The 222453-nt window shown below is 69.4% G+C and carries 216 protein-coding genes, 5 tRNA genes, 1 pseudogene and 1 riboswitch (2 of these 223 cut by a window edge); of the genes and pseudogenes, 106 read left to right on the top strand and 116 right to left on the bottom strand.

The features are described from left to right. From accD to aroA, 10 genes are all read right to left on the bottom strand, one after another. Positions 1–145 carry the start of an acetyl-CoA carboxylase, carboxyltransferase subunit beta gene (gene accD, locus ASC79_RS05955; RefSeq protein ID WP_056024771.1) on the bottom strand. 785 nt of this gene lie to the left of the window's left edge, so the window shows 145 of its 930 coding nt (coding positions 1–145); it begins with the start codon at positions 143–145; its stop codon lies off the left edge, out of view. Between the two features lie 6 nt (positions 146–151). Then, positions 152–985: a tryptophan synthase subunit alpha gene (gene trpA / locus ASC79_RS05960; RefSeq protein ID WP_056024769.1), complete on the bottom strand. Its 834-nt coding sequence runs from the start codon at positions 983–985 to the stop codon at positions 152–154. Beyond that, positions 982–1116: a hypothetical protein gene (locus ASC79_RS21620; protein WP_255352725.1), complete on the bottom strand. Its 135-nt coding sequence runs from the start codon at positions 1114–1116 to the stop codon at positions 982–984. The genes trpA and ASC79_RS21620 overlap by 4 nt, the downstream gene beginning before the upstream one ends. Positions 1117–1124: 8 nt before the next feature. Next, entirely contained in the window at positions 1125–2345 is a 1221-nt protein-coding gene (gene trpB, locus ASC79_RS05965) for a tryptophan synthase subunit beta (protein ID WP_056024766.1), read from the bottom strand. A 14-nt stretch (positions 2346–2359) separates the two neighbouring features. Further along, the gene (locus ASC79_RS05970; RefSeq protein WP_056024763.1) at positions 2360–3004 is read right to left on the bottom strand and encodes a phosphoribosylanthranilate isomerase; all 645 of its coding nucleotides are present in this window, start codon (positions 3002–3004) and stop codon (positions 2360–2362) included. Between the two features lie 42 nt (positions 3005–3046). Continuing rightward, complete coding sequence (gene mscL / locus ASC79_RS05975; RefSeq protein ID WP_056024759.1) at positions 3047–3451, bottom strand: large-conductance mechanosensitive channel protein MscL; 405 nt, start codon at positions 3449–3451, stop codon at positions 3047–3049. Positions 3452–3534: 83 nt separating this feature from the next. Further along, a complete protein-coding gene (locus tag ASC79_RS05980; RefSeq protein ID WP_056024756.1) occupies positions 3535–3816 on the bottom strand; it encodes an integration host factor subunit beta in 282 nt (93 codons plus the stop codon). Between the two features lie 365 nt (positions 3817–4181). Further along, complete coding sequence (rpsA, locus tag ASC79_RS05985) at positions 4182–5894, bottom strand: 30S ribosomal protein S1 (RefSeq protein ID WP_056024753.1); 1713 nt, start codon at positions 5892–5894, stop codon at positions 4182–4184. A gap of 192 nt (positions 5895–6086) precedes the next feature. Next, entirely contained in the window at positions 6087–6737 is a 651-nt protein-coding gene (cmk, locus tag ASC79_RS05990; protein ID WP_056024750.1) for a (d)CMP kinase, read from the bottom strand. Then, the gene (gene aroA, locus ASC79_RS05995; protein WP_056024747.1) at positions 6734–8056 is read right to left on the bottom strand and encodes a 3-phosphoshikimate 1-carboxyvinyltransferase; all 1323 of its coding nucleotides are present in this window, start codon (positions 8054–8056) and stop codon (positions 6734–6736) included. The genes cmk and aroA overlap by 4 nt, the downstream gene beginning before the upstream one ends. A 207-nt stretch (positions 8057–8263) precedes the next feature. Here aroA and ASC79_RS06000 point away from each other — a divergent pair, with 207 nt between their 5' ends. Further along, entirely contained in the window at positions 8264–8728 is a 465-nt protein-coding gene (locus tag ASC79_RS06000) for a TIGR02300 family protein (protein WP_056024744.1), read from the top strand. A 118-nt stretch (positions 8729–8846) separates the two neighbouring features. Next, positions 8847–8922: transfer RNA gene (locus ASC79_RS06005), tRNA-Ala, on the top strand. Positions 8923–8973: 51 nt separating this feature from the next. Here the strand turns inward: ASC79_RS06005 and ASC79_RS06010 are convergent. Beyond that, entirely contained in the window at positions 8974–9375 is a 402-nt protein-coding gene (locus ASC79_RS06010; protein WP_056024741.1) for a GFA family protein, read from the bottom strand. Positions 9376–9570: 195 nt separating this feature from the next. On the opposite strand from ASC79_RS06010, the gene ASC79_RS06015 reads away from it, so the two are divergent. Both ASC79_RS06015 and ASC79_RS06020 read left to right on the top strand, forming a co-directional pair. Continuing rightward, entirely contained in the window at positions 9571–9984 is a 414-nt protein-coding gene (locus ASC79_RS06015) for an Hsp20 family protein (RefSeq protein WP_056024738.1), read from the top strand. Positions 9985–10028: 44 nt separating this feature from the next. Further along, positions 10029–10283 (top strand): DUF1150 family protein, encoded by a 255-nt coding sequence (locus ASC79_RS06020; RefSeq protein ID WP_056025152.1) that lies wholly within the window; start codon positions 10029–10031, stop codon positions 10281–10283. A 52-nt stretch (positions 10284–10335) separates the two neighbouring features. Here the strand turns inward: ASC79_RS06020 and ptsN are convergent, their stop codons facing one another. The 3 genes from ptsN to ASC79_RS06035 form a co-directional block, all read right to left on the bottom strand. Then, on the bottom strand, positions 10336–10800 hold the full coding sequence (gene ptsN, locus ASC79_RS06025) for a PTS IIA-like nitrogen regulatory protein PtsN (protein WP_056024735.1): 465 nt from the start codon (positions 10798–10800) through the stop codon (positions 10336–10338). A 71-nt stretch (positions 10801–10871) separates the two neighbouring features. Beyond that, entirely contained in the window at positions 10872–11510 is a 639-nt protein-coding gene (hpf, locus tag ASC79_RS06030; RefSeq protein WP_056024732.1) for a ribosome hibernation-promoting factor, HPF/YfiA family, read from the bottom strand. 31 nt (positions 11511–11541) lie between these two features. Next, positions 11542–12156 (bottom strand): exopolysaccharide biosynthesis protein, encoded by a 615-nt coding sequence (locus ASC79_RS06035; RefSeq protein WP_056024729.1) that lies wholly within the window; start codon positions 12154–12156, stop codon positions 11542–11544. A 294-nt stretch (positions 12157–12450) separates the two neighbouring features. Between ASC79_RS06035 and ASC79_RS06040 the strand changes: the two genes are divergently transcribed. Then, a complete protein-coding gene (locus tag ASC79_RS06040; protein WP_056024726.1) occupies positions 12451–13494 on the top strand; it encodes an aspartate-semialdehyde dehydrogenase in 1044 nt (347 codons plus the stop codon). 120 nt (positions 13495–13614) lie between these two features. Here ASC79_RS06040 and ASC79_RS06045 read toward each other — a convergent pair whose 3' ends face one another. The 4 genes from ASC79_RS06045 to ASC79_RS06060 form a co-directional block, all read right to left on the bottom strand. After that, the gene (locus ASC79_RS06045; protein WP_056024724.1) at positions 13615–14418 is read right to left on the bottom strand and encodes a MetQ/NlpA family ABC transporter substrate-binding protein; all 804 of its coding nucleotides are present in this window, start codon (positions 14416–14418) and stop codon (positions 13615–13617) included. A 17-nt stretch (positions 14419–14435) separates the two neighbouring features. After that, positions 14436–15092 (bottom strand): methionine ABC transporter permease, encoded by a 657-nt coding sequence (locus ASC79_RS06050; RefSeq protein WP_056024721.1) that lies wholly within the window; start codon positions 15090–15092, stop codon positions 14436–14438. After that, a complete protein-coding gene (locus tag ASC79_RS06055; RefSeq protein WP_056024718.1) occupies positions 15093–16064 on the bottom strand; it encodes a methionine ABC transporter ATP-binding protein in 972 nt (323 codons plus the stop codon). Between the two features lie 92 nt (positions 16065–16156). Then, a complete protein-coding gene (locus ASC79_RS06060; RefSeq protein WP_056024715.1) occupies positions 16157–17476 on the bottom strand; it encodes an oxygenase MpaB family protein in 1320 nt (439 codons plus the stop codon). A 111-nt stretch (positions 17477–17587) separates the two neighbouring features. Here ASC79_RS06060 and ASC79_RS06065 point away from each other — a divergent pair, with 111 nt between their 5' ends. Next, on the top strand, positions 17588–18181 hold the full coding sequence (locus ASC79_RS06065; protein ID WP_056024712.1) for a TetR/AcrR family transcriptional regulator: 594 nt from the start codon (positions 17588–17590) through the stop codon (positions 18179–18181). Here ASC79_RS06065 and rpoN read toward each other — a convergent pair. Continuing rightward, positions 18178–19671 (bottom strand): RNA polymerase factor sigma-54, encoded by a 1494-nt coding sequence (gene rpoN / locus ASC79_RS06070; RefSeq protein WP_056024709.1) that lies wholly within the window; start codon positions 19669–19671, stop codon positions 18178–18180. The genes ASC79_RS06065 and rpoN overlap by 4 nt on opposite strands. 100 nt (positions 19672–19771) lie before the next feature. Further along, positions 19772–20515: a glutathione S-transferase family protein gene (locus tag ASC79_RS06075; RefSeq protein ID WP_056024706.1), complete on the bottom strand. Its 744-nt coding sequence runs from the start codon at positions 20513–20515 to the stop codon at positions 19772–19774. A gap of 102 nt (positions 20516–20617) precedes the next feature. Here ASC79_RS06075 and ASC79_RS06080 point away from each other — a divergent pair, with 102 nt between their 5' ends. Continuing rightward, positions 20618–21343, top strand: a complete 726-nt coding sequence (locus tag ASC79_RS06080) for a YafY family protein (RefSeq protein ID WP_056024703.1) — start codon at positions 20618–20620, stop codon at positions 21341–21343. Here the strand turns inward: ASC79_RS06080 and lptB are convergent. From lptB to ASC79_RS06105, 5 genes are all read right to left on the bottom strand, one after another. Further along, positions 21340–22080 carry an LPS export ABC transporter ATP-binding protein gene (gene lptB, locus ASC79_RS06085; RefSeq protein ID WP_056025149.1) on the bottom strand — a complete coding sequence of 247 codons (741 nt, stop codon included), beginning with the start codon at positions 22078–22080 and terminating at the stop codon, positions 21340–21342. The two genes, ASC79_RS06080 and lptB, sit on opposite strands and share 4 nt — an antisense overlap. A 32-nt stretch (positions 22081–22112) precedes the next feature. Further along, on the bottom strand, positions 22113–22655 hold the full coding sequence (locus ASC79_RS06090; protein WP_082532039.1) for an LptA/OstA family protein: 543 nt from the start codon (positions 22653–22655) through the stop codon (positions 22113–22115). 75 nt (positions 22656–22730) lie between these two features. Beyond that, a complete protein-coding gene (lptC, locus tag ASC79_RS06095; RefSeq protein ID WP_056024697.1) occupies positions 22731–23348 on the bottom strand; it encodes an LPS export ABC transporter periplasmic protein LptC in 618 nt (205 codons plus the stop codon). A gap of 7 nt (positions 23349–23355) precedes the next feature. Further along, entirely contained in the window at positions 23356–23973 is a 618-nt protein-coding gene (locus tag ASC79_RS06100) for a ribonuclease D (protein WP_056024694.1), read from the bottom strand. A gap of 166 nt (positions 23974–24139) precedes the next feature. Next, positions 24140–24226: transfer RNA gene (locus tag ASC79_RS06105), tRNA-Leu, on the bottom strand. A 155-nt stretch (positions 24227–24381) separates the two neighbouring features. Here ASC79_RS06105 and ASC79_RS06110 point away from each other — a divergent pair. Further along, positions 24382–25350 carry a complex I NDUFA9 subunit family protein gene (locus tag ASC79_RS06110; RefSeq protein WP_056024691.1) on the top strand — a complete coding sequence of 323 codons (969 nt, stop codon included), beginning with the start codon at positions 24382–24384 and terminating at the stop codon, positions 25348–25350. A 15-nt stretch (positions 25351–25365) separates the two neighbouring features. Here the strand turns inward: ASC79_RS06110 and ASC79_RS06115 are convergent, their stop codons facing one another. Further along, positions 25366–26172, bottom strand: coding sequence for an undecaprenyl-diphosphate phosphatase (locus ASC79_RS06115; protein WP_056024689.1), 807 nt, complete (start codon positions 26170–26172; stop codon positions 25366–25368). A gap of 227 nt (positions 26173–26399) precedes the next feature. Here ASC79_RS06115 and ASC79_RS06120 point away from each other — a divergent pair, with 227 nt between their 5' ends. From ASC79_RS06120 to ASC79_RS06130, 3 genes are all read left to right on the top strand, one after another. After that, complete coding sequence (locus ASC79_RS06120; protein ID WP_056024685.1) at positions 26400–27836, top strand: NAD(P)-dependent oxidoreductase; 1437 nt, start codon at positions 26400–26402, stop codon at positions 27834–27836. 5 nt (positions 27837–27841) lie between these two features. Beyond that, positions 27842–32407, top strand: coding sequence for a glutamate synthase large subunit (gltB, locus tag ASC79_RS06125; protein WP_056024683.1), 4566 nt, complete (start codon positions 27842–27844; stop codon positions 32405–32407). Between the two features lie 111 nt (positions 32408–32518). Beyond that, positions 32519–32884 carry an endonuclease domain-containing protein gene (locus tag ASC79_RS06130; protein WP_056024680.1) on the top strand — a complete coding sequence of 122 codons (366 nt, stop codon included), beginning with the start codon at positions 32519–32521 and terminating at the stop codon, positions 32882–32884. A gap of 75 nt (positions 32885–32959) precedes the next feature. Here ASC79_RS06130 and ASC79_RS06135 read toward each other — a convergent pair whose 3' ends face one another. Together ASC79_RS06135 and ASC79_RS06140 are read right to left on the bottom strand one after the other, a co-directional pair. Further along, complete coding sequence (locus tag ASC79_RS06135) at positions 32960–33790, bottom strand: hypothetical protein (RefSeq protein ID WP_056024678.1); 831 nt, start codon at positions 33788–33790, stop codon at positions 32960–32962. An 83-nt stretch (positions 33791–33873) separates the two neighbouring features. Continuing rightward, positions 33874–35049 carry a citrate synthase gene (locus ASC79_RS06140; protein WP_056024673.1) on the bottom strand — a complete coding sequence of 392 codons (1176 nt, stop codon included), beginning with the start codon at positions 35047–35049 and terminating at the stop codon, positions 33874–33876. Positions 35050–35125: 76 nt separating this feature from the next. Between ASC79_RS06140 and ASC79_RS06145 the strand changes: the two genes are divergently transcribed. Beyond that, the gene (locus ASC79_RS06145; protein WP_056024670.1) at positions 35126–36211 is read left to right on the top strand and encodes a citrate synthase/methylcitrate synthase; all 1086 of its coding nucleotides are present in this window, start codon (positions 35126–35128) and stop codon (positions 36209–36211) included. Here the strand turns inward: ASC79_RS06145 and ASC79_RS06150 are convergent. Further along, entirely contained in the window at positions 36208–37068 is an 861-nt protein-coding gene (locus tag ASC79_RS06150; RefSeq protein ID WP_056024667.1) for an enoyl-CoA hydratase-related protein, read from the bottom strand. The genes ASC79_RS06145 and ASC79_RS06150 overlap by 4 nt on opposite strands. 140 nt (positions 37069–37208) lie before the next feature. On the opposite strand from ASC79_RS06150, the gene ASC79_RS06155 reads away from it, so the two are divergent. The 4 genes from ASC79_RS06155 (at position 37209) to queG (ending at position 41628) form a co-directional block, all read left to right on the top strand. Beyond that, on the top strand, positions 37209–38780 hold the full coding sequence (locus ASC79_RS06155; protein WP_056024665.1) for an ATP-binding protein: 1572 nt from the start codon (positions 37209–37211) through the stop codon (positions 38778–38780). Positions 38781–38842: 62 nt separating this feature from the next. Then, the gene (locus ASC79_RS06160; protein WP_056024662.1) at positions 38843–39802 is read left to right on the top strand and encodes a cation diffusion facilitator family transporter; all 960 of its coding nucleotides are present in this window, start codon (positions 38843–38845) and stop codon (positions 39800–39802) included. Positions 39803–39836: 34 nt separating this feature from the next. After that, positions 39837–40523, top strand: coding sequence for a glutathione S-transferase family protein (locus ASC79_RS06165; protein ID WP_056024659.1), 687 nt, complete (start codon positions 39837–39839; stop codon positions 40521–40523). Further along, positions 40504–41628 carry a tRNA epoxyqueuosine(34) reductase QueG gene (queG, locus tag ASC79_RS06170; protein ID WP_056024656.1) on the top strand — a complete coding sequence of 375 codons (1125 nt, stop codon included), beginning with the start codon at positions 40504–40506 and terminating at the stop codon, positions 41626–41628. The genes ASC79_RS06165 and queG overlap by 20 nt, the downstream gene beginning before the upstream one ends. On the opposite strand, the gene katG is transcribed toward queG, so the two are convergent. The 5 genes from katG to ASC79_RS06195 form a co-directional block, all read right to left on the bottom strand. Further along, on the bottom strand, positions 41625–43835 hold the full coding sequence (gene katG / locus ASC79_RS06175) for a catalase/peroxidase HPI (protein ID WP_056024653.1): 2211 nt from the start codon (positions 43833–43835) through the stop codon (positions 41625–41627). The two genes, queG and katG, sit on opposite strands and share 4 nt — an antisense overlap. A gap of 146 nt (positions 43836–43981) precedes the next feature. Further along, positions 43982–44620 carry a glutathione S-transferase family protein gene (locus tag ASC79_RS06180; protein WP_056024650.1) on the bottom strand — a complete coding sequence of 213 codons (639 nt, stop codon included), beginning with the start codon at positions 44618–44620 and terminating at the stop codon, positions 43982–43984. Continuing rightward, a complete protein-coding gene (locus ASC79_RS06185) occupies positions 44620–45438 on the bottom strand; it encodes a crotonase/enoyl-CoA hydratase family protein (RefSeq protein ID WP_056024647.1) in 819 nt (272 codons plus the stop codon). The genes ASC79_RS06180 and ASC79_RS06185 overlap by 1 nt, the downstream gene beginning before the upstream one ends. A 10-nt stretch (positions 45439–45448) precedes the next feature. Further along, the gene (locus ASC79_RS06190) at positions 45449–46357 is read right to left on the bottom strand and encodes a glutathione S-transferase family protein (RefSeq protein ID WP_056024644.1); all 909 of its coding nucleotides are present in this window, start codon (positions 46355–46357) and stop codon (positions 45449–45451) included. Positions 46358–46440: 83 nt separating this feature from the next. After that, positions 46441–47874 carry an MFS transporter gene (locus ASC79_RS06195; RefSeq protein ID WP_056024641.1) on the bottom strand — a complete coding sequence of 478 codons (1434 nt, stop codon included), beginning with the start codon at positions 47872–47874 and terminating at the stop codon, positions 46441–46443. 217 nt (positions 47875–48091) lie between these two features. Between ASC79_RS06195 and ASC79_RS06200 the strand changes: the two genes are divergently transcribed. Continuing rightward, positions 48092–49243, top strand: coding sequence for a trans-acting enoyl reductase family protein (locus ASC79_RS06200; protein WP_056024638.1), 1152 nt, complete (start codon positions 48092–48094; stop codon positions 49241–49243). Then, a complete protein-coding gene (locus tag ASC79_RS06205; RefSeq protein WP_056024636.1) occupies positions 49240–50328 on the top strand; it encodes an NADH:flavin oxidoreductase in 1089 nt (362 codons plus the stop codon). Before ASC79_RS06200 ends, ASC79_RS06205 begins: the two co-directional genes overlap by 4 nt. Positions 50329–50331: 3 nt before the next feature. On the opposite strand, the gene ASC79_RS06210 is transcribed toward ASC79_RS06205, so the two are convergent. Next, positions 50332–51066: an SDR family oxidoreductase gene (locus ASC79_RS06210; RefSeq protein WP_056024633.1), complete on the bottom strand. Its 735-nt coding sequence runs from the start codon at positions 51064–51066 to the stop codon at positions 50332–50334. Positions 51067–51230: 164 nt separating this feature from the next. On the opposite strand from ASC79_RS06210, the gene ASC79_RS06215 reads away from it, so the two are divergent. Then, positions 51231–52127, top strand: a complete 897-nt coding sequence (locus ASC79_RS06215; RefSeq protein ID WP_056024630.1) for an AraC family transcriptional regulator — start codon at positions 51231–51233, stop codon at positions 52125–52127. A gap of 1 nt (position 52128) precedes the next feature. On the opposite strand, the gene ASC79_RS06220 is transcribed toward ASC79_RS06215, so the two are convergent. Then, positions 52129–52950 carry an acyl-CoA thioesterase II gene (locus tag ASC79_RS06220; RefSeq protein ID WP_056024629.1) on the bottom strand — a complete coding sequence of 274 codons (822 nt, stop codon included), beginning with the start codon at positions 52948–52950 and terminating at the stop codon, positions 52129–52131. Between the two features lie 34 nt (positions 52951–52984). Continuing rightward, the gene (gene rfbC, locus ASC79_RS06225) at positions 52985–53539 is read right to left on the bottom strand and encodes a dTDP-4-dehydrorhamnose 3,5-epimerase (protein ID WP_056024625.1); all 555 of its coding nucleotides are present in this window, start codon (positions 53537–53539) and stop codon (positions 52985–52987) included. Between the two features lie 31 nt (positions 53540–53570). Here rfbC and ASC79_RS06230 point away from each other — a divergent pair, with 31 nt between their 5' ends. Further along, positions 53571–54659: a glycosyltransferase family 2 protein gene (locus ASC79_RS06230; RefSeq protein ID WP_056024623.1), complete on the top strand. Its 1089-nt coding sequence runs from the start codon at positions 53571–53573 to the stop codon at positions 54657–54659. On the opposite strand, the gene argE is transcribed toward ASC79_RS06230, so the two are convergent. Continuing rightward, complete coding sequence (gene argE, locus ASC79_RS06235; RefSeq protein WP_056024620.1) at positions 54619–55800, bottom strand: acetylornithine deacetylase; 1182 nt, start codon at positions 55798–55800, stop codon at positions 54619–54621. The two genes, ASC79_RS06230 and argE, sit on opposite strands and share 41 nt — an antisense overlap. 91 nt (positions 55801–55891) lie before the next feature. On the opposite strand from argE, the gene purU reads away from it, so the two are divergent. From purU to ASC79_RS06255, 4 genes are all read left to right on the top strand, one after another. After that, positions 55892–56734: a formyltetrahydrofolate deformylase gene (gene purU / locus ASC79_RS06240; RefSeq protein WP_056024617.1), complete on the top strand. Its 843-nt coding sequence runs from the start codon at positions 55892–55894 to the stop codon at positions 56732–56734. 148 nt (positions 56735–56882) lie between these two features. After that, a complete protein-coding gene (locus ASC79_RS06245; protein WP_056024614.1) occupies positions 56883–57716 on the top strand; it encodes an EamA family transporter in 834 nt (277 codons plus the stop codon). A gap of 66 nt (positions 57717–57782) precedes the next feature. Further along, complete coding sequence (locus ASC79_RS06250) at positions 57783–58610, top strand: enoyl-CoA hydratase-related protein (RefSeq protein WP_056024612.1); 828 nt, start codon at positions 57783–57785, stop codon at positions 58608–58610. A gap of 57 nt (positions 58611–58667) precedes the next feature. Continuing rightward, a complete protein-coding gene (locus ASC79_RS06255) occupies positions 58668–59117 on the top strand; it encodes a DUF2214 family protein (RefSeq protein WP_056024609.1) in 450 nt (149 codons plus the stop codon). Positions 59118–59125: 8 nt separating this feature from the next. Here ASC79_RS06255 and ASC79_RS06260 read toward each other — a convergent pair whose 3' ends face one another. The 4 genes from ASC79_RS06260 to ASC79_RS06275 form a co-directional block, all read right to left on the bottom strand. Continuing rightward, positions 59126–59878 (bottom strand): TylF/MycF/NovP-related O-methyltransferase, encoded by a 753-nt coding sequence (locus ASC79_RS06260; RefSeq protein WP_162244259.1) that lies wholly within the window; start codon positions 59876–59878, stop codon positions 59126–59128. 59 nt (positions 59879–59937) lie between these two features. Beyond that, on the bottom strand, positions 59938–60735 hold the full coding sequence (locus ASC79_RS06265; protein WP_056024604.1) for an SDR family NAD(P)-dependent oxidoreductase: 798 nt from the start codon (positions 60733–60735) through the stop codon (positions 59938–59940). Then, positions 60732–61301: a carboxymuconolactone decarboxylase family protein gene (locus tag ASC79_RS06270; RefSeq protein WP_056024601.1), complete on the bottom strand. Its 570-nt coding sequence runs from the start codon at positions 61299–61301 to the stop codon at positions 60732–60734. The genes ASC79_RS06265 and ASC79_RS06270 overlap by 4 nt, the downstream gene beginning before the upstream one ends. Positions 61302–61382: 81 nt before the next feature. Beyond that, the gene (locus ASC79_RS06275) at positions 61383–61706 is read right to left on the bottom strand and encodes a helix-turn-helix transcriptional regulator (RefSeq protein ID WP_056024598.1); all 324 of its coding nucleotides are present in this window, start codon (positions 61704–61706) and stop codon (positions 61383–61385) included. Between the two features lie 47 nt (positions 61707–61753). Here ASC79_RS06275 and ASC79_RS06280 point away from each other — a divergent pair, with 47 nt between their 5' ends. The 3 genes from ASC79_RS06280 (at position 61754) to ASC79_RS06290 (ending at position 64420) form a co-directional block, all read left to right on the top strand. Beyond that, entirely contained in the window at positions 61754–62233 is a 480-nt protein-coding gene (locus tag ASC79_RS06280; protein WP_056024595.1) for an SRPBCC family protein, read from the top strand. 71 nt (positions 62234–62304) lie between these two features. Further along, entirely contained in the window at positions 62305–62826 is a 522-nt protein-coding gene (locus ASC79_RS06285; protein ID WP_056024592.1) for a DUF1993 family protein, read from the top strand. A gap of 196 nt (positions 62827–63022) precedes the next feature. Further along, the gene (locus ASC79_RS06290; protein ID WP_056025146.1) at positions 63023–64420 is read left to right on the top strand and encodes a methyl-accepting chemotaxis protein; all 1398 of its coding nucleotides are present in this window, start codon (positions 63023–63025) and stop codon (positions 64418–64420) included. Here ASC79_RS06290 and ASC79_RS06295 read toward each other — a convergent pair. After that, positions 64417–64920 carry an FKBP-type peptidyl-prolyl cis-trans isomerase gene (locus ASC79_RS06295; RefSeq protein ID WP_056024589.1) on the bottom strand — a complete coding sequence of 168 codons (504 nt, stop codon included), beginning with the start codon at positions 64918–64920 and terminating at the stop codon, positions 64417–64419. The genes ASC79_RS06290 and ASC79_RS06295 overlap by 4 nt on opposite strands. A gap of 11 nt (positions 64921–64931) precedes the next feature. After that, positions 64932–66134, bottom strand: coding sequence for a threonine ammonia-lyase (locus tag ASC79_RS06300; protein ID WP_056024587.1), 1203 nt, complete (start codon positions 66132–66134; stop codon positions 64932–64934). Positions 66135–66214: 80 nt separating this feature from the next. Here ASC79_RS06300 and ASC79_RS06305 point away from each other — a divergent pair, with 80 nt between their 5' ends. Next, a complete protein-coding gene (locus ASC79_RS06305) occupies positions 66215–66940 on the top strand; it encodes a hypothetical protein (protein ID WP_056024585.1) in 726 nt (241 codons plus the stop codon). Here the strand turns inward: ASC79_RS06305 and ASC79_RS06310 are convergent. The 4 genes from ASC79_RS06310 to ASC79_RS06325 all read right to left on the bottom strand — a co-directional run bounded on the left by ASC79_RS06310 (position 66915) and on the right by ASC79_RS06325 (position 71734). Further along, complete coding sequence (locus ASC79_RS06310; protein ID WP_056024582.1) at positions 66915–67436, bottom strand: hypothetical protein; 522 nt, start codon at positions 67434–67436, stop codon at positions 66915–66917. The two genes, ASC79_RS06305 and ASC79_RS06310, sit on opposite strands and share 26 nt — an antisense overlap. 60 nt (positions 67437–67496) lie before the next feature. Then, positions 67497–68573 carry a GNAT family N-acetyltransferase gene (locus tag ASC79_RS06315; RefSeq protein WP_056024579.1) on the bottom strand — a complete coding sequence of 359 codons (1077 nt, stop codon included), beginning with the start codon at positions 68571–68573 and terminating at the stop codon, positions 67497–67499. A gap of 103 nt (positions 68574–68676) precedes the next feature. Then, the gene (locus tag ASC79_RS06320; RefSeq protein WP_056024576.1) at positions 68677–69741 is read right to left on the bottom strand and encodes a mannose-1-phosphate guanylyltransferase; all 1065 of its coding nucleotides are present in this window, start codon (positions 69739–69741) and stop codon (positions 68677–68679) included. 187 nt (positions 69742–69928) lie between these two features. Then, a complete protein-coding gene (locus ASC79_RS06325) occupies positions 69929–71734 on the bottom strand; it encodes a dipeptide ABC transporter ATP-binding protein (RefSeq protein WP_056024574.1) in 1806 nt (601 codons plus the stop codon). 117 nt (positions 71735–71851) lie between these two features. Between ASC79_RS06325 and ASC79_RS06330 the strand changes: the two genes are divergently transcribed. Continuing rightward, complete coding sequence (locus tag ASC79_RS06330) at positions 71852–72379, top strand: HAD-IIIA family hydrolase (protein ID WP_056024571.1); 528 nt, start codon at positions 71852–71854, stop codon at positions 72377–72379. Here ASC79_RS06330 and hisC read toward each other — a convergent pair. The 3 genes from hisC to rph form a co-directional block, all read right to left on the bottom strand. Continuing rightward, a complete protein-coding gene (gene hisC, locus ASC79_RS06335) occupies positions 72376–73434 on the bottom strand; it encodes a histidinol-phosphate transaminase (RefSeq protein ID WP_056024568.1) in 1059 nt (352 codons plus the stop codon). The two genes, ASC79_RS06330 and hisC, sit on opposite strands and share 4 nt — an antisense overlap. A gap of 80 nt (positions 73435–73514) precedes the next feature. Next, entirely contained in the window at positions 73515–73790 is a 276-nt protein-coding gene (locus ASC79_RS06340; RefSeq protein ID WP_056024565.1) for a hypothetical protein, read from the bottom strand. Between the two features lie 401 nt (positions 73791–74191). Then, positions 74192–74908, bottom strand: a complete 717-nt coding sequence (gene rph, locus ASC79_RS06345; protein ID WP_056024562.1) for a ribonuclease PH — start codon at positions 74906–74908, stop codon at positions 74192–74194. A gap of 100 nt (positions 74909–75008) precedes the next feature. On the opposite strand from rph, the gene hrcA reads away from it, so the two are divergent. The 4 genes from hrcA to ASC79_RS06365 all read left to right on the top strand — a co-directional run bounded on the left by hrcA (position 75009) and on the right by ASC79_RS06365 (position 78110). Next, a complete protein-coding gene (hrcA, locus tag ASC79_RS06350; RefSeq protein WP_056025143.1) occupies positions 75009–76079 on the top strand; it encodes a heat-inducible transcriptional repressor HrcA in 1071 nt (356 codons plus the stop codon). Positions 76080–76090: 11 nt separating this feature from the next. Continuing rightward, the gene (gene grpE / locus ASC79_RS06355) at positions 76091–76699 is read left to right on the top strand and encodes a nucleotide exchange factor GrpE (protein WP_056024559.1); all 609 of its coding nucleotides are present in this window, start codon (positions 76091–76093) and stop codon (positions 76697–76699) included. A gap of 51 nt (positions 76700–76750) precedes the next feature. Then, positions 76751–77368 carry a YoaK family protein gene (locus ASC79_RS06360; protein ID WP_369817454.1) on the top strand — a complete coding sequence of 206 codons (618 nt, stop codon included), beginning with the start codon at positions 76751–76753 and terminating at the stop codon, positions 77366–77368. Between the two features lie 220 nt (positions 77369–77588). Then, positions 77589–78110: a porin family protein gene (locus ASC79_RS06365; protein ID WP_056024550.1), complete on the top strand. Its 522-nt coding sequence runs from the start codon at positions 77589–77591 to the stop codon at positions 78108–78110. Between the two features lie 174 nt (positions 78111–78284). Here ASC79_RS06365 and ASC79_RS06370 read toward each other — a convergent pair whose 3' ends face one another. Continuing rightward, positions 78285–79547: a TetR/AcrR family transcriptional regulator gene (locus ASC79_RS06370; protein WP_056024547.1), complete on the bottom strand. Its 1263-nt coding sequence runs from the start codon at positions 79545–79547 to the stop codon at positions 78285–78287. A gap of 167 nt (positions 79548–79714) precedes the next feature. Here ASC79_RS06370 and ASC79_RS06375 point away from each other — a divergent pair, with 167 nt between their 5' ends. From ASC79_RS06375 to dnaN, 4 genes are all read left to right on the top strand, one after another. Continuing rightward, entirely contained in the window at positions 79715–81949 is a 2235-nt protein-coding gene (locus ASC79_RS06375) for a TonB-dependent receptor (protein WP_200937081.1), read from the top strand. Next, the gene (locus ASC79_RS06380) at positions 81946–83073 is read left to right on the top strand and encodes a serine hydrolase domain-containing protein (protein ID WP_056024541.1); all 1128 of its coding nucleotides are present in this window, start codon (positions 81946–81948) and stop codon (positions 83071–83073) included. The genes ASC79_RS06375 and ASC79_RS06380 overlap by 4 nt, the downstream gene beginning before the upstream one ends. Positions 83074–83320: 247 nt before the next feature. Continuing rightward, positions 83321–84271, top strand: a complete 951-nt coding sequence (locus tag ASC79_RS06385) for a retroviral-like aspartic protease family protein (protein WP_056024538.1) — start codon at positions 83321–83323, stop codon at positions 84269–84271. Between the two features lie 130 nt (positions 84272–84401). Next, on the top strand, positions 84402–85520 hold the full coding sequence (dnaN, locus tag ASC79_RS06390) for a DNA polymerase III subunit beta (protein WP_056024535.1): 1119 nt from the start codon (positions 84402–84404) through the stop codon (positions 85518–85520). Positions 85521–85530: 10 nt separating this feature from the next. On the opposite strand, the gene ASC79_RS06395 is transcribed toward dnaN, so the two are convergent. Further along, on the bottom strand, positions 85531–87102 hold the full coding sequence (locus ASC79_RS06395; RefSeq protein WP_056024532.1) for a TonB family protein: 1572 nt from the start codon (positions 87100–87102) through the stop codon (positions 85531–85533). Positions 87103–87193: 91 nt separating this feature from the next. Here ASC79_RS06395 and recF point away from each other — a divergent pair, with 91 nt between their 5' ends. The 3 genes from recF (at position 87194) to ASC79_RS06410 (ending at position 91499) form a co-directional block, all read left to right on the top strand. Further along, positions 87194–88336, top strand: coding sequence for a DNA replication/repair protein RecF (gene recF / locus ASC79_RS06400; protein ID WP_056024530.1), 1143 nt, complete (start codon positions 87194–87196; stop codon positions 88334–88336). Beyond that, a complete protein-coding gene (gene gyrB, locus ASC79_RS06405) occupies positions 88333–90774 on the top strand; it encodes a DNA topoisomerase (ATP-hydrolyzing) subunit B (RefSeq protein ID WP_056024527.1) in 2442 nt (813 codons plus the stop codon). Before recF ends, gyrB begins: the two co-directional genes overlap by 4 nt. A gap of 227 nt (positions 90775–91001) precedes the next feature. Next, entirely contained in the window at positions 91002–91499 is a 498-nt protein-coding gene (locus ASC79_RS06410) for a hypothetical protein (RefSeq protein WP_056106229.1), read from the top strand. Between the two features lie 9 nt (positions 91500–91508). Here the strand turns inward: ASC79_RS06410 and ASC79_RS21005 are convergent, their stop codons facing one another. The 6 genes from ASC79_RS21005 to ASC79_RS06440 form a co-directional block, all read right to left on the bottom strand. Beyond that, a complete protein-coding gene (locus tag ASC79_RS21005) occupies positions 91509–92207 on the bottom strand; it encodes a hypothetical protein (RefSeq protein WP_156378449.1) in 699 nt (232 codons plus the stop codon). Between the two features lie 144 nt (positions 92208–92351). Continuing rightward, entirely contained in the window at positions 92352–93521 is a 1170-nt protein-coding gene (locus ASC79_RS06420) for an MFS transporter (protein WP_056024515.1), read from the bottom strand. 63 nt (positions 93522–93584) lie between these two features. Then, entirely contained in the window at positions 93585–94685 is a 1101-nt protein-coding gene (locus ASC79_RS06425) for a PepSY domain-containing protein (RefSeq protein WP_082531953.1), read from the bottom strand. Beyond that, on the bottom strand, positions 94685–96841 hold the full coding sequence (locus ASC79_RS06430; protein ID WP_056024512.1) for a TonB-dependent receptor: 2157 nt from the start codon (positions 96839–96841) through the stop codon (positions 94685–94687). Before ASC79_RS06430 ends, ASC79_RS06425 begins: the two co-directional genes overlap by 1 nt. 114 nt (positions 96842–96955) lie before the next feature. Beyond that, on the bottom strand, positions 96956–97417 hold the full coding sequence (locus ASC79_RS06435; protein ID WP_056024509.1) for a hypothetical protein: 462 nt from the start codon (positions 97415–97417) through the stop codon (positions 96956–96958). A 68-nt stretch (positions 97418–97485) separates the two neighbouring features. Further along, on the bottom strand, positions 97486–98484 hold the full coding sequence (locus ASC79_RS06440) for an AraC family transcriptional regulator (protein WP_056024506.1): 999 nt from the start codon (positions 98482–98484) through the stop codon (positions 97486–97488). 140 nt (positions 98485–98624) lie between these two features. On the opposite strand from ASC79_RS06440, the gene ASC79_RS06445 reads away from it, so the two are divergent. From ASC79_RS06445 to pseI, 7 genes are all read left to right on the top strand, one after another. Next, complete coding sequence (locus ASC79_RS06445) at positions 98625–100448, top strand: NAD(P)/FAD-dependent oxidoreductase (RefSeq protein WP_082531954.1); 1824 nt, start codon at positions 98625–98627, stop codon at positions 100446–100448. Between the two features lie 82 nt (positions 100449–100530). Then, a complete protein-coding gene (locus tag ASC79_RS06450) occupies positions 100531–101028 on the top strand; it encodes a DUF2267 domain-containing protein (RefSeq protein ID WP_082531955.1) in 498 nt (165 codons plus the stop codon). Positions 101029–101167: 139 nt separating this feature from the next. Then, positions 101168–103402 (top strand): TonB-dependent receptor, encoded by a 2235-nt coding sequence (locus ASC79_RS06455; RefSeq protein WP_056025135.1) that lies wholly within the window; start codon positions 101168–101170, stop codon positions 103400–103402. 99 nt (positions 103403–103501) lie between these two features. Beyond that, the gene (locus ASC79_RS06460) at positions 103502–104374 is read left to right on the top strand and encodes a bifunctional 2-polyprenyl-6-hydroxyphenol methylase/3-demethylubiquinol 3-O-methyltransferase UbiG (protein ID WP_056024503.1); all 873 of its coding nucleotides are present in this window, start codon (positions 103502–103504) and stop codon (positions 104372–104374) included. Positions 104375–104395: 21 nt separating this feature from the next. After that, positions 104396–105343 carry an ATP-grasp domain-containing protein gene (locus ASC79_RS06465; protein WP_056024500.1) on the top strand — a complete coding sequence of 316 codons (948 nt, stop codon included), beginning with the start codon at positions 104396–104398 and terminating at the stop codon, positions 105341–105343. Beyond that, on the top strand, positions 105340–106026 hold the full coding sequence (locus ASC79_RS06470; protein ID WP_056024494.1) for an HAD family hydrolase: 687 nt from the start codon (positions 105340–105342) through the stop codon (positions 106024–106026). The genes ASC79_RS06465 and ASC79_RS06470 overlap by 4 nt, the downstream gene beginning before the upstream one ends. Then, positions 106023–107075, top strand: coding sequence for a pseudaminic acid synthase (gene pseI / locus ASC79_RS06475; RefSeq protein ID WP_056024491.1), 1053 nt, complete (start codon positions 106023–106025; stop codon positions 107073–107075). The genes ASC79_RS06470 and pseI overlap by 4 nt, the downstream gene beginning before the upstream one ends. Before the next feature lie 79 nt (positions 107076–107154). On the opposite strand, the gene ASC79_RS06480 is transcribed toward pseI, so the two are convergent. Together ASC79_RS06480 and ASC79_RS06485 are read right to left on the bottom strand one after the other, a co-directional pair. Then, complete coding sequence (locus tag ASC79_RS06480) at positions 107155–107787, bottom strand: pseudaminic acid biosynthesis-associated methylase (RefSeq protein WP_056024488.1); 633 nt, start codon at positions 107785–107787, stop codon at positions 107155–107157. A 9-nt stretch (positions 107788–107796) separates the two neighbouring features. After that, positions 107797–108492, bottom strand: a complete 696-nt coding sequence (locus ASC79_RS06485; RefSeq protein WP_056024485.1) for a cytidylyltransferase domain-containing protein — start codon at positions 108490–108492, stop codon at positions 107797–107799. Positions 108493–108657: 165 nt separating this feature from the next. Here ASC79_RS06485 and ASC79_RS06490 point away from each other — a divergent pair, with 165 nt between their 5' ends. Beyond that, the gene (locus ASC79_RS06490; RefSeq protein ID WP_056024482.1) at positions 108658–109524 is read left to right on the top strand and encodes a bifunctional 2-polyprenyl-6-hydroxyphenol methylase/3-demethylubiquinol 3-O-methyltransferase UbiG; all 867 of its coding nucleotides are present in this window, start codon (positions 108658–108660) and stop codon (positions 109522–109524) included. 6 nt (positions 109525–109530) lie between these two features. Here ASC79_RS06490 and recQ read toward each other — a convergent pair whose 3' ends face one another. Together recQ and ASC79_RS06500 are read right to left on the bottom strand one after the other, a co-directional pair. Beyond that, a complete protein-coding gene (recQ, locus tag ASC79_RS06495) occupies positions 109531–111396 on the bottom strand; it encodes a DNA helicase RecQ (protein WP_056024479.1) in 1866 nt (621 codons plus the stop codon). Positions 111397–111462: 66 nt separating this feature from the next. Beyond that, complete coding sequence (locus ASC79_RS06500) at positions 111463–112074, bottom strand: TetR/AcrR family transcriptional regulator (protein ID WP_056025133.1); 612 nt, start codon at positions 112072–112074, stop codon at positions 111463–111465. Positions 112075–112199: 125 nt separating this feature from the next. Here ASC79_RS06500 and ASC79_RS06505 point away from each other — a divergent pair, with 125 nt between their 5' ends. Beyond that, on the top strand, positions 112200–113417 hold the full coding sequence (locus ASC79_RS06505; RefSeq protein ID WP_056024476.1) for an MFS transporter: 1218 nt from the start codon (positions 112200–112202) through the stop codon (positions 113415–113417). Between the two features lie 11 nt (positions 113418–113428). Here the strand turns inward: ASC79_RS06505 and ASC79_RS06510 are convergent, their stop codons facing one another. From ASC79_RS06510 to ASC79_RS06520, 3 genes are all read right to left on the bottom strand, one after another. Beyond that, positions 113429–115168, bottom strand: coding sequence for an amidohydrolase family protein (locus ASC79_RS06510; RefSeq protein WP_056024473.1), 1740 nt, complete (start codon positions 115166–115168; stop codon positions 113429–113431). Between the two features lie 91 nt (positions 115169–115259). After that, positions 115260–115742 carry a COG3650 family protein gene (locus ASC79_RS06515; protein WP_056024469.1) on the bottom strand — a complete coding sequence of 161 codons (483 nt, stop codon included), beginning with the start codon at positions 115740–115742 and terminating at the stop codon, positions 115260–115262. Positions 115743–115757: 15 nt separating this feature from the next. Continuing rightward, on the bottom strand, positions 115758–116198 hold the full coding sequence (locus ASC79_RS06520) for a hypothetical protein (RefSeq protein WP_056024466.1): 441 nt from the start codon (positions 116196–116198) through the stop codon (positions 115758–115760). Positions 116199–116219: 21 nt separating this feature from the next. On the opposite strand from ASC79_RS06520, the gene ASC79_RS06525 reads away from it, so the two are divergent. The 4 genes from ASC79_RS06525 to ASC79_RS06540 all read left to right on the top strand — a co-directional run bounded on the left by ASC79_RS06525 (position 116220) and on the right by ASC79_RS06540 (position 120018). Next, a complete protein-coding gene (locus ASC79_RS06525) occupies positions 116220–117350 on the top strand; it encodes a DNA cytosine methyltransferase (protein WP_056024463.1) in 1131 nt (376 codons plus the stop codon). An 88-nt stretch (positions 117351–117438) separates the two neighbouring features. After that, complete coding sequence (cysK, locus tag ASC79_RS06530; RefSeq protein ID WP_056024460.1) at positions 117439–118419, top strand: cysteine synthase A; 981 nt, start codon at positions 117439–117441, stop codon at positions 118417–118419. A gap of 10 nt (positions 118420–118429) precedes the next feature. After that, positions 118430–119611: an NAD(P)/FAD-dependent oxidoreductase gene (locus ASC79_RS06535; protein WP_255352730.1), complete on the top strand. Its 1182-nt coding sequence runs from the start codon at positions 118430–118432 to the stop codon at positions 119609–119611. Beyond that, entirely contained in the window at positions 119608–120018 is a 411-nt protein-coding gene (locus ASC79_RS06540; RefSeq protein ID WP_056024454.1) for a very short patch repair endonuclease, read from the top strand. The genes ASC79_RS06535 and ASC79_RS06540 overlap by 4 nt, the downstream gene beginning before the upstream one ends. A 45-nt stretch (positions 120019–120063) precedes the next feature. On the opposite strand, the gene ASC79_RS06545 is transcribed toward ASC79_RS06540, so the two are convergent. From ASC79_RS06545 to ASC79_RS06555, 3 genes are all read right to left on the bottom strand, one after another. Continuing rightward, positions 120064–120516, bottom strand: a complete 453-nt coding sequence (locus ASC79_RS06545; RefSeq protein WP_056024451.1) for an OsmC family protein — start codon at positions 120514–120516, stop codon at positions 120064–120066. Then, the gene (locus ASC79_RS06550; RefSeq protein WP_056024448.1) at positions 120516–122303 is read right to left on the bottom strand and encodes an acyl-CoA dehydrogenase C-terminal domain-containing protein; all 1788 of its coding nucleotides are present in this window, start codon (positions 122301–122303) and stop codon (positions 120516–120518) included. Before ASC79_RS06550 ends, ASC79_RS06545 begins: the two co-directional genes overlap by 1 nt. Before the next feature lie 103 nt (positions 122304–122406). Next, positions 122407–122880, bottom strand: a complete 474-nt coding sequence (locus ASC79_RS06555) for a MerR family DNA-binding transcriptional regulator (RefSeq protein WP_056024443.1) — start codon at positions 122878–122880, stop codon at positions 122407–122409. Between the two features lie 158 nt (positions 122881–123038). Between ASC79_RS06555 and ASC79_RS06560 the strand changes: the two genes are divergently transcribed. Then, positions 123039–125486, top strand: coding sequence for a zinc-dependent metalloprotease (locus ASC79_RS06560; RefSeq protein ID WP_056024440.1), 2448 nt, complete (start codon positions 123039–123041; stop codon positions 125484–125486). 42 nt (positions 125487–125528) lie between these two features. Here the strand turns inward: ASC79_RS06560 and ASC79_RS06565 are convergent, their stop codons facing one another. Next, positions 125529–127235 (bottom strand): lysine--tRNA ligase, encoded by a 1707-nt coding sequence (locus ASC79_RS06565; protein WP_056024437.1) that lies wholly within the window; start codon positions 127233–127235, stop codon positions 125529–125531. A 120-nt stretch (positions 127236–127355) separates the two neighbouring features. On the opposite strand from ASC79_RS06565, the gene phnD reads away from it, so the two are divergent. Continuing rightward, positions 127356–128357 (top strand): phosphate/phosphite/phosphonate ABC transporter substrate-binding protein, encoded by a 1002-nt coding sequence (gene phnD / locus ASC79_RS06570; protein ID WP_056024434.1) that lies wholly within the window; start codon positions 127356–127358, stop codon positions 128355–128357. A 56-nt stretch (positions 128358–128413) separates the two neighbouring features. After that, a complete protein-coding gene (locus ASC79_RS06575) occupies positions 128414–128794 on the top strand; it encodes a hypothetical protein (protein WP_056024431.1) in 381 nt (126 codons plus the stop codon). Here ASC79_RS06575 and ASC79_RS06580 read toward each other — a convergent pair. Together ASC79_RS06580 and ASC79_RS06585 are read right to left on the bottom strand one after the other, a co-directional pair. Then, complete coding sequence (locus tag ASC79_RS06580) at positions 128791–129207, bottom strand: PaaI family thioesterase (protein WP_056024429.1); 417 nt, start codon at positions 129205–129207, stop codon at positions 128791–128793. The two genes, ASC79_RS06575 and ASC79_RS06580, sit on opposite strands and share 4 nt — an antisense overlap. After that, positions 129204–129647 (bottom strand): PaaI family thioesterase, encoded by a 444-nt coding sequence (locus tag ASC79_RS06585; protein WP_056024426.1) that lies wholly within the window; start codon positions 129645–129647, stop codon positions 129204–129206. Before ASC79_RS06585 ends, ASC79_RS06580 begins: the two co-directional genes overlap by 4 nt. A gap of 486 nt (positions 129648–130133) precedes the next feature. On the opposite strand from ASC79_RS06585, the gene ASC79_RS06590 reads away from it, so the two are divergent. Continuing rightward, positions 130134–131144, top strand: a complete 1011-nt coding sequence (locus tag ASC79_RS06590) for a ligase-associated DNA damage response exonuclease (RefSeq protein ID WP_056024423.1) — start codon at positions 130134–130136, stop codon at positions 131142–131144. Continuing rightward, positions 131144–132763 carry a cisplatin damage response ATP-dependent DNA ligase gene (locus ASC79_RS06595; protein ID WP_056024420.1) on the top strand — a complete coding sequence of 540 codons (1620 nt, stop codon included), beginning with the start codon at positions 131144–131146 and terminating at the stop codon, positions 132761–132763. The genes ASC79_RS06590 and ASC79_RS06595 overlap by 1 nt, the downstream gene beginning before the upstream one ends. A gap of 183 nt (positions 132764–132946) precedes the next feature. On the opposite strand, the gene ASC79_RS06600 is transcribed toward ASC79_RS06595, so the two are convergent. Beyond that, positions 132947–134524, bottom strand: coding sequence for a M28 family metallopeptidase (locus ASC79_RS06600; RefSeq protein ID WP_056024416.1), 1578 nt, complete (start codon positions 134522–134524; stop codon positions 132947–132949). Positions 134525–134962: 438 nt separating this feature from the next. Here ASC79_RS06600 and acs point away from each other — a divergent pair, with 438 nt between their 5' ends. From acs to ASC79_RS06625, 5 genes are all read left to right on the top strand, one after another. Continuing rightward, positions 134963–136846: an acetate--CoA ligase gene (gene acs / locus ASC79_RS06605; protein ID WP_056025129.1), complete on the top strand. Its 1884-nt coding sequence runs from the start codon at positions 134963–134965 to the stop codon at positions 136844–136846. A 45-nt stretch (positions 136847–136891) separates the two neighbouring features. Further along, complete coding sequence (locus tag ASC79_RS06610) at positions 136892–137458, top strand: SRPBCC family protein (RefSeq protein ID WP_056024413.1); 567 nt, start codon at positions 136892–136894, stop codon at positions 137456–137458. Positions 137459–137522: 64 nt separating this feature from the next. Then, entirely contained in the window at positions 137523–138506 is a 984-nt protein-coding gene (locus ASC79_RS06615; protein WP_056024410.1) for a small ribosomal subunit Rsm22 family protein, read from the top strand. Between the two features lie 111 nt (positions 138507–138617). Further along, complete coding sequence (locus tag ASC79_RS06620) at positions 138618–139601, top strand: NADP-dependent oxidoreductase (RefSeq protein ID WP_056024409.1); 984 nt, start codon at positions 138618–138620, stop codon at positions 139599–139601. A gap of 128 nt (positions 139602–139729) precedes the next feature. After that, positions 139730–142534: a pitrilysin family protein gene (locus tag ASC79_RS06625; RefSeq protein WP_056024406.1), complete on the top strand. Its 2805-nt coding sequence runs from the start codon at positions 139730–139732 to the stop codon at positions 142532–142534. 70 nt (positions 142535–142604) lie between these two features. On the opposite strand, the gene ASC79_RS06630 is transcribed toward ASC79_RS06625, so the two are convergent. From ASC79_RS06630 to ASC79_RS06640, 3 genes are read right to left on the bottom strand one after another with little or no spacing between them, the layout of a single operon-like run. Continuing rightward, positions 142605–143375, bottom strand: a complete 771-nt coding sequence (locus tag ASC79_RS06630; RefSeq protein WP_056024405.1) for a sulfite exporter TauE/SafE family protein — start codon at positions 143373–143375, stop codon at positions 142605–142607. Between the two features lie 4 nt (positions 143376–143379). After that, positions 143380–143907 (bottom strand): rhodanese family protein, encoded by a 528-nt coding sequence (locus tag ASC79_RS06635; RefSeq protein ID WP_056024402.1) that lies wholly within the window; start codon positions 143905–143907, stop codon positions 143380–143382. Beyond that, the gene (locus ASC79_RS06640) at positions 143870–144235 is read right to left on the bottom strand and encodes a helix-turn-helix transcriptional regulator (protein WP_156378448.1); all 366 of its coding nucleotides are present in this window, start codon (positions 144233–144235) and stop codon (positions 143870–143872) included. Before ASC79_RS06640 ends, ASC79_RS06635 begins: the two co-directional genes overlap by 38 nt. Positions 144236–144307: 72 nt before the next feature. On the opposite strand from ASC79_RS06640, the gene ASC79_RS06645 reads away from it, so the two are divergent. Further along, positions 144308–145168, top strand: a complete 861-nt coding sequence (locus tag ASC79_RS06645; protein WP_056024397.1) for an MBL fold metallo-hydrolase — start codon at positions 144308–144310, stop codon at positions 145166–145168. 106 nt (positions 145169–145274) lie between these two features. Next, positions 145275–145691, top strand: coding sequence for a cupin domain-containing protein (locus ASC79_RS06650; protein ID WP_056024394.1), 417 nt, complete (start codon positions 145275–145277; stop codon positions 145689–145691). 40 nt (positions 145692–145731) lie between these two features. Here ASC79_RS06650 and ASC79_RS06655 read toward each other — a convergent pair. Beyond that, a tRNA-Ala gene (locus tag ASC79_RS06655) sits at positions 145732–145807 on the bottom strand. A 126-nt stretch (positions 145808–145933) separates the two neighbouring features. Between ASC79_RS06655 and ASC79_RS06660 the strand changes: the two genes are divergently transcribed. Further along, on the top strand, positions 145934–146245 hold the full coding sequence (locus ASC79_RS06660) for a YggT family protein (protein ID WP_056024391.1): 312 nt from the start codon (positions 145934–145936) through the stop codon (positions 146243–146245). Between the two features lie 4 nt (positions 146246–146249). After that, positions 146250–146528, top strand: a complete 279-nt coding sequence (locus tag ASC79_RS06665) for a DUF167 family protein (protein ID WP_056024388.1) — start codon at positions 146250–146252, stop codon at positions 146526–146528. A gap of 55 nt (positions 146529–146583) precedes the next feature. Here the strand turns inward: ASC79_RS06665 and ASC79_RS06670 are convergent, their stop codons facing one another. The 3 genes from ASC79_RS06670 to ASC79_RS06680 form a co-directional block, all read right to left on the bottom strand. Continuing rightward, complete coding sequence (locus tag ASC79_RS06670) at positions 146584–148839, bottom strand: methyl-accepting chemotaxis protein (RefSeq protein ID WP_082531959.1); 2256 nt, start codon at positions 148837–148839, stop codon at positions 146584–146586. An 84-nt stretch (positions 148840–148923) separates the two neighbouring features. Further along, the gene (locus ASC79_RS06675) at positions 148924–149391 is read right to left on the bottom strand and encodes a chemotaxis protein CheW (RefSeq protein ID WP_056024385.1); all 468 of its coding nucleotides are present in this window, start codon (positions 149389–149391) and stop codon (positions 148924–148926) included. Next, on the bottom strand, positions 149391–151301 hold the full coding sequence (locus ASC79_RS06680) for a methyl-accepting chemotaxis protein (protein WP_056024382.1): 1911 nt from the start codon (positions 151299–151301) through the stop codon (positions 149391–149393). Before ASC79_RS06680 ends, ASC79_RS06675 begins: the two co-directional genes overlap by 1 nt. Before the next feature lie 275 nt (positions 151302–151576). On the opposite strand from ASC79_RS06680, the gene ASC79_RS06685 reads away from it, so the two are divergent. Beyond that, positions 151577–152320: a Sir2 family NAD-dependent protein deacetylase gene (locus ASC79_RS06685; RefSeq protein ID WP_056024379.1), complete on the top strand. Its 744-nt coding sequence runs from the start codon at positions 151577–151579 to the stop codon at positions 152318–152320. Here the strand turns inward: ASC79_RS06685 and ASC79_RS06690 are convergent. Beyond that, the gene (locus ASC79_RS06690) at positions 152317–152565 is read right to left on the bottom strand and encodes a hypothetical protein (RefSeq protein WP_235528797.1); all 249 of its coding nucleotides are present in this window, start codon (positions 152563–152565) and stop codon (positions 152317–152319) included. The genes ASC79_RS06685 and ASC79_RS06690 overlap by 4 nt on opposite strands. Before the next feature lie 317 nt (positions 152566–152882). On the opposite strand from ASC79_RS06690, the gene ASC79_RS06695 reads away from it, so the two are divergent. Beyond that, positions 152883–153767, top strand: coding sequence for a SurA N-terminal domain-containing protein (locus ASC79_RS06695; RefSeq protein ID WP_056024374.1), 885 nt, complete (start codon positions 152883–152885; stop codon positions 153765–153767). Between the two features lie 102 nt (positions 153768–153869). On the opposite strand, the gene ASC79_RS06700 is transcribed toward ASC79_RS06695, so the two are convergent. The 5 genes from ASC79_RS06700 to hemC all read right to left on the bottom strand — a co-directional run bounded on the left by ASC79_RS06700 (position 153870) and on the right by hemC (position 158113). After that, a tRNA-Thr gene (locus ASC79_RS06700) sits at positions 153870–153945 on the bottom strand. Positions 153946–153987: 42 nt separating this feature from the next. Then, complete coding sequence (locus ASC79_RS06705) at positions 153988–155514, bottom strand: heme biosynthesis HemY N-terminal domain-containing protein (protein ID WP_056024371.1); 1527 nt, start codon at positions 155512–155514, stop codon at positions 153988–153990. Next, on the bottom strand, positions 155511–156377 hold the full coding sequence (locus tag ASC79_RS06710; RefSeq protein WP_082531960.1) for a COG4223 family protein: 867 nt from the start codon (positions 156375–156377) through the stop codon (positions 155511–155513). The genes ASC79_RS06705 and ASC79_RS06710 overlap by 4 nt, the downstream gene beginning before the upstream one ends. After that, positions 156374–157081 (bottom strand): uroporphyrinogen-III synthase, encoded by a 708-nt coding sequence (locus ASC79_RS06715; protein WP_056024369.1) that lies wholly within the window; start codon positions 157079–157081, stop codon positions 156374–156376. The genes ASC79_RS06710 and ASC79_RS06715 overlap by 4 nt, the downstream gene beginning before the upstream one ends. A 63-nt stretch (positions 157082–157144) precedes the next feature. Next, on the bottom strand, positions 157145–158113 hold the full coding sequence (hemC, locus tag ASC79_RS06720) for a hydroxymethylbilane synthase (RefSeq protein ID WP_056024366.1): 969 nt from the start codon (positions 158111–158113) through the stop codon (positions 157145–157147). 83 nt (positions 158114–158196) lie between these two features. Between hemC and tsaD the strand changes: the two genes are divergently transcribed. The 4 genes from tsaD to ASC79_RS06740 are packed head-to-tail and all read left to right on the top strand — an operon-like array spanning position 158197 to position 160941. Continuing rightward, positions 158197–159288: a tRNA (adenosine(37)-N6)-threonylcarbamoyltransferase complex transferase subunit TsaD gene (gene tsaD / locus ASC79_RS06725; protein ID WP_056024363.1), complete on the top strand. Its 1092-nt coding sequence runs from the start codon at positions 158197–158199 to the stop codon at positions 159286–159288. Beyond that, a complete protein-coding gene (locus tag ASC79_RS06730; RefSeq protein WP_056024360.1) occupies positions 159285–160274 on the top strand; it encodes an NAD(P)H-dependent glycerol-3-phosphate dehydrogenase in 990 nt (329 codons plus the stop codon). The genes tsaD and ASC79_RS06730 overlap by 4 nt, the downstream gene beginning before the upstream one ends. Before the next feature lie 11 nt (positions 160275–160285). Then, positions 160286–160576: a YciI family protein gene (locus ASC79_RS06735; protein ID WP_056024357.1), complete on the top strand. Its 291-nt coding sequence runs from the start codon at positions 160286–160288 to the stop codon at positions 160574–160576. After that, positions 160576–160941, top strand: coding sequence for a Rieske 2Fe-2S domain-containing protein (locus tag ASC79_RS06740; RefSeq protein WP_056024354.1), 366 nt, complete (start codon positions 160576–160578; stop codon positions 160939–160941). The genes ASC79_RS06735 and ASC79_RS06740 overlap by 1 nt, the downstream gene beginning before the upstream one ends. Before the next feature lie 142 nt (positions 160942–161083). Here the strand turns inward: ASC79_RS06740 and ASC79_RS06745 are convergent, their stop codons facing one another. The 3 genes from ASC79_RS06745 to ASC79_RS06755 all read right to left on the bottom strand — a co-directional run bounded on the left by ASC79_RS06745 (position 161084) and on the right by ASC79_RS06755 (position 162800). Beyond that, on the bottom strand, positions 161084–161839 hold the full coding sequence (locus ASC79_RS06745) for a creatininase family protein (protein ID WP_056024351.1): 756 nt from the start codon (positions 161837–161839) through the stop codon (positions 161084–161086). Between the two features lie 92 nt (positions 161840–161931). Continuing rightward, complete coding sequence (locus ASC79_RS06750) at positions 161932–162168, bottom strand: helix-turn-helix transcriptional regulator (RefSeq protein ID WP_056024348.1); 237 nt, start codon at positions 162166–162168, stop codon at positions 161932–161934. Between the two features lie 98 nt (positions 162169–162266). Continuing rightward, positions 162267–162800, bottom strand: a complete 534-nt coding sequence (locus tag ASC79_RS06755) for a DUF2975 domain-containing protein (RefSeq protein ID WP_056024345.1) — start codon at positions 162798–162800, stop codon at positions 162267–162269. Between the two features lie 323 nt (positions 162801–163123). On the opposite strand from ASC79_RS06755, the gene rdgB reads away from it, so the two are divergent. The 9 genes from rdgB (at position 163124) to ASC79_RS06800 (ending at position 171684) form a co-directional block, all read left to right on the top strand. Further along, a complete protein-coding gene (gene rdgB, locus ASC79_RS06760) occupies positions 163124–163723 on the top strand; it encodes an RdgB/HAM1 family non-canonical purine NTP pyrophosphatase (protein WP_056025126.1) in 600 nt (199 codons plus the stop codon). Then, positions 163720–164862, top strand: a complete 1143-nt coding sequence (gene hemW / locus ASC79_RS06765) for a radical SAM family heme chaperone HemW (RefSeq protein ID WP_056024342.1) — start codon at positions 163720–163722, stop codon at positions 164860–164862. The genes rdgB and hemW overlap by 4 nt, the downstream gene beginning before the upstream one ends. 25 nt (positions 164863–164887) lie before the next feature. Next, the gene (gene rsmI / locus ASC79_RS06770) at positions 164888–165754 is read left to right on the top strand and encodes a 16S rRNA (cytidine(1402)-2'-O)-methyltransferase (protein WP_056024339.1); all 867 of its coding nucleotides are present in this window, start codon (positions 164888–164890) and stop codon (positions 165752–165754) included. After that, positions 165751–166125 (top strand): YraN family protein, encoded by a 375-nt coding sequence (locus tag ASC79_RS06775; RefSeq protein ID WP_056024335.1) that lies wholly within the window; start codon positions 165751–165753, stop codon positions 166123–166125. Before rsmI ends, ASC79_RS06775 begins: the two co-directional genes overlap by 4 nt. Positions 166126–166136: 11 nt before the next feature. After that, positions 166137–166952 (top strand): SirB1 family protein, encoded by an 816-nt coding sequence (locus ASC79_RS06780; RefSeq protein ID WP_056024332.1) that lies wholly within the window; start codon positions 166137–166139, stop codon positions 166950–166952. A gap of 79 nt (positions 166953–167031) precedes the next feature. Next, complete coding sequence (gene gshB, locus ASC79_RS06785) at positions 167032–167979, top strand: glutathione synthase (protein ID WP_056024329.1); 948 nt, start codon at positions 167032–167034, stop codon at positions 167977–167979. Positions 167980–168111: 132 nt separating this feature from the next. Beyond that, a complete protein-coding gene (locus ASC79_RS06790; RefSeq protein WP_056024326.1) occupies positions 168112–169635 on the top strand; it encodes a YifB family Mg chelatase-like AAA ATPase in 1524 nt (507 codons plus the stop codon). A 113-nt stretch (positions 169636–169748) separates the two neighbouring features. Beyond that, a complete protein-coding gene (locus tag ASC79_RS06795; protein WP_056024323.1) occupies positions 169749–171320 on the top strand; it encodes an MFS transporter in 1572 nt (523 codons plus the stop codon). Next, entirely contained in the window at positions 171256–171684 is a 429-nt protein-coding gene (locus ASC79_RS06800; protein WP_056024320.1) for a universal stress protein, read from the top strand. The genes ASC79_RS06795 and ASC79_RS06800 overlap by 65 nt, the downstream gene beginning before the upstream one ends. Here the strand turns inward: ASC79_RS06800 and ASC79_RS06805 are convergent. From ASC79_RS06805 to ASC79_RS21750, 4 genes and pseudogenes are all read right to left on the bottom strand, one after another. After that, the gene (locus ASC79_RS06805) at positions 171662–172087 is read right to left on the bottom strand and encodes a hypothetical protein (protein WP_156378447.1); all 426 of its coding nucleotides are present in this window, start codon (positions 172085–172087) and stop codon (positions 171662–171664) included. The genes ASC79_RS06800 and ASC79_RS06805 overlap by 23 nt on opposite strands. Positions 172088–172170: 83 nt before the next feature. Then, entirely contained in the window at positions 172171–172521 is a 351-nt protein-coding gene (locus ASC79_RS06810) for a hypothetical protein (RefSeq protein WP_056024314.1), read from the bottom strand. A 196-nt stretch (positions 172522–172717) separates the two neighbouring features. Then, positions 172718–173110 (bottom strand): hypothetical protein, encoded by a 393-nt coding sequence (locus tag ASC79_RS06815; protein ID WP_235528796.1) that lies wholly within the window; start codon positions 173108–173110, stop codon positions 172718–172720. 124 nt (positions 173111–173234) lie between these two features. Continuing rightward, positions 173235–173423: pseudogene (locus ASC79_RS21750) on the bottom strand (response regulator transcription factor); the annotation flags it as partial. A gap of 102 nt (positions 173424–173525) precedes the next feature. On the opposite strand from ASC79_RS21750, the gene ASC79_RS06820 reads away from it, so the two are divergent. The 3 genes from ASC79_RS06820 (at position 173526) to ASC79_RS06830 (ending at position 177245) form a co-directional block, all read left to right on the top strand. Beyond that, entirely contained in the window at positions 173526–173906 is a 381-nt protein-coding gene (locus ASC79_RS06820) for a helix-turn-helix domain-containing protein (protein ID WP_056024311.1), read from the top strand. 83 nt (positions 173907–173989) lie between these two features. Continuing rightward, a complete protein-coding gene (locus ASC79_RS06825; RefSeq protein ID WP_056024308.1) occupies positions 173990–175489 on the top strand; it encodes a response regulator in 1500 nt (499 codons plus the stop codon). A 40-nt stretch (positions 175490–175529) separates the two neighbouring features. Then, positions 175530–177245 (top strand): MFS transporter, encoded by a 1716-nt coding sequence (locus ASC79_RS06830; RefSeq protein WP_056024305.1) that lies wholly within the window; start codon positions 175530–175532, stop codon positions 177243–177245. Here the strand turns inward: ASC79_RS06830 and ASC79_RS06835 are convergent. From ASC79_RS06835 to ASC79_RS06855, 5 genes are all read right to left on the bottom strand, one after another. Then, positions 177242–178075 (bottom strand): serine protease, encoded by an 834-nt coding sequence (locus ASC79_RS06835; protein WP_056024299.1) that lies wholly within the window; start codon positions 178073–178075, stop codon positions 177242–177244. The genes ASC79_RS06830 and ASC79_RS06835 overlap by 4 nt on opposite strands. A 13-nt stretch (positions 178076–178088) precedes the next feature. Continuing rightward, positions 178089–178514 carry a DUF350 domain-containing protein gene (locus ASC79_RS06840; protein ID WP_056024296.1) on the bottom strand — a complete coding sequence of 142 codons (426 nt, stop codon included), beginning with the start codon at positions 178512–178514 and terminating at the stop codon, positions 178089–178091. 60 nt (positions 178515–178574) lie between these two features. Continuing rightward, positions 178575–179744, bottom strand: coding sequence for a 23S rRNA (adenine(2503)-C(2))-methyltransferase RlmN (rlmN, locus tag ASC79_RS06845; protein WP_056024293.1), 1170 nt, complete (start codon positions 179742–179744; stop codon positions 178575–178577). Positions 179745–180053: 309 nt separating this feature from the next. After that, positions 180054–181562 carry a 2-polyprenylphenol 6-hydroxylase gene (ubiB, locus tag ASC79_RS06850; RefSeq protein WP_056024291.1) on the bottom strand — a complete coding sequence of 503 codons (1509 nt, stop codon included), beginning with the start codon at positions 181560–181562 and terminating at the stop codon, positions 180054–180056. Positions 181563–181565: 3 nt separating this feature from the next. Next, the gene (locus ASC79_RS06855) at positions 181566–182324 is read right to left on the bottom strand and encodes a class I SAM-dependent methyltransferase (protein ID WP_056024289.1); all 759 of its coding nucleotides are present in this window, start codon (positions 182322–182324) and stop codon (positions 181566–181568) included. A gap of 449 nt (positions 182325–182773) precedes the next feature. On the opposite strand from ASC79_RS06855, the gene mutM reads away from it, so the two are divergent. From mutM to dnaA, 6 genes are all read left to right on the top strand, one after another. Further along, positions 182774–183637 carry a bifunctional DNA-formamidopyrimidine glycosylase/DNA-(apurinic or apyrimidinic site) lyase gene (gene mutM / locus ASC79_RS06860; RefSeq protein ID WP_056024286.1) on the top strand — a complete coding sequence of 288 codons (864 nt, stop codon included), beginning with the start codon at positions 182774–182776 and terminating at the stop codon, positions 183635–183637. Positions 183638–183645: 8 nt separating this feature from the next. Next, positions 183646–184518 (top strand): TraB/GumN family protein, encoded by an 873-nt coding sequence (locus tag ASC79_RS06865; protein ID WP_056024283.1) that lies wholly within the window; start codon positions 183646–183648, stop codon positions 184516–184518. Positions 184519–184551: 33 nt separating this feature from the next. After that, entirely contained in the window at positions 184552–185328 is a 777-nt protein-coding gene (locus ASC79_RS06870; protein ID WP_056024280.1) for an enoyl-CoA hydratase, read from the top strand. Positions 185329–185333: 5 nt separating this feature from the next. After that, the gene (locus ASC79_RS06875) at positions 185334–185915 is read left to right on the top strand and encodes a GDSL-type esterase/lipase family protein (RefSeq protein WP_056024277.1); all 582 of its coding nucleotides are present in this window, start codon (positions 185334–185336) and stop codon (positions 185913–185915) included. Between the two features lie 108 nt (positions 185916–186023). Beyond that, positions 186024–186293 (top strand): 30S ribosomal protein S20, encoded by a 270-nt coding sequence (gene rpsT, locus ASC79_RS06880; protein WP_056024274.1) that lies wholly within the window; start codon positions 186024–186026, stop codon positions 186291–186293. A 409-nt stretch (positions 186294–186702) separates the two neighbouring features. Continuing rightward, positions 186703–188157 carry a chromosomal replication initiator protein DnaA gene (dnaA, locus tag ASC79_RS06885; RefSeq protein WP_235528795.1) on the top strand — a complete coding sequence of 485 codons (1455 nt, stop codon included), beginning with the start codon at positions 186703–186705 and terminating at the stop codon, positions 188155–188157. A gap of 73 nt (positions 188158–188230) precedes the next feature. Here dnaA and ASC79_RS06890 read toward each other — a convergent pair whose 3' ends face one another. Further along, complete coding sequence (locus ASC79_RS06890; protein ID WP_056024268.1) at positions 188231–189724, bottom strand: helicase HerA-like domain-containing protein; 1494 nt, start codon at positions 189722–189724, stop codon at positions 188231–188233. 440 nt (positions 189725–190164) lie between these two features. On the opposite strand from ASC79_RS06890, the gene ASC79_RS06895 reads away from it, so the two are divergent. Both ASC79_RS06895 and ASC79_RS06900 read left to right on the top strand, forming a co-directional pair. Then, positions 190165–191301, top strand: coding sequence for an AI-2E family transporter (locus ASC79_RS06895; protein WP_056024264.1), 1137 nt, complete (start codon positions 190165–190167; stop codon positions 191299–191301). A 190-nt stretch (positions 191302–191491) separates the two neighbouring features. Continuing rightward, positions 191492–196327, top strand: a complete 4836-nt coding sequence (locus tag ASC79_RS06900; protein WP_056024261.1) for an NAD-glutamate dehydrogenase — start codon at positions 191492–191494, stop codon at positions 196325–196327. A 126-nt stretch (positions 196328–196453) separates the two neighbouring features. Here ASC79_RS06900 and purH read toward each other — a convergent pair whose 3' ends face one another. The 6 genes from purH to ASC79_RS06930 all read right to left on the bottom strand — a co-directional run bounded on the left by purH (position 196454) and on the right by ASC79_RS06930 (position 204263). Further along, a complete protein-coding gene (gene purH / locus ASC79_RS06905) occupies positions 196454–198046 on the bottom strand; it encodes a bifunctional phosphoribosylaminoimidazolecarboxamide formyltransferase/IMP cyclohydrolase (RefSeq protein WP_056024259.1) in 1593 nt (530 codons plus the stop codon). A 27-nt stretch (positions 198047–198073) separates the two neighbouring features. Next, positions 198074–198159, bottom strand: a riboswitch (ZMP/ZTP riboswitch). A 40-nt stretch (positions 198160–198199) separates the two neighbouring features. Then, complete coding sequence (gene rhuM / locus ASC79_RS06910) at positions 198200–199255, bottom strand: RhuM family protein (RefSeq protein WP_056024256.1); 1056 nt, start codon at positions 199253–199255, stop codon at positions 198200–198202. 78 nt (positions 199256–199333) lie between these two features. Next, the gene (locus tag ASC79_RS06915; RefSeq protein WP_056024253.1) at positions 199334–201058 is read right to left on the bottom strand and encodes a heparinase II/III family protein; all 1725 of its coding nucleotides are present in this window, start codon (positions 201056–201058) and stop codon (positions 199334–199336) included. Positions 201059–201062: 4 nt separating this feature from the next. After that, on the bottom strand, positions 201063–201722 hold the full coding sequence (rpe, locus tag ASC79_RS06920; protein WP_056024250.1) for a ribulose-phosphate 3-epimerase: 660 nt from the start codon (positions 201720–201722) through the stop codon (positions 201063–201065). 50 nt (positions 201723–201772) lie between these two features. Next, on the bottom strand, positions 201773–203056 hold the full coding sequence (locus ASC79_RS06925; protein WP_056024247.1) for an RsmB/NOP family class I SAM-dependent RNA methyltransferase: 1284 nt from the start codon (positions 203054–203056) through the stop codon (positions 201773–201775). A gap of 64 nt (positions 203057–203120) precedes the next feature. Next, positions 203121–204263, bottom strand: a complete 1143-nt coding sequence (locus ASC79_RS06930; RefSeq protein WP_056024244.1) for an acyltransferase — start codon at positions 204261–204263, stop codon at positions 203121–203123. 202 nt (positions 204264–204465) lie between these two features. Between ASC79_RS06930 and ASC79_RS06935 the strand changes: the two genes are divergently transcribed. Then, on the top strand, positions 204466–204660 hold the full coding sequence (locus tag ASC79_RS06935) for a DUF1674 domain-containing protein (RefSeq protein ID WP_056024242.1): 195 nt from the start codon (positions 204466–204468) through the stop codon (positions 204658–204660). 91 nt (positions 204661–204751) lie between these two features. Next, positions 204752–205270: a hypothetical protein gene (locus tag ASC79_RS06940; protein WP_056024239.1), complete on the top strand. Its 519-nt coding sequence runs from the start codon at positions 204752–204754 to the stop codon at positions 205268–205270. Positions 205271–205274: 4 nt separating this feature from the next. Here the strand turns inward: ASC79_RS06940 and pyrF are convergent, their stop codons facing one another. Continuing rightward, positions 205275–205967, bottom strand: coding sequence for an orotidine-5'-phosphate decarboxylase (gene pyrF / locus ASC79_RS06945; RefSeq protein ID WP_056025120.1), 693 nt, complete (start codon positions 205965–205967; stop codon positions 205275–205277). Between the two features lie 99 nt (positions 205968–206066). Here pyrF and ASC79_RS06950 point away from each other — a divergent pair, with 99 nt between their 5' ends. Next, positions 206067–206762, top strand: a complete 696-nt coding sequence (locus ASC79_RS06950) for a MarC family protein (protein WP_056024236.1) — start codon at positions 206067–206069, stop codon at positions 206760–206762. Between the two features lie 131 nt (positions 206763–206893). Here the strand turns inward: ASC79_RS06950 and ASC79_RS06955 are convergent, their stop codons facing one another. Continuing rightward, positions 206894–207697: an SDR family oxidoreductase gene (locus ASC79_RS06955; RefSeq protein WP_056024233.1), complete on the bottom strand. Its 804-nt coding sequence runs from the start codon at positions 207695–207697 to the stop codon at positions 206894–206896. A 180-nt stretch (positions 207698–207877) separates the two neighbouring features. Here ASC79_RS06955 and ASC79_RS06960 point away from each other — a divergent pair, with 180 nt between their 5' ends. After that, entirely contained in the window at positions 207878–209794 is a 1917-nt protein-coding gene (locus ASC79_RS06960) for a potassium transporter Kup (RefSeq protein WP_056024230.1), read from the top strand. Continuing rightward, entirely contained in the window at positions 209795–210139 is a 345-nt protein-coding gene (locus tag ASC79_RS06965; RefSeq protein WP_056024226.1) for a hypothetical protein, read from the top strand. 4 nt (positions 210140–210143) lie between these two features. On the opposite strand, the gene ASC79_RS06970 is transcribed toward ASC79_RS06965, so the two are convergent. Continuing rightward, complete coding sequence (locus tag ASC79_RS06970; RefSeq protein ID WP_200937083.1) at positions 210144–210605, bottom strand: Lrp/AsnC family transcriptional regulator; 462 nt, start codon at positions 210603–210605, stop codon at positions 210144–210146. A gap of 142 nt (positions 210606–210747) precedes the next feature. Here ASC79_RS06970 and ASC79_RS06975 point away from each other — a divergent pair, with 142 nt between their 5' ends. Further along, the gene (locus tag ASC79_RS06975; protein WP_056024224.1) at positions 210748–211980 is read left to right on the top strand and encodes an argininosuccinate synthase; all 1233 of its coding nucleotides are present in this window, start codon (positions 210748–210750) and stop codon (positions 211978–211980) included. Here ASC79_RS06975 and ASC79_RS06980 read toward each other — a convergent pair. After that, positions 211977–212183: a KTSC domain-containing protein gene (locus ASC79_RS06980; protein ID WP_056024221.1), complete on the bottom strand. Its 207-nt coding sequence runs from the start codon at positions 212181–212183 to the stop codon at positions 211977–211979. The genes ASC79_RS06975 and ASC79_RS06980 overlap by 4 nt on opposite strands. 131 nt (positions 212184–212314) lie before the next feature. On the opposite strand from ASC79_RS06980, the gene ASC79_RS06985 reads away from it, so the two are divergent. Beyond that, complete coding sequence (locus ASC79_RS06985; protein WP_056024218.1) at positions 212315–212719, top strand: MAPEG family protein; 405 nt, start codon at positions 212315–212317, stop codon at positions 212717–212719. Here the strand turns inward: ASC79_RS06985 and ASC79_RS06990 are convergent. Further along, entirely contained in the window at positions 212716–213483 is a 768-nt protein-coding gene (locus tag ASC79_RS06990) for a sulfite exporter TauE/SafE family protein (protein WP_056024215.1), read from the bottom strand. The two genes, ASC79_RS06985 and ASC79_RS06990, sit on opposite strands and share 4 nt — an antisense overlap. Before the next feature lie 109 nt (positions 213484–213592). On the opposite strand from ASC79_RS06990, the gene ASC79_RS06995 reads away from it, so the two are divergent. Next, positions 213593–214231, top strand: a complete 639-nt coding sequence (locus ASC79_RS06995) for a LysE family translocator (RefSeq protein ID WP_056024212.1) — start codon at positions 213593–213595, stop codon at positions 214229–214231. Positions 214232–214316: 85 nt separating this feature from the next. Beyond that, entirely contained in the window at positions 214317–214901 is a 585-nt protein-coding gene (locus ASC79_RS07000; protein WP_156378446.1) for a hypothetical protein, read from the top strand. 10 nt (positions 214902–214911) lie between these two features. Here the strand turns inward: ASC79_RS07000 and ASC79_RS07005 are convergent, their stop codons facing one another. The 5 genes from ASC79_RS07005 to ASC79_RS07025 form a co-directional block, all read right to left on the bottom strand. Beyond that, positions 214912–217290: an EAL domain-containing protein gene (locus ASC79_RS07005; RefSeq protein WP_056024206.1), complete on the bottom strand. Its 2379-nt coding sequence runs from the start codon at positions 217288–217290 to the stop codon at positions 214912–214914. A gap of 84 nt (positions 217291–217374) precedes the next feature. Continuing rightward, positions 217375–217629, bottom strand: a complete 255-nt coding sequence (locus ASC79_RS07010; RefSeq protein ID WP_056024203.1) for a hypothetical protein — start codon at positions 217627–217629, stop codon at positions 217375–217377. After that, on the bottom strand, positions 217622–217939 hold the full coding sequence (locus ASC79_RS07015) for a hypothetical protein (RefSeq protein ID WP_056024200.1): 318 nt from the start codon (positions 217937–217939) through the stop codon (positions 217622–217624). Before ASC79_RS07015 ends, ASC79_RS07010 begins: the two co-directional genes overlap by 8 nt. A 354-nt stretch (positions 217940–218293) precedes the next feature. Beyond that, positions 218294–218368, bottom strand: a tRNA-Gly gene (locus ASC79_RS07020). Positions 218369–218450: 82 nt separating this feature from the next. Next, positions 218451–219194: a DUF6065 family protein gene (locus ASC79_RS07025; protein ID WP_056024193.1), complete on the bottom strand. Its 744-nt coding sequence runs from the start codon at positions 219192–219194 to the stop codon at positions 218451–218453. A 92-nt stretch (positions 219195–219286) separates the two neighbouring features. Here ASC79_RS07025 and ASC79_RS07030 point away from each other — a divergent pair, with 92 nt between their 5' ends. The 4 genes from ASC79_RS07030 (at position 219287) to ASC79_RS07045 (ending at position 221676) form a co-directional block, all read left to right on the top strand. Continuing rightward, complete coding sequence (locus ASC79_RS07030; protein WP_056024190.1) at positions 219287–219799, top strand: prolyl-tRNA synthetase associated domain-containing protein; 513 nt, start codon at positions 219287–219289, stop codon at positions 219797–219799. Positions 219800–219883: 84 nt separating this feature from the next. Further along, the gene (locus tag ASC79_RS07035) at positions 219884–220783 is read left to right on the top strand and encodes a co-chaperone YbbN (RefSeq protein WP_056024187.1); all 900 of its coding nucleotides are present in this window, start codon (positions 219884–219886) and stop codon (positions 220781–220783) included. 14 nt (positions 220784–220797) lie between these two features. Further along, positions 220798–221463 (top strand): LON peptidase substrate-binding domain-containing protein, encoded by a 666-nt coding sequence (locus ASC79_RS07040; RefSeq protein WP_056024184.1) that lies wholly within the window; start codon positions 220798–220800, stop codon positions 221461–221463. Between the two features lie 9 nt (positions 221464–221472). Then, the gene (locus ASC79_RS07045; protein WP_056024181.1) at positions 221473–221676 is read left to right on the top strand and encodes a Trm112 family protein; all 204 of its coding nucleotides are present in this window, start codon (positions 221473–221475) and stop codon (positions 221674–221676) included. 4 nt (positions 221677–221680) lie between these two features. On the opposite strand, the gene ASC79_RS07050 is transcribed toward ASC79_RS07045, so the two are convergent. After that, positions 221681–222453, bottom strand: the 3' portion of a protein-coding gene (locus tag ASC79_RS07050; protein ID WP_056024178.1) for a UbiH/UbiF/VisC/COQ6 family ubiquinone biosynthesis hydroxylase. It continues 481 nt past the right edge of the window; 773 of the gene's 1254 nt are visible here — the last part of the coding sequence; its start codon lies beyond the right edge, outside the window; it ends in the stop codon at positions 221681–221683.

The following is a 222453-nucleotide window of genomic DNA, read 5'->3' on the forward strand; positions in this document are numbered from 1 at the left end:
ATTTCACCCAGAGGTTCTCGGGCGTCTCGCGCTTGGCCACCAGATTGCGCACGCCGGGCGCAATCCGAGATAGCCAGCCGCGGCGTTCGCGCGGAGCCTGGGGGCTTTTGCCCGGTTTGTCGTTTCGCTGTTCAGCCATCGCCATGGGGTTCTACACCGTGAGGCTTTCGACTCGCGCGGAGCGCACAGCCTTAGCCAAGGATTCTACTTTGGAAAGAACCCGGGCGGTCACAGATTCGTTCATTGCCAAGCCTGTTGCGACCTCTTCGACGAGCGCGGAGCCGACCACGGCCGCATCCGCCACCCGGGCGATCTCGGCGGCCCGTTCGGGCGTCTTGATGCCGAACCCGACCGCCACCGGCAGGCCCGACGCGGCGCGGATGCGCGCCACGTTCGGGGCCACGGCGGCCGCATCGGCTTCCTTCACGCCAGTCACCCCGGCCACCGAGACATAATAGACAAAGCCCGAGGTGCGGCGAACGACGACCGGCAGGCGCTTCTCGTCGGTCGTCGGGGTCGCCAGCCGGATCAGCGAAAGCTCGTTGGCGTCCAGCGCGTCGGCCAGCGGGTCAGCCTCTTCGGGCGGGATGTCGACGCAGATGAGGCCGTCGACGCCGGCAGCCGCGGCGTCCCGCGCGAACGCCTCGTAACCGTGATGCACCAGCGGGTTGGCGTAGCCCATCATGATGATCGGGGTCGCCTGGTCGCCCTTCCGGAACTCGGCGATCATCGCCAGGGTCTTGTTGAGCGTCATGCCGCTCGCCAGCGCCCGCTGGGCGGCGCGCTGAATCGGCGGGCCCTCGGCCATCGGGTCGGAGAACGGAAAGCCCACCTCGATCAGGTCGGCGCCGGCCCCCGGCAGACCCTTCAGGATCTCCAGGCCGGCCGCGTAGTCGGGATCGCCGGCCATCACATAGGCCACGAACGCCGCCCGGTTCTCCGCCTTCAATTGGGCGAAGCGGGCCTCAATGCGGGATTTGGTCATTTGGGCGCCCTGTGCACCGTGGGGGTCGGATCGCTTTCGACGTTCACCTTGACGACGCCGGTCGCCCAGGCGGCGGCCAGCAGCAGCGCCACGGCGGCGACAACTTGCAGGGCGAACTTCAGCCTCGGCATCGACGCGGTCAAATCTGGCGACCCAGGTGGTCGGCGACGGTCTGCACGTCCTTGTCGCCGCGCCCGGACAGGTTCAGCACCACGATGCCGTCCTTGCCGACCTCCTTCACCACGTCCGGCAGACGCGCCAGGGCGTGGGAGGATTCGATGGCCGGCAATATGCCTTCCAGTTCGGCCAGCAGCTTGAAGGCGTCCAGCGCCTCCTGGTCGGTGCAGGTCAGGTACTTGGCCCGGCCGACGTCGTGCAGCCAGGAATGCTCGGGGCCGATGCCCGGATAGTCCAGGCCGGCAGAGATCGAGTGGGCCTCGGTGATCTGGCCTTCGTCGTCCTGCAGCAGATAGGTCATGTTGCCGTGCAGGACGCCCGGACGGCCGCCGTTGATCGCCGCGGCGTGACGGCCGGTGCCCATGCCGTCGCCGGCCGCCTCGACGCCGAACAGCTGCACGCCCTCGTCGTTGAGGAACGGATGGAACAGGCCGATGGCGTTCGAACCGCCGCCGACGCAGGCGACGACCGCGTCAGGCAGGCGTCCCTCGAGTTCGAGGATCTGCTGCTTGACCTCGTTGCCGATCACCGCCTGGAAGTCGCGCACCATCGCCGGATAGGGATGCATGCCGGCCGCGGTGCCGATCAGATAATAGGTGTCGTGGACGTTGGTGACCCAGTCGCGCAGGGCCTCGTTCATGGCGTCCTTGAGGGTCGCCGAGCCGGCGGTGACCGCCTCGACCTGGGCCCCCAGCAGGTTCATCCGGAAGACGTTCGGCTTTTGCCGCTCGACGTCGACCGCGCCCATATAGACCACGCACGGCAGGCCGAAGCGCGCGCAGACGGTGGCCGTCGCCACGCCGTGCTGGCCGGCGCCGGTCTCGGCGATGATCCGCGTCTTGCCCATCCGCATGGCCAGCAGGATCTGGCCCATGCAGTTGTTGATCTTGTGCGAGCCGGTGTGATTCAGCTCTTCGCGCTTCAGATAGATCTTCGCGCCGCCGTAGTGCTTGGTCAGCCGCTCGGCGAAGTACAGCGGGCTCGGGCGGCCCACATAGTGCGTCAGAAAGCTGCTCAGCTCGGCCTGGTAGGCCGGATCGTTCTTCGCCGCCGTGTAGGCCGCGTCCAGGTCGTGGACCAGCGGCATCAGCGTCTCGGGAACGTAGCGCCCGCCATAGTCTCCGAAGCGGCCGGAGGCGTCCGGATAGGCGGTGTAATCGTTGGGTTTCGCGGGGGCGTTCACAGGAATCTGCTACTTCAAGCGCGGCGGACGGCGTCGAGAAACGCCGTGATCAAGGCCGGGTCCTTTAGTCCGGGACCGCGCTCCACGCCAGAAGAAACGTCGGCGAGGGGTGCGCCGGACAGCTTCAGCGCCTCGGCCACGTTCCACGGATCGAGACCGCCAGCCAGTAACCACGGCCGCTGGAAACGGCGCCCGGCCATGATGGTCCAGTCAAAACGCGAGCCCGTTCCGCCGGGCAGTTCGGAATCCTTGGGCGGCTTGGCGTCGAACATCAGGTGCTCGACGAACGGATCGAAGGCCGACGCGCCGGCCAGGTCGGAGGCCTCGGAGACCGATATCGCCTTGATGATCCCGGCCCCGGTGCGCTCGGCGATCTGGTAGGCGCGGGACGGCGTTTCCTTGCCGTGCAGCTGGACCAGGTCGGGCTTCAGCGTCGCCATCAGCCGGTCCAGGAACGCATCGTCCGGATCGACCGTCACCGCCACGATCTTCACGCCGCGGGCGCGGGCCGGCGGGGCCAGAAGGGCGGCCGCCTCGAGCTCGACATAGCGCGGGCTCTTGGGGAAGAAGTTGAAACCGATGTGGCTGGCCGCGCCGTCGACAGCGGCCCGGACGGTCTCGGGGGTCGAAAGTCCGCAGATCTTGGCGCGCGCGCTCATGGCCGATGAGTTAGGGCCTGGCGCGCGCCAAGCCAAGCCGGATCAGGACTTGGACTTCAGAAGATCGCGGATTTCGACCAGCAGCGCCTCGCTGGGCGTCGGGGCGGCGGGCACGTCCGCCTGTTGGCGGCGCAGGCTGTTCACGCCCTTCACGAGCAGGAAGATCACCCAGGCGACGATGACGAACTGGATCAGGGTGTTGATGAAGGCGCCGTACTGGATGGCCACCAGCTCATTCGCCGCCGTCAGCGGATCGTCCGGCTTCAGCACCAGCTGCAGCTTCGAAAAGTCGAGGCCGCCGGTGAGCAGGCCGATCGGCGGCATCACCACCTGGGTGACCAGGCTCTCGACGATCTTGTTGAACGACGCACCGATGATCACGCCGACCGCCAGGTCGATCACGTTGCCGCGTGCAATAAATTCGCGGAATTCGGAGAAGATGCCCATGGTCCACCGTTGATCATCGAAACAAGGGCTCAGGATCGACTGAGCCCTTCCTTACGGTCAACTGGAAACCTTGGCGGGCGCGCCTACTCGGCGTTGAGCCGCTCGCGCAGTTCCTTGCCGCTCTTGAAGAACGGCACATGCTTGGCGCGCACGTCCACGGACTCGCCGGTGCGGGGGTTGCGGCCGGCCCGCGCGTCGCGCGAGCGGACCGAAAGGGCTCCGAAGCCGCGCAGCTCGACGCGGCCCTCGGCCTCCAGCGCCTGGATCATCCGCTCGAGGATCACACCCACCACGCGCTCGACGTCGCGTTGGGTCAGGTGCGGATTCTCCTCCGACAGGCGGGCGATAAGTTCCGACTTGATCATGCCTATTTCCGAGTCCCCGAGCCGTGGGGAGACGGCTCATAGGCGTTCAAACTAGGAGCAACACTTCGCCAGACCGGCGCAACTTCCAATAAATCCCTGGAAGCGAGCGGGACCATGGTCGAGTCCGATTGGATGTTCAAGGCGCAAAGAAGGTTGACGGCCCTTACACCAGCCCGGTTCGCCGGTTTTTCAACCGCCAGGTGACGTGAGGGAACGATCACGCGACGTCATTTGGGCGCCCGCCACAGTATTCCGGCGCTCCCGGGCGCCGCCTGCGGCTTCGTCCACGCCGTCACCGCAAAAGAAAACGGCGGATCGGTTTCCCGATCCGCCGCCAGCTTCAAACCGCTATGCGGCTATGAGGCTTAGTCCTTGCCGGCGTTCTTCTCGCGAAGAGCCGCGCCGAGGATGTCGCCCAGCGAGGCGCCCGAGTCCGAAGACCCGAATTGCTCGATGGCTTCCTTCTCGTCGGCCATTTCCAGAGCTTTGATCGACAGCGCGACGCGGCGGGCGGCCTTGTCGATCTGCGTCACTTGGGCGTCGACGCGGTCACCCACGGCGAAGCGCTCCGGACGTTGGTCGGCGCGGTCGCGCGACAGGTCCGACTTGCGGATGAAGGCGGTCATCGGGGCTTCTTCGTCGCCGAACTTCACTTCGATACCACCGGTGGTGATCTCGGTGACGGTCACGGTGACGGTCTGGCCGCGACGGTAGGTGTCGCCTTCCATCGGATCGCCGGCCAGTTGCTTGATGCCCAGCGAGATACGTTCCTTCTCGACGTCGACGTCGAGAACGCGCGCCTTGACCACGTCGCCCTTGTTGTACTTGGCGATCGCTTCTTCACCCGACACGGTCCAGTCGAGATCCGACAGGTGCACCATGCCGTCGATGTCGTTGTCGAGGCCGATGAACAGACCGAATTCGGTCGCGTTCTTGACTTCGCCTTCGACGGTCGAGCCGATCGGATGAGCCGCCACGAAGGCGTCCCACGGATTGGCCATGGCTTGCTTCAGGCCCAGCGACACGCGGCGCTTGGACGGATCGACGTCCAGCACGACCACGTCGACTTCTTGCGAGGTCGAGACGATCTTGCCCGGATGGACGTTCTTCTTGGTCCAGGACATTTCCGAGACGTGGACCAGACCTTCGACGCCCGGCTCCAGCTCCACGAAGGCGCCGTAATCGGTGATGTTGGTGATCCGGCCGGTGAACTTCGCGCCCACCGGATACTTGGCTTCCACGCCGTCCCACGGGTCGGACTGCAGCTGCTTCATGCCGAGGCTGATGCGCTGGGTGTCCGGGTTGATCTTGACGATCTGGACCTTAACCGTGTCGCCGACCGCGAGCACCTGGCTCGGGTGGTTGACGCGCTTCCAGCTCATGTCGGTGACGTGCAGCAGGCCGTCGATGCCGCCCAGGTCCACGAACGCACCGTAGTCGGTGATGTTCTTGACCACGCCTTCGCGGACTTCGCCCTCTTGCAGCTGGGAGACCAGCTCGGTGCGCTGTTCGGCGCGGGCTTCTTCCAGGATGGCGCGACGCGAGACGACGATGTTGCCGCGCGGACGGTCCATCTTGAGGATGGCGAAGGGTTGTTCCTTGCCCATGAGCGGGCCGACGTCGCGCACCGGGCGGATGTCGACTTGGCTGCCCGGCAGGAAGGCCGAGGCGCCGCCCAGGTCGACGGTGAAGCCGCCCTTCACGCGGCCCACGATCGTACCCATGACGGGTTCGTTCTTCTCGTAGACGCCTTCCAGACGGGTCCAGGCTTCTTCGCGGCGGGCCTTGTCGCGGCTGATGACCGCTTCGCCCATGGCGTTTTCGACGCGCTCGAGGAAGACTTCGACGGTGTCGCCGACCTTCAGGGTCGCTTTGCCGTCGTCGTCGACGCCGAATTCCTTCACGGACACGCGGCCTTCGGTCTTCAGACCGACGTCGATGATCGCGAAGTCTTTCTCGATCCCAACGACGATCCCCTTGACCACCGTGCCTTCCATGAAGTCACGGCCGCCCATGCTCTCGTCGAGTAGGGCGGAGAAGTCGTCGCGCGAGGGGTTCAGGCTCATATCGTCAGCCATTGATGTTCTTTCGTACTTGGATGACCCCAGCGCCCTTCGAAAAGGGCATGGATCCAGCCGAACGAGGTTCGGACGGAGTCCCGGCGTCAGGTTGAGGGTTGCGACCGATGACGCGGGAGACCCCGCGCCGGTGATTTGCCCGCAGCCGTGCGAGGGAAAGGCGCGGTTGGATTTGCGGGCCGGTCGCCTTCTCTAGGAAAGCTCCCAGCGCGCGCGCGCCGCCTCGACGATACGGCGGGCCGCATCGGTGGCCTGCTCTATAGTCATTTCGCTGGTATCCAGCAAGACGGAGTCGTCGGCCGGCCGCATCGGGCTGTCGGCGCGCCCGCCGTCGCGAGCGTCGCGCTTGAGGATGTCGGCGAGGATATCCTCGTAGGTGACCGCCTCGCCCTGGGCCACGAGCTGGCGGAAGCGCCGCTCGGCGCGGACTTCAGGAGCCGCCGTGACATAGAGCTTGGCCGGGGCCTCCGGCGCGATCACCGTGCCGATGTCGCGCCCGTCGATCACCGCGCCGCCGGGCCGGTGGGCGAACGTCTGCTGCATCTCGCGCAGCGCCTCGCGAACCGGGGTGTGGACCGCCACGCGGCTCGCCGCCTCGCCGGCTTCCCGCGTGCGGAAGGCCGGATCGGTCAGCATCTCGGCGGTGAGCTCGCGGGCCACCTGCGTCGCGGCGGCGACATCGTCCAGATCGCCGCCATGCCGCGTCAGCAGCACCCCGACCGCCCGGTAGAGCAGGCCGGAATCCAGCATCGGCACGTCATAGGCCTCGGCCAGGCGGCTGGCGATGGTGCCCTTGCCCGAGGCCGCCGGCCCGTCGACCGCGATGACGAACGGCGTCTTCACGAGATCTCCGCGCCCATGCCGCGCATCAGTTCCACGAAGCCCGGGAAGCTGGTGGCGATCATGCCGGGCTCGTCGACGGCCACCGGTTCTTCCGAGGCCAGGCCCATGACCAGGTGCGACATGGCGATACGGTGATCGCCCTTGGTCGTAACCTTCGCGCCGCCGCCGACCAGGTGGTTGCCGCGCGCCGCGCCGATCACGATCAGCCCTTCGGGCTCCTCCTCGGCCCCGACGCCGCAGGCCGCCAGGCCCGCCGCCATCAGGGCGATGCGATCGCTTTCCTTGACCCGCATCTCGCCGATGCCGCGCATGGCGGTGGCGCCGTCCGCGAAGGACGCCGCCACGGCCAGGATCGGGTACTCGTCGATCATCGAGGGCGCGCGCGCCGCAGGCACGTCGACGCCCTTCAGGGCCGAGTGACGGGCGGTGATGTCGCCCACCTGCTCGCCGCTCTCCTCGCGGATGTTCGAGATGACCAGGTCGGCGCCCATCTCCTGCAGGGTGACGAAGAGACCGGTGCGCAGTTCGTTCAGCAGCACCCCCTCCACCGTGACCTCGGAACCCGGCGTCACCAGCGCGGCCACCAGCGGGAACGCCGCCGACGATGGATCGCCCGGCACGCGCACCGTGGTCCCGGTCAGCTTCTGGCCGCCCGGCAGGGTGATCCAGCGGCCGTCGGCCTTGTCCTGCACGTCGACCACGGCCCCGAAGGCCCGCAGCATGCGCTCGGTGTGGTCGCGGGTGGCCTCCGGCTCGATCACCTGGGCGCCCCCGTCGGCATGAAGGCCGGCCAGCAGCACCGCCGACTTCACCTGGGCCGAGGGCTCGGGCAGCCGATAGGAGAGGTGCTTCAGCGTCCCGCCCTGCAGGGTCAGCGGCAACCGGCCGTTGGAGCGGCCGATCCAGGTCGCGCCCATCTGGCCCAGCGGCCCCAGGACCCGGCGCATCGGCCGGCCGCGCAGGGATTCATCGCCCGTGAAGGTCGCCGCGAAGTCGAACCCGGCCATCGCGCCCATGATCAGGCGCACGCCCGTCCCGGCGTTGCCGCAGTCGATGATGTCGGACGGCTCGGCGAACCCGCCGTTGCCTTCGACGCGCCAGCGGCCTTCGCCCAGCCGCTCGACCTTGGCGCCGAAGCTGCGCATGGCCGCTGCGGTGCGCAGCACGTCGTCCCCTTCAAGAAGCCCTTCGATCTCGGTCGTTCCCCGCGCCAGGGCGCCGAGAATAAGTGAGCGATGAGAGATCGACTTGTCGCCTGGGGCGCGCACGCGGCCCCGCAGCGGGCCGCCGCGTTTCGCGGTCAGTCCTGCTGACGTCATGGAATTGCCAAGCCTCCTTAAGGCCCCAGGCCCGATCCTCGATCTGGCCGGTCCTTTTGCGCAAACTTGATGGCCGCCGAAACCGGCGTCCACTTTCGGCTATCAAGTTTGTCCAGTTTTCGAAAAGGGGTTTGCTTTTGACAGCGCTCCCCGCCCATGGCAAGGGAGCCGGCTTCAATTCAAACTCGCTCAAAGAGGCTCCGCCCCTTGGCCAATCCCGAACTGGGCGCAAAGCAGATTTGCCCCAACTGTCAGGCGAAGTTCTACGACCTGACCCGCCGGCCCGCCGTCTGCCCGAAGTGCGGTACGGAGTTCGACCCTGACGAGGCGGTCCGCAACCGCCGCGTTCGCGCCCGCACCTCGACCGTCGACCACGACCATGAAGAGGCTGAGGATCAAGTCCGCAGCAAGCCCAAGGACGAGGACGAAGACGAGGACGAGGCGGTCACCCCCGAACTCGACGAAGTCGTCGACGAGCCGCCGCTTGTCTCCGACGACGACGACGAGGCCCCCGACACCGCGCCTGAGGACCAGCTCTCGGAGTTCACCGAGGACGAGCTCGAGGACGAAGAAACCGACGACGTTCCGTTCCTTGAGGACGAGGACGAAGACGATTTCGACGACGCCGAAATCGAGGGCCTGCCGGGCGAAGGCGACGAAGACGACCGGTAAAAACCCGGGTGCGACAACCCACCCAAAAATTTCTTTCAGGGTGGGTTGATCGCACGAAACTCTCAGACTAGGTTCCGCGCCTCTTCGGGGGGCGACCTCCAGAGAGACCCGAGACCTCGGGGCTATAGCTCAGCTGGTAGAGCGCTTGAATGGCATTCAAGAGGTCAGCGGTTCGACTCCGCTTAGCTCCACCATGGAGGCCCGCAGGACACCCTGCGGGCCTTCGCCTTATCTAGGCGCCCGCCTCACCAGTTGTTGCGACCATCCACCTTCTCGACGGTGATGCTCGACCAGTCGAGGTCGTCGACCAGCCGCAGGTTCAAGCCGTGGATGCGCGCGCTCGGCATGGATCCGGCGTCGAACCCCGGCTTCGGCGTCCCGTCCATATTGTAGACCGAGCTCCAGTCCGGCGAGTCGCCCCAGGTCTGCATCCCGCAGCGGCCGCAGAAGTGGTGGGCGTTGCCGGCGTCGCTCGCTGAGTACGTCCCTTCGGCCTCCTGCGAGAGCATCTGCAGCTCTCCTGGCTTGTAGTAGGCCCACACCGCGCCGGTGCGGGCGCAGTAGGTGCAGTTGCATTCGGTGGCGCTGGTCGGGACAGGCGCCTGGATCTTGGTGGCGCCGCAATGGCAGGACGCGGTCAGGGTCATGAGACTGGCTCCGTGGGGTGAATGGATCCCTCAACTAACGCGCCGGCGGCCGAAATCTGTCAGCAGCGAGTCAGCCTCGTCCCGACTCGCCCCTACCGTTGAAATCCGGCTGCGCCGTCGCCACATGAGTTCCAACCGAAGCGCCGCGCCGTCAGGGCGGAGCTCCGGGGAGTCGCTTAAACTGAGGACTCTGGAATGAACCGCTCGCTTGTCTTTGACAGCCCCTTCCTGCTGGGGTTCGACCATACCCGCAGCCTGATCGAGCGAGCGGCCAAGGCCGCCGCCGAAAGCTATCCGCCCTACAATGTGGAGGACCGCGGCGACGGCGCCCTGCGGATCACCCTGGCGGTGGCCGGCTTCACGCCCGAGCAGCTGCAGGTGACCGTCGAGGACCGCCAGCTCGTGGTGGCCGGCAAGCGCGAGGGCGCCTCGGATGAGGCCTATCTGCACCGCGGAATCGCGGCGCGCGGCTTTCTTCGGACCTTCGTTCTGGCGGACGGCATGAAGGTGGATGGCGCGACGCTGGCCCATGGCCTGTTGCACATCGACCTCGTTCGACCCGAGCCGGAGCGCCTGGTGCAGCGAATCCCGATCAAGACGGCCGGCTGAACCGGCGGCCGTTCGAAGCGTTGAGTTTTACGGAGGTGGTCATGATGACACCCAATCTTACGACTGAAGCTTTCGCCGCCCTCGGCGCCCCGGACCTCGTCTACGTCCGCCCGATCAAGGCTGCCGAGATCATGGCGAACACGCCTGCTGCACAGATCCAGGGGTTTCAGCTCGATCCCGATCAGATTTTGTACGCAGTCCATCGCGCCGACGGCGAACGCCTGGCGGTGCTGACCGATAAGGACTCGGCCGTCGCCGCGGCGCTGGCCCATGAACTGGCGCCGGTTTCGGTGCACTAATCGACGAATGAGACGCGCGGGCCGGACTTCGACAGTCCGGCCTCGCTGCGCGTCAGGCGGCCGCTGAAGGCCTCTCCTGAACAAGAAGCGCGTGAATGGCGTCAGGCGTCCGAGCCTGGCGCAGGTGCTCGCGCAGGTCGCCCTGGCGCAGCATGCGCGACACGCGGGCCAGCGCCCGCAGGTGCTCGGAGCTCGCGTTCGGCGGCGCGAACAGCGCGAAAATCAGATCGACCGGCTGCTCGTCCACCGACTCGAAACCCGCCGGCACGTCCAGGCGCACGAACACGCCGCGCATCTGGGTCAGGCCTTCCAGCCGCGCGTGCGGCACCGCCACGCCGTGGCCGACGCCCGTCGAGCCCGCATTCTCGCGCTCGATCAGGGCGTCCAGCACGACGCCGGCGTCCAGGCCGAAGTTCCGGGCAGCGACCTCCGCCACCACGGCCAGGGCCTGGCGCTTGCTTGGCGCGCTTGCTCGCGCGGCGATCGCCGCGCGGTCCAGAATATCGCCTATTTGCATAATCTCGTGACGCCCAAACTCGAACAAAGCCCGACGCACGTTCGGCTCGGGGACGACGGATAATCCAGCGCCTAGACGCTGGTTCCGTTCACGCCTTTCCCGTCGAGCGGTTTCGTACGTTCGGGATCGATCCAGCCAATATTTCCATCTGGCCGGCGGTACACCACGGACAAGCCCCCGTGAGCGGCGTTCCTAAACACGATTGTTTGAGATTCCGTCAAGTCCAACTCCATCACCGCCATAGAAACGGTCATTTCGCGGACAGGCTTTTCTGTTTCGGCGATTACCATTCCCGAAGGTGGCGCATGCGCCGCCTGCGACGTTTCGCCGTCGTCCCAATCGACATCCTCATCCCCCTCCGGGGCCCGGATGACGAAATACGACGCCGTCTCCGCCAGCTTGGCGTTCGCCGCCGCGGAGTGGCTCTTCAGCCGGCGCTTGTATCGCCGGATACGGGTCTCGATCTTTGCGAGAGCCGCATCGAATGCGCCATGCGCATCGCTCCCCAGACCATGGGACTGCAACGCCTGGCCTGAGGCCAGTTTCACCGCGCAGTCGACTCGGAAGGAATGGCCCTCACGGCTGACCACGACGTCGGCGTCTCCGCCACGTTCGAAGTACTTACCGATGGAACCGGTGATTTCGTCGGTGACCCGCTCGCGCAGGGCCTCCCCAACGGCGACATGCTTGCCAGAGACTAAGACTTGCATGAGCTAACAACGCGCCTGCGCGGCTTAGGTGTCAAGCACCCCCGAGCCAGTTCACGAGAAGGCGAACTCCGGCGATCACCGCGTCGGCGGCGACGTACAGGAGAAAGGCGCTGAACGCGGCCAGAACGTACCCGGCGACCGCAAAGAACCCGTCGCGCTGGAACAGCGAAAAGCCCAGCACCCCGATCGTCAGGCCCGGCAGCAGATTGCCCAGCGGGATCGGCAGGATCAGCACGAAGGCCAGCACCGAGCAGATGGCGCCGATCAGCCTCTGCCCCCAGGCGCTGAACAGCACGCCGATCCGCGGCCGCGAGATCTTCTCGAACCGCTCGACCCACGGCAGCAACGGCTTGAACACCTTGTTCAGGTCCGCGCCGGTGATCCGGCGGTTGTCGACCGAGCGCGGCAGCCATGGCGCATCGACGCCCAGCGCCACCTGAGGCGCGAGCAGCAGCAGCGGCGCGCCGAGGATCGTCGACGAGCCCGGCGGCAGCGGCAGCAGGTTCGGCAGGGCGAAGATGAACAGCAGCGCGCCGAACGCCCGCGTCCCGAACCGATCGACGATTTCGCCGATGCTGACGCTCTCGCGCTCGGTGAGCTCACGAACGATGGCGGAGATGGAAGTGTGGTCTGGTTCGTCGTCCATGCCTCGCCGCAGCGGCCCCTTCAGACTTCCTGGCGCGACCACAACGCCCGAGCCTCGTTTTGGATTTGGCCTGAATTTCATCATTTACAAGCAGGCGCTCTTTGCCATATCGGAGCGCCATGCGTCGTTCGACCATTAAAAGCGCGATTAAAACCACCATGCCCGCGGGGCTTGGGGGATCGCGCGTGCTCGCCGCGTAAGACCCCAAGGACCCCGCCGGCAGGCTGGGGTCGCAATCTCGAAAAGCGAAAGACCTCGGCCTCCCGGAACTCACCCACCGGAGACGATAGAGTCATGCTTTCCACCGAAGTCGCCCGCCCCGCCGGCCAACGCCTGTTCAACGTCGCCATCGTCGGGGCCACCGGCGCCGTCGGCGTCGAGCTGATGGAGTGCCTTGAGCGCCGCAACTTCCCGGTCCGCGCGCTGAAGCTGCTGGCCTCGCCGCGCTCGGCCGGCCGCACCTACACCTTCCAGGGCCGCCAGGTGGCCGTCGAGGCGCTGACCGCCGATAGCTTCACCGGCGTCGACATCGCCCTGTTCTCGGCCGGCGCCTCGATCAGCCGGGAGTTCGCGCCGATCGCCGCGGCCAAGGGCTGCGTGGTGGTCGACAACTCGTCGGCCTTCCGCATGCAGCCGGAAATCCCGCTGGTGGTGCCGGAAGTGAACGGGCGCCTGCTGGGCGAGCAGCCGCGCATCGTCGCCAACCCCAACTGCGTCGCCGCCATCGCGGTGATGGCGCTGGCGCCGCTGCACGCCAACAACGCCATCCAGCGGGTCATCGGCGCGACCTACCAGTCGGCCTCGGGCGCCGGCGCCGCGGCCATGGCCGAACTCGAGCAATCGACCGCCGCCTACCTGGCCGGCGAGGCCTTCGAGCCGAAGGTGCTGCCGCACCCCTACGCCTTCAACCTGTTCAGCCATAACGCCGGGATCGACGCCGAGACCGGCTACAACGGCGAAGAGCTCAAGGCGATGGAGGAGATCCGCAAGATCATGTCCACGCCAGACCTGCGCCTGTCCTTCACCTGCGTGCGGGTGCCGGTTCTGCGCGCTCACTCGATGTCGCTGACCGTCGAGTTCGAGAACCCGGTCACCCCCGCGCAGGCCGAAGAGTGGCTGGCCGCCGCGCCGGGCGTGAAGCTGGTCAACGACGCGCTGCGCAACCACTTCCCGATGCCGAACGAGGCCTCGGGCGCCGACGACGTCCTGGTCGGCCGCATCCGCGCCGACCTCTCCGACCCGACCGGCCGCACGCTCAGCCTGTTCGTGGTCGGCGACCAGCTGCTGAAGGGCGCCGCCCTCAACGCCGTCCAGATCGCCGAAGTCGTGGCGCGGTAGGAGCTCAGCTCGCGACGGAGGGAGCCTGCCGACGCGATCCCCTCCGTCAGCCGCCCGCACAGACCACTCCCTCTCCCCTCGAGCGGGGAGAGGGACATCTAGGGTCGCCCCGCCGGACGATCAGAACGCCGGCTGCACTGCGCCGGCGTACTTCTGGGCGATGAACGCCTTCACCTCGGGGCTGGTCAGCGCCTTGGCCAGCTTCTGCACCCGCGGGTCATCCTTGTTGTCGGCCCGGGCGACCAGCAGGTTCACATAGGGGCTGTTCCCGTCTTCCAGGATCAGCGCGTCCTTGGCCGGGTTCAGCCCCGCGTCCAGCACGTAGTTGGTGTTGATCACCGCCAGGTCCAGCTCGCCCAGCACCCGCGGCAGGGTCGCGGCCTCCAGCTCCTTGAACTTCAGCCCCTTGGGGTTGGCGACGATGTCGTTCAGCGTCGACAGCGGGTTGGCCGGGTCCTTAAGCGTGATCAGCCCGCCCTTCTGCAGCAGCAGCAGCGCACGGCCGCCATTGCTCGGCTCGTTCGGGATCGCCACGCTGGCGCCCTGCGGCAGCTCTGCCAGCGACTTGATCTTCTTCGAATAGGCCCCGATCGGCTCGATGTGCACGCCGGCCACCTTCACCAGGTTGGTGCCGCGGGCCTTGTTGAACTCGTCGAGATAGGGCGCGGTCTGGAAATAGTTCACGTCCAGCTGCTTCTGCGCCACCTGCAGGTTGGGCTGCACATAGTCGTTGAACACCTTCACATCCAGCTTCACGCCCTCCTTGGCCAGGAGCGGGCGAACCACCTCCAGGATCTCGGCGTGCGGCACCGGGGTGGCGGCGATCACCAGGGTGTCCGCGGCGCCCGTGGCGGCCGGCTTCTGCCCGCAGGCGGCCAGCGCCAGGGCGGCGGCGGCCAGGATCAGGGTGCGCTTGTTCAGCATGGACGTCCTTTCGCGGCTCAGCGGCGGCTGAGCTTGATGACCAGGCGGTCGCCCGCCCATTGCAGCCCCTGCACCAGGGCCAGCAGCAGCAGCACCGTCACGACCATGACGTCGGTCTGGAACCGCTGGTAGCCGAAGCGGATGGCCAGGTCGCCCAGGCCGCCGGCCCCGACCACGCCCGCCATGGCGGTGTAGGAGACCAGCGCGATGGCCGTCACCGTCGCGCCGGCCACGATCCCGGGCAAGGCCTCGGGCAGCAGCGCCCCGAACACGATCTGGCGCGGGCTCGCCCCCATCGCCTGGGCCGCCTCGATGACGCCCTTGTCGACTTCGCGCAGGGCGGTCTCGACCAGCCGGGCATAGAAGGGCGCGGCGCCGACCACCAGCGGCGGGATCGCGCCAGCCACCCCCAGAGAGGTGCCGACCAGCAGCATGGTCAGCGGGATCATCACGATCAGCAGGATCACGAAGGGCACCGAGCGCAGCACATTGACCGCGAACGACAGCGCCGCATGCGCCGGGCCGTTCTCCAGCAGCTTGCCCTTTCCGGTCAGGAACAGGATCACGCCCAGCGGCAGGCCCAGCAGCACCGAGAAGCCCAGCGATCCGGCCAGCATGACCAGGGTGTCCAGGCTCGCCTGGCCGATATCTGCCCAGTTGATATTGGCGAACATCTAGGCCTCCTCGACCCGCACGCCGGCGGCGACCAGCCGCTCGCGCGCGGCGGCGATGTCGCCCCCCACCAGCGAGACCAGCAGCTGGCCGTAGGGCTCGTCGCGGATGCGGTCGATGCGCCCGGCCAGGATCGAATAGTCGACGCCGGTGTCACGGGCGATGCGGCCCAGGATCGGCTCATAGGTCGCCTGCCCGCGGAAGGTCAGCCGCAGCGCGCCGGGCGTCGCCGCGGCGCCCAGGCCGGCGGCGTCGGCCACCAGCGCCCGGGTCACCGCGTGCTGCGGATGCAGGAACACCTGCGCCACCTCGCCGCTCTCCACCACCGATCCGGCGTCCAGCACGGCGACGCGGTGACAGACGCGGCGGATCACCTCCATCTCGTGGGTGATCAGCACGATGGTCAGGCCAAGCTCGCGGTTCAGCTCGCTGAGCAGGTCGAGGATCTGCTCGGTGGTCTGCGGGTCCAGCGCGCTGGTCGCCTCGTCGCACAAAAGGATCTTCGGGCCGTTGGCCAGGGCGCGGGCGATGCCGACGCGCTGCTTCTGGCCCCCCGACAACTGCGCCGGGTGCTTGTGCGCCTGGTCGCTTAAGCCCACCCGCGCCAGCAACTGTTCGACCTTCGGCCCGATCTGCGCCCCCGGCACGCCCGCCACCTTCAGCGGATAGGCGACGTTCTGGGCGACGGTCTTGGAGGACAGCAGGTTGAAGTGCTGGAAGATCATCCCGACCCGGCGGCGCAGGGCGCGCAGACCGGCGGCGTCCAGCGCTCCGACGTCCTCGCCATCGGTGGTCACCGTTCCGGTGCTCGGCCGCTCCAGCCCGTTGATCAGGCGGATCAGGGTCGACTTGCCGGCGCCCGACTGGCCGATGACGCCGAACACCTCGCCGGCCGTCACCTCCAAGGTGACGTCACGGAGCGCGGGCGCAGGCGCGCGCGCGAAGGTCTTGCCGACGGATTGAAAGCTGATCACCGGGCATCCCTAGCCGGACGCCCGTCAGGCTCAAGACAGAATTTCTCGAAAAGCCCGCAGGCCGGGGCGCTTTCTTGCCCAAAAACCCGCGTCTAGGCGGCGGCGCGAACCGCCGGGCGATAGTTCGAGGCGTCGGTCGTGAACTCGGCGTGGCCATAGCGCGCCAACAGGCCGCGGATCTTGCGCACCAGGATGGCGTCGGCCGCCCCGCGCAGCAGCGGAATGCGCCCGGCCAGGCGATAGGCCCCCATCCGCAGGCCCACGCCCAGCGCCACCCCGGCGAACACCGCCCGGTCCAGGCCGCTGACCGTCACGCCCATGCGTTCGGCCGCCGCCCGGTCGCCCTTCAGGAACTGCCGCAGGAAGAACGCCTTGGCGAAACTCTTCTCGATCACGTTGTGCAGCCGCGCCGCCGGCGAACGGCTGGCCGGCAGATAGGCCGACAGCGTCGCGCGGATCAGCGACCCGCAGGTCTCGTCGTCGAACCCATGGCGCAGGGTCGAGTTGCGCGCGGTCATGATCCGCACGATCCCCTCGGGCGTGGTGGCCAGCAATTCCTCGGGCAGCCCCAGCAGGAAGCAGCGATAGCGGGCCAGCTCGACCTGCGCGCGCTCGGCCGCCGTGAACTCGCGCCGTCCCTGCCCGACGATCTTGAAGGCCATCAGGAAGATCGGGATCAGCCCGGCCGGCATCTGGTCGACCTGCGGGATCGGCACGCCGTACACCGCGCTGTCCCAGCGTCCGGTGCGCAGGGCGTTGAACCGCACCATCGAGTGCATCAGCCGCACCATGGCCGCGGCCTTGAACCCCTCGCCATGCCGCTCCAGCGCGCCCGGCAGCACCGTCGTCGCAAAGAAGGTCGCCGTCTCGTTCACGCGCCGGGCGGCGGTGTCGTTGCTCAAGGTCCCGGTCAGGGCCATCGGCAGGGCCGAATACTTGTTGAGGAATGTGGCGATGAACGCCCCACGGATCGCGAACGGAGCCAGGTTGGCGGTGGCGTTGCGGTCCAGCCGCGCCCCCTCGTCGACCAGCGCCATGTCCACCCAGGCCGGCGTCGCCTCCATCGCCGCGATGAAGGCGGCCAGCTCCGGCGGGGCGTTCTCCACCGCCTCGATCCCGTGGTCGCAGGCCTGCACCAGCATGGCGATCAGCCCGCGGAAGCCGTGTTGCGGAATCAGCGCCGCATAGGCGTCGGCCACCACATCGCCCAGCATCGAATAGGCGCGGACCAGCTCGATCTCCTCGTCGGTCACCTGCACGCCCAGCGGCGCGCGGTCGCGCACCACCGCCAGGGCCGGATCGTCGGTGAAGCGCTCGGGCTGGCGGTCGAAATCCACGCCGCCGTACATCAGCGGCAGTTGCGCCTTCTGGGCGGCGATACGCTGGCGGGCGCGCTCGACGGCGGGGCTCATGGACGTCTCCGGACGTTCAGATCATTGACTGCCAGGAACGATATGTAAGCATTCCTCACATTCCTACTCGCGTTCACGCGGCCGCGCCTCGCCGCCCTTCGGTTCCGCCAAATGACTGAAAGAAAACGCAGAACACCTCGCCAGGCGCGCGCCGAGTCGACCGTCGACGTGATCCTGAGCGCCGCCCTTCAACTTCTCGAGGCCGACGGCGCCGAGCGCTTGACCACCAACCACATCGCCGCCCGCGCCGGGGTCAGCATCGGCACGGTCTACCAGTACTTCCGCGACAAGGACGACATCCTGGCCGCCCTGGCGCAGCAGCGCGCGGGCGCGGTGCGCGACAGCATCGCCGACCTGGTCATCAGTCCGCCGGGCGCAAACGCCGTGCGCGCCATCGTCCAGGCCCTGACGCGCAGCTTCGACGACGCCCCGCGCGGCCGCGCCGCCCTGCTCGACGCCCTGTATCGGCGCGGGGGCGACGGCGGGCTGCAGCAGCATCACCAGGCGTTTCTGGCGGCGATCGAGGGCCGGGCGCAGATCGGCGTCGAGCTGACGCCCGAACGCGCCTTCATCCTCACCCACGCGCCGATCAGCCTCTTGCGCGCCGCCGCCGCAGAACCAGGCCTGGAACTGGACCCCGCCGCGCTCGAAGATGAACTGGTCCGCCTGCTGGAGGCCTACCTCGGCGCGCTGCCGACCGCCTAGACCGCTTCCTTCAGCATCCGCCGGCGTTCGACGGACGAGGGAATGCGCATGGCCTCGCGGTACTTGGCGACCGTCCGGCGGGCGATGTCGACGCCGGTTTCCTTGAGGATCTCGACGATCCGGTCGTCGGAGTGCACGTCACGTTCGCCGCGTTCGGTGTCGATCAGCTGCTTGATCTTGTGGCGCACGCTCTCGGCCGAATGCGCCTCCCCGCCCGAGGTCGAGGCGATCGACGAGGTGAAGAAGAACTTCAGCTCGAACATGCCGCGCGGCGTGGCGATGTACTTGTTCGAGGTCACCCGGCTGACGGTGGATTCGTGCATGCCGATGGCGTCGGCCACGGTCTTCAGGTTCAGCGGCCGCAGGTGCTCGACCCCGAAGGCCAGGAAGCCGTCCTGCTGGCGCACGATCTCGCTCGCCACCTTCAGGATGGTCTTGGCGCGCTGGTCCAGGCTCTTCACCAGCCAGTTGGCGCTGGCCATGCAGTCGGAGACGAAGACCTTTTCCTGGTCGGTCCGCGCGCCGCCGGCGACGCGGGCGTGATAGCGCTGGTCGATCAGCAGCCGCGGCAGGGTGTCGGTGTTCAACTCCACGTGCCACAGGCCGCCCAGGCCCTCGCGCACGTAGACGTCCGGCGCCACCGGCTGGCTCGGCTCGCCGCCGAACGCCGCGCCGGGCCGCGGGGTCAGGCCGCGCAGCTCGGCGACCATGTCGCGCATGTCCTCGTCGTCGACGCCGCAGATCCTGCGCAGGCCGGCCATGTCGCGGCGCGCCAGCAGTTCCAGATTGTCGAGCAGGGCCACCATGGCCGGATCGCAGCGGTCGCGTTCCTTCAGCTGCAGCATCAGGCACTCGCGCACGTCGCGGGCGAACACGCCGGTCGGCTCGAAGCCCTGCAGCGCGGTCAGCACCTCTTCGACGGCGGTCAGTTCGCAGCCCAGCCGCTCGGCGGTCTCGACCAGGTCGCAGCGAAGATAGCCGCCCTCGTCCACCCCGTCGATCAGCACCGCGGCTATGGCGTTCTGCGGCGCGCTCAGCCCGGCGACCGCCAGTTGGTCGTGCAGGTGCTCGCTCAGGGTCTTCTCGCGGGTCAGCCGGCCTTCGAAGTCGTCGGTGTCCTCGAAACTGCCGCCCTTGCCGGCGCGCGACCAGTCGACGGCCCCGCCCGCATGCTGGGCCTCCTGGGCGTCGCCGGTGGCGTGCTCGCCTGGCGAGGCTTGGTCGTGCGAGGTGTCCATGTCCGCCGCGGCGGCATGGTCGGTCACCTGGTCGGCGGAATAGTCGTCGGCCTCGCTGCGCGGCTGCTCCTCGCGGTCGGGCTCTGATTCGCGCTCGTCGCGCTGCAGCAGCGGATTGCGCTCCAGCTCGCCCTCGACGAAGGCATCGAGCTCAAGGTTCGAGAGCTGCAGCAGCTTGATCGCCTGCTGCAGCTGGGGCGTGATGACCAGCCCCTGCCCTTGCCTCAGCTCCAAACGCGCGCCGAGCGCCAAATCCGCCTCCTGGCCTGTTTCTTGCTGGCGAGGTTAGCGCGCTCATCCCAACCGAAGTGTTAACCGCCCGACTGACGCGTTAACCGCAAGTCGAGGCTCGTTACGCCGCCATGGTCTGCGCCTGCGCAGCCAGCGGCGCCCAGTCGAACTCGGGATAGACCCCGGCCATCATCCGATCGACATACGCCGTCAGATTGCCAAAGCTCATGGCCCGGTCGCGGATCGGCGCGTCGAAGAACGGCGTCATCAACCCAGCCAATACGCCGAACGCGATGGCGTCCACGCCCGTGGGCCGCGCGCCCATCAGGAACGGCTTGCCGTCCAGCAGCGCCGATAGCGCCGCCAGCGAGCGCACCCCCAGCCCCAAGCCTTCATCGTCCGTGTGCCGACCGATGCCGACGGCGCGCAGGTTCTCGCCGATCCGGGCCTGGGCGTCGCGGCGCATGTCCTCCTGCATCGCGGGCGGCATGGCCTGGAAGAATTGCGCGGGGCCCTTGGCGTAGTTTTCGGGAATCAGCCAGCGGGCGTTGATCAAGGTCCAGCACAGGTGGTTCTCGACCATGCGTTCGATGGCCCAGGCCTGGGCGCGCTCGGCCACGCCAAGCCCCTCGTCGAAATCGAGACCGTACTTCCGCTCCAGGTGCTGGCGGATGAAATGACTGTCGGCGATCAGTTCGCCGTCGTCGTCCAGCCAGGGCAGCTGGCCCTTGGGCGACATCTGCGGCGGGGCGGCTTCCTTGACGTAGGCCAGGCCCGCCAGACGCAGATGGACCTCCGTCTTGGTCACATAGGGGCTGGCCTCGGGCAGTCCGAACTTCGCGCCGATTCCGTAAAGCGTGATCATGGAGTCTCTCCCTGAAAGAACTCCGTTGGCTTAGAACCGGGCTACTGCCACCATGCTGTCAGCATCCCTCGCCGATGCTCCCAGCCCATGAAGCGGATCTCCATGCGACGCGCCGACCGCCTGTTCCAGATCATCCAGATCATGCGCCGGGCGCGCGCGCCGATCACGGCCGACACCATCGCCGAGGAGCTGGAGACCTCGAAGCGCACCGTCTACCGCGACATCGCCACCCTGATGGGCCAGCGGGTGCCGATCCGCGGCGAGGCGGGCATGGGCTATGTGCTCGACCAGGGTTTCGACCTGCCGCCGCTGATGCTGACCCCCGACGAGATCGAGGCCGCGGTGCTCGGCGCCCAATGGGTGGCCAGCCGCGGCGACCCATCCCTGGCCCGCGCCGCCCAGGACCTGATCGCGAAGATCGGCGCCTCGGTGCCCGAGCGTCTGCGCCCCTATGTGCTGGAACCCGCCGGCCGCGCCGTGCCGGCCTGGCGCTCGACCCCGCCCGACCAGCTCGACATGGCGCAGGTCCGCGCCGCCATCCGCGCCGGCCGCAAGATCACGCTCTGCTATCGCGACGAACAGGACCGCGAGAGCGAGCGCACCGTCTGGCCGGTCACCGTGGGCTATCATGAGACGGTGCGCATGCTGGTCGCCTGGTGCGAGCTGCGCACCGACTTCCGCAACTTCCGCACCGACCGGGTGGTCAGCGCGCAATTCCTCGAGGACCGCTATCCCGACCGCCCCTCGCTGCTGCGGGCCCGCTGGCGCGCGGCGCGGGAGGCGGAACACCGGCGCTATCTGGACGACGCCAAGTCCGGCGCCGGCTAATCCTGGCCGAAGCGCTCGCCCAGGTAGACGCGGCGAACTTCCGGATCGTCGACGATCTGGTCGGGGGTGCCTTCGAACAGCACCTCGCCGGCGTGAATGATCGAAGCGCGGTCGATGATGTCCAGCGTCTCGCGGACATTGTGGTCGGTGATCAGGATGCCGATGCCGCGGCCCTTGAGGTAGGTGATCACCTCGCGGATGTCGGCGATCGCCAGCGGGTCGATGCCGGCGAACGGCTCGTCCAGCAGCATGAACGACGGCTCGCTGGCCAGGGCGCGGGCGATCTCCACCCGGCGGCGCTCACCGCCCGACAGCGAAATGGCCGGCGAATTGCGCAGATGCTCGATGCGCAGCTCCTGCAGCAGCTCGGTCACCGTCTGCTTGGCGCGCGCCTGACTGCGTTCGCGCAGCTCGACCACGGCCATCACGTTCTCTTCCACGGTCATGGCGCGGAAGATCGAGGTTTCCTGCGGCAGGTAGCCCACGCCCATGCGGGCGCGCTGGTACATCGGCTGGCGGGTGATGTTCTCGCCGTCGAGATAGATCGAGCCGTAGTCGGCCGGGATCAGGCCGGTGATCATGTAGAAACAGGTGGTCTTGCCCGCGCCGTTGGGGCCGAGCAGGCCCGCGACCTCGCCCCGCGCCAGGCGCAGCGAGACGCCCTTCACCACCGCGCGCTTGCGGAAGGACTTGCCGATGTTGTCGACGACAAGCCCTTCGCCGGCTAGGCCCGGCAGCGATTGATCGGCGTCAGCCTGCAAGAGAACTCCTAGCGCCGCGCGGCAGGCTGGCCCGCCTGCTGGTTCGGGAAGATCACCGCGCGGGGACGCGCCTTGCCGCGGCCCTTGGCGCCCGATTCCATCTGCGCGTCGCCGGTGGCGACGTTGACGACCAGCCGGTCGCCGCGGATCACGTTCTGGCCCGACACCGCGACGACGTCGCCGGTGATGACGATGCGCTCGGCGGTCACGTCATAGTTGGCGTTGTCGCCCCGCACCTTCTGCTGCGGCGTCACGTAATAGACGTTGCCGATCGCCTCCATGCGGTCCAGCGCCCCGCAGGCGCCGGTCGCGCCGCCGGGCCGGGCGCCCGTCTGCTTGGAGAAGGTCTTGATCACGTCGGCGCGCAGCCGCGTGCGATCCTGCAGCGCCTCGGCCGATCCGCTCCAGATCGACAGGCACTGGTTGTTCACGACTTCCAGCGCGTCGGCGGTGATGTCCACCGGCGCGTCGGAACTCTGGCTGAGCTGCGCGGCCGCCGGGCCTGCGCCCAGCGCAATGGCAAAAGCGGCCAGGGCCGCCAGCTTCGTCATTTCAAGCCCGCTCATGCTCATGAAGCCCATTTGGGAAGCCCGGTGCGAAAGGTCGAGTAGTGCAGTGCATAAGCTCTACTTCGAATCGATGCGTCCGCGCACCCCGCCCTTGAAGACCAGGCGTTCGCCCTTGTCGTACACGCCATAGGACTTCGCCGTGATTTCGCCAAGCGAGGACGCGCCCGAGATGAGCCCTTCGCCCTCCAGTTCGCCGGTCGCCGTGTTGAAGATCGAGCTGGCGGTGTCGAAGGTCACGTCGCCGCCGCTCATCTTGACGCCGCCGTCCAGGTTCAGCACCCGGCGATCCTCGCGATAGACGCCCGACTTGGCGGTGACGCGCGTCGGATTGACCCCTTCGGCGTCGAGGATCAGCGCCGGCTTGTCCAGCAGCACCCGCTGATAGTCGTTCTCGTCGCGCACCGCGGTCGACGCGGTCAGCACGAAGGCGCGGCCCTTCTCGTCCTTGCCCACGAAGCGCGGATTGACCAGCTCGATCGGCGCGTCGGCCTCGCGCGGCGCGGCGTCGCGGCCCAGGAAGGTCGTGTGCAGGATGAATCCCAGCAGCGCCAGCAGGATCGCGACGATCAGCGCCGGCAAGATCACCCGCAGCCGCCGGATCAGCCGCGAACGCCGCCGCCAGCGCTCGAAGTCGCTTCTGCCAGGCGGGTTTGCGGTTATGGCGGCCAGCGTCATGGCGGCCTCAGGCGTGGGCGAAGATGTCGACCTCTTCCCAACCCCTCACGTCCAGCAGGGCGCGGTGCGGGAGAAAGTCGAAACAGGCGCGGGCCAGGCCGTCGCGGCCTTCCCGCTCCAGCATGGCGTCGAGCTTGGCGCGCAGGGCGTGCAGGTGCAGCACGTCCGAGGCCGCATAGGCGATCTGGTCGTCGGAGAGCTTGGCCGCGCCCCAGTCGGAGCTCTGCTGCGCCTTGGACATGTCGACGCCCAGCAGTTCCTTGCTGACGTCCTTCAGCCCATGGCGGTCGGTGTAGGTGCGGGCCAGCTTGGACGCGATCTTCGTGCAGTAGACCGGCGCGGTGACCACCCCCAGGTGCAGGTGGAACATGGCGATGTCGAAGCGCCCGAAGTGGAAGATCTTCAGGATCTTCGGATCGGTCAGCACCCGCTTCAGGTTCGGGGCGTCGTAGGTGGAGCGGTCCAGCTGGACCAGGTGGGCGTCGCCCTTGCCGTCCGACAGCTGCACCACGCACAGCGGGTCGCGGCCCAGTTGCAGGCCCATGGTCTCCGAATCGACCGCCACGGCCTCGGCGTCGGCGAACACGCCGTCGGGAAGATCGCCAATATGCAGATGGTTGGCCAAGGGCCGTCTCCGAAACTTCAAGTCGCGCCACCCTATATAGCGCGCGATCTCCGCCGCACAGGCGCAGACGCGTAATGGACGTACACCTGTCGCGGCCGCGCAACGCTAGCGCAACCTGCAGGAACCATCATGTCTGGGAGCTGAACGACGCCACTCTTCGAGAGAGTGGTGCCCAGGAGAGGACTCGAACCTCCACGACCTTTCGGCCACTGGCACCTGAAGCCAGCGCGTCTACCAATTCCGCCACCTGGGCCCGTTCCCTTAGGATCGGGAGGGCGCTCTTTAGGGCGCCGCACTTCGCCGGTCAACACGGTCCGTCGCATAATTCGAAGTCACGTTGCAGCGCGGGGCGGGTTCGTCTATCCGGGCGGCTCGGAACCCTCTTTGTTTTATATGCGGACGCACGGCATGCAGGATCTGGTCACGGTCTTCGGCGGATCGGGCTTCATCGGAACCCAGATTGTTCGGGCCCTCGCCAAGCAGGGTCTGCGCATCCGGGTGGCGGTGCGCCAGCCGCACCTGGCCCACACCATGCGCCTGATGGGCGACGTCGGTCAGGTCGAGGTCGTCCAGGCCAATATCCGCGACGAAGCCTCGGTGCGCCGCGCGCTGACCGGCGCCCAGGCCGCCGTCAACGCCGTCGGCATCTTCCACGACACCGGCCGCCAGAAGCTGACGGCGGTGCACGTCGACGGCGCCCGCAACGTCGCCCGCATGGCGCGTGAACTCGGCGTCGAACGCCTGGTGCTGATTTCCGGCATCGGCGCCCACAGCGGCGAGGGCGCGGACTACGTCGCCTCCAAGGGCCAGGGCGAGACCGTCACCCGCGAGGCGTTCCCCGACGCCGTCATCCTGCGTCCCTCGGTCGTATTCGGCCAGGGCGACAAGCTACTGAACACCTTCGGCCAGATGGCCGTCTACAGCCCGGTGCTGCCGCTGATCGGCGCTGAAACCCGTCTCCAGCCGATCTATGTCGGCGACCTGGCGCGCGCCGCCGCGGCCGCTGTCACCGACCCGGCCTGCGCCGGCCGCACCTACGAGCTGGGCGGTCCGGGCGTCTTCACCGTGCGCCAGATCGTCGAACTGGTCGTCGCCGAGACCGGCCGCCGCCGCATGCTGGTCCCGGTGCCGTTCGGGATCGCCGGCCTGCTGGCCAAGCTCTCGGCGCCGATCGGCCTGATCACGCCGCTGTCGCCGCCGATCACCGCCGGCCAGGTCGAGATCCTCAAGAACGACAACGTGGCCGACCCCGCCCTGCCGGGCCTGGCCCAGCTGGGCGTCGCCACGCCGATGACGCTGGAAGCGATCGCTCCGACCTACCTCTACCGCTTCCGCAAGGGCGGCCAGTTCGCCGACCAGGTCGTTCCGGCGGCCTAAGGCCCGGCGGCGGCCTCAGCCGCCGTGGAAGTAGAGGACGCCCAGGCCGACCAGGCCCGCGCCGATCCGCCACCAGCCGTAGGGCGCCAGCCCGAAGCGGTTGATGAAGTCCAGCATGGTCTTCACGACGATCAGGCCTGACAGGAAGCTGACCACGAAGCCGATGGCGATGAGCCCCAGGTTGTCGCCGGTCAGCACGTCCTTGTTCTCCCAGAAGTCCAGGGCGAAGGCCCCGACCATGGTCGGGATGGCCATGAAGAACGAGAACTCGGCCGCCGCGCGCCGGTCGATGCCGATCAGCACCCCGCCGACGATGGTCGCGCCCGAGCGCGAGACGCCGGGCACCATGGCCAGGCACTGACAGAGCCCGACGCCCAGCGCCCGCTTCCACGTCAGGTTCATCGCGTCGGCTTCCTTGGGCTCGGGCGCCCAGCGGTCGACCAGCAGCAGGATCACCCCGCCGACGATCAGCATCACGCAGATCAGGGTGATGCTCTCGAACAGCACGGTCTTGATGAAGTCGTGCGCGAAGAACGCCACCACCATCGACGGCAGCACCGAGATCACCACGCTGGCGGCGAACCACCGGGCGCTGGGATCGCTGGGCAGGCGGATGAACACCCCCCACAGCCGTTGGAAGTACAGCACCACCACCGCCAGGATCGCGCCCAGCTGGATCATGACGGTGAAGGTGTCCCAGAAGCCGCTGGGCAGGCCCAACAGCTTCTTGGTCAGCAGCAGGTGCCCCGTCGACGAGACCGGAATGAACTCCGTCAGGCCTTCGACAAGACCGAGGATGACGGCGGCGATCCAGTCCGGCACTGGCGACTCCATGGAATGAGGTTGAGGGATCAAGGGCGATGAACAGGGTAAATTTCAGGTTCATCCACTTTTGGGACTACCTATCGGCCCGGGCGGAACCCGAAGCTCCATCCACGTCGATGTGACGGCTAAATTGGTCTCGTAATTTTACCATCAACTTTCACGGGCTTGCATTCGCCGCTACAGACCGAGCCAGCCTGACATCCGGGTGTGGAGGTTTTGCGGCCATGGCCGAGCGCATGCTGAAGTTCACGACCGTCGAACGGATCACGCCGGCCAAGCGTGCGGCCGAGACGCGCGCCGGTGATTTCCACGAGATCTACGCCGACTTCATCGACGCCAAGGCGGCCGAGCAGGCCTCGCGCTGCTCGCAATGCGGCATCCCGTTCTGTCAGACCCACTGCCCGCTGCACAACAACATCCCAGACTGGCTGCGGATGACCGCCGAGGGCCGGCTGCAGGAGGCCTATGCCCTCAGCCAGGCCACCAATTCGATGCCCGAGATCTGCGGCCGCATCTGCCCGCAGGACCGCCTGTGCGAGGGCTCGTGCACCATCGAGCAGTCCGGCCACGGCACCGTCACCATCGGCGCGGTCGAGCGCTACCTGACCGACAAGGCCTGGGAGGAAGGCTGGGTCCAACCCCTGCGCGCCGGCCCCGCCCGCGGCCAGTCGGTCGGGATCATCGGCGCCGGCCCGGCCGGCCTGGCCGCCGCCGAGCGCCTGCGCGAAGCCGGCTACGACGTTGTCGTCTACGACCGCCACGACCGCGCCGGCGGCCTGCTGATCTACGGCATCCCCGGCTTCAAGCTGGAGAAGGACGTGGTCGAGCGCCGCACGCGCCGCCTGGCCGAGGGCGGCGTCGAGTTCAGGCTGTCGTTCGAGGTCGGCCGCGACGCCTCGCTGGAGGAGCTGCGCGCCCGCCACGACTCCATCCTCATCGCCACCGGCGTCTACGCCGCGCGCGAACTGGTCGCGCCTGGCGCGGGTTCAGCCGGGGTCGCCCCGGCGCTCGACTACCTGATCGCCTCGAACCGCGTCGGCCTGGGCGACAGCGTTCCGGCCCACGACAGCGGCGAGCTCAACGCCGCGGGCCGCGACGTGGTCGTGGTCGGCGGCGGCGACACCGCCATGGACTGCGTGCGCACCGCCGTGCGCCAGGGCGCCAAGTCGGTCACCTGCCTCTATCGCCGCGACCGCGCCAACATGCCCGGCTCGGCCCGCGAGGTCGCCCACGCCGAGGAGGAAGGCGTCGTCTTCGAATGGCTGGCCGCGCCGCGCGCGGTGCTGGGCGACGCCGGCCGCGCCGACGGCCTGCGCGCCATCCGCATGCGCCTGGGCCCGCCCGACGCCACCGGCCGCCAGGCGCCGGAAGAGGTCGAGGGGGGTGACTTCGACCTGCCCGCCGACCTCGTCATCAAGGCCCTGGGCTTCGATCCTGAGGACTTGCCGACCCTGTTCGCAGCGCCCGACCTGACCGTGTCGCGCTGGGGCACGCTGAAGGCCGACTTCAGGACCCAGGCGACCAGCCTGCCGGGCGTCTTCGCCGCCGGCGACATCGTCCGCGGCGCCTCGCTGGTGGTCTGGGCCATCCGCGACGGCCGCGACGCCGCCGACGCCATCCACCAGTACCTCTCGCAGCGCGCGCTGCTGGCCGCGGAGTGATCCCGATGAGCAACCACCGAGACGAATGGTTCGAAGGCGACACCGCCCGCTACCTCGCCAACCGCGCCGCCCTGACCGCCGCCCATGCCTACTCCCCCGGCGACGAACGCGACGCCTGCGGCGTGGGCCTCGTCTGCGCGGTCGACGGCAAGCCGCGCCGCGAGGTGGTCGAGCTGGCCATCACGGCGCTCAAGAGCGTCTGGCACCGCGGCGCAGTCGACGCCGACGGCAAGACCGGCGACGGCGCCGGCGTGCTGCTGTCGGTCCCGCAGGACTTCTTCGCCGACCAGGTGACCCGCATCGGCCACGTCCTGCGCCCCGGCCCCATCGCCGTCGGTCAGGTGTTCCTGCCGCGCAACGACCTCGGCGCCCAGGAAGCGGCCCGGACCATCGTCGAGGCCGAGGCCCTGCGCTTCGGCTTCTACATCTATGGCTGGCGCCAGGTGCCCGTCGACACCTCGGTGATTGGCGAGAAGGCCAACGCCACCCGCCCCGAGATCGAACAGATCATGCTCTCGCCGCCGGCCGGCCTGACCGGCGAGGCGCTGGAGCGCGCCCTGTTCCTGTGCCGCAAGCGCATCGAGAAGCGCGTCGCCGCCGCCGGCATCCAGCACTTCTACCTGTGCTCGTTCTCGGCCCGGCAGCTGATCTACAAGGGCATGTTCCTCGCCCAGCACATCGACGAGTTCTATCCCGACCTGCGCGACGAACGCTTCGCCGCCGCGGTGGCGATTTTCCACCAGCGCTATTCAACCAACACCTTCCCCGAATGGCGCCTGGCCCAGCCCTTCCGGATGCTCGCCCACAACGGCGAGATCAACACCAAGAAGGGCAACGTCAACTGGATGCGCTCGCACGAGATCCGGATGGCGGCCGACGCCTTCGGCGAGATGGGCGACGACGTGAAGCCGGTCATCCAGGACCCCCACGGCTCGGACTCCATGGCCCTCGACAACACCTTCGAGGTGCTGGTCCGCGCCGGCCGCGACGCTCCCATGGTCAAGGCGCTGCTGATCCCCGAGGCCTGGAACGCCCGCTCGGACGAACAGATCAAGCCGGCGCACAAGGCGCTCTACGCCTACTGCAACTCGGTGATGGAGCCGTGGGACGGTCCCGCCGCGGTCTGCGCCACCGACGGCCGCTGGGTCGTGGCGGGCAAGGACCGCAACGGCCTGCGTCCCCTGCGCGTCGCCTATACCGACGACGGCCTGCTGATCATGGGCTCCGAAGCGGGCATGTGCCGGGTCGACGAGGCCCGCATCATCAAGAAGAGCCACATCTCCGCCGGCCGGATGATCGCCGTCGACCTGGCCGAGGGCCGCCTTTACGGCGAGGACGAGATCATCGACGAACTCGCCGTCCGCCATCCCTACGACCAGTGGCTCGGCAACATGGTCGACCTGGAGAACGAGATCGCCCCCGGCCCCGAGCCGCGCGCCTATTCGCGTGAGGAGCTGATCCGCCGCCAGGTCGCCGCCGGCATGAGCCTCGAGGACATCGAGCTGATCCTCGCGCCTATGGTCGAGGACGCCAAGGAGGCCGTCGGCTCGATGGGCGACGACGCGCCCCTGGCCGTGCTCAGCGACCAGTACCGGCCGCTGTCGCACTTCTTCCGCCAGAACTTCAGCCAGGTGACCAACCCGCCGATCGACTCGCTGCGCGAGACCTCGGTGATGAGCCTGAAGACCCGCTTCAAGAACCTCGGCAACATCCTGGCCCAGGACGAGGCCCAGACCGACGTCTTCGTGCTGGAGAGCCCGGTGCTGACCACCGGCATGTACCAGCGCATCGCCCAGTTCATCGGCGACAAGAACGTCGCCGTCATCGACTGCACCATGCCGGTTCCGGCCGCCGAGAGCCGGCCCGGCGACGCCCTGCGCGCCAACCTCGACCGCATCCGCGCCGAGGCCGAGGACGCCGCCCTGCGCGGCTGCGCGACCATCGTCCTCACCGACGAGGCCGCCGGTCCCGAGCGCATCGGTCTGCCGATGATCCTGGCCACCGGCGGGGTCCACTCCTCGCTGGTCGCCAAGGGCCTGCGCTCCTACGTCTCGATCATCGTCCGCTCGGCCGAGTGCCTCGACACCCACTACTTCGCGGTGCTGGTCGGGGTCGGGGCCACGGCGGTCAACGCCTACCTGGCGCAGGAGAGCTTCCAGGACCGTCTCGATCGCGGCCTGACCGGCGACCTGACGCTTCGCCAGCTCTGCCTGAACTTCAAGCACGCCATCGAGGGCGGCCTGCTGAAGATCATCGCCAAGATGGGCATCGCGGTGATCTCGTCCTATCGCGGCGGCCTGAACTTCGAGGCGCTGGGCCTGTCGCGCGCCCTGGTCGCCGAGTTCTTCCCGGGCATGCCCTCGCGCATCTCCGGCATCGGCCTGGCCGGCATCGAGGCCAAGGCTCTCGAACTGCACCGCAAGGCCTGGGACGCCGCGGCCATCTCCCTGCCGGTCGGCGGCTTCTACAAGGCCCGCCGCACCGGCGAGGCCCACGCCTTCGAGGCGCGGATGATCCACGCCCTGCAGCGCGCCTGCGACACCGGCAACTACGCCGCCTACAAGACCTTCTCCGAGGGCATGCGGCGGATGCCGACCATCCAGCTGCGCGACCTGCTCGACCTGCGCTCGCCCGAGCGCGCGGTCAGCCTCGACGAGGTCGAGAGCGTCAACGAGATCCGCAAGCGCTTCCTGACGCCTGGCATGAGCATGGGCGCCCTCAGCCCCGAGGCGCACGGCGTGCTCAACATCGCCATGAACCGGATCGGCGCGAAGAGCGTCTCCGGCGAAGGCGGCGAGGACCCGGCCCGATACAAGCCGCTGCCCAACGGCGACAACCCGAACTCTGCGGTCAAGCAGATCGCCTCGGGCCGGTTCGGCGTCACCGCGCAGTACCTGAACGAGTGCCGCGAGATCGAGATCAAGGTCAGCCAGGGCGCCAAGCCCGGCGAGGGCGGCCAGCTGCCCGGCTTCAAGGTCACCGAGCTGATCGCCAAGCTGCGTCACTCGACGCCGGGCGTGATGCTGATCTCGCCGCCGCCGCACCACGACATCTATTCGATCGAGGACCTGGCCCAGCTCATCTACGACCTCAAGCAGATCAACCCTGAGGCTCGGGTCTGCGTGAAGCTGGTGGCCATGACCGGCATCGGCGCCATCGCCGCCGGGGTCGCCAAGGCCAAGGCCGACGTGATCCTGATCTCCGGCAATGTCGGCGGCACCGGCGCCTCGCCGCAGACCTCGATCAAGTACGCCGGCGGGCCCTGGGAAATGGGCCTGTCCGAGGCCAACCAGGTCCTGACCCTGAACAACCTGCGCCACTCCGTGCGGCTGCGGGCCGACGGCGGCATGCGCACCGGCCGCGACGTCGTCATCGCCGCCATGCTGGGCGCCGAGGAGTTCGGCATCGGCACCGCCAGCCTGATCGCCATGGGCTGCATCATGGTCCGCCAGTGTCACTCCAACACCTGCCCGGTGGGGGTCTGCACCCAGGACCAGGCGCTGCGCGACAAGTTCTCCGGCAGCCCGGAAAAGGTCATCAACCTCTTCACCTTCATCGCCGAGGAGGTGCGCGAGATCCTGGCCGGCCTTGGCTTCCGCAGCCTCAACGAGATCGTCGGCCGCACCGACCTGCTGCAACAGGTCAGCCGCGGCGGCGAACACCTCGACGACCTCGACCTCAACCCGCTGCTGGTCCGCGCCGACCCCGGCCCGCACGCGCCGTTCTGCACGGTCGAGGGTCGCAACGAGGTGCCCGACACTCTCGACGCCCAGATCGTCCGCGACGCCGCCCCGCTGCTCGAGCGCGGCGAGAAGATGCAGCTGACCTACACCGTGCGGAACACCGCCCGGGCGATCGGCTCGCGCACCTCATCGCACATCGTGCGCAAGTTCGGCATGGAGGGCCTGCCCCCCGGCCACCTGACCGTCCAGCTCAAGGGCTCGGCCGGCCAGAGCCTCGGCGCCTTCGCCGTCCAGGGTCTGCGGATCGAACTCACCGGCGAGGCCAACGACTATGTCGGCAAGGGCCTGTCCGGCGCCACCTTGATCATCCGCCCCGCCCCGCAACTGGCGGCCGCCCAGACCAACGCCATCATCGGCAACACCGTGCTCTACGGCGCGACCAGCGGGCGGCTGTTCGCCGCCGGCCTGGCCGGCGAGCGCTTCGGGGTGCGCAACTCCGGCGCCGTCACCGTGGTCGAAGGCTGCGGGACCAACGGCCTGGAATACATGACCGGCGGCGTCGCCGTGGTGCTGGGCCCGGTCGGCTTCAACTTCGCAGCCGGCATGACCGGCGGCATGGCCTATGTGCTCGATCTCGACGACCGCTTCCTGACCATGCTCAACACCGACAGCGTCGTGGTCGAACGGATCGGAACGCGCCACTGGGAAGCCGAGCTCAAGGCCCTGGTCGAGGAACACGCCCGCGAAACCGGCTCGCCCCTCGCGGAAACCATCCTGCGCGACTGGGACCGCCAGCTGCCCAAGTTCTGGCAGGTCGTCCCCAAGGAAATGGTCCACCGCCTCGACAAGCCCCTGGCCGAGGAAGAAGCCGTGCACCACCGGGCCTAGAACGGCGCCGCCCCCTCACCCTGACCTCCCTCGATCTGGAACATTTGCGGAACGATCTCTATAGTCCCCTCGCCCCCCTTGGGGGAGAGGGTTAGGGTGAGGGGGACGCCGATGCCGCGCAACGCCTCGACTGCGCAGGCACGATCGCTACGCGCCAGGCAGACCAACGCCGAAGCCTACCTATGGGCGGCGTTGCGCAATCGCCAACTCGGCGGCTGGAAGTGGCGCCGCCGGGTCGGGATCGGTCCCTTCGTCGTCGACTTCCTCTGTATCGAGGCGAGGCTTGTCATCGAACTCGACGGCGCCGGCCACGCCGAACGCCGCGACCACGACGCACTGAGGACGGCCATGCTCGCGGCGCACCGCCTGCGCGTCATCCGGTTCTGGAACCACGTGGTCTTCGAAGGCCGCGAATCCGTGTGCGACGCGATCCTTGCTGCGTGTGACGGCGAGCGTGGCGCCGCCCCCTCACCCTAGCCCTCTCCCCGAGGGGAGAGGGAAAAGACGACCCAGCCCGCACAACACGTCCCCTCGCCCCCTTGGGGGAGAGGGTTAGGGTGAGGGGGACGCAGCGCCGCCCGACGCGCGCGGAAACTCCGCCGCCATCGCCTCCACCTCGCGGGCCACGTTCTCCATCGGCGCCTGCGGCACCCGCACGCTGCCCACGCGCGGGCTGTCGAGATCGACGATCAAGCTGATCGCCATCGCCACCAGGATGAACAGCCCGCAGGTCGCCACCAGATGTCGTCGGCGGCCCGGCGCCAGCCCGTGGCCCATGATCGCGGCGGTGACCACCGCGAAGGTCACCAGCACGTGCAGCGCCCGCGCCGGCACCCGCTCCTCCAGCGCCGCGCGCCGCGTGGTCTCCAGATTGAACATCTCGTTGGTCGGCATCATCACGCCCATGGCCAGCGGCGCGCCTTCGGGCGTCCGCACCGCGGCGTGGACCTGCCGCCAGATCTTGGCCTGCATGGCTTCGGCCTGCGCCTCGGCCTCCCCGACACGCAGCATGTCGGCGCCGAAGTCGTAGAACTCCAGCCGCACCTTCACATAGTCGGCCATGCTGTTGAGCAGCTCGCTCCGATGCGGCTCGGGCATCAGCTGGTAGCGCAGGACCGCCGTCGAGATGGCGTTGGCCTCGGCCACCACCAGCTGCCGGCGCTCCACGAAGCGATCGTTGGCCATGCTGAAGACGAAGGCGATCAACAGCCCGAGCAGGCCGAGCGCCGCGCTCAGCACATAGCCGGACCCGGATTCGTGGGGATCCGGCTCGCCCTTGCCGCGCGCGCGGTCCAGCGCGCCTCTGTGCAGCCGATAGCCCAGCTCCACGGCCAGGACGAGCACCGCCGTCAGCAGCAGCCAGCCCAACAGGGTCGCGCCCATTCCGCCGCTCCTCAGCCTGAAGCCAAGGTCTCAAGCCCTTCTAGCCGACGCCATCGGTTGTCGCCCTGAGCCGGCGGGCGGGCTTACCCCACCTCGACCCCGGCATAGCGCGCCCGCGGACGGATCACCCCGCCGCCCTGCCCCTGCTCGATCGCATGGGCGATCCAGCCGGCGCAGCGGGCGACGGCGAACAACGCAAACGGCGCGTCGGTCGGCAGCTTCAACACCCGCGCCATCGCCACCAGGGCGAAATCGACATTCGGCGCCAGGCCGGTGATGGCGCTGATCGTCGCCTGCAGCCTGGCCATCTCCGGATCGGGGTCGAAGCGCTCCAGCAGCGCCGCGGCGCGCGGGTCGCCGTCGGGATAGAGATTGTGCCCGAAGCCCGGGATGTGCCGGTCCTCGGCCAGCCGCGCGGTCACCGCCGCCCGCGCGCCGATCTCGCCGGCCTCGCGGGTCAGGCTCTGCACCGCCGCCGCCGCGCCGCCGTGCCGCGGCCCCGACAGCGCCGCCATCCCCGCCAGGGACGAGGCCGCCAGCGAGGCGCCGGTCGAGGCGGCCACCCGCGCGGCGAAGGTCGAGGCGTTGAGCTCGTGGTCGGCCAGCAGCACCAGCGCCCGGCGGATCAGGTCCGCGCCGGGGCCGCCCGGCCCCAATCCCCAGGCCAGGGCCAGCCGCCCGGCGATCGCCCCGCCGCCGACCTGGCCGGCGATGGCGTCGGTCAGCACGTCCAGCAGGGTCGCGGCCTCGACCGCCAGGGCCAGGGGATTGCGCCCCCGCGCCGGCGGATCCTCGCCCGCTCGCGCGGCCAGCGCCAGGAACGCGCGCGAGCGCATGTCCTCGCCCTCCGGCGGCCGCGGCCGGTCGGTGCGCTTCAGCGCCGCGCCATGCCCGCCGCGCAGCAGCCGCGCCACCGACTCCAGCGTCTCGGTCTGCGCCAGCTCGACGGCGTCGCGCCCGCGATAGAACAACCGCCCGCCCGAGATCGTGGTGATCGCCGAGGTCAGCACCGGCTCGCCCCACGAGATCGCGCCGGCCGCCACCTCCGCCACCTTGCGGCTGCGGCTCTTGCGGTCGGTCAGGGCGGCGATGTCGGCGACCCGGTAGAGGCTGCGGCGCGGATCGTGCGGATCGGGCCGCACCTGCACCCGCCCCCGGCTCACATAGGCGTAGAGCGTCTGCGGGCGCACGCCCAGCCGCGAGCGCGCCTCATCGGCGGCGATCCATTCGGGCGGTCTGGCGGCGGCGGACGCGGTCATATGTTGATTATATTGATCAAGATTGACGCTTCCAGCTTGCGGGCAAATATCGCGGCAAGCAAGAGGAGTTCTCGCCATGTCCGATGGCCTTGAAGACGTCGTCGCCGCCAACACCGTGATGTCGGAAGTCGACGGTCAGCGCGGCGTGCTGATCATCCGCGGCCACTCCCTCGACGAGCTGGCCGGCGCCACGCGGTTCGAGGACCTGGTCCGCATCCTGTTCGACGGGTTCTTCGACGACCTGCCCGCCGACCTCGCGCCAGCCCTGGGCGCCGCCCGCGCCGAGGTGTTCTCGGAGGTCGCCGCCCTCGACCCCGGCCTGCTCGACCTGACCCCGGTCGAGGCGATGCGCGCGCTCACCGCCCGCCTCGGCGACGGCGACGACCTGCCGACCGCCCTGCGCCTGATCGCGGCCCCTGCGGTGTTCACCGCCGCCGTGGTCCGCGCCCACCAGGGCCAGGCCCCGGTCGCCCCCGATCCGGCCCTTTCCCACGCCGCCGACGTCCTGCGCATGATCGCCGGCAAGACGCCGACCAAGGCCCAGGCCGACGCCCTCGACACCTATCTGGTCACGGTCAGCGACCACGGCCTCAACGCCTCGACCTTCGCCGCCCGGGTGATCGCCTCGACCCGCGCGGGCCTGACCTCGGCCGTGCTCGGCGGCATCAGCGCGCTGAAGGGGCCGCTGCACGGCGGCGCGCCCGGCCCGGTGATCGAGATGCTGGACGAGATCGGCCAGCCGTCGAACGCCCGCGCCTGGATCGAACAGGCCCTGGCCCAGGGCGAGCGACTGATGGGCTTCGGCCACCGCGTCTACCGGGTCCGCGACCCGCGCGCCGACGCGCTGAAGGCCGCCGTCCGGCGGCTCGACGACGGCTCCAACGCCCGCCCCGGCCGCATCGCCTTCGCCGAGGCGGTCGAAGCCGCCGCCCTGGCGATCCTCAAGGAGCACAAGCCGAACCGGCCGCTGGACACCAATGTCGAGTTCTACACGGCCCTGCTGCTGGAGGCCCTCGACTTCCCGCCCAACGCCTTCACCTGCGTCTTCGCCATGGGCCGCGTCGCCGGCTGGATCGCCCACGCCCGCGAACAGGTGGCCGGCGGCCGCCTGATCCGCCCGCAGTCGGTCTATGTCGGCCCCGCCCCGCTGAAGGCCGCCTAGTCGCCCCACCACGGGTAGCCGCGCGGCATGTCGGCCGAGACCTTGCCGGGGAAGTTCGGCGGCCGCTTTTCCAGGAACGCGGCCACCCCTTCCTTCACGTCGCCGCCGGCGCCCAGCGTCATCGCCATGCGCCCGTCGATCTTCAGCACCTCGGCGGGCGAGGGCGCCTGCGACAGCCGCCACAGCATCTGGCGGGTCAGGGCCAGCGCCACCGGCGCGGTGTTGTCGGCGATCGACCGGGCGATGGCGCGGGCGCGCGGCATCAGGTCCTCGGCGGCGACCACCTCGCTGACCAGCCCGCCGCTCAGCGCCTCGCTGGCCGGGAACAGCCCGCCGTCCAGGCACCACCGCAGCGCCTGCGGCAGCCCGACGAGGCGCGGCAGGAACCAGGCGCTGCCCGCCTCGGGGACCAGGCCGCGCCGCGCGAACACGAATCCGAACCGGGCGCTGTCGGCGGCGATCCGGATGTCCATCGGCAGGGTGAGCGTCAGCCCCACCCCCACCGCCGAGCCGTTGAAGGCTGCGATCGAGGGCTTGCGGCAGGCATAGATCGCCTCGACGAAACCGCCGCCGCCCTGCCGCGGCCCCTCGCTAACATCGCCGAACGAGGCCGATCCCGCGGCCGAGGTGGTGTCGAACGCATCGGCTCCGGCCGAGATGTCGGCGCCGGCGCAGAACACCCTTCCCGCACCCGTCACCAGCACCACGCGCACGGCGTCGTCGGTGTCGGCGCGCCGAAAGGCGTCGGCGAGTTCGTCGCCCATGATGGCGGTGTAGGCGTTGAGCTTGTCGGGTCGATTGAGGACGATTTCGAGAACGCCGTCCTGCAGGCTGCTGGTAATGTGCTGATAGTTCATGGCTTCCTCCCAGAGCGGGAGGAGAGCCTAGGCGGTTGACGCCGCGGCGGGGCAAGCGCCGCGCGACGGGGCGCAATCGAGGCTTAACCCTAATGGCCTATCCCAAGGGCTAGTTACGATTGCTTGCGAGGAAGTCCCCGATGCCCCAGGCGCCTGCCGCCCACGACGAACCGATCGTCGACATCGGCGCCTTCTTCGAGGTCTCCCTCGATCTCCTCGTCATCCGCGACCTGCAGGGCCGGGTGCTCAAGGCCAGCTCCTCGTGGCGCACCCTGCTCGGCCACGACCCCGAGCAGATGGTCGGCCGCCGGCTGCTCGACCTCGTCCATCCCGACGACATGCCCGGCACCCTCGGCAGCGTCGAAGAGGTCGAGAACCGCCAGCCCGGCGCCCCCGTGGTCGGCTTCATCAACCGCTACCGCCATCGGGACGGCCATTACCTGACCCTGGAATGGCGCGCCCACAGGTCGGGCGACTGCATCTACGGCGTGGCCCGCGACGTCACCGACCGGGTCGCCGCCGAACGCGAACTGGTCGAGGCCAAGGCCGCCGCCGAGGCCGCCAGCCGCGCCAAGTCCGACTTCCTGGCCAATATGAGCCACGAGATCCGCACGCCCCTCAACGGCGTCATCGGCATCGTCGACGCCCTGGCGCGCACGCCGCTGGCCATCGAGCAGACCGAGATGGTCGACCTGATCCGCGACTCCGGGACCCTGCTGGAACGGCTGGTCTCCGACATCCTCGACGTTTCCAAGATCGAGGCCGGCGAACTGCAGCTTGAGGTCCGCCCCTTCGATCTCGACCAGGCGCTCGGCCCCTGCATCGAGGTCATGCGCTACCGCGCGCAGGACAAGGGGCTGGCGTTCCATCTGGTCGGCGACGCCAGCGCCCGCGGCCGCTTCCTCGGCGACGGCGCCCGCATCGGCCAGATCGTCGCCAACCTGCTGTCCAACGCCATCAAGTTCACGCCGCACGGCGGCGTCACCCTGCGGCTGGAGGTCTCCGACACCGCCGACGCCGCGCGCCTGACCCTGACCATCGAGGACACCGGCGTCGGCTTCGACGCCGATCACGCCGCGCGCCTGTTCAACCGCTTCAGCCAGGCCGACGCCACCATCAGCCGCCGGTTCGGCGGCACCGGCCTTGGCCTGGCGATCTGCCGCTCGCTGGCGCACATGATGGGCGGCGAGATCTCGGCCACGTCGCAGCCCGGGGTCGGCAGCCGCTTCGTCGTCTCCCTGCCGCTGCAGCGCGCCGAGACCCTGGCCGCCTACGATGCGCGCGACGCCCGCGCCGCGCCGGCCACCGCGCGTCCGCAGAGCGGGCCCTTGCGGGTGCTGCTGGCCGAAGACCACCCGACCAACCAGCGCGTCGTCCAGCTGATCCTCGCAAGCCAGGGCGCCGAGCTGGCCATCGTCGAAGACGGCGCCCAGGCGCTCCAGGCCTTCGCGGCCGGCGGCTTTGACCTGGTGCTGATGGACATGCAGATGCCGCACATGGATGGCCTGGCCGCCACCCGCGCCATCCGCGCCCTGGAGGCCGAGCGCGGGCTTACACCCACGCCCGTGATCATGCTCAGCGCCAACGCCATGGCCGAGCACCAGGAAGAGGCCCGCGCCGCCGGCGCCGACCTCCACGTCGCCAAGCCGATCACCGCCGCCAGCCTGCTGGCCGGCATCGACGCGGCCCTCGCCCCGCTCGCGGCGGCTTGACCGCGTCGCCTCGCGAGTCGTTCGCGCTATGGGTGCGGCCGCTCGGGCGTTAGAACCGGCCCATGGCCACTGCCGCTCGCCCTCGCCTCTCCGCCGCCGAAGCCGGCGTCCTGACCCGCCGCGTCACGCTCGCCTCGACCGGCGTGGCGCTGCTGCTGGTGACCATCAAGGCGTCCGTCTGGGCGATCAGCGGCTCGGTCGCCTTGCTGGCGTCCGCCGCCGACTCGGCGCTCGACCTGCTGGCCTCGCTGATCACCTTCTTCGCCGTCCGCTATGCGGCGAGCCCGCCCGACGCCGAGCACCGGTTCGGCCATGGCAAGGCCGAGGCCTTCGCCAGCCTGATGCAGGGCGGCCTGGTCTTCGCCTCCGCCGCCCTGATCGGCCGCGAAGCGATCATGGGCCTCATCTCCCCACAGCCGGTCCGGCAAGAGGGCCTGGCCGTCGCGGTGATGGTGGTCTCCACGGTGCTGACCTTTGGCCTGATCAGCGCCCAGGGCTATGTCCTGCGCCGCACGTCCTCCGTCGCCGTGGCCGGTGACCGCGCCCACTACGCCACAGACCTGGCGTCCAACATCGCCGCCCTGATCGGCATCGCGGCGGCCGCCTGGCTGGGCTGGCGCGGCATGGACGCGGTGGCCGCCCTGGTCGTCACCGCCCTGCTGCTCTGGGGCGCCGTCAGCGTCTTCCGCGAAGCGGCCAACCAGTTGATGGACCGCGAGCTGGGCCAGGCCGAGCGGGCCCAGATCAAGGCCCTGGTGACCCAGGACCCCGCCCTCACCGACGTGCACCAACTGCGGACCCGAGCGTCGGGGCCGTACGTTCACATGCAGATGCACGTCGATCTCGATCCGGCCCTGACGCTCCAGCAGGCCCACGCCGCCGTGGTCGCGGCCGAGAAACGCATCCTGGCCGAGTTCCCCAGCGCCGACATCATCATCCACCCCGACCCGCGCGGCGCGGCCGAACCGCACGGCGGCGCCTTCGCCGAGACCGCCCTCGGTAAACGTGGCCTTAACGGGTGAAGGCGCTCTTGGAGCTTTAGGCGCAAGCGAACCCATGAGTCTCGATCTCACCCTCCTCCACTTCCCGTTGGATCCCGCCTCCCGCCAGGTGCGTCTGGCCCTCGGCGAGAAGCGGCTGCCCTTCGCCGAGGAGCAGGTGCGCTACTGGGAACGGCCCGCCGCGCTGGTGAAACTCAACCCCTCGGGTCTGACCCCGGTGCTCGTCGCCTCGAATGGCCGCGACCAGCTGGTGCTGTGCGAAAGCCGGGCGATCCTGGACCACCTGGAAGAGGCCCATCCCGAGCCGCCGCTGCTGGGCCGCGATCCGGCCGAACGCGCCGAGGCGCGCCGCCTGCTGCAATGGTTCGACCGCAAGTTCGACTACGAGGTCGGCGGCTTCCTGCTGCACGAGAAGATGGAAAAGCGCCTGCTCGGCCTCGGCGCCCCGGACCTGGCCGCCATGCGCGCCGGCCGCGAGGCGCTGCGCGCGCACCTGGTCTATGTCGAGACCCTTCTGTCGGGCCGCGACTGGCTGGCCGGCCGCCGGCTGTCGATGGCCGACTTCGCCGCCGCCGCCCACCTCTCGGTGATCGACTATTTCGGCGACGTGCCGTGGCGCGACTTCCCCGCGGTCAAGACGTGGTACATGAAGCTGAAATCGAGGCCGTGCTTCCGGCCGCTGCTGGCCGATCGCTGGCCCGGCCTCGCGCCGGCGCAGCATTATGACGACCTCGACTTCTGATCCTCGAACGGCAGACCTGATCCGCCAGCGCGCCGTCGAACTCGGCTTCGACGTCTGCCGCATCGCCGACGCCCGCGCCGAGTGGGCCGCTTCGGATCGCCTGCGCGATTTCGTCGAGCACGGCCGCCACGGCGAGATGGGCTGGATCGAAGAGACCGAAGAGCGGCGCCGCCATCCGACCGCCATGTGGCAGGCCGCCCGCTCGGCGATCATGCTGGGCGTCAACTACGGCCCCGACCACGATCCGCTGGCGGCCCTGGCCCACAAGGACCGCGCGGCGATCTCGGTCTACGCCCAGGGCGACGACTATCACGAGCTGATCAAGGGCCGGCTCAAGCAGCTGGCCGGCTGGCTGGTCGCGCGCTTCGGCGGCGAGCTGAAGGTCTTCGTCGACACCGCGCCGCTGATGGAAAAGCCGCTGGCCGAACGCGCCGGTCTCGGCTGGCAGGGCAAGCACACCAATCTGGTCAGCCGCGAGTTCGGCTCCTGGCTGTTCCTCGGCTCGATCCTGACCGAGCTGGAGCTGCCGGCGGACGGCTCCAGCGGCGGGTCCTGCGGCCAGTGCCGCGCCTGCCTCGACGTCTGCCCGACGAACGCCTTCCCCGCGCCCTACCAGCTCGACGCCCGCCGCTGCATCTCCTACCTGACCATCGAGCTCAAGGGACCGATCCCCGCGCAGTTCCGCCCCGCGCTCGGCAACCGCATCTATGGCTGCGACGACTGCCTGGCGGTCTGCCCCTGGAACAAGTTCGCCGCCACCTCGCGCGAGCAGCGGCTGCATGCGCGCGACGCCCTGCGCCAGCCGTCGCTGGCCGATCTCGCCGGCCTCGACGACGCCGCCTTCCGCGCGCTCTTTTCCAAGAGCCCGGTCAAGCGCATCGGCCGCGACCGCTTCCTGCGCAACGTGCTCTACGCCATCGGCAATTCGCGCGACTTCGCCCTCGCCGCGCCCGCGCGCCGGCTGCTGGACGATCCGGCCCCGATCGTTCGCGGCGCCGCCGTCTGGGCGCTGTCGCGCCTGCTGGAGCCCGCCGCCTTCGCCGCCCTGCGCGACGAGGCCGCCGAGAGCGATCCCGACGTCCTCGCCGAATGGGCGGCTAGCTAGGCCGCCAGATCGAAGCGGTCCAGGTTCATCACCTTGGTCCAGGCCGCCACGAAGGCGTGCACGAACTTCTCCTTGGCGTCGTCGGTGGCGTAGGCTTCGGCCATCGCCCGCAGCTGCGAGTTGGACCCGAAGATCAGATCCACCCGCGTGCCGGTCCAGGTCTTGGCGCCGGTCGCCCGGTCGCTGGCCTCGAACACGTCCTCGGACTCATCGGCCGCCGCCCACTTCATGCCCATGCTCGAATTGAGCAGGTTGACGAAGAAGTCGTTGGTCAGCACCCCGGGCCGATCGGTGAACACGCCATGCTTGGAGCCGCCGACATTGGCCCCCAGCACCCGCAGGCCGCCGACCAGGACGGTCATCTCGGGCGCGCTCAGGCTCAGCAGCTGCGAACGGTCGACCAGCATCTCCTCGGGCGACCGCGTCTGATCGCCGCTGATGAAGTTGCGGAAGCCGTCCACCTTCGGCTCGAGCACCGCATACGAGGACGGGTCGGTGTCCTCCTGCGAGGCGTCGGCGCGGCCCGGCGTGAAGGGGACCTGCACGTCATGGCCGGCCGCCTTGGCCGCCTGCTCGACGGCCGCGCTGCCGCCCAGCACGATCAGGTCGGCGATCGACACCTTCTTGCCGCCGCTCGCCGAGGCGTTGAACGCCGCCTGGATCGCCTCAAGCTTGGCCAGGACGTCGGCCAGCTCGGCCGGCTCGTTGACCGCCCAGTCCTTGGCCGGAGCCAGGCGGATGCGCCCGCCGTTGGCGCCGCCGCGCTTGTCCGAGCCGCGGAAGGTCGAGGCGGACGCCCAGGCCGTCGCCACCAGCCGCCCGGTCGACAGTCCCGAACCCAGGATCTGGGCCTTCAGCGCCGCGATGTCGGCGGCGTCGATCAGCGGGTGATCGACCGCCGGGACCGGGTCCTGCCACAGCCGCGGCTGCGCGGGGACTTCCGGACCCAGCAGCAGTTCATGCGGTCCGCTGTCGCGATGGGTCAGCTTGTACCAGGCCTCGGCGAAGGCGGTCGCGAACGCGTCGGGGTTCTCATGGAACCGCCGCGAGATCTTCTCGTAGTTCGGGTCGAACCGCAGGGCGAGGTCGGTGGTCAGCATGGTCGGCGCATGCCGTTTGGTCGGGTCGTGGGCGTCCGGCACGGTGTCGGCCGCCGCTCCGCCCTTGGGCTTCCACTGGTGCGCGCCGGCCGGGCTGGTGGTCAACTCCCACTCGAACCCGAACAGGTTCTCGAAGAAGTTGTTGTCCCACTTCGCCGGGTTGGTGGTCCAGGCGCCCTCCAGGCCGCTGGTGATGGTGTGCACGCCCGAGCCGTCGCCGAAGCTGTTTTTCCAGCCCAGCCCCTGCATCTCGATCCCCGCGCCTTCCGGTTCGGGACCGACATACTCGTCGGGCTTGGCCGCGCCGTGGGTCTTGCCGAAGGTGTGGCCGCCCGCGATCAGGGCCACCGTCTCCTCGTCGTTCATCGCCATCCGCGCAAAGGTCTCGCGGATGTCGTGGGCGGCGGCGACCGGGTCCGGCTTGCCGTTCGGCCCCTCGGGGTTGACGTAGATCAGGCCCATCTGCACGGCCGCCAGCGGATGCGACAGGTCGCGCTCGCCGCTATAGCGCTCGTCGCCCAGCCACTCGCGCTCCGGTCCCCAGAAGATGTCGTTCTGCGGCTCCCAGACGTCCTCGCGGCCGCCGCCGAAGCCGGTGGTCTTGAAGCCCATGGATTCCAGCGCGCAGTTCCCGGCCAGCACCAGCAGGTCGGCCCAGGAGAGCTTCTGGCCGTACTTCTGCTTCACCGGCCACAGCAGCAGGCGGGCCTTGTCGAGGTTGGCGTTGTCCGGCCAGCTGTTCAGCGGCGCGAAGCGCTGGGCGCCGTCACCGGCCCCGCCGCGGCCGTCGGCCACGCGATAGGTGCCGGCGCTGTGCCAGGCCATGCGGATGAACAGCGGCCCATAGTGACCATAGTCGGCCGGCCACCAGGACTGCGACTTGGTCATCAGGTCGAAGATGTCCTGCTTGACCGCCTTCAGGTCCAGGCTGCGGAAGGCGTCGGCATAGCTGAAGTCAGGGTCGACGGGGCTGCCGGCGGGAGGGTTCTGGTGCAGGACCGAGAGATCCAGCTGGTTCGGCCACCAAAGCCGGTTGGTCATGCCGAACAGAACTGCTCTGCCGCTCACTCTGCCGCCATCCATGGGGCATTTGGTTTCGGCGTCCATGTCGTACCTCCCAAGATCGGGCCTGCGCTGACCCTGCTCCGTTCAGATGACACCCCCGCGAACCCACAGTCCAATCGATTGAACAATGTATTTCGATAGAAAATTCCTCTGGAAGCGCGACCGGCAGGTTCCTGCGGGGCGCCCTGCTAAACCTGCCACTCCGGGGTCCCATCGGCAGCCTGCGCCGCCTTCGCCCGCTTGAACCCGTCCCGCGCCTGCAGCCGCGCCCAATAGGCCGCCACGAGCGGACTGAACCGCTCCGACAGCCCCAGGGTCGAGGCCAGCAGCAAGGCGTAGCCGACCGAGATATCCGCCGCCGTGAACCGCCCGGCGACCAGATAATCCTGCGTTTCCAAGGCCCTATCCACCGCGCGCAACCGCGCCATGAACCACTTGGCGTAGTCCTCGGCGACCTGAGGATTGCGCCGCTCTTTCGGCTCCAGCCGCGTGTAGCGAAGCACCAGGGTCTGCGGGAAGGTCAGCGTCGCCTCGCCCAGATAGAGCCAGTTCAGCCAGGCGCCGTAGTCGCCATCGTCATGCGGCACGTTCAGCGGCCCGCCATGCCGAACGGCCAGGTACTGCAGGATGGCCGAGGACTCGGTCATCCTGGTCTCGCCGTCGACGAAGAACGGGATCGTGCCCAGCGGGTTGATCTGCAGGTATTCCGGAGACCGCACCCGCGGCGGAAACGGCAGCAATTTCAACTCGTAGGCAACGCCCAGCTCCTCCAGCGCCCACAGGGCGCGGAAGGAGCGGGCGTCGGCGCAGTGATAGAGCGTCGGCATCAGTCGGCGTAGGCGGCGGCGCGCTTCTGCATGTTCGACATCACCGCCTCGACCTGGTTGGGCGAGCCGATCAGCGCCGCCTGCTCGACGCTCTCGGCCTTCAGGATCGCGTGCTGGTCGGCGTCGGCGACCATGTCCAGCAGCCGCTTGGCGGCGCGGATCGCGGTCGGGCTCTTGCCGGCGATCTCGGCCGCCAGGGCCAGGGCCTCAGCGCGCGGATCGGCGCAGACGCGGGTGGCGACGCCGATGCGCGCAGCCTCCTCGCCGTCGAAGATCCGGCCCGTATAGGTCAGCTCGCGGGCGACGTCGTCGCGGACCAGACCGCGCAGCAGCACCATGCCGGCCATGTCCGGCACCAGGCCCCACTTGATCTCCATCACCGACATCCGCGTGTCGGCGGTGACGAAACGCAGGTCCGCGCCCAGCGCCAGCTGGAAGCCGCCGCCGAAGGCCACGCCGTGCACCGCGGCGATCACCGGGACCACCTGCTCGCTCCAGACCATCACCGCATGCTGGGCGCGGTTCGAGCCGCCGGCCGTGCGGTTGTCGGTCAGCAGCGACTCCCCGGTCGAGGACTGGCCGCCCTTGCGCTCGCCCGAGGCCATCTTGCCGAAATTGCCCATGTCGAGCCCGGCGCAGAAGGCGCGGCCCTCGCCCGACAGCACGATGGCGCGCACGCCCTTTTCGGTCTTCAGCCGTTCGCCGGTCTCGATCAGCGCCGAGAACATGGCGTCGTCCAGGGCGTTCATCTTGTCGGTCCGGACCAGGCGGACATCGGCCACGCCGTCCTTCAGTTCGACTGTGATGCGGTCTTCCATGGGGCGCTCCTTAGGCCTTGCCGACGACGTAGCCGGCGCGTGGAAAGTGAACCTGGGTCCTGCCAAGTTCAGGGGTCTGGCGGGAAAGGACGATCCGGCTGGGCGTCGCCGCCACCAGGGTCCCTTCGATGGGGTCGCGGCCGTAGTCGTCGGCCGCCACGGTGACGGCGTCGCCGGGCGTCAGCCCCAGCGGGTCGTTCGCGTCATGTGCGGGCGCAGGCCCCGGCTCGGCCGCGCGGGCCACGGCCAGGGCGTCGGCGCCGCTGATTTCGCGGCGGGTCCCATGGCCGATGGCCGCCACTCGCTTGCGCCAGGCCTGTGTCCGCGTCAGCCCGGCCAGCAGCTCATCGGCCTTGCCCGGCAGGCTGCGCGCAAGGAACCAGATGTTCATGTAGGCGGCGATGTCGGCCAGCCCCGGCGCGTCGCCGGCCAGCCAGTCGCCGTCCGCCAGCCCCTCCTCGATCCAGGCCGCCTGCGCGCGCCATTGCGGGACCATCAGCGGCGCGGCCGCCTGCATCGCCGCGACGTTGAACGGCCGCCCGCTCAGCTTCTCGCGGTCGGCGATGAAGTCGGCCGGCGTCGCCTCGCCCAGCGCCCCGAAGATGATCGGTACGGTGATCCCGAAAAATGGTCGGTCGGCCCAGAAGTTGACAGCCCAGTCGGCCCCCGACGCCGCCCGCGGGCCCGGCGCGCGGGCCTCCAGCTCGGCCAGGATCACCTGGGTGTCGCAATAGACGTCGGCCCCGATCTGCAGCACCGAGATGCGCCGATAGCCGCCGGTCAGCGGCGTCAGCTCCGGCTTGGGCATGATCACCGGCGCCTGCACCGAGTCCCAGGCCAGGCCCTTCAGGCCCAGCATCAGCCGCACCTTCTCCGAGAACGGCGAGGTGTCGTAGTGGTGAAGGATCAGACCGCTCATCGGCGTTTCCAAAGCCGGCCTCTTGCCGGGCCGCGGGGCTTACGCTGTCACGGATTTGGCCGTCCGCCCACCATGACCCCGCGTCACTTGGCGCGGCCGTCGTCCGGCGTCACCGCGGGGGCCACGTCGGGCGTGAAGCTCTCGAGGATCGGAGCCTCGGCGAACAGGGCGTCGCGCCGCTCCAGCTCCTCGCGGATCGCCGCGTGCTTGTCGGCGTCGAGCTTCCAGCCCAGCACGCAGGCGCCGCCCAGCATCACGAACACGATCGGCCCGACGATGAAGGCCAGCTCCAGCCCGCGGATCGCACCGTCGGTGTTCACCGCCCCGTCGGCCGGATTGAAGCCGATCTGCGCCAGCAGCGGGAAGGTCAGCACGATGGCGAAGGCCGAGGCGATCTTGTTGGCCAGGGCGTTCAGCGCATAGATCAGGCTCAGCCGCTCCTGACCCTGCTCCAGCCGCACCTCGTCGGCGACGTCGGCCAGCATGGCGCGGATCATCAGGTCGAAGCCGGCGGCCATGAAGCCCTGCCAGAACATCATCGGGATGCCGAAGGTCATGCTGCCCTTGGGCAGGAACATCACCGTGCACAGGCCCAGCGAATAGGCCGTGGTGGTGACCATCAACGTGCGGTGCTTGGAGAACCGCATCGCCAGCCGCGCGGTCAGCGGCGCGCCCAGGATGCCGGCGACCACATAGACCAGCAGCAGGGCCGAGGCCTGCTCGGTCGAGAACCCGCGCGAGTCGGTGAAGAAGAACATGTAGAGCGCGCTCATCCACCCGGGGCCGAGCGTCAGCGCCATCTGCGCCAGGAACAGCCGCAGCAGGTCCGGCTTGGTGATCAGCGACAGGTAGTCCTTGAACTTGAAGTGCTCCGGCGCGGTCTTCACGATGTGCTCGGGCGTGCGCAGGCAGACCAGCGCCACCACCGCCGGGATCATCGCGAAGATGAACCAGCCCATGGCCTTCACGCCCTCGGCTTCAGACAAGCCGAAGTGGGCCGCGCCGATCGGGATCACCAGCACGGTCATCGCCCCGATCACCCCGGCCGCCGCCAGGATGCCGAAAATGCGCGAGCGCTGGTGGTACTCGGTGGCCAAGGTCGCGGCCCAGGCCGAGTGGCCCAGGCCCAGGATCGAGTTGCCGAGGTAGAACACCAGCAGCCAGAAGATCAGGTACGGCAGCCCGATCCCGCTCGGCGCCTCGAACAGCGCATAGACCGCCGCCATCAAGATCGGCCCGCCGATCAGCACCCAGACCCGGTAGCGGCCGATCCGCGTACGGGTGCGGTCCATCACCAGCCCCAGCACCGGGTCGACGCCCAGGTCCAGCATCCGCACCACGAAGAAGGCGACGCCGATCAGGGTCAGGTTGACGCCCAGGTGGCTGGCGAAGAACGGCGGGATATAGACCGACACCGCCACCGCCAACGCGCCCAGCGGGAACGCCAGGGTCGAGAAGGAGAGCGCGGTCGGCGTCGACAGCGGCCGCGGCCCGTTGGCCGGCGCGTGCTTGGTCACGTAAGGCTCTCCCCTTCGCGCCGGTCGCCGCCGGCGTCGGTAGCCCTCCATTGATCGGCTCGCCCGCGAAGCGGGGCAAGAGGGGAGCGCCGTTCCGCAGGAAAGCGCTTCGGACGCTGTTCGACACGTCCTAATTTTTCAAACGCTTGTTTGCGCATCCGCCGTTTTCCCGGCAAGGTCCGCCGCTCCAAGGGGACGGAAAACGGAGACAGACGCCATGAACAGCGGCGCGGAATTCGACATCATCGTCTACGGCGCGACCGGCTTCACCGGCCGGCTGGTGGCCGAGCACCTGGCCAAGCAATATGGCGTCGGCGGCGAGGTGAAGTGGGCGATGGCCGGGCGCAGCCTGGAAAAGCTGCAGCAGGTCCGCGACGAGATCGGCGCCCCAAAGGACACTCCGCTGATCGTGGCGGACGCCTCCGCCCCGGCCTCGGTCGAGGCGATGGTCGGCCGCGCCAAGGCGATCCTCACCACCGTCGGCCCCTACCAGCTCTACGGCTCGGACCTCGTCGCCGCCTGCGTCGCGGCCGGGACCGACTATCTCGACCTCTGCGGCGAGCCGAACTGGATGGCCGCCATGATCAAGCAGCACCACGAGGCCGCCCAGAAGAGCGGCGCGCGCATCCTGTTCTCCTGCGGCTTCGACTCCATTCCCTTCGAGCTCGGCGTCTACTTCGCGCAGCAGACCGCCAGGCAGAAGCTCGGCGGCCCGGTCCCGCGGGTGAAGGGCCGCATGCGCAAGCTCAAGGGCGGCCTCTCCGGCGGCACCGCCGCCAGCGGCCGCGCGACCATGGCCGCGATCCAGAAGGACCCCAGCCTGTTCGCGCTGATGGTCGATCCGTTCGCCCTCACCCCCGGCTTCAAGGGGCCCGAGCAGCCGGCCGGCCAAGCCGTCGAACGCGACGAGGATCTGAACGCCGACGTCGGCCCGTTCATGATGGCCGCCATCAACACCAAGAACGTCCACCGCTCGAACCTGCTGCAGGGCCACGCCTACGGCGCCGACTTCGTCTATGACGAGATGGCCGTCGTCGATCCCGCCGCGCCCGCCTCCTTCGCCCTGGACGAAGGCTCCGGCCCCAAGCCCGGCGAAGGCCCCAGCAAGGAAGAGCGCGAAACCGGCTTCTACGACGCCGCCTTCATCGGGATCGCCGCCGACGGCCGCAAGGTCGTGGTCAGCGTCAAGGGCGACAAGGACCCGGGCTACGGCTCGACCTCGAAAATGATCGCCGAGACCGCCATATGCCTGGTCCAGGAAGCCGCCGACGTCCCCGGCGGCCTCTGGGTTCCCGGCGCCGCCCTGGGCGACAAGCTGATCGCCCGCCTGCAGAAGAACGCCGGCCTGACCTTCGAGGTGGAAGCATGACCGACCTGTTCGCCCCCCTGAGCTTCAAGCATGGCCCGGGCATGAAGAACCGCTTCATGCTCGCTCCGCTGACCAACACCCAGAGCCATCCCGACGGCACGCTGTCCGACGACGAGTTCGCCTGGCTGACCTATCGCGCCGAGGGCGGCTTTGGCCTGACCATGACCTGCGCCGCCCACGTCCAGGCGATCGGCCAGGGCTTTCCCGGCCAGCTCGGCGTGTTCGGCGACCAGCACCTGCCGGGCCTGACCCGCCTAGCCGCGGCCATCAAGGCGCAGGGCAGCGTCGCGGCCCTGCAACTTCACCATGCCGGCAATCGCTCGCCCAAGGAGCTGATCGGCGAGGCGCCGGTCTGCCCCTCGGCCGACGAGGAAACCGGGGCGCGCGCCCTGACCCTGGCCGAGGTCGAGCAGTTGCGCGACGACTTCATCGCCGCCGCGGTCCGCTCCGAGAAGGCCGGCTTCGATGGCGTGGAGATCCACGGCGCCCACGGCTACGTGCTCTGCCAGTTCCTCTCGCCGGCCCTCAACCGCCGCGAGGACCGTTACGGCGGCTCGCCCGAGAACCGCGCCCGGCTGATCCTCGAGATCATCGACGGCATCCGCGCGCGCTGCGGCAAGGACTTCACGCTCGGCATCCGCCTCTCGCCCGAGCGCTTTGGCCTGGAGCTGGCCGAGATCGTCGCCCTCGCCCGCCAGATCCTGGCGGACGGCAAGATCGACTACCTCGACATGTCGCTCTGGGACGTGGCCAAGGAGCCGGTCGAGGACGCCTTCAAGGGCCGCACCCTGATGTCCTACTTCACCGAGCTCGAGCGCGGCGAGGTCCGGCTCGGCGTCGCCGGCAAGATCATGACCGCCGCTGTCGCCCGCGAGTGCCTGGAGAACGGGGCCGACTACGTCCTGATCGGCCGCGCCGCCATCCTGCACCACGACTTCCCGCAGAAGATCGCCGCCGACCCGGACTTCGTCTCCGTCCCCCTGCCGGTGACCCGCGAATACCTGCGCCAGGAACGGCTCAGCCCGGTCTTCGTCGACTACATGAACAACTGGAAGGGCTTCGTGGCGCAGGAAGAGACGGTCTGATCGTCAGAAAGCGCTGGCCGTGGGTCGGACGACGATCTCGTTGACGTCCACCCCGGCCGGCTGATCGGCGGCGAAGGCGATGGCGCGGGCGATATCATCGGCCGCCAGCGCGATTTTGCGGAACTCCTTCAGCGCCGCCAACCCGCCCTCGTCCGACATTCCGGCCCCCAACTCGGTCTCCGTGACCCCAGGCGAGATCACCGTCACGCCGATGTTCGTGCTCTCCTGGCGCAGGCCCTCCGAGATCGCCCAAACCGCGAACTTGGTGGCGCAATAGACCGCGCCAGCGGGCACCACCACATGCGCGCCGATCGAGGCGACGTTGATGAATCGCCCACCACCTTGTCGCTTCATCACCGGCAGCGCCGCGCCGATACCATGCAGCACCCCGCGGATGTTCACGTCGATCATCTGGTCCCACTCATCGAACTTCAACGCCTCCATGGGCGCCAGCGGCATGACCCCGGCGTTGTTGACCAGCACGTCCAGGCGGCCGAACGCCTCCACCGCCGCATCGACGAACGCCTGGGCGTCCTGACGGTCGGTGACGTCCAGCGTCCGGAAGCGCGCCTCGCCTCCGGCGGCCTCGATGTCCGCGGCCAGGGTCTGCAGACGGTCGCCGCGCCGCGCGCCCAGCATCAGCTTCGCGCCGCGGGCCGCCAGCAGCCGCGCCGCCGCCTCGCCAATGCCGCTGCTGGCGCCGGTGATGGCGATGACTTTTCCATTCAGGTCCGACATTTCGGCCTCCTCGTTTTGGGTGAGGCGACCTTGCCCCGGCGGCCGGACGCGCCGGTAGACCAGAGCTCCGCGATCTTTGCACGATCCTCCAGACGATTGATCGAGGACGTGCGGCCCCTGCCCTGCTCGGTTACATTGACGGCAAGCCAAAGCGGGAAATTCAGATGAGCGGCGCCGATGAGTTGGCGGGCCTTATTGCCCAATTCACGGGTGAAGACGGGATGCACCCAACGCCGATCCCACGCCTGACGCTGATCCGGATGTCGCGTCCCACCGATCCCCTCCCGGACCTGCACGAGCCGGCCGCCTGCCTGGTCGTGCAGGGCGCCAAGCAGGTCATGGTCGGCCAGCAGACCTTCGTCTACGACCGCGCCAAGCATCTGGTGGTGTCGGTCGACGTGCCCATCGTCAGTCACGTAACCCTGGCCAGCCGCGAGGCTCCCTATCTGTGCGTGCGGCTCGACCTCGACCCGGTGGCCATCGCCGCCCTGCTGCTGGAAGCCGGCCAACCGCCGGCCGCGACCGCCCGAGGGGTTGGGATCGGCCTGGGCGCCAGCACGCCCGAACTGATGGACGCCGCCGCGCGGCTGGTGCGCCTGCTGAACAATCCGGACGACGCGCCCTTCCTGGCGCCGCTGGCCGAGCGCGAGATTCTCTATCGCCTGCTGCAAGGCGAACAGGGCGCGCGGCTGCGCGACATCGCCAGCCCCGACAGCCGCCTGGCCCACGTCAATCGCGCCATCAGCTGGATCAAGCTCAACTTCGACCAGCCCTTCAGCATGCAGGTCCTAGCCGAGGAAGCGCGGATGAGCCCGTCGGCCCTACACGAGCACTTCAAGGCGATTACCGCGCTAAGCCCGCTGCAATACCAGAAGCAGCTGCGCCTGCAGCAGGCCCGGCGCCTGATCCTGGGCGGCCAGCTCGACGCCGCCGGCGCTGGCCATCAGGTCGGCTACGAGAGCCCCTCGCAGTTCAGCCGCGAGTATGCGCGCCTGTTCGGCGACCCGCCGATACGCGACGCGGCACGGCTCCGCGCGGCGCCGGACGCCAGCTACGCCTGAGCTACCGGTACCGGATCAGGGCTTCCTGCGTCGCCGAGGCGACCAGCTTGCCGTCCGAATTGAAGATCGAGCCGCGGTTGAAGCCCCGTCCGCCCGAGGCCGAGGGGCTGTCCTGCACGTAGAGGTGCCATTCCGTGAAGTCGCTGGCGTGGTGGAACCACAAGGCATGGTCCAGGCTGGCGACCTGCAGCCGCCCTTCGCTCCAAGGAATCCCGTGCGGACGCAGCGAGGTGTCCAGCAAGGTCATGTCGGTGGCGTAGGCCAGGGCGCACTGGTGGATCATCGGGTCGGATCCCAGCGGGTCGCGCGCCCGGAACCAGACCGACTGCACCGGGTCCATGATCGGCGCCTTGCCGTAGGGCAGCGGGTCCACCGGCCGCACCTCGATGGGCCAGGTCCGGCGCTGCTCCGTCTCGCCGCCGGCCTTGCGCAGTTCGTCCTCGTCCAGCAGCCCCTCGGGGCCCGGCGGGGTCGGCATCTCGATCTGATGCTCCAGGCCCTGCTCCACGGCCTGGAACGACGCCGACAGGTTGAAGATCTGCTGACCGTGCTGCAACGCCGTCACCCGGCGCATGGTGAAGCTGCCGCCGTCGCGGACCCGCTCGACCTTCAACAGGATCGGGATGTTCGGGTCGCCGCCGCGGATGAAATAGGCGTGCATCGAGTGGCAGACTCGTGAGTCGACGGTGCGATAGGCGGCCGCCAGCGACTGGGCCACGACCTGGCCGCCATAGATGCGGCGCGTCTCGCCCGGCGGCGTGTGGCCGCGGAACATGTCCAGGTCGATGGCCTCGATATCGAGGATGCGAACCAGCTCACTCATACCCGTCACTCGTTTCGGCCCCCCGACCGGTATTTCAGAACGCCGCCGCCGGCATGTCCTTCAGGCGCGGCGCGACGAGATCCTTGTCGGACAGGATCACCTCGCCCTGCCAGGGCCACGCGATGCCCACCTCGGGGTCGTTCCACAGCAGCGATCCCTCGGTCTGCGGGGCGTAGTCGCCGTCGACCTTGTAGGCGAGCTCGCAGCCGTCGGTCAGGGTCTGGTAGCCGTGCGCGAAGCCCCGCGGCACCAGCAACTGCTCGCCGCCCTCGGCCGTCAGCTTGGCGCCGACCCACTTGCCGTAGGTCGGCGAGCCGGGGCGGATGTCCACCGCCACGTCGAAAATCTCGCCGCGCAGCACCCGGACCAGCTTCGCCTGGGGATGCGGCGCGTTCTGGAAGTGCAGGCCGCGGACCGTGCCGGCCTTGGCGTTGAAGGCCTGGTTGTCCTGCACGAAATCGTGGTCGGCTCCGGCCGCGGCCAGCGATCGCCGGCTCCAGGTTTCGGCGAACCAGCCGCGCGCATCGCCATGGCGCTTGGGCGTGATAAGCAGGACTTCAGGAATTGAAAGCGGCGTGATCGACGTCATGGCTGCCTGCAAGTTTGGAAACCGCCCCCGCATGAACGACCCCGCGCAGGAACACAAGTCGCCAGCGCCGCAAAGCCCCGCCGATTCCCCAGTCGAGACCCCAGTCGAGACCCCGGTTCAGATCACAGTCTGCGTCATCGCGTACAACTCCGGCCCGACTCTGCGCGCCTGCCTGCAGCACCTGGCCGACCAGACCTTCAAGGACTTCGAGGCCCTGGTGATCGACAACGCCTCGCCCGACCCCGGCGACGCGGCTATCGCGCGCGAGTTCCCGTTTGTCCGCCTGATCGAGAACACCGAGAACCTCGGCTTCGCCGGGGCGGGAAATCAGGCCGCCCGCCTGGGCGCCGGCCGCTGGTTCGTGCTGCTCAACCCAGACGCCTACGCCGAGCCGGACTGGCTCGAACAGCTGGTCGCCGCCGCCAAGCGACATCCGAACGTGCGCTCGTTCACCTCGCGCCAGGTCATGGCCGAGGACCCGACTCATCTCGACGGGCTGGGCGACGTGATGTCCGGCTACGGCATTCCCTATCGCGGCGGCTATCTCGCGCCCGATCCCGGCGACACGCCGGAGGGCGAGGTGTTCTCCCCCTGCGGCGCGGCGATGATGATCGACCGGGCGCTGTTCCTCGACCTCGGCGGCTTCGACGAGTTCTTCTTCTGCTATTCGGAGGACGTCGATCTCGGCTACCGGCTGCAGCTGGCCGGCGAGCCGACCATCCTGGTCCCCAGCGCCACCATCCATCACGTGGGCTCGGCCTCCAGCGGCGGCCGCAAGTCGGAGTTCGCCGTCTTCCACGGCACCCGCAACCGCTTCTACGTGGTCTACAAGGACACGCCCTGGCCGCTGCTGCCGGTGGTGGTGCCGCTGCACCTGGCCGCCGTCGCCTACATCTCCAGCCGGCGGGAGAACCATCCCCACGCCCACATCGTCTGGCGGGCGTTCAAGGAGTCCATCAAGGGCCTGCCGACGATCCTGAAGAGCCGCCGCCAGGTCCAGAAGCGGCGGCGCGCCACGACCTTGGAGATCGCGCGCGCCATGACCTGGGATCCCTACGACCTCTTCGAGCGCCGGGCGGTCATTCGCCCGTTGCGGCCCAGTCGATCAACCGCGCCATGAACGCCCCGCCCCGCTCCATCTGCGCGCGCTCGACATACTCGTCGGCCTGGTGCGCCTGGTCGATGGAGCCGGGGCCGCAGATGACGGTGGAGAACCCCGCCTCCTGGAACTGTCCGGCCTCGGCCGCATAGGGCACCACCCGCGCCGGGCCGTTGTCGCCGGCCAGACGCCGGGCGAACAGCTCGGCCACGCCGTCCTCTTCCGGCGACAGCGGCGGGGTGCCCGAGCGCTGGGCGATCTTCGCGCCCGCCTGCGGGAACAGGCTTTTGAGCCGCGCGTCCAGCGCCGCCACCTCGGTCCGGAACGGCGCCAGCAGCGCCAGCGGGTCCTGCCCCGGCGGGCAGCGCAGGTCGAACTGGAAGGCGCACTCCCGCGCCAGGATGTTGCCCGCCGTGCCGCCATGCAGCAGGCCGACGGTCAGGGTCGCGTGCTTGGGCAGGAACGGAGAGGCCGGATCGGCCTGCGCCTCCAGTTGCGCCGCCAGCGCCTTCAGCGACGCCAGCAGCGGAATCGCCTCCATGATCGCCGACACGCCCAGATGCGTCTGGCTGGAATGGGCCTCCTTGCCGGTCACCGTGACGGTGAAGGTCGAGATGCCCTTGTGGCCGCGCACCGCCTCCATGTCGGTCGGCTCGCCCACCACCACCAGCGCCGGACGCGGCAACTCGGCTGCGATCACGCGGATCATGTCCGGCGCGCCCAGGCAGCCGATCTCCTCGTCGTAGGAGAACGCCAGGTGCACCGGCTTCTTCGGCCCCGCGGCCAGCAAGCCAGGGACCGCGGCCAGCGACAGGGCCAGGAACCCCTTCATGTCGCAGGTCCCGCGCCCATAGATCCGTCCGTCGTCCTTGGGCGTCAGCACGAACGGGTCGCTGGTCCAGGCCTGGCCGTCCACCGGCACCACGTCGGTATGGCCCGACAGCACCACGCCGCCCGGGATGGCCGGCCCGATGCTGGCCAATAGGTTCGACTTGCTGCCGTCATGGTTGGGCACCCGTCGGTGCGCCACCCCAAAGCCGTCCAGATAGGACTCGACCCACTCGATGAGGGCCAGGTTGGACAGGCGCGAGGTGGTGTCGAAGGCCACGAGCGTCTCGAGGATATCAAGCGCGCGGGCGGTCAGGGCTTCAGGCGTCGGCATGTCCGCAAACTAAGCCCTCAGACCGCCGGCCTCCAAGTCCGATGCCTCCAGCCTTGACGTATTGATCACGAACGCGCCCTAGACAGGCGCCATGATCCTGACCCTCTCCTGCCCCGACCAGCCGGGCATCGTCGCCCGCGTGTCCGCCTTCCTGTTCGAGCGCGGCGCCAACATCCTCGACGCCCAGCAGTACGACGACCAGGAGACCGGCAAGTTCTTCATGCGCGTCGTCTTCGACGCCAAGGGCGCCGACGTCGAGGCGATGCGCGGCGAGTTCGAGACCCTGGCCAAGGGCTTCTCCATGCGCTGGTCGCTCCGCGATCCGAAGATCAAGCGCAAGGTGATGATCCTGGCCAGCCAGCAGGACCATTGCCTGGCCGACCTGCTCTATCGCTGGCGCCGCGGCGAACTGCCGATGGAGATCGCCGCCGTGGTCTCCAACCACCCGATCGAGACCTACGCCAACCTCGACATGTCGGACGTGCCGTTCCACCACCTGCCGGTGAAGCGCTCGACCAAGCTGGAACAGGAAGCGGCGATCTGGAAGCTGATCCAGGAGACCGAGGCCGAGCTGGTCGTCCTCGCCCGCTACATGCAGGTGCTGTCCGACGGCCTGGCCGCCAAGCTCGAAGAGCGCTGCATCAACATCCACCACTCGTTCCTGCCCGGCTTCAAGGGCGCGCGCCCCTACCACCAGGCGCACGAGCGTGGCGTGAAGGTGATCGGGGCCACCGCCCACTACGTCACCGCCGACCTCGACGAAGGCCCGATCATCGAACAGGACGTCGAGCGCATCAGCCACCGCGACACCCCCGCCGCCCTGATCCGCAAGGGCCGCGACATCGAGCGCCGGGTCCTGGCCCGGGCCGTCCGCTGGCGGCTGGAAGACCGCGTGCTGCTGAACGGCGCCAAGACCGTGGTGTTCACGGACTAGCCCTACGTGTCATCCCGGTTTGCGCAGCAAGACCGGCCCCATTCGCGCCGGCGAAGGAAATCTTGCCGGGGCCGGCGCCGCGTCCTGTAGGATCTGGTGGGTCCCGGTCTTCGGCCTACGACCGAAACCGGGATGACACGCGCGCGCCATGCCCCTCAGCGTCTTCGGCATCGTCATCTTCGCGGCCCTGCTGCACGCCGGCTGGAACGCGATCGTCAAGCTGGCGCCCGACAAGCTGCTGACCACCATCCTGGTCGCCGCCTCGGCCGCGGTGATCTCGGCCCTGGCCCTGCCGTTCCTGGCCCAGCCGGCGCGCGAGAGCTGGCCGTTCCTCGCCGCCTCGACCGTGCTGCAGGTCGGCTACTACCTGCTGGTCGCCCGCGCCTATCGCGGCGCCGACATGAGCCAGGCCTATCCGCTGATGCGCGGGACCGCCCCGCTGATCGTCGCCCTGGTCAGCCGCTTCTGGCTGGGCGAGCACCTGTCCCTGGCCGCGACCGGCGGCATAGCCCTGATCTGCGGCGGCGTGCTCAGCCTGGCCCTCGGCGCGCGCGGGACCAGCGGCAAGGGCGTCCGCGCCGCCCTGCTCAACGCCGTGGTCATCGCCAGCTACACCCTGGTGGACGGGGCCGGCGTGCGCGCCTCGGGCGCTCCGGCCGCCTACACGCTCTGGCTCAACCTGCTCTCGGGCGCGCCACTGCTGATCTGGGTGCTGGCCGCACGCTGGCGCACCTTCCTGCCCTATGCCCGCGCCCACCTGCCGCTCGGCGTAGTCGGCGGACTCGGCACGCTGACCTCCTATGGCCTAGCGCTCTGGGCCATGACCCACGCGCCGGTGGCGGTGATCGCCGCCCTGCGCGAGACCTCGATCCTGTTCGCCACCGGCATCGCGATCTTCGTGCTGCGCGAGCGGCCGACCCTGGGCCGCATCCTCGCGGCCCTGCTGATCGCCGCCGGGGCCGTGGTCCTGAGGCTGGCCTAGCCCCCGCCTTTGACTGTCGCGGCGTCAAGCGCCGACCCTCTCCTCCAAAATCCGGAGGAGGACCCCATGGCCGACGCCCCGATCCTGCTGACCGACGATCCGGCGCCGCACGTGCGCCGTATCACCCTCAACCGCCCCGCCAAGCGCAACGCCCTCTCCAACGCCCTGCGCGCGGAGATCTTCGCGGCGCTGGAGGACGGCGACGCCGACCCCGACGTCCGCGTCATGATCATCAGAGGCGCCGGGACCTGCTTCTCGTCCGGCTACGACCTGGCCGGAGTCGGCGACCTGCCGTGGCATACCGCCGGCGGACAGGGCCAATGGGCGCGCCATGTCGTCGAGGGCTGCTTCCGGGTCTGGGACCTGGCCAAGCCGGTGATCGCCCAGGTGCACGGCTGGTGCCTGGCCGGCGGGTCGGAACTCGCGGTCGCCTGCGACCTGGTCTACGTCGCCGACGACGCCCAGATCGGCTACCCCGCGGTGCGCACCATGAGCCCGCCCGACAACCATTATCACGTCTGGCTGATGGGCATGCGCGCGGCCATGGAGCAGATGCTGACCGGCGACTCCATCGACGGGAACGAAGCCGTCCGCCTGGGCTTCGCCAACCGCGCCTACGCGCTCGCCGACCTCGAGCCGGCGGTCCTGGCGATGGCTGAGCGCATCGCCAAGGTCGATCCGGAACTGGCCCAGCTCAACAAGCGGCTGGTCCATCGCCAGATGGAGGTGATGGGCATGCGCCAGGGCATCCGCGCCGGCACGGACCTGCATGCGTTGGGCTGGAGCACCAAGGCCTCGCGCGACTACATGGCCAAGCTACGCGAGGGCGTCACCGCCGCGCTCAGCGACCGCGACGGCAAGTTCGACGACTACCGGACCGGCCCTAAGTCATAACGTTTACAACGTAAGCGAAAGGCTTCACAGTCGCGGCGCAACTCATGGGAGCGCGCCGTGACCGACCTTCTCCTCGCCATCGCTCATCACCTGCTGGTGTTCAGCCTCGCCGCCATCCTGGCGATCGAGCTGGCCACCGTCCGACCCGGCCTGTCGGGCGCCAGCCTGCGACGCCTGGGGATCGTCGACATGCACTACGGCCTGATCGCGACCCTGATCCTCATCGTCGGCTTCGCCCGCGTCTACATGGGCGTCAAAGGCCCGGAGGCCTATCTCGGCAACTGGGCGTTCTGGGCCAAGATCGGCGCCTTCGCGATCGTCGGCCTGCTGTCGGCCCCGCCGACCATCCGCATCCTGCAGTGGCGCAAACGCGCCCGCGCCGAGCCCGACTTCACCCTCGGCCACGCCGAGGTCAAGGCCGTCCGCCCCTACCTCGTCGCCGAGCTGGCCGTCTTCGCCCTGATCCCGATCTTCGCCGCGATGATGGCGCGGGGCGTCGGCTTCTAGCAGCCGCCTCAGCCGTGCTTGACGACCAGGCCCTGGCCGGTCGGCAGTTCCAGCACGAACTGGCCGCGGGCCTTGAACCAGTCGAGCTCGGCCGAGTACTGCCGATGATAGGCCAGCCAGCCATAGTCATCGAGGACCAGGACCCCGCCCGGCACGACCCGGTCCCATAGGACTTCCAGCGCCCCGATCTCGGCCTCGGCGTTGTTCATGTCGATGTGCAGCAGCGCGATCTTCTCGGGCGATGCGATCGCCAGGCTCTCGGGAACGCGGCCCTGGGTGATGATCACGTTGGGCTCGGGAAACCGCGCGCGAACCTCGTCATACAGCGTCTTCGAGTGCGCCGGCATCGAGTGGTGCGGCATCGTCTCGTCGTGATCGAAGAGGTCGTAGAGGAAGTAGCGGCGGTTCGAGATGTCGACCAGATCCGCCACGATCCGGGCGGTGTTGCCGCGATAGCAGGCGCACTCGACGAAGTCGCCGTCCAGCATGGCCACCTGTCGCGCGGCCCAGACCAGCGTGTGATAGCGCCAGACGCCGGCCCGCTCGGGGCCGGAGCGGGTATGCGCGTTCACCGCCGTGGCGAACGCATCTTCCCGAATGAACCCGAGGGTCTTGTCCCAGGTGATGAGGTTGTCTGCGGCGAAGATGCTGGTCTTGACCTTGACCTGTTCAATCAGCGCCTGACGCGCATCGCCGGCGCGCTGCGCGTCGTTCACGCCGTAGAGCACCCCACTCACAAACGACGGGCCAGGCAAGCTCATGTGAATCATCTCCCACCAAGTTCGGGTCGGGACCTAACACGAGACCTCGCGTCGCGTCGCTAGCCCACCCGGCTCGACATCCCGCCATCTACGAACAGCACCGTGCCGGTGATGAACCGCGCCTCGTCGCTGGCCAGGAACAAGGCCGCATAGGCGGTGTCCCAGGCCGTGCCCATCTGGCCGCCCAGCGGGACACGGGCGTTGCGGGCCTCGCGCACGGCCTGCTGCTCCTGGCCGCTGGCCTGGGCGATGCCGGCCACCGCCATCGGCGTGTCCAGCAACCCCATGGCGATGGCGTTGCAGCGCACGCCCTTGCTCGCATTGGCCTGGGCCACGCTGGTCGTCAGCCGGTTCAGCGCCGCCTTCGAAATCTCGTAGGCGGTCTGGGCGCCGCCGGCGATCGAGGCCAGCGACGAGATGTTGACGATCGAACCCTTGCCCTGCTCGCGCAGGGTCGGCAGCGCCGCCTTGCTGACCTGCCAGGCGCCCTTCAGGTTGACCGCCAGGATGCGGTCGAAGGCGTCCTCGGTCAGCTTGTGGGCCGGTCCGTCGCCGCCGCCGCCGATGCCGACATTGTTGACGACGATGTCGATGGCCCCGAACCGCTCGCGAGCCGCCGCGACCATCGCCTCGCAGTCGGCGGACTTGGTGATGTTGGCCGCGAACACCCCGGCCTTGCCGCCCTCGGCGGCGATCAGGTCGGCGGTCTCCTGCGCGCGCTCGGCCAGCCGGTCGACGCACAGCACGTCGGCGCCCTCGCGGGCGAACAGCATGGCGATCGCCCGGCCGTTGCCGACGGTCTCGCCTGGCGTCTGGCCCGCGCCGACGACGATGGCGGTCTTGCCTTGCAGCCTCACGCCTTGAAGCCCTTGAGGTCGGGATCGAGGGTCTGGCCGGCGTCCAGCTGCACGCCGAACGAGTTCAGGATCATAGAGACCTGGGTGTACTGGCCGGCGGTGAACACCACGTCCATGCACTGCTTGTCGCTGAAGTGCGCCTTCAGCGCGCTCCAGGTGGCGTCGGTGATGAACTGGTCGTGGTGCAGCTCGTCGGAGGCCCGCAGCAGCGCCTGGTCTGAGGCGCTCCAGCCGCCCGCATCGGCCCCGCCCTTGATCTTCGCGATCTCGTCGTCGGTCAGGCCGGCCCGTTGGCCGATCGGCACGTGCTGCGTCCACTCGTAGCCGGACTTGCAGAGATAGCCGATGCGCAGGATGACGATCTCGCGCTCGCGCGCCGGCAGGTCGTTCTTCTTGGACAGCACGTAGTTGCCCCAGGCCAGGAAGCCCTTGGCCGCCTTCGGCGCCCCGACCATCGTGCGGAAGATGTTCAGCACCCGGTCGCCCATCGGCGCCAGGATCTCCTTCTGCTCGTCGTTGAGGTCGGCGTCCTGGACGGGCGAGATCCGGGGCTTGGTGAGGCGCATGCGGCGTTTCCCTGTTCTGATTTGGCGCTCAGCAAACAGGGGAAGGGGACCGGGCGCAAGTCTTCGAGCCCTCGGTATGGATCAGGCCTCGAGGTCGGTCTTCAGCCGGTCCAGCAGGCCGGCCGCCCGCTGGGCGTAGGGGCCGATCCAGCGGTCGTGGATCTGCTTGATCGGCATCGAGTTCAGGTGGTTCCAGCGCTCGCGCCCTTCGCGCCGGGCGATCACCAGGTCGGCGCCCTCCAGCACCTTCAGGTGCTGCATCACCGTGCAGCGGTCGAGCTCGGGAAAACGTTCGCACAGGTCGCCGGTGGTCAGCGGCTGGTCCCTGATCTCGTCCAGGATCCGACGCCGGGTGGGCGAAGCCAAGGCCTTGAAAATCAGGTCGTTTTCGTCGTCGCTTGACATGTTATAAATTTATAACACAAATGACCGCAGAACAAGGAGCAAAGATCATGGATCTGACCTTTCGCGTGTCCGCCCGCATCGCCAAGCCCGTGGCCGAGGTGTTCGAGGCCGTCGCCAATCCGGACCAGTTGTCGAAATACTTCACCACCGGCGGGGCCAAGGGCCGGCTGGAGACGGGCGCCACCGTCTACTGGGACTTCGCCGACTTCCCCGGCGCGTTTCCCGTCTGGGTGATCGAGGTGATCCCCAACCAGAAGATCGTGTTCGAATGGGAGGCCAACGACGGCCCGCCGGAGAACGAGGACAACCTCGTCACCCACGTCGGCTACAAGACCCAGGTGACCATGACCTTCGAGCCGCTGGACGACGGCCGCACCCTGGTGGCCATCGAAGAGCACGGCTGGAAGCAGACCGAGGTCGGCCTCAAGGCCTCCTACGGCAACTGCCAGGGCTGGACCCAGATGCAGTGCGCGATGAAGGCCTGGCTCGAACACGGAATCAACCTGCGCGAAGGCATGTTCAAGTAGCCGCGCGAAACCGCTGGCGTCGGCGCTTGCACCGGAGGAAGTTGCCCGTCCAAATCACATAAGGGCGGAACATGGCGATCTCACTCTACGACGTCAGCGTGGCTTCATTTCTCCAGACGGTGGGCGGCGTCGCCGGTTTCCTCGAGCGGGGCCTCGCCCACTGCCAGGACAACGGCGTCGATCCGCAGGAGATCGTGACCTCGAAGATGTGCGAGGACATGTTCGATTTCCGCTTCCAGGTGATCTCGGTCGCCCACCACTCGCTGGGCGCCATCGAGGGCGTGAAGGCCGGCGTGTTCTCGCCCGGCGGCGACCAGAGCGCCCAGGACCTGCCGGCCCTGATCGCGCTGATCAAGGACGCCCAGGCCAAGCTCAAGGCGATCACCCCCGACGAGATCAACGCCTACGAGGGCAAGGACGTCTTCTTCGAATTCCGCGGCACGAAGATCCCGTTCACCGCCGAGAACTTCCTGATGTCGTTCTCCCTGCCGAACCTGCACTTCCACGCCACCACCGCCTACGACCTGCTGCGTTCGCGCGGCGTGCCGATCGGCAAGCGGGACTACATGGGCCAGCTGCGGATGAAGCTCTAATCGACACGGACATAGGGCGAGATCTGGTCCCGCCCTATGCCCTCCTTGGTCACATGGCCAGGCCGCCCGGCCTATCTCCCGCCCAATTTATTGACCTTATTGCGAACAATTCTCAGCATTTAGTCTTTCTTAATCCGCCACCTCCAAGCCAGATCACATCGGTCGGCGGCATCGCCCGGCCTGGATGGGGATCTGCATGTTTGGACGTAAGGCCGACGGGGCCGGGGCGCGCTCGCGCGAACTGGAGGGCTTGGTCGCGGCCATGCACCGCTCGCAAGCCGTGATCGAGTTCGCCCTCGACGGCACGATCCTCAGCGCCAATGCGAACTTCCTGGCCGCGATGGGCTATGCCGCCTCCGAGGTCGAGGGCCGCCGCCACGCCATGTTCATGCCGCCAGGCGAGGCCGACTCCCCCGAGTACCGCGCCTTCTGGGCGCAGCTGAACCGCGGCGAGTTCGTCGCCAGCAAGTTCCGCCGCCTTGGCAAGGGCGGCCGCGAGGTCTGGATCCAGGCCTCCTACAACCCGGTCTTCGACGAGACCGGCAAGGCCATCAAGGTCATCAAGTTCGCCACAGACGTCACCGCCGCCGAGCACGAACGGGACCGCGCCGAGGCCGCCCGCCGCCAGGTCGCCGAGGAACAGGACGTCGTGGTCGGCGCCCTGGCCCAGGGCCTCGGCCGCCTGTCCCACGGCGATCTGACGACCGGCGTCTCGGCCCAGTTCGCCGGCGCCTACCAGCAGCTGAAGCTGGACTTCAACGGCGCCATCGCCGCCCTGCGCCAGGCCATGGCCTCGATCCACCGCACCACCGACAGCCTGCGCGGCGGCGCCGACGAAATCTCCGGCGCCTCCGACGCGCTGTCCAAGCGCATCGAGCAGCAGGCCGCCAGCCTGGAAGAGGCCGCCGCCGCCCTGAACGAGGTCACCAACACCGTCGGCCGCAGCGCCGAGAGCGCGCGCCGCGTCTCCGGCGCCGCCAGCCAGGCCCGCGTCGAAGCCACCCGCTCCGGCGAGGTCGTCCGCGAGGCGGTCGAGGCCATGGAGGAGATCGAAGAGAGCTCGGGCAAGATCACCCAGATCATCGGCGTGATCGACGAGATCGCCTTCCAGACCAACCTGCTGGCCCTGAACGCCGGCGTCGAGGCCGCGCGCGCGGGCGAAGCCGGGCGCGGCTTCGCGGTCGTCGCCTCGGAGGTCCGCGCCCTGGCCCAGCGCTCGGCCGACGCGGCCCGCGAGATCAAGACGCTGATCTCGTCATCCACGTCCCAGGTGGAGCGCGGCGTGAAGCTGGTCGGCGCGACCGGCGCGACCCTCGGCGCGATCGTGGAGAAGGTGGCCGAGATCGACGGCCTGATCGCCGAGATCGCCTCCAGCGCCCAGGGCCAGGCGTCGAGCCTCGCCCAGGTCAACGCCGCCATCAACCAGATGGATCAGGCGACCCAGCAGAACGCCGCCATGGTCGAGGAAACCACCGCCGCGGCCGCCAATCTCAAGAGCGAGGCGGCCGAGCTCGGCCAGCTGGTCGAGCGGTTCCAGATCGGCGAGGTCGCGAGCTCTCAGGCCCGCATCGCCCAGTTCGCGCGGGGCGCTTAGCCCTGGCCGATGCGGCCCGGGGCCGGCAGCACGTCGATCAGCTCGATACGGAAGATCAGCACGCTGTTGGGCGGGATCTCGCCATTGCCCGCGCCCTCCTCGCCATAGCCCTGGGCCGGCGGGACATAGAGCGTCCACTCGTCGCCCGGCCGCATCAGCTGCAGGGCTTCCTTCCAGGCCGGGATCAGCGCCGGCAGCGGCATCGCCGCCGGGGCGCCGCGCTCATAGGACGAGTCGAAGATCTTCCCGTCGACCAGCTTGCCCTCGTAATGGACCTTCACCTCGTCGTTCGGGCCGGGCTTCAGGCCGGTGGCCGGACCCGAGCGGACGATCTTGTACTGCACGCCCGACGGCAGGATCTGGACGCCCTCGACCTTGGCGTTGGTCTCCATGAACGTCTTGGCCTCGGCCGCGGACTTGGCGAGGTCGGCGGGCGCGGGACCGCCGCGGCCGCAGGCGGCCAGCAGCAGGACGGCGAGGACGGGAAGAAGGCGCTTCATGTCGTGGCTCTCTAAACGGCGCGCGGCGGATAGCCGTGCTCGCGCAGGGCGTCCATGATTTCCTGGGTGTGCTGGGCGTCGCGGGTCTCGATCATGATGTCGAACTCCGCGCCCTTGGCCGGCACGTCCAGGGCCAGGCGGTTGTGGGCGACCTCGATGATGTTGGCGCCCATCTGGCCGATCACCGCCGAGACCGTGGCCAGCAGGCCGGGACGGTCGTCGCCGATGATCCGCAAGCTGACCAGCCGCTGGTCGCGCACCAGTTCGCGGGTCAGCACCGAGGCCAGCAGCCGGGTGTCGATGTTGCCGCCGGTGACGATCAGCCCGACCTTCTTGCCCTTGAACTTGCCGGGATAGGCCAGCAGCGCCGCCAGGGAGGCCGCGCCCGCGCCCTCGACCACGGTCTTCTCGACGTTGCAGTACAGGGCCACCGCTCGCTCGAAGTGCGGCTCCTCGATCAGCAGCACCTCGTCGATCAGCGGCCGGGCGATGGCGTAGGACAGCTCGCCCACCTGCTTGACCGCGATGCCCTCGGCGATCGTCGCCCCGCCGCTGGTCCCGTTCACGCCGCGCATCTTGGCGGTGAAGGACGGGTACATGGCCGGCTCGACGCCGACCACCTCGACCTTGGGGTTCAGCGACTTGGCGACCGTCGCGCAGCCGGCGATCAGCCCGCCGCCGCCGATCGGGATCGGCAGGATCTCCAGGTCCGGCACGTCCTCGAACATTTCCAGCGCCACCGTCCCCTGCCCCGCCATCACCTGCAGGTCGTTGAACGGGTGGACGAAGGCCAGGTCCTGCTCGTCGCGCAGGCGCATGGCGACGGCCGAGGCCTCGTCATAATTGTCGCCGTCCAGCACCACCTGGGCGCCGTGGCCGCGGGTCTGCTGGACCTTCACGAACGGCGTCGAGCGCGGCATCACGATGGTCACCGGAATGCCCAGCCGCGCGGCATGATAGGCCAGCCCCTGGCTGTGGTTGCCGGCCGAGGCGGCGATCACGCCGCGGCCCCGCTCGTTGTCCGACAGCTGCAGCAGGGTGTTGAGCGCCCCGCGCTCCTTGTAGGCGGCCGTGAACTGCAGGTTCTCGAACTTCACCCACACCTCGGCGCCGGTAATCTCCGACAGGGTCCGCGAATGGCGGCAGGGCGTGCGCTCGATGTGCCCTTTCAGCCGGTCGGCGGCGGCGCGGATGTCGTCGAGGGAAAGCGTCATGTCAGAGCCGATGTGGGAGTTGGGCCACGTCTAACGGCGCGAACCCCTTACCGCAATGGAGCCGGCCCGAATGGCGAGCTATGCATGACGATATGACCGAGATGCCGCACATCCCTCCGGGCGCCTCCGCCGAACAGGCCCGCGCCCTGCTGGTCGCCGCCGGCTGGCGCGAGGTCGGGACCGGCGACTGGTCCTGGGCGCTGGCCGATCCGCACGACCGCCTCGCCGCCCGCGTGACGCCCTTCGACCCGGCCTATCGGCTGCATGCGCAGGCCTGCCTGGAGGGGCCGGCGAACCGGTGGCTGCCGCGCGTCGAGGCGATCTTGCCATTGCGGCGGGACGGCTATGTCACGCTCATGGAGCGCCTCTATCCGGCGCCGGAGGCCCAGGCGCAGGCCTTCTGCGCGGCGCTGGGGATCGGCAACGACAGCGGCTACGACATTCCGCATGTCGATGGCTTCGACCAGGCCGACGCCGACCTCGAGCTGCTGCGCGAGCGGATCAGAGCCTTGATCGCCCAGGGCGCCCAACGCTTCAAGCTTTGGGGCGGCTCCGATATCCGGCCGGGCAACCTGATGGCCGATGCGCAGGGCCGGCTGAAGGTGGTCGACCCGATCTTCCTGCGCGGCCCCTTGCTCGTGGCCGCCATCGCCCAGGGCGAACGCGGCCAGCTGACCGATTTCAGTCGCGAGCAGCTGGAGGACTTCCTGACCATTCCGGCGTTCAAGCCCGGCCCGGAAACCGACGAACTGCGCCGCAATCTGGCCGACCTGCTGGCGCCTACTGCACCGCCAGAGTCAGCTTGAACGTTCCGGCTTCGCCACGGCGGGCGGTGGCGCGCGGCTGGAACGGCTTGATCAGATAGACCCCGGCCTTCGACGTCGTGATGCTGGCGCTCGCCCCGTCCACCTCGCCGCGATGCACGGCCGCGCCGCTGGTGTCGGCGGCGTCGACGACATTGAAATAGAGATTGCTGTTCGAGGGTTCGAAGGCGACGCTCAGCGTCTGCCCCATCGCCACCGGCACGGCGTAGACCGGCGCCTTGTAGCCCTTCACCTCGCCGCTGACGCTGGCCGCGCCGGCGGCGTCGAGGCTCACGACCTCCAGCGTTTCGTCAGGCGTCAGCAGGCCCTGCAGCGCGGCCTTGTCCAGCGCCGGCGCCGCGACGGGCGCGGGCGCGGCCGCGACAGGCGCCTCAGCCGGCTTGGCCGGCGGCGTCTCGGCGGGCTGGCCGCAGCCGGCCAGGACAAGAGCTGCGGTCGCGGCCAAGGTCAGGCGCAGTCCAGTCGAGTTGGGGGTCATGCCGTGTGCTCCTTCTGATCGCCGGAGCATTGGACGGGGGCGTGGCGCTGTAAAGCGCGCTCAGCTCAGCCCGCGCCAGACGTCCATCCGGCGCATGGCCTTGCCCGGCAGCTCCGAGGCCCGGCCCAGCGGCAGCGATTCCGCCGCCCGCCGCACGCCATAGGCCGCCCGCCGCGCGAAGGCCGCCGGCGAGGGCAGGCCCACGAAGCCGTCGCTGACCCACAGCCCTTCATTGGCCAGTTCGCGCTTGAACCGATAGTCGCCCGCGCCCAGGTCCAGGCGATTGTAGGGCATGTCGTCCATCCAGCGCAGGATGTCCTGGAACAGCAGGATCCCCGGCGAGTATCGCTCGAACTCCGGGTCGTGCGCGATCAGCCAGCCATGGATCGTCCGCCGCCCGCGCAGGTGCAGATGCACCGCCGCCAGCCGGTCGCCGAAGTGCAGGGTGAACAGCACGGCGCCGAAATCGGGGTCGCGGCTCTCGAACAGGTCGCGCAGCAGCGCCAGCGTCCATTCGGTCTGGAAGATGTCGGTCTGGCCGGTCGCGCGATACTGGGCGCTCTTCCAGGCCAGCAACCGCTCGAAGTCGGTGCTTGAGCGCGAGAAGGCTCCAAAGGTCGCCTCGCCGACCTCGCGCTCGACCTTGCGTCGCTTCTTGTCGCTATCCTTGAGGATCGATTTCCCGGCCGCCTTGCGCTCGGCCTCATAGGCGGCGTAGCCGCCCTTCACGTCGATTACGTGCGACAGCACCTGGCCGCGGGCGTGGCCCGCGAACGTCGCCTGGCCTTCCAGCATGTGGGTGAAGTCGAGCCGGTGCACGCCCAGCGCCTGGACCAGCGTCTTGGCGTCCAGTTGCACGCCGGGTTCGGCGACCAGGGCTTGATAGTCGCACATCGGCGCCCCGACCGGCATGGCGGTATAGGCGCCGACCCGAGCCGGGAAGAATCCGACCTCGCGGCCATCCTCCTTCAGCACCGCCACCTGGACCGCGCGTCGGCCATGCCGTTGCGCATAGTCCACGGCGCGCACCCAGTGCGGCGACAGGAACGGAGAATCCAGCGCGCCGGTCTGCAGCTGCGCCCAGCGCTCGATGCTGGCCGGCCTCAGATCCTGGGGGCGAACGATGTCGATTTCCACGGGCGCGATCCTGGGAGCGCAATGAGCGCCGAAGTCGCGCGCACCATACCGACCAAGTCTTTCCCGGAGGTTGCCACAACCCTGGCTGGCGCGGTCCAGGCGACTAAAGCAGCTCGCCCAGGCCTTTTGCCTTCAGCGCCTCGACCCCGGCCCGCACCGCGGCGGGGGCGTCACGGCGGGTGACCAGCACCACTCCGTTCTCGACCACCACCACCAGGTCCTCGACCCCGGCCAGCACCACCACCGGTCCGTCGGTGCGCGCCAGGCAGTCCCTGGTCTCCACCGCCACGACTTCGCCTTCCAGCGCATCGCCCGAAGCGGTCTTCTCCGACAGCTCCCACAGCGCGCCCCAGTTGCCGACGTCCGCCCAGCCGATGTCGGCCTCGACGACGCTGGCCTTGCCGGTCTTCTCCATCACCGCCACGTCGATGGCGATGCTCGGCGCCGTCAGGAACGCCGGCGACAACGCCACCACGTCGCCGGTCCGCGCCGCCGCGTCCACCGCCGCCTGCGCCGCCGTCGTCACCTCGGGCGCCAGACGCCGCGCCTCGTCCAGGAACGCCCCGGCCTTGAACAGGAACATGCCCCCGTTCCAGGTGAAGTTCGGGTCGGCCACGAACGTCTGCGCCGTCGCCAGGTCGGGCTTCTCGACGAACCGCGCGACCTTGCGCACCGCGCCCTCGCCCTTGGCCTGGATATAGCCATAGAGCGTCGAGGGGCCGGTGGGCGTCAGGCCCAGCAGCACGATCTCGCCGGCCTGCGCCGCCGCGCGCCCGGCCTCGATCGCGGCATGCAGCGCCGCCACGTCGGCCACCAGATTGTCGGCGTGCATCAGCACCATCAGCGCGTCGGGGTCGATCTGCGCCCCATAGGCCGCCGCCGCCACCGAGGCCGGCGCGGTGTTGCGCGGCGCCGGCTCGGTGATCAGCGCCTGGGGCGTGATCCCGACCTCCTGCAGTTGCGCGCGCGCAAGGTCGGCGTGCGCCGCCGCGCAGACCACCACCGGCGCGGCGAAGCCTTCCCCCGTCAGCCGCAGCGCGGTGTCCTGGATCAGGCTGTGCTCGCCGCCCAGCCGGTGGAACTGCTTGGGGCGCTCCGACCGCGACAGCGGCCACAGGCGCGTGCCGGCGCCGCCCGACATCAGGACGGGAATGATCTTGGTCGTCATGTTCAGAGGTCCGTCGCGATCGTCATCCTATGGGCGTCATCCCGGTTTCGGCCGCAGGCCGAAGACCGGGACCCATGAACACCAGATGGCCGGAACTGAGGCGCCGACCCAGCCAGGGGCGTCACTTTCGGCGCGAATGGATCCCGGCCTTCCGCTTCGCTGCAGCCGGGATGACACCGTATGCCGCTCATGCCGGATCGTACTCGCTGACCAGGTGGCCGGGCGCGACTTCCTTCAGCTGCGGCGAGTAGATCGGCGCATTGGGATCGACGCTCAGTTTCGACGGCAGGAAACGCAGCGCGCTGCGCGGATCCATCGGCGACGGCGGCTCGCCGGTCAGCTTGACGCGCTGGCGGCTGCGCTCGCGCACCGGATCGGGGATCGGCGCGGCCGACAGCAGCGCCTTGGTGTAGGGGTGCTGCGGATCGGCGTAGAGCTGCTCGCGGCTCGCCTCCTCCATCACCCGGCCCAGGTACAGCACCATCACCCGGTGGCTGATCTCGCGCACCACCGCCAGGTCGTGGCTGATGAAGATCATCGCCATGCCCATCTGCTTCTGCAGCTCGATCAGCAGGTCGATGATCTGTGCACGGATCGAGACGTCCAGCGCCGAGACCGCCTCGTCGCAGATCACCAGCTTCGGTTCCAGAATCATCGCCCGTGCGATGCCGACCCGCTGGTTCTGGCCGCCCGACAGCTCGTGCGGATAGCGGTTGATCAGCGCTGTCGACAGCCCCGCCCGCTCCATCATCGCCCGCACCTGGGTCTCGCGCGCCGCGCCCTTCAGGTCAGGGCGGAACACCCGCAGCGGCTCGGCGATGGAATCGCCGATGGTCATGCGCGGATCGAGGCTGGCCAGCGGATCCTGGAAGACGATCTGAAGGTCGCGGCGCGCGGCGCGCATCGACTCGCGGTCGGCGTGGGTGATGTCGCGGCCCAGCACCGTCACCGCCCCGTCGGTCGGCGGGATCAGGTTCAGCACCGCCCGCGACAGGGTGGACTTGCCGCAGCCGCTCTCGCCGACCACGCCCAGGGTCTCGCCCTGCCGCACCTGGAACGAGACGCCGTCCACGGCGCGCAGCGAGGCCTTGGCCCCGAACATGCCCTGGTGCACCGGGAAGTGGACCTTGATGTCCTTGCCCTCGACCACCACCGGCGCGTCCGGCGCCACCGGGTCCAGGGTCGGCCGCCCGCCGCGGTCGTCGCGGTCCAGCCGCGGGATCGCAGCCAGCAGCGCCTGGGTGTAGGGATCCTTGGGCGCCGCGAAGAGAGCCTTGGCCTCGCCCTCCTCGACATAGGCGCCGTTCTTCATCACGCAGACGCGGTCGGCCAGCCGCGCGATCACGCCCATGTCGTGGGTGATCAGCACCATCGCCGTCCCGGTCTCACGGCCCAGCTCGGCCATCAGGTCCAGGATCTCGGCCTGCACCGTCACGTCCAGCGCCGTCGTCGGCTCGTCGGCGATCAGCAGTTGCGGCGAGCAGGCCATCGCCGCGGCGATCATCACCCGCTGGCGCATGCCGCCCGACAGCTCGTGCGGATACTGCTCCATCCGCCGCTCGGCTTCGGGGATGCGCACGTGCTTCAGCCACTGGCGCGCCTGGATACGGGCCGCCTTGTCGCTCATGCCCAGGTGCAGCCGCAACGGCTCGGCGATCTGCTCGCCGATCCGCACATGCGGCGTCAGCGCCGTCAGCGGGTCCTGGAAGATCATGGTCATCTTCGAACCGCGGATCTTGTTCAGCGCCCGCGGCTTCAGGCCCAGCAGCTCCTGGCCCTTGAAGCGGATGGAGCCGCTCGCCTTGCCGTTGGCGGCCAGCAGGCCCATGGCCGCCATGAAGGTCTGGCTCTTGCCCGATCCGCTCTCGCCGACCACGCCCAGCACCTCGCCGCGCGCGACGCTCAAGCTGACTCCGCGCACGGCGCTGACCACGCCGTCATGGGTTTTGAAGTCGATCTTCAGATCGTCGATGGAAAGGACTGGCTCAGCCAATGCGACCTCGGATCAAAAACAGGCGCCGACCATAGACCGCTGCGCGGCCATGGCGAAACCACGCGCAGGGCCCCACCTCTTTGGCTATACGATGGCGAAGCAGTCAGTCGGTTCGAGATGAGTACGCCAAACAGCCCGCCCCGCCCCGCGCTTTTCCTCGACCGTGACGGAGTCCTGAACGAGGATCCCGGCTACGTGCACCGCTGGGAGGACTTCCACTGGATCCCAGGCGCCCGCGAGGCCGTCGCCGCCTTCAACCGGGCCGGCTGGTGGGTGTTCGTGGTGACCAACCAGTCGGGGGTCGGCCGCGGCTACTACGCCGAGGACGACGTCATCGCCCTGCACGCCAAGATGAGCGAGAGCCTGGCCGAGATCGGCGCCCACATCGACGCCTACTATTACTGCCCCCAGCACCCCGACGCCCAGGTCGACGTCTACCGTCACCCCGATCCGCCGGACCGCAAGCCGAACCCCGGCATGCTGCTGCGCGCGATCTCCGAATGGCCGGTCGACCTCTCGCGCTCGGTGATGGTCGGCGACAAGGATTCCGACCTCGAAGCCGCGGCCCGCGCGGGCGTCCGCGCCCTGCACTTCACCGGCGGCGACCTAGCCGCCTTCCTGAAGGGCGAAGCCGTCCCGGCCTAACCCAGGATATCCTTCAGCGCCGCCAACAGCCGGTCGGTCTGGGCCGGCGTCCCGACCGTGATGCGCAGGTAGTCGGCCGTCCGCGCCGCGCCGAAGTGGCGCACGATGACCGCCTGCGCGCGCAGCGCGGCGGCCAGCTCCGCCCCGCCGCGCGATCCGTGACGGGCGAAGACGAAGTTGGCGCTCGACGGCAGAACTGCAAAGCCCAGCGCCTCCAGCCCCGCCGTCAGCCGGCCGCGCTCCTCGATCACCGCCGCGCAGGCCGCCTGGAAGAACGCTTCGTCCTCGACCGAGGCGATCGCCCCGGCCTGGGCGGGCCGGCCCAGCGGGTAGGAGTTGAAGCTGTCCTTCACCCGCACCAGCCCCTCGATCAGCGCCGCGTCGCCGATCGCGTAGCCGACCCGCAGGCCGGCCAGCGCCCGCGACTTCGACATGGTCTGCACGACCAGCAGGTTCGGATGCTGCGCCACCAGCGGGATCGCGGTCTCCGCGCCGAAGTCGACATAGGCCTCGTCGATCACCACCGGCACGTCGGGATGCTCGTCCAGCAACTGCTTGATCTGCGCGCGGCTCAGGGCCACCCCGGTCGGGGCGTTAGGGTTGGGCAGGATGATCGCCCCGGCCGCGCGGCGATAGTCCTCGACCCGCACCGCCATCGCCGCGTCCAGCGGCACGGTCTCGTAGCTAATGCCGAACAGCCCGCAATAGACCGGATAGAAGCTGTAGGTGATGTCGGGGAACAGCAGCGGCGCCTGCCGCTTCAGCAGCGCGGCGAAGGCGTGGGCCAGCACCTCGTCCGACCCGTTGCCGACGAACACCTGCTCGGGCGTCACGCCGTGATAGCGCGCCAGGGTCTCGCGCAGCGCCCGCGCCTCGGGATCCGGATAGAGCCGCAAGCTGTCGGCCGCCTCGGCCGCCACCGCCGCCATCGCCTTCGGCGAAGGTCCGGTCGGGCTCTCGTTGGTGTTCAGCTTGACCAGGTCCGCCATGCGCGGCTGCTCGCCCGGCACATAGGGCTTCAGCTGGTGGGTCAGGTCGCTCCAGAAGCGGCTCATGTCTGGTCTCGCGTTTAAGCTGGCGCTTCTAAGCAAGCCCGCCGCCGCGAAGTCCAGAGGGGATGGCGGGCGTCAGCCGTTCAGCGCACCCGCTCCGTCTCCCTGGGGGCCGAGACGCGGCGCGCCTTGGCCTGGGCCTTGGGCTTTGGCAGCAGCCGGAAGCGCGTCTGGCACCACGCATAGTCGATGCCGACATCGAGCAAGGCGTCCGAACGACCGCAGGGGCAGGCGAACTCCATGACCCCGATGACCCGGTAGGTCTCCCCGGCCTGGAGCGGGACCGGCCTTCCCGTCACATGGTTCGGGGCGGCGTTGACGCACAAAACCAGATCGCCAGGGCCGACAGCGTCACTCATGGCTTTCTTCCCTTCGTCCGGGGAAAGACTAGACCCGGACCCGCAAGCGGCAAAGACCGGTAAGACGCCGGAGATCAAACATACCCTCAATGAACCCCGTTAGCGCAAAAAGCCACCCCAACCCTCTTGCGTAGTTGCAAGGACCGCCTTATGTGCACCGCAACAATTGCTGCGTCGCACAAAAAGGAGATGGGCATGGCTAATGCTTTCGAACGCGTCATCGACTGGATGCTGGGCCCCTTCGCCCGCGAACTCGCGCGCATGCCGGCATCGTCGTTCCGCTATCTGCTGAACGGCCTCTAGGCGACAAGCGGCGCCCTCCTCCCCCCAGCCGCCCGTCTAGTCAACGAGACCCCGCCCCGCCCTCCCCGGGGCGGGGTCTTTTGTTTTGGGGGTCGCCCCTACTTCGCGGTGGCCGCGCGCTGGGCCTCGCACAGCTCGCCGATGCCCTTGCGGGCCAGGCTGAACAGCGCCTCGAACTCGTCCTGGGTAAAGCCGCGCTTCTCGCCGGTCGCCTGGATCTCGACGATGTCGCCCTTGCCGGTCAGCACGAAGTTGGCGTCGGCCTCGGCGTTGGAGTCCTCTTCGTACTCCAGGTCCAGCACCGGCGTGTTCTTGTAGACGCCGCACGAGATCGCCGCGACCTGGTCGACGATCGGGTCCTTGGTGATCACGCCCTCGTCCAGCAGGTACTGGGTGGCCATGCGCAGCGCGACCCACGCGCCGGTGATCGCCGCGGTGCGGGTGCCGCCGTCGGCCTGGATCACGTCGCAGTCGATGGAGATCTGGCGCTCGCCCAGCGCGACCGGGTCGACCACCGCGCGCATAGAGCGGCCGATCAGCCGCTGGATCTCCTGGGTGCGGCCCGACTGCTTGCCTTCCGAGGCCTCGCGGCGGCCGCGGGTGTGGGTCGCGCGCGGCAGCATGCCGTACTCGGCCGTCACCCAGCCCACGCCGCGGCCGCGCATGAAGCCGGGCACCCGCTCCTCGACGCTGGCGGTGACCAGCACCTTGGTGTGGCCGAAGCTGACCAGGCACGAGCCCTCGGCATAGCGGTTGACCCCGGTCTCCAGGGTGACGGTGCGAAGCATGTCGGGCGTGCGGTCGGAGGGGCGCATTGGGTGGTCCTGGAAGCTAAGGGGTCTGGCGTCTTGCGTCGGGCGGCTTATCCTAGATGAGAGAGGTTCCGTCCATGGCCCTGACCGAGCACCGCCGCCCATCGTGACCAGCCCGCTGCTTTCCCCTGGGCCGTCGCTCGGCGAACTCGACGAACGCGCCCGCGAGATCTTTCGCCGGGTGGTCGAGAGCTATCTGGAGACCGGTGATCCGGTCGGCTCGCGCACGCTCTCCAAGGGCGGCGTCCATCTGTCCCCCGCCTCGATCCGCAACACCATGCAGGACCTGACCCAGCTGGGCCTGCTGGGCGCGCCTCACGTCAGCGCCGGGCGGGTGCCGACCCATGCCGGCCTGCGGCTGTTCGTCGACGGCTTGCTCGAGGTCGGCGATGTGGCCGAGGAGGACCGCCGCAACATCGAGGCCCGCCTCTCGGCCAAGGGCCGCAACTTCGAGGAAGCGCTGAGCGAGGCCTCCGCCATCCTTTCGGGCCTCGCCGGCGGGGCCGGCATCGTCGTCACCCCGGTGCGCGACGCCGGGGTCAAGCATGTCGAGTTCGTCGCCCTCTCCGCCGACCAGGCCCTGGCGGTCATGGTCTTCGAGGACGGCGTGGTCGAGAACCGGCTGATGCGGCTGGCCGCCGGCGTCACCCCGTCCTCGCTGCAGGAGGCGTCGAACTTCATGAACGCCCGCCTGCGCGGCCGCACCCTGGGCGAGGCGGGCCTGGAGATCCGCAGCGAACTGGAGGCCGCCCGCCGCCAGCTCAACGAGACCGCCGCGCGGCTGGTCGAGGACGGCATGGCCGCCTGGGGCGGCGGCGAGGGCGCGGCCCGCGCCCTGATCGTCCGCGGCCACGCCAACCTGCTGGCCGACCGCGAGACCCTCGACGACCTCGAGCGCGTGCGCATGCTGTTCGACGACCTCGAACAAAAAGAGCAGCTGATCGGTTTGCTCGACGACGTGCGCGACGCCCAGGGCGTGCGCATCTATATCGGCGCCGAAACGCGACTCTTTTCCCTTTCGGGTTCCGCCGTCATCGCCGCGCCCTATATGACGGGCCGTCAGAAGGTGCTGGGCGCGATCGGCGTGATCGGTCCGGCCCGCCTAAACTATGCCCGGGTCATCCCGCTGGTGGACTATACCGCCCGCGTGCTGTCCCAGGTGACGAACTCGTAGAGGATTACAAGATGTCCGACGATCAAACGCCGGCCGAAGAATTCAACGACATCGCGGACGCCGCGGCCGATGAACTGATCGCCCTGCGCGCCGAGAACCAGGCCCTCAAGGACCAGGTGCTGCGCGTCGCCGCCGATGCGGAAAATTCCAAGCGCCGGGCCGAGCGCGAGGCCAACGACGCCCGCGCCTTCGCCATCCAGAAGTTCGGCCGCGACCTGCTGGCCGTCGCCGACACGCTCGACCGCGCCCTGGCCGCCCCGGTCGACGATCCGGCGGTGAAGAACTTCGTCGTCGGCATGGAGATGACCCAGAAGTCGCTGATCTCGGCCTTCGAGAACAACGGCCTCAAGAAGATCGACCCGCCCAAGGGCGAGAAGTTCGATCCCCACCAGCACCAGGCGATGATGGAGCAACCTTCCGCCGACGTGTCCGCCGGCGGCGTCATCCAGGTGCTGCAGCCGGGCTACGAACTGCTCGGCCGCCTGATCCGCCCGGCCATGGTCGTCGTCGCCGCCAAGGGCTCGGGCGCCGAAGCCCCCGCCGCCGACGCCGCTCCGAACGCCAACCCCTACGCCGCCAACGACGGCGAATCCGGCGGCTCGGTCGACACCAAGGCATAGGGACTAACGGGGAGGGGCGAACTGAAGCGTCTTAACGGCCAGGTCCGACTGCTGGCGGCCAGCCTCTCGGCGGTCGCAGGCTTCGTGGACGCCATCGGCTTCCTGCTGACCGGCGGCTTCTTCGTCTCCTTCATGAGCGGCAACTCCACCCGCCTGGCCGTCGGCATGGCCGAGGGCGCGAGCTACGCCGGACTGGCGCTGGCGCTGATCGCCGCCTTCGTGGCCGGGGTTTCGACCGGGGCCCTGGTCGGCCGCAGGGCCGGCCCCCGGCGCGGCCCGGCGGTGCTGACCTTCGTCGCCGTGCTGCTCGCCCTGGCCGCCATCCTGGCCGCCTTCGCGCCGCTGCCCGCCGCCATCCTGGTGCTGGCCTTCGCCATGGGCGCCGAGAACACCGTCTTCGCCCAGGACGGCGAGGTCCGCCTCGGCCTCACCTACATGACCGGCGCCCTGGTCAAGCTCGGCAAGGCGATCACCGCCGCCCTGCTGGGCGAGAACCGCTTCGGCTGGGCGCCGCACCTGCTGCTCTGGCTCGGCCTCGTCGCCGGCGCCGCCCTCGGCGCCCTGGCCTTTGGGCTGCTCGGCCCCACCGCCCTCTGGATCGCCGCCGGCGCCATGGCCGCTCTGGCGGCGGCAGCGGCGCGGCTGGACCTGGCGCCCGCGGCGGCCTGAGCTAATCGCAGGGTGCCCAAAGCTCGTTCGGACACGTCGTCGCGTAACGGCGTTCCGCATGAATTGGGAGGATCAGGCGGGAAACAAGCGTAACTGTAGCCGCCGTGCATCAGTACGTCGGGGACGTGCGCCGAGCGCGCCCTGCACGTATTGCGCGATCCGAGCGATCAACCTAAGCGCGCCCCGCCCCGAATGTTCTCGGGGATTGGGGGGAAACCAAATGAAACTTGCTTATCTCGGCGTGGCCGCCGCCGCGCTCGCCGTCGCCACCTCGGCCTCGGCTGAAGTCTATGGCGCGCTCAATGCGGGCGGCCAGGCGATGAAGTTCGACGCGCCTGCGGACGACGCCAACATCGTCACCGTCGGCGGCCGCGTCGGCTGGAAGGCCAACCAGTGGCTGGGCGTCGAGGGCGACCTGTTCTTCGGCGTCAAGGACGACCGCATCCACAGCAATCCCGACGTCGACGTGAAGGTCGACAGCGCGGCGTTCATCTATGGCGTGGTCTTCGTTCCCGCGGGCGAGAAGTTCGATCTGATCGGTCGAGCCGGCTACGGCCACCTCGCCGCCAAGGTCGAAGGCCCGGGCGTTTCGGAAGACACCAACGACGGCGCCTTCGCGGTCGGCCTCGGCGCTCAGTACAAGTTCGACGCGGCCAACGGCGTGCGCCTCGACTACACGCACTACGCCATCAAGGACGTGCCCACCAACGGCGTCACCGTCGCCTACGTCCGCACGTTCTAATCCAGAAAGAGAGGGACGCCCCGGGGCGTCCCTCTCGATCGTCGGCGGCTTGGCCGCTTTTCTTGAAAGCGCAACCATTTGAAGGGCGAGGGTCTGCCCCCAGGAATACACGCGGGCTTTGGCCGCTCGTGAGCCGAACTTGCCAGCCCCACCAAATAGCCGCCCCACAGCCCCCTACCGCACCGCCAGCCCATACGCCGCCACGTCGCAGACCTCTTCGGCGATCTGGCGGGGCGTAAGCGGATAGTCGGCCGGCAGCCACTTGGGCAGCCATAGGAAGATCCCGGCCGACACCTCACCGACGAACACGCTGTCGCAGGGCCGCACCGAGCCGTCGGCGATCCCCTGGCGCAGGCTGCGGTTGGAGGTCATCCGCAGCCGCTGGCCGGCGCGCTCGAACGCCGCGCGGTCGGCGGGCGCCAGGGCCAGCCGCCCCGGCTGCAGCATCAGCGGCGAGGCCGGCCCCGCCTGCGCCTGGACGTTCAGGTGCAGGGCGATCAACGCCCTGTCGAACCCGTCCCGCCCCTGGGCCACGGCGGTGTCCATCATCAGGTCGTAAAGCTCGAAGGCGCGCCGGTAGCAGCGGGTGACCAGGTCGGCCTTGTCGTCGAAATAGTGGTAGATCGCGCCCTTCGTCGCCCCGACCTCGGCGCCGATGTCGTCCAGCGAGGCCCCGTCGATGCCGCGCTGGTTGAACAGCTTCGAGGCCGCCGCGATCAGCTGGGCGATCTTGATTTCGTTGGTCTGCTGGCGGTCGAAGGCGTTGAACGAGCGTGCGGTCAGCGCCTCGATGTCCAGCCCGCACAGCGGCCGCTCGCGGGGGGCCGTGGCGAAGCCGTTCAGCATCAGGTCGACGATGGCGTGGGCGATCCGCCGCCGCGCCGCGCGCCCGTCGCGATAGCCGAGCCAGCCCGCCGACAGCCGGCCCCAGGCGATCATCCCGACCAGGGCCTGGGCGGCGATCTCGCTGTTGCAGGGCCGCAAGGTCCCGGCCGCGGCCCCGTCGTCCAGCCATCGGCGCAGGATCGCCACGTTCCGCGCCTGCAGCTCGGCGATGACGCTGCGCTGGGCCGTCGGCAGGAAGTCTACGTCGCTGAGCACGGCCTGCGGCGGCCGCTCGAAGGCCAGCTGCGCCTCGACGAAGCGGGCCAGCCGCTCGCGCGGGTCCTCGCTGGCGTCCGCGGCGGCGGCCAGGTCGTCGGTGGTCGCCTCGCAGGCCCGCTGGTAGGCCCCGAACACCAGGTCGGTGCGGTCGGCGACATAGTAGTAGAGGGCGTTGCGCGACAGGCCGACGCGCTCGGCCACGTCGTTGATCACGATGCCGCCGGCGCCCATGGCGTTGATCTCGCGCGCCGCCTCTTCCAGCAACAGGTCGCGCTTGGCCGCGCGCTTGCGCGCCGGCTTGCCGCTCCCCGTCTCCTTGCCAATCGCCGCCATCGGCCGTTCGTCGCGCCTCCGCCGCCGTTCGTCAATCCGTACACCAGACATACGCAAGTGTCGAAGTTTGCTTGACGGCCAGTTCTGGACGTGTCGTTACTCCGGCAAACTTGAGTGTCGAAAAATGGCGCGCCAACGAGCGACGCCGCTGTCTCGGGGAGGGAACTTTGACGAATTCCAGCAACATGCGCGCACGCCTGCTGGTCGGGGCCGCGGCCCTGGCGTTCATCGCCGGCGCGGCCCAGGCGGCCGAGCCGGTCGAGATCGAGGCGGTGACCGTCACCGCCCAGAAGCGCACCCAGGACACCCTCGACGTCGGCCTTAACGTCGCCGTCGTCGGCGCCCAGGAGCTGGCCGACCGCCGCGTGGCCCAGGTCAGCGACCTCGTCGCCTTCACCCCCAACGTCGACATCAAGGAAAACATGCCCGGCGTGCTGCCGGTGGTGACCATCCGCGGCGTCGGCCTCAACGATTTCTCGGCGACCAACAACCCCAGCGCCGGGGTCTATGTCGACGAGGTCTATCTGAGCTCGCTCGCCCTGATGAACTTCGACCTCTTCGACCTGGAGCGGATGGAGGCGTTGAAGGGTCCGCAGGGCACGCTCTACGGCCGCAACTCCACCGCCGGGGCCATCAACATCGTCACCGCCAAGCCCAGCTTCGGCGGTGTGCAGGGCCGCCTGGCCGCCGGCTACGGCAATTACCAGACCGCCGAGATCGAGGGGATGGTGAACCTGCCGGTCTCCGACACCCTGGCCCTGCGCTTCGCGGGCAAGGCGGTGAAGCAGGACGAGGGCTTCTTCGACAACCGCCTGATCGGCCGCGACATCGGTCGCCGCGAGGTGGGAATGGCCCGCGCCCAGGCGCTGTGGGCCGCCAGCGAGGACGTCGAGGTCCTGGTCAAGCTGGAGGTCCAGAAGGGCCGCTCGGAAGTCGGCGGCCCGGAGTTCTTCGGCGCCCTGACCCCGCCCGGCGCCTCGGCCGGACTGGTCTGCCCCGGCTCGCCGGCCTGCATGGACTTCCAGGGCTATACCGACACCGACGGCGACCCCTTCGCCGGCGCCTGGTCGGTCGACCCGACCTATGACGTCGACCAGCGCGCGGCCACCGTGCGGCTCACCGCCGACCTCGGCTGGGCCGACCTGACCTCGGTCACGGGCTATGTCGACTTCAAGCGCCAGTGGGGCGCCGACACCGACGGCGGCCCCTTCCGCCAGACCGACTTCGTCGAGCGCGACAAGATCAGCCAGGTCTCGCAGGAGCTGCGGCTCTCCGGCGCCACCGAGGCGAGCGACTGGATCGTCGGGGTCTTCGCCTCCCGCGACCGCGTGAAGATGACCTATGACGGCTCGCTGCAGGACCTGTTCAACACCAAACTCCTGACCTTCACCGACCAGACCGCCAAGTCGGCCGCCGCCTTCGGCAATCTCGAATGGCGCTTTGCGCCCGACCTCAGCCTGGTCGCCGGCCTACGCTACACCTGGGAGGAAAAGGCCAATGTCGGCGGCGACCTGGACCTGGTCCCGAACTGCCCGGCCAGCTTCCTTTCGATGACGCCCTGCGGCGCCGGGCCAGTCACCCTGGCCTTCATCGACACCACCATCGACGACACCAACTGGTCCTGGAAGCTGGGGCTGAACTGGAAGCCGAACCCCATGACCCTGGTCTACGGCTCGATCAGCCAGGGCGTGAAGAGCGGCGGCTTCTTCTCCGGCGTCGCCACCACCTCGGCCCAGCTCCAGCCCTACGAGCCCGAGACCCTCATCGACTACGAAGTCGGCGTGAAGCAGCGGCTTTCCAGCCTCGGCCTCTCCTGGTCGGCCAGCGCCTTCTATTACGACTACGCCGACGTGCAGACCTTCATCCGCGACACCTCGGGCGGCCTGCCGATCCAGCGGCTGGGCAATGTCGACGAGGCGGCGATCTACGGCCTGGACCTCGACGCCATGTGGTCGCCGGCGGCGCTGCCGGGCCTCGACCTCGTGGGCGGCCTGGGCCTGCTGCACGCCGAGCTGGGCGCCTTCGAATCCTCGACCGGCCTGACGCCCAAGGGCAACAGGATGCCCGACGCGCCCGAGGTCAGCTTCACGCTCTCGGCCGCCTACAGCTTCGATCTCGGCCAGGACGCGACGGGCCGCCTGCAGTTCGACGGCCGCTACGCCGACGACATGTTCAAGGACGCGCTCAACGACCCGCTGATCACCACCGACGCCTATTGGGTGTGGAACGCCCGCGCCAGCGTCGCCCTGCCCGGCGACTGGGAAGTGGCCGTCTGGGGCAAGAACCTCGCCGACGAGCAGTACGTCACCCAGGGGGTGAACAACCTGCCCCTCGGCTTCGGCTTCCGCGTCTACGGCGCCCCGCGCACCTTCGGCCTCACCGTTTCCAAGGCATTCCAATGAGCATCCAGATTCACGGCTCCGCCGACCCCGCCTTCGCCGCCCTGGCCGGCGAGTTCGAACGCAACTTCATCGAGCGCGGCGACGTCGGCGCGGCCCTCTCCCTGGTGATCGACGGCCGCGCGGTCGTCGACCTCTGGGCCGGCAGCCTCGACGCCGCGGGCCAGCGGCCCTGGCGCGCGGACTCGGTGGTCAACGTCTGGTCGACGACCAAGGCGGTTGGGGCGCTCTGCTTCGCCATGCTGGTCGACCGCGGCGCCTGCGCCTACGACGACAAGGTCGCCCGCTGGTGGCCGGAGTTCGCCGCCCACGGCAAGGACGGCGTCACTATCGCCATGCTGCTCTCGCACCAGGCCGGGCTGTGCAGCTTCCGCGACCCCGCCGTGGTCGAGGACTTCTATGACCTGGAGACCGCCGCCGACCGGCTGGCGGCGAGCGAGCCGCTGTGGCCGCCCGGCTCGCGCTCCGGCTACCACGCCATCTCGATCGGGGTGCTGGCCGGCGCCCTCTTCCGCCGCATCGAGGGCCGCAGCCTGACGGACTTCGTCGCCGCCGAGCTGTCGGCCCCGCTCGGCCTCGACCTGACCCTCGGCCTGCCCGTCTCGCAAGACGCCCGCCGCGCCGAGATGATCGCCCCGCCCGAGCTGGCGACCTCGAACATGACCACCGACCTCAACCCCTCGCAGGCGGCCGCCTACCTCAACCCGGTCATCGAGCCGCTGCTGCCCAACACCGCGGCGTGGCGCGCCTGCGAACTGGTCTCGGCCAACGGCTTCTCCAACGCCCGCTCGCTCGCCCGGCTGTTCGGCGAGGTCGCGGCCGGCCGGCTGCTGTCGCCGCAGACCCTGGCCCAGGCGACGCAGCTGCGGATCAGCGGCGTCGACGAGGTGCTCGGCGTGCCCGCCCGCTGGGGCGCCGGCTTCCTGCTCAACACCGACGGACTCTACGGCCCCGCGCCGGCGACATTCGGCCATTCGGGGTGGGGCGGCTCGTTCGCCATCGTCGATCCCGCCCGTCGCGCGGCGCTGGCCTACACGATGAACCGCATGGGGACCGACCTGGTCGGCGACCCCCGCGACGTGGCCCTGATAGCCGCCGCCTACGAGGGGCTGACCACCTCGGCCTGACGGTTCGGCAGGTTGTTGGACGCCATCGGCAGGTTTTTGAAGCGCCTGCCGATGGCTGCCGATCGCCGCTTTCGGGCGCGCTGGTCGCGCCGGTCGCGAGCGCCGCTGCAACCCCGTCGCCACGCCCGCCCCGGCGGCTCGCGTCCCGCCGCCCCGGCCGCAACCCTGGGCGGTCCTAACCCCCTAGAAAAATTGACGGTTTCCAGGATCGGGCGTAGGCTTCGCCTGAACGATTAGGGAGCAGAACGTGCTGGTCGGGTCGCAGACTCGCCGCCTCGCGCTCGGCAGGCTCGCCGCCGCCGGGGGACTGCTGCTGGCCACGCCCCAGCTGGCCTTCGGGCAGGTTCCTGAGAGCTCGGCGCCAGAACCTGACGATACGCCGACCACCATCGCCATCACCCGGCAGCTTTTCGAGCACATCACCGCCCCGGTGACGATCAACGGCCAGGGCCCCTATCGCTTCATGGTCGACACCGGCGCCAACGTCTCCTGCATCTCCTCCGAGCTGGCCGGAAAGCTCGCCCTGCCCAAGGGCCGCGAGCTGCAGGTCCACACCATCGTCGGCCGCCGCGGCCGCCCCAGCGTGACGCTCGACCGCCTCGAAATCGGGACCCGCGTGCGCCGGAACGTCGAGGCTCCGGTGCTGCCGATGTCCTCCTTCGACATCGACGGCGTGCTCGGAATCGACTGGCTGAAGGGCCAGCGGCTGGTGATGGGATTCGCCGGCAACACCTTGGAAATCACCAGGTCCAAGCGCGAGGCCAGCGCCCACGGCCGGGTCGTCGTCCCCGCCCGCCGCAAGTCGGGCCAGCTCACCATCGTCGACGCCGACCTCAACGGCCGGTCGATCAGCGCGATGATCGATTCCGGCTCGCAGTTCTCGCTCGGCAACGCCGCGCTGCGGAAGCTGATCATGCGCGCCGACCCCACCGCCGTGCAGCGCTCCAGCCAGGTCGGCCTGATCTCCATCGCCGGCGAGCGCTTCAGCGGCGAGCAGCTCTATCTGCCGTTCATCCGCCTGGGCGGCCTGAATCTGGGAAACGTGCCGGTTGTGTTCTCCGAGATGCCGATCTTCAAGCTCTGGGACCTGCACGAGACCCCGACGATCATGATCGGCATCGACCTGCTGACCCAGTTCGAGACCGTTTCCGTGGACTTCGGACGCTCCGCCGTCCGCTTCGATATCGCCAAGGCCTGAAGGGTTTCCCGCGTTCAGTTGGCCGCACCCTCTTCCACCGATGCGCAATTCGGCTAATGTCCCAAGTCCCTCCAGCGTAGGGGGCCCGGCCCACCTTGGCGCCGGCGCCTGGAGAGATGCGGACCGGAACATGAAGCTTACGATTGAACGGGCGGCGCTTATGAAGGCGCTGGGGCATGTGCAGAGCGCGGTCGAGCGCCGGAACACAATCCCGATCCTTTCGAACGTCCTCCTGTCGGCGGAACGCGATCGCCTGACCTTCTCGGCGACCGACCTGGACATGGAGATCATCGACGAGGCCCTGGCCCAGGTCGATCAGCCCGGCCAGATCACCGCGCCGGCCCACACCCTCTATGAGATCGTCCGCAAGCTGCCCGAAGGCGCCGACGTCTCGCTGAGCTTCACCGGCGAGGATCCGCGCCTGACCGTGGCCGCGGGCCGTTCGCGGTTCAACCTGCCGGTGCTGCCGGCCGGCGACTTCCCGGTCATGTCCTCCGACGGCCTCTCCAGCCGCATCGGCGTCGATGTGGGCGACCTGATCCGCCTGATCGACAAGACCCGCTTCGCGATCTCGACCGAAGAGACCCGCTACTACCTGAACGGGCTCTACCTCCACACCGTGGTCGACAACGGCGTCCAGAAGCTGCGCGCCGTCGCCACCGACGGCCACCGCCTGGCCCTGGCCGAGATGATCGCTCCCGAGGGCTCGGCGGGCACGCCCGGCGTCATCGTCCCGCGCAAGACCATCGGCGAAGCCCGCCGCCTCCTGGAAGACGCTGGCGAGAACGTCGACCTGCAGCTCAGCCCCCAGAAGATCCGCCTGGACTTCAACGGCGCGGCCCTGACCTCGAAGGTCATCGACGGCTCGTTCCCCGACTACAGCCGCGTGATCCCGCAGGGCAACGACCGCATCATGCTGGTGGACAACAAGCTGTTCGCCAAGGCTGTGGACCGCGTCGCCACCATCTCGGCCGAGAAGAGCCGGTCGGTGCGCATGGCCATCGAGCCGGGCAAGATCATCCTGACCGTCCGCAACATGGAAGCCGGCCAAGCCGTCGAAGAGCTTGAAGTCGACTACAACGGCGAAGCCTTCGAACTGTCGTTCAACGCCCGCTACCTGCTCGACGTCACCGATCAGATCGCCAGCGAGACCGCCGAGTTCCGCTTCGGCGGCCCGAACGATCCGGCCCTGGTCCTCGACCCCGTCGACGCCGACGTCCGCTACGTGCTGATGCCGTTGCGGGTCTGACCCGCAGCGCTCAGCCAGGCTCGCACGGACGCTTTTCGCAGAAGACCTTGCGGGCCTGAAGCATCGCGTCTTCGCCGATCGCCGTCATCCTCGCCGCAACCGCGGTGTTGAGCTGCGCCTGGCGACTGACCCAGGCGCGGCCGGCGGGACTGCGCCGGAACGCCAACAGCTCGCGCATCTGGTCCTCGGTATAGGCCTCGGCATAGGCGACGGCCGAAAACTCCAGCATGGTCGGTAGCCAGTCTTCGAACGCCTTGTCGAGCGCTGCGGCCGCCTCGGCGGTGACAGCGGGCGGAGAGGCGCCCCCCGCCGCGGACAGCATTCTGTCGAATGCGGCCTGCCCTAGCGTCTTGGCCTTGTCAGCGTCCTCAGACACCAACAGCCGCGCGGTGGTCAGGGACTTCGCTGTGCTCGGCGCCGCGCCGGCCGGAGCGTCGGGCGTCGGCAGCGCCGGGAAGGGCGCCGTGACCGCCACAGTCTCGCCGGCCGCGCCCTGAACCATCTGGCGCGGCGCCAGCCGGAACCGGGGCGTCAACGACAGCGCCGCCGCGCCAAAACCCAACCCGGCGGGCCGCTCCATCGTGACGGCGCAGTCAGCCAAAAGGCCCAGGCCGTCCACCTTGCACTTCAGCTGCGCCCAGCCCCCCACGCCCATGACCTTGGCCGCCCCTGGATAGGCTGCCCAGCGCAGAGCGACGCTGGGCTCTTCGGTCCACTCCGGCCGATCGATCGTCGCGGCTGCAGCCTCAAGGGCGCGCAGGTCCGCCGGGGTCGCGGTCGCATCGCAATTGCGGGCCTGACAGAACTCGGCGCGGGCCTGCTTGAGGATCTGAACCACCCCGCCGATCAGCGCGGCGTTGAACATTTTCCCGGTGTCGGACTTGCCGCTCGCCATCAGCCGCCCTGTCGGCGTCTCGAAGAAGTCGCTGATCGCCCGAAGCTCCGAGAGGCTGAAGGTCGCGGCGTAGGCTTGTGGCAAGGCCTTCGTGAATCCTGCGCTGACCATCGGCCGCGCACTCAACAACGCCGCACGCGCGGCCTCGACCGTCGCGTCGTCCACGCCCGGGCTCTCCAGCGGCGTGGCCTTCAACGCCGCCTCCATCGCTGGCGCGACCTTGGATTCGATGCCGATCACGGCCACCAGCTTGTGCGCGGCCGCGAGAACTTCAGGCGACGCCGACGCGGGTGTAGCCGGAAGGGGTACGCGCTCGGGCAGGACGAAGCGGATCGGAATTCGCACCTCGCCTCCAGCGACCGGTCGGCCATCAACGGTTTTCGGCTTCATCCGGAACTTGCTGGTCAGCGCCAGCGCCGCCTCGCCAAATCCTAGCCCCGCAGGCTGCGCGCCATCCTGTCTGCACCCCTCCAAAGCCCCATAGGAGTCGACCTGGCAGGATACTGTCGCCCGGCCCGTGATCTGCAACGCCATCGCGGCCTTGGGATAGACGACAGCGATGTCGGCGCCGCTGGGCCGATCCAGCCAATCGGGATTGGTCACCACCGATGGGCGAGGCGCGGCGTAGCCTGGCGCGCACCACGCCAGCGCGCACAGCGCCGCCGCGCAAACCCTGACCGAACGCATCGCACCCCCGCAACTTCCGCGCGCAGCCTAGTCGATCCGCCCGACCGCTCAAGCCTTCGCGCCCGCGCGCGAAACCCGCTATGACGCGCCGGTGACCACCGCCTTCACCCGCCTGACCCTGACGGACTTCCGCTCCTACGAGCGGGCCGAGCTCGCGCTCGACGGCCGGCCGGTGTTCCTGGTCGGGCCGAACGGGGCCGGAAAGACCAACTTCCTGGAGGCGATAAGTCTCTTCACGCCGGGCCGGGGCCTGCGGGGCGCGGTCGGCGCCGAGCTGGGCCGGCGCCAGCCCGGCGAAGCCCAGGGTCGCGCCTGGGCGGTCGCGGCGGTGATCGAACAGGACCGCGAGCCGGTCCGCATCGGCACCGGGGTCGAGAGCGCCGGCGCCGCCCGCCGCACCGTCCGACTGGAGGGCGAACCCGTGCCCCCGGGCCGCCTCTCCGACCACCAGCGCCAGGTGTGGCTGACCCCCGCCCAGGACCGGCTGTTCCTGGAGGGCGCGGGCGATCGCCGCCGCTTCTTCGACCGCCTGGTGTTCGCGGGCGAGCCTGGCCACGCGACCTACGCCAACGCCTACGAGAAGTCCCAGCGCGAGCGCATGCGGCTGTTGACCGACGGTCCGGCCGATCCCGCCTGGATGAGCGCCCTGGAGGCGCGCATGGCCCAGGCCGGCTCGCTGATGGCGCAGGCCCGCGCCCACACGCTGGCGGCGCTGCAGGCCGAGATCGACAGCCGCGGCGACCGGCCGTTTCCGCAGGCCCGCCTGGCCCTGACCGGCGACTGGGAACGGATGGCCCTGGACGGCGTCGAGACCGGCGAAATCGAGGCCCGCCTGGCCCGCGCCCTGGCCGCCGCACGCGAGCGCGACGCCGCCGTCGGACGCGCCCTGACCGGCCCGCACCGCGGCGATCTGGCCGTCATTCACGCCGAGAAGGACCGTCCTGCGGCAGAATGCTCGACGGGTGAGCAGAAAGCCCTGATTCTGAACCTGGTTTTGGGCCAGGCGGCGCGTCTTTCGCGTGCAGAATCGGCTCCAAACCCTATATTGTTGCTGGATGAAGTCGCAGCGCATCTGGACCGTCGCCGACGGGCCGCGCTCTTCGACGAAATCGAGGCGCTCAGGCTGCAGGCGTTCCTGACCGGCACGGACGAGCATCTCTTCGAGGATTTGAAGGGCCGGGCCCAGGGCGTCCATGTGGACGGCTCGAACCTGGCGATTCTGGATACGGTATGACCGACGAAACCCAAGGCGAATCCAACGGCCCCGAGTCCAATGGGCAAGCCGAGTACGGCGCGGAGTCCATCAAGGTCCTGAAGGGCCTGGACGCGGTGCGCAAGCGCCCCGGCATGTACATTGGCGACACCGATGACGGCTCGGGCCTGCACCACATGGTCTACGAGGTGGTCGACAACGCCATCGACGAGACCCTGGCCGGCTACGCCAGCCGCGTCGAGGTGATCCTGAACGCCGACGGCTCGGTGACGGTCACCGACGACGGCCGCGGCATCCCCACCGACATCCACGAGGGCGAAGGCGTCTCGGCGGCCGAGGTCATCATGACCCAGCTGCACGCCGGCGGTAAGTTCGACCAGAACTCCTACAAGGTCTCCGGCGGTCTGCACGGCGTCGGCGTCTCGGTGGTGAACGCGCTGTCGGACTGGCTGCGCCTGAAGATCTATCGCGGCGGCAAGGCCTACGAGATGGAGTTCCGCCGCGGCGACGCGGTCTCGCCCCTCGTGATCACCGGCGACGCGCCGCTGCGCGAGAACGGCGAGTTCCTGTCGGGCACCGAGGTCACCTTCATGGCCTCGACCGAGACCTTCGCGTTCATCGAATACGACCGCAAGACACTGGAGCACCGCCTGCGCGAGCTGGCGTTCCTGAACTCCGGCGTGACCATCTGGCTGAAGGACAACCGCGAGGCCGAGCCCTTCGTCGAGCTGCTGCACTACGAGGGCGGCATCGAGGCGTTCGTGCGCCACCTGGACAAGGCCAAGACCCCGCTGCTGAAGACCCCGATCGTGGTCCGCGGCAAGAAGGACAACGTCGAACTGGACCTGTCGCTCTGGTGGAACGACGGCTACCACGAGAACGTCCTCTGCTTCACGAACAACATCCCGCAGAAGGACGGCGGCACTCACCTTGCGGCGTTCCGCTCGGCCCTGACCCGCATCATCACCGGCTATGCCGAGAGCTCGGGCGCGACCAAGCGCGAGAAGGTCTCGCTGTCGGGCGAGGACGCCCGCGAAGGCCTGACCTGCGTGCTCTCGGTCAAGGTGCCCGACCCGAAGTTCTCGTCGCAGACCAAGGACAAGCTGGTCTCCTCGGAAGTGCGCCCGGCCGTCGAAAGCCTGGTGTCGGAAGGCGTCAGCACCTGGTTCGAGGAACATCCGAACGAAGCCAAGCTGATCGTCCAAAAGATCGCCGAGGCCGCGGCCGCGCGCGAAGCGGCCCGCAAGGCCCGCGAACTGACCCGCCGCAAGTCGGCGCTCGACATCACCTCACTGCCCGGCAAGCTCGCCGACTGCTCGGAGAAGGATCCGGCCAAGTCCGAAGTCTTCCTGGTCGAGGGCGACTCCGCCGGCGGCTCGGCCAAGCAGGCCCGTAACCGCGAGAACCAGGCCATCCTGCCGCTGCGCGGCAAGATCCTGAACGTCGAGCGCGCCCGCTTCGACAAGATGCTGTCGTCCGACCAGATCGGCACCCTGATCACGGCGCTGGGCGCCGGCATCGGCCGCGACGACTTCAACATCGACAAGCTGCGCTACCACAAGATCGTCATCATGACGGACGCCGACGTCGACGGCGCCCACATCCGGACCCTGCTGCTGACCTTCTTCTACCGGCAGATGCCGGAGGTGATCGAGCGCGGCTATCTCTATATCGCCCAGCCGCCGCTCTATAAGGCGACCAAGAGCCGCCAGTCGCGGTACCTGAAGGACGATTCCGAGCTTGAGAACTACCTGATCGACGAAGGCGTCGACGGCGCGGCCCTCGACCTGTCGAGCGGCGAACGCCTGATCGGCGCCGACCTGCTCGCCCTGGTCCAGAGCGCCCGCGGCGCCAAGGCCAATGTCGAGCGGCTGTCCTCGCGCGCGCCGGCCTTCGCCATCGAGCAGGCGGCCATCGCCGGCCTGTTGGCCGAAGACGGCGGCGACCTGGACAAGGCCGCCAAGCGGATGGACCTCTACGCCGAGGAAGGCGACGGCAGCTGGAGCGGCGAGAAGGCCGCCACCGGCGGCTACGTGTTCTCGCGGATCAAGCGCGGCGTGTCCGAACGCATCGTGCTCGACGACCTGCTGCTGCACGCCGCCGACGCACGGCGCCTGTCCGAACGCGCCGCGGCGATGGCCGAGACCTTCGACGGCGTCGCCACCTTCACCCGCAAGGACAAGACCGCGACCGTCCGCGGTCCGCTGGACCTGTTCAACGCGGTGATGGAAGCCGGCCGTCGCGGTCTGTCGATCCAGCGCTACAAGGGCCTGGGCGAGATGAACCCCGACCAGCTGTGGGAGACGACGCTCGACGCCGACGCCCGCACCCTGCTGCAGGTCAAGGTGACCCACGCCGACGACGCCGACGACATGTTCACCCGCCTGATGGGCGACCTGGTCGAGCCGCGTCGCGAGTTCATCCAGGAAAACGCCCTGGACGCCGAGGTCGACGTCTAGGGCCCGCGTCCGGCTCTGCCCAGAAACCTAGCTTCGCGGTGATGGCGGTTGGCTCTGGCCGCCGCCCGCCTGATCGAACACGTTGTCATCCCTACGGCGCGACCTTCGATGGGTCTCGATCGATGCGCCCGCCCCCTGCGGTGGGCGGGGGGGTCTACCCGTGGGCAATGAACCTAGGAGACTGCCTCGCGCCGGGCGCGTAGCCTACTGAACTACGGGGGAAAGGCATGGAGGTCACCGTGTCCCCAATCGACGAACACCCATCTTTCGCCGCGGAATCGTCAGCCACGACGGGCAGGAAAAAAGCCTCCGCCGGATCGTCCGAACAGGCGGTCGCGCCGCTCCTATCCATCAACGTCGATCCCGGCACGGGACGGGTGATCAGCATCGAGAGCATGGACGCCTCCGGCGATCGACGGGCGCTCTCCGATGAAGAGCGCACCCGCCTCTCCGAGCTGAAGCCTGAAGCCACATTGCGAGACATCGTTGAACGGGCGTTCGAGGCTGGCGTCGCCTGCGTTCTGGGCCAGCAGGCCCGGGGCGAAGAAACTCCGGAGTCCGAAGAGGACGCCGAGCTGTCGCGGATGCTGTTGCGTTCCTTAATCGCCGAAAGCGCCGCCAAGCGCCTAACCCAGTTCGATGTCTTGAGCCCCGCGATCGTGGGAACGCTGATCGAGCGGGCCGCGAGCCGCGACCGGAACTCCGACGCCGGCGCCGACCACTAAACACCCACGTCAAGTCGGGGATGAAGCGAACCGCGCCGTCCGGCCAGCGTGCCGTTCGACGCGGCCTACCAGCAAACACACGAGGAGCACTCGATGACGTTTGACACGACTTATGACGGCAATGGCAGAGACACCGACGACATCGCCCGCCTGCTCGCCGGCGGCAAGATACGAGGCCGCAAGCGCATGCGGCGGCTGCTGATCGCCCGTCTCATCAGCGACAAGCGTGGCGCCGAAGCCGACGACGAGGATGAAGGCATCGACGAAGATGAAGGCGGCGGCGAAGACCAGCGCCTCGCCCGCCTCCTGGTCGGCGGCGCCGTGCGCAAGCGCCGACTTCGGCGCCTGGTGCTCGCCCAGATGCTCCGTCAACGAGGCGACGAAGACGAGGGCGAGGGCATCGAGGATGAGGAAAGCGACGACGAGGATCATAACCTCGCCCGCCTCCTGGTCGGCGGGGCCGCGCGCAAGCGGCGTCTGCGTCGCCTGGTGCTCGCCCAGATGCTCCGTCAACGCGGCGAAGAAGATGAGGACGAGGGTATCGAGGACGAGGAAGGCGGCGATGAGGATCGGCGTCTGGCTCAAGTCCTGGTCGGCGGCGCCAGGCGCCGGCGGCGTCTGCGCCGACTGGTCCTGGCCCACGTGCTCAGCGAGCGCAGAGACGAGGACGAGGGCGAAGGCATCGAGGATGACGACGATGATCGCCAACTGGTGCGCTTCCTCGTCGGTCAAAAGGCCGTGCGTCGGGGCCGGGCCCGGCGAATGGCCGGCGCCCGCGAACTGAGGCACTAGGCCAATCACTGCCGGAGGGGCTCGCCCCTCCGGCTTCCTTACCGCAAGCCGCGATGGGTCTTACGGCTTCTCACCAACGGCCACCTGCGGCCTTGGGAACACGAAGGCCAGGGTCATCAGCGCCGCCAGCGACATGGCCAGGGCCACCGCCGGGATCGCCGGCACGCCGTAGCTCGCCAGAGCCAGCCCGCCCATGGCCGAGCCCAGCGCCTGGCCGACCGAGATCACCGAGCCGTTGAGGGCCAGCGCCACCGGCGCGCCCTCGGTCATCGAGATCAGCCGCGCCTGGATCACCGGGGTGATCGAGAACAGCGCCGTGGCCGCCACGAAGATGCCCAGCGCCACCAGCGTCGCGCTCGGCCAGCCGGCCGGGGCGACCTGGTGCGTGGCCGCGAAATGGATGGTCATGGCCGTCGCCTGGATCGCAAAGCCGATCAGGATCCAGCTGCGCCCGAGATCACGGTTGGCCGCCCGCGCGCCCAGCCACAGGCCGAGGATGGAGCCAAAGCCGATCATCGACTGGAAGGCGCCCACCCCTGCGCCGGTGACGCCCGCCCCGACCCGCACGATCGGCGCGATGTAGAGGTTCAGCGTCATGTTGGCGGCGAAGGCCAGGAAGGTGGTCAGGTAGAGCGGCCAGATCGCCGGCAGGTCCAGGGTTCCCCCGGCGCGCTTCGGCGGCGCCGGCACCCGCGGCAGGAAGAACAGCACCCCGACCAGGGCGATGGCCGACAGCGTCGCCGCGGTCAGGAAGGTCGCCCGCCAACCGAACAGGTCGCCGACGACGCTGCCGATAGGAATGCCGATCACGAAGGCCAGTGTCATGCCGCCCGAAACCATGGCCAGGGCCGAGCCGCGCCGCTCGGGCGGAGCCAGCGAAGCGGCCGCTACGCTGGCGGCCGGACCCGACATCGCGCCAGCCAGGCCGGCCAGCGCCCGCAGCACCATCAGCGCCTCGAAGTTGGGCGTCAGGGCGCAGGCGATGTGCAGCACCAGGCCAAGGCTCAGGCCGACGATCACCATGATCTTGCGGTCGACCCGCGCGAACAGCCAGGCGGCCACCGGCCCCAATACCGCCGAGGTCAGCACGAACACCGTCTGCAACTGCCCGGCCACGGCCGTCGTCACGCCAAGGTCGGCGGCCAGCGCCTCCAGCAGGCCGGCGAAGATGAAGGCTCCGGACCCGAACGCGAACGTCACCATGGTCAGAACGAAAATGCGCGGGTTCATGCAGCCGAGCTTAGCCGCGCGACCATACCGGCCGCCAGACATTTGAGAGCGCGGTTCGCCGAGCTAGGCCGCCGCGGGCTTGGCGACCGGGCGCTTGCGCTTGCGTTTCAGGGTCTTGGGTCCCGCCCAGAAGGTCCAGACCGCCAGGGATCCCAGCAGGGCGAGCGACAGACCCGAGAGCGTCATCACCAACCGATACGGCAGCCCGCCGACCTTGGCGGCGTGGATCGGATACTCGGCGTTGGCGATTCGCACGCCCAGCGGCTGGGTCAGGGCGTCGCGGCTGGCGACCAGCCGGCCATCTGCGGGATCGAACCAGAACATGGTGCGGCCGTTGGGCAGCCATTCGGCCTGCTGGCGCACCCTCAGCGAGATCAGGCCGCCGGGCTTGGTCGGCAGGCTGATTATCCGCAGTTCGCCGTCGGGATACATCGCCCGCGCCGCCTCGAGCAGCGCGGCGTAGTCGATGTCGGCCGCCTTCGGGCCGCCCTCGGTCTTGGGCGGTTTCTGCGCCTCGGCCATGACCGCAGGGCTGGAGAACGGCGCCAGCAGCACGTCCTCGACCGCCGGCAAGGTCATCATCACCCCAGTCAGCATCGACACGAACAGCAGCGGCGCGGTCACGACGCCCAGGTCGCGGTGCTGACGCACCACGCCGTTGCGGCTCAGGTTCGAAGGCCATGGCCGAAGGGCGAACAGCCGCCGCGCCGGCCACCACAGGATCACCCCGGTGACCACGAAGCCCAGGCCGACCAGAGCCATGATCCCGGCCGCCAGTTCGCCGACATCGGCGGCCAGCAGGTGATGGTGCAGGTCGAACAGCCAGATCTCCGGTCGCTCCCACTTGGACGACCACGCCGCGACGATCTCGCCGCTCTGGTCGGCATAGGCCCCGCGCGCGGGCTCGACATAGTTCAGGCGATGCAGCCCCAGCCGCTCGCTGGCCAGCACGATGGAACGCGGCGCATCGGGCCCTGAGAATATCTTTCCAACGGTCGCTGCAACCGCCGCCGTGTCCTGGTTCTGCGCGTCGGCGGCGTGCGGCAGGGTCGCGCGCAGGAAGTCGTCCTTGTGGACCAGCAGCGCGCCCGAGAGGCCCAGCACCGCCAGGAAGAGGCCGATCAGGCCTCCGGCCCATCGGTGCAGGAGCCGCAGCGTTCCCATCAGAACCTGCGCTCGAACCCAAGCGTGAAGCTGCGGCCGCGGCCCGCGAAGTTGCGCAGGTTGTCGGTCGGGTTGCTCGTGTCGGAGGCGTAGCTCAGATAGTACTCGTCCATCAGGTTCTGCACGCTGAAGATCACGTCGCCGAACCCTGCCTCATAGCGGACCGAGGCGTCGACCAGCGTGTAGCCGCCGAAGCTGTTGCGCGGATCTGCGCCGTCGAAGCTGCGCTCCAGATAGGACTGGCTCTGCAGACGAGCGGCCAGCGGACCGCTCTGATAGATCAGCGCGAAGTTGAAGCGGTCAGGCGAGATGTTGGCGCCGTCGAGGTCGATGTCGACGCTGCCGTCGCCGTTGCTGTCGGCACGGCCCTTCAGCTTGGCGTAGCCGGCGTTGACGCTGACCCCGGGCACAGGCGTCCTGGCGGTGACGTTGAGCTCCAGGCCCTCGATCTCCACCCGTTGGCGCTGCACGTCGTAGACGGCGGTGGCCGGGTTGAGCACCAGCAGCTGACCCAGCTTGGACTTGGACCAGAAGTAGGCGGCGCTGGCCTCGATCGGCCCGTACTTCCACTCGGCGCCGATTTCCTGGTTGTCGGAAACCACCGGGCTGATGTCGAGGAAGCTGTCGACGTCGACGCCGTTGCGGTTCACCGCCCGCAGGATTCGGCCGACGTCGGGCACGGTGTAGCCCTCGGCGTAGCTGGCGTAGAGGCGCAGGCCCTCGACCGGGTTCACCACGATCCCGCCATTGACCAGCGTGGCGTCGAAGCTGGGCTCGCCGCCGCTGACCGCACGCGAGCCGTAGGTGGCCAGGGTGGTGTAGTCGCCGACCTTCAAGGTCACCGATTCATAGCGGGCGCCGCCAGCCAGATGCACCTTGTCGCCGAACAGGGCGAGGTTGGCCTGCACGAACGGCGCGACGCTGCGGAACTCGGTCGGCGGCACCCAGACGCGGTTGGTGGCGATCAGCGACTGCGCGGTCTCGTCGCGCAGGGTGTCGAGGCCCAGCGTCGCGTTCAATCCGGGCACGAACGGCACTTCACGCTCGTAACTGGCGCGGGCGCCGAGCTTTTCGGACTCGTTGGAGGACTGGTCGAACAGCGTCCCGACCGGAGCCAGGCGCACGTCCTGGAAGGTGGCGCTGCGGTCTCCGCCGAACGTGTCGCGCGTGCGGTTGTAGAACAGCTGGGCGTTCAGATCGCCGCCCCACAGGTCGTTGTCGGTCAGGGCCAGGGAGACCGTCTCGACCTTGTTGGCGGCCGTCCGGCCTTCCGGCGCGCCGCGCACCGAACTGGCTGGGCGGTTCTTGGTGCGGTCGCCCGCCACGATCACATAGTCGCCGTCGCCCTTCAGCTCGAAGCGGTTGGCGACGAGGTCGAGGCGCAGGCTTTCGTCGATCTGCCAGCCGAACCGGCCGAAGATCGAGGTGCTGACCGAGTCCTGGATCTCGCCCTGGGTGTTGTCGACGCCGATCCGATCGCCGTGTCCGTCGTAAAAGGCGCCGCGCGCCTCGTAAGCCAGGCCCAGGGTGGCGTCGAAGGCGCCGCTGCGCCAGGCGCCCAGACCCGCCGTCTTCCAGCCAAGGCCATCGCCGTGCGCGCGCGCGTCGGTGCTGGCCTGGACCAGCACGCGGCCGGTCAGGCCGTCTTCCTTGGGCGGGCCGACGGTCACCTGGTTGACCACGCCGCCGGTGGCGCCGATGCCCTGCAGAGCGTTCGATCCGTAGATCAACTCGACATGATCGATGAAGAAGGCGTCGATGGTGAAGCCGTCGCGCGAGCCGTCCCGGATCGGGGTCGACTGCGGGATGCCGTTAATGGCGAACAGCGGCGAGCGGCCGCGCAGGGTCTCCCCGCTGCCCGACAGCTTCTGGCGCGTCGGCGAGAAGGACGGCGACAGCGCGGACACCGCATCGACGATCGAACCGCTGATCGAGACCTGCTGCGATAGGGCGGTGGAGTCGACCACGTCCACCGTCATCGGCAGGGCGCTGGCCGGCAGGTTGGTCCGCGCCGCGGTGATGACCAGTTCGGAGACTTCGGTCGCGGCGGCGTCGTCAGCGAGCGCCTGTCCTCCGGCCATCAAGGCCAGCATGCTGGCCCCCGCCGCCAACAGGCCTCCACGCGCGATCCGCGCGACGTTGCTACCCTTAGTCATGCAATCCCCGACACGTCCTGTTCCAGACCGCGCTCTATAGCGGAGAATGCGAATTACTCTCAACGTACTTGTGCGGGTGGTTTCCAGAAGAGGACTATCGATGCGGGAGTGGGACTAGCCGCTGAACCAGCCGCCGACCACGCAGCTGATCTGGCCGTCCCTCACGGTCACGGTGGCGCGACGGCCGGTCCCCGGCTTGTACACGACCGTGCGCCCGCCGCTGGTCACCGCCAGGGTGGACGGCGCGCTGAACTGGCAGACGCGATAGGTCTTCTCGCTCACCATGCCGCGCTCCGGCGGCGCCACGCAGCTGGCGTGGCCATAGCGTCGTTCGAACCTGACGGCGCCGTACTCGAAACTCCTGGGTCCCTTGTCGCCGAACGAGGTCGGCGAGGCCTGCACCACTGGGCAGGCCGGCCCGGCGATGCTCCAGGCCTGGCGCATCGCCTCCTGCTCCGACCAGGTTTCATGGATCAGGAAGGCGGGGATGCTTAGGATCACCAGCATCAGGCCGGTCAGGTTGACGACCTGCCCCGCGATCGAGTCCAGCAACGGATGACGCCGCACCTGCTCCATGACGCCACTTCACCCCCGATCGGAGCGCGCCGCAACCCAGAAGCGTGGCTCGACGTCACCACAATCGCTCAGCGCAGCGGGGCCGCGCCCTGCGCCTGTCGCAACGCCCGGGGCGAGGCGCCCCACCAATGCGAGACCGCGCGGGAGAAGGCGCTGGCGTCGGAGTAGCCCAGCAAGCGGCTGATCTGGCCGATGCTGGCCTGGGACTCGACCAGCAGGATCAGCGCCTCTTCCATCCGATAGCCTTCCAGCAGGGCCTTGAAGCTGCTGCCCGCCTGCGCCAGCCGCCGTTGCAGCGTGCGCGGCGAGCAGCCGACCTCCGCGGCGACCGAGGGCACGTCGGCCGTTCCCGGCCCCAGCTTGCCGATCGCCGCCCGCACGTTCTGGCAAAGTCCGTCCATCTGCCGCCGCCCGGCCAGGAGCGACTCCGCATAGGCCAGATTGATGTCGCGTAGGGCCGGATCGGCGCCGGGCACCGGCATGGCCAGGGCCGAGGCGTCGAAGTCGATGGTCGCCTGCGCCGCCCCCATCCGAACCGGGCAGCCGAGCAGGGCGGCGAACGGCGCGGGATCGGCTTCGGCGCGCCCGACGAGTTGCACCAGCGTCGGATGCGGCCGGCGTCCCGCCGCCGCGGCCACCACCGAGTCGATCTGCAGCGGATCGATGGCGACCGCCGCCTTGCTCGGCTCGTAGGTCAGCCGCAGCCCGCCCGCCCGCGCGGTCGCGACAAAGCGGCCGCTGTCGCTGAGCAGCACCTGGTAGCGCGCCATGTGCCGCAGCGACTCCTCGAAGGTCTGGCTGTGCGCGCGCACCACGCTGACCACGTTGGCGGCCTGGATCGGCAGCCGCGTCCCGACCTTCAACCCCAGCAACGGATCCTCGCTCAGCGCCCGCGCCCGCCGCCAGATCCGCCGGGCCAGGCTGACCTCGATCTGTCCGGCGTCGGGCGCCCGGCCCTCGACGACGCCGCGCAGGCCATGGGTCAGCGCTGCGCGGTCCAGGCCCTCGCGCACCAACCCGTCGAGCACCGCGTTGATCCAGGCCGAAGCAATGGTGAGGGCCGACACTCGTCTTCATCCGCCAACTGAAACGCCATCAGGTGGCGCACAACATCATCTTTCCAGCGCCGCCTGTCACCGACGCTTTCCCATTGCCTTCCGCGAGGGGAACCCAATTTGGATAAAGCGGTATGTTTCGGGAGGTATCGATGGCGGATTCAGCGGAAATCGCGGACGCAGCGACCACGGGACTGGGCTTCGACCCTGAAAAACTGCGTGAGAAATACCGTGCCGAGCGCGACAAACGCCTGCGCGCCGACGGCAACGAGCAGTATGTCGAGATCGCTGGCGACTTCGCCCGCTACCTGGACGACCCCTATGTCGAGCCGGGCTACGCCCGCGCGCCGCTGACCGACGAGGTCGAGGTGGTCGTGATCGGCGGCGGCTTTGGCGGGCTGCTGGCCGCCGCGCGCCTGCGCGAAGCCGGCGTCAAGGATCTGCGCGTCATCGAAAAGGGCGGCGACTTCGGCGGCACCTGGTACTGGAATCGCTACCCCGGCGCGGCCTGCGACGTCGAAAGCTACGTCTACCTGCCGCTGTTGGAAGAGACCGGCTACATGCCGGTCGAGAAGTACACGCGCGCGCCGGAGATCTTGGCCCACAGCCGCGCGATCGCCCAGCAGTACGACCTCTATTCCAACGCCTGCCTGCAGACCGAGGTCACCGGCATGACCTGGGACGACGCCTCAGGCCGCTGGATCATCACCACCAACCGCGGCGACGCCATGAAGGCCCGGTTCGTGACCATGGCCAACGGTCCGCTGCACCGGCCCAAGCTGCCCGGGATCCCAGGCGTCGACACCTTCAAGGGCCACACCTTCCACACCAGCCGCTGGGACTATGACTACACCGGCGGAGATTCGAACGGCGGCCTGACCGGCCTGGCCGGCAAGCGCGTCGGGATCATCGGCACCGGCGCCACGGCAGTGCAGTGCGTGCCGCACCTCGGCGCGGGCGCCCGCCACCTCTACGTCTTCCAGCGCACGCCCTCGTCGATCGACGTGCGCAACAACCGCCCGACCGATCCTGCGTGGGCCGGCAGCCTGGCCCCGGGCTGGCAGCAAGCGCGGATGGACAACTTCAACACCCTGGTCACCGGCGGCTTCGCGCAGGAGGACCTGGTCAACGACGGCTGGACCGACATCATCCGCAACCTCGGCATGATCGCGCGCAACCGCAACGCCGCGGCCGGCGTGCAGGACCCAGGCGAACTGGTGCAGCTGGCCGACTTCCAGAAGATGGAGCAGATCCGCGGCCGCGTGGATTCGGTGATCCACGACCAAGCCACCGCCGAGGCCCTGAAGCCATACTACAATCAGTTCTGCAAGCGCCCCTGTTTCCACGACGAGTATCTGGACACCTTCAATCGCCCGAACGTTACGCTGGTCGATACGCAAGGCCGCGGCGTCGAGGCGATCACCGAAAAGGGCGTGGTGGCCGGCGGCGTGGAGTACGAGCTCGACTGCCTGATCTTCGCGACCGGCTTCGAGGTCGGCACCTCCTACGCCCGCCGCGCCGGTTACGAAGTGGTCGGACGCGGCGGCGTCACCCTGACTGAAAAGTGGGCCGACGGCGTCGCCACGCTGCACGGCATGCACAGCCGCGCCTTCCCGAACTGCTTCATCATGAGCAACACCCAGTCGGGCTTCACGGTGAACTACCCGCACATGCTCAACGAGCAGGCCAAGCACATCGGCTACATCCTCCAGACCTGCGCCGAGCGCGGCGTCACCGTGGTCGAGGCCTCGCAGGCGGCCGAGGACGAGTGGGTCGAGACGATCGTCTCCTCGGCCCTGCAGCGCGCCAAGTTCGCCGAGGAATGCACCCCCGGCTACTACAACAACGAGGGCCAACCCTCGGCCCTGGCCGCGCGCAACGGGCCCTACGGCAAGGGACCGATCGCTTTCGTGAAGATCCTGGAAGACTGGCGCGAAAACGGGACGTTGGCGGGGCTGGAGACCACCTCGCGCTAGCGCGGATCACGAACGCGCGCAGGCTGGAACATCCATCGGCGGCGGACGGTTGGCTGATCGTCCGCCACCGAAGGAGGCAGCCATGAGCGTCAACGGCCTGGACGTCTTCGACAGGACCCTGCACACGACCAACGCCTGGCTCAAGGAGCTGTCCGAAGAGCTGGAGGTCGATCGGCACGCGGCCTGGAAAGTCCTCAGCGTCGTCCTGCACAAGCTTCGCGACCGCCTGCCGGTGGACCTCTCGGCCCACCTCGGCTCGCAACTTCCGCTGCTGATCCGCGGCGTCTATTACGACCAGTACCAGCCGGCCAGGCAGCCCAGCCGCTGCAGCAGCCTGGACGAGTTCGTCGACGAGGTCGGCGAGTGGTTGACCGACGCCAAGAGCATCGATCCGCGCCGCGCCATCGAGGCGGTCTGCCACGTGCTGTCGCGCCATCTGGCGCCCGGCCAGGTCGACAAGGTGCGGGCCAACCTGCCCAAGGCGCTGCGCGTGCTCTGGAGCGCGCCGGCCGAGACCCCGCCACGCCGCCGCCCGGTCAAGGCGGCGCAGGACGCCGCCGCCATGGCGACCGGCATCTAGGCGCCGCAGCCACAATGCGAGGCGTCGGCGCCACAGACGCGGCGTGTCGTATCGATGACGCTTGGGTTACGCTTTCGCGACTCTCCTAAGCCCCCTAAAACGCAGCACAATCGCTGCTTGGGGGACCCAGCCAATGACCATGCGTACGCGTTTCTTGAACAAGGCCGCGCACGCAGCGCTGGCCACCGCCGCCGGCCTGGCCGTCTTCGCGCCGGCCCAGGCCCTCGCCCAGGACACCGAACTGGGCGAAGTCGTCGTCACCGCCCAGAAGCGCTCGGAAAACCTCAATGACGTGCCGGTCTCGGTGACCGCCATCTCGGCCGAAAAGCTCGAGGTGCTCCAGTCTTCCGGCGGCGACATCCGGGTGTTCTCGGCCCGCATCCCCAACGTGACGCTGGAATCCAGCTACGCCCGCATCTTCCCGCGGCCCTACATCCGCGGGCTCGGCAACACCGATTTCGACTTCAACGCCTCGCAACCGGTCTCCTTCGTCTACGACGAGGTGGTGATGGAGAACCCGGTGCTGAAGAGCTTCCCGCTGTTCGACATCGAGCAGGTCGAGGCCCTGCGCGGCCCGCAAGGCACCCTGTTCGGACGCAATACGCCCGCCGGCGTCCTGAAGTTCGACTCGGCCAAGCCGACCCAGACCTTCGGCGGCTACGCCCAGGCCTCCTACGCCACCTTCGGCACCATCAACCTGCAGGGCGCGGTGTCCGGCCCGATCATCGACGGCGTGCTCGCCGGACGCCTGTCGGGCATCTACATGCACCGCGACGACTGGATCGATAACGGCTTCACCGGCAGGGACGACGTCACCGGCGGCTACGACCAGAGCGCCTTCCGCGGCCAGCTTCTGTTCACGCCGACCGAGGCGTTCAGCGCCCTCTTGAACCTGCACTACACCAAGCTCGACGGGTCGCCGCAGATCTTCCGCGCCAACATCATCCAGCAGGGGACCAACGACTTCGTCCCCGGCTTCGACCGCGAGAAGATCTACCAGGACGCCCAGCCGCGCACCGGCCAGACCATGGAAGGCTCTGGCGCCAACGTGAAGCTGACCTACGATTTTGGCGAGGAAGGTCCGACCCTGACCTCGATCACCGCCTACGAACACGTGACCGCCTATTCGCGCGGCGACGTCGACGGCGGCTTCGGCGCGGTCTTCGCCCCGCCCTCGGGCCCGGGCCTGATCCCGTTCACGGCCGAGAGCGCCGACGGCGTGCCCTATCACGCCCAGTGGAGCCAGGAAGTCCGGCTGGCCGGCGACTACGCCGGGGTGAACTACACGGTCGGCGCCTTCTACTTCTTCGAAGATCTGAAGATCGACAGCATCAACTTCGACACCCTGGCCAATGGCGCCCGCAACGGCTTCGCCTACCAGCATCAGAAGACCAAGGCCTGGGCGCTATTCGCCAACGCCGACTACCAGCTGACCGACCAGCTGACCGTCGGCGGCGGCATCCGCTACTCCAACGACAAGAAGGAGTTCATCGCCCAGCAGACGCTGTCGCCGATCGGCCTGCCGCCGACCGCGATCCTGGCCGCCGATCCGGAAAGCGACGACGTCAGCTTCAACCTCAGCGCCACCTATGCGGTGAACGACGACGTCAACCTCTACGCCCGCATCGCCAAGGGCTACCGCGCCCCATCGATCCAGGGCCGGCTGCTGTTCGGCTCGACCATCTCGGTCGCCGACACCGAGACCCTGATGTCCTACGAGGCCGGCTTCAAGGCCGACCTGTTCGACCGCCGGGCCCGTGTCGACGCATCGGTCTACTACTACAAGGTCGACGACATGCAGCTGACCGCCGTCGGCGGCGGCGCCAACTTCAACCGCCTGGTCAACGCCCAGAACGCCGAGGGCTACGGCTTCGAGTTCAACGGCGAAGCCAACCCGATCGCGCATCTGCTGCTGACCGCGGGCCTGTCCTACAGCCACACCGAAATCAAGGATTCGGCCCTGGCCATTCAGCCGTGCGGCGCGCCCTGCACCGTGCTCGACCCTGCCGGTCTGCCCGGCACGGTGCTGGTCGACGGCAACAGCCTGCCCAACGCCCCGCGCTGGATCGCCAACATCACCGCCCGCTACGCCATCCCGTTCCGCGACGGCGAGTTCTACGCCTACACGGACTGGGCCTACCGCTCGAAGATCAACTTCTTCCTCTACCGCTCGGTCGAATTCACGGACGACAAGCTGCTCGAAGGCGGCCTGCGCCTGGGCTACGCCACCGACGACGGCAAGTGGGACGCGGCGGTGTTCGCCCGCAACATCACCGACGACGAGAGCCTGGAAGGCGGCATCGACTTCAACAACCTGACCGGCTTCGTGAACGACCCGCGCACCATCGGCGTCGAGCTGAAGACCCGGTTCTGATCGCGGTCGAGGCGAGGGGGCGACCCCTCGCCGCACCCAGATTGACGGAGCCTTAACTACGCTCAGGGGCAGATGACGCGTCGAATTGGGAGCGCCGCCTTGAGCCTCAAACTTGTCGAACGGCCCGAGGGCTATTTCGAGATCGAACCTCGCCCGACCCCGGACGAGCTCGCCGCCTATTATCGCGACAAGTACTTCGGCGCGACCGACGGGCGCACGCCCTACGCCCACGGCTACACGGCCGAAGAACTCGAGCACAAGCTGCTGCAGCCCGCCGAGACCGAGCAGGTCTGGGGCCGCGCGCCCGGCCGCCTGCTCGAGGTCGGCGTCGGCGAGGGCTTCACCCTCGACTACTTTTTGAAGCGCGGCTGGCAGGCCAAGGGCCTGGACTTCACCGACGACGGCGTCCGCGAGTTTCATCCGCACCTGGCCGAGCACCTGATGCTGGGCGACGCCTTCGCCCTGCTCGACGAGGAGATCGCCAAGAGCGAGGTCTACGATCTGGTGATCTGCAACAACGTCCTGGAACACGTCATCGACCCGATGGGCCTGCTGCAGCGGCTGCGCGCCATCGTCGCGCCGGGCGGCCTGCTGCGCGTCGCCGTGCCCAACGACGGCTCCTGGCTGCAGGACCAGATCGTCAAGCGCGAGCTGGCCGATCCGGAGTTCTGGCTCGCCGCCCCCGACCACCTCAACTACTTCAACACCGACACCCTGCCCCGCGCCCTGGCCGCCAACGGCTGGGAAGTGGTCGAGCACCTGGGCGAATTCCCCATCGACATCTTCCTGCTCAATCCGGACACCGGCTACATGCGTGACCGCAGCAAGGGGCGGAACTGCCACTTCACCCGCGTCGCCTTCGAGATGGGCCTCTGGCGCGAGCGGTCTCTGGACGCGGTGATCGAGTTCCGGCGCGGCTGCGCGCGGGCCGGCGTCGGCCGCAATCAGACCGCCTACGCCCGGCCGGTCTAGGCGCGGGATCGGCGGGCGGCGATGAACGTCCTCATCCTCAGCGCCGCCGCCAAGGTCCTTCTGATCCAGGCGTTCCAGGCCGCCGCCCATCCGCTGGGCGGGCGGGTGCTGGCCGCGGACCTCGCCCGCGACAACGCCGCCCTGTTCGCCGCCGACCAGGCGCTGATCCTGCCGCGCAGCGACGACCCGAGCTTCGTGGAAGCACTTGCCCGGTCCTGCGCCCAGCACGCCGTCGGCCTGGTTGTTCCGACCCGCGACGGCGAACTGGCCATGCTCTCGTCGGCCCGCGAGCGCCTCGCCGCGCAAGGCGTCACCGTCCTGGCGCCCTCGCAGGACGCCCTGGCCGTCTGCCGCGACAAACGCCGCTTCAGCCAGGCCTGTCAGGACCTGGGCCTGCAAACGCCCCGGACCTTCGCGCCCGGCGAGACCCCCGACCGCTTCCCGGTCTTCGTGCGCCCGGTGGACGGCGCCGGCGGCCGCGGCGCCCGCCGGGTCGACGGTCCCGCCGACATGCCGACTGGCGAGGACCTGCTGGTCCAGGCCTTCGACAGCGGCCCGGAGTTCACCATCGATGTGCTGATGAGCCTGGACGGGGCGCCGCTTCAGGCGGTGGCGCGCCGCCGGCTGCAGGTCCAAGGCGGCGAGGCGACCAAGTCGCGCACCGAGGACATTCCGGCCCTGGCCGACCGGGCGCTGAAGCTCTGCGCCGCCCTGGGCCTCGTCGGGCACAATGTCGTGCAGGCCTTCCACGACGAAGCGGGCACGCGATTCATCGAGATCAATCCGCGCTTTGGCGGCGCCTCGAACCTCTCGATCCACGCGGGCCTCGCCTCGCCCGAACGCATCCTGCAGATGGTGCGCGGCCAGGACGCCGAGGCCGCCCGCCCCCGCCCGATCGTCTATGGCCTGACCATGCTGCGCTACGCCCAGGACCGCATCGTCACCGACGCGGAGCTGGCCGGCCTGTGATCTCCACCCTGCTCATCGACCTGGACGACACGCTCTACGACGAGCGGACCTACGTGCTGTCCGGCTTTCGGGCCGTCGCCGCCGACCTCGCGCGGCGACACCCGCGCCTTGACGAGGCCGCGCTCGCCGCCGGCATGGAGGCCGAGCTCGACGCCCATGGCCGCGGCCGCACCTTCGACGTCGTGCTGGCCCAGGCGGGCCTGCCGGCCACCCCGGCGCTGATCGCCGAACTGGTCGGCGTCTATCGCGACCACCGCCCGCAGATCGGCCTGTGGCCCGGCGTCGCCGACACCCTCGCCGCGCTCGCCAAGTCCTATCGGCTGGCCATCGTTACTGACGGCTTGGCGCTGATGCAGTCGCGCAAGGTCGAGGCGCTCGGCGTCGCCGATCTGGTCGACGAGGTGCTGCTCTGCTGGGAGCACGAGGCGCCCAAGCCCGATCCGGCCTGCTATCTTGAGGCGCTGCGCCGGCTCGACGCCTTCCCGGCCCAGGCCGTGGTGATCGGCGACAATCCCGGCCACGACATGGCCGCCGCCGCCGCCGTCGGCTGCCGCTCGGTGCGGGTGCGGACCGGCAAGTACGCGACCCAGGGCCACGGCGATTTCCCGCCCGACGCCGAGGTCGCAAGTTTCGTGGAGATCGCCCCGCTGCTGGCGCATCTCGAACCTGGAGGCGCCGCGTGAGCCAACCCATCGTCAGCATCGCCGGCCGCAAGATCGGGCCCGGTCATCCGCCCTACATCGTGGCCGAGATGTCCGGGAACCATAACGGCGAGATCGAGCGCGCCCTGGCCCTGATCGACGCAGCCAAGGCGGCCGGCGCCGATGCGGTGAAGCTGCAGACCTACACCGCCGACACCATCACCATCGACCATGACGGCCCCGGCTTCACGGTCCACGGAGGCCTCTGGGACGGACGGCGGCTCTACGACCTCTATGAGGAAGCCCACACCCCCTGGGACTGGCACGCGCGGCTGTTCGCCCATGCCCGGGAGATCGGCATCACCGTCTTCTCCTCGCCTTTCGATCCGACCGCCGTGGATCTGCTCGAGAGCCTGGGCGCGCCAGCCTACAAGATCGCCTCGTTCGAGCTGGTGGACATCCCGCTCATCGAGCTTTGCGCGCGCACCGGCAAGCCGCTGATCATGTCGACGGGCCTCGCCTCACCGGCCGAGATCGCCGAGGCGGTGGCCGCCGCGCGGGGCGCCGGAGCCAGCGAGATCATCGTGCTCCACTGCAACAGCGGCTATCCGACCCCGCCGTCGGACATGAACCTGCTGACCCTGCCGCATCTGGCCGCCCAGCACGGCGTCGTCACCGGTCTCTCCGACCACACCATGGGCGTCACCGCCTCGGTGGCGGCGGTGGCGCTCGGCGCCTGCTTCATCGAAAAGCACTTCACCCTCAGCCGCGCCGAGGGCGGGGTCGACTCCGACTTCTCGCTGGAGCCGGCCGAGCTGGAAAGGCTTGTGGTGGAGTGCCGCGACGCCTGGCTGGCGCTCGGCTCGGTGCGCTACGACGAGGCCCCGTCCGAGGCCTCCAGCCGCGACCACCGCCGCTCGCTCTATGTGGTCGCCGAGGTCGCCGCGGGCGAGGAACTTACCCCCGCCAACGTTCGCTCGATCCGCCCCGGCTTCGGCCTGCCGCCCAAGCACCTGCCGGAAATCCTGGGCCGCAAGGCGACCCGCGCCCTGCCCCGCGGCGCGCCGCTGGACTGGACGATGGTGGAGTAGGCGGCGGGCCAATCGACCCACCACCGTGTCATTCCGGTCTTCGGCTGCGCCGAAACCGGGATGACACCGCTCTCTAAGGCTAGCCCTTCCGGAACAGCCACCAGGTCGCATCGTCCAGGCCCGTCGCGCGCTTCCAGAAGAAGCCGTAGTCCACCAGCTGCAGGTCCGGGAAGCGGTCCATGTAGAGGCCGCCGAAGTCGTTCTTGAACAGCAGGCCCTCGTGGCCGCGATAGCTCAGCGTCTCGGGCCGCGGCGAGAAGTACTCGGCGCACAGCACGTACTTCGACGACACCCGGTGAATCTCGTCCATCGTCGCTGGCAGCCGCGAAGGATCCACATGGATCAGCACGCCCGTGGTGAAGGCCATCTCCACCGCACCGTCGGCCAACGGGATCTTGTCGCCGAAGCCTTCGTACAGCCGCTCGGCGGGCAGGATGCCGTCGGCCAGCACCCGCGCCCGCGCCGTGGCGTTCGGTTCGATAGCCGACAGTTCGGCCCCCAGCAGCCGCGGCATGACCCGCAGGTTGAGGCCAAGGTTGCAGCCGACCTCCAGGATGGTCTTGGGCGGATCGCCCGCGAAGGCCTGGGCGAAGCGGCCCCACATGAAGGTGCGCGCGCGCAGCGCCTCGTCGGAGGCGACGTTGCGCTCGGTATATTCGGCGCCGAAATCTCCCGCCCAGGCGGACTTCGGGTCGGCGGTGGCGCCAGTCATGGGAGGCTCCTAAAGCTCAGGTTCGAAATGGGAGAAAGGCAGCGCCCGGATGTCGTCGGACGTGAAGTCTGGCTTGGTCGGATAGAGCGCCGCATAGACCTTCTTGACGAAGGCGAAGTCCTCGGGCGTATCGACGGTCCAGCGCAGCGCGCTCTCGTCATTGGCCTGGACCAGCTCGCCCTGGGTGAAGCGCTCGGGATTGCGATAGAGGAACGGCGTCACGTGCTCGCGGTCATAGGGATCTTGCGTTTCGCGTCCCGCGATCAGCAGCCCCGCCGCATCGAACACCTCGACGTCCAGGCCCCGCGGATAGGTCCGATTGCGGCCGTTGGAGCAGTAGTCGACCGCGAGACTGGCCTGCAGCCGCACGCAATCGTCGATGACGCCGGCGTCGGCCAGCGGACAGTCGGCGGTCAGGCGCACGACTTGGCCGCTCACGCCCAGGGCCTCGATCGCCCCGACATAGCGGCCCAGCACGTCGGCCAGCGGGCCGCGATGGACCTCGATCTCGATGCTCTGGAGGAAGCTCGCCAGCCCGTCGTCGCTGGCGTCGTCGCTGGTCGCGACAATCAGGCGCGACAGGGTCGCGCTGCGGCGCAGGCGCTCGATCTGGCGCTCGACCATCGGCCGCCCCGCCAGCGGCTTCATCACCTTGCCTGGCAGCCGCGACGAACTCATCCGCGCCTGCAGGATCGCGACCGCCATACCCGCACCCCCGTAACGGCGCGAGGTTAGGGCCAGAGCCTTTCGCCGTCCTTAACCGTATCGTCGCGGCGGCCGGCGCGGTCTTTACGCCGCAGCCCGGCTCGCGCTACCTCCCGGGGCCGCGGCAAGTCCGTCGCGCCGCTCATCAGTCGAAGAGATTCCGAGATGTTGTCCGACAACGCCCGCGTAATCGCAGCCCTCGAGAAACAAGCCGCCAAGGGCGCATCGGTCGAGACGATCCTGGCGGGCCTGCGCAAGGAGCTGTCGCTCGACGCCTTTGGCCTGCTGATGATCAGCCTGCCGCGCAAGGACCTGCCCGCCCTCTCCAAGCTGCTGCCGCGTATGGCCAGCGACGAGACCCAGCGCAACTTCACCGGCAACGCCGGCGAGGACCTGCTGAAGCAGACGGCCAGCTTCGTGCGCGCCCTGGCCTACAACTACGCCGCCCTGCGCAACCGCTCGCTCTCCGACGCCAAGATCCTCGACTATGGCTGCGGCTACGGCCGGATCACGCGAATGATGTACTACTATACCGACCCGGCGAACCTGTGGTCGGTCGATCCGTGGGACGTGGCGATCGACTTCTGCCGCGAGGCGGGAATGCTCGGCAACCTGGCGCAGTCGGATTACCTGCCCAAGAGCCTGCCGGCTCCGGAAAAGGGCATCGACGTGATGTTCGCTTTCTCGGTGTTCACCCACACCTCGCGCTCGGCGACCGACGCGGCGCTCTCGGCGATGCGCAAGCACATCGCCGACGACGGTCTGCTGGCGATCACCATCCGTGCGCCGGAATACTGGGAGGCCGATCCGCAATACGCCGCCGACGCCAAGCGCCTGCAGGCGCTGCACGCCAAGGAAGGCTTCGCCTACGTCCCGCACCTGCGCGACACCGTCGAGGGAGAGGCCACCTATGGCGACACCTCGATGACCCTCGACTTCCTGGCCGCCAACTATCCCGACTGGAAGATCGTGCAGACCGACTGGTCGCTGGCCGACGTCCACCAGCGCTACGTCTTCCTGCAGCCCGCCTAAGGGCCGCTAGACGTCCATTCCGCGCAGCACGGCCAGCACCGCCTCGCCGTAGCGCTGCAGCTTGCCTTCGCCGACGCCCGAGATCGCGCCCAGCGCAGGCAGGTCGCCCGGCTTGCGCCCGGCGATCTCCGCCAGGGTCCGGTCGTGGAAGATCACGTACGGCGGCAGGTGCTGGCGGGCCGCCTCGTCGCGGCGCCAGGCGCGCAGCGCCTCGAAGATCGGCTGATCGTGCGGCTCGACGGAGGCTGGCGCGGCCCCGCCCTTGCGCCGGCTGCTGGTCCGTGCCCGAGGCTCCGGCTCATGCGGCTTGCGCAGCGAAACCTGGCGCTCGCCGCGATAGATCGCCTTCACCCCGTCGGCGTCGCCCAGCCCGATCAGCGGCCGCCCGTCATTGGGGTCCTCGCGCAGCAGCCCGTCGAACAGCAGCTGGTCAATCAGGTCGCGCCATGCGATGGCGCTCAGCTCCTGGCCGATTCCGAACGTGGTCAGGCCCGCCTCGAACCCCGACGGGTCCTTGGTCTTGCCCAGCAGGTGATCGACCAGACGCCCGCGCCCGAACCGGCCGCCCATGCGGTGCACCGCCGACAGCGCCATCTGCGCGGGCCGGCTCGCATCCACCGTCTCCACCTCGCCCAGGCACAGGTCGCACTGACCGCAGGCCTTCACCCCCTCCTCGCCGAAGTAGCGGCGCACAGCGGCGGCGCGGCAGGTCGTGCCGTCCAGCATGGCGTAGAGCTGGCGGACCTTGCGGCCCTGGACCTGCTTGACGCTTTCGTCGACGTCGCGGCCGTCCAACCGCCGGAACGCCCAGGCCATGTCGGCTGAGCCATAGAGGGTGATGCCCTCGGCCGGATCGCCGTCGCGTCCGGCGCGGCCGATCTCCTGCCAATAGGCCTCGATCGAGGCCGGCGGATCGGCGTGGATCACATAGCGCACGTCGGGCTTGTCGACGCCCATGCCGAAGGCGATGGTCGCGACCATCACCGCCTCGTCGGCCTCGAGGAACTTCTCCAGCCGGTCGGCGCGGACGTTCTTGTCCAGGCCCGCGTGATAGGCCAGGGCAGGAACCCCCGCCCCGCGCAGCGCCTCGGCCAGCTTGTCGACCCCATCGCGCGAGCCGGCATAGACCACGCCCGAGCGCCCCGGCCGCGCGGCGACCAGTTCCAGCACTCGTTTGTGGCCTGCGCCCCGCTTGCGCTCGGCCGACAGCGCCAGCTCCGGCCGCGCGAAGCTGGCCACGAACTCAGCCGAGTCCTCCAGCCGCAATTCGGCGCGGATGTCCTCGCGGGTCCGATTGTCGGCGGTGGCGGTGACCGCCAGCCGCGGCACGCCCGGAAAGATGTCGGCCAGCCGACCCAGCATCCGGTATTCGGGCCGGAAGTCGTGGCCCCACTGGCTCACGCAGTGCGCCTCGTCGATGGCCAGCAGCGCCAGCGGAACCCGCGACAGGCGCTCCAGCATCGAGGGCTGCATCAAGCCTTCCGGCGAGATGTAGAGCAGGTCCAGCTCGCCGCGGTCGATCCGCTCCCAGGTCTCGGCCCGCTCCCAGGCCTCGCCGGTGGAGTCGAGCTTGGCGGCGGCGACACCCGATTGCTGCAGGCCCGCCACCTGGTCGGTCATCAGCGCGATCAGCGGCGAAACCACCAGGCCCAGGCCGGGGCGCATCATGGCGGGGATCTGGTAGCAGACGCTCTTGCCGCCGCCGGTCGGCAGCACGGCCATGGCGCTGCGTCCGGCCAGAACCTCGGCGATCACCTCGGCCTGCCGCCCCCGAAAATCGGGATGCCCGAAGGTGCGGCGCAGGATCTCCCGCGCACCGTCCAGGTTCGGCGTTTCGTCGAGTTCAAACCGCGGCGCGAGGGAGGCGACCATCCGATGGCTTATGGCCTGCGTCGGCGGTCAGGGCCATGGGGAATGGCGCCGCGCCGCGTGCGCCGGCTACTCGGCCGCGGCCCCAGGTCTGCGCAGCAGTCCTTCCATCAAGGCCCGGAACACCGGAACGGCCTTGCGGGACGCCGCCTCGGCGTCAGGGGCGTTGGCGATCCACATGGCGGCGTCTGTCGAAGCGCCGGAGATCAACCGCGCGGCGACATCGGCGTCGATGTCGTCCTTCACCGTTCCATCCGCCTGCAGCTGCTCCAGATTGGCTCGGATCGTGGCGATGCAACCGTCGGCGCTGGGCCAGCCTGACGGGTCGCCAAGCACCGCCGGGCCGTCGCGCAGTATGATCCGCTGGATCTCCGGCTCCAGCGCCATCTCGACGTATCCGATGTTCTCCAGCACGAAGCCTTCCCACGGGGTGGTCGCCGCGGCGGAGATCGCCTTGAGCCGTTCGGCCATCTCGGAGTCGATCTGGCTCACCACCGCCTCCAGAAGGCCCTTCTTGTCGCCGAAGTGGTGATAGAGCGCGCCCCGCGTCAGGCCGGCCTCGGCCGTAAAATCGTCCATCGAGGCGTCGGCATAGCCCAGTTCGCCAAACGCCTTGCGCCCGGCGGCGATCAGCTTGGCGCGGGTTTCGGCGATCATCTCGGGGCGCGATCTTCGCGTCATCTGAAACTCCGGGCAAAAAGCGGCGGCGGCCATTGACATACGCAACGTATGTAACCACCTCGCCGACATACGAAGCGTATGTAGGACTTTGGAACATGCGCCGCCATCATGGAAAGGCCAGGGCCATGCCCAATCCCTATCGCGAAATCTTCCGGGCGCCCGGGACCAAGGGGTTCGCCGCCGCCGGCTTCGTGGCGCGGCTTCCGATCGCCATGGCCCCCATCGGGATCGTCACCATGCTGTCCCAGGCCCGCGGCGAGTACTGGCTTGCGGGAGCGGTCGCCGCCGTCTTCACGCTCACCAATGCGTTCGCCGCGCCGCAGATTTCGCGTCTCGTCGACCGTTTCGGTCAAAGCCGGCTCCTGGCGCCGACGGCGGCGATCTCCGTCCTGGCGTTCGGCGCCCTGATCCTCGCCTCTCGGCTGGACTGGCCGACCTGGACCCTGTTCGCGTCGGCGCTGCTCGCGGCCGCCATGCCCAGCATACCGGCCATGGTGCGAGCGCGGTGGACCGAGATCTTCCGCGACCGGCCCGAGCTGAACACCGCCTTCGCGTTTGAATCGGTCGCCGACGAACTGGTCTACATCGCCGGCGCGTCGCTCTCGGTCGGCCTCAGCGTGGCCGTCTTCCCCGAAGCCGGGCTTCTGGCCTCGACCATTTTCCTGGCCGCTGGAATGACCGCATTCGTGCTCCAGCGCGCAACAGAACCGAAGGTCAGGGCGACCTCGACGCGATCGCGCACATCGGCCATCGCCCTGCGGCCAGTCCAGATCATCACCGCCGCCCTGATCTTCGTCGGCGCGATCTTCGCGACCGCCGAGGTCAGCACCGTCGCCCTGACGAGGGAGCTCGGCCAACCTGACGCCGCCAGCCTGGTGATCGGCGTGTACGCGCTCGGCTCCTTCATCGTCGGACTGATCATTGGAGCCTTGAACCTGAAGGTTCCCCTGCACCGCCAACTGCTGGCCGCGCTGGGCGTCGTGCTGCTGACTACCCTGCCCCTGCTGCTGGCCGGCAGCGTGCCCGTGCTGGCCGGCGCGATCTTTCTCAGCGGCGTGGCGATCTCGCCGACCTTCATCACCGCCTTCGGCCTGATCGAGCGACGCGTGCCGCCCGAGGCGCTGACCGAGGGCGTGACCTGGGTGATGACCGGCATCGGCATCGGGATGGCGCTGGGGGCTTTCGTCTCCGGGTTGGTCGTCGACGCCTTCGGCCCCCGCAGCGGCTTCTGGGTGTCGGTGGTCGCGGCGAGTTCGGCTCTGCTGATCGTCACCCTGGGCCAACGCGTCCTGGGCGAGAGCCGGGTCGACGCCGCAGGCGCAAGCCCCGTCCCGGCGGAATGATCGCTCTGCGGCTACTCAGCCGCGATCGCCGCCGGGGCCGCCTGCGCGCCGCGCAGCAGCCGGCCGGGCAAGGCCCCGGTCGGCTCGCCGTCGCGATAGGTCACCTCGCCCGCCACGATGGTCGCCACATAGCCTTCGGCCCGCTGGATCAGCCGTCGCCCGCCGGCCGGCAGGTCGTAGGCCACCCGCGGCGACTCCAGGCTCAGGCGCTCATAGTCGATGACGTTGAGGTCGGCGCGGTAGCCGGGCGCCACCAGGCCCCGGTCGTGCAGGCCCAGCGCCGCGGCGGTGTCGTGGCTCTGCATCCGCACCATGGTCTCCAGCGGCAGCTTGGGTCCGCGCGTGCGATCCCGCGTCCACAGCGTCAGGTTCGAGGTCGGGAACGAGCCGTCGCAAATCATCCCCACATGCGCCCCGCCGTCCGACAGCCCCGGCACGGTGTCCGGGTGGCTCAGCATCTCGAACGATGGGTCCAGCGAGCCGCCCGCATAGTTGAGGAACGGCAGGTACAGCATCCCGCGCCCGCCGTTGGTCAGCATGTGCTCCAGCGCCAGCTCCTCGGGCCGCACGCCGCGGGCGTCAGCCAGGGCCAGCACCGTGCGGTCGGGGGTCTGCTCGTAGTCCGGCGTCTCGCCCATCAGGAACATGACCTTCCAGTTCTGGGTCATGTTGGCGGCGAAGGCGGCCGAGGCCTGGCTGCCCTCGCTCAGCAGCTGGGCGCGGAATGTGGGATCAGCCAGCTTCGCCGCGCGCTCGGCCAACGGCTGGCCGGCGATCGCCTTGTAGCTCGGATAGTGGGTGAACGGATTGAGCGTCAGCTCCAGCCCGAACAGCACCCCGACCGGCCGCCCGCAGACCTGGGCGCGCATCGGCAGTCCGGCCGCGCTGGCCTCCTCCAGCCGGTCGAGCAACAGCCGCCACTGAGCCGGCTGGATCGGGCTCTGCACCAGCGAGAACGACAGCGGTCGCCCCGAGGTCTCGACGATCCGCCGCAACATGGCGAACTCGGCCTCCGGATCGCCGAAGTCGGAGACGAACTGCAGCGCGCCCTTGCCCGCCGCCGCCAGTCCCATGGCGATCCCGGTCAGCTCGTCCTCGGAGGCGGTCAGGGTCGGGGTCGGCTGGCCGTCGCTGGTCCGGTGGTTGAGCGTCCTCGAGGTGGAAAAGCCCAGCGCCCCGGCCTCGACCGCGCCCTTGGCGATGGCGGCCATCGCGGCGATGTCGGCCGGCGTCGCGTCTTCACGGTTGGCGCCGCGCTCGCCCATCACGAACACCCGCAGCGCCGCATGCGGCAACTGCGCGCCGATGTCGACGTCGAAGCTTCGCCCGTCCAGGCTGTCGAGATAGTCGGGAAAGCTCTCCCAGTTCCAGGGCAGGCCCTCGGTCAGCACCGGGAATGGGATGTCCTCGACGCCCTCCATCAGCCGCACCAGCCGGTCGTGGTCGGCGGGCTTGCAGGGCGCGAAGCCGACCCCGCAGTTGCCCATCACCACCGTCGTCACCCCGTGCCAGGACGAGGGCTGCATGTGGCGGTCCCAGGTCGCCTGGCCGTCGTAATGGGTGTGAATGTCGACAAAGCCCGGCGTCACCAGCTTGCCGCGGGCGTCGATCTCTTCGGCCCCGGCGCCGGCGACCTTTCCGACCTGGACGATCAGCCCGTCCTTGACCGCGACGTCGGCCTCGAACGCCTTCCCGCCCGAGCCGTCCACGAGCATGCCGCCCCGGATGACGAGGTCATAGGCCCGTTCCATGGCGCTCTCCCTGATGCCGTCTTGTGATCGACGTTCAGGAGCGATTACCCGCCCTAGGAGGCGCTCAGGTCAAGGGCGCCGTTGCGGCAGCCTACTTCCCCTCGCCCTCGCGCGGACGCTCGGAGGTCTTGGCGGCGCAGCCCTTGTAGGTGGTCCCGCCCAGAGCGACCTCAGCCGCCAACGGATACTTGAGGTCCGACATGCCGTCGGAACAGCCCGGCTGCTCGCTGAGCGTAACCTTGATCGGCTTGTCGCCGGCGGCGCTTTCCCACACCGCCTTGCCGCCCGCCAGGGTCATGCCTTTGTTCGGGAAGGTGACGTTCGCGTCCGGGGTGGAGAAGCCGATCTGCGTCTCGCGGATTTGCACGCCCCAGAACGGCTCGGTCCCATGGGCGTCGATGTCGCCCTTGAACGCGTCGGGCGTCGGCGGCTCAGCCGGCGCCGCAGCTGGAACGGCCGGAGCGGCCGGCGCAGCCGGAGCGTCGGCCGGCGGCTGGGCAGGCGAGCCGTCGGGCGCCTGCGGCTGACAGGCGGCCAGCGAGACGGCGGCGAGAGCCAGGAGGACAGCGCGCATCGAAGGGTCCTTTCGCTAGTGGTTCGCCACCCGACCCTGCAGGCGCGAGGCGCAGCCCTGCAAGGTGGTCTCGCCGAACGTGACCATGGCCACATACGGATAGAGCAGGTCGGAGGTTCCGTCCCGGCACTGTCCCTCATCCAGCAGAGTGACGATCAGAGCTTGGCCGTCCACCGTCGTCGACCAGACCGCACGGTCCTCCTCGCCCAGCATGCCGGGATTGTCGACCACCACCGGGGCGCGGCCGTCTTGATTCAGGGTCAGCTTGTCGGCGCGGATCTTCAGCGACCAGGACGGGCGCGTGCCGGCTGCATCGATGTCGCCCACGAACAGGTTCTGCGGGGGCGGCGGCGCGTCGACATGCTCGTCGTCGCCGCCCTGCCGTTGGCAGGCGCTCAGCGCCAGGACGGCGACTGCGGCAACAAGGGCGCGTCGTATGATGGCGTCCGTACGCATGACGGTTAAACTTCCCTGCAGATGAGTCGGGCTCTCCACTTCTACGAGTTTTTTGCCGGCGGCGGCATGGCCCGCGTCGGCCTTGGCGACAACTGGGCCTGCGCGTTCGCCAACGACTTCGATCGGCTCAAGGCCGCGACCTACCGCGCCAACTTCACGGATGCCGAAGAACATCTGCACGAGGGCGACGTCTGGGCGATCGATCCGGCTGACCTGCCGCCGCGTGTCGATCTCGCCTGGGCCTCCTCGCCGTGCCAGGACTTCAGCCTCGCCGGCGCCCGCGCCGGCCTGGCCGGCGGGCGCTCGTCGGCCTTCTTCGGCTTCTGGCGGCTGATGCAGGCGCTGGGCGAGAACGCCCCGCGCGCGGTGGTCATCGAGAACGTCTCGGGCCTGCTCTCGTCCCATGGCGGGGAGGACTTCACCGCCCTCTGCCGGGCGCTGGCCGATCAGGGCTACGCCTTCGGCGCGCTGGAGATCGACGCCGCCCGCTTCACGCCGCAGTCGCGGCCCCGCGTCTTCGTGATCGCCACCCGCCAGCCGCCCGCGCCAAGCCTGGTCGGCGACAGCCCGTTCCACACCCGCGCCGTGCGTCAGGCCCACGCCCGGCTGCCCGAATCCCTCGCTCGCCGCTGGATCTGGTGGCGCGGCGAGGCCCCGGCCGCCCGCAACACCGACCTGGCCGCTTTGCTCGAGCCCGACGCCGAGGTCGAGTGGCACGGCCGCGAGCGGACGCAGCGGCTGCTGGCGCTGATGGCCCCGCCGCACCTGGCCAAGATCGAGGCCGCCCGCGCCGCCGGGAGCCGTCAGGTCGGCGCGGTCTTCCGGCGGATGCGGGTCGAGGACGGCCGGCGCGTGCAGCGCGCCGAGATCCGTTTCGACGGCCTGGCCGGCTGCCTGCGCACCCCGCGCGGCGGTTCCTCGCGCCAGACCCTGGTCGTCGTCGAGAACGGCGAGATCCGCAGCCGGCTGGTCTCGCCTCGCGAAGGCGCCCGGCTGATGGGCCTGCCCGACGGCTACGTCCTGCCCCTCGCCGCCACCGGCGCGCTGCATGTGGTCGGCGACGGGGTCGTGGTTCCGGTCGTGCGCTGGCTGGCCGGCGAGATTCTCGAACCGTTGCTGCGCGCGCCGGCCGCCGCCCAGGCCGCCGAATAGCCAGGCTGCGCCGCGAAACAGAAGAAGTGCGCTTCCAAATCCAGCGCGGGCCCTTAGGTTGACGCCACAGCCAACCGACGAGAGAGCCATGGCCGACTCCACCTATGATGCAGCCCGCTACAAGCGTTCAGGCCGCGGCAAGATCTTCGACTCCGTCCTCGACCTGATCGGCGACACGCCGCTGGTCCGCCTGCCGCGACTGACCGCGGCCCTGAAGCCCAAGGGCGAGGTCGTCGCCAAGCTTGAATTCTTCAACCCGCTGGCCTCGGTCAAGGACCGCATCGGCGTGGCGATGATCGAGTGGCTCGAGGCCAACGGCAAGCTGAAGCCCGGCGGCTCGATCGTCGAGCCGACCAGCGGCAACACCGGTATCGCCCTGGCCTTCGTCGCCGCCTCCAAGGGCTACCCGATCACCCTGGTGATGCCGGAAAGCATGTCGATCGAGCGTCGCAAGATGCTGCTGATCCTCGGCGCCAAGCTCGAGCTGACCCCGGCCGAGCGCGGCATGGCCGGCGCCGTCGCCCGCGCCAAGGAAATCGTCGAGGCCACGCCCGGCGCGGTGATGCCCCAGCAGTTCGACAACGAGGCCAACCCGCTGATCCACCGAGTCTCGACCGCCGAGGAAATCTGGAACGACACCGACGGCAAGGTCGATGCGGTGATCTCCGGCGTCGGCACCGGCGGCACCATCACCGGCATCGGCCAGGTGCTGAAGGCCCGCAAGCCGTCCGTGAAGATGGTCGCGGTCGAGCCCGAGGCCTCGCCCGTGCTGTCCGGCGGCCAGCCTGCCCCGCACAAGATCCAGGGCATCGGCGCCGGCTTCGTGCCCTCGATCCTCGACCGTGGCGTGATCGACGAGATCATCCAGGTGTCGAACGACGACAGCTTCGCCATGGCCCGCCGCGTGGCCAAGGAAGAAGGCCTGCCGGTCGGCATCTCGTCGGGCGCGGCGCTCACCGCCGCCTTCGACCTGGCGTCCCGCGACGAGTACGCGGGCAAGCTCATCGTCGCGATCATCCCCAGCTTCGCCGAGCGCTACCTCTCCACCGCGCTGTTCGAAGGGCTCTAAGCTCCTGAGGATCGCGGTCGTCGGATGCGGCGTCGCCGGCATGGCGGCGGCCCGCGCCCTGGCGCGCAAGGGACACGCCGTCGTGCTGCTGGAGGCTTTCCAGCAGCCGCGTCCGCTCGGCTCGGGGCTGCTGTTGCAGCCCTCGGGCCTGGCCGCCCTGCGCCAGCTCGGCCTCGACGCACAGGTGATCGAACGCGGGGCGCGGGTCGAACGCCTCGACGGACGCGATCTGCGCGGCCGGCTGATCATGGACATGCGCTATGCCGACTGGCGGCCGGACGCCTTTGGGATCGGCGTGCATCGCGCCACCCTGTTCGACGTCCTGCATGACGGCCTGGAGCCGGTCGGGGTCGAGGTGCGCACCGGGATCGAGGTCACTGGCTTCGAAGACCCGGCCGCCCCCGTCCTCATCGACGCGGCCGGCGGCCGCCACGGCCCCTTCGACCTGGTGATCGCGGCCGACGGCTCGGCCTCTCGGCTGCGCGACCTGCTGCGGCCGAACGCCCGGGCGCCGCTCTATCCGTGGGGCGCCGTCTGGGCCAACGCGCGCGACCAGGACGGGACCTTCGCAGGGTCGCTCTCCCAGCGCTATGATCGCGCCTCGACAATGATGGGTGTGCTGCCGATCGGGCGCGGCCCGGCCGGCGGCGCTGAACTGGTCAGCTTCTTCTGGTCCTTGCCGGTGACGCAGATGGACGGCTTCCTTGGCGGCGATCTGAGCGAATGGCGCGCCCGCGCCGTCGCCATGTGGCCGCAGGCCGCCCCGATCATCGAGCAGTTCCAGGACCCGGCCGCCTTCTCCCGCGCCACCTATCGCGACGTCCAGATTGGTCGCTGGTCGCAAGGGCGCTTCGTGCTGATCGGCGACGCCGCGCATGGAACCAGCCCTCAACTCGGCCAAGGCGCGAACATGGGCCTGATCGACGCCGTCGAGCTGGCCGACCGCCTCGGCGACGATATCCCGCGCTCGATCCGCGGCTTCCAGGCCTCGCGCCGTCGCCACGCGGGTCTCTACCAGTTCATGTCGCGCTGGCTGACGCCGATGTTCCAGTCCGGCGGCTGGCTGGGCCCGTTCGTCCGCGACGTCTTCTTCACGCCGATGTCCAAGGCGCCGGGCGGACGCCAGATGGCCGCGCGGGTGCTGACCGGCACGCTGCGCCTGGGCCGCACGCCAAAGGCCCTGCGCCCGTGACCGACGTCTTCACCCCCGAGAAGCGCTCGGCGGTGATGGCCCGGGTGAAGGGCAAGAACACCACGCCGGAGCTTAAGGTCCGCAAGGCGCTGACCGCGCTCGGCGCGCGCTATCGCCTGAACCGCAAGGACCTGCCGGGCACGCCGGACATCGTCATGCCCGGCCGGCGGCTGGCGATCTTCGTGCACGGCTGCTTCTGGCACGGCCACGAATGCCCCCGCGGTTCGCGCGTGCCCAAGGCCAACCGCGAGTACTGGACCGCCAAGGTCGCCCGCAACGTCGCCCGCGACCAGCGCACCGCCGCCGAGTTGGCGGCCGCCGGCTGGCGCGTCGAGACCATCTGGGAATGCGACCTCAAGGACAGCGCGGCGCTGACCGAACGCCTGCGCGCCTTGCTGGCGTCCTAGATACCTTAGCCCTCTCCCTCTGGGAGAGGGTTGGGTGAGGGCCTTCTAAACCACCGTCACCTCGGTCTTCACCGAATTGGCGATGAAGCACTCCTCGTGCGCCTCGTGGTGCAGGTGGGCCAGCTGCCCGGCGTCCGGCGCCGCGCCGTCCCACTCGATCTTCGGCGACAGCACGACCTTGGTCACCGCCATCTTGCCGGGCGCGATCTCCTCCATCACCCCGCTGGCGTGGTCGCGATAGGACGTCACCACGAACCCGGCCAACCGCGCCTTATGCAGGAAGGTCAGCATGTGACAGTTGGAAAGGGCGGCGACGAACATCTCCTCGGGATCGACCGCCTCTTCGACCGCCCACTTGCCGACCACATGCGGCGAGGCCGAGGCGGGCACGATCAGCCCGCCGTCGAAGCTCACCACATGACCACGGCTGTAGCGTCCCTTGGCGAAGTCCTCGCCGTCGCGGAGGCTCCAGGCGACGTCGGCCGTGTAGCTGGCCATCAGAACGCCTCCGCCGGCAGCGCCATCATCAGCTCCGAGCCGGTCTTCAACTTGGCCAGGTGCGCGCCGGTCTCAGGCAGGATGCGCTCGATGTAGTAACGGCCGACCACCAGCTTGTTGGCGTAGAACGGGTCGCTCTCACCGGCCGCGATCTTGCCCTGCACGGTCTTGGCGATCTGGGCCCACATATAGGCCAGCGCCGTCAGCCCGAAGAGGTGCATGTAGTCGGTCGAGGCGGCGCCGGCGTTGTCGGGATTCATCAGCCCGTTCTGCATCATCCACATGGTGGCGTCCTGCAGTTCGCCCTTGGCCTTGGCCAGGCCGTCCGTGAACGGCTTCAGGTCCTTGTCATCGCCGTTCGCCTCTACGAAGGCGTCGATCTCGGCGAAGAAGCTCATCACCGCCCGGCCGCCCTCGGCCGCCAGCTTGCGGCCGACCAGGTCCAGCGCCTGCACACCGTTGGTGCCCTCGTAGATCAGCGCGATGCGCACGTCGCGCATGTACTGGCTGACCGGGAAGTGCTCGGTGAAGCCAGAGCCGCCATGCACCTGCACAGCGTTCGAGCAGACCTGCAGCCCCTTGTCGGTCAGGTAGCCCTTCACCACCGGGGTCATCAGCGCCATGTAGTCCGCGCCCTTCTGGCGCACCGCCTCGTCGGGGCTCGAATGGGCCAGGTCGCCCTGCAGCGCCGTCCAGAACAGGAAGGCGCGGCCGCCCTCGATGAGGGCCTTGGAATCCATCAGCATCCGGCGCACGTCCGGGTGGACGATGATCGGATCGGCCGGGCCGTCCGGGTTCTTCGGCCCGGTCAGCGAGCGGCCCTGCAGGCGTTCCTTGGCGAAGGTGGCGGCGGCCTGATAGGCGGCCTCGGCCTGGGCGATGCCCTGCAGGCCCACCCCGATCCGGGCCTCGTTCATCATCACGAACATCAGCGACAGGCCGCGGTTCTCCTCGCCGACCAGCCAGCCCACCGACTCCTCGTGACGGATCACGCAGGTGGCGTTGCCGTGGATGCCCATCTTCTCTTCCAGGCCGTCGCAATAGACGCTGTTGCGCGCGCCCGGCTTGCCCTCGGCGTCGGGGATGAACTTCGGCACGATGAACAGGCTGATGCCGCGCGTGCCCTGGGGCGCGCCCTCGATGCGGGCCAGCACCAGGTGGACGATGTTCTCGGCCATGTCGTGCTCGCCGCCGGAGATCCAGATCTTCCCGCCGGTGATCTTGTAGGAGCCGTCGCCTTGGGGGACCGCCTTGGTCCTCAGCAGGCCCAGGTCCGTGCCGCAGTGCGGCTCGGTCAGGTTCATCGTCCCGCCCCATTGGCCCGAGGCCAACTTGGGCAGGTAGAGGTCCTTCTGCGCGTCCGACCCGCCGTTCAGGATCGCCGAATAGGCGCCGTGGGTCAGGCCAGGATACATCGAGAAGGCCATGTTGGCCGACGAGCTCATCTCCGAGAACGACAGGTTGACCACGTGCGGCAGGCCCTGGCCGCCATAGGCCGGCTCCGCGCCCAGCGCCGGCCAGCCGCCCTCGACCAGCTGGGCGTAGGCCTCCTTGAAGCCCGCCGGCGTCTTCACGGTATGATCGGCGCTCCAGACGCAGCCTTCCTTGTCGCCGACGCTGTTCAGCGGGGCCAGCACCTCGCCGGTGAAGCGGCCGGCTTCCTCGACGATCTGCTCGATCACGTCCATCGAGGCGTCCGCAAAGCCGGGCAGGTTGGCGTACTTCTCGATCTCCAGCACGTCGCGCAGCAGGAAGATGTGGTCGCGTACGGGGGGCTGATAGGGCATGTCCGCTCCAATGGGCCGGTGACGGCGAAAGGGGCTCCCGACCATGCCGGAAGCCCTGAAAGGTTATCGTGGTTGCACGTTCACGGCGAACCGTGACCGGCGATTATTTGGCGTGTTCCAGATCGCCCAACCGTTCGCGCAGCACCTGGTCGTAATCCGCCGCGCGAGGCAGCAGGTCGGGCCGCGTGGCCTTCAGGTGCTCCTCCAGCGCGTCGCATCCCTTGCGCAGCTCGTCGATGGCCTGCTCGATGTCGTTGCGCTGGGCCTCAAGCTCCAGGATGCGCTCGCGGAATTTCACCAGGGACTTGGCGTTCTGCGCCGCCCCGCCGTCGTTCAGTTCGTAGAGATCGAGAATCTCGCCGATCTCGGCCAGCGCCAGGCCCACCCGCTTGCCGCGCAGGATCAGCTGCAGACGGGCGCGGTCCTTGTAGGAATAGACCCGGTTCATGCCGTCCCGCGCCGGAGAGATCAGCCCCTTGTCTTCGTAGAAGCGCAGGGCGCGCGGGGTGCATTTGAACTCGAGGCACAGCTGGCGAATGGTGAACGTGCGATTGGGCCGACGAAGGTCAGTGGCCATGGGCGCCCTCCCTGGACGCTGTCGTTTCTATTGGCTGACACCGTAAGTCGATGCTTCCGTTTACGTCAAGGTGATCAACGTTCACTCGGGTGTGAGGGCGGCGCCTGGACCAGGCGGATCGAACGACCCTAGGTTGGTCGCTCGAAAGGGGCGTTTTCATGGTTCGATCTGGTTTGCTGGCGGCTGCTTCGGCGGCGGCGATGGCGGCGTGTCTGGCGCTCGCAACCCCGGCCTTCGCCGCCCCCGAGAAGACCGCGTCCGCCACTGCCGGCGCGGTCCGCCAGGACGGGCTGCTACCAGTCTATGTCGACAACTCCAGGGGCCGGATCCTGCTGTCGCTGCCCGCGCCGGACGCCCAGGGCGTCAGCGGCCGCTTCCTCTATGTGACCGCCCTGAAGACCGGTCTTGGTTCGGCGCCCGTGGGCCTCGACCGGGCGCGGATCGGCGACACCCAGGTGCTGGCCTTCCGCCGCATCGGCAGAAAGGTGGTGGCCGAGTTCGAAAACCATCGCTTCCGCGCCGCCGGCGCCCCCGACGCCGAACAGGCGGCCGCCCGCGAGGCGTTCTCGGTCTCCACGGTCTGGGCCGGCGACGTGATCGAGACCACGCCCGACGGCCGCACCCTGGTCGACATCGGCGGCTTCCTGACCCGCGACGGCATCGGCGTCGCCGACGCCCTCAAGCAAGCCGGCGAGGCCGGTTACAAGCTGGTCCCCGATCTCTCGCTCGCCGACCCCGGCGCGGTGAAGGTGTTCCCCGAGAACCTCGAGTTCGAGGCCCGCCAGACCTACGCTTCCGACACCCCCGGCCCGGAAGTGCGCAACATCGCGCCCGACCCGAAACTGATCACCTTCGAGGTCCGCCACAGCCTGGTGAAGCTGCCCGAGCCCGGCTACGAACCGCGCGTCTTCGATCCGCGCACCGGCGGCTTCTCGACCATGGTGCTCGACTACGCCGCGCCGCTCGGCGAGGAGATCGTCCAGCGCTACGCCAATCGCTTCCGCCTGGAAAAGACCGACCCGGCCGCCGCCCGCTCACCGGTGAAAAAGCCGATCGTCTTCTATGTCGACCGCGCCGCGCCCGAACCGATCCGCAGCGCCCTGGTCGACGGCGCTGCCTGGTGGAACCAGGCGTTCGACGCCGCCGGCTTCGTTGACGCCTTCCAGGTCAAGGTGCTGCCCGAAGGCGCCGACCCGCTGGACGTCCGCTACAACGTCATCAACTGGGTCGACCGCGCCACCCGCGGTTGGTCCTATGGCCAGGCTGTGGTCGATCCGCGCACCGGCGAGATCGTCAAGGGATCGGTGCTGCTGGGCGCCCTGCGTGTGCGCCAGGACATGCTGATCTTCGAGGGCCTGGTCGGCGCCCACCACAACGGGACCGGCGGGCCGAACGACCCCATCCAGGTCTCGCTGGCGCGGCTGCGCCAGCTCTCGGCCCACGAGGTGGGCCACTCGATCGGCTTCGCCCACAACTTCGCCGGCTCGACCCAGGACCGCGCCTCGGTGATGGACTACCCCGCGCCACGGGTGCTGCTGAAAGACGGCCGCATCGACCTCTCCGACGCCTACGGCGTCGATATCGGCGGTTGGGACAAGTTCACCGTCGATTGGCTCTATGGCGAAGGCGGCGAGTCCGCCCAGCGCAAGGTCAAGGCCTCGGTCGACCAGGGCCAGCGCTACGTCACCGACGTCGACGCGCGCCCGATGGGCGTGGCCCAGCCCTGGGGCAGCCTCTGGGATGACGGTCCCGATCCGGCGGCGGAGCTGACCCGCATGATGGCCGTGCGCCGCGCGGCCTTGGGCCAGTTCGGCCTCGGCGCGCTGAAGCCCGGCGAACCGGTCGCCAATCTCAAGCGCAAGTACGCGCCGATCTACCTGCTGCACCGCTACCAGCTGGAGGCGGCCAGCAAGCTCGTGGGCGGCGTCGACTTCGCCTATGCCGTGATCGGCGACGGCCGCGAAACCTCGCACCCGGTCCCGGCCGCCCAGCAACGCGCGGCGCTTTCCGCCCTGCTCGCCACCCTCGCACCCGGCGAGCTCGACACCCCGGAGACGCTGACGGCGATGCTGTCCTCGGCGCAGTCAGGTGATCCCGACCGCCAGTACACGATCGAGGTGTTCGCCACCGCCGGCGGCCCGGTCTTCGATCCGTTGGTCGCCGCCGAGGTCGCCGCCGGCCTGACTCTCGACAACCTGCTGGCGCCCGACCGCATGGCCCGCCTCGTCGACCAGCACCGGCGCGATCCGGCCCAGCTCGGCGCCGGCGAGATGTTGGACCAGCTGATGGATACCGTGTTCACGCCCGCGACCGGCCGGCTGGGCGAAGTCTCCCGCAGGGTTCAGACCCGGCTGGTGTTGAACCTGGCGAACGCCGCTCGGGACCCCAAGGTGTCGCCCGCAGTCGCTGCGGAAATCGGCGCCCGACTCGCTGCTCTGCCCGCGCGGCTGAAGGGCGGCGCCGACGCCGCCGACCGCGCCCATCGCCAGCGCCTGATCGCCCTGCTCGGCGACCCGGCCCTGCTGGCGGACCTCTCCGCCCCGCGCCTCAAGCCCCAGACGCCGCCCGGCATGCCGATCGGCGACGGGGACTTCGGGGGAAGGTGACAAGCGTCGTCCCGGTTTCGGGATGACGCTTGGCCCTGGAGCCTAGGCCGCGACCAGTTCGCCGGCCAACGCCTGCTCGATCAGCGCGATCGTCCGCTCAAGGCCGAAGATCGCGGCGAAGGAGCCGAAGCGCGGCCCCTGGCTCTGGCCCAGCAGCACCTCGTACAGCGCCTGGAACCAGGCGCGCAGCGGCTCGAACCCGGCATTCTTGCCAACCTCGAACACCTCGTTCTGGATCGTCTCGGCGTCGGCGTCGGCCGGCAGCGCCTTGAAGCGGGCCAGCAGTTCCTCCATCGCCGCGCGCTCCTTGTCGTCAGGTGCGCGGAACTTCTTCGAGGGCTTCACGAAGTCCTCGTAGTAGTTGATCGCATAGCCGATCAGACGGTCCAGCATCGGCTCGCTGCTCGCGTCGGCGCCCGGCATGTAGCGGCTGACGAAGCCCCAGAGGATGTCCTTCGTCGAGGCGTCCGCCGCCGACACCAGGTTCAGCAGCAGCGAGAACGACAGCGGCGAGCCCTTCTCCGGCGGCGCCCCGCGGTGGACGTGCCAGGCCGGGTTGTCGATCGCCGTGGCGTTCGACGTCGCGCGGGCCTTGTTGAAGGCCTCCAGCTGCTGGAGGTACTCGTCCGTCGCCTTCGGGATGACGTCGAAATAGAGCCGCTTGGCCGACTTCGGCGACTGGTACATGTAGTAGGCGAGGCTCTCGGGCGCGCCGTAGCGCAGCCACTCCTCCATGGTCAGGCCGTTGCCCTTGGACTTTGAGATCTTCTGGTTGTTCTCGTCCATGAACAGCTCGAAGTGGAAGGCCTCCGGCGGCGTGCCGCCCAGCACCTTCACCAGCTTGTTCGAGACCCGCACCGAGTCGACCAGGTCCTTGCCCGAAGCTTCGAAGTCGACGCCGAGCGCGTACCAGCGCGCCGCCCAGTCGGGGCGCCACTGCAGCTTCACATGGCCGCCGGTGACCGGAACCTCGGTCAAGGTCCCGTCCTCGTCGGCGAAGGTGATGGTGCCCTTCTCGACGTCACGGCCGAGCGTCGGCGCCTGCAGCACCCGGCCCGAGGTCGGGCTGACCGGCAGGAACGGCGAATAGGTTGCGCGGCGCTCCTCGCCGAGCGTCGGCAGCATCACGCCTTGCACCGCGTCGAACCGCGCCAGGATCTTCAGCAGCACCTCGTCGAAGCGGCCGGACTTGTAGGTGTCGGTCGACGACATGAACTCGTAGTCGAAGCCGAAGCCGTCGAGGAACGCGCGCAGGCGGGCGTTGTTGTGGGCCGCGAAGCTCTCGTACTCGCCGAAGGGGTCGCGCACGGCCGAGACCGGCTTGTCGCGGTCCTCTTCCAGCATCTCGCGGTTGGGCACGTTGTCGGGAATCTTCCGCAGGCCGTCCATGTCGTCGGAGAAGACGATCAGCTTGGTCGGGATCGCATCGTCGGTCAGGGCGCGGAACGCCGTGCGCACCATGGTCGGGCGCGCGGCCTCGCCGAACGTGCCCATGTGCGGCAGGCCCGAGGCCCCGAACCCGCACTGGAACACCACCGGCTGGGCCAGCGCCGGGAAGGTGCTCACCGCCTCGTCGGCCTTGCCCTGGCCGATCAGGCTGGCGGCCAGGTCGCGTTCGGCGTCCGACAGGCGAAGTTTGAGCGTCCGATCCAACAGAATGCGGGCCTGTTCGAAGGGCCAGCTTTTCGCTTCGCGCGCCTGACCTGAGAGGCCGCGCAGGGAGGGGTTCTGGATCGAGGTGTCGGACATCTTCGCGGCCTAACCCCAGTAGGCGCTCGCCTCAAGCAGACTTTTGCGCTCATCATCGTCGCGGAGCTGTCACGGAACCGGCGCAAAAGCCCGGCCAGTCGCTCCATCGGGGGAAGTTTCATGACCACGCGCCGCCTCGCGCTCGCCCTGGCCGCCGCTTTGGCGCTCGCCGGCTGCAGCCAGAAGGAGGCGGCCAAGCCGGCGCCTCAGGTGATCAACTTCTCGATCATGTCGACCGAGGGCCGCCAGACCCAGATGGACGACTGGGGCCCGTTCCTGGCCGACATGGAGAAGTCCGTCGGCGTACCGGTGAAGCCGTTCTTCGGCACCAATTACACCTCGCTGATCGAGGCGATGCGCTTCAAGCAGACCGATGTGGGCTGGTTCACCAACCACTCGGGCCTGGAGGCCGTCCGCCGCGCGAACGGCGAGGTCTTCGCCCGCACCGTCAAGCCGAACGGCCCCGACGGCTACCAGGCGGTGATCGTCGTCAAGAAGGGCTCGGGCGTCACCCTCGAGCGGCTGCTGACCTGCGACCGGACCCTGAACTTCGGCATGGGCGACGCCAAGTCGACCTCGGGCACCCTTGCGCCGATGACCTACCTCTTCGCGCCCAAGGGCATCGATCCCAACGCCTGCTTCAAGACCGTCCGCTCGGCCAATCACGAGGCCAACCTGTTCTCGGTCGCCCAGGGCCTGCTGGACGCGGCGACCAACAACACCGCCTCCATGGAGCGCATGGAGATGCTGGGCACCGACATGGCCAAGAAGACGATGGCCAGCCTCGACGTGATCTGGACCTCGCCGACCATCCCCGAGGACCCGATGGTCCGCCGCAAGGACCTGGACCCAGCGCTGAAGGCCAAGATCGACGCCTTCATCTTCAGTTACGGGACCGGCGAGGGCCCCGAGGCCGAGCGCCAGCGCAAGGTGCTTGAGCGCATCCAGACCAAGCCGTTCAAGCGCGCCGACAATTCGCACCTGCTGCCGGTCCGCGAAATGGAGGCGGCCGGCCAGCTGATCCACGCCAAACGCAAGGGCGACGCCGCGGCGACCGCCGCCGCCCAGGCCGAACTCGACAAGATCGCCGCCGAGAAGAAAGCCCTGCCGCCCGTCCAATAGGGGAACTGAAGCGCAGCTTTCGCGTCCTCCCTACCTAGGCTGGAACGGAGGCGTACGTGAATCTGCTGGTCGCCAAGCGGGCTTTGGGCCTGTTCTCCCTCGCCATCGGCGTGGCCGCGGTCGCCGCGCCGCGCCAGGTGACGCGATTCCTGGGGCTCAAGTTCGACGACCAGGCGATGAGCGCCTTCGGTGCGCGGGAGATCGCCTCGGGCGCCGGTCTGCTCTCGCCGGTGCCGCCAGGTCCGTGGTTCTGGATGCGGGCCGGCGGCGACCTCATGGACCTGGCCGCGCTGGGCCGCGCCATCGGCCGCGACAATCCCCGCCGCAAGGTCGCCTACGCCGCCTTCGGCGCCGTCGCAGCGGTGGCTGTGGTCGATATCGCCATCGCCATCCACACGGCCCGCAACCGACGGGACGACCACGAAGCGGCGGCCTAGGTCCCGCTCAACAGGAAGTGACCGCGCAGGGCGGCGGCCGGCTTGTCGCGCGCCTCCTGCCAGGCTTCGACATGCACGTTGGCGACCTGCCGGCCGACCTTCCGCACGTCGGCGCGAGCGTACATGGTCATGGCCTTGCCGGGCCGCAGGTACTCGATGGTGATGTCGATGGTCTTGTGGACCTTGGCGCTAGGCGCGATCACCGACAGCTGCGCCAGGGCGGTCATCTCCATGAAGGCCCCGATCACACCGCCGTGCAGCGCCGGCAGCATGACGTTGCCGATCAGGTGGGGCGCGAACGGCAGGATGGCGGTCATCTCGTCGCCGGCCAGTTCGGCCCGCATGCCCAGGAACCGCACATACGGCACGCGGCCGAGGAACTCTTCGAGGCGTTGAGCGGCGGCCTGGCTCATGGCGCGGCCCGCTTCAGGATGAAGGCCGCCTGCGCGGTGGCGATCGGATCTTCCGGATCGGCGTCGAACGCGTGGGCGCGCACGAAGGCGATGTTGCGGGTCAGCTTGTAGCAGTGAGCGCTGGCGGTGACGTCCGCGCGCGCGGCGGCCGGGCGCATGTAGTCGATGCGCAGGTCCAGGGTCGCCGTGGAAAGAAAGCCGCCTTCCAAGGATCGCGAGGTCACGGCCAGGCCGCAGACATGATCGAGAAGCGCGGTGATCACCCCGCCCGCGATGACGCCGGTGTCGGGATCGCCGACCAGCTCTTCGCGCCAGGGAGATAGAATGGAGCCTCGCTGGGGCTCTACGGAGATCAACTTGAAGCCGAGGGCGGAGGCCTGCGGCACGGTCTCAACCATGTGCCGGGCCGCATCGCGAAGGGCCTCCGGGGATTTCGTCATCCCCTGTCTTTGAGGCGCCTCCGCCTATCGGTCAACGTGACGGCAGGTCAACTTAAGCGACGCCGGCGGCCTTGGTCAGGATCGCGACGGCGATGGCCATCAGCGGGGTGGCGGCGAGGACGATGTTGGCGAAGCCGTTGAGCGCGAAGGTGTTACGCATGGTGTTGTCCCTCTGGTCTGGTGTGGCCCGCGACTTCCGCGGCCCGATGAGAGAGGTATACGCAACGACTTCGGCGAATACTCGTTAAGTCTTGGTCATGACGCCAATTTCACAATATGAATACTATGTAATGTAATCGCCGCCGATCTAAGGGCGTCATCCCGGAAAGCGCGCAGCGCTTGTCCGGGACCCATTGTCGCCTGAGCTCGCCGTAAAGCCCGGCCCTCGCAACATCCTGCACGATCAGGTGTTCATAGGTCCCGGTCTTAGGCCTGCAGCCGAAACCGGGATGACACCCTGGAGAACCCGTCCCCATATCCCCAGACATGATCCGGCCCGAAAGCCTGCTCTGCCCAAAGCCTGAGGGCCTGTACTGTGCGCCCGGCGACTTCTTCGTCGACCCGGTGTCCCCAGTGGCGCGCGCGGTGATCACCCATGGCCACGCCGACCACGCCCGCGCCGGCCACGGTGTGGTGATCGCCACGCCCGAAACCCTGGCGATCATGGCCGAGCGTTACGGCGCCGACTTCGCCGGCTCGGTGCAGCCGCTGGCTTACGGTGAGAGCGTCAGCCGCGACGGGGTGCAGGTGACCCTGGTCCCGGCCGGCCACGTGCTCGGTTCTGCCCAGGCCGTCGTCGCCTGGAAGGGCCTGACCATGGTGGTCTCGGGCGACTACAAGCGCCGCCGCGACCCGACCTGCCCGCCGTTCGAGCCGGTGCCCTGCGACGTGTTCATCTCCGAGGCCACCTTCGGCTCGCCGGTGTTCCGCCATCCCGACGACGGCCACGAGATCGCCAAGCTGCTGCGCTCGGTCGAGCAGTTCCCGGACCGCGCCCACATGGTCGGCGCCTACGCCCTCGGCAAAGCCCAGCGGATCATCCGCCTGCTGCGCGAGGCCGGCTGGGAGCGGACGATCTACGTCCACGGGGCCCTCGAGCGGCTGAACCATCTCTATGAGCGGCACGGCATCGCACTCGGACCGCTCGCGCCGGCCACCTCGACGGCCAAGCAGGACTTCGCCGGCCAGATCATCATCGCCCCGCCCGGCGCCCTGGCTGACCGCTGGTCGCGCCGCTTCCCGGACCCGGTCTCGGCCTTCGCCTCCGGCTGGATGCAGGTGCGGGCCCGCGCCCGCCAGCGCGGCGTCGAGCTGCCGCTGGTGATCTCCGACCACGCCGACTGGGACGAGCTGACCGCCACCATCGACGAGCTGCGCCCCGGCGAGCTCTGGATCACCCACGGCCGCGAGGAGGCGCTGATGCGCTGGGCGCAGCTGCACGACATCAAGGCCCGCGCCCTGGCCCTGGTCGGCTACGAGGACGAGACCGAGGACTGATGCGCGCCTTCGCCGAGCTTCTGGACCGCCTGTCGCTGACCGCCTCGCGGAACGCCAAGCTCGTCCTGCTGCGCGACCACTTCGCCAACGCGCCCGACCCCGACCGGGGCTGGGCGCTGGCGGCCCTGACCGGCGATCTGACCTTCGACGCCGCCAAGCCGGCCTTCATCCGCAAGGCGGTCGAGGCGCGGATGGACCCGGTGCTGTTCGGCTGGTCCTACGACTATGTCGGCGACCTGGCCGAGACCGTCGCCCTGGTCTGGCCCGCCCGCCCCGGCGCCAACCGCGAGCCGGAGCTTTCGGAAGTGGTCGACGCCCTGCGCGGCGCGAGCCGAGCCGAGGTCCAGCGGTTGATCGAGGGCTGGCTCGACGCCCTCGACGCCACCGGCCGCTGGGCGCTGCTCAAGCTGATGACCGGCGGTCTGCGCATTGGCGTCTCCGCCCGCCTGGCCAAGACCGCGGTCGCCGCCATGGGCCAGGTCGAGGTCGCCGAGGTCGAGGAGGTCTGGCACGCGCTGAGCCCGCCCTATGACGACCTCTTCGCCTGGCTTGAGGGGCGCTCGGAGCGGCCGACCGCAGACGCCCCCGGCCGCTTCCGGCCGGTGATGCTGGCCCAGGCGATCGACGAGGCGATCGACTTCGGCAAGCTCGATCCGGACGACTACGCCGCAGAGTGGAAATGGGACGGCATCCGCGTTCAGGCGGTCAGCGAGGGCGGCGTGCGACGGCTCTACACCCGCACGGGCGACGACATCTCGCGCACCTTCCCTGACGTGATCGCGGCGCTGGATTTCGAGGGGGCGCTCGACGGCGAGTTGCTGGTGCTGCGCGAGGGCGGCATGGCCAGCTTCGCCGACCTGCAGCAGCGGCTGAACCGCAAGAGCGTCAACGACAAGATGCTGGCCGACTTTCCAGCCGGAGTCCGCGCCTACGACCTGCTGTCCGACGGCGGCGAGGACTTGCGCGCCCTGCCGTTCGCCCAGCGCCGCGCCCGCCTGGAGGCCTTCGTGGGCGCGCTGAACACCAGCCGCATCGACCTCTCGCCGGTCCAAACGTTCGCCACGTGGGAGGAATTGGCGGAGCTGCGCCGCCAGCCACCGCCTGGCGACCCAACCCTCGCAGAGGGCCTGATGCTCAAGCGCTGGGACAGCGTCTACGAGGCCGGCCGCCCCAAGGGCCCATGGTTTAAGTGGAAGCGTGACCCGTTCCTGATCGATGCGGTGCTGATGTACGCCCAGCGCGGCCACGGCAAGCGCTCCAGCTTCTACTCGGACTACACCTTCGGCGTCTGGACTGAGGCGGTCGACGGCTCGCGCACCCTGACCCCGGTCGGCAAGGCCTACTTCGGCTTCACCGACGAGGAGCTGAAGGAAATCGACAAGTACGTCCGCGACCACACGGTCGACCGCTACGGCCCGGTTCGCGCGGTCCGCGCCGACGTCCGCCACGGCCTGGTCTTCGAGGTCGCCTTCGAGGGCCTGCAGCGCTCGACCCGCCACAAATCGGGCGTCGCCATGCGCTTCCCCCGCATCAGCCGCATCCGCTGGGACAAGCCGTCCGGCGAGGCCGACGAACTGGCCACCCTGGAGCGGATGCTGGAGCAGATGGAGGGGCGCTGAGGCTCGCCGCCGACCTCACTCCCTCGCCCCCTTTGGGGGAGAGGGCCGGGGTGAGGGGGCTGATGACTCAGCTATGCAGCGCTCCGCGCCGCCGCCCCTCACCTAACCTCTCCCCGCGGGCGGGGAGAGGAACATTAGAGGACGCCAGATCTCATCAATCGACTCGGCCGCGCAGCGACGGAGTCACTTCGCGAAACGCTTGAAGAAGCTCTCGTCCTTCCACTTCGGCGTCGCCGGCTCGTTGGCGATGTCGGTGATCAGCCGGCCGAGGAAGGCGTCGAACTTCACCGCCTCGGCCTTCTCCACCGGCTGACTAAGGTCGTCGGCCAGGGCGTGATAGCGCTCGGCCCGCCAGGTCTTCTCGATCGCCGCGCGGTCGGTATCGGCCTTGAAGCCGAACTTGAACGACAGCGCCGGGATGCCGGCGCGAATGAAGCTGTACTGGTCCGAGCGGATGAACGAGTTGCGGTCCGGATAGGGGTCGGAGACGACTTCCAGGTTCGCGGCCTTGGCCGCCGCCTTGGCGGTGTCGCCCATGGTGCTCTCGTCGATTCCGTAGATCAGCACGGAGTCGAACGCCCACAACGGCAGCGCCATGTCCATGTTGAGGTTGGCGACCACCGAGGCCGGCGGAACGCTGGGCTTGCCCGCGAAGTACTTCGAGCCGAGCAGTCCCTTCTCCTCGCCGGTCACCAGCACGAACAGCACCGAGCGCTTCGGCGCCGCCTTCGCCGCCGCCATCTCGCGCGCGATCTCCAGCACCGAGGCGACGCCGGCGGCGTTGTCCAGCGCCCCGGCGTAGTAGGGCGCGCCCTTGCCGCTGGTGTTGGGCCCCAGGTGGTCGAGGTGGGCGGTGACCACCACGTGCTCGGCCTTCAGCTTCGGATCGCTCCCCGGCAGCTTGGCCACGACGTTGGCCGAGGCGACCTGCCCGACCTCGGTCGCCACCTGCGCCCTGAGGCCGACGTTCAGCGCGAAGCCCTTGATCGGTTTGGCCGCGTCGGCCAGCGCCAGCACGTCTGCAAAGGTATGTCCCGACTTGGCGAACAGCTTCTCGGCCTCGGCGGGATTGAAGCTCCCCGAGAACGCCTCGCCGGTGACGTCGCGCAGGTCCTCGTCGGCCGGGTACATGCCCGGCTGGCCGGCGCTCTGCATCTGCCGCGTCCACGGCACATCCATCGACTTGGGCGTCGGCAGCGCGATCAGCCCGACCGCCCCGGCCGCCTTGGCCGCCCGCCAGGTCTCCGAGCCGCGCGAGTGCGCCTTCAGCGCCGCCGAGATGTCGCCCGGCCCGCCGTTCACATAGACCGCGATCTTGCCCTTCAGGTCCTGGCCGGCGAAGTCGTCATAACCGACCTCCGGCAGGTGCAGGCCATAGCCGATGAACACCAGCGGCGCGTCGATCGCCTTGGGCTGCGGGATGCGCGCACCCAGCAGCAGATCCGGCCCGATGCGCAGCGGCTGCTCCTGGCCGTCCACGACCAGCGCCGCGCTGGAGCCCTCGCTCAGCACCCGCTGCACGGTGAACTTCATCGGCTGCAGGTAGCCCTCGGTCCCGGCCGGCTTCAGGCCATAGGCCTTGAACTGGCCCGCGGCATAGGCCGCCGCCTTGTCGTAGCCCGCCGTCCCGGTCAGGCGGCCCTCGAACTGCGGTCCGGCCAGGGTCTCGACGTGCGACCACCAGCGGGCGCCGTCGGCGTCGGCCGCTGCGACAGGAAGGGCGCTGAGCGCGGCGATCACAAGGGCAAGGGGAAGGCGCATCGGTCTTGGGCCGCTCCGGTTGTTGGGGGAAGGCTCGACCATTCGCCGATGCAGCTCCCGTCTGCAAGCCGCCGAGCGAGAACGCAGAGGAGGTGGATCGACGCATGGCGGGCGAAACCAAGCGCAGGCGTGCTCCCTCGCCCCCTTGGGGGAGAGGGTCGGGGTGAGGGGGTCTGCTGACTCAGCAAAGCGCCGCTCCGCGCCGCACGCCCCTCACCTAACCTCTCCCCGCAGGCGGGGAGAGGGACAGTGAGGGACAGTGTTCGCCGAGTTAGCGCGAGCCGCTGAACGACGCCAAACCCGACTTTCGCCCCCTGGGCGGTTGCACAGGCCGCCCCACTCCGCATAACTCCCCGGCAAAGCGTGAAACAGGGAGTGCGCGGCGTGAGTGAAGGCGAAGTCTTTCCGGTTCCGAAGGCCTGGGCCGAGCGGACGCACATGGACGCAGCCGGCTACGAGGCCGCCGTGGCGCAGGTCGAGACCGATCCGATCGGCTACTGGACTAAGGTCGCCGGGCGCCTGGACTGGAGCAAGCCGTTCACCCAGGTGAAGGACGTCTCCTTCGCCAAGGACGACTTCCGCATCCGCTGGTACGCCGACGGCGAGCTGAACGTCTCGGTCAACTGCCTGGACCGCCACATCGCCACGCGCGGCGACCAGAAAGCGATCATCTGGGAAGGCGACGGCGGCGAGACCACGACCCTCACCTATCGCGAGCTGCTGGCCGAAACCTGCCGCATGGCCAACGTGCTCAAGGCCAAGGGCGTCAAGAAGGGCGACCGCGTCACCATCTACCTGCCGATGATCCCGCAGGCGGCCGTGGCCATGCTGGCCTGCGCCCGCATCGGCGCGGTCCACTCGGTGATCTTCGGCGGCTTCTCGCCCGACTCCATCGCCGGCCGCATCCAGGACTGCGACAGCCGCATCGTCATCACCGCCGACGAGGGCCTGCGCGGCGGCAAGACCGTGCCGCTGAAGCGCAACGTCGATGAGGCGCTGGCCTCCTGCCCGGGCGTGACCGACGTCATCGTCGTGCGCCGCACCGGCGGCGACGTGCCGATGATCGAGGGCCGCGACGCCTATTTCGGCGATCTGAAGAAGGACGTCGCCGACACCTGCGAACCCGAGCCGATGAACGCCGAAGACCCGCTGTTCATCCTCTACACCTCCGGCTCGACCGGGAAGCCCAAGGGCGTGCTGCACACCACCGGCGGCTACCTGACCTGGGCGGCCCACACCCACGAGCTGGTGTTCGACTATCGCCCCGGCGAGGTCTTCTGGTGCACCGCCGACGTGGGCTGGGTCACCGGCCACAGCTATGTCGTCTACGGCCCGCTGGCCAACGCCGCGACCAGCCTGATGTTCGAGGGCGTGCCCAACTACCCGACCAACTCCCGCTTCTGGGAAGTGATCGACAAGCACAATGTCGAGATCTTCTACACCGCCCCCACCGCCATCCGCGCCCTGATGCGCGACGGCGACGAGCCGGTCACCCGCACCTCGCGCAAGTCGCTGCGCCTGCTCGGCACGGTCGGCGAGCCGATCAATCCGGAGGCCTGGCTCTGGTATCACCGCGTGGTCGGCGAGGGCCGCTGCCCGATCGTCGATACCTACTGGCAGACCGAGACCGGCGCGTGCCTGGCCTCGCCGCTGCCCGGGGCCCACGCGGCCAAGCCCGGCTCCTGCGCCAAGCCGCTGCCCGGCGTGAAATTCCAGCTGGTCGACGCCGAGGGCGGGGTGCTTGAGGGCGCCACCTCCGGCAACCTCTGCATCACCGACTCTTGGCCTGGCCAGATGCGGACGGTCTACGGCGACCACCAGCGCTTCTTCGACACCTACTTCTCGACCTATGCCGGCAAGTACTTCACCGGTGACGGCTGCCGCCGCGACGAGGACGGCTTTTACTGGATCACCGGCCGCGTCGATGACGTGATCAATGTCTCGGGTCACCGCCTGGGCACCGCCGAGATCGAGAGCGCCCTGGTCGGCAACGAGAACGTGGCCGAGGCCGCGGTCGTCGGCTACCCGCATGACGTCAAGGGCCAGGGGGTCTACTGCTTTGTCACCCTGAAGTCCGACGTGACCCCGTCCGACATCCTGCAGGCCGAGCTGAAGGGCTGGGTCCGCCGCGAGATCGGCCCATTCGCGGCGCCGGACGTGGTGCAGTTCGCGCCCGGCCTGCCCAAGACCCGTTCGGGCAAGATCATGCGCCGTATCCTGCGCAAGATCGCCGAGAACGACCTTTCCAACCTCGGCGACACCACCACCCTGGCCGATCCGGCTGTCGTCGACGATTTGGTCAAGAACCGTCACGGCTCCTGAGGCGTTACCCCCTCACGGGGAGAAGCTGCGCTGTGAGGGAACGCCATGCGGGCGGCCGCCGCCCTTGTCGCCGCCCTGGTTCTTTGCGGACCGGGAACGGCCTGGGCTGACAACAGTCCAGGTCATGAGGGAATCCGTGTCGAGGTGGTCGCCGATCCCGGCGGCGCCTCGGGCCTGATCCGCGGCAGCGTCGAGATCGACGCCCCACCCGAGGCGGTCTGGAAGGTGATGGTCGACTGCGACCTCGCCCCGCGCATGGTCCGCCGCCTCAAGACCTGCCGCATCCTGGAACGCGATCCGGCCGGCCGTTGGGACGTGCGCGAACACGTGAGCCGCGCGGGCGTCCTGCCGCCGGTCCGCAGCGTCTTCCGCTCCGACTACGATCCGCCGCGCCGCATCCGCTTCTACCGCGAGGGCGGCGAGCTGAAGGTGCTCGACGGCGAGTGGCGCCTGATCCCGCTCGACGGCGGCGCGCGGACGCGCGTGTTCTACGAGAGCCGCGCCTCCACCCCTTTCGCCATCCCGGCCCCCATCGCGCGCATGGCTCTGCGCCGAGACGTTCCCGACGCCCTCGCCGCCCTCCGCCGCGAGGTCATGGCGCGGGTGAAGTAGCCAGGGCCGGTTGGGAGAGCGCTTCGCGCTTTCCGGGATGACACGTGCGGGCTAATCCAGCGCCATGTCCTTCGACCTGCCGCCCCAGCTCCGCCTCGCCGCCGACCGCCTGATGGAAGGCGTCTCGCGCAAGGACATGGCCCAGCGCGCCGGTGCGATCTCGGCCCGCTACCGCGCCGGCGGCGGTTCTGCCGCGGTGGTCGCCAGCCAGGCCGACGCCACCGCCTATGTGCTGACCCGGCTGCCGGCCACCTACGCCGCCTGCGGCCGCGTGTTCGAAGAGCTGAGCAACCGCGCCCCCGACTTCTCCCCCGCCAGCCTGCTGGACGCCGGCGCGGGCCCCGGCGGCGCCGGCTGGGCGGCGATGGAGACCTGGCCGCAGATCGCCTCGGCCACGCTGCTCGACTCCAATCGCGCCTTTCTCGACATCGCCGCCGCCCTGGCCGCCGACGCCCCCGCGCCGCTGCAGGGCGCCGAGCGCATCCGCGCCGACCTCACCGCTCCTGGCGACTGGCCCAGCGCCGATCTCGTCGTCGCCAGCTACGCGCTCGCTGAGATCCCTCAGGCCAAGCAGGCCGCGACCATCGCCGCGCTCTGGGCATCCTCCCTCGGCGTTCTGGCCCTGGTCGAGCCCGGCACCCCCGCCGGCTACCAGCGCATCCTGACCGCCCGCCAGACCCTGATCGAGGCCGGCGCGGCGATCCTCGCCCCCTGCCCGCACCACGCGCCCTGTCCGCTGACCGCTCCCGACTGGTGCCACTTCAGCCAGCGCCTGGCCCGCTCGCGCGACCACCGCCTGGCCAAGGGCGCCGAGACCCCGTTCGAGGACGAGAAGTTCATCTACCTGCTGGCCGCCCGCCCGGGCGTCGCCGCCGAAGCGCCGAGCGCCCGCGTGCTCGCGCCGCCCCGCGCCGGCAAGCCCGGCATCGAGCTCAAGCTCTGCACGCCGCAGGGCGCCGCCGAACTGCGCTTCGCCGCCAAGCGCGACAAGCCGGCCTATGCTGTCGCCCGGCGGCTAGACTGGGGCGACGCACTTCCCGCCGACTGATCTCGAACATTTGTTTGAAGGCGCTGGCCTTACGGCGTCCGGCAGGCGACAACTCCCGAACGGCCCACCGCATTCAGGGCCGACGCATTTCAAAAACGCCAGGGAGGCCATATGCCCAAAAGCCGTGAAATCCACCTCGTCGCCCGTCCGAACGGCATGCCCGCCCAGGGCGACTTCGCCCTGATCGAGACGCAGGTTCCCGACGCCGCCGACGGCGAAGTCCTGGTCGAGAACCTCTACATGTCGGTCGACCCGGCCATGCGTCCGCGCCTGACCGCGGGCCAGGACCTCAACGTGCCCATGATGGGCGGCGCCCTGGGCCGCATCGTGCAGTCCAAGAACCCCGACTTCGCGGTCGGCGAACTGGTCTCCAACCGCAACGGCTTCCGTGAGTTCTTCGTCTCCGACGGCAAGGGTCTGACCAAGCTCAACGCCGATCCCGACCTCCCGGTCACCGCCTACATGCACGCCATGGGCATGACCGGCTTCACCGCCTACGGCGGCCTGCTGCACATCGGCCAGCTGAAGGACGGCGAGCAGGTGTTCGTCTCCACCGCCGCCGGCGCGGTCGGCTCGGTCGCCGCCCAGATCGCCAAGATCAAGGGCTGCTACGTGGTCGGCTCCACCGGCGCCGCCGACAAGGCCGCCTGGCTGAAGGACGAGGTCGGGCTCGACGCGGTGATCAACTACAAGGAAACCCCGATCCGCAAGGCGCTCGAAGACGCCACGCCCAAGGGCATCGACGTCTACTTCGACAATGTCGGCGGCGACCACCTGGAGGCGGCCCTGCGCCGCATCAACACCCTCGGCCGGATCCCGGTCTGCGGCTTCATCTCGGGCTACAACTCGGGCCACTCCAGCGTCTCGAACCTGTCGAACATCATCTATGCGCGGGTGATGCTGCGCGGCTTCGTCGGCACCGACTTCATGCACCTGCACGGCCAGTTCCTCAGCGACATGGCCGGCTGGCTGAAGGAGGGCAAGATCAAGACCCAGGAGACCGTGCTCGACGGCATCGCCAACGCGCCGGCCGCGATGATCGGCCTGATGGAAGGCAAGAACTCCGGCAAGATGCTGGTCAAGCTGGCGGAGTAGCCACGGCTGTCATCCCGGTTTGCGAAGCCACACCGGGATGACCCTTCCGCGCGGATGATGACAATCCCGTAAGCTTCCCCTGTGCGGCGCGAGTGCTAGGGTCGGCGCTCGCCAATCGGGAAGTCCGTATGCTTCGTCACGCCGCCGCGCTCGCGTTCACGCTCTGCCTGGGCCTCGCCCTTCCCGCCCACGCGGCCGACGCCGTCCCGCCCATCGCCTACAAGGAACGCACCCTCGCCAACGGCATGAAGGTGTTCTCCGCGGTCGACCGCACCACGCCCAACGTGACCGTCCAGGTCTGGTACGGCGTCGGTTCCAAGGACGATCCCGAAGGCCGCTCCGGCTTCGCGCACCTCTTCGAACACATGATGTTCAAGGCGACGCGCGACATGCCGTCCGAGACCATCGACCGCATGACCGAGGACGTCGGCGGTTTCAACAACGCTTCCACCTACGACGACTTCACCAACTACTACGAGGTCGTCCCGGCCAATCACCTGCAGCGGCTGCTGTGGGTCGAGGCCCAGCGCCTGGGCTCGCTGGTCGTTGACGAGGCGACCTTCAAGTCCGAGCGCGACGTCGTGAAGGAGGAACTGCGCCAGTCGGTGCTGAGCCAGCCCTACGGCCGCCTGTTCTATCTCTACATGCCCCAGGCCAGCTACCAGACGCACCCTTACAAGCGCCCCGGCATCGGCTCGATCGAAGAGCTGGACGCCGCCACCATCGACGACGTGCGCGCCTTCCACGCCGCCTACTACCGCCCCGACAACGCCGCCCTGATCGTGGTCGGCAACTTCGATCAGGCTGAGCTCGACGCCTGGGTCGACAAGTACTTCGGGGCCTTGAAAACCCCCGCCGCGCCGATCAAGCGGGTCACCGCCGTCGAGCCGCCGCGCACCGCGCCCGGCGTCTTCAAGGGCTATGGCCCCAACGTGCCGCTGCCGGCGATCCTGATGACCTGGCACGCCCCGGACGCGGCCAGCCCGGACGCACCGGCCCTGACCGTGCTCGACGCCATCCTCTCCAGCGGCAAGTCCTCGCGCCTCTACGACAGCCTGGTCTACGAGCAGCAGGTCGCCACCGAGGTGTTCTCCGACGCCTCCCTGCCCCAGCAGCCGGGCCTGGTGATGCTGGGCGCCATCCTGTCAGGCGGCAAGTCGATCGACGACGGCCAGAAGGCGTTGCTCGCCGAGGTCGCCAAGCTGCGCGACGCCCCGCCCACCGACGCCGAACTGACCGAGGCCAAGAACGAGCTGATCGCCGGCAAGCTGCGCGAGCGGGAGACCATCGACGGCCGCGCCTTCGCCCTTGGCTACGCCCTGCGCACCGCCGGCGACGCCGCCCTGGCCAACCGCGAGCTGGCCGAGCTCCAGGCCGTGACCGCCGCCGACGTGCAGCGCGTGGCGCAGAAATATCTGACCGACGCCGGCCGCATGACCATCCTCTACCAGCCCGAGAGCGCCCGCCCGGCCGGCGAGACTGACGCCGTCGCCAAGCCGCCCGTCGTCGCCTCGGCCAAGTATTCCGGCCCGATTGTCACCCTGGCCCCGGAAGGCCAGCGCCAGGCTCCGCCGGCCGTCGCCGAGCCGGTCTCGCCCGTGCTGCCCAAGCCCGCCGACAAGACCCTCGCCAACGGCTTGCGTGTCATCGTCGCCAAGTCCTCGGACCTGCCGCTGGTCTCGGCCGCGCTCACCGTGCGCGCCGGCGCCTGGGCCGATCCCCAGGGCCTTTCGGGCGCCATGGGCATGACCGCCGGCATGCTGACCGAGGGCACGAAAACGAGGGGCGCGCAGGAGATCGCCAGCCAGACCGAAGCGCTCGGCGCCGTCCTCTCCTCGAGCGGCGGCCAGGAGTCGTCTTCCGTCACCCTCAACGTGATGCCCGAGAAGCTGCCCGCCGCCATGGCGATCATGGCCGACGTCGTGAAGAACCCCGCGTTCGCCGCCGAGGAGCTGGAGCGCCAGCGCGTCCAGGCGCTCGACGGTCTGTCGGTCGCCTACCAGTCGCCCGGCCAGCTGGCCGGCTTCGCCGCCTCGCCGGTGATCTTCTCCGGCACCAGCTTCGGCCACGTCGCCTCCGGCACGCCGGCCTCGCTGGCCAAGCTGTCCACGGGCGACCTCGCCGCGCTGCACGGCCGCTACTTCCGCCCCGACAACGCCATCCTGGTGCTGACCGGCGACATCACCCCGGAACAGGGGTTCAAGCTGGCCGAAGGCGCGTTCGGCGACTGGACGGCGCCCGCCGGCGCCGTTCCGGCCCGCGCCGAGGTCGCGCCCAAGGCGCCGCCGCGCGCCGTCGCCATCGACCTGCCCGGAACCGGCCAGGCGGCGGTCACGGTCGCCAAGGCCGCGATCTCGCGCGGCGATCCCGCCTACTATCCGGGCGTGGTCGCCAACTCGGTGCTGGGCGGCGGCTACTCGGCCCGCCTCAACCAGGAGATCCGCATCAAGCGCGGGCTGTCCTACGGCGCCAATTCGCGGCTCTCGGCGATGCGCACCACCGGCCTGTTCCGCGCCGCGGCCCAGACCAAGAACGAGTCCGCGCCGCAGGTGCTCGACCTGATGCTCGGCGAACTCAAGCGCCTGGCCGACGCCCCCACGGGCGAGGACGAGCTGAAGGCTCGCAAGTCGGTGCTGGTCGGCGGCTTCGGCCGCGAGCTGGCCACCACCGACGGCCTGGCCGGCATCCTCGGCGGCCTCGCCCTCTACGACCTGCCGCTCAGCGAAGTCGCCGACTACACCGGCAAGGTCGAGAGCGTGACCGCCGGCGAGGTCCAGGCCTTCGCCCGCGACAACCTCGCCCCCGAAAGCGTCAGCGTCATCGTCGCCGGCGACGCCAAGGCCTTCGCAGACGGCCTCAAGCAGCGCCGAGCGAACCTCGAACTGGTCCCGGCCAAGGACATCGACCTGGACGCGGTGACGCTGAAGAAGTGATGTCGGTTCCTCGTCTTCCCGGGCGAGGGAGCGGCCCGCGCGTCCCGAACGCTCGCCGTAGCGCGGCGTCCTAGCCGGACGCGCGCCAGGCGACATAGGCGGCGGTCGCCAGGACCATCAGCGCAAAGGCCCGGCGGGCGATCCCCGCCTTGCCGGCGAGGCGGGCTGCGACGGGTCCGCCGGCCAGGGCGCCCACCCCGCCGCCGAGCACCAAGGCCGCGAAGATCGGCCGGTCCACCAGGCCGGACGCGGCATAGCTGGCGCTGGTGGCGGCGCCGAACAGCACCACCGAGAACAGGGACGACGCCGCCGCATTGGCGAGCGACATGCCGGTAGCCGCCATCAGGCCCGGCACGATCAGGAAGCCCCCGCCAATGCCGAAGAACCCTGCGGCCAGCCCGACCAGCAAGCCGATCGGCGCCAGCTTGAGCGTCAGGGCCGCGGTGAGCCGCACGCCGGGATCGCCCTCGCCCTTCTTGGGCAAGAGCATCGAGACGCCGACCAGGGCCATGGCGCCGGCGAACCAGAGCAACAACAGCTGGCCGTCGATCATCTTGGCGACATGCGCCCCGGCCAGGGAGCCGGCCAGGCCCGCGCCGCCGAACACCAGGGCGCAGGGCCACTTCACCCGGCCGGCCTTGGCCTGCGCGCCCAGGCCCATCAGCGCGTTGACCGCCACCGCCGCCGCCGAGGTGCCGATGGCCACGTGCGGATCGCGCACGCCGACCACGTAGAGCAGCAGCGGCGTGGCCAGCACCGAACCGCCGCCGCCGAACACGCTGAGCAGCAGGCCGATGACCGCCCCGCCGAGCGCCGCGAAGCCTAGGCTTGTGGCGTCCATCGGATCAGGCCTCCGCGGGACGATTCCACGGCATGGCCCCCAGCAGCCGCGCCATTCCGCAAAAGCCGGTGACGCCCGCGAAGGTCAGGCCTGCGCCGACAAAGGCGGAGAGGCCGAAGAACCCGGGATGGATCAGGAAGCCCAGGGCGACGCCGATCAGAACCAGCGAGCCGGCGGCGATCTGGACCTGGCGCATCAATTCCAGCGGCGCCTTGCGGTTCTCGACCAGCGGCAGGCCCGCAGCGGCCCAGCCGTCGACGCCGCCGTCCAGGACGAAGGCCTCCCCGTCCACCGCCGCGGCGAGCCGCTGGCAGTTGGCGGCGGTGCGCATGCCCGAGCGGCAGGTGAAGATCGCCGTCTGCCCCTTCGGGACCATCAGGGGATCGGCCTCAAGCGTGGCCAGCGGGCGCAGGCGCGCGCCCTTGACGTGGCGACGGGCGAACTCGTCGGGATCTCGGATGTCGAACAGAACGGCCCGCCCATCGGCCAGCAGCTCAGCGACGTCCTTGGGTTTCAGAGTAATCGGTTGCATCGGCCTTCTTCATGTCTGGAGGACAGAAGATCTCCGCGAGCGTCGCCACCACCTTCATCGCGGCGGGGTCGGTGATCCGGTACCAGATGGTCTGCCCCTCGCGGCGGGTGGTCACGATGGCTTCCTCCCGCAGCACCGCCAGATGCTGCGAAAGAGCCGACTGCGAGAGGCCGACCGTCGGCGCCAATTCACCGACCGATCGCTCACCTTCGGTAAGCTGGCACAGGATCATCAACCGCCGCTCGTTGCCGAGCGCCCGCAGAAGCTTGGCGGCTTCCCCGGCGCTGGCCTCGAAACGGGTGATGTCGAAGTTCGCGAGATCGAACATGGCCGCAATATATGAGTTGTTTCTAATTTAGCAAGTTCTTATATATTGGCGGCGCCGAAGGAGGCTTGAGCCATGACCCCACACGTACAGACATTCTTCGACAAGGCCACCTCGACCGCGACCCACCTGGTGATCGACCCCGCCACCAGGACCGCGGCGATCATCGACCCTGTGCTGGACTTCGAGCCCAAGGCCGCGCGGCTCTCGACCGCCTCGGCCGATGCGGTGCTGGAGGCCGTGCGGGAGCAAGGTCTGACGCTGGCCTACGTCCTGGAGACCCATGCCCACGCCGACCACTTGTCGGCCGCCGACTACATCCGCCGCAAGACAGGCGCCGAGGTGGTGATCGGCGCGGAGATCACTCAGGTCCAGAAGACCTTCATCCCCGTGTTCGAAGCCGACGACGCCGACGACAGCGGCCACGCCTTCGACCGCCTGATCGCCGAGGGCGACGAGCTGCCGCTTGGCGAGCTGACCGTGCGCGTCCTGCACACGCCCGGTCATACCCCCGCCTGCGTGACCTATCTGATCGGTGACGCAGCCTTTGTCGGCGACACCCTCTTCATGCCCGACTACGGAACCGCGCGCGCCGACTTCCCCGGCGGGAATGCGGAGACGCTCTTCAGGTCGATCCGCAAGATCATGGCGCTGCCCGGCGCGACGCGGGTGTTCGTCGGCCACGACTACCTGCCGGCCGGCCGCGAGATCTTCGCCTGGGAGACCACCGTGGCCGACGAGCGGGCGCGCAACATCCACGCCCATGACGGCGTCGACGAGGCCGCTTTCGTGGCCATGCGCCAGGCGCGCGACGCGACCTTGGACGCGCCGACCCTGATCCTGCCGTCGCTGCAGGTGAATATTCGCGGCGGAGCCCTGCCGCCGGCGAGCCCGGCCGGGAACGTCTTCCTGAAGCTTCCCGTTACGCTTGTCTGACGGGCGCCTCGGCCGCCGTCGTCGGCGCTTGCGCCTTGATATGGATCAAGGCCCCGCGCAGCCTCCCGCCGCAGGGTTTCGCAGCAGCTTCTAGAAAGGGCGCGCCATGAAGGGCTTTGTCGACGACATCGAGGACCTGACGGAAAGCAACAAGGACTTCCGCCGGGTGCTCTACACGGGCAAGCACCTGCAGCTGGTGCTGATGTCGCTCAAGCCGGGCGAGGAGATCGGCGAGGAGGTCCACGACACCCACGACCAGTTCTTCCGTATCGAGAAGGGCAAGGGCGAGGTCTGGATCGACGGCGAGAGGACCAAGGTGAAGGCCGACTTCGGCATCATCGTCCCCGCCGGCGCCCGCCACAACGTCATCAACACCGGCGATAAGTCGCTGCGGCTCTACACGCTCTATGGCCCGCCCGAGCATCGCGACGGCGTCGTCTACGCCACCAAGGCCGAAGCCGACGCCAGCGAGGAACACTTCGACGGCGTCCTGACCGAGGACGGCCCCGGCACGAAGATCTGATTGTCTGGAAATCCTGGAAGCGACCAATTCCGAGAGGAATTGGTGGAGCCGAGGGGAGTCGAACCCCTGACCTCCTCATTGCGAACGAGGCGCTCTACCAACTGAGCTACGGCCCCAGGAGGCGCGGACTTAGGGGGCGAAGGCGGGGTCTGTCAAGCGGCTGATCGGGGATGCGGCGTCGCGACTTGCCAGCGACGCTGCGCCAGCCGATACAGGAGGCCCATTTCCACACGGATTTCCCGATGGCCCCGCTGGTCGGCTTCGTCTTCTACGTCCTGAACGCAATCCTCAGCTTGCTGGTGTTCGCCCTGATCGCGAACGCCATCCTGTCGTGGCTGGTCGCCTTCGACGTGATCAATCTGCGCAATCAGTTCGTCTACAACGTCGCCCGCTTCCTGGACGCGGTGACCCGGCCGGTGCTCGCGCCCTTTCAGAAGATCATCCCTTCGCTGGGCGGCGTCGACATCAGTCCGGTGATCGCGATCCTGGTGATTTCAGGCATCCAGCGCTACCTGCTGCCGGCCGCGGCGGGAGCCCTGATGGGCCTCGGCTAGGCCGATGCGCCTGGCCGTGCGGGTCACGCCCAAGGGCGGCCGCGACGGCCTCGACGGCTGGGCCCTGGATCCCGAGGGGCGGCCCTATCTGAAGGTCCGGGTGAGCGCCCCGCCGAGCGACGGCGCGGCCAACGCCGCCCTGATCGCATTCCTGGCCAAGGCGCTGAAACGACCCAAGTCGGCGCTCAGCATCGTCTCAGGCGAAACGGCCCGGCTGAAGATGATCGAGATCGACGGCCTGGACGACGCCGCGGCGGACGCGGTGTTCGGACCGCGGCCCTAGAGCGTCATCCCGGCGCGCGCTGAGCGCCCGTCCAGGATGACGTCTTGAGCCTGGATCAGAACTCTTCCCAGCCCTCTTCGCGGGCCGAGACGGCGCGCGAGGCGCCACCGGCGACGGCGAGGCGCGGAGCCGGGCGCTGGCGCGGGGCTGGCGGTGCCGCGGCGGCATGGTCGCCGGTCTTGAACTGACCGATCAGGCGGGCCAGCTCGACAGCCTCGTTCGCCAGCGAGTGGCTGGCGGCGGTCGATTCCTCGACCATGGCGGCGTTCTGCTGGGTGACCTGGTCCATCTGGTTGACCGCGGTGTTGACCTGCTGGAGGCCGACCGCCTGCTCCTGGGCGCTGGCGGCGATCTCGGTGACAATGCCGTTGATCTCGGCCACCTGGGTGACGATCAGCTGCAGCGCCTTGCCGGTGTCGGCGACCAGGCTGACGCCCTGGCCGACCTGCGAACTGGACGCGTTGATCAGGGTCTTGATCTCCCTGGCCGCCTCGGCCGAGCGCTGGGCCAGAGCCCGCACTTCGGAGGCGACGACCGCAAAGCCGCGCCCGGCTTCCCCGGCCCGCGCCGCTTCGACCCCGGCGTTCAGGGCCAGCAGATTGGTCTGGAAGGCGATCTCGTCGATCACGCCGATGATCTGGCCGATCTGGCGCGAGGAGTCCTCGATCTGGCTCATGGCGTCGGTGGCGCGCTGCACCACGTTGGCGCTCTCGGCGGCGTTGGAGCGCGCCGTCTGAACAACGCCCTGGGCATGATTGGCGCCCTCGGCGGTCTTGCGGACCGTGGCGGTGATTTCGTCCAGGGCCGCGGCGGTTTCTTCCAGGCTGGCGGCCTGCTGCTCGGTCCGGCGCGACAGATCGTCGGCGGCCTTGCTGATCTCGTCGGCCCCCGAGCGCATGCTGGAGGTCGCGCCGACCACCACGCCCATGGTGTTCTGCAGCTGGCTCATGGCGACGTTGAAGTCGTGTTTCAGGGCCTCGTATTCCGGAGCGACCTGGGCGTCGACGCGGGCGGTCAGGTCGCCTTGGGCCAGGCGCTCCAGCGCGCGGGCCAGGGCGGTGACGACGACGTTCTGCTGCTCGGCCACGGCGGCGCGCTCGGCCTCCGAGCGGCGGCGCTCGGTCTCGGCCGCGGCGTTGGCGGCCTCCTGGCCGGCGCGCAAGGCGCGGTTCTCGGCCAGGCCATGACGGAAGCCTTCGAGGGCGCGGGCGATCTCGCCCACCTCGTCGTGCTTATCGGCGCCCCCCACCGGCTTGTCGTAGCGACCGGCGGAAAGCTCTCCGACCGCGGTCGTGATGCCGGCCAGCGGCTGGCGGACCAGCTTGCCAACCGCGACGAACAGGGCGCCCAGCACCAGGGCCAGGATCACCAGGCCGCCGACCGCCAGCCAGATGGCCAGCTGACGGGCCGGGCCGGTGATGTGCTTGGTGGGCACGTCCATGACCACGGCCCAGGTCGAGTTCAGGCCCGGCAGCGGGGCCGGGGTGACCAGGCGCTCGACCTTGCCGATCGGCTGGTCGAGGCCGCTGAGCAGCACGGGCTTGCCGCTCGACATCGCGCCCTTCAGTTCGGCGGCGCCGGTGTCGGCATAGGGCTTCATGCGCAGCTTGGCGTCAGGGTGGGAGACCCAGTTCGCGGCCGGCGAAACCAGCATGACGCGGCCGTCGCCGAACGGGCGCAGCGCGCCGAGTTGGGCGGAGACGTCATCGAGGGCCAGGTCGAGGCCAGCGACGCCGATCAGCTTGCCGCCCGACAGGACCGGGAAGGTCACCGAGGTCATCGAGATCGTCTTGCCGCCGACCTCATAGGGATAGGGCTCGACGATCGCCGCCTTCTGGCTCTGGAAGGTGGTCTGGTAGAAGGGCTGCTCGTAGTCGCTGCCGGTGTCGAGCGGCTCGAGGCTCAGCGTGCCGCCGTCATTGACCCAGTAGGGGGTGAACTGCCCAAGCTTGTTGGAGCCCATTTCGACCTGGCCCATGTGGGCCTCGTCCAGGCCGTCCAGTTCGTTCGGGACCTCCATGAACCAGGCGCCGAGGATCATCGGCGAAGCCGAGGCCGCCGGCTTGATCATCTCCGACAGGATCTTGCGGTCGCGGACGCCGGCCGCATGGGCGGCGCCCAGGGTGTCGGCCATCGAGCGGCCCAGCCCCTGGATCTCGCCAATGTCGCTGGCCACCTCGGCCGCGGCCTTGCCGGCCAAGGCCTGGGCGTTGTCGTTGGACAGGTCGCGGACGATCCCGCTGGCGTTGGCCGCCACCAGGGCGGCCGCCAACAGCAGCAGCGCGCCGATCGCGCAGCCAGCCGCAAGCATGAGCTTCCATGCAATGGATAGACGAGCCAGCACTTGATACCCCCGACTACTGACGAACTGCGCAGGCCCCTGGCGGGCCTGTCGTTATGCTGCGGCCTGGATGTCCGGCGGCAGGATGTGATCGAGCGAAAGCAGCGAGACGATGCCGGTGTCGGTCGTCATCACGCCGCTGACATAGGCCGTCGAGTCCGGGCTGCCGACTTCCGGCGGCGGCTGGATCAGGCCCTCGGTCACGGTGAGGATGTCGGAGACGGCGTCGACCACCAGACCCATCTGGGCCTCGCCGATCTGGGCCACCACGACCACCGACGAGGCGGTCGGGTTGGCGGGGCCAAGCCCCAGCCGCGCGCCCAGGTCGATGACCGGCAGGATCGCTCCGCGCAGGTTCATCATGCCCAGGACGTGCGGCGGCGCGTGCGGCAGCGGCGTGGCCGCGGACCAGCCCCTGATCTCGCGGACGGCCATGATGTCGATCGCATAGGCCTGTTCGGCGATGCGGACCGAGATCAGTTCAGCGCCCGGCGACGGGATACGCGAGGTGACGGTTTCCATCAGAATTCCTCCCAAGTGTCGGCTTCTCCGACGGGCTCGAGTTTGGCCGCGGTGGCGGCGCCGGAGCTGTAGCCCCGGCTCGCGACGGGCTTGTTGACGCGCGGCGCGGGCGGCGCCTTGCGCGCGATCGGACGGCCCTGGTCCTGGCCGATCGAGAACTGACCCATCAGGCGGGACAGCTCGACGGCCTCGTTGGCGAGCGCATGGCTGGCGGCGGTGGACTCTTCGACCATGGCCGCATTCTGCTGCGTGACCTGATCCATTTGATTAACGGCGGTGTTGACCTGCTGCAGGCCGACGGCCTGCTCCTGGGCGCTGGCCGCGATCTCGGAAACCGACCCGTTGATCTCGGCGACCTGGGCGGCGATGCGCTGCAGCGCCTTGCCGGTCTCGGCCACCAGTTCGACGCCCTGGCCGACCTGGCCGGTCGAGGCGTTGATCAGGGCCTTGATCTCCTTGGCCGCTTCGGCCGAGCGCTGGGCCAGGGCCCGCACTTCGGAGGCGACGACCGCGAAGCCCTTGCCGGCGTCGCCGGCGCGGGCGGCTTCGACGCCCGCGTTGAGGGCCAGCAGGTTGGTCTGGAAGGCGATCTCGTCGATCACGCCGATGATCTGGCCGATCTGGCGCGAGGATTCTTCGATCTCGCCCATCGCCGCGGTGGCGCGGTTGACGACGGCGGCGCTGCGCTCGGCGTCGACACGGGCGGTCTCGACGACCTCGCGGGCGTGGTTGGCGCCCTCGGCGGTCTTGCGGACCGTGGCGGTGATCTCGTCCAGGGCCGCGGCGGTTTCTTCCAGACTGGCGGCCTGCTGCTCGGTGCGGCGCGACAGGTCGTCGGCCGCCTGGCTGATCTCGCCGGCGCCCGAGCGCATGCTGGTGGTGTTGCCGCTGATCACCTTCATGGTGTCCTGCAGCGTGGCGACGGCGGCGTTGAAGTCGGTCTTCAGCTGCTCGGCCTTCGGCGCGAACGCCGCGGTGATGCGGTGGGTCAGGTCGCCGTGCGCCAGCTTGCCCATGGCCTCGCCCAGCGCCCCGATGGCGACGGCGTCCTGCTCGGCCTCACGGGCCTTCTCTTCTTCGCGGACCTTGCGTTCCAGCTCGGCGGCGGTGCGCTGTTCGGCCACTTCGGCCTCGACCCGCAGCTTCTGGATCGCGGCTTCCTTGAAGGCCAGGACGGCGTTGGCCATCTGGCCGATCTCGTCCTTGCGGCCCACGGCCGGCACGTCGACGCTGTTGTCGCCGCCGGCCAGCTTGTCCATGGCGCGGGTCATCGCGTTCACCGGGGCTGCGATGGCGCGCGACAGCAGCCAGGCCATGGCCGCGGCCGCCAGGATCGCGACGATGCTGCCGCCGATCAGGGTGATGCGCGCCTGGCCGAGGGCCGACTGCTGCTGTTCCCAACGCTGCGCCACCAGCTTGCGCTGGCCTTCCATGATCTCGCCCTGAACCACGCGGATGTCGCCAAGGCGCACTTCGTCGATCATGGCGAGCGCCTGGAACTCGGTCGCGGGATCTCGCGCCAGGGCGATGATCTCGTTGTTCTTGGCGCGCCAGGCTTCAATCGCCGTCTTCAGGCGCGCCGCGCGCTCGCGCTGCTCAGGGCGCGTAGTCCGTTGGGCGAAGTCCGCCAGGTTCTTGTCGGCCGCGGCGCCGTTGGCGTCGTAGTCCTTGAGAAGATCCGCATTGCGGGTCGCAGCGAAGCCGCGCGTCGCATTCTGCTGCTCGACGACATTGTAGAGCACGCCGATCACGTCCTGCGTGTTCAGGTTGCTCACATTGTTCTGCTGGGCCGCCTTTTGCGTCACGCCCAGACTTAGGAACACGGCCGTCGAGGCCAGGGTGAAGACCGAAAGGATCACGGCGAACGCCATGATCAACTTCGTCGTGATACGCGCATTACTGAAATTCACTGCAAGCCCCCAACAGTACAATTCCGGCAAACGCTAGCGAAAACAGGCTTATGGATTGTTAATCGCGATTAATCGTGACCTGCCAAATTGTCGCAGCGGAAGTGTTCGCTGGAACAGATTCGACCATAAACAATCTTGGAGGCCTAAATCACATGGCAATACTCGCCATTTTGGGCCGGTAATACCTTGGCGAACGCCAGTCATACCGCCGTGCGTTGCGACGCGCTGCGCGCTACCCATCTCTCCAAGGCGTGAGCCAGCAAGGAGGAGCCTGAATGACCGGACGCGGACAGTTGGCCGAGGCGATCGCGAAGGCGCGCCGGATCGTCGTCTTCACCGGCGCCGGCATCTCCACGGAGTCCGGCGTGCCGGATTTCCGCAGCCCCGGCGGGGTCTGGAGCAAGATGAAGCCGATCTACTTCCAGGAGTTCGTCGGCGACGAGGGCCGTCGGCGCGAGGCCTGGACACGGGTGTTCTCAGGCGCCGCGAAGTGGACCGGCGCGCGCCCCAATGACGGCCATACCGCCGTCGCCAGGCTTGTCAGCGCCGGTAGGGCCAGCGCGGTCATCACCCAGAATGTCGACAACCTGCACCAGGATTCCGGCATTCCCGACGATCGCATCATCGAGCTGCACGGCAACGCGCACTATGCGCGCTGCCTGACCTGCGGCCTGCGACACGAGTTCGAGGATTTTCGCGAAAGCTTCACGGAGCGCGGCGAGATCCCGGTCTGCCGGGCCTGCGGCGGGCTGGTGAAGTCGGCGACCGTCTCGTTCGGCCAGTCCATGCCCCAGGAACCGATGGACCGTGCGGAGGCCGCGACCCTTGCCTGCGACCTCTTCCTGGTGCTCGGCTCGTCCCTGGTGGTCTATCCCGCGGCCGGTTTTCCGCTGCTGGCCAAGCGCAACGGCGCCGCCCTGGCCATCGTCAACCGCGAGCCGACCGACCAGGATCCCTATGCCGACATCGTCCTGCACGACGAGATCGGGCCGGTGATGCGCGAGGTGGTCGGCGGTTAAGGCGTGCGCTTGGCCGGGCGAGCGCGCAGCTTGGTCGGCGGGGGATCGGCGCGGAAGTCGGCGACCGTGCCGAGCTTGGCGTTGCAGGCCGGGCAGCGGATCACGACGTCGTCAGCCAGCGAGGCCTCGATCGACAGCCCGGCGCCGCAGGGCTTGCACTTCCAGTCATGCTGCACCGCCGGCGGGGGCGGCGGCGCAGGCGGCTTCGGCCCCTGCGGCACGACGACCTTGGGAGGATTCTTCAAGGAGAGAATCGGGCGGCGCTTGGGTTCGTCGCTCATTGGCGGGGACTGGGGACCTCATCGTCTGGCCCCGGCGGCTAGACCTGCCGGGACGGCAGGCGTTTTCCCTTGTCCCGACTTCAGTTGCAACACCAAAGGCCCCGGAAAGCCCGGTCAGTCTGCGTGTTTGGTCGCGGCGAAGGCCTGACTGGCCGAAGACCGCTGTTCGCGACGGCTTAAGAAGTTTCCAGGCTAAACAGGTCGCCGCAGGTTGACCCTCGCACCCTATCGTGGTGCGACAGGGCGGGGCTGTCGCTGTTGCTTATCTCGGGGAAAAGCCGATGAAATTGTACTGGACTCATGGCGCGGCGGTTCTGGCCTGCATCGCCCTGAGCAGCTGCGGCCTCGTGGGCGGCGGCGCCAAGGCCCCCAAGGGTCAGGTGGTCGCCACCGTGAACGGCGAAGAGATCACCGTCACCGAACTGAACCGCGAGATCGGCGGGGCGGCCCCGGCCGACGCCGAGCAGCGCAAGGCGATGGAACAGGCCGCGTTGCAGTCGATCATCTCCCGCAAGCTGGTGGCCCAGGCCGCCAAGGAGCAGAAGCTCGACAAGACCCCGGCCTTCGCCCAACAGGAACTGCAGACCAAGGAATCGATGCTGGTCGGCGCCATGCAGCGCAAGATCGCCGCCGCTGTGCCCAACCCCTCGCGCGCCGAAGCCGAGAAGTTCGTCGCCGATCATCCCCACATGTTCGCCGAGCGCCGCGTGATGGTCGTCGACCAGATCGTGGTCGCCCAGTTCAGCCCCGCGCTGATGAAGGAATTCGAACCGCTGACGACCCTGGAACAGGTCGAGGGGGTTCTGGGCCGCGAGAACCTGGACTTCCAGCGCACGACCACCGTGCTCGACACCCTCAATGCGCCGGAAGGCCTGACCGACACCCTTATGAAGCTGCCCCCGGGCGAGATCTTCATCTTCCCGCGCGGCAACGCGGTGTTCGTCAACCAGATCCGCGAGAGCCGCACCCTGCCCTTCACCGGCGAGCGCGCCGTGAACTATGCGACCGCCGGCATCAAGCAGATGCGCACCCAGGAAGCCGTGGCTAGGCAGCTGGAGACCATCCGCAAGGCCGCGGACGAGAAGATCACCTACAACGAAAAGTACAAGCCCGCGCCGGCCAAGCCGGCCGCGAAGACGCCCGCCGCCCCGGCCCCGAACGCCTGACGACGGCGTCAGCCGAAGGCGCGGCGGAGCTCCTGCCGCGCCTTTTCGTCGGCGCGCGCGGGCGCGGTCCGCGAGGCGGGGCGATCATCCATGTCGGAGAAGTGGTGCCGCTTACAGGACTCGAACCTGTGACCCCCTCATTACGAATGAGGTGCTCTACCAGCTGAGCTAAAGCGGCCTGGTACGCGCTCGAAGGCCGATTTGGCCCGCGAGGGAGCGCCTACTTAGCGACTCTCGGCGCGCTCGCCAAGCGCCGCCTTCCAGAAGGTCGACGTTCACCCCCGCGCGGGGCGGGCGGAAGCGGCGGCTCCTCGTCCTCATAGACCCCCTCGGCGATGTCGTAGGGGGCCTGAACGGCCTCGTGCGCCGCAAGGAAAGGCGCTGAATCCACATAGGAAATCGGCAATTCCGGCAGTTCGCTCATCGTCCGTTCGCGGCGTTCATGGCGCGGATGGATCAGCTCGCCGCTCTCGGCGAAACTCACCACCAGCCGCGCCCAGTCGGCGGGCTGATAGGCGAAGGCGCGGCCCTCCGGATCAAGATCGGACCAGTCGGGTTCCTGCTGCGCGGTGACGCCGCGGGCCATCCAAACCCGCGCTTCGTCGGGCTGGCCCGCCGCGAAGGCGGCGCGGGCGAACAGTCCGGCCACCCGCGCCGTCACCGGCTCGGCTTCGAGCGCCTTGGCCGCGTCCAGCGCCCCGGCGGCGTCGCCAGCCACCAGCGCCTGCTCCACGAACAGGATCCGGCTCTCGCGCGCCGCCGGATTGAGCGACGCCAGCCGCCGCAGGCGCTCGCCGCGCTGGCGCGGGGTCTCGTCGGTCTTCAGGTCGCGGTAGGCCAGCCAGTGCGCCGGGTGCGGCGCCGCCTTCCAGGCGTTTTCCAGCACCTGCGTCGCCCGGCCCGGCTTGCCGTCCAGGCTCAGCAGCCGTGCGGCCATCACCACCCCTGGCGCAAAGCCCGGCTGCAGCTTGGCCGCCTCGGCCGCAAAGTCGAGCGCCTGCGCCCGCCGCTTGGGATCGGCGTCGGCTTCAAGTTGAGCGGCCGAGGCCGCCAGCAGCGCCGCCCGGGCCCGTTCGGCGACCAGCGGCGAGATGATCTTGCGGTCGAGCGCGCCCTTGGTCAGGTCGCGGGCCCCGTCCCAGTCGCCAGCGTCCAGCCTGGCCTCCAGCACCGCGCGCCAGGCCCAGCGGGCGGTGCGCGGCTCGGCATAGGCCTTCTCGGCGTGGGCGGCGGCGGCGGCGCGGTCGCCTTGGCCCAGCGCCAGCTGCATCAATCCCTTGTGGCCGGCCAGGCGCATGTCCGGCAGGCCCAGCATGGCGCTGTAGGCGGCCTGGGCCGCGGCGGCGTCGCCGGCCGCTTCGGCCGCCTGCGCAGCCAGCACCCGCACCAGGCCCGGCGCCTCGTCGGCCAGGTCGGCGGCCTTCAGCGCCAGCCGGCGGGCCTCGGACCCGTCCCCCGCCGCGACCGCCACAAACCCGCGAGTCAGCACCTCGTTGGCCTGCCGCCGCCGGGTCTCGGCCCGGGTGCGCTCGGCCCGGCGCGGCGCCTCGGCCGCCCAGAGCAGCGCGCGCCAGGCCATCATCCCCGAAAGCGCGACGAACAGCGTGATCAGCACGAAGGCGGCGGCGGTCATGTCCGCGCGCCAACCCAGCCAGACGATGCTGGCGTGCCCAGGCTCTCCGGTGATGGCGAGCATGGCCGTCGCCAGGGCGGCGACCAGGAAGACGATGATCGCCGCGCGGATCATCCGCCGCTCCGCGCCAGTTGCGACAGGTCCTGCAGCGCCTGGGCGCGGATGCGGGCGATCTCGCGGTCGATCTTGGCGCGGCGCTCGGCCCGGTCGCGCCAGGGACCCAGCGCGTCCTTGGCGTCGGCCGGAAGGGCGTCCAGCGTCGCCAGGGCCCCGACGATGTCGCCGTCGTCGATCTGCCGTTCGGCCCGGGCCAGGACGGCGTCCGGACCGTCGCCCGGCACCTCGCCGACCCGGCGCAGCGCCACCACGCGGCTGAGCGCATGGCCGATCCGCGCCAGCACCCCGGCGCCGTCGCCCGGCGCTCGGGCGGCCGACGCCGCGCGGGCGGCGTAGTCCGGGAATTCCGCGGCCAGCGCCGCACGGCTGGGCGCGCCGCGTTCGGCGTCCGCCTGCAGCGCGCGCAGGTCCAGGGACGGCGCGATCGCGGCCAGGGCCTTCACCTCGGGGGCGAACGGACGCGAACCCTGGGCCGCCTGCAACAGCGCGCTGGCGGCCAGCGCCGAAGCCGAGGCGGACGCCAGGCGGCCGCGGTCGGCCTCAAGCGTATCGAGGCGCTGGGAAAGCGCTGCGTCGCTGGCCAGGCTCGTCTCTTCGGGGACCATCAGCGGCGCGACCGCCGGTTCCGGCGCGGGCGCAGCGGCGAGCGGCGCGGGCGCCGGAGCCGGAGCCTCAGCCGCGGCGCCGGCCTGCGGCTTGTCGGGATAGAGCTCCGGCAAGGTCGGCCCGAAGCGGGCCAGGCCATATCCGCCCGCCACGCAGACGACGCCGAAGAGGATCACCGCGCCGACGCCAAGACCCTTGGCCCGCCGGGGACCGTAGGAGCCAGGATCACGCGGTGCGGACAGCTGGTCGCTCATGTCGAACGGTCTATCAGATTCAGCAAGGCGGCTTCGAGAGGAAAGGGCGCGAATACCTTGGCCGCCGCGACCGTGCCCGAGAGCGGCGCGAGCACAGCCTTCGAGAGACCGAGTATTCGCAGGTTGGCCTGCGGATGAACGCTGAGCACATCGGCCAGCGCCTGGGCTCCCTTGGCCGAATGCACCAGCGCCACATCGACCTCGCCCAGCAGCTCGAGCTCCCGCTCGGAGAGCGTCGCGGGGCCGGTGTCGTAGAGGGTGAGCGTGCGCACCTCGACATTGGCGCGCTCAAGCGCCCCGGCCAGGTCCCCAGCGAGCTCCGCTGCGCCCGGGTGCAGTACGGCCCCGCCGATTTCGGCCCGGCGCGCGGCGATACGCTCGGCCAGGGCGCCGACGTCGCCGTCCGCCGACAGCACCCGTCGGAATCCCACATCCTTGGCCGCCTGGGCCGTGGCCGCGCCGACGGCGAACACCTGCAACGTGCGGTCCGTGCTGGCGTCGGCGAAGGCCCGCACGCCGTTGGCGCTGGTGAAGGCCAGGGCCTTCACCCCGGTCAGGTCGATCTCCGCGCCCTCGAGCATCCGGACGGCCAGCAGCGGGAAGACGAACGGCAGGTGGCCCAGCGCGCGCACGCGGGCGGCCGTCGCGTCGGCGCCGGGCTGCGCGCGGGTGATCCAGATTTTCAACGGGTGCGGGGTGCTCATAGCTCTACTGCAACCCTGGCGGGGTGAAGCGCCTGAATCAATCCGCTGCGTTGCGAAAGCCGCCTATTCCGGCGGCAGGATCAGTTCGCCGCCCTCGCGCTTCACCGCCTCGCCCAGCGACAGGCCCAGCGCACGCGCCGCTTCCTGCGGGTCGGCGGCCGAGGACAGCTCCGCCGAGCCCTCATGCCGGAACTTGTGGACCCCGTCGGCCGACAAAGCCTCGACGATCAGGTGCAGCGAGCCGTTCGCCAGCCGGGCGAAGGCGCCGATCGCGGTCTTGCAAGAGCCTTCCAGCGCCATCAGGGCGCCGCGCTCGGCGGCCACGGCGACCGCCGTCGGCGCGTGGCGGATGGCTTCCAGCCACGGCTTGTCGATGTCGCTGACCCGGGTCTCGATCGCCAGCGCGCCCTGGCCCGGGGCCGGAGGATAGTCGATCGGATCGAGCAGGCTCTGCGGCAGGTGGCCAAGGCCGAGGCGGTTGAGCCCAGACATGGCCAGCAGGATGGCGTCGGCGTCGCCGGCGGCCAGCTTGGCCAGGCGGGTGTCGACATTGCCGCGCAGCATGCGCACGTCCAGGTCGGCCCGGCGATTGAGCGCCTGGGCCTGGCGGCGCAGCGAGGCGGTGCCGAGGATCGCGCCCTGCGGCAAATCCTCCATCCGCGCCACCTTGTGGCTGAGGAACGCGTCGCGCGGATCTTCGCGCTCGGGGATCGCGGCGATGCACAGCCCCTCGGGCAGCAGCGCCGGCATGTCCTTCATCGAGTGCACCGCGCAGTCGATGGCGCCGCTCAGCAGCGCCTCCTCGATCTCCTTGGTGAACATGCCCTTGCCGCCGATCTCCAGCAGCCGGCGGTCCTGGACGCGGTCGCCGGTGGTGGTGATCACCACGATCTGGGCGACAGCTTCCACCTCGGCAGGATTGGTCGGGTCGGCGCCGAGGGCGGCGGCGATACGGCGCTGGACGATGCCGGTCTGGGCCAGCGAAAGCTTGGAGCCGCGGGCTCCGATCCGGACGGGCGGTTGCGTGGGCACGACGCGCAGTCTACCTCGGCGGTTCAAAGGAAGACCCGGCCTATAGGACCGGACCGAATGCCGCAACCGGCGGGAGCCCTTAGTTGACAGAGCCGCTGACTGTCCTTGGCCTGGAAACCAGCTGCGACGAGACCGCCGCGGCGGTCGTGCGCCTGGACGCCGGCGGCCAGGTCGAGGTGCTGTCGTCGGTGATCGGCGCCCAGTTCGCCCTGCACGCGCCCTATGGCGGCGTGGTGCCCGAAATCGCCGCCCGCTCGCACGTCGAGACCATCGACGCCGTCGCCGCCGAGGCGATGAAGACCGCGGGTCTCGGCTATGGCGAGCTCACCGGCGTCGCGGCCACCGCCGGCCCCGGCCTGGTCGGCGGGGTGATGGTCGGCCTCTCGTTCGGCAAGGCCGTGGCCCTGGCCCGCGGCCTGCCGCTGGTCGCGGTCAACCACCTGGAAGGCCACGCGGTCTCGGCCCGGCTGGCGGCCGACATCCCCTATCCGTTCCTGCTGCTGCTGGTCTCCGGCGGCCACTGCCAGCTGCTCAGCGTCGAGGGCGTCGGGGCCTGCAAGCGGCTGGGCTCGACCATCGACGACGCGGCCGGCGAGGCCTTCGACAAGATCGCCAAGTCCATGGGCCTGCCCTATCCCGGCGGCCCAGCGCTGGAGAAGATGGCGCAGGGCGGCGACGCGAGCGCCTACGACCTCCCCCGCGCCCTGCTCGGCCGCAAGGGCTTCGACTTCTCGTTCTCGGGCCTGAAGACCGCCGCCGCCCGCTTCGCCGCCACCGTCACCACCGACGAACAGCGCCGCGACCTGGCCGCCGCGGTCCAGGGCGCCATCGCCCGCCAGCTGTCGGAGCGGACCGAGCGGGCCATGATCGCCTATGCAGCCGACCGGCCCGGCCAGCCGCTGCGCTTCGTGGTCGCCGGCGGGGTCGCCGCCAACAAGGCCGTACGCGCGGCCCTGCAGCAGATCGCAGAAAAGCACGGCTACTCGTTTGACGCCCCGCCGCTGGCCTACTGCACCGACAACGCGGCGATGATCGCCCTGGCCGGGGCCGAGCGCCTGGCCCTGGGCATCTCCGACCCCCTGGACGCCCCGGCGCGGCCGCGCTGGCCGCTGGACCCGGAGGCGGCCGCCGCCAATCCTACCCACGCATTCGGCCGCAAGGGAGCCAAGGCATGAAGACCGCAGGCGTCATCGGCGGCGGAGCCTGGGGCACCGCGCTCGCCCTGGTCTGCGCGCGCGCCGGCCTCGACACCACGCTCTGGGCTCGCGAGCCCGACGTGGTCAGCGCCGTCAACGAGACGCGCGAGAACAAGACCTTCCTGCCCGGCGTGGTGTTCGACGCCCCGGTGCGGGCGACCGGCGACCTCGCCGACCTGGCCGGCGCCGATTTCGTGCTCAACGTCACGCCGGCCCAGCACTTCCGCTCCAGCCTCGACGCCTTCCGGCCCTATGCCCGCGCCGGCGTGCCGATGGTGCTGTGCTCCAAGGGCGTCGAGCAGGGCTCGCTGAAGCTGATGACCGAGGTGCTGGACGAGGGCCTGCCCCAGGCCTCGCCGGCGGTGCTGTCGGGACCAAGCTTCGCCATCGACGTGGCCAAGGGCCTGCCCACCGCCGTCACCCTGGCCTGCCCTGACGACGAGCTCGGCTTCCAGATCGCCGCTGCGCTCAGCCTGCCGACCTTCCGGCCCTACCTCGCCACCGACATGATCGGCGCCGAGATCGGCGGCTCGGTGAAGAACGTGCTGGCCATCGCCTGCGGCATTTCCGAGGGCAAGGGCCTGGGCCGCAGCGCCCACGCCGCCCTGATCACCCGCGGCTTCGCCGAGATGACCCGCATGGCCGTGGCGCTGGGCGCGCAGGCAGAGACCGTCGCCGGCCTCTGCGGCCTGGGCGACCTGGTGCTCACCTGCTCCTCGCCGCAGTCACGCAACATGAGCGTCGGCCTGGCGCTGGGCGCCGGCCAGACGCTGGAGCAGGCCCTGGCGGGCAAGGTCTCCGTGGCCGAGGGCGTCGCCTCGGCGCCGGCCGTCGTCGCCCTGGCCCGCAAGCTCGAGGTCGAGGCCCCGATCTGCGAAGCCGTCGCCGCCATCCTGGCCGGGGAAGCCCAGGTCGACGAGGCCATCGCCGGCCTGTTGTCGCGCCCCATCAGATCCGAACGCTAGAAGGAACGCCCGTGACCGTCTTCGTCCTCCACTGTCTCGACAAGCCCGCCTCGCTCGACCTGCGCCTGGCCAACCGCGAAGCCCACCTGGCCTATGTGAGCGGCTTCAAGGCGCACCTGAAGCTGGGCGGCCCTATGCTCAACGAAGCGGGCGAGATGGCCGGCTCGATGCTCATCGTGGAATTCGACGACATCGAGCAGGTTCGCGCCTTCTCGGCCGACGACCCCTACGCCAAGGCCGGCCTGTTCCAGCGCGTGGACATCACCGCCTTCAAGCCGACGCTCGGCGGCTTCGCCAGCTGATGCGCGACGGCCCCGACAATCCGGCCCGGCCGGGGCCCGGCGTAGCGCTGTGCGCGCTCGCCGACCTGGCCGATCCCGGTTCGAAGGGCTTCCGCTTCCGTGAGGACGGCAAGATGTTCGCCGGCTTCGTGGTGCAGGTGGGCGGCCAGATCCGCGGCTATGTCGACAGCTGCCCGCACGCCGGCTGGCCGCTGGCCGCCTGGGACGACCGCTACCTGACCCGCGAGGGCGACCTGATCCTCTGCGGCGGCCACGCAGCCCTGTTCCGCCCGCTCGACGGCCATTGCGTCGTCGGCCCCTGCGCCGACCAGAAGCTCACACCCTGGCCGGTCCAGGTGATCGACGGCCAGATCCTCACGGCCTAAGCTGAAACCCATCTCCCCTCAGGGGAGAGGCAGGGTGAGGGGAAGCGGCGCGCAGCAGCGCAACACGGCCCGCCCGTTTCACCGGCGGATCCGCAGCCCCCTCACCTAACCTCTCCCCAAGGGAGAGGAAAAAGTCCCCGGCCTACCCCCGCGCTGGGAACGTCTCAGCGGCGAAGGCGGCGACGTCCTCGACCAGGCCCTCGGCGGCCAGCTTCACCAGCTCGCCGCCCTTTTCCGGCGTCGCCAGGCCCGGATCGGAGCCCATGCGGCCGTCGGGGTAGCGGGCGCGGAAGTCCTTGGCCTCGCGGATCGGACCGGTGGGCGCGATCTGCGGCGCATAGTTCGCGGTCTTGATGGCGTCGGGGTAAGCCCACTGGGTCACGGCGATCTCGGACGGCGTCGCATGGCTGCCGTGCCCGACCGGAAATTGTCGCTGGGCCAGGGCGTTCACGCCCTTCAGCTCCCACCAGTTCTTGAGCTTGCAGGCGAAGCCGCGCTCGGCCTTGGCGAAGCTGGCCTCGGCGTAGAGCTCGGAGAACGCCGCCTCGATGGTGGCGACGTTGCCGCCGTGGCCGTTGAGAAAATAGATCTTCTCGAACCCATGACCGGCCAGCGAGCGGCACCAGTCGCCGATCGCGGCGATGAAGGTGGTCGGGCGCAGCGAAATGGTGCCGGGAAAACCCAGGTGGTGCTGGGCCATGCCGATGTTGAAGGTCGGGGCGATCAGCAGGTCGGCCGACTTCTGCGCCTCGTGGGCGATGATCTCCGGGCACAGCCAATCGGTGCCCAGCAGGCCGGTCGGGCCGTGCTGCTCGTTCGAACCGATCGGCACGACCACCGTCTTGGAGCGTTGCAGATAGGCTTCGATCTCTTGCCAGGTCGACAGGTGCAGCAGCATGCGGAATTTCCTACTCAGTCGTGCGAACGGGCACACTAGCGCCCGAACGGGCCTTTGATCCAATCGCGCGGCGCCGATGCGACGGCATGGCGCTAGTCGAGATCGTCGTCGCCCACGTCGTCGGGCCCCGGCTCGTAGATCAGCAGATCGCCGGGCTGGCAGTCGAGCTCGCGGCACAGCGCCGACAGGGTCGAGAAGCGCACCGCACGCGCCTTGCCGGTCTTCAGGATCGAGAGGTTGGCGATGGTCACGCCCACGCGGTCGGCCAGCTCGGTCAGCGACATCCGCCGCTGCAGCAGGACTCGGTCGAGGTTCACGCGGATGGGCATCAGAACGCTCCCAGGCGAAGTGGGAACCGGTTCGCCGTCCGGGAGCGCGACCCGAAATGACTAGCCATGCACGAGACTTTCAAAGGATCGGGCATGGCTTAGATCGTCAGCTCGGCTTCACGACGCAGGCGCGCGCCCTCGCGGAACACCTCGGCCAGCACGAACACGACCAGCACCGAGAACCAGGCGGTCGGGCTGAATTCCGGCTGCGAGATCGCCGCGTCGGGGAGCGCCCAGGCGCCCAGCCCGTAGATCACATAGCGGCCGATTTCCAGGCCGGCGAGCACCAGGCCGATCACCCGCAGACGCCGGACGTTCTCAGGGTGGAAGGGGTCGCCCGCGGTCAGGGTGGAGAAGATCCGGCGCAGGCGCTCGACGATCACCAGCACGCCGGCGAGATAGAGACCGGCTGCGGCCAGGCCGCCCAGCAGCACCGGGCCGCCGGCGTCGATCTGGGTCCCGCCGCCGGTCCGGATCGACATGTTCTCGATCAGCTCGGGATTGAAGCTGAAGAGGACGGCGGCCAGCATCATCAGGCAGACCGCGCCGATGCCGATCCACAGGGCGAAGAACACCACGTCGAGGATGATCTTCAGAAAGCTCGATACCGAGCCGGGCCCTAGGGCGCGCATCGCCGTTCTCCGTCCTCTCGCAGCGACGAGAGCTTAGGCGAAAGCCCCGCCCGTCACCAAGGCGGCGATCGGCAGGGCGGCCATCAGCACCGCGGCGATCATCAGCGTGCGGTCGAGGTGGTTCATCATGGACACAAACATGGAGACAGTTCCTTTTTTCTTATGTTGCACCGCAGCAATTGGTGCTGCGAAGCTTGGCTTTCAATAGCCAAACGGCGTTTTCCCAGCAATCGAAACATCGAAAAACGATATTAAACTTTTGCAATGCAACATGAACGGCCCTGGCCTATGGTCCGCCGCCCGTCGCACCCAGGTAGATGTCCATGGCCCTCAAGCTCGAACCCGGCGCCAAGCTGGTGGTCGCCACCCACAATCCCGGCAAGGCCCGTGAGCTGGCCGCGATCCTCGACAACCGCTTCGAACTGGTCACCGCCGGCGAGCTTGGCCTGGGCGAACCGGACGAGACCGAAAGCACCTTCGTCGGCAACGCCCTGCTGAAGGCGCGCGCCGCCGCCGAGGCCAGCGGCCTGATCGCCCTGGCCGACGACAGCGGCCTGTCGGTCGCCGCCCTGGACGGCGCGCCCGGCATTTTCTCGGCCCGCTGGGGCGGCCCTGAGAAGGACTTTGTGGGAGCCATGAAAAAGGTCGAGCAGCGGCTGGAGGAAGCCGGCGCCGACGACTTCTCGGCCTGGTTCACCTGCGCCCTGGCCGTCGCCTGGCCGGGCGGCCCGGCGGTGGTGGTCGAGGGCCGCGTCGACGGGACCCTGGTGTTCCCCGGCCGTGGCGACCGCGGTCACGGCTACGACCCGATCTTCCAGGCGCTGGGCGCCGACATCACCTTCGGCGAGATGGATCCGGACGAAAAGGACCAGATCAGCCATCGCGCCCTGGCCTTCGCCAAGCTGAAGGCCGCGCTGCTTTGACCACCGCCCTGGGCCTCTACATCCACTGGCCCTACTGCGCGAAGATCTGCCCCTACTGCGACTTCAACGTCTACCGCGCACGGGGCCGCGACCAGGAACAGACCGCCCTCGCCCGCGCCATCGCCGCCGACCTGGAGGCGCAGCGCGCCCAGACGGGCGAACGCGAGCTGGTCTCGATCTTCTTCGGCGGCGGCACGCCCTCGCTGATGGACCCGGCCTGGGCCGCCGACCTGATCGCGCTGGCCCGGCGGCTCTGGACGCCGGCCGCGCAGGTCGAGGTGACGCTGGAGGCCAATCCCACCGACGCCGAGACGGACCGCTTCGCCGCCTTCGCGCAGGCCGGAGTAAACCGCCTGTCGCTCGGCCTGCAGGCGCTGGACGACGCCAGCCTGAAGTTGCTCGGCCGCAACCACGACGCCGCCGAGGCCCGCCGCGCCGCCGAGGTCGCCTCCGCGACCTTCCCGCGGCTGTCCGTCGACATGATCTACGCCCGGCCAGGCCAGACCCCGGACGCCTGGCGAGACGAACTGCGCCAGGCGCTGGACCTCGGCGCGGAGCATGTCTCGCCCTACCAGCTGACCATCGAGGCCGGCACCGCCTTCGACCGCGCCGTGCGCCGCGGACGCCTGGTCCCGCCCGGCGACGAGACCGCGGCCCAGCTCTACGAGACCACCCAGGCGACCCTGGAGGCGGCCGGCTTCGAGGCCTACGAGGTCTCCAACCATGCCCATGGCGACGCCGCCCGCTCGCGGCACAATCTCGTCTACTGGACCGGCGAGGACTATGTCGGCGTCGGCCCCGGCGCCCACGGCCGCCTGACGCTGGACGGCGCCCGCACCGCCACCTTCGCCCACGCCAGGCCCGCCGCCTACATCGCCGCCATCGAGGCCGGCGACGGCGTCGCCACGCGCGAGACCCTGAGCGCCGTCGAGGCGGCCGAGGAGCGCCTGCTGGCCGGCCTGCGGATCACCCAGGGCCTGGCCTTCGCCGACGTCGCCGCGCTCGGCCTGACGCCCGACCATCCGAAGGTCGCCGATCTCGTCGCCGCCGGCCTGATCGCCCCAGATCGCGCCCGCCTGCGCGCGACGCCCGAGGGCCGCCTGCTGCTCGACCATGTCACCTCCAGGCTTGCGACCTGAGCCATAACCGGCGAAGCCTTGCCCCATGTCGCGTCACCCTCCCCCGCCGGCCCTCTCCGAAGCCCCGCTCGATCCTGGGCTCTATGTGGTCGCCACGCCGATCGGGAACCTGCGCGACATCACCCTGCGCGCGCTGGACGTCCTCTCGGGCTGCGATCTGGTCCTGGCCGAGGACACCCGGGTCGCCGCCAAGCTGCTGAGCGCCTACGGCCTGTCCAAGAAGGTCGAGCGCTATGACGAGCATTCGGCCGAGCGCAGCGGCCCCAAGGCCCTGGCGCTGCTGGCGCAAGGCGGCCGCGTCGCCCAGATATCCGACGCCGGCACCCCGCTGGTCTCCGATCCCGGCTTTCGGCTGGTGCGCGAGGCCATCGCCCAGGGCTCGCCGGTCTATCCGATCCCCGGCGCCTCGGCGCTCCTGGCCGGGCTGGCGGTCGCCGGCCTGCCCACCGACCGCTTCCTGTTCGCCGGCTTCCCGCCGCCCAAGAGCGCCGCGCGCAGGGCCTTCTTCGAGGAACTGGCCGGCATCCGCGCGACCCTGGTGTTCTTCGAGGGCGGCTCGCGTCTGGCCTCCAGCCTCGCCGACATGGCCGCCGTCTTCGGACCGCGCGAGGCCGCCGTCGCCCGCGAACTGACCAAGTTTTACGAGACCGTGACCCGCGTGCCGCTGGACCAGCTGGCCGCCGATCCGAAGATGGACTTTCCCAAGGGCGAGCTGGTCATCCTGGTCGGCCCCGGCCGCGAGGAGGCGGCCACCGCCGCCGACGCCGACGCCGCCCTGGCCGACGCCCTGACCCGCCTGAAGCCCGCCGACGCCGCGGCCGAGGTCGCCAAGGCGCTGGGCCTGCCGCGCCGCGATCTCTACCGCCGGGCCATGGAGCTCAAGCAGAAGTGAACCGGGTCCGCCAGGCGCGCGGGGCCGCGGCCAGGACCGCCGGACGCCGGGCCGAGGCCTGGGCGGCGCTCTGGCTGATGGCCAAGGGCTACCGCATCCTGGGCTTCCGGCTGCGTACGCCGCAGGGCGAGATCGACCTGCTGGCCCAGCGTGGGCAGGTGTTGGCGGTGGTCGAGGTCAAGCAGCGCACCACGCTCGAGGCCGCCCTGGAAGCGGTCTCCCAGGACCAGCGCGAACGGCTGCGCCGGGCAGGGCGCGCAATCGCCGCACGCCGGCCCAGCTTGCAAAACCTGGCCGTTCGGCTCGATCTGGTGGCTATAGCTCCGGGCCGGCTGCCGGTTCACAGTCCCGACGCCTGGAAAGGCGCATAAACCTAGGCGCGATGACCCAAGAGGACGCCGAAAACGTACTGCGCGACGCCGGACAGGCGCCGGACGAGAGCTTCCCGCTGCTGGAGGCCGCGGTCGCCTGCGCGGTGCACGAGGATCCGGCCCGCGATCCGCGTCCGGCGCTCGAACTCGCCAAGCTCGGCGTCGAGCGGCTGTCCGCCCGGCTGCGCACGGAAAGCCCCGAGGAAGCCCTGGCCGAAACCCTGGCCGGCGACCTGGGCCTCAGCGGCGACCTGATGACCTACGACCATCCCGACAACGCCTGCGTCGTGGCGGTGGCCGAGCGGCGCCGCGGCCTGCCCGTGGCGCTCGGCGTCTTCTACCTGCACGTCGCCCGCAAGTGCGGCCTGACGGTCCAGGGCGTCGACTTCCCCGGCCACTTCCTGCTGCGCATCGAGACCGCCGAGGGCCCGCTGGCCTTGGACCCGTTCAGCGAGGGCCGCGTGGTGCTGCCCTCCGAGCTGACCCGCAGGGCGCTGCACGCCGGCCTGACCCCCAACGTCGCCGACCGGCTCGACCGGCTGATGGCCCCCGCGCCCGACCGCGCCGTGCTGATCCGGCTGCAGAACAACGTCTTCGCCCGCGCCACCGCCGCCGGCGACTTCGGCCGCGCCGAGCGCGCCGCCCTGCGCCGCGCCCTGCTCGATCCGCTCGACCACCGGCCCTGGCTCGACGTCGCCGCCGCCCGCGAAGGCCAGGGCGCCCTGGCCGGCGCGCTGCAGGCCCTGGCCCACGCCAGCACCCTCGACGGCGGCGCGGCCCTCGCCGCCCGCGCCCAGCGCGAACGCGTGCGCTTGCGCCTGAACTGACAGGCGTTGCAGCGCTTCTGGGTGGCGCTCCGCGCCCTCGCGGCCTATCTCAGACGCCTTGACCGTTGAGGAGCTACCCATGTCGTTGAAGGTCGCCGTCCAGATGGACCCGCTCGAGGCCATCAAGATCGAAGGCGATACGACCTTCCTGATGATGCTGACGGCCCAGGCCCGCGGTCACTCGCTGTTCGTCTACACCCCCGACAAGCTGTCGCTGGAAGAGGGCAAGGTCTTCGCCCGCGGCCGCTCGGTCACGGTCAAGGACGTCAAGGACGACCACGCCGCCTTCGGCCCCTGGGAACGGGTGAACCTTGCCGACTATGACGTCGTCCTGCTGCGCCAGGACCCGCCCTTCGACATGGCCTACATCACCTCGACCCACTTCCTCGACGTGATCCACCCGAAGACCCTGGTCGTGAACAACCCGACCGAGGTCCGCAACGCGCCCGAAAAGCTCTACGTCACCGGCTTCCCTGGCGTGCAGCCGCCGACCCTGATCACCTCGGACGTCGAGGCGATCTACGACTTCCGCGCCCGCCACGGCGACATCGTGCTGAAGCCGCTGTACGGCGGCGGCGGCTCGGGCGTCGCCCGCCTGCTGGCCGACGACCCCAATCTCGACGCCCTGCTCGACCTGCACCGCATGATCGGCCGCGAGCCGGTGATCGCCCAGAAGTTCATCCCCGCGGTCAGCAAGGGCGACAAGCGCATCCTGCTGGTCGACGGCCAGCCGGTCGGCGCGATCAACCGCGTGCCTGGCGCCGGCCAGATCCGCTCCAACCTCGCGGTCGGCGGCCGCGCCGAGGCGGTCGAGCTCACCGCCCGCGACCTCGAGCTCTGCGCCATCATCGGGCCGGAGCTGAAGCGCCGGGGCCTGATGTTCGTCGGCATCGACGTGATCGGCGACTATCTCACCGAGATCAACGTCACCTCGCCGACCGGCGCCCGCGCCCTGGAACGGTTCACCGGCGTCAATGCGGCGGCGATTTTGTGGGACGCTATTGAAGCCGCCCGTACAACGGCTTAGGTTGCAACTCCAAGAGACACGCATAAGTCGCGGAATCGTCTCGTTTTCCTGAAAAGTTCATTTTTTGTTCTTGATCCGACCCGCGCGGCGTGGTGGGGTTGTGGATAAGTTGAGCCATTTCTAGGGGTTGGCATGGCCTCCCGAGTCGTGACCGTAGCCTTTCAGGGGGTCGAGGCCCGTCGAGTCGACGTCGAGGTCCAGCTGACCACCGGCGAGGTGAAGTTCATGCTGGTCGGCCTGGGCGACAAGGCCGTCGCCGAGAGCCGCGAGCGCGTGCGCGCCGCCTTCGCCGGCTTGGGCCTGGCGATGCCCAGCCGCCGCATCATCGTCAACCTCGCCCCGGCCGACCTGCCCAAGGAAGGCAGCCACTACGACCTGCCGATCGCCCTGGCGGTGATGGCCTCGATGGGGGTGCTGCCGCCCGACGCCCTGACCGAATGGGCGGCGATCGGCGAGCTGTCGCTGGACGGCCGCATCGTCGCGGTGGCCGGCGCCCTGCCGGCGGCGGTCGCGGCGGGCGCCCTGGGCCTTGGCCTGATCTGCCCCGAGGCCTCGGGCGCCGAGGCGGCCTGGGCCGGCGACACCCGGGTGCTGGCCGCCCCGTCGCTGGTCGCCATCGTCAATCACTTCCGCGGCACGCAGATCCTCTCGCCGCCCAAGCCGGGCGCCATGGTCGAGGGCGAGCGCGTTCCCGATCTGCGCGACGTGAAGGGCCAGGAAAACGCCAAGCGCGCCCTGGAGATCGCCGCCGCTGGCGGTCACAACCTGCTGTTCTCCGGGCCGCCCGGCTCGGGCAAGTCGATGATGGCTGCGCGCCTGCCGGGCCTGCTGCCGCCGCTGTCGCCGGCCGAGCTGCTGGAGACCTCGATGGTCCATTCGGTGGCCGGTCTGATCGCCAAGGGCGAGCTGACCCGCGCCCGCCCGTTCCGCACGCCGCACCACTCGGCCAGCATGGCCGCGCTCACCGGCGGCGGCCTGCGGGTCAAGCCGGGCGAGGTGTCGCTGGCCCACAACGGCGTGCTGTTCCTCGACGAGCTGCCCGAGTTCTCGGCCCAAGCGCTGGACTCGCTGCGCCAGCCGCTGGAGACCGGCGAGGTCGTGGTCGCGCGCGCCAATGCCCATGTCCGCTACCCGGCCCGCTTCCAGCTGATCGCCGCCCAGAACCCCTGCAAGTGCGGCCTGGGCGGGGCCGGGCGCGGCGCCTGCGGGCGCGCCCCGCGCTGCCAGACCGACTACCAGATGAAGGTCTCCGGGCCGTTCATGGACCGCATCGACCTGCAGGTGGACGTGCCGCCGGTCACCGCCGCCGATCTGTCCCTCCCCGCTCCCGCCGAGGGCACGCGCGAAGCCGCCGCCCGCGTGGCCGAGGCGAGAGCGCTGCAGGCCGACCGCGCCGGCGGCGAAGGCGCGCGGCTCAACGCCCAGGCCGAGGGGGACTTCCTTGAGAAGATCGCCGACCTCGACCCCGCCGCCCGCGCCCTGCTGGCCAAGGCCGCCGAGGCCGGCGGCCTGACCGCCCGCGGCTGGACCCGGACGCTGCGCCTGGCCCGGACCATCGCCGACCTGGAGGGCGCCGGCCCCGTGCGCCGCGCCCACGTCGCCGAGGCCCTGATCTACCGCCGCGCCGCCGTGAGCGCGGACTTCATCAGGGCCTGAGCCATCAGGGCGACCTGACCGCCGACCTCCGCAATTTCCCCGATGGCGCCCCCAGGCGAGGGCCCGATACTTGGACCTCTCCGGCCCGCCGCCCCGCCGGGGAGGAGCTGGACATGCCGCTCGGCCAAGACCCCGCCTTCGACGAGGCCCAGCGCGCCCGCGCGGCCAGGGTTCTGACCGTCGAAGTCGTGTTCTCCACCACCTGCGACAAGGTGGTCACCGGCGTGTTGCTCACCGCCTTCGCCCTGCAGCTTGGGGCCAACAACGCCCTGATCGGCACGCTGGCGGCGGTCGGATTCTGGGCGCAGCTGCTGCAGGGACCCGGGGTGATCCTCATCGAGCGTTGGCGCCGCCGGCGGGCCATCACCGTGCTCACCTCCCTGGTCTCGGCGATCGCGCCGGCCATGATGGCGGGCCTCGCCTTCGCCGCACCGGGCGGCTCGGCCCAGACCGGGCTGATCCTCGCCGTCGCGCTCTACACCGGCGCCGGGGCGATCGGCGGCTGCGCCTGGAACGCCTGGGTGCGCGATGCGGTCTCCGACGATGTCCGCGGGCGCTTCAATGGCCGCCGCTCCAGCCTTTCGTCTGGGGTCGCCGTGGTCTCGGGCCTGTTCGCCGCCTGGGTCCTCGACCGGGTTCCAGAGGGCGACGCCGGCCGCGCGGCGGTGTTCGCCGGACTGTTCGCACTGGCCTTCCTGGCCCAGCTCGCCAGCGCCTGGTGCCTGTCGCGGGCGCCGGAGCCGCCGATGCCCCCGCCGCCCCCGCAGCCGGCCCGTCTGCTGCCGCTGCTGGGCGAGCCGCTGCGCCATCCCAACTACCGGCGGCTGATCGCCTTCCTGGCCAGCTGGCAGTTCGCCGTGAATCTGGCCCGGCCCTTCCTGACCGTCTTCCTGCTCAGCCAGCTCGGCTTCAGCATGACCTTCGTCATGGTCGTCAACCTGGTCAGCCAATTCGCCAACATGTTGTCAATGCACCGTTGGGGCGCGCTGGCCGACCGCTTCGGCAACAAGTCGGTGCTCAACGTCGCCGCGCCGCTGTTCGTCGGCTGCATCGCCGCCCTGGTGGTCGCCTCGCAGATTCAGCCCCGCACCCTGGCCGGGATCTATGTGCTTCTGGTCGCCCTGGTGATGGGGGTGGCGTCGGCAGGCGTCGCCCTGGCCTCCAACGGAATCACGCAGAAGCTGTCCCCGCCTGGCGCGGCGGCCTCGTTCCTCGCCACCAACGGGTTGATCTCTGCGGCGGCGGCGGGCGTGGCCTCGATCCTCGGCGGCCTCACCGCCGACGCCTTCGCCCAGCGCGCCCTGGCCCTGGCCCTGCAGTGGGAAGGCCCGCACTACGACGCGGCCATGCAATTCGCCATCCACCATTGGGACTTCTACTTCCTGATCTCGGCCTTGCTCGGCCTCTACGCCCTGCACCGCATGACCCTGGTTCGGGAGGAAGGCGAGCTCGACCGCCGCACCATGATCAGCCGAATGCTCGCGGACCGGCGCACGCGCGGCGATGACCCGGCCGCGGCGCAGCCCGGCGCCGCGCCCTGGGACCTGCTGCTGCGCGAACGCGCCCAACGGCGGCGTGGGCGCCGCCCCGTCTCAACCGCACCGACAACGGAGGCCCCCGATGCCCGGCTACTCCCACATCCTGGTCACCGTCGACATCGAGGACCCGACCAACACCGAACGTGAGCTCTTCCGCGCCCGAGAGATCGCCGAGGCGTCCGACGCCCGCATCACCCTGCTGAATGTCCGTACGCCGCGCTCGTCGCGCTACAACACCTACCTGCCCAAGACCTTCGACGCCGACGAACAGGCCCTGCACGAGGCCGAGCTGCTGAAGTGGGCAGATACCCTCACCGACACGACATGGCCTGTGACGATCCGGGTGCGGGTCGGCCCCGTCGCCGGCGAGGTGCTGGCCGAGGCCAAGGCCGCGGAGGCGGACCTGATCATCATCGGCGCCCACCAGCCCAGCGCCGCCTCGCGCCTGCTGGGTTCGAACGCCGAGCGGATCGTCCGCGAGGCGGGCGTCAGCGTGCTGGTCGCGCGATAAGCCGGGCCTGCATGTGCGCCCCCACCGCCAGGCTGATCAGCACCAGATAGCTCCAGAGGATCAGGGCGGTGATGTAGGCCCTGGCCCGCACGCCCTCGTCGACGATGATCGCCGCATGGGTGATCACCAGCAGCAGCTGGAACGCGGCCGCCGGCAGGATCCAGGTCCGATCGGAGCGGACGACGAGGCCGAGCAGGACGCCCAGGAAGACCACGTCCACCGCGAACACGCTCCACTGCGGATCGACCCAGTTCGTGCGGTTCTGCAGGGCGATGGTCGCCAGCCAGGCGATGACGTTGGTCACCGCCACCACGCGCTCCACCCAGCCCCCACGCCACCAGGCGTAGGTCGAGACGGCCAGCATGGCGATGGCCCAGATCTGTTCGGGCAATGAGCTGAGCACGAAAAAGGGGCCCTCAAGGCTGAGGACCCCCATACTGAGGCTTACGCCGCAGGATGCAACTTCCGGACGCCCCGGATCGGGTGTCAGGCGGCCGGGGCCACCCGCATGATCTGGCGCACGCGGGCCGAGGCCTCGGGAGGCTTCTCCATCCCGCCGTACATCACCGCGCCCAGACCGATCTGGGTCTTGGCCGCGTCCAGTTCCTTGTGGGTCTCACAGATCGCGCGGCGAGCCTGGGCGAGCAGGGCGATCGCCTCGCTGGCCCGTTCCACGGCGCCTTGGCCAACCAGGGCCGACAGGCCCGCGTCGGTACGCAAACTCGGCATCACACCCGCCAGGCCGGCCGTCTTCGCCAGGGCGGCGTCGATGGCGGCTTCGGCTTCGAACAAACTCGCCGCGACTTGATCGGCGATCATACGACGTTGCTTGAGCATGAGAGATCTCCTGGCGCGCGGCCGAACGCCGACGCCTTCTGTGCGTGTTCAGATTTCGGGGAACAGGGCTAAAGCCCCGTTTGGAATTAGGATTAAATTAAGCTCTGGAGCGCGTGCAGGCCGGCGAGCAGCGCCCCGAACGCCAGGGCGGCGACGATCGCGATCACGCCGACCAGCCCCAGCCGGACAAGCGGCCCTAGGCTTCGGGCCGGAAGTCCGAGTCCAGTTCCGGCTGGAAGCCCTCGTCCAACAGCGCCCAGCTGGTGCAGAGGATTTCCCGCAGCACCATTTCCGGCGGCTTGAACTGAGACATCTTGCGCAAACCAGACATCAGGTCGCGCGCCATGGCCGCCTTCATCGGCGAATCCGCCAGGTCCGCGAGCTGACGTTCCAGCTGGCTCCAGGTAAAGGTCGGCACGTTGGCTTCGTGGCTCGGCGGCGCCGGCCAGCGGCGCTCGAATTCCGCCACTTCGTCCCGCACCCGCATCGCCCGGCCAACCGCCGCCCGGCGGTTCGTCGTCTCGCGATCGGGATGCAGATCCACCACCGACACCCTGGCGTCCGCCAGTTCTCGCAACCAGTCGCCCATCAGCCCTGTCTCCTTGCTGGGCTTCATCAGCCCATGGGAAGACGTCGGCGTCTGTCCTGATTGCATCGTGTCCCGATCCGATCGGGACAACGATTTCGTGGTCGGCCAGGGCGCGGGCGGCGGCGTAGCGGTCCCCGACCCCCAGCTTGCGGCGGGCGCGGTCGCAATAGGTGTCGACCGAGGCCTTGGACATCCCCAGCTCGCGCGCGATCTGCTTTGAACTCAGGTGCCGGTCGACCAGACGCAGGCAATCGCGCTCCCGAGGAGTCAGGAGTTCAACGGGGTCCAGAACGGTCTCAGGCGGTGCGCGCATAGGACGAATACGTTAGCGACTCGCGTTACCGGCCGTCTACTTGTTATGGTGCGGCAGGCTTAACGCCGCGATAGAATATCCTAAGCGAATGGGGAGGACAAAATGCCCCTCGACGACGCCATTGGACCCGACCCCGTCGATGTCGCCATCGGCGCCCGCATGCGACTGCGCCGCAAGTCGCTCGGCATCAGCCAAGGTGTGCTGTCCGAACGGGTTGGCGTGTCATTCCAGCAGATTCAGAAGTACGAGCGCGGCGCCAACCGCGTGTCGGGATCTATGCTGGTCGCCATCGCCTCGGCCCTCGACACCACCGTCGGCTGGCTGGTCGGCGAGGAAGGCGGCCTTTCCGATGCGGCCGACGAAGTCATCCAGGCCCTGGCCCTGACCGGCGCGGTCGAACTGCTGGAAGCGTTCGCCGCGATCCCGCACGCCTCGGCCCGCGCCGCCCTGGTCACCCTGGCCCAGGAAATGGCCGCCCTCTGAAGCATTGACCGGCGAAGAAATGCGCCCGATTCAAGGGTCGCGTTTGACCGCCCGTTAAGCCCGGCACGGTAAACCCTGGGTCGATGACCTATGATCAATCCCGTGAAGCCCGCGTCAGCGCCGAGCAACTCGCCTCGCTCAGCCATGAGTTCCGCACGCCTCTGAACGGCGTGCTTGGCATGGCCCGCCTCCTGGAGGGCACCGGCCTGACCGATGAACAGCGCGCCTATGTGTCGGCGCTGCGCGAGTCCGGCGAGCATCTGCTGGGCCTGGTCAACGACGTGCTCGACTTCGCGCGGCTCGGCGCCGACAAGATCGAGCTCCACCCCACCAATTTCGAGGTCGAGAGCCTGCTGCGCTCGGTCTGCGAGCTGCTCTCCCCCCGCGCCCAGGAAAAGGGCCTGGAGATCGCCTGGACCGCCCCTGCCGGCATCGGCCGGGTGATGGCCGACGAGGGGCGGCTGCGCCAGATCCTGCTCAACTTCGCCGGCAACGCCGTGAAGTTCACCAGCGAGGGCGGCGTGCTGGTCAGCGTCGCCGAGACCGCCGACGGCCTGCGCTTCACCGTCGAGGACTCCGGCCCCGGCGTCAGCCAGGCCGCGCGCGAGACCATCTTCGAGGCCTTCGAACAGGCCGATCCGCTGCGCGACGTGCAGTTGGGCGGCGCGGGCCTTGGCCTGGCCATCGCCCGCAAGCTCGCCGGCGCCATGGACGGCGAAGTCGGGGTCGAAACCGCCGGCATCGGCGGCGCCGCCTTCTGGTTCGAGGCGCCGTTCGAACGCCAGCCCGCCCGCGCCGAGCGCCCGCTTGGCCGCCGCACCGTGGCGATCGTCAGCGCCAACCGCATCGTCGCCGAGGCCGCCCGCCGTCAGATCGAGGCCTCCGGCGGCAAGGCCCTGGTCGCGGCCGGCCTGGAGGCGGCGCTGGCCGCCACCAAGCCCGCCGACGTCGTGCTGATCGACCGCGCCCTGGCCCCGGACCAGCCGCCGGCCAAGCGCTCGCTGCTGGTCATGCTGACGCCCGAGGAGCGCGGCCACATCGCCGAGCACCGCGCCGCGGGCTTCGCCGGCTACCTGATCAAGCCGCTGCGCCGCGCCTCGCTGGCCGAACGCGTGCTCGCCGCGCGCCGCGACGATCCGGCCCGTGCGGTTGAGGACGACCGCATCGCCCCGGCCGCCGCGCCCGGCGCCCGCATCCTGCTGGTCGAGGACAACCCCATCAACGCCCTGCTGGCCCGCACCCTGCTGACCCGCGAAGGCTGCCGAGTCGACCAGGCCGGCGGCGGCGAGGAGGCGCTCGCCGCCCTCACCGTCGGCGGCTACGACCTGATTCTCATGGACATGCGGATGCCCGGCATGTCGGGCCTGGAGGCCACGCGCCGCGTGCGCAGCCTTGGCGTGCGCACCCCGGTCGTCGCCCTGACCGCCAACGCCTTCGAGGAAGACCGCCACGCCTGCCTCGCCGCGGGCATGGACGACTTCCTGGTCAAGCCGCTGACGCCCGACGCCCTGCGCGCGGCGCTTGGCCGCTGGACGGCCGCCCCCGACTGGACGGACAAGGCGGACCACGCCAAGGTCGGCTGACGCCGGGGGCCGCCCTGGCGTCGTTCCGGGGAAGCCATTCATGACCGACCAGACGCAGGCCGCCGAGGCCGGCAAGAAGCCCGGCACGCTCCAGGCCCTGGCCGTCTATCTCGAGCGCCGCTCCCTGGTCATGCTCTCGCTGGGCTTCGCCTCGGGCCTGCCCAACCTGCTGATCTTCGACACCCTGTCGGCCTGGCTGCGCGACGCGGGCCTGTCGCTGGAGGTCATCGCCTTCTTCGGCCTGGCGACCCTCGCCTATTCGCTGAAGTTCCTGTGGGCGCCGCTGGTCGACCGCGCCAAGGTCCCCGTCGTCACCAAATGGCTCGGCCACCGCCGCTCCTGGATGCTGCTCTGCCAGGGGCTGATCATGCTGGGCCTGTGGCTCATCGCCGGCACCGATCCGGTCACCAGCCTGGGCATGATGGCGCTGTTCGCCGTCCTGGTCGGCTTCGTCTCCGCGACCCAGGATATCGTCATCGACGCCTGGCGGATCGAGGCCGCCGTCACCGAGAAGCAGGGCGCGATGGCCGCCGCCTATCAGTGGGGCTACCGCATCGCGATGATCGTCGCCGGCGTGCTGCCGCTGGCGCTGTCGGAATACGCCGGCTGGAACACCTCGTACGCGATCATGGCCCTGCTCATGCTGATCGGCGTGCTCGGGGTGCTCGGCGCCCCGCGTGAGGCGCAGCACGAGATCCGGGCGATCGACACCGGCGACATCCCGCCGGCCCCGGCCCGCGACGGCGTCGAATGGGCCGTGCGGCTGCTGCTGTTCGTGCTGGGCGGGGTGGTGCTGGGCTCGGGCCTGGCCGGCAACGCCGCGATCCTGGCCGCCGCCTTCGAGCGGCTCGGCCTGCCCGGCGCGGCCGCCCAGGTCACCGCGCTCTGGGAAGCCAAGCCCTGGGGCGTCTTCGCCCAGGTCGGCGGCGTCGGGCTCGGCGCGCTGGTGATCTTCTTCGCCGCCCGCCCGGCCCCGGGTCTGAAGACCCGTCCCGGCCGCTATCTCAGCGTCGCCCTCGGCGCGCCGCTGGCCAACTTCTTCGCCCGCTACGGCCAGGCGGCGGGCCTGATCCTGGCGCTGATCTGCGTCTACCGGCTGAGCGACTTCGTGCTCAACATCATGAACCCGTTCTACCTCGACATGGGGTTCAGCAAGATCGAGATCGCCGAGGTCCGCAAGGTGCTGGGCGTGGTGATGTCGGTGCTCGGCGTGGGTCTGGGCGGCTTTTCCATCGCCCGCTTCGGGCTGATCCGCTCGATGGTGGTCGGCGCCTTCGCCGGGCCGATCTCGAACCTGGTCTTCGCCTGGCTCGCCGCCCAGGGACCCGAGCTCTGGGCGCTCAGCGTCGCCATCGGCGTCGACAACATCGCCTCCGGCTTCGCCGGCACCTGCCTGATCGCCTACATGTCCAGCCTGACCGGCCAGGGCTTCACCGCCACCCAGTACGCGCTGTTCTCCTCGCTCTACGCCCTGCTCGGCAAGCTGGTCGCCTCGCAGTCGGGCCGGATCGTCGAGGGCGCCGCCGCCAGCGCCGACGCCGGCGGCATCTTCGCCGCCTTCAAGCCGCTGTTCTTCGGCCTGCCGCCGGAAACCTTCGCCAACGCCATGGAGAAATCCGGCGTCACCCCGGCGGCGCTCGGATCGGGCTACGTGACCTTCTTCATCTACTCGGCCCTGCTCGGCCTGATCGGCATCGTGCTGGCCTTCATGGTCGCCCGCCTGAGCCCGCAGCCCAAGGACGTCTCGGACGTCTAGGACGTCCGCAGACAGATCACCTGGGCGATGCGCAGGTCGCGGCGCAGGGTGTCGGCCACGCGGCCGTAGTTGTCGGTGGTGATCGGCTCGCCGACCGCGAACTTGTCGGGCCGCTGGTGGGTCGCGGCCAGGGCCGCCAGCACCGTCTCGGGCGAGGTGGTGTAGATCCGGCCCCGGCGCGGCGACTCCGCCACCGTGACCCCGATCACCCGCCCGGCGCGATCCAGCACCGGCGAGCCCGACAGCCCCGCCAGCGTGCCTTCCAGCCCGTCGGTGCGGCCGGTCTCGGCCCAGACCAGCACCGGCTCGGTGCGCGCGCCGCGGCCGCGCACCTCCAGGTTCTCGCGGCCCAGCAGGCGCGAGGTCGCCTCCCCCGGCTCGCCTTGCGGGTAGCCCGGATGGAACGCCCGGTCGCCGCGACGCAGCTCCCGGTCCAGGCCCAGCGGCAGCGGCGGCGCACCGCCCTCGGTGGTCAGGATCGCCGCTTCGCCGCGCGGATCGATGTGCACCCTGGCCTCGACCCCGCGCCCCTCGGCCACCACGATGGCCGTCTGGGTGCAGCCGTCGACCACGTGCCGGGCGGTGATCCAGATGCCGCTGTCGGAGACCGAGAAGGCCGTCCCGACGCCCGGCTCGGCCTTGCCCGGCACATCGACCACCACCTGCGGGTCGAACGGCGAGGCGGGCCCCAGCGGCAGGCCCTCGCCGCCAGCCACCGGCGGCGGCGGCGGCGGCGCGTCGGCGCGCTCCTGACGGCCGACGGCCGCGATCAGCAGCGCCAGCACCACCGCCAGATAGACCAGCCAGTCTGGAAGCCGGGGAAAATGCATCAGACCGGTCGGATCAGCCGGCCATCGCTGCGGCGATGATGATGGCCGTCGCCAGCTTCGCGCCGACCAGCAGCGCCGCGGCGGCGATCTCGCCTTCCTGGATGCGCTGGGGCAGGCCGTGCAGGGCCAGGTCCACCAGGCGGAAGATCAGCAGCTGCAGCGCCACGCAGGCCGCACCCCACATGCCGATCTCCAGCGCCGAGGTCGATCCCGCCAGCGACGCCGCCAGCGGAATGGCCAGGCCGACCAGGACCCCGCTCAGCGACAGGGCCGCGGCGGCGTTGCCTTCGCGGATCAGGGTGATCTCGCGGTGCGGGGTCAGCAGGACATAGATCGCCACGCCCAGGAACAGGATCAGCACCGTGACCCCGATATGCATCAGGGCGATGGGAAAGCCGTTGGCGAAGGCCTGGATCTCAGGCGATTGCAGTTGCGGCATGGGACCCCGTCGTCTGGACTCTAAAAACTCGGCCGCATGGTTAGCACGCGGGGCCGCCGGCTAGGCAATAGCCTCCGGTTGCTCGGCCGCCTGCTTGCGCCGGACGCTGGCGCGCACCTTCTCGCTCTCCGACTTCAGCTGGCCGCAGGCGGCCAGGATGTCGCGGCCCCGCGGCGTGCGGATCGGCGAGGCGTAGCCGGCGCGGTTCAGGATCGCCGCGAAGCTCTCGATCGCGCCCCAGTCCGAGCAGCCGTAGTTGGTCCCAGGCCACGGATTGAACGGGATCAGGTTGATCTTGGCGGGGATGCCCTTGAGCAGCTTGACCAGGGCCTTGGCCTCGGCCGGGCTGTCGTTGACGTCCTTCAGCATCACGTACTCGAAGGTCACGCGGCGGGCGTTGGACAGGCCCGGATACCCGCGGATGCCCTCCATCAGCGTGGCGATGTCGTACTTCTTGTTCAGCGGCACCAGCACGTCGCGCAGGTCGTCGTAGGTGGCGTGCAGCGAGATCGCCAGCATCGCCTGGGTGCGCTCGCCCAGCGCCTTCAGTTCCGGCACGACGCCCGAGGTCGAGACCGTGATCCGGCGGCGCGAGATGGCGATGCCCTCGCCGTCGGCGATGATGTCGATGGCGTCGGCGACGTTGTCGAGATTGTAGAGCGGCTCGCCCATGCCCATGAACACGATGTTCGAGAGCCGGCGGTCCTCCTTGGGCGAGGGCCACTCCGACAGGTCGTCGCGGGCGATCTGCACCTGGGCGACGATCTCCGCCGCGGTCAGGTTGCGGACCAGCGCCTGGGTGCCGGTATGACAGAAGGTGCAGTTCAGCGTGCAGCCGACCTGGCTGGAGACGCACAGCGCGCCCGAGCGGCCGACGTCGGGAATGTAGACGGTCTCGACTTCAATGCCCGGGGCCATGCGGATCAGCCACTTGCGGGTGCCGTCCTTCGACACCTGCCGCTCGACCACCTCGGGCCGCGCCAGGGTGAAGGCCTGCTCCAGGGCCGCGCGGGTTTCCTTGGCCACGTCGGTCATCGCCGAGAAGTCGGTCGCGCCGTAGTGGTGGATCCAGCGCCACAGCTGGCTGGCCCGCATCTTGGCCTTGTCCGGGCGCACCACTTCAGCCGCCACCAGGGCGTCGGCCAGCGCCTTGCGGGTCAGGCCCGAAAGGTTCGGTTTGACGGCGACGGCCGCGACCGGTCCGCGCGAAAGATCAAGGGTGACGCCCAAGGCAAGCTCACTGTCTGGAAGACCGCGGAATATAGGGCGCCGAGGCCCTTACGCCAAATGAACGCCCCTGCGGCCTTTCAGTACGCAGTGTCATCCCGGTTTCGGCGCAGCCGAAGACCGGGACCTATGAACGCCAGATGGGCCAGATCGGAGAGAAGCCGCGCCACGCCCGCGACCTTCAACGCGAAGGGGTCCCGGCCTCGCTTCGCAAACCGGGATGACGCTCTGAGCGTCCGGCCCGCACAGTTAGTCCTCGCCCCCTTGGGGGAGAGGGTTGGGTGAGGGGGACTACGGCCTGCGCGTCGTTCCTCAGAACAACCACGCCGCCAGGAGAAACGCCGCCCCGGCCACCGCCGCGCCGATGGCGAACCAGGCCATGCGCGAGCTCCGCTCCTCGACCACCGCCACGGCCGCGGTCGCCTGCGGCGGGTTCTCGATCAGCCGGTGCAGCGCGCGCAGCGCCTCGATCCCCTCGTCGACGAAGCGCTTGACCCGCGCTTGCGGACCCAGCTCGCGCAGCATCCAGCGTCGCACCACCGGATCGGCCGCCTTCCAGATGTCATGGTCGGGATCGAGCCGCCGGGCGACGCCCTCGACGGTCATCATGGTCTTCTGCAACAGCACCAGCTGCGGCTGCAGCCGCATGTCGAACAAGGCGGTGATCTCGAACAGCTGGGTCAGCACCCGGCCCATCGACACGTCGCTGGCGGTCCGCCCGAACAGCGGCTCGCCCACCGCCCGCAAGGCCTGCGCGAAGGCGTGGACCGAATGCGTGCGCGGCACATAGCCGGCGTCGAAATGGGTCTGGGCGATCTTCTCGTAGTCGCGCTCCAGGAAGCCCCAGAGGATCTCGGCCAGATAGCGCCGCTCGGCCGCCGCCAGCCGCCCGACGATGCCGAAGTCGACGGCGGTGATCTCCGCCGGCGCGGCCACGAACAGGTTTCCCTCGTGCAGGTCGGCATGAAACACGCCGTGGTCCAGCGCCTGGGACAGGAATGCCCGCAGCAGCTTGTCGGCCAGGGCCGGGCGGTCGAGACCCTCCAGCTCCAGGCTCGCCGGGTCCGACAGCGGCGCGCCCTTGGCCCACTCCTGGGTCAGCACCTTCTTGCCGACCCCGTCCCACACGACCTTGGGCGCGGTCATGTAGCCGTCCTTGGCCATCACCTCGCCCAGCTCGTCGCCGCCGGCCGCCTCCAGCCGCAGGTCCAGCTCCAGCTCGGTGGCGCGGATCACCGTCGTGGCCAGGGCGCGCGGCTCCAGCCGGCGGGCCGGGACCGAGATCCGCTCCACCAGCCGCGCGGCCAGGGCCAGCACCTCGGAGTCCTCGGCCACCCGCCGGTCGATGCCCGGCCGCAGCACCTTCACCGCCACGCGGCGGCCGTCCAGCAGCACGGCGTCATGCGCCTGGGCCAGCGAGGCGGCGGCCACCGGCTCGCCGAACTGCGCGAACAGGCTCTCGATCGGCCGCCCCAGCGCCAGCTCCACCTCGCGCCGCGCGACCGCGGTCGGGAACGGCTCCAGCTTGTCCTTCAGGCGCGACAGGTCGTCGGCGAACTCGGCGCCGAAGATGTCGGCGCGGGTCGAGAGCAACTGGCCCAGCTTGATCGCTACCGGTCCCAGCCGCTCCAGCGAACGGGCCAGGCGCTCGCCGGGCCGTCCGACGCGCGCCTGGCGGCCGGCGAACACGCTCAGTCCCTGCGACAGCGTCCGCACGCTCGGCGGATAAAGCTCGTCAAGCTCGCGCGGCAGCAGGGCGTCGTTGCGCGCCAGCGACCAGGCCGCCGCGGTCAGCCGCCCGAAAGCCGCAAGACTTCCCATGAATCAGAACGCCCGGCCGTGATGCAGGGCCGCGACGCCGCCGGTGAAGTTGGTGAACCCCGCCCCGCTGAACCCGGCCTTCTCGATCATCGAGACGAAGGTCCGCTGGTCGGGGAACCGGCGGATGCTCTCCACCAGGTACTGGTAGCTGTCGCGATCCTTGGTCACCAACTGGCCGATCTGCGGGATCACCTTGAAGGAATAGGCGTCGTACGCCTTGCGCAGCATCTCGGTCGCCGGCTGCGAGAACTCCAGGCACAGGAACCGCCCGCCCGGCTTCAGCACCCGGCGCGCCTCGACCAGCGCGGCCTGCACGTCGGTGACGTTGCGGATGCCGAACGAGATCACATAGGCGTCGGCGCAGGCGTCCGGCAGCGGCAGGCGCTGGGCGTCGCCGACGTTCCAGGTGATCTCCGGCTCGCCGCCCTTGGCGCGCCCGGCCGCGATCATCTCGGCGTTGTAGTCCATGATCATGATCTGGGCGTCGCGGCCGCCGCGGCGCTCCTGGGCCGCGCGCGCCAGCTTGGCGAAGCGGCGGGCCATGTCGCCGGTGCCGCCCGCGCAGTCGATGATCACCTCGCCCGGCTGCGGGTTCAGCCGCGCGGCGGTGGCGTCCTTCCAGAGCCGGTGCACGCCCGCGCTCATCAGGTCGTTCATCAGGTCGTAGCGGCTGGCCACGCTGTCGAACACGCCGCGCACCAGGCGGGGTTTTTCCGAAGCGTCGACGTCGCGAAAGCCGAAGGTGGCGGAAGGTCCGGTCATGCGACGGGTCTTAACTCGACCACGCCAGCCGCGCCAGTCGCGGGAGGCCCAGGGCGGCAAATCCCCCGCCCCCCTGGGGGAGAGGGACAAGAAGGTCCAACCCCAATGCGTCCCCCCGCCCCCTTGGGGAAGAGGGCTAGGGTGAGGGGGTCCCCGCCGCCGCAATGCGCCGCTCCGCGTCGCAACCCCTCACCTAACCTCTCCCCTCAAGCGGGGAGAGGAACAGAATCGGCCATCCCCCAAACGCGTCCCCTCGCCCCCTTGGGGGAGAGGGCTAGGGTGAGGGGGTCCCCGCCGCCGTAATGCGCCGCTTCGCGTCGCAACCCCTCACCTAACCTCTCCCCTCAGGCGGGGAGAGGGACAAGAAGGGTCCCGCCCCCTCCTCCATCGAGCTCGACCGCCGCCGGCCAAAGGTTGTCCCGGCCCCCGCGAAATGCCACTTCAGTCCCATGCCCGAATTACCCGAGGTCGAAACCGTCCGGCGCGGCCTGGCGCCGGTCCTGGAGGGCCGTCGCCTGTCGCGGGTCGAGGCGCGCCGCCCCGACCTGCGCTTTCCGTTCCCCGACGGCTTCGTCCAGCGCCTGACCGGCGCCACCATCGAAAGGCTGGAACGCCGCGCCAAGTACCTGATGGCCGTGCTCGACCGCGGCGAGACCCTGGTGATGCACCTGGGCATGAGCGGCCGCTTCGAGATCGCCCAGCCGGAGGGCTACCAGCGGCCGGGGGAGTTCCACTACGCCCCCGACCCCGATCCCAAGCACGCCCACGTGGTGTTCGAGGCGCAGGACGGCGGGCGCGTCACCTACTACGACCCGCGCCGGTTCGGTTACATGGACCTGATCGAGACGGCGGCCATGGATCGCCACCCCTGGTTCGCGGGCCTGGGTCCCGAGCCGCTGTCGGACGCCTTCGACGCCGACCGCCTGATCAAGGCCTTCGCCGGCCGCAAGCAGGGACCCAAGACCCTGTTGCTCGACCAGCGCGTGGTCGCGGGACTCGGCAACATCTATGTCTGCGAGGCGCTGAACCGCGCGAAGATCTCGCCGCTGAAGCCGGCCGGGTCGATCAAGCCGGCGAAGATCGCGCCCCTGGTCGAGATCATCCGCGACGTCCTGAACGAGGCCATCGAGGCCGGGGGCTCCTCGCTCAAGGACTACGCCGCCGCCGACGGGGCGCTGGGCTACTTCCAGCACCGCTTCCGCGCCTACGACCGCGAGGGCGAGCCCTGCGCCAATCCCGGCTGCAAGGGGACCATCGCGCGCGAGGTCCAGGCCGGGCGCTCCACCTTCTATTGTCCGACCTGCCAGAAGTGAGCCCGCCAATGACCCGACGTTTCCTTGGCGCTCTGGCCGGGCTGCTGCTGAGCGGCTGCGCGGCGGCCGAGGCGCAGGCCCGGCCGCCGGTCTGGATCGTGCGCGACGCCGACTCCGAGCTGGTGCTGTTCGGCTCCGTCCATGTGCTGCCGCCCGGCCTCGACTGGCGCCCTGCCGAACTCGACGCCGCCCTCGCCAAGGCCGACGATCTTTGGTTCGAACTGCCGATCGACCCGGCCTCCGAGGCCAAGGTCGGCCAGCTGGCCGCCACCCACGGCATGATGACGGACGGCAAGACCCTATCGGAGCTGCTCTCGCCGCAGGGCCGCCAGCGCCTGCAGGCCGCCACCGCCGAGCTCGGCGTCTCCATGGCCGTGCTCGACCGGCTGGAGCCGTGGTTCGCCGAGGTGGTCCTGGCCGGCGCCCAGTTCCAGAAGGCCGGCGCCAGCGCCGACACCGGGGTCGAGAAGATGATCTCCGGCACGGCCACCGCCTCGGCCCGGCGCCGGGCCTTCGAGAGCCCCGAGGAGCAGATCGCGATCTTCGACGCCGCGCCGCTCTCCGAGCAGATCGCCTCGCTGGAGCAGAGCCTGGTCGAGCTGAACGACAACCCCAAGGCCTATGACGAGCTCATCGCCCACTGGATGGCCGGCGACCTCAAGGCGCTGGACGAGGACGCCCTCGGCCCGCTGCGCGCCGCCGCGCCCGGCCTCTATGCGCGCCTGGTCACCGAGCGCAACGATCGCTGGCTGGAGACCCTGAAGGCCCGTCTCGACGGCCAGGGCCGCACGGTCGTCGTCGTCGGGGTCGGGCACCTGGTCGGCAAGGACGGCCTGCCCACGCGCCTGCGCGCCCTTGGCTACAGCGTCGAAGGGCCTTAAGCCCGACGGACCGACATCCGCAACGAGGGCGCCATGAGCTACGAGACCCTGATCGTCGAGACGACTGAAGGCGTGACCCTGATCCGCCTCAACCGGCCCGAGGCGCTCAACGCCCTCAATAGCCAGCTGCTCACCGAGCTCTCCGCCGCCCTCGATGTCGCCGAGGCCGACGAGGCCGTCCGCTGCCTGGTGATCACCGGCTCGGACCGCGCCTTCGCCGCCGGCGCCGACATCAAGGAGATGTCGAACAAGACCTACGCCGAGATGTTCAAGCAGGACTTCTTCGGCGCCAGCGCCCGCCGCATCGAGCAGTTCCGCAAGCCGATCATCGCCGCCGTCGCCGGCTACGCCCTGGGCGGCGGCTGCGAACTGGCCATGCTCTGCGACTTCATCATCGCCGCCGAGAGCGCCAAGTTCGGCCAGCCCGAGATCAACCTGGGCGTCGCGCCCGGCATCGGCGGCACCCAGCGCCTGACCCGCTTCGTCGGCAAGTCCAAGGCCATGGAGATGATCCTCACCGGCCGGATGATGGACGCCGCCGAGGCCGAGCGTTCGGGCCTGGTCTCCCGCGTCGTGCCCTCCGACCAGCTGATCGGCGAGGCCATGGCCGCGGCGACCAAGATCGCCGGCCAGTCGCCGCTGGCGGTGATGATGAACAAGGAGCTGGTCGAGACCGCCTACGAGACGACGCTGTCGACCGGCGTCGCCGTCGAGCGGCGCCTGTTCCACTCGCTGTTCGCCTTCGACGACCAGAAAGAGGGCATGGCCGCCTTCGTCGAGAAGCGCAAACCCGGCTTCAAGGGCTCCTAGCTAAGGTGCGGCTGATCGCGTTTGGGGACTCGCTCGTCGCCGGGGCCGGCGATCCGGACCACCTGGGCTGGATCGGCCGCGCCCTGCTCGGCCGCCGGGGGATCACGCTCTACAATCTGGGGGTCCGGCGCGAGACCTCCAGCGACATCGCCGCCCGCTGGCGCGCCGAGGCGACGCCGCGGTTCACCGACGAGGAGCCGATGCGCATCGTGTTTTCGTTCGGCGCCAACGACTGCTATCCGCAGGACGGCGCGCCCCGCGTGGCCCAGGCCCAGACCATGAAGAACGCCCTGGCGATGCTGACCGGCGCCGACGCCCATTGCCCCGTCCTGATGGTCGGCCCGCCGCCGATGGCCGATCCCGGCGTCTCCGCGCGGCTCGAGGGGCTGAACGAGAACTTCAAGGTGCTGGCCGCCCGCCTGAAGGTGCCGTTCATCGACGTCTTCCAGCCGCTGGAGGCCGACGGCCTCTGGCGCAGCGAGGCGCTGGCCTGGGACGGCGCCCATCCCGGCGCGGGCGGCTATCAGCGCATGGCCGACCTGGTCGCGGCCCACCCGGCCTGGCGCGCCTTCACGCTTGTCGATTAAACCTATCCACAGCGGATTGACCCGGAAGGCGCTGTCCCGTATATCCGCGCCTCCAATTTGCCCGCCCGGGTTTTGGCTCGGGCGCGATCCGTATTTGAGAGCTGACACATGGCCAACACGCCCGGCGCCAAGAAGGCGGTCCGTAAGATCGCCCGCCGTACCGAAGTCAACAAGGCTCGCCGCTCGCGCGTGCGCACCTACCTGCGCAAGTTCGAAGAGGCCGTCGCCGCTGGCGACGCCGGCGCCGCCAAGACCGCCTTCGTCGAGGCTCAATCGGAGCTGATGCGCGCCGTCACCAAGGGCGTCGTTCACAAGAACACCGGCTCGCGCAAAGTGTCGCGCCTGGCCGCCCAGCTGAAGAAGATGGCTGCGGCCTGAGGTTGAAAGGCCGAGCCTCGAGCTTGGCCGCTAACCTCCCTACAGAATACGGATTTTCGGGACACCCGCGGGTTGAAAGACCCGCGGGCGTTTTATTTTGCGTCGCACCATGGGCGCCCGCAAATGCGGCGATTCTTCTCAGTTAACGGAACGTCGAAATCCAGATTCCCTTGCCGCGCGAGGGCTGGTTTTGAGTCAACGAAAATATCCATCGACGGCGCGAAGAATCACCGTTGATCTCCCGTTCGCCCCGACTAGGGTGACAACTCTCAAGACGTCCTTCCATCTGATCTCGGATGAAAAAAGGCGGCGGCGGGGGCATTGCGCTCGCCGGTTAAGGCTTTGTGTTTGTTGAGCAAAGTTGTTTCCGCTGCGGGGGCGCTGACGGATGACTATGAAAGAGGTTGGAATGATGGCCACTGGGGGCGTTGCGAGTTCTGTTGCCGAGACGCGGGCGGTGGACGTTTGGTCCAAGACCTGCTCGGCTTTGAAGCGGGAACTCGGCGAAGCCACCTTTGGCTCGTGGCTGGGTCAGGCCGCCCTGCGTGAGCGCGGCGAAGAGCTTTGCCTGGTCGCCGCGACCGGCGTGGCCCGCGATTGGATCCGTCGCCACGCCTGGCGCCGTATCGGCGAGCTCTGGGCCCAGAACGACCCGATGGGCCGCAACCTCGACCTGAAATCGCGGATGGAGTTCGACGCCGAGGGTCCCGCGACCCCGGCCGCGCCCGCCGCCCCGGTCATCCTCAAGACCGAGCCCCTGACCGACGTCATCGAGATCGAAGTTCCGCTGCAGCCGGCCGCGCCGGTCGCCGCCCGCGCCGGCCGCCAGCAGGGCCTGCAGGACCGCTTCTCGTTCGAGACCTTCGTCGCCGGCCCGGCCAACGAATTCGCCTTCGCCGTGGCCCGCCGCGTGGCGGCCTGGTCTGACGGCCACTTCAACCCGGTGATCTTCCACGGCCCCTACGGCTTCGGAAAGACCCACCTGCTGAACGCCCTGGCCTGGGAGGCCATGCAGGCCGCCCCGGAAAAGCGGGTCGTCTACATCACCGCCGAGCGCTTCACCTCGACCTTCGTCAAGGCCGTGCAGGACCGTTCGACCGCCGCCTTCAAGGACGAACTGCGCAACGCCGACCTGCTGCTGATCGACGACGTGCAGTTCGTCGCCGGCAAGTCCTCGACCCAGGAAGAGCTGTTCCACACCCTGCTGGCCCTGGTCGAAGACGGCCGCCGCGTGGTGATGACCGCCGACCGCTCGCCGGCCGAACTTTCGGAAATGGACGCGCGCCTGCGCAGCCACCTGCAGGCCGGCCTGGTCTGCGGCATCGAGCCGGCCGACCGCACCCTTCGCCTCGGCATCCTGGAGCGCAAGCTCGCCACCCTCGCCGCCCAGGGCAAGTTCATGCCCTCGGCCCGCAGCGAGGTCCTGCAGTTCCTCGCCGACCGCTTCACCGACAGCGTCCGTGAACTGGAAGGCGCGCTCAACACCCTGGTCGCCCGCGTCGGCGGCGAGATCTCGCGCATGACCCTGGACGAAGCCCAGGCCATCCTGCGCCCGAACCTGGCCTGCAACGAGCGCCGGGTCACCGTCGACCAGATCCAGAAGACCGTCGCCGAGCACTATCAGCTCAAGCAGGCGGACCTGATCTCGGAGCGCCGCGCCCGCGTCGTCGCCCGTCCGCGCCAGGTGGCGATGTGGCTGGCCAAGCAGATCACCACCCGCTCGCTGCCGGACATCGGCCGCCGCTTCGGGGGCCGCGACCACACCACCGTCCTGCACGCCGTGCGCCGCATCGAGGCGCTCAAGGGCGAAGACCCGATGATCGCCCGCGACCTCGAGGTCCTGCTGCGCAAGCTGCGCGGCTAAGGCGCCCGGAGAAACGCAAAAGGCCCGCCGGCGACGGCGGGCCTTTTTCATTGTCCCTCTCTGAACGGCGTCCCTAGCGCTTCTTCATGCCGCCCAGGATGCCGCGCATCAGTTCACGGGCGATGGTGCTGCCGGCCTGGCGCAGCAGCGACTTGGTGAAGGCCTCGCCCATCGACTGGCGGTTGGAGGCGCGCGGCTTGGCCGCCGCGGGCGCGCGGCCGCGCGGCGCGGGGGCCTGCGCCTCGCCGCCCCAGGGCGAGCCCGCCGCCGGCGCCTGCGCAGCCTCGGTGGCCGCCGCCGCCCGCGACTTCAGGATCTCGAAGGCGCTCTCGCGGTCCTTGGCGGTGTCGTAGAGACCCCGCACCGGGCTCTGCGCCATGATCGCCGCCCGCTCGGCCGGGGTGATCGGCCCCAGGCGCGAGACCGGCGGCCGGATCAGGGTCCGCTGCACCACGGTCGGGGCGCCCTTCTCGTCCAGCACGCTGACCAGCGCCTCGCCCACGCCCAGCGCCTGGATCGCCTCGGCGGTGTCGAAGGCCGGGTTGGTGCGGAACGAGTTGGACGCCGCCTTCAGACCCTTCTGCTCGGTCGGGGTATAGGCGCGCAGCGCGTGCTGGATGCGGTTGCCCAGCTGGCCCAGCACGGTCTCGGGAATGTCGGCCGGGTTCTGGGTCACGAAATAGACCCCGACGCCCTTGGAGCGGATCAGCCGCACCACCTGCTCGACCTTTTCCAGCAGCGGCTTGGGCGCGTCGCGGAACAGCAGGTGCGCCTCGTCGAAGAAGAAGGCCAGCCGCGGCTTGTCCGGATCGCCCACCTCGGGCAGCTCCTCGAACAGCTCGCTCATCAGCCACAGCAGGAAGGTCGCATAGAGCCGCGGACTGGCGATCAGCTTGTCGGCGGCCAGGATGTTGACGAACCCGCGCCCGGAACCGTCGGTGCGCATGATGTCGGAGAGCTGCAGCGCCGGCTCGCCGAAGAACCCGGCCCCGCCCTGGTCCTCCAGCACCAGCAGCTTGCGCTGGATCGTCGCCACCGTCGCCGGCGAGACGTTGCCGTACTTGGCGCCCAGCTCCTTGGCGTTCTCGGAGGCGAAGCTCAGCGCCGCCTGCAGGTCCTTCAGGTCCAGCAGCAGCAGGCCCTCGTCGTCGGCGGCGCGGAACACCACCGTCAGCACGCCCTCCTGCACGTCGTTGAGGTCCAGCATCCGCGAGATCAGCAGCGGCCCCATCTCCGACACCGTCGCGCGGATCGGATGGCCCTGCTGGCCGAACAGGTCCCAGAACACCGTCGGCGCCGCCTGCGGGTTCAGCGTCAGCCCCATCAGCTTGGCGCGCTCCTCGAACTTGGGGTTCGGGGTCCCGGGCTGGGCGACGCCGCAGAGGTCGCCTTTCACGTCGGCGGCGAACACCGGCACGCCGGCGTCGGACAGCCCCTGGGCCAGCACCTGCAGCGTCACGGTCTTGCCGGTCCCGGTCGCTCCGGCGACCAGGCCATGGCGGTTGGCCCGGTTGAGCAGGAGGTTTTCGAGATGATCCGAGAAACCGATCAGGACGCCGTCGGACATGGGGAGCTCCGCAAGGTTCGTATCCGGCGAAGCTAGCCGCAGCCACGCCCCAGCGCGATAGGCTTCCGCATCACTTAGTGTCATCCCGGTTTCGGCCATCGGCCGAAGACCGGGACCCATGAACACCTGATCGTCGAGGGGGCGGCTCAGCCGAACAGCACGGCGACCATTGGCGCGAATGGGTCCCGGACAGCCGCCCAGGCGGCTTCCGGGATGACACTTTAGACTTTGCCCACAGGCATCCCCTCGCGTTCATGAACGGCGTTCACGAAAACTCATTGCCGAATTTTCTGCGGAAGCGATGAGGATAAACCGCAGGACCGCGTCTTAACGGCATAGACACTCCCCACGTCGGTCGAACCGGGGTAGGGATGGTCGAAATTGACGCGGCAGGCCCCGACACTGACAGTCTCGGGAAACCACCACCGCAAAAAGATCTCATGTCCGTCCGAGCCACAGAGTCCCACACGGTCCGCGTATCACTCGTCATCCTGGCGGTGATTGCGACGGGCGTTGCGCTTTACCTGCTACGGGGAATTCTCACCCCTCTCGCCCTCGCCGTATTCCTGGCGGTGATGATCGACGGCTTCGCCCGGGTGATCCGCCAGCGCCTGCCCTGGGTCGGCGAGAAGGCCGCCCTGCCCGCGGCCATCGTGCTTTCGGTGCTGCTGTTCGGCGCCTCCGGCGTGATCATCGCCGAGAACGCCAGCACCTTCGTCGGCCAGCTGGTCACCTACACCCCGCGCCTGAACAACCTGATCGCCCAGATCGCCGGCCTGTTCGGCATGGACGTGCCGCCGACGATCAACGAGCTGTTCACCCAGCTCAATCCCAGCGCCTACCTGGCCAATTTCGCCAAGGGCCTGCAGGGCTTCGCCTCCGACGCCTTCTTCATCCTGATCTATCTGGGCTTCATCATCGCCGCCCGGCGCGGGTTCCAGCGCAAGGTGGTCGGCCTGTTCCCGCACCACGCCGAACGCAACGAGGCCATGGCCGCCTTCCTGCGGATCCGCGACGGGGTGGAGCTGTACCTGTGGGTTCAGACGGTCACCGGCCTGATCATCGCGGTCTCCTCGTGGATCGCCATGGTGGCGGTGGGGCTCGACAACGCGGTGTTCTGGGCCTTCCTGATCTTCATCGCCTCGTACATCCCGGTGATCGGCGGCGCGGTCGGCATCCTGGCCCCGCCGATCTTCGCCCTGATCCAGTTCGAGAGTTTCTGGCCCGCGATCATCCTGCTGGGCGTGCTCCAGTCCATCCAGTTCGTGGTCGGCAACATCATCCTGCCCCGCATGCAGGGCGACAGCCTGAACATGGACCCGATCGTGGTGCTGCTCAGCCTGGCCTTCTGGGGCCTGATCTGGGGGATGACCGGGATGTTCCTGTCCACCCCGCTCACGGTCATGGCCATGGTCATCCTGGCGCAGTTCAACGGCACCCGCTGGCTGGCGGTGCTGCTCTCCGCCGACGGCCAGCCCGAGAAGCTGCGCGACCGCCATCCCGTGGCTTCGCCCGACGAACCGCCGACGCCGAAACGACGTTCCCCCCCGTCACGCAAGCGTGAACCCAAAGACTGAAAATCAAGGCCTTCAACTTGTTCGCTTCCTCCCTATCTAAGGTCCGTTCGGGCACCCCCCGAAACCAAGGCGGCTCAGGCGATAGCCCCCGCCGATGCGAGCCCCAAGCGCTCCGCCTTCCCCCCCAAGGTGGAGCCAAGCGCCGCCGGACTCTCTCCTCCGGCGGCGCCCTCGCATCGGGGGCCGCCCGATGAGCAAGCGACCCAAGCTGACCACCGCCCAGCGTGGCCTGATCACCGCCTTCACGGCCCTGATCGCCGACGACGGCCCCGCGGCCCAGGCCTTCATCGCTCAGGCCGCGGAAGACGCCGCGCCGGACGAGCTTCCCGAGATCCCGCCCAAGGCCCTGGCGGCCCTGCTGGCCGACTTCTGGGCCTTCGCGGCCGCCCGCAAGGGCACGGCCCCGGTCATCCGCCTGGCCCCGATCGAGGGCGCCCCCAATCTTGAGCGGCTCGAGATCCTGCAGGACGACGCCCCGTTCCTGGTCGACAGCATCATGGGCGAGATCGCCGACCAGGGCCTGTCGGTCCGGTCGATGTTCCACCCCATGGTCGAGGTCGCCCGCGACAAGAAGGGCGCCCGCCAGGCCGACGGCTCGCCCCGCCGCGAGTCGATGATCCAGGTGATCCTCGAACGGGTCGGCGCCGACCGCGAGGCCGCCCTGGTCGAGGGCCTGCGCGCCACCCTGGCCGACGTCGGCGCGGCGGTGGACGACTTCCCCGCCATGCTGCAGCTGATGGCCCGCACCCTGGCGGAGCTGGAGGCCTCGACCACCAGCCCGACCCGCGAGGAGGACCTTGAGTTCCTGCGCTGGCTGCGCGACGAGCACTTCGTCTATCTCGGCGCCCGGGTCTACGAGTACCCGCGCCTCAAGGACGGCGGCTACGCCAAGGAAGAGCCGTTGTTCCAGCCGGAAGACGGCCTGGGCGTGCTGCGCGATCCCGCCCGCACCGTTCTGCGCCGCTCGTCCGAGCCCGCCCTGCTCACCGCCCAGGTCCAGGCCAGCCTGGCCGGCGACCCGGTCACGGTCGCCAAGTCCAACCTGCGCTCGCGCGTCCACCGCCGCGGCTACATGGACTATGTCGGGGTCAAGCGTTACGGCGCCGACGGCAAGCCCTCGGGCGAGATCCGCTTCGTCGGCCTGTTCACCGCCGAGGCCTATGACGAACCGGCCCACGCCGTGCCGCTGGTCCGCGCCAAGGTCGCCAACGTCCTGGCCCGCGCCGGCAAGGCGCCCGGCAGCCACAACGAAAAGCGCCTGCGCAACATCCTGGAGACCTATCCGCGGGACGAGCTGTTCCAGGCCTCGGAGGATGATCTCCTGGCCGCCGCGCTGGGCATCCTGCACCTCTATGACCGCCCCCGCGTGCGGCTGTTCGAGCGGCGCGACCCGTTCGACCGCTTCGCCTCGGTGCTGCTGTTCGTGCCGCGCGACCGCTACGATTCCGACCTGCGCCAGCGGGCCGGCGAAATCCTCGCCGACGCCTATGGCGGCCGGGTCTCGGCCTATTATCCGGCCTTCTCCGAAAGCCCGCTCGCCCGCGTCCACTTCATCATCGGCTTCCAGCCCGGCCACCACGCCGAGCCGAGCCTGAAGTCGCTGGAGACCCAGATCGCCGCCGCCGCGCGGACCTGGGAAGACCGCTTCGCCGCCGCCGTCCGCGCCTCGGGCCGGGCCACGCCGCAGGTCGCCGACATGGTCGCCCGCTACGCCGAGGCCTTCACCGCCGGCTATCGCGAGCGCTACGACGCCGAGGAGGCCCTCGCCGACATCGCCGTCATCGAGAGCCTGAAGCCGGGCGAGCCGGTGCGCATCCGCGCCTTCCGCCGGGCCGCGGACTCCAAGACCCAGCTGCGCTTCAAGCTCTACCGTCCGGGCTCGCCCGCGCCGCTCGCCGACGTGCTGCCGATCCTCGAGCACATGGGCCTCAAGGCCATGGTCGAGACCGGCTATCCGATCCTGCCCGCCGGCGGCCGCCGGGTGTACGTCCACGAGTTCGAGCTCGACGACCAGCACGGCGAACACCTGGTGTTCGAGGACGTGAAGAGCGCCTTCGAGGACGCCTTCACCGCGGTCTGGACCGGAACCACCGAGAGCGACGGCTTCAACCGCATGGTGCTGGAGCTGTCGATCTCCTGGCGCGAGGCGGCGCTGATCCGCGCCCTGTCGCGCTACCGCCAGCAGTCGGGCCTGGATCCCAGCCAGCGGGTGCAGGAAACCGCGCTCTCCAACCATCCGGGCGTGGCCCGGCTGATCCTCGACCTGTTCCGCACCAAGTTCGACCCGGCCATCAAGACCGACCTGGCCACGCGCACCGCCCAGGCCGTCAAGGTGATGGACGAGATCGTCCAGGCCCTGCAGCAGGTCGACAGCCTCGACGACGACCGCGTCCTGCGCCGCCTGGCGCTGCTGGTCGGCGCCATCAAGCGGACCAACTACTACCAGCTGGACGCCGACGGCCAGGTGAAGCCCTACATCAGCTTCAAGGTCGCCTCGGGCGAGCTGGCCGACCTGCCGCTGCCCAAGCCCCATCGCGAGATCTTCGTCTGGGCGACGCACATCGAGGGCGTGCACCTGCGCTTCGGGCCCGTCGCCCGCGGCGGTCTGCGCTGGTCCGACCGCCGCGACGACTTCCGCACCGAGGTGCTCGGCCTGGTGAAGGCCCAGCAGACCAAGAACGCGGTGATCGTGCCGGTCGGCTCCAAGGGCGGATTCTATCCCAAGCAGCTGCCCAAGGGCGCCGCCCCGGACGTGATCCGGGCCGAGGCCATCCGCGCCTACAAGACCTTCCTGCAGGGCCTGCTGGACATCACCGACAACCTCGATCCCGAGGGCAAGGTGATCCATCCGGCCGGCGTGATCGCCCATGACGGCGACGACCCCTATCTGGTCGTGGCCGCCGACAAGGGCACCGCCACCTTCTCCGACATCGCCAACGGCGTGGCCGAGTCCTACGGCTTCTGGCTGGGCGACGCCTTCGCCTCCGGCGGCTCGGCGGGCTACGACCACAAGGAAATGGCCATCACCGCCCGCGGGGCCTGGGAAGCGGTCAAGCGCCACTTCCGCGAGCTGGGCAAGGACATCCAGTCCGAGCCCTTCACCGTGGTCGGCGTCGGCGACATGTCCGGCGACGTGTTCGGCAACGGCATGCTGCTCAGCCAGCAGATCCGCCTGCAGGCCGCCTTCGACCACCGGCACATCTTCCTCGACCCCGATCCGAACCCGGCGACCTCCTTCGCCGAGCGCCAGCGCATGTTCGAGCTGCCGCGCTCGTCGTGGGACGACTACGACCGCAAGAAGATCTCCAAGGGCGGCGGCGTCTTCGCCCGCAGCCTGAAGTCGATCCCGCTCAGCAAGGAAGTGAAGGCCATGCTCGGCGTCGAGGCCGACAGCCTCGCGCCCTCCGAGCTGATGACCGCCATCCTCAAGGCGCCGGCCGAGCTGCTCTATCTCGGCGGCATCGGCACCTATGTGAAGGCCCAGCGCGAGAACCAGTCGGATGCGGGCGACAAGGCCAACGACGCCGTGCGCGTCAACGGCGCAGACCTGCGCGTCAAGGTGGTCGGCGAGGGCGCCAACCTGGGCCTCACCCAGGCTGGCCGCATCGAGTTCGCCCTGCGCGGCGGCCGGGTGAACACCGACGCCATCGACAACTCCGCCGGGGTCGATAGCTCCGACCACGAGGTCAACATCAAGATCCTCACCGGCACGCTCGAGCGCACCGGGGTCCTGGACCGCAAGAGGCGCGACAAGCTGCTGAAGTCGATGACCGACGACGTGGCCCACCACGTGCTGGCCCACAACTACGACCAGACCCTGGCGCTATCGCTAATGGACCTGGACGCGGCCGGCGAGCTTGAGCCCCACGCCCGCTACATGTCCCACCTCGAGGGCCGCGGTCAGCTCGACCGCGCGGTCGAGGGCCTGCCCGACGCCGGCGTCATCGCCGAACGCCGTCAGGCCGGAAAGGGCCTGACCCGTCCGGAAGAAGCGGTGCTGCTGGCCTACGGCAAGCTGGAGCTGAAGGGCGACATGGCCACGAGCCCGGTCGCCGACGACCCCTATTTCGAGGACCTGCTGGAAGGCTACTTCCCGAAAGGCGTGCGCAAGTACGACGACGCCCTGCGCCGTCACCGCCTGCGCCGCGAGATCATCGCCACCGTCGTCGCCAACGACGCCATAAACCGCTGCGGCCCGTCGTTCCCGACCCGGCTGATGGCGGCGGCGTCCTGCGACGTCACCGCCTTCGTCACGGCCTATGAGGCGGCCAAGGCGGTGCTCGGCCTGCCGGCGATCTGGGACCAGGTCTCGGCCCTCGACGGCAAGATCCCCGCCGCCGGCCAGATGGCCCTCTACCGCCGCCTGGCCTACACCCTGCGCGGCGAGACCTTCTGGCTCGCCCGCCGGGCGGCGCGCAGCGGCCTGGGCGTCGAGGCCCTGATCAAGCGCTACGGCCCGGGCGCGGCGACCCTGACCACCCTGCTGCCCGACATCCTGTCCCCGGTCGAGCGCGGCCGCCTGGAAGCCCAGGTCGCCCGCCTGATCGAGGCCGGCGCGCCCGAGCCGCTGGCCCGCAAGGTCGCCAGCCTGCAGCCGCTCACCGTGGCCGTGGACCTGGTCGACCTGGCCGAGGCCTCGAGCTGGTCGCTGCCCAATGCGGCGCGGCTCTACGATCACGTCGGCCGCAACTTCGCCTTCGACCGCCTGCGCGCGGCGGCGGCCGGCTTCACCGCCGGCGACGCCTTCGAGCGCACCGCCGTCCGGCGACTGGTCGAGGATCTGCTGGCCGAGCAGGGCGCCGTCACCCGCGCGGTGATCGCCTTCGCCGGCGACGCCAAGGCCGGCGCCAGCGAGGAGGCCGCCCAGGCCGCCATCGCCGCCTGGACCACCGAGCGCCGCGACATCGCCCAGGCCGCCCGCAAGGCGGTCGAGGAGATCGAAGCGGCCGGCGGCGCCTGGTCCTTCGCCAAACTCACCATCGCCAACGCGGCGCTGCGCGAACTGGCGAACGTCGAGGCGAAGTAGCCGCGCGCATCATGTGTCATCCCGGTTTCGCCAACGGCGAAGACCGGGATGACACTGAAACGCAGACGCTGAGCTCCCTCGCCCCCTTCAGGGGGAGAGGGTTGGGGTGAGGGGGACCTCCGCCACTTAGTGGCGGAACACCCGCACGCCGGTGAACACCATGGCGATGCCGCGTTCGTCGGCCGCTTCGATCACCTTGTCGTCGCCGATCGAGCCGCCCGGCTGGATCACCGCGGTGCAGCCGGCGTCCGCCGCCTGCAGCAGCCCGTCCGGGAACGGGAAGAAGGCTTCCGACGCACAGGCCGAGCCCTTCAGGTCCAGCCCGAAGTCGGCGGCCCGCAGCGCCGCGATCCGCGCCGAGTCCTTGCGGTTCATCTGCCCGGCGCCGACCCCCAGCGTCTGGCCGCTCTTCGCATAGACGATGGCGTTCGACTTCACGTGCTTGGCGATGGTGAAGGCGAACAGCATGTCGCGCACCTCCTCGTCCGTCGGCGCGCGCTTGGTCACCACCTTCAGGTCGGCGGCGGTCAGGTTGGCGGTGTCGCGGCTCTGCACCAGGAAGCCCCCGGCCACCGAGCGGAAGACGTCGCCCGGCGCATGCGGATCGGGCAGGCCGCCGGTGACCAGCAGCCGCACGTTCTTCTTCTTGCGGAACAGGGCGACGGCGTCCTCGTCGGCCTCGGGGGCGATCACCACCTCGGTGAACACCTCCAGCACCTTGGCCGCCGTGGCCGCGTCCAGCTTGGTGTTGAGGGCGACGATGCCGCCGAAGGCGCTGGTCGGGTCGCAGGCCAGGGCCCGCTCATAGGCCTCGGCGAGCGAGCCGCCGGTGGCGACGCCGCACGGGTTGGCGTGCTTGATGATCGCGCAGGCCGGAGCGGTCTTCGGATCGAACTCGGCGATCAGCTCATAGGCCGCGTCGGTGTCGTTGATGTTGTTGTAGGAAAGCTCCTTGCCCTGGAGCTGCTTGGCCGTCGCCACGCCGATGCGCGGATTGGCGAAGCGGTAGAACGAGGCCTTCTGATGCGGGTTCTCGCCATAGCGCATGGTCTGCGCCAGCTCGCCGGCATAGGCGCGGCGGCGCGGGGCCTCCTCGCCCAGCGCCTGGGCGAACCAGGCCGAGATCGCCGCGTCGTACGAGGCGGTGCGGGCATAGGCGCGGGCCGCCAGGGTCTTGCGCAGGGCCAGCGAGGTCGAGCCGGCCTCCTTCAGTTCCGCCAGCACCTCTTCCAGGTCGGCGATCTCCGTGCAGATCGCCACATAGCCGTGGTTCTTGGCGGCCGAGCGGACCATGGCCGGCCCGCCGATGTCGATGTTCTCGACGCAGTCCTCGAAGGTCCCGCCCTTCGCGACCGTCGCCTCGAACGGGTAGAGGTTCACATAGACGATATCGATCGCCCCGATGCCGTGGTCGGCCATCGCCTTGGCGTGCTCGGGCGCGTCGCGCACGCCCAGCAGGCCGCCGTGCACGATCGGATGCAGGGTCTTCACCCGCCCGTCCATCATCTCCGGAAAGCCGGTCAGCTCGGAGACGTCCTTCACCGCCAGCCCGGCGTCAGCGATCGCCGCGCGCGTGCCGCCGGTGGAGACCAGCTCGACCCTGGCCGCGGCCAGCGCCTTGGCGGCCTCGATCAGGCCGGTCTTGTCGGAGACCGAGATCAGCGCGCGCTTGGGAACGACGCGGTCGGGAGCAGGCGGGAAATTCGGGGCGGCGGGCACGGCAGTCTCCTTCGAAGGGTTCAAAAAGGAAAATGCCCAGGCGAGCGGCGTGATGAGGTCCCGCGCTCCCCGGTGGTCGCCCACCTTAGATTTCGCCAGTCACACGGAACGCCGCGGACTTAGGCCCGCAGCGCCCCGTGGTCAATGCGGCGCCTAGTCGTTCTTGGGCTTTCGGTTGCGGGACTTGGGCAGCGTTCGTCCCAACGCCTTAAGCGCTGCATACTCGCGATCGGCATCGGCTTTGCGCTCGGCCTTCCTACGCTCGTCAAACTTCCTGTACTCCGCCTTGGCGCGTTGCTCGGCGCGGTCGTGTCGCACTTGACCGCCGTGCGTGAGCACCAGACGACCAAGCTGATGAAGTTGCCGCTCCAAGAGTTCAGTGGCTTCCGCCATCAGTGTGAGCCGGCCAACGTCCAACTGGTCCTCGAAAATATCGAGCAAGATCGTCGTCAATCGGTTCAGCTCTCTGACTTCTGCGGGGGCCAGGTAGTTCTTAGCGATCACAGCATCCTGTTGCCGGATGTCGGCCTTCGGCCAAACTTGCAGACCCATGTTCGGCGCGGCGGCGTCGGCACGGCCAATCATCGGTTCCGAGGGCGTGCGATTGACGACCGCGTAGAAGAGCTTCGCCTGGGTCTGTCGATAGAATTCTCGGGCGGCGTCCGAGTGAGGATCATAGTCCTGGCACATGGCGCAAATGGAGCGAAGCTCGGCATAGACATTCGCCTCCGATGCGCGAATGTCGCGTATCGCATCTCGCAGTTCAGCGACGCGGTCCTGTTCCCCCGACGCTTTCAGCCGCTCTACATCAACGACGAAGCCCTTTGTCGCGAAGCGAACCAAAATCGCGGTCGCCCACTTTCGGAACAGCGTCGCCTGAGCTGAGCTCACGCGATAGCCGACCGAGATGATCATATCGAGGCTGTAGAGGGTCCCGGGGCGACCGCCACTTGTTTGCATTTTTTGCAAAGAAGTCTCTTCGGTCAGTTCGCCCTCTTCGAGCACATTGGCGATGTGCCTTGAGATAACCGACACATCCCGGCCAAACAGACTGGCCATTTGAGCCTGGGTCATCCAAAGCGCATCACCGTCGTAGCGCAACTCGACGCGCACGCCCTTGTCGGTTCCGTAGACTAGGAACTGATGGCCCGTGTCCGCGTCTTCGAAAACGCGGACTGGATCGTCACTCGAGTCATCGGTCATCGACATTGGTCCGCCCCCGCGCAAAGAGAACGATAGTAGAACACGCGTGACGTCGGCGGCCAAGTCCGTCACGCCCCGCCGCGGTCAATGCGGCGCCGGCGCCGCGCTTGCGAACTTCCAGCGCACCTTGGCGCCGCTCTCGGCCCGGGCCTGGCCGCGCAGCACGATCTGCTGGGCGCGGCGCGGCTTGCCGCCCTGGAAATAGACGCTGGTCTCGATGTCCGCCGACTGCGCGTCGTTGCGCAGCCACCAGCCGTGGTCGTCGTCGCTGGTGCGCAGCAGCACGCTCTTGCCGTCGCGCGCCAGGCTGGCGCTGACGTCGGGATGGACGTGGAAACGCACCTTGAACGGGATGAACCGGCGCCCCGCCTCGCCCATGTCGCCGTCCTTGGCCGCGATCAGCATGTCCTCGCCGCGCAGCTCGTCCGCCGCCAGGTCGAGATAGAGCCGCCGCTCGTGCCGCAGCCCGAACCGCCGGACCCAGCCGTCATGCGCCAGCTCCAGCCACAGCGCCTGCTCGGTCTCGTAACGGCGCGCCTCGACATTTTGATAGGCGCCCACCAGCCGCGGCCCCAGGGCCGAGGCCCGGAACCCGCGCAGCGGCTCGCCGCACGGCTCGTCCGAGATCGACAGCGTCGAGGACGCGTCCACCAGCCGCAGCGCCTGCGGCCCGGCGGCCTCCGGCGACCAGGCGCTGGCGGCGATCAGCCGGCGGCCCTGGGCCAGCACCTCCATGGCCAGCGGCTGGGCGCAGGCGGTGACGCTCCACGGCCCCTGGGCCGGCGGCGCGGCGTCGGCGAAGATCTGCAGGCTGCGGCCTTCCAGCCGGTGATAGCCGTTGCGCGAGGCCGGCGGCCGCGTCCCGCCGCTGGCCTCGGCCGCCTTGGCCGCGGCGACATAGGTCCGGGTTCCGGCCTCGCCGCCCTGCAGTTCGGGCAGCGCGCCGTCGGCCAGGGTGAAGAACCGCACCGCCCCCGACAGCCGGTCGATGGCCCGCATCATCTCTTCCGGCGCCGGGCGCCCGCGCTGCACCAGCGCATCGTCGAGGATCTGCAGGTCGAACAAGAGCTCCAGCGCCGCGCGCGGACAACGGCTCGCATGGCCGCCGTCGGCCGGCACGCTGGCCGGCAGCGCCTTGACCAGCCGCGCCAGCGCCTGCGCCATCAGCTTCTCGCCCGCCTCGCCGGCCAGCGCCGCCCCGGCCAGCGCCGCCACGCTGGCGCGCTCGGCCGCCCGCGCAGGGCCGTCGGACAGCGCCAGCAGGTGCCGCGCCTGCCGCGCCAGGTCCAGCGCGATCAGCCCGGTCTCCATGTCGGAGGCCTTGGCGCAGATGGTCTTGGCTCCGCAGGCCAGGTGCAGCACCCGCCGCTCCAGCACCTCGGGGCTCCAGGAAAACGTGTTCCAGCGTCCGAACACGCCGCGCCAGTCGAGGGTCAGGCGCAGCGCCTCGGCCGCCCCCTCCTCGCCCAGGGCCAGCAGATCGCGCATCCAGTCGAAGCCGTGGAGGCCGACCGCGAAGCCATGGCTGGGGCTGGGCCGGTCCCAGGGGTCGCCGCCTGCGCCGACCTCCATCGCCACCCCCGCGAACAGGAAGCGTCCGCCCAGGATCTTGCGGCCGGTCTCGGGATCGGCCGGGCGCGGGTCCTTCGGCGCGACGGCCAGGCCCTCGGGGCGCGGCCGGGCCAGCAGCCAGCGATGCAGCGCCGACCCCGCCCAGTCGCGGCGGCCCTGGCGCAACACGCCGGCCGCGATGGCCTGACCCCAAAGGCCGGCCGGATGTTGAAAACCTGTCGAGGGCGCAGCCGCCACCCGGTCAGCCGCCCTTCAGCGCGCGGATGTTGTCCGCATACTTGCTGGGGCCGCCCTTGAACACGGCGGTGCCGGCGACCAGCGCGGTCGCCCCGGCCGCAACGCACAGCGGCGCGGTCTCGGGCGTCACGCCGCCGTCGACTTCCAGCTCGATGTGCTTGCCGCTGGCGTCGATCATCTTGCGCAGCGCCTCGATCTTGCGCAGCTGCGAGTGCATGAACTTCTGGCCGCCGAAGCCGGGATTGATCGACATGACCAGGATCAGGTCGATCTCGTCCATCATCCACTGGATCACCGACGGATCGGTCGACGGGTTGAACACCACCCCGGCCTTGGCCCCCAGCTCGCGGATGCGCTTCAGGGTGCGGTTCAGGTGCGGGCCGCTCTCGGGGTGGACGCTGATATAGTCGGCGCCGGCCTCGCGGAACGCTTCCAGGTACGGATCGGCCGGCGCGATCATCAGGTGGACGTCGAAGGGGATCTTCGCGTGCGGGCGCAGGGCCTTCACGATGTCGGGGCCCAGGGTGATGTTCGGCACGAAGTGGCCGTCCATCACATCGACATGCACCCAGTCGGCGCCCGCCGCCTCGATCGCCGCCACTTCTTCGCCGAGCTTGGCGAAGTCGGAGGCCAGGATGGACGGGGCGATGATCGGAGCGGTCATGGTGTTCGACTTAGCCAAGGGTGGAGTTCGGGACAAGGTTGTCTGGGCGACTAAACTTCGCGTCGTAGGCGAGCGGCGTAGAATCCGTCCTGTCCGCCGGGCCGCTGGTGCGGCAGCAGGCGCAGCGTCCCGTCCGCCAGCAGGCTGGCCGCCGGCGCGCCCGCCTCGCCCGGCTGGGCCGGGACGAGCGCGAATTCGGGATGGCGGTGCAGGAAGCCCATGATCTGCGCCTCGCCTTCTTCGGGCTCCAGCGAGCAGACGCAATAGACCAGCCGTCCGCCCGGCTTCACCCGCCGCGCGGCGGAATCGAGCAGCCGGCTCTGCACGCTGGCCAGGGCCGCCACGTCGCTCGGCCGGGCCGCCCACAGCACGTCGGGATGGCGGCGATAGGTGCCGGTGGCGCTGCACGGGGCGTCCAGCAGCACGGCGTCGAAGGTCCGCGCGTCGTCCCATTCGCCGGCGTCGGCGGTGACGATCTCGGCCGCCAGGCCCATGCGATCGAGGTTCTCCTTCACCCGCGTCAGCCGCGCCGCCGACCGGTCCACGGCCACGACCTCGGCCCCCGCCGCCGCCAGTTGCAGCGTCTTGCCGCCGGGCGCCGCGCAGAGGTCCAGCGCGCTCTCGCCGGGCTTCACGTCCAGCAGCCGCGCCGGAACCGCAGCGCTGGCGTCCTGCACCCACCAGGCGCCGTCGCCATAGGCCGGCCAGGCCGCGACATCGCCCTTGCGCGCCGTGCGCAGGGTCGGCCCGTCCAGGATCTCGGCCTCCAGCTCGGCGGCCAGCGCCTGCGCGTCGGCGCCCGCCTTCAATGACAGGTCGGTGGCCGGCTCGTCGGCGATCAGCGCCGCCATGGCCAGCGCCGCCTCCGGCCCGAACGCCGCGCTCCAGCGCGCGAACAGCCAGGGTGGGCAGAGCGCCTCGGGATCGTCCAGCTTCGGCGGCTCGCGCAGCAGCCCGCGCAGCACGCCGTTGACCAGGCCCTTGAAGGCCCGGGTGGAGGAATGGCTGGCCGCCAGGTCGACGCTGGTGGTCACCGCCGCAAAGGCCGGCGTATCCATCACGAAGGCCTGGGTGACGCCGATGCGCAGGATGTTGAGCACGCCCTCCGGCGGCGCCTTGGCCAGCTTGGCGTCCAGCGCCCGCTCGATCGGACCCAGCCGCCGCAGCGTGGCCATGGCCAACGCCATGGCGAAGCCGCGGTCGCGCGGTTCGAGGTTGCGGAAGGCGGGCCGTGTCAGGGCCTCGTCCACACCGGCGCGGCGCGCCAGGGCGGAGGCGAGAATGTCGATGGCGGCCCGGCGAGCGGGCAGGCCGATGTCGCGGTCTTCGGTCACCGGCGGGGCGTGCCCTCATTGGACGCCCGATGCAAGGGGGTGATGACTCTCGCCGGCCCCCGCGTCAGCCGCGCTGAGCCCCGCTGGTGTCGCGGGCCAGCTTCGGCGCGCCGCCCTTCGGCGGCCCGCCGCGCCTGTGCTTGCCCTCGATGAGGGCCCGCACCGGCACGTCGAAATAACGCTCGGCCAGCCAGGCCGACCCCAGCACCACCGGGAAGACGGCGATCCCCGCCCAGGGCGCATAGGTCGCCAGGTTGACCCCCGTCGCGCCCGCCAGCGCCTCGGCCATCCGGTACAGCGGAACGTGCAGCACATAGACCCCGTACGAGATCCCGCCGAGGAACAGGCCGATCTTGGCCAGGCGCGGGCTGGGCTCATACTGGGCCGCGAACCAGATCAGCATCGGGTTGAACACCATCAGCAGGATGAGGTTGAGCGTGGCGAAGCGGCTCTCGCCGATCACATGTTCGTTCACGCCCGGCAGGAAGCTGAGGATCATCAGGCCGATCAGGGACAGGGCCATGAGATTCGACTGCACGACGCGGCCGCCGCCGGCCCGCTCGCGCAGCTTGTAGAGCAGCATGCCGTTGAAGAACCCGAAGGCGGCGCGCGCCCCGCCGCCGAAGAACGTGCCCCACTCCGGACCCAGGTCCATGGTGCTGTGACGCCCGACCAGGAAGGCCAGGATCGCGCCGGAGACGCCGACCGCCACCGCCAGCTGGCGGATCGAGAACCTGTAGGCGAAGAACCCGAAGACCCCGCACATGATGAACTCGAAGAACAGCGTCCAGGCGGGGAAGTTCGCCGGAAACAGCGACTGCTCGGGGTTGTCGGTGATGCCGGGCAGCAGCACCAGGTTGGTGAGGACCGAGAGGACCACCTCGCGGTCCAGATGGTCAGGGCCGAAACGGATATTGACCGCCATGGCCGCCACGCCGATCGCGAACCCGAGGAAGTAAAGCGGGTAGAGCCGGACCAGCCGTTGCCACAGGAACTTGCGCCCGCCGAGCCCTGATTTCAGGCGCTTCTCGTAGGTGTGCATCAGCACGAAGCCGCTTAGGGTAAAGAAGAGATCAACCCCGATGACTGCGCCGACCATGAAGTGGGGCTGCGTTCCCCACATCAGCAACTCGGTGTGGACTGCAATGATCACGAACGCGATCACGCCCCTCAACGCGTGCAGCGTATAGAACTGCTGTGCGCGCATAGCGCCCCCCACTGAACTCAACTCTCGCGCCCCCGGACTAAACGCGCGATGCGACGATACTACCTACATCCGTAAATTTACAGTCGATAACATTTGATAGGCTCAACCTCAGGGTTGGTCGGGGAACTGCTCAATGTGGATTTGCGCCGCGCGGCCGAGAGCGCGCCTAGCGCCGCCGCCGCTGAGGCTCTATCTCCCCCTCATGACCGAGCCGCCCAACGCCGCCCCGGGGAAGGAGCTTTCCCCCGCCGCCCGCCGCGCGCTGGAGGAAGCCGCCGCGCGCCACGCCGCCGAACAGGAGCGCCAGGCCCGCGAGGCCGAGCTCGGCGGCCCCTCCGGACCCGAGCCGACCCGCTTCGGCGATTGGGAACGCAAAGGCATTGCGGTTGATTTCTAAGGCCTGAGGTTCCCGCGTCAGGGGCAAGGCGTCGCCCCATGGGCCGCCACGCCCTAGATTGCGGCGACAAGATCCGAAGGCGGAGACGACGATGCGGCGATCGACCGGCATGATCCTTGGCCTGGCCCTGGCGGCGAGCGCCGGCGCGGCCCACGCCCAACAGGCGCCCGACTACCAACAATGGGGCGACAGCCAGAACGGCGGCTATCGCTACAGCTCCGCCGGCCCCGGCGGCGAAGTCTTCGAGGAAGAGATCCGTCGCCATGCGGTGACCCCGCAGACCGAGGCCTACAGCGAGGCCTACTACGCGCCGCCGCCTTGCTGCGGCGCCGGCGGCTACGAGATCCCCACCTATGGCTACGCCTCGCAGAACTACGGCTGGCCCGGCCAGGGCTGCTGCGCGCGCGGCGGCGGCGAGGTGAGCTACAGCTCCTCGTCCTCCAGCTACACGGGCGGCGTGGGCGGCTATCTCGCCGACGGCGCCTGGCCAGGCGGCTACTGGTCCGGCGGCTACTGGCCGGACGGGCGCTACGCCGGCGTCCGGCGCTGGGACTACGACAGCGGCTGGCGCGACCTGCCTGGCCGCCGGCCGGTCGTCGCGCCGCGCTGACCCGCTAGACCCCGGCCATCTCGGCGGCCACCCGCAGCGCCGCGTCGTGCGGATCGTTGGCGGCGGTGATCGGACGACCGCAGACGATGTGGCTGGCGCCGGCCCGCAGCGCGTCGGCCGGCGTGGCCGCGCGCGCCTGATCGTTCTTCGCCGACCAGTCCGGGCGCACGCCCGGCGTCACCACCAGGAAGTCCTTGCCGCCCAGCTTGCGGGCCAGCTCGGCCTCGTGCGGGCTGGCGATCACCCCGTCGGCGCCAGCGGCGATGGCGTGGTGGATGCGGCGCTCGACCAGCGAGCGGGCCGTCTCGTTGAAGCCCATCTCGATCAGGTCGGCGTCGTGCAGGCTGGTCAGCACGGTGACGCCCAGGATCTTCAGGTTCGAGCGGCCGCGGCCCTGCACGGCGGCCTTCAGCACCTGCGGCTCGGCATGGACCGTGAGGAAGTCGCAGCCGGTGTCGGCCAGCACCGCGGCCGAACGCTGGACGGTGGTGCCGATGTCATGCAGCTTCCAATCGAGGAACACCTGCTTGCCCTGCGCCTTTAGCTCCTGGGCCAGGGCCATCCCGCCGCCGGTGGCGAACAGCTCCAGACCCACCTTGTAGAAGCTTACAGCCTCGCCGACGGTTTCGACCAAGGCCCTGGCCTCGGTCACGGTCGGCACGTCCAGCGGCACGATCAGGCGCGGATCGGCACGCACGGGAGCTTCGATGACGGCCATGACGGCATCCTTCCAGGCAGACGCGCGCAACCGCTGGGGGCGGTCGGCGGATTTGGCGAATTGGGCTAAGACGTCTGCATGAGCCAGTGGGACTTCGCCGTCAACTTTTTCGTCGCGCTGTTCGCGCTGATCGACCCGATCGGGAACGTCCCGCTGTTCGCCGCGGCGACCAACGGCGCGCGGAACCGGGAGGCGCGATTCATCTCGGTCTACATCGCGCTGTTCATGCTCGCCTTCCTGACCTTCTTCTACTTCTCGGGCCTGGCGCTGCTGGAGTTCTTCGGGATCTCCCTGGCCGCCTTCCGCATCGCCGGCGGGGTGATCCTGTTCCTGCTCGGCCTGGAAATGGCCCGCGACGACTTCACCGCCGCCTTCGCCGGCGCCGCCGACGAGGACGCGCCGATCGGCGGCGACCGCGCCCAGGCCCGCCGCCGCTTCGAGCGGATGATCGTCCCGTTCGCCATGCCGCTGCTGATCGGGCCGGGTGCGATCTCGACGGTGGTGATCTACGCCAGCGAGGCCAAGAAGTTCGGCCTCGGCGGCGCGGCGGCCGGCGTGGCGGTGATCACCGCGATCTCGGTCTTCACCATGCTGATCTTCTGGGCGACACCGCTGATCACCCGCCTGCTCGGCAAGATCGGCCTGACCATCGTGGTCCGCGTGCTCGGCCTGATCCTCTGCGCCCTGGCCGTGCAGTTCATCATCGCCGGCATCGCCGAGTCCACCGCCGGGGTGATCCTGCGCGAAGCCGCGGCGCCCTACGCGAAGCCCTAGCGGCGCCTTTCTGCTGGGCGCCGGGCGAAAACCTGCCCATCGCCTGCTCATCGGCAGGCTTTTCGACGTCCTATCGTCAGAAATCGCGGCAACCGGCAGCTTGCCAGTGTGGCCCTGCCGATAGGCGCCGCTCAGACCGTCCCGCGGATGCGCGGTCCCTGCGAGGCCATCAGCGCCAGCGCCCACTCGTCCGGCAGCAGCTTGACCCCCGCCGCGATCGCCTTGTTCGGCGCGCCGGGCACGCAGATCGGCCGGTTGGCCTCGGCCGCCTCGTAGCCGGCGGCGGCCACCTCATCGGCTCCCAGCCACATCCACGGCGGCGCCGCACGGCTGATCTGCTCGCGCGTGTCGTTGACGTCGTGGAACTCCGAATAGGTGAAGCCGGGGCACAGCGCCGAGACGTGGACGCCCTTGTCCAGCGTCTCCAGGTGCAGGCTCTGGGAGGCCTTGATCAGATAGCTCTTCACCGCCCCGTAAAGGGTTGCGCCCGGCGAGCCGGGGATCAGCCCGGCCAGCGAGGCGACATTGACGATCCGGCCGAACCGGCGCTCGGTCATGCCCGACAGCACGCGGTAGGCCAGTTCGGTCGGCGCGGTCAGCATCACCCGCAGGAAGGCCTCGTGCGTCTCCCACGACGACTCAAGAAAGCCGCCCGGCACCCCGTAGCCGGCGTTGTTGACCAGCACGTCGGCCGACCGGCCATGCGCGGTCAGGTGGTCGAGGATCTGGCCGGGCGCCTCCGGTTCGCTGAGGTCGGCGGCGATGGTCAGCGTCTCCACCCCGTGCTTGAGGCGGATCTCCTCGGCCAGCCGCTCCAGGCGGTCGGTCCGGCGGGCGGTCAGGGCCACGTCGTAGCCGTGGCTGGCGTAGATCTTGGCGAAGGCCGCGCCGATCCCGGCCGAGGCTCCCGTCACCAGCGCCAATCTGCGATCCATCTGCGCCCCTTGCGTCCCGAACAGGGCCGAAGGTGGCGAAAGCGGCCACAAGGTCAAGCGCGCGGCGGCGTGACGCGGGCACGTCGCGATTGTACGTTCGCCAGATTGGGTGTAATCGCGCCCGCCGTTGCGGCATCGGGCCGCGCTTGGGAGCCTCTGTCGTGTTCCCGGAGACCTTGAATGGCTGACTCAGCCGCCGTCGCTCCAGAAGCGACCGAGGAATCTCACTCCCACAAGCGGGAAAGCTTCGCCGCCCTGGCCCTGGGGGCGATCGGCGTCGTGTTCGGCGACATCGGCACCAGCCCGCTCTACGCGATGAAGGAAGCGCTGCACCACTCGCGCTCCGGCGGCGCCAGCGAGCTGGCCGTCCTGGGCGTCGTGTCGCTGGTGATCTGGGCGCTGATCCTGATCGTGACGATCAAGTACGTCGTCTTCCTGATGCGGGCCGACAACAAGGGCGAGGGCGGCACCCTGGCCCTGATGGCCCTGGCCCAGCGCAGCCTGCCAAAGCGCTCGGCCTGGGTGTTCTTTCTCGGCGTGATCGGCGCGGCGCTGTTCTACGGCGACGGCATCATCACCCCGGCGATCTCCGTGCTGTCGGCCGTCGAGGGCCTCAAGGAAGCGCCCGGCGTCGGCAACGGAATCGAGCCCTACCTGGTGCCGATCGCGGCCGGCGTGCTGATCGCGCTGTTCATGGTCCAGGCCCGCGGCACCCATCGCGTGGCGGCCTTCTTCGGCCCGATCACGGCGCTGTGGTTCCTCGTGCTCGGCGGCATGGGCCTCTATCACATCTTCGACGACTGGACGATCGTGCGGGCCTTCCTGCCCCACTACGGGATCGTGTTCCTGGTCAACAACGGCTGGGTCGGCTTCGTCATTCTCGGCAGCGTGTTCCTGGCCGTGACCGGGGCCGAGGCCCTCTACGCCGACATGGGACACTTCGGAAAAGGCCCGATCCAAGCTTCCTGGCTGTGGTTCGTCCTGCCGTGTCTGGCGCTGAACTATCTGGGCCAGGGCGCGAATGTGCTCGCCCACCCAGAAGCGCGCTTCAATCCGTTCTGGGAAATGGTCCCGGAGATCGCCTACTGGCCGGTGCTTGTGCTGGCCACCGCCGCGACCGTCATCGCCAGCCAGGCGGTGATCACCGGCGCCTTTTCGATGACCCAGCAGGCCGTGCAACTCGGCCTGTTGCCGCGCATCGACATCCGCCGCACCTCCGAGACCCAGGCCGGCCAGATCTACGTGCCGCAGGTGAACACCTATCTGATGATCGGCGTCCTGGTGCTGCTGTTCACCTTCCAGAACTCATCGTCCCTGGCCGCCGCCTACGGCATCGCGGTGACCGGCGCGATGTTTGTCGACACCCTGCTGTTCTTCGTGATCATCCGCCACATGTGGAAGCGGCCGCTGTGGCAGGCCGCTCTGGGCGCCGGGGCGTTCGGCGTCATCGACCTGGTGTTCATCGGCTCCAACCTGCTGAAGATCCCGGACGGAGCCTGGATGCCTCTCGTGATGGGCGCCTTCCTGGTGCTGATCATGTGGACCTGGACCCGCGGCGCGCAGATCCTGTCGGACAAGACCCGCCGCGACTCCGTGCCTCTGATCGAGCTGTCCGAGATCCTCAAGGCCCGCGCCCCGCACCGCGCGCCGGGCACGGCGATCTTCCTGACCTCGGACCCGGACATCGCGCCCGTCGCCCTGATGCACAACCTCAAGCACAACAAGGTTCTGCACGAAAAGAACATCATCCTCACCGTGGTCACCGCCGAGACCCCGCGGGTGCGCGAAGACGACCGCATCCGCATCGAGCCGGTCAACGACGACTTCAAGAAGGTGTTCATCTCCTACGGCTTCATGGAGAGCCCGAACCTGCCCAAGGCGCTCGGCCTCTGCCGCAAGCTGGGTCTGAAGTTCGACATCATGGCGACCAGCTTCTTCCTCGGCCGCCGCTCGATCATCGCCTCGGCGCAGTCGGGCATGCCGCTCTGGCAGGACAAGATCTTCATTTTCCTCATGAAGAACGCCGCCAATCCGACCGACTTCTACAAGATCCCGCCCGGCCGCGTCGTGGAGCTGGGCACCCAGGTGAGCGTCTAGATGAGTATTCTGAGTATCGCCGCGGACACGCTGTGGATCATCGCCCTGTCGATCATGGCGGGCGGCGCGCGCGTGGCCTGGCGGCGAATGGACGCCAAGACCATGGTGCCGATGATCGGAACCTGGCGGCTGCCGCGCAACCAGGCCCTGATCCTCCCGATCGTGCTGGCCTTCGTCGCCGGGGCGGTCATGCTCTGGGGCCACCGGAGCGCGTCCGACCTGAGCTACAGCATCATCTTCTTCGGCCTGCGCGCGACCCTGGCGGCGGTGATCGCCATGCTGCACTTGCAATGGCTGAAGGGCGCGGTCGCCACGCTCGACTCCGAAGGCGCGCTGAAGCCCTGAGGGCTCAGGGCAGCGGGATCTCGTAGGTCCGCTTGACGGTTTCCATCGGCACGTCGGTCTTGACGCTCTGGACGCTGGGAATGCGCGTCAGATGGTCGGCCTGAAACCGCCAGTAGCTGTTCAGGTCGGCGGTCACGATCCGCAGCAGCGCGTCGCATTCGCCGGTCGTCAGGTAGCATTCCACCACCTCCGGGAACCGCCGGATCGCCTCGGCGAACTGGTGGGTGACCTCGGCGTCCTGGGTCTTGAACCAGACCCGCGCGAACACCGTCAGCCCGACCCCCAGCTTGGCCCCGTCCAGCACCGCCACGTAGCGCTCGATGACGCCGGCTTCCTCAAGCAGACGCACCCTGCGCAGGCAGGGCGAAGGCGAGAGTCCCACCTCGCGGGCGAGTTCTATATTCTGCATGCGGCCGTCGCGCTGCAGGGCGCGAAGGATGCGTCGGTCGATCGCGTCGAGTTTCATTGGCGCCTGGCGCCCCCAGCTATGAGCGAATTGAAATCGCATGCCAATTTCGCGCTCATTGTTGGTGTCTTTGCAATCCAATTGTTTTGATCTTGGCCTAGGGTGCCGATCTTGAATCCGATTTTGGCTTAGGGTGCCGAGCATGACCACGACCACGCCCCCCATCAAAAAAGTCGTCCTCGCCTATTCGGGCGGCCTCGACACCTCGATCATCCTGAAGTGGCTGCAGACCGAGTACGGGGCGGAGGTCGTCACCTTCACCGCCGATCTCGGCCAGGGCGAAGAAATCGAGCCGGCGCGCGCCAAGGCGCTGGCCGCCGGCGTGAAGCCCGAGAACATCTTCATCGAGGACGTGCGCGAGGAGTTCGTGCGCGACTTCGTGTTCCCGATGTTCCGCGCCAACACGGTCTATGAGGGCCAATACCTGCTCGGCACCTCGATCGCCCGGCCGCTGATCGCCAAGCGCCAGATCGAGATCGCCCGCCAGACCGGGGCCGACGCCGTCAGCCACGGCGCCACCGGCAAGGGCAACGACCAGGTCCGCTTCGAGCTCGGCTACTACGCCCTGGAGCCCGACATCCACGTCATCGCCCCCTGGCGCGAGTGGGACTTCAAGTCCCGCGAAGCCCTGCTGGACTTCGCCGAGAAGCACCAGATCCAGATCACCAAGGACAAGCGCGGCGAGGCCCCGTTCAGCGTCGACGCCAACCTGCTGCACTCCTCGTCCGAGGGTAAGGTGCTGGAGGATCCGGCGGTCGAGGCGCCCGAGTTCGTGCACATGCGCACCATCGCGCCGGAGGACGCGCCGGACGAGCCGACCATCTTCACCATGGACTTCGAACACGGCGACCCCGTCGCCATCGACGGCGTGAAGATGAGCCCGGCCACGCTGCTGACCAAGCTCAACCAGCTCGGCCACGACAACGGCGTCGGCCGCCTCGACCTGGTCGAGAACCGCTTCGTCGGCATGAAATCGCGCGGCGTCTACGAGACTCCGGGCGGGACCATCCTGCTGGCCGCCCACCGCGGCATCGAGAGCATCACCCTCGACCGCGGCTCGATGCACCTGAAGGACGAGCTGATGCCGAAGTACGCATCGCTCATCTACAACGGCTTCTGGTTCGCGCCCGAGCGCGAGATGCTGCAGGCCGCCATCGACCTCAGCCAGAAGAACGTCACCGGCCAAGTCCGCGTGAAGCTCTACAAGGGCAATGTCAGCGTCATCGGCCGCACCAGCCCCTACTCGCTCTACGACCAGGATCTGGTCACGTTCGAGGAAGGCAAGGTCGCGTACGACCACCGTGACGCCGCCGGCTTCATCAAGCTCAACGCCCTGCGCCTGCGCGTCGCCGCCAGACGCGACCGTCGGGGCTAAGCCTCGACCTTGTTGTAGGGATACTGGTCGCGGATCTCGTAGGCGAAGAAGCTGCCTTTCGAGTCCGCGTCCAGGAAACTTCGGTGCACTTCGCCGGGCACGCCGACATAGACGTAGCGGTCCCCGTCGTGGAACGTGACGAACAACTTCGCGCGGTTGGCGTCGTAGGAAATCTCGCGGATCGCTTCGGAGTCGACCTGCATGTCGGGGGTCTCCTATCTCCGTGGACACCCCTAAACGCGCAGAGCGGGCGAAAGAGTTCCCCGCCAAGCTGAGCCGTGCCAAGCTCGCCCCCTAACACGGCCGCGTCCGCCGGCCGGAATCAGGGGGAAACATGCAACCGCACAGCTACGTGGCGCTGGTCACGATCGCCGCGCTTCTGACCTATTTCTGGATGGGCCTGCGGGTCGGCCAGGCCCGCGCCAAGAGCGGCGTCGCCGCGCCCGCCATGACCGGCGACCCGATCCTCGAGCGCCACATTCGCGTCCACTACAACACCCTGGAATGGCTGCCGATCTTCCTGGCCGCCATGTGGCTGTTCGCGATCTACTGGAACGACCTGATCGCCGCCGGCCTGGGCGTGGTCTGGATCGTCGGCCGGGTCCTCTATGCGCTGGGCTATGTCGCCGACCCGAAGAAGCGCGAGGCCGGCTTCATGATCCAGCTCGCCGCCACCGCGATCCTGCTGTTCGGCGCCGCCGGGCGGATCATCTGGACCCTCGCCGTCGTCGGCGCCTAGAACAGCACCACGGCCTGCCAGATCGCCAGGCCGGTCACCACGCAACCCACGACCCAAGTCAGCGCCCGGATCGGCATGACCTTGGTCATCCATCCGGCGATCGGGGCGGCCACGACGCCGCCCGCGATCAGGCCCAGCACCGACCACATGTGATCGGCCAGGCCCTCGGTCTTCCAGTGACCTGTCACCAGCGCCGCCAGGAACGCCGCCGACACCGCCGCGGCGACGAACGCCTCGGCGGCGTTGGTGGTGCCGATCGCCTTGCGCGGGTCGGCGCCCGAGCCGAGCAGGGTCGAGGTCACCACCGGCCCCCAGCCGCCGCCGCCGACGGCGTCGAAGAACCCGCCGACCAGGCCCAGCGGCGCCGGCGCCTTCCACGAGAACGGCTTGGGCCGCGCGCCCTTCCAGGCGCGGTAGAGGATGACCAGACCCATCAGGCCGAGCCAGGCCACCACGAACGGCTTGATCTTCTCGCCGTCGATCGAGGTCAGCAGGTAGGTGCCGGCCACACCGCCGACGACCCCGCCCAGCGAAAGCAGCACCAGCAGCCGCCAGTCGATGTTGCGATGGGCGATATGCGAAACGGCCGAAGCCGCGCCGGTGAACACCTTGGCCGCATGGACGCTGGCCGAGGCGCTGGCCGGGGGCACGCCGTTGGCCAGCAGCACCGTCGTCGAGACCACGCCATAGGCCATGCCCAGGGCGCCGTCGACGAGCTGGGCCGCGAAGCCGACCGCCGCATAGAGCCAGAACTCAGGACCCATCGCCCCTCCAAATCGAGCTCCGCAACTCGCAGAGCTTTCCCAGGGAGGCAATGGGGATTACCTCGGGGCGGAGTCAGCATTTCTGCGTTCCTCTCACCCTCGAGCCTCCATGGACCTGCCGGTCGATCCCGCCCGCTACGCCGCCTTTCTGGGGGTGATGGCCGTCATGGCCGTGACGCCCGGCCCGGCCAATCTGTTCGCCATCGCCACCGGCGCCCAGAAGGGCAAGGGCGCGGCCCTGGTCGGGGTGGCGGGCATGAACACCGCGACGCTGGTCTGGTTCGGCGCGGCGGCGCTCGGCCTCGGCGCCCTGATCCTGGCCTTCCCGCAGATCTTTCACCTGCTGGCCTATGCCGGCGCCGCCTACATCGCCTGGTTGGGCGTGAAGTCGCTGATGGGCGCGTTCCGCCACGACGCCAAGCCGGGCCACGGCGCCTTCAAGCAGGGCAAGTCGGCCTTCCTCGACGGCTTCACGGTGCAGATCGCCAACCCCAAGGCGGTGCTGTTCTTCACCGCCGTCCTGCCGCCGTTCCTGGATCCGGCCCGGCCGCTGCCTGCGCAGCTGGCCGCCTTCGCCTGCGCCACCCTCAGCCTCGATATCCTGGCCATGAGCGCCTACGGCCTGGGCGGCGCGGCCCTGGCCGCCAAGATGACCGAGCCACGCTTCGCCAGGGGGTTTGCGATCGCGGTCGGTCTGCTGCTGCTCACCGCGGCGGTCCTCATGGCCCGAAAGGCTGGCGGAGCTTAACAAGCGCAACCATAATTAGGCCCAGGTGTTTTCACCTAGTGCGCCAACTTCCTCGCGGTACGAGGAAATTCGGGTCCAAAAGGTCATGTCACGTAAAACCGCCGCCATCGTCGCCAGCCTGGCTCTCTCGGGTCTATTGGCCGCCTGCACGACCGCCACGCCCTACCAGCCCAACGTCGCCGGCCAGAGCGTTTCGGGCGGCTATTCCGAGCAACAGCTGGAAGCCGACCGCTTCCGCGTCACCTTCGCCGGCAACAGCCTGACCTCGCGCGAGACCGTCGAGGGCTACCTGCTGTACCGCGCCGCCGAGCTGACCGTGCAGCAGGGCTTCGACTGGTTCTCGGTGGTCGATCGCAACACCGAGGCCGACCGCCGCACCTATATCGACCGCGATCCGTTCTACAGCCCCTGGTACGGCCCCAGCTACGGCTACTGGCGCCCGTACTGGCGCTATTACGGCGGCTCGTACGGCTGGCGGACCTGGGACCCCTATTATGGCGACCCCTTCTGGTCGAACAGCATCGACGTGCGCACGGTGACCAAGTTCGAGGCCAGCGCCGAGGTGGTGATGCGCCGCGGCGCCAAGCCGGCCGAAGATCCCAGCGCCTTCGACGCCCGCGCGGTCATGACCAACCTCGGGCCGCGGGTCCTGCGCCCCGTGCCGAAGTAGGGCGCGGCGCTCAGCCCGCCTTCAGCACCGGCGCCTCGGTCCAGTCGTCCAGCGCCCCCATCGGGCCTGGGCGGCCGATCGCATAGCCCTGAACTTCGGCGCAGGCCTCGCCGCGCAGGAATTCCAGCTGCTCTGGCGTTTCCACGCCCTCGGCGGTGACTGGAATGTCCAGGCTGCGGCCCAGGCCCAGCACCGCCCTGACGATGGCGGTGGCCCGCTCGTGCCGGTGGATGTTCTCCACGAAGCTCTTGTCGATCTTGATCTTGTCGAACGGGAACGACTGCAGCGTCGACAGCGACGAGAACCCGGTGCCGAAGTCGTCCATGGCGATCCGCACGCCCAGCGCCTTCAGCCGGCGCAGGTTGTCCAGCGCCCGCTGATAGTCCTTGAACAGGGCGGTCTCGGTGATCTCCAGCTCCAGCCGGCGCGGGGCCAAGCCGGTCTCCAGCAACACCTCGTGAACCACCGCCGCCAGGTTCGCCTGGTGCAGCTGGACCGGCGACAGGTTCACCGCGATCCGCAGCGGCCTGTCCCAGGCCGCCGCATCGGCGCAGGCCTTGCGCAGGACCCACTCGCCCAGCGGCAGGATCAGCCCGCTCTCCTCGGCGACCGGGATGAAGTCGATCGGCGCGACCATGCCGCGGGTCGGGTGGCGCCAGCGCACCAGCGCCTCGAAACCGCAGATCTCGCCGTCCTCGGCCCGGGCCAGCGGCTGGTAGTGCAGCACCAGCTCCTCGTCGAGGATCGCCTGGCGCAGCTCGCGCGCCAGGGTCCGGCGCTCCCGGATCGACTCGTCCATCTCGCGCTTGAAGAAGCGGTAGCTCCCGCGGCCGTCTTCCTTGGCGCGGTACAGCGCCATGTCGGCATTGGCCAGCAGCGCCTCGCCGGTGGCCCCATCGTCGGGATAGAGGCTGACGCCCAGACTGGCGCCGACCTGCAGGTCCTGGTCCGCATAGGTCACAGGCGCGCTCAGAACCTCCAGCAAGGTGGTGCAGAGCTCGGCCGCGGCCGCCGGCTGGTCCTCGACGCCGATCTGCACGACCACGAACTCGTCCCCGCCCAGGCGCGCGGCGAAGGCCGGGGCGACGACCGACTGCTGCAGCCGCCGGGCGGTCTCGGTCAGGATCGCGTCGCCGGCCAGATGGCCGTGCAGGTCGTTGGCTTCCTTGAAGTGGTCCAGGTCGATGCAGATCACCGACAGGCTCTCGCCGGTGACGGCGATACGGTCCATGGCCTGGGCCAGGCGCGCCTGCATCATGTTGCGGTTGGCCAGGCCGGTGAGGCCGTCATGCTCGGCCAGGTAGCGGATCTTTTCCTCGGCCGAGCGCCGCTCGCGCAGGTCGCGGACCGCCAGCACCATCAGGTCGCCCGACCCGCCGCGCTGCGCCTCCAGCATGCGCCCGAAGGCCTCCACCGGGATCTCCTCGCCGCCGCCGCGGGGGCGCAGGCGGCCCTCGCGCCGCGCATCCAGGGCGATGCCGGCGGCGTCGTCCAGGATCAGCAGGTCGCCTTCCAGGCGCTCGCCGATCAGCTCGCCGACGCTGGTCCCCGCCAGGGCGCAGAAGGCGGCGTTGGCGTCCTGGATGCGGTCGCCGCGGACCACCACGATGCCTTCATAGGCGGCGTCCGCCAGGCGGCGGATGCGATTCAGGGCCTGGGCGTTGGCCCCGCCCTCGATCAGCACAGCGCCCAGGCCGCCCAGGATGATCAGGCCGACGATCAGCGCCACCGCCACGGTCATCATCACCGACGACAGCAGCTGCGCCGGGACGTCGATGCTCGGGTCGGGAATGACCGTGATCGCGCCCATGCCCGCAAAGTGCAGGCTGCAGATCGCGATGGTCAGCAGAAGGCCGCCGATCAGCTGTTGCGACAGCAGGCGCGCGTCGCGCGCCACGAACATCGCCGCCAAGGCTACGCCGACGCCCACCAGGACCGACCCGGCGACGATGTTGAGATCCCAGGCCAGCACGCCCTCGGTCACATAGGCGCTCATGCCGGTGTAGTGCATCGCCCCGACCCCGAAGCCGGCCAGCAGCCCGCCCGCGATCTTGCCGGCCCGTCCGGGCGCGAACGCCGCCGCCGCAAAGGCCGCGGCCATGAACACGCCGGCGATCAGCAGCGAGGCCAAGGTGCCCATCGGCAGGAAGCCCGAGCGCAGCCCGGTCTCATAGGACAGCATGGCGATGAAATGGGTCGCCCAGACCGAACAGCCCGCCACGAGACCGGTCAGCAGCACCCAGGCTGCACGCACTCCGTGTCCCGCCGACGTTCGCATCCTTGAGTATAAGCGAAACGCGGTGAAGCAACCGCCGAAGCAAACGAGTCCAGCAACAACAACCAGGCGCAGATCATGCTCTGTCGCAAGGCAAGTTAATACTTTGAACACTTTAAAAGGAGCCCCGACGGGTGAAATCAGGGCGCGCTTTTAGGAAATCGGGGTAAATAAACCTCTCATGTCTTGAGAAAAACCTCAGGCGGCCGCGGCGGCCCGCCATCCAAGCCCGACGGCCTGCACCGCAGGCATCGCGCGCAGCCGCTCCACCAGATGCAGCGCCGTTTCGGCGGGCAGGCCGCGCGCCTCGATCCGCACCCGGGTGCAGGCCGCGCCCTGCTCAGCCTCGAGCGTCAGGATCTCGGCCCCCTGCACGGCGAACGGCCCGAGCAGCCGCAGCACGATGTCGGCCTCGGGCCTTGCCTCGATCAGGAAGGTGCGGCGCTCAACCATGTTTGAGCCCCTTGCCGCCATAGACCTGCGCCAGCAGCAGTCGGCCGGCCTCGTCGAACGCCCGCAGGGACAGCGCCTCGGCCGCGCCCTCGGTCGCCCAGATCAACTCGCAGGTCGGCGCGGCGCTGGGCCAGGCCAGGTCCAGCGCCTGCTCCACGGCGAACAGCGCCTCGAGGCCGCCGCCGGCCGCCAGCCGGGCCTCCAGGCGCGCCGTCTGCTCCAGCAGGGCTTCATGGGCCAGCGCGGCGGCGAACCGGCGAGCAGCCAGCCCCGCGCCGGCGGGATCGGAGGGAAGGTCGGAGAATTCCATGGTGGTCAGTCCTTTCGAGGATGAAGGACCGACGGAGCGCGCGCACAAAAAAACCCCGCTGCCTGTTCGGGAGCGGGGTTCCTGATCTTGCGATCCGTCGGCTTGTTTAAAGCGCGCGCGTTCGCCCCGTCCCAATGGTGGGGGTAATAATAATCATCATGGTGGTTTTCGACGCGCAGGCGGCCGGACGCGCCGCGGGCGCGTTCTTCAGGCCGGCAAGGTCGAGAGCCAGGGTCATCGCCGGGACCTATAGCGCAAGGCCGGCGGCGCGCGCAACTCAGCTCGCGGTCTGGGCCGCGCCCGAAAAGCAAAAGGGCCGCCCGAAGGCGACCCCTGCATGGTCCGATTTCCGATTGGAGCGGGCGAAGAGATTCGAACTCTCGACCCCAACCTTGGCAAGGTTGTGCTCTACCACTGAGCTACGCCCGCACTCCGAAGCGACTTGGTTTCCCGTGCCGCCCGAAAATCGAGAGCGGGCTTATGGCAGAGCGCCCGCACGTTGGCAACACCCCTAGCCACCAAATTTCGGACTCTTTAGCCGACGCTTGTTCACGTGGTCCTTCGGAGCCTCCGCAACCTCCTCCGGGAACTCCCCGCGGAAGTAGTAGCGCTGCCAGGCTTCCTTGGTCGCGTCGGGGTCGGCGCGGAAGATTCGCTTGTTGAATTCGCTGCGGTGCTTTTCCCAGGTGTCGTACTGCTCGCGCAGCTCGGGATTGCGGTCCATGCCGCGGATCACCGGCTGGAACTCGGCCAGTTCGCGGTCCTTGGTCAGGGTGATGAAGCAGAAGGGCTCGCCCTTCTCGAACCGCACCCGGCCCGGCCGGGTGAATATCCAGTTCATCGTGAAGGGGAACGGCAGCCACTCGGTCTCGACCAGGCCGGCCAGCGGCTGGATCCCGTCCTTGATGTGGTTGGGCGGACCCTGGGCGATCATCGACCAGCCGGGCGGGGTCTTGAACAGATAGCCGGGGTGGAAGGTCATCACCCCGTGGCTGAAGTGGCTCTTCACGAAGTTATGGAAATCCGGGTGCGGCCGGTCGGGGATGAGCTTGATGTCCTCCTGCATCACTCCGCCGTTCCACTCGGCCGTGAACGCCATCGGGGAGAGGATCTCCCAGCCGGTGGTGTTGGCCATGGTCAGCGGCAGGCAGCGATACGGGTGGCGCTCGGCGAAACGGTCCATCCAGGCGCGCTGCGGGCGTCCCGGCACGATCTCCGGCGGCCGCTCGGCGGTGGGATAGCACTCGAGCTCCATGGGCTCCTCCAGCTTGTGTCCTTGCGACTGCTCTAGACCCGTGATCGGCCCGCCGCTAGCGGCCAGCGCAGACCTTGCGCTAAGCAGTCGCCATGAAGACCCGTTCCGACCTCATCGCCTTCTTCGACGCGCACGGCGTCGAGCACCACACCACCGACCATCAGGCGGTGTTCCGGGTCGGCGAGGGCGAGGGGATCAAGGACGACATCCCCGGCGCCCACACCAAGAACCTGTTCCTGAAGGACGCCAAGGGCCGGCTGTGGCTGATCTCGGCCAAGGACGACACCCAGATCGACCTCAAGCGCCTGCACACGGTGATCGGCTCGGCCCGGCTCTCCTTCGGCTCGGCCGAGCTGATGGAGCAGGTGCTGGGCGTCACGCCGGGCTCGGTGACCGCCTTCGCGCTGATCAACGACGCCGAGCGCCAGGTGACCTTCGTGCTCGACCGCCATCTGGCCCAGGCCGACCGGGTCAACTTCCATCCGATGACCAACACCGCCACCACCGGCGTCTCGCGCGCCGGCTTCGCCAAGTTCCTGCAAGCCTTGGGGATCGCCCCGCTGGTGGTCGACTTCGCGGCCATGGCCGTGGTCGAGGACGCCTAAACCCCCGTTGAAGCCGAGGCCCTTAGGGACCATTTTAGCGCCCGGACGCGTTACGTTTCGACAACCCACGTTTGGAAGACCCTCATGAGCCTGATCGGCGAGACCCAGCCCCAAGCCGCCGCCGCCGACCTGATCAAGGACGGCACGGACGCCAGCTTCGTGGCCGACGTCATCGAAGCCTCGAAGGAAACGCCGGTCATCGTCGACTTCTGGGCGACCTGGTGCGGCCCGTGCCGCCAGCTCGGCCCGTCGATCGAAAAGAACGTCCTGGCCGCCAAGGGCAAGGTTAAGCTGGTCAAGATCGACATCGACGCCAACCCGCAGTTCGCCGGCCAGCTGCGCGTGCAGTCGATCCCTGCGGTGTTCGCCTTTGTGGACGGCCGTCCGGTCGACGGCTTCATGGGCGCCCTGCCCGACAGCCAGGTGAAGCAGTTCGTCGACCGCATCGCCGGCCAGGCGCCCGCCAACGCGACGGACGAGCTGCTGGCCATGGCCAAGGAGAGCCTGGACGTCGGCGACGTCGGCGGCGCGGCCCAGGCCTACGCCCAGGTGCTCCAGGCCGAACCCGACAACGTCAAGGCCATCGGCGGTCTCGCCCGCTGCTACCTGGCCGGCGGCGACGCCGAGCGCGCGGCCGAGGTCGCCGCCATGGCCCCGGAAGGCGCCAAGGACGCCGACCTCGACAGCGTGCGCGCCGCCCTGGCCCTGGCCGAGGAAGCCCCCAGCGAGACGAGCGAGTTCGAACAGCGCCTGGCCAAGGATGCGAACGACCTCGAGGCCCGCTACGAGATCGCCAAGGCCCTCGCCGCCCGCGGGGCCTGGGGCGAGGCCTCCGACCATCTGCTGACCATCATCGAGGCCGACCGCACCTGGAACGACGAGGCGGCGCGCAAGCAGCTGCTGACCATCTTCGAGGCGGCCGGTTCGGGCTCCGACATCACCCGCGCCGGCCGCCGCCGGCTTTCATCCATCCTGTTCTCATGAGGAAGGGCCGCGTCATGCCGGCCGCTGTTTTTCGTAGAGCTTCCGATCTTCCGCAGGTGATCCCGGTCTTCCCGCTGGACGGCGCCCTGCTGCTGCCCGGCGGAGACCTGCCGCTGCAGATCTTCGAGCCGCGCTACCTGAACATGATCGACGACGTCATGGCGGGCGACCGCATGATCGGCATGGTTCAGACGCGGGCCGGGGGCGACCGCTCGCGCCCGAACCTGGCCAGCGTCGGCTGCGCGGGCCGCGTCACCAGCTTCTCCGAGACCTCGGACGGCCGCTACCTGATCGCCCTGACCGGGGTCTGCCGCTTCCTGGTCGGCGAGGAGCTGTCCGTCGCCACGCCGTACCGCCAGGTCCGCGCCGACTTCCAGCCGTTCGCCGACGACCTCAGCGTCGAGGCTGCGGAGATTCCGGCCTTCGATCGCCGCCGCTTCGCCGGGGCGCTCAAGCGCTACCTGAACCGGCGCGAGCTCGACATCGACTGGGAGACGGCCGAGACCGCCCCGCTCGAAAGCCTGGTCACGTCCCTGTCCATGGGCCTGCCCTTCGAGCCCGCCGAGAAACAGGCGCTGCTGGAAGCCTCCACCATGGCCGACCGCTGCGACGCCCTCACCGCCCTGCTGGAGATCGACAGTCTCGAGCCGGACGATGACGGACCGCAGTCGATCCAGTAGAAGCGCCCGATGACCGACGCCCTCGCCCCGCTCGCCCTGACCGCAGATGTCGATCCGCGCCTGCTCGAAATTCTCGTCTGCCCCGTCACCCACGGGCCGCTGGTCTATGACCGCACGGCCGGGGAGCTGATCAGCAACGGCGCGAAGCTCGCCTATCCGATCCGCGACGGCGTGCCGATCATGCTGCCGGAAGAAGCCCGGACGATCGACTAGGCTGTTACAGCGCCTCGCCGCGCAAAAGCCGCGGCAGGTCGCCGGTCGCCCCGCCGGCGTCTTCCATGAAGAATCGCCGCGCCGGGCCGATGCGGTTGACCGCCGCCATGCCGACCCCGCGGGCCAGCCGCAGCACCGGATTGTCATTCGAGAACAGCCGCGTGAACACGTCGGTCGCCGCCGCCAGCATCACGGTGTCGAAGCTGCGCCAGCGGGCATAGCGCTCCAGCACCAGCTCCGAGCCGATGTCCTCGCCCAGCCGCGCGGCCTCGACCAGCACCTGGGCCAGCGCCGCGGCGCCCTTCAGGCCAAGGTTCAGGCCCTGGCCGGCGATCGGGTGGATGCCATGGGCGGCGTCGCCCAGCAGCACCGCCCGCGGCGCGGTCAGCCGCTCGGCCAGCTGCAGCGACAGCGGGTAGGTGAAGACGCCCCCGTCCAGGGTCGCCGCGCCCAGGAACTCGCCGAACCGGCGCTGCAGATGCGCATGGAAGGCCTGCGGCGAGGCGGCCTTCAGCGCCGCCGCCTTCGCCCGGCTCTCGGTCCAGACCAGGCTCGCGCGGTCGTCGGTCAGCGGCAGGATCGCGAACGGCCCGCCGGGCAGGAAGTACTCGTGCGCCACGCCCTCATGGCCGCGCGCCAGCCGCACCGTGGCGACGACGCCGGTCTGCGGATAGTCCCAGCCGGTCACGCCGACGCCGGTCGCCTTGCGCACCACCGAGCCGCGGCCCTCGGCCCCGACCACCAAGGGCGCGCGCAGGGTGCGGCCGTCCTCCAGGG

Source organism: Phenylobacterium sp. Root1290 (assembly GCF_001425305.1).
Classification (GTDB): Bacteria; Pseudomonadota; Alphaproteobacteria; order Caulobacterales; family Caulobacteraceae; genus Phenylobacterium.

Excerpts from the sequence above, each read along its gene's own strand:
- trpA (WP_056024769.1), bottom strand. The coding sequence starts at position 985 with ATGACCAAATCCCGCATTGAGGCCCGCTTCGCCCAATTGAAGGCGGAG.
- ASC79_RS21620 (WP_255352725.1), bottom strand. The coding sequence starts at position 1,116 with ATGCCGAGGCTGAAGTTCGCCCTGCAAGTTGTCGCCGCCGTGGCGCTG.
- ASC79_RS05970 (WP_056024763.1), bottom strand. The coding sequence starts at position 3,004 with ATGAGCGCGCGCGCCAAGATCTGCGGACTTTCGACCCCCGAGACCGTC.
- mscL (WP_056024759.1), bottom strand. The coding sequence starts at position 3,451 with ATGGGCATCTTCTCCGAATTCCGCGAATTTATTGCACGCGGCAACGTG.
- ASC79_RS05980 (WP_056024756.1), bottom strand. The coding sequence starts at position 3,816 with ATGATCAAGTCGGAACTTATCGCCCGCCTGTCGGAGGAGAATCCGCAC.
- rpsA (WP_056024753.1), bottom strand. The coding sequence starts at position 5,894 with ATGGCTGACGATATGAGCCTGAACCCCTCGCGCGACGACTTCTCCGCC.
- aroA (WP_056024747.1), bottom strand. The coding sequence starts at position 8,056 with ATGACGTCAGCAGGACTGACCGCGAAACGCGGCGGCCCGCTGCGGGGC.
- ASC79_RS06010 (WP_056024741.1), bottom strand. The coding sequence starts at position 9,375 with ATGACCCTGACCGCGTCCTGCCATTGCGGCGCCACCAAGATCCAGGCG.
- ASC79_RS06015 (WP_056024738.1), top strand. The coding sequence starts at position 9,571 with ATGAACCGCTCGCTTGTCTTTGACAGCCCCTTCCTGCTGGGGTTCGAC.
- ASC79_RS06020 (WP_056025152.1), top strand. The coding sequence starts at position 10,029 with ATGACACCCAATCTTACGACTGAAGCTTTCGCCGCCCTCGGCGCCCCG.
- ptsN (WP_056024735.1), bottom strand. The coding sequence starts at position 10,800 with ATGCAAATAGGCGATATTCTGGACCGCGCGGCGATCGCCGCGCGAGCA.
- hpf (WP_056024732.1), bottom strand. The coding sequence starts at position 11,510 with ATGCAAGTCTTAGTCTCTGGCAAGCATGTCGCCGTTGGGGAGGCCCTG.
- ASC79_RS06035 (WP_056024729.1), bottom strand. The coding sequence starts at position 12,156 with ATGGACGACGAACCAGACCACACTTCCATCTCCGCCATCGTTCGTGAG.
- ASC79_RS06040 (WP_056024726.1), top strand. The coding sequence starts at position 12,451 with ATGCTTTCCACCGAAGTCGCCCGCCCCGCCGGCCAACGCCTGTTCAAC.
- ASC79_RS06045 (WP_056024724.1), bottom strand. The coding sequence starts at position 14,418 with ATGCTGAACAAGCGCACCCTGATCCTGGCCGCCGCCGCCCTGGCGCTG.
- ASC79_RS06050 (WP_056024721.1), bottom strand. The coding sequence starts at position 15,092 with ATGTTCGCCAATATCAACTGGGCAGATATCGGCCAGGCGAGCCTGGAC.
- ASC79_RS06060 (WP_056024715.1), bottom strand. The coding sequence starts at position 17,476 with ATGAGCCCCGCCGTCGAGCGCGCCCGCCAGCGTATCGCCGCCCAGAAG.
- ASC79_RS06065 (WP_056024712.1), top strand. The coding sequence starts at position 17,588 with ATGACTGAAAGAAAACGCAGAACACCTCGCCAGGCGCGCGCCGAGTCG.
- ASC79_RS06075 (WP_056024706.1), bottom strand. The coding sequence starts at position 20,515 with ATGATCACGCTTTACGGAATCGGCGCGAAGTTCGGACTGCCCGAGGCC.
- ASC79_RS06080 (WP_056024703.1), top strand. The coding sequence starts at position 20,618 with ATGCGACGCGCCGACCGCCTGTTCCAGATCATCCAGATCATGCGCCGG.
- ASC79_RS06090 (WP_082532039.1), bottom strand. The coding sequence starts at position 22,655 with ATGACGAAGCTGGCGGCCCTGGCCGCTTTTGCCATTGCGCTGGGCGCA.
- lptC (WP_056024697.1), bottom strand. The coding sequence starts at position 23,348 with ATGACGCTGGCCGCCATAACCGCAAACCCGCCTGGCAGAAGCGACTTC.
- ASC79_RS06110 (WP_056024691.1), top strand. The coding sequence starts at position 24,382 with ATGCAGGATCTGGTCACGGTCTTCGGCGGATCGGGCTTCATCGGAACC.
- ASC79_RS06120 (WP_056024685.1), top strand. The coding sequence starts at position 26,400 with ATGGCCGAGCGCATGCTGAAGTTCACGACCGTCGAACGGATCACGCCG.
- gltB (WP_056024683.1), top strand. The coding sequence starts at position 27,842 with ATGAGCAACCACCGAGACGAATGGTTCGAAGGCGACACCGCCCGCTAC.
- ASC79_RS06130 (WP_056024680.1), top strand. The coding sequence starts at position 32,519 with ATGCCGCGCAACGCCTCGACTGCGCAGGCACGATCGCTACGCGCCAGG.
- ASC79_RS06135 (WP_056024678.1), bottom strand. The coding sequence starts at position 33,790 with ATGGGCGCGACCCTGTTGGGCTGGCTGCTGCTGACGGCGGTGCTCGTC.
- ASC79_RS06140 (WP_056024673.1), bottom strand. The coding sequence starts at position 35,049 with ATGACCGCGTCCGCCGCCGCCAGACCGCCCGAATGGATCGCCGCCGAT.
- ASC79_RS06145 (WP_056024670.1), top strand. The coding sequence starts at position 35,126 with ATGTCCGATGGCCTTGAAGACGTCGTCGCCGCCAACACCGTGATGTCG.
- ASC79_RS06150 (WP_056024667.1), bottom strand. The coding sequence starts at position 37,068 with ATGAACTATCAGCACATTACCAGCAGCCTGCAGGACGGCGTTCTCGAA.
- ASC79_RS06155 (WP_056024665.1), top strand. The coding sequence starts at position 37,209 with ATGCCCCAGGCGCCTGCCGCCCACGACGAACCGATCGTCGACATCGGC.
- ASC79_RS06160 (WP_056024662.1), top strand. The coding sequence starts at position 38,843 with ATGGCCACTGCCGCTCGCCCTCGCCTCTCCGCCGCCGAAGCCGGCGTC.
- ASC79_RS06165 (WP_056024659.1), top strand. The coding sequence starts at position 39,837 with ATGAGTCTCGATCTCACCCTCCTCCACTTCCCGTTGGATCCCGCCTCC.
- queG (WP_056024656.1), top strand. The coding sequence starts at position 40,504 with ATGACGACCTCGACTTCTGATCCTCGAACGGCAGACCTGATCCGCCAG.
- katG (WP_056024653.1), bottom strand. The coding sequence starts at position 43,835 with ATGGACGCCGAAACCAAATGCCCCATGGATGGCGGCAGAGTGAGCGGC.
- ASC79_RS06180 (WP_056024650.1), bottom strand. The coding sequence starts at position 44,620 with ATGCCGACGCTCTATCACTGCGCCGACGCCCGCTCCTTCCGCGCCCTG.
- ASC79_RS06185 (WP_056024647.1), bottom strand. The coding sequence starts at position 45,438 with ATGGAAGACCGCATCACAGTCGAACTGAAGGACGGCGTGGCCGATGTC.
- ASC79_RS06190 (WP_056024644.1), bottom strand. The coding sequence starts at position 46,357 with ATGAGCGGTCTGATCCTTCACCACTACGACACCTCGCCGTTCTCGGAG.
- ASC79_RS06200 (WP_056024638.1), top strand. The coding sequence starts at position 48,092 with ATGAACAGCGGCGCGGAATTCGACATCATCGTCTACGGCGCGACCGGC.
- ASC79_RS06205 (WP_056024636.1), top strand. The coding sequence starts at position 49,240 with ATGACCGACCTGTTCGCCCCCCTGAGCTTCAAGCATGGCCCGGGCATG.
- ASC79_RS06210 (WP_056024633.1), bottom strand. The coding sequence starts at position 51,066 with ATGTCGGACCTGAATGGAAAAGTCATCGCCATCACCGGCGCCAGCAGC.
- ASC79_RS06215 (WP_056024630.1), top strand. The coding sequence starts at position 51,231 with ATGAGCGGCGCCGATGAGTTGGCGGGCCTTATTGCCCAATTCACGGGT.
- ASC79_RS06220 (WP_056024629.1), bottom strand. The coding sequence starts at position 52,950 with ATGAGTGAGCTGGTTCGCATCCTCGATATCGAGGCCATCGACCTGGAC.
- rfbC (WP_056024625.1), bottom strand. The coding sequence starts at position 53,539 with ATGACGTCGATCACGCCGCTTTCAATTCCTGAAGTCCTGCTTATCACG.
- ASC79_RS06230 (WP_056024623.1), top strand. The coding sequence starts at position 53,571 with ATGAACGACCCCGCGCAGGAACACAAGTCGCCAGCGCCGCAAAGCCCC.
- argE (WP_056024620.1), bottom strand. The coding sequence starts at position 55,800 with ATGCCGACGCCTGAAGCCCTGACCGCCCGCGCGCTTGATATCCTCGAG.
- purU (WP_056024617.1), top strand. The coding sequence starts at position 55,892 with ATGATCCTGACCCTCTCCTGCCCCGACCAGCCGGGCATCGTCGCCCGC.
- ASC79_RS06245 (WP_056024614.1), top strand. The coding sequence starts at position 56,883 with ATGCCCCTCAGCGTCTTCGGCATCGTCATCTTCGCGGCCCTGCTGCAC.
- ASC79_RS06250 (WP_056024612.1), top strand. The coding sequence starts at position 57,783 with ATGGCCGACGCCCCGATCCTGCTGACCGACGATCCGGCGCCGCACGTG.
- ASC79_RS06260 (WP_162244259.1), bottom strand. The coding sequence starts at position 59,878 with ATGAGCTTGCCTGGCCCGTCGTTTGTGAGTGGGGTGCTCTACGGCGTG.
- ASC79_RS06270 (WP_056024601.1), bottom strand. The coding sequence starts at position 61,301 with ATGCGCCTCACCAAGCCCCGGATCTCGCCCGTCCAGGACGCCGACCTC.
- ASC79_RS06275 (WP_056024598.1), bottom strand. The coding sequence starts at position 61,706 with ATGTCAAGCGACGACGAAAACGACCTGATTTTCAAGGCCTTGGCTTCG.
- ASC79_RS06280 (WP_056024595.1), top strand. The coding sequence starts at position 61,754 with ATGGATCTGACCTTTCGCGTGTCCGCCCGCATCGCCAAGCCCGTGGCC.
- ASC79_RS06285 (WP_056024592.1), top strand. The coding sequence starts at position 62,305 with ATGGCGATCTCACTCTACGACGTCAGCGTGGCTTCATTTCTCCAGACG.
- ASC79_RS06290 (WP_056025146.1), top strand. The coding sequence starts at position 63,023 with ATGTTTGGACGTAAGGCCGACGGGGCCGGGGCGCGCTCGCGCGAACTG.
- ASC79_RS06295 (WP_056024589.1), bottom strand. The coding sequence starts at position 64,920 with ATGAAGCGCCTTCTTCCCGTCCTCGCCGTCCTGCTGCTGGCCGCCTGC.
- ASC79_RS06300 (WP_056024587.1), bottom strand. The coding sequence starts at position 66,134 with ATGACGCTTTCCCTCGACGACATCCGCGCCGCCGCCGACCGGCTGAAA.
- ASC79_RS06305 (WP_056024585.1), top strand. The coding sequence starts at position 66,215 with ATGCATGACGATATGACCGAGATGCCGCACATCCCTCCGGGCGCCTCC.
- ASC79_RS06310 (WP_056024582.1), bottom strand. The coding sequence starts at position 67,436 with ATGACCCCCAACTCGACTGGACTGCGCCTGACCTTGGCCGCGACCGCA.
- ASC79_RS06320 (WP_056024576.1), bottom strand. The coding sequence starts at position 69,741 with ATGACGACCAAGATCATTCCCGTCCTGATGTCGGGCGGCGCCGGCACG.
- ASC79_RS06330 (WP_056024571.1), top strand. The coding sequence starts at position 71,852 with ATGAGTACGCCAAACAGCCCGCCCCGCCCCGCGCTTTTCCTCGACCGT.
- hisC (WP_056024568.1), bottom strand. The coding sequence starts at position 73,434 with ATGAGCCGCTTCTGGAGCGACCTGACCCACCAGCTGAAGCCCTATGTG.
- ASC79_RS06340 (WP_056024565.1), bottom strand. The coding sequence starts at position 73,790 with ATGAGTGACGCTGTCGGCCCTGGCGATCTGGTTTTGTGCGTCAACGCC.
- rph (WP_056024562.1), bottom strand. The coding sequence starts at position 74,908 with ATGCGCCCCTCCGACCGCACGCCCGACATGCTTCGCACCGTCACCCTG.
- grpE (WP_056024559.1), top strand. The coding sequence starts at position 76,091 with ATGTCCGACGATCAAACGCCGGCCGAAGAATTCAACGACATCGCGGAC.
- ASC79_RS06365 (WP_056024550.1), top strand. The coding sequence starts at position 77,589 with ATGAAACTTGCTTATCTCGGCGTGGCCGCCGCCGCGCTCGCCGTCGCC.
- ASC79_RS06370 (WP_056024547.1), bottom strand. The coding sequence starts at position 79,547 with ATGGCGGCGATTGGCAAGGAGACGGGGAGCGGCAAGCCGGCGCGCAAG.
- ASC79_RS06380 (WP_056024541.1), top strand. The coding sequence starts at position 81,946 with ATGAGCATCCAGATTCACGGCTCCGCCGACCCCGCCTTCGCCGCCCTG.
- dnaN (WP_056024535.1), top strand. The coding sequence starts at position 84,402 with ATGAAGCTTACGATTGAACGGGCGGCGCTTATGAAGGCGCTGGGGCAT.
- ASC79_RS06395 (WP_056024532.1), bottom strand. The coding sequence starts at position 87,102 with ATGCGTTCGGTCAGGGTTTGCGCGGCGGCGCTGTGCGCGCTGGCGTGG.
- gyrB (WP_056024527.1), top strand. The coding sequence starts at position 88,333 with ATGACCGACGAAACCCAAGGCGAATCCAACGGCCCCGAGTCCAATGGG.
- ASC79_RS06410 (WP_056106229.1), top strand. The coding sequence starts at position 91,002 with ATGGAGGTCACCGTGTCCCCAATCGACGAACACCCATCTTTCGCCGCG.
- ASC79_RS06420 (WP_056024515.1), bottom strand. The coding sequence starts at position 93,521 with ATGAACCCGCGCATTTTCGTTCTGACCATGGTGACGTTCGCGTTCGGG.
- ASC79_RS06425 (WP_082531953.1), bottom strand. The coding sequence starts at position 94,685 with ATGGGAACGCTGCGGCTCCTGCACCGATGGGCCGGAGGCCTGATCGGC.
- ASC79_RS06430 (WP_056024512.1), bottom strand. The coding sequence starts at position 96,841 with ATGACTAAGGGTAGCAACGTCGCGCGGATCGCGCGTGGAGGCCTGTTG.
- ASC79_RS06435 (WP_056024509.1), bottom strand. The coding sequence starts at position 97,417 with ATGGAGCAGGTGCGGCGTCATCCGTTGCTGGACTCGATCGCGGGGCAG.
- ASC79_RS06445 (WP_082531954.1), top strand. The coding sequence starts at position 98,625 with ATGGCGGATTCAGCGGAAATCGCGGACGCAGCGACCACGGGACTGGGC.
- ASC79_RS06450 (WP_082531955.1), top strand. The coding sequence starts at position 100,531 with ATGAGCGTCAACGGCCTGGACGTCTTCGACAGGACCCTGCACACGACC.
- ASC79_RS06455 (WP_056025135.1), top strand. The coding sequence starts at position 101,168 with ATGCGTACGCGTTTCTTGAACAAGGCCGCGCACGCAGCGCTGGCCACC.
- ASC79_RS06465 (WP_056024500.1), top strand. The coding sequence starts at position 104,396 with ATGAACGTCCTCATCCTCAGCGCCGCCGCCAAGGTCCTTCTGATCCAG.
- ASC79_RS06480 (WP_056024488.1), bottom strand. The coding sequence starts at position 107,787 with ATGACTGGCGCCACCGCCGACCCGAAGTCCGCCTGGGCGGGAGATTTC.
- ASC79_RS06485 (WP_056024485.1), bottom strand. The coding sequence starts at position 108,492 with ATGGCGGTCGCGATCCTGCAGGCGCGGATGAGTTCGTCGCGGCTGCCA.
- ASC79_RS06490 (WP_056024482.1), top strand. The coding sequence starts at position 108,658 with ATGTTGTCCGACAACGCCCGCGTAATCGCAGCCCTCGAGAAACAAGCC.
- recQ (WP_056024479.1), bottom strand. The coding sequence starts at position 111,396 with ATGGTCGCCTCCCTCGCGCCGCGGTTTGAACTCGACGAAACGCCGAAC.
- ASC79_RS06500 (WP_056025133.1), bottom strand. The coding sequence starts at position 112,074 with ATGACGCGAAGATCGCGCCCCGAGATGATCGCCGAAACCCGCGCCAAG.
- ASC79_RS06505 (WP_056024476.1), top strand. The coding sequence starts at position 112,200 with ATGCCCAATCCCTATCGCGAAATCTTCCGGGCGCCCGGGACCAAGGGG.
- ASC79_RS06510 (WP_056024473.1), bottom strand. The coding sequence starts at position 115,168 with ATGGAACGGGCCTATGACCTCGTCATCCGGGGCGGCATGCTCGTGGAC.
- ASC79_RS06515 (WP_056024469.1), bottom strand. The coding sequence starts at position 115,742 with ATGCGCGCTGTCCTCCTGGCTCTCGCCGCCGTCTCGCTGGCCGCCTGT.
- ASC79_RS06520 (WP_056024466.1), bottom strand. The coding sequence starts at position 116,198 with ATGCGTACGGACGCCATCATACGACGCGCCCTTGTTGCCGCAGTCGCC.
- ASC79_RS06525 (WP_056024463.1), top strand. The coding sequence starts at position 116,220 with ATGAGTCGGGCTCTCCACTTCTACGAGTTTTTTGCCGGCGGCGGCATG.
- cysK (WP_056024460.1), top strand. The coding sequence starts at position 117,439 with ATGGCCGACTCCACCTATGATGCAGCCCGCTACAAGCGTTCAGGCCGC.
- ASC79_RS06545 (WP_056024451.1), bottom strand. The coding sequence starts at position 120,516 with ATGGCCAGCTACACGGCCGACGTCGCCTGGAGCCTCCGCGACGGCGAG.
- ASC79_RS06550 (WP_056024448.1), bottom strand. The coding sequence starts at position 122,303 with ATGCCCTATCAGCCCCCCGTACGCGACCACATCTTCCTGCTGCGCGAC.
- ASC79_RS06555 (WP_056024443.1), bottom strand. The coding sequence starts at position 122,880 with ATGGCCACTGACCTTCGTCGGCCCAATCGCACGTTCACCATTCGCCAG.
- ASC79_RS06560 (WP_056024440.1), top strand. The coding sequence starts at position 123,039 with ATGGTTCGATCTGGTTTGCTGGCGGCTGCTTCGGCGGCGGCGATGGCG.
- ASC79_RS06565 (WP_056024437.1), bottom strand. The coding sequence starts at position 127,235 with ATGTCCGACACCTCGATCCAGAACCCCTCCCTGCGCGGCCTCTCAGGT.
- phnD (WP_056024434.1), top strand. The coding sequence starts at position 127,356 with ATGACCACGCGCCGCCTCGCGCTCGCCCTGGCCGCCGCTTTGGCGCTC.
- ASC79_RS06580 (WP_056024429.1), bottom strand. The coding sequence starts at position 129,207 with ATGAGCCAGGCCGCCGCTCAACGCCTCGAAGAGTTCCTCGGCCGCGTG.
- ASC79_RS06585 (WP_056024426.1), bottom strand. The coding sequence starts at position 129,647 with ATGACGAAATCCCCGGAGGCCCTTCGCGATGCGGCCCGGCACATGGTT.
- ASC79_RS06590 (WP_056024423.1), top strand. The coding sequence starts at position 130,134 with ATGATCCGGCCCGAAAGCCTGCTCTGCCCAAAGCCTGAGGGCCTGTAC.
- ASC79_RS06595 (WP_056024420.1), top strand. The coding sequence starts at position 131,144 with ATGCGCGCCTTCGCCGAGCTTCTGGACCGCCTGTCGCTGACCGCCTCG.
- ASC79_RS06600 (WP_056024416.1), bottom strand. The coding sequence starts at position 134,524 with ATGCGCCTTCCCCTTGCCCTTGTGATCGCCGCGCTCAGCGCCCTTCCT.
- acs (WP_056025129.1), top strand. The coding sequence starts at position 134,963 with ATGGACGCAGCCGGCTACGAGGCCGCCGTGGCGCAGGTCGAGACCGAT.
- ASC79_RS06610 (WP_056024413.1), top strand. The coding sequence starts at position 136,892 with ATGCGGGCGGCCGCCGCCCTTGTCGCCGCCCTGGTTCTTTGCGGACCG.
- ASC79_RS06615 (WP_056024410.1), top strand. The coding sequence starts at position 137,523 with ATGTCCTTCGACCTGCCGCCCCAGCTCCGCCTCGCCGCCGACCGCCTG.
- ASC79_RS06620 (WP_056024409.1), top strand. The coding sequence starts at position 138,618 with ATGCCCAAAAGCCGTGAAATCCACCTCGTCGCCCGTCCGAACGGCATG.
- ASC79_RS06625 (WP_056024406.1), top strand. The coding sequence starts at position 139,730 with ATGCTTCGTCACGCCGCCGCGCTCGCGTTCACGCTCTGCCTGGGCCTC.
- ASC79_RS06630 (WP_056024405.1), bottom strand. The coding sequence starts at position 143,375 with ATGGACGCCACAAGCCTAGGCTTCGCGGCGCTCGGCGGGGCGGTCATC.
- ASC79_RS06635 (WP_056024402.1), bottom strand. The coding sequence starts at position 143,907 with ATGCAACCGATTACTCTGAAACCCAAGGACGTCGCTGAGCTGCTGGCC.
- ASC79_RS06640 (WP_156378448.1), bottom strand. The coding sequence starts at position 144,235 with ATGTTCGATCTCGCGAACTTCGACATCACCCGTTTCGAGGCCAGCGCC.
- ASC79_RS06645 (WP_056024397.1), top strand. The coding sequence starts at position 144,308 with ATGACCCCACACGTACAGACATTCTTCGACAAGGCCACCTCGACCGCG.
- ASC79_RS06650 (WP_056024394.1), top strand. The coding sequence starts at position 145,275 with ATGAAGGGCTTTGTCGACGACATCGAGGACCTGACGGAAAGCAACAAG.
- ASC79_RS06660 (WP_056024391.1), top strand. The coding sequence starts at position 145,934 with ATGGCCCCGCTGGTCGGCTTCGTCTTCTACGTCCTGAACGCAATCCTC.
- ASC79_RS06665 (WP_056024388.1), top strand. The coding sequence starts at position 146,250 with ATGCGCCTGGCCGTGCGGGTCACGCCCAAGGGCGGCCGCGACGGCCTC.
- ASC79_RS06670 (WP_082531959.1), bottom strand. The coding sequence starts at position 148,839 with ATGCTTGCGGCTGGCTGCGCGATCGGCGCGCTGCTGCTGTTGGCGGCC.
- ASC79_RS06675 (WP_056024385.1), bottom strand. The coding sequence starts at position 149,391 with ATGGAAACCGTCACCTCGCGTATCCCGTCGCCGGGCGCTGAACTGATC.
- ASC79_RS06685 (WP_056024379.1), top strand. The coding sequence starts at position 151,577 with ATGACCGGACGCGGACAGTTGGCCGAGGCGATCGCGAAGGCGCGCCGG.
- ASC79_RS06695 (WP_056024374.1), top strand. The coding sequence starts at position 152,883 with ATGAAATTGTACTGGACTCATGGCGCGGCGGTTCTGGCCTGCATCGCC.
- ASC79_RS06705 (WP_056024371.1), bottom strand. The coding sequence starts at position 155,514 with ATGATCCGCGCGGCGATCATCGTCTTCCTGGTCGCCGCCCTGGCGACG.
- ASC79_RS06710 (WP_082531960.1), bottom strand. The coding sequence starts at position 156,377 with ATGAGCGACCAGCTGTCCGCACCGCGTGATCCTGGCTCCTACGGTCCC.
- ASC79_RS06715 (WP_056024369.1), bottom strand. The coding sequence starts at position 157,081 with ATGAGCACCCCGCACCCGTTGAAAATCTGGATCACCCGCGCGCAGCCC.
- ASC79_RS06730 (WP_056024360.1), top strand. The coding sequence starts at position 159,285 with ATGAAGACCGCAGGCGTCATCGGCGGCGGAGCCTGGGGCACCGCGCTC.
- ASC79_RS06740 (WP_056024354.1), top strand. The coding sequence starts at position 160,576 with ATGCGCGACGGCCCCGACAATCCGGCCCGGCCGGGGCCCGGCGTAGCG.
- ASC79_RS06745 (WP_056024351.1), bottom strand. The coding sequence starts at position 161,839 with ATGCTGCTGCACCTGTCGACCTGGCAAGAGATCGAAGCCTATCTGCAA.
- ASC79_RS06750 (WP_056024348.1), bottom strand. The coding sequence starts at position 162,168 with ATGCCCATCCGCGTGAACCTCGACCGAGTCCTGCTGCAGCGGCGGATG.
- ASC79_RS06755 (WP_056024345.1), bottom strand. The coding sequence starts at position 162,800 with ATGCGCGCCCTAGGGCCCGGCTCGGTATCGAGCTTTCTGAAGATCATC.
- rdgB (WP_056025126.1), top strand. The coding sequence starts at position 163,124 with ATGGCCCTCAAGCTCGAACCCGGCGCCAAGCTGGTGGTCGCCACCCAC.
- rsmI (WP_056024339.1), top strand. The coding sequence starts at position 164,888 with ATGTCGCGTCACCCTCCCCCGCCGGCCCTCTCCGAAGCCCCGCTCGAT.
- ASC79_RS06780 (WP_056024332.1), top strand. The coding sequence starts at position 166,137 with ATGACCCAAGAGGACGCCGAAAACGTACTGCGCGACGCCGGACAGGCG.
- gshB (WP_056024329.1), top strand. The coding sequence starts at position 167,032 with ATGTCGTTGAAGGTCGCCGTCCAGATGGACCCGCTCGAGGCCATCAAG.
- ASC79_RS06790 (WP_056024326.1), top strand. The coding sequence starts at position 168,112 with ATGGCCTCCCGAGTCGTGACCGTAGCCTTTCAGGGGGTCGAGGCCCGT.
- ASC79_RS06795 (WP_056024323.1), top strand. The coding sequence starts at position 169,749 with ATGCCGCTCGGCCAAGACCCCGCCTTCGACGAGGCCCAGCGCGCCCGC.
- ASC79_RS06800 (WP_056024320.1), top strand. The coding sequence starts at position 171,256 with ATGCCCGGCTACTCCCACATCCTGGTCACCGTCGACATCGAGGACCCG.
- ASC79_RS06810 (WP_056024314.1), bottom strand. The coding sequence starts at position 172,521 with ATGCTCAAGCAACGTCGTATGATCGCCGATCAAGTCGCGGCGAGTTTG.
- ASC79_RS06815 (WP_235528796.1), bottom strand. The coding sequence starts at position 173,110 with ATGGGCGACTGGTTGCGAGAACTGGCGGACGCCAGGGTGTCGGTGGTG.
- ASC79_RS06820 (WP_056024311.1), top strand. The coding sequence starts at position 173,526 with ATGCCCCTCGACGACGCCATTGGACCCGACCCCGTCGATGTCGCCATC.
- ASC79_RS06825 (WP_056024308.1), top strand. The coding sequence starts at position 173,990 with ATGACCTATGATCAATCCCGTGAAGCCCGCGTCAGCGCCGAGCAACTC.
- ASC79_RS06830 (WP_056024305.1), top strand. The coding sequence starts at position 175,530 with ATGACCGACCAGACGCAGGCCGCCGAGGCCGGCAAGAAGCCCGGCACG.
- ASC79_RS06835 (WP_056024299.1), bottom strand. The coding sequence starts at position 178,075 with ATGCATTTTCCCCGGCTTCCAGACTGGCTGGTCTATCTGGCGGTGGTG.
- ASC79_RS06840 (WP_056024296.1), bottom strand. The coding sequence starts at position 178,514 with ATGCCGCAACTGCAATCGCCTGAGATCCAGGCCTTCGCCAACGGCTTT.
- ubiB (WP_056024291.1), bottom strand. The coding sequence starts at position 181,562 with ATGGGAAGTCTTGCGGCTTTCGGGCGGCTGACCGCGGCGGCCTGGTCG.
- ASC79_RS06855 (WP_056024289.1), bottom strand. The coding sequence starts at position 182,324 with ATGACCGGACCTTCCGCCACCTTCGGCTTTCGCGACGTCGACGCTTCG.
- mutM (WP_056024286.1), top strand. The coding sequence starts at position 182,774 with ATGCCCGAATTACCCGAGGTCGAAACCGTCCGGCGCGGCCTGGCGCCG.
- ASC79_RS06865 (WP_056024283.1), top strand. The coding sequence starts at position 183,646 with ATGACCCGACGTTTCCTTGGCGCTCTGGCCGGGCTGCTGCTGAGCGGC.
- ASC79_RS06870 (WP_056024280.1), top strand. The coding sequence starts at position 184,552 with ATGAGCTACGAGACCCTGATCGTCGAGACGACTGAAGGCGTGACCCTG.
- rpsT (WP_056024274.1), top strand. The coding sequence starts at position 186,024 with ATGGCCAACACGCCCGGCGCCAAGAAGGCGGTCCGTAAGATCGCCCGC.
- dnaA (WP_235528795.1), top strand. The coding sequence starts at position 186,703 with ATGATGGCCACTGGGGGCGTTGCGAGTTCTGTTGCCGAGACGCGGGCG.
- ASC79_RS06890 (WP_056024268.1), bottom strand. The coding sequence starts at position 189,724 with ATGTCCGACGGCGTCCTGATCGGTTTCTCGGATCATCTCGAAAACCTC.
- ASC79_RS06895 (WP_056024264.1), top strand. The coding sequence starts at position 190,165 with ATGTCCGTCCGAGCCACAGAGTCCCACACGGTCCGCGTATCACTCGTC.
- ASC79_RS06900 (WP_056024261.1), top strand. The coding sequence starts at position 191,492 with ATGAGCAAGCGACCCAAGCTGACCACCGCCCAGCGTGGCCTGATCACC.
- rhuM (WP_056024256.1), bottom strand. The coding sequence starts at position 199,255 with ATGTCGATGACCGATGACTCGAGTGACGATCCAGTCCGCGTTTTCGAA.
- rpe (WP_056024250.1), bottom strand. The coding sequence starts at position 201,722 with ATGACCGCTCCGATCATCGCCCCGTCCATCCTGGCCTCCGACTTCGCC.
- ASC79_RS06930 (WP_056024244.1), bottom strand. The coding sequence starts at position 204,263 with ATGCGCGCACAGCAGTTCTATACGCTGCACGCGTTGAGGGGCGTGATC.
- ASC79_RS06935 (WP_056024242.1), top strand. The coding sequence starts at position 204,466 with ATGACCGAGCCGCCCAACGCCGCCCCGGGGAAGGAGCTTTCCCCCGCC.
- ASC79_RS06940 (WP_056024239.1), top strand. The coding sequence starts at position 204,752 with ATGCGGCGATCGACCGGCATGATCCTTGGCCTGGCCCTGGCGGCGAGC.
- ASC79_RS06950 (WP_056024236.1), top strand. The coding sequence starts at position 206,067 with ATGAGCCAGTGGGACTTCGCCGTCAACTTTTTCGTCGCGCTGTTCGCG.
- ASC79_RS06955 (WP_056024233.1), bottom strand. The coding sequence starts at position 207,697 with ATGGATCGCAGATTGGCGCTGGTGACGGGAGCCTCGGCCGGGATCGGC.
- ASC79_RS06960 (WP_056024230.1), top strand. The coding sequence starts at position 207,878 with ATGGCTGACTCAGCCGCCGTCGCTCCAGAAGCGACCGAGGAATCTCAC.
- ASC79_RS06965 (WP_056024226.1), top strand. The coding sequence starts at position 209,795 with ATGAGTATTCTGAGTATCGCCGCGGACACGCTGTGGATCATCGCCCTG.
- ASC79_RS06970 (WP_200937083.1), bottom strand. The coding sequence starts at position 210,605 with ATGAAACTCGACGCGATCGACCGACGCATCCTTCGCGCCCTGCAGCGC.
- ASC79_RS06975 (WP_056024224.1), top strand. The coding sequence starts at position 210,748 with ATGACCACGACCACGCCCCCCATCAAAAAAGTCGTCCTCGCCTATTCG.
- ASC79_RS06980 (WP_056024221.1), bottom strand. The coding sequence starts at position 212,183 with ATGCAGGTCGACTCCGAAGCGATCCGCGAGATTTCCTACGACGCCAAC.
- ASC79_RS06985 (WP_056024218.1), top strand. The coding sequence starts at position 212,315 with ATGCAACCGCACAGCTACGTGGCGCTGGTCACGATCGCCGCGCTTCTG.
- ASC79_RS06990 (WP_056024215.1), bottom strand. The coding sequence starts at position 213,483 with ATGGGTCCTGAGTTCTGGCTCTATGCGGCGGTCGGCTTCGCGGCCCAG.
- ASC79_RS06995 (WP_056024212.1), top strand. The coding sequence starts at position 213,593 with ATGGACCTGCCGGTCGATCCCGCCCGCTACGCCGCCTTTCTGGGGGTG.
- ASC79_RS07000 (WP_156378446.1), top strand. The coding sequence starts at position 214,317 with ATGTCACGTAAAACCGCCGCCATCGTCGCCAGCCTGGCTCTCTCGGGT.
- ASC79_RS07010 (WP_056024203.1), bottom strand. The coding sequence starts at position 217,629 with ATGGTTGAGCGCCGCACCTTCCTGATCGAGGCAAGGCCCGAGGCCGAC.
- ASC79_RS07015 (WP_056024200.1), bottom strand. The coding sequence starts at position 217,939 with ATGGAATTCTCCGACCTTCCCTCCGATCCCGCCGGCGCGGGGCTGGCT.
- ASC79_RS07025 (WP_056024193.1), bottom strand. The coding sequence starts at position 219,194 with ATGGAGCTCGAGTGCTATCCCACCGCCGAGCGGCCGCCGGAGATCGTG.
- ASC79_RS07030 (WP_056024190.1), top strand. The coding sequence starts at position 219,287 with ATGAAGACCCGTTCCGACCTCATCGCCTTCTTCGACGCGCACGGCGTC.
- ASC79_RS07035 (WP_056024187.1), top strand. The coding sequence starts at position 219,884 with ATGAGCCTGATCGGCGAGACCCAGCCCCAAGCCGCCGCCGCCGACCTG.
- ASC79_RS07040 (WP_056024184.1), top strand. The coding sequence starts at position 220,798 with ATGCCGGCCGCTGTTTTTCGTAGAGCTTCCGATCTTCCGCAGGTGATC.
- ASC79_RS07045 (WP_056024181.1), top strand. The coding sequence starts at position 221,473 with ATGACCGACGCCCTCGCCCCGCTCGCCCTGACCGCAGATGTCGATCCG.